The organism is Vibrio algivorus (assembly GCF_030161215.1).
Lineage (GTDB): Bacteria > Pseudomonadota > Gammaproteobacteria > Enterobacterales > Vibrionaceae > Vibrio > Vibrio algivorus.
Window position 1 is genome coordinate 57,672 of sequence record NZ_BSPV01000009.1, and the last position, 230,686, is coordinate 288,357.

Consider the following 230,686-nt stretch of genomic DNA (forward strand, 5'->3'; position numbering starts at 1 on the left):
GCAAGAGGGCGTTCAACTTTCCGATGTACAAATGATCAATGTTGGTTGGGCGTTATCGTCTTCATTAGCTTCTGGCAAGGTTGATGCTATTTGGGGAGGTCTACGCAATTTTGAAAGCAATCAGTTAGCACTAGAAGGCTATAAAGCCAAATCTTTCTACCCTGAAGAACATGGAGTGCCTGCCTATGATGAGTTAGTGTTTGTTGCCAATGCTAAAAGCTACGATAAAGAGAAGATCCAGGCTTTCAATACTGCGCTACAACAAGCCACCACTTATATCGTTAACCACCCAGAAACCTCGTGGAAAGAGTTTGTCGCCTACGCACCCGATACACTAGATAACGAGCTTAATCATCGAGCTTGGCAGGATACGTTAACCCGTTTTGCACTGCGTCCATCAGCGGTCGATCTCAAACGTTATGATGATTACGCCAAGTTTATGTTCGATAAAAAAATCATCGAGACGCTACCAAAAGCAAAAGATTACGTACCGAATCTTTAGTTAAGAGGCTGAGTTATAAGACTAAGTTAAAAGATTCAGTTAATTCGATATCACCAATTTGAGACAACCATATTATGAAATACCAAGATTTGATCGACGCTTGTCAGCAAGATTGGCAGCAATACACCAAACATGCTTTTGTTGAGCAATTGGCAAAAGGCACTCTGGCTCAACCGTGCTTTTTACACTACTTAAAACAAGATTTTTTATTCTTAAAACAATACGCACGAGCTTATGCGTTGGCCATTTACAAATCACGAACTCTAGATGATATGCGCCGCGCTCTACCTACGGTACAAGGTCTACTTGATTCTGAATTATCGCACCATGTGACGTATTGCGGTCAATGGGGATTAACTGAAAGTGATTTGGAAAATGAGCCAGAAGATTTTGGCACAGTCGCCTATACCCGTTATGTACTTGATGCCGGTATGACGGGAGATCTCGTCGATCTTTATGCCGCTTTAGCGCCTTGTTCGATTGGTTATGCCGTGATTGGTAAAAGATTGATCGAAGATGCCGATACCGTTTTGGAAGGCAATCCTTATGCAAGTTGGATAAATTTATATGGCGGCGAAGAGTTTCAGTCTGGTGTGGCAAGTGGAGCGGAGCACTTTAATCAACTGTTAGCCGAAATTGATATTAATAGTCAGCGTGGCCGAAACTTGATTGAAGTATTTAAAACCGCAACCCGTATGGAGGTGGCTTTTTGGCAGCAAGGATTAAACGTTAAACAGGGCTAGTTGGAGAATTAACATGTTAATCGAACAAATTACTCAAGCATTAACCGCATTACGTGAACAGAAGCCATTGGTGGTGAATATTACCAACTATGTTGTGATGAATAATACCGCCAATGCGCTATTGGCAATCGGTGCATCTCCAATAATGGCACATTCAAAACAAGAAATGGCAGAGATGATGTCATTTGCTGGTGCTCTAGTGGTGAATATTGGCACGCTCGATAGTGCTTGGACAAAGCGAATGATATTTGCAGTTGAGCAAGCCAATCTTCACAATAAAATAGTGGTGCTGGATCCGGTGGGGTGTGGTGCCAGCCAACTACGTACCAACACGTCACGGCAAATAGCTCAGTTAGCTAATCGGTTGATCATCCGTGCTAATGCCTCTGAAGTTATTGCATTAGCGGGTGAGCAAGCTCAAAGCAAAGGCGTCGATGCTTTAGATAGTAGCGATACAGCATTAACGGCAGCCGGTTTCTTGGTTAATGAGTATGGTGCGAGTGTCGTGATCTCCGGTGAAACCGACTACATAGTGAGTAATACACAAACCGTAAAACTCAACAATGGCCACTCAATGATGCCCTGCGTGACAGGGATGGGCTGTACGCTTAGTGCTTTGACAGGTGCGTTTGCCGCTGTAGGGGATGAGTCCGGTTTAGCGGCTGCGGCGGTGCTTGGTGTGGTAGGTGAGATCGCGGCAGAACAAGCACGCGGTCCAGGTAGTCTACAAATGGCATTGTTAGATGAGTTATATCAGTTGGATGAGCAAACGATGAGGCAGCGTCTTAAATTAGAGCCTTTAAACCGAGAGCGTGTCGAATAAGGAAGTGTAATGAGCGACTATCGTTTGTATTTAGTCACCGATGATCAACAAGATTTAGCCACACTGAAACATGTAGTGAGTGAAGCGGTACTTGGTGGGGTTACTATGGTGCAAGTGCGTGAAAAGCATGGTGATGTGCGAGCTTTTATCGAACGGGCGCAAGCGGTCAAAGATATTTTAGCCGGGAGTGGTGTGCCTTTAATTATCAATGATCGAGTGGATGTCGCATTGGCGATTGATGCTGATGGCGTGCACTTAGGTCAGTCGGATATGCCTGCTGAAATCGCTCGGCGGTTAATCGGCCCGAATAAGATCCTTGGTTTGTCGATTGAGAACGAGCAGCAACTTGCCCAAGCAGATAGTTTGCCAATTGACTACATAGGTTTAAGCGCCATTTTTGCTACACCGACTAAAACCAATACTAAAAACCATTGGGGAATTGAGGGATTGAAAAAGGCGCTCAGTACGACTCAATTACCTATTGTGGCTATCGGTGGTATTAATGAAGCTAATATTCCGCAATTAAGTGCGACAGGCGTACATGGTTTGGCGTTGGTTTCCGCCATTAGTCATGCGCAAGATCCTCAAGCGGCGGCCAAATATTTGTTAGGTTTAATGAGTTAATTGTTATTGAATAGACGTGCAGGTAATACTCTGTTACGTCTATTCACTTTGTTATGCCGAGAATCCACTTATCATGATGTGAGTATATATTCTTAAGGGATAACTTCTTGGAACAAACGTCTACCTTTTCGCACTTTCAGCGAGCTTTCAAACGCATCGATCAAAGTAAGAGTTTTCAATGGTTTGTGATTGCTGTGATCATTATTTCAGCTTTAACGGTTGGTGCTCATACCTATTCTTTACCTCCGGCTATGGAGTCGGCACTCAATATCATGGATATCGCGATCACGGTATTCTTTTTAGTGGAATTAGTGATCCGTTATCTCGCCAGTGATGGCATCCGCGCTTTCTTTAAAAAGGGCTGGAATATTTTCGATACCATTATTGTTATCGGTAGCTTATATCCAGCGGCTGGCTCGACCATCCTTATCGCTAGACTACTACGTATCTTCCGTGTATTGCGTTTGGTTTCCATGGTGCCGGAGTTACGGGTACTGGTAAATGCATTGATAAAAGCGATTCCTCAGATGGGGTATATTGGATTATTAATGTTCGTGATCTTCTACATTTACGCCGCAATCGGCAGCATGTTGTTCGCCAACATTAACCCAACTTTGTGGAGTGATGTGTCGATCTCAATGCTAACCCTGTTCCGGGTGGCAACCTTTGAGGATTGGACTGATGTGATGTATGAAACCATGGAAGTCTACTCACTGAGTTGGATCTACTACTTAACCTTTATCTTTCTGACTGCGTTCATTTTCTTAAATATGATGGTCGGTACTATTTTGGAAGTGATGTCAGAAGAACATAAGCAACTACGTGAAGAGCAAAACCCCGATGCAGATACCATGGCGACTTCGCAAGAAATGCAGGCGTTGCATCAAAAACTCGATCAATTGCAAGCGACACTTGCTGAGATGAATAAGCCGAAATGAATTTAATTTAAATGCTTATCTAGATAATCGAGCAGTAAACGAACCTTAGTTGATAAATGATGGTTGTGAGGGTAGACCGCCCACACACCATCATTTTTTGTTTGTAGGTGAGGCAAGATTGCGACCAATTGACCTGATTCGACATAACTTTCTACGTAGTAATCAGGAAGCTGAACGATACCTATACCTTTGAGTGCCGCATCGAGTAATGCATAACCATTGTTGCACTTTAACGAGCCATTTACGGTTAGCTTCCTATTATGAAAACGCCAATAATCTAGGGTGCCCACTAGGCAATTATGATGCTTGAGATCGTTTAGCGATTCTGGTTGACCATATTGTCGTAAGTATTTGGGCGAGGCGCAGAGATATTGCTGCCTTGGACGTAATTTTTTCGCCATCATACTTGAATCATCTAACGCGCCTAAGCGGATCGCCAGATCGACTTTTTCTTCGGTCAGATCGACTAACTGATTGGTTAACCAAAGCTCGATATTCAAGTCTGGATACAGCAAACAGAAGTCATTAATTAACGGCGCAATATGACTTTCACCGTAGGCGATTGGCACCGAAACTTTAAGCTGACCTTGCAGACTATGATTAAGGTTGGTGACGGACAGTTCGGCTTCTTTCAGTTGCTCTAAAATAGCCTGACATTGTTCAAAGTAATTCTGCCCAATGTCGGTGAGCTTAACTTGACGAGTAGTGCGATAAAACAATTTTACCGATAGGCGTTTTTCTAGCTGATTCACCTGACGGCTAATTTGCGCGGTCGATACCGATAGGTGTTTGGCAGCCAAAGTAAAGCTACCGGTTTCAGCCACTGCTACAAATTCCGATATTCCTTGCCACTGCATATTTATCACCTATATGTATCAATCGACACTATATCCTATCTATTATTACCTATTAGTAAAAGTGTTTTGCAAATAAAATCCTTATCATTTAGGTGAGCTTGACTATACTGAAAGCAATTAAAAAAACATTATTAATATTCTCAATAAGGAATTGAAATGACAGTACAAGTAATTAAGTCACGCGCAGCCGTAGCGTGGAAAGCCGGTGAGCCTTTAAAGATGGAAACCGTTGATGTAATGCCTCCACAAGCAGGTGAAGTACGTGTGAAAATTATTGCCACAGGTGTTTGTCATACCGATGCATTTACCTTATCGGGTGATGATCCAGAAGGCGTATTTCCAGCCATTTTAGGCCATGAAGGTGGCGGTATTGTTGAGTCTGTAGGGGAAGGAGTAACCTCGGTTCAAGTGGGTGATCATGTTATTCCGTTATACACCGCAGAATGTGGCGAATGTAAATTCTGTACTTCAGGCAAAACCAACTTGTGTTCTTCAGTTCGTGAAACGCAAGGTAAAGGGTTAATGCCAGATGGTACAACCCGTTTTTCTATTAATGGCGAGCCGATTTATCATTATATGGGTACCTCGACGTTCTCTGAATATACGGTCCTACCGGAAGTCTCATTAGCCAAAATTAATCCACAAGCAGACTTAAAAGAAGTTTGCTTACTTGGTTGTGGCGTAACTACGGGTATGGGGGCAGTAACCAATACCGCAAAAGTTCAACCGGGGGATACGGTGGCCATTTTTGGTCTTGGCGGCATTGGTTTATCTGCGATCATTGGCTCGACAATGGCAAAAGCAGGCCGAATTATTGCCATTGATATCAATGAATCAAAATTCGATCTTGCTAAAAAACTAGGCGCGACCGACGTGGTGAATCCAAAAGATTTCGATAAGCCAATTCAAGAAGTGATCGTTGAAATGACCGATGGCGGCGTTGACTACTCCTTTGAATGTGTTGGCAATGTACACCTAATGCGTTCAGCGCTTGAGTGTTGCCACAAAGGCTGGGGCGAATCGATCATCATTGGTGTAGCAGGTGCTGGGCAAGAGATCTCAACCCGTCCGTTTCAACTCGTTACTGGGCGGGTATGGAAAGGTTCGGCATTTGGCGGCGTAAAAGGACGTTCACAGCTACCTGATTACGTAGAGCGCTACATGAATGGTGAATTTAAGTTAAATGACTTTATTACGCATACTATGGGATTAGAAGATATCAATGATGCTTTTGATTTGATGCATGAAGGTAAAAGCATCCGTAGTGTTATTCATTATTAATCTTCTTCGTACTTGAACTTACAGCGTTGTTTACTGCGTGCACTCACCCCAATCACATAGGCAAGCTATGCTCATGGGGCGTCGTTTACTTGTTGCCTAGCTGTAAGCTCAATTACTTTGAAGATTGAATCGTGATTAGAAAGCTTGTCATTTGTGTTCCAGTTGTAGAATCTTTATCGAGACACGAGACACGAGACACGAGACACGAGACACGAGACACGAGACACGAGACACGAGACACGAGACACGTAAAAATGACAGATGGATGATTTATGAAACAGTTGAATTCAAATCAGTGTTTTGGCGGACAACAACAGCAATTTGAGCATGATTCACAAGTGCTTAATTGCACTATGCGCTTTTCGATTTTTATGCCGCCGCAAGCCAGCGAGGGAAAAGTGCCGGTGCTGTATTGGCTATCAGGCTTAACATGCACCGATGAAAATTTTGTGCAAAAAGCTGGTGCGCAACGGATGGCAGCAGAGCTAGGGATTGCGATTGTTGCGCCTGATACTAGCCCTCGTGGCGACGAAGTGGCGGATGACGAAGCTTATGACCTAGGTAAAGGGGCGGGGTTTTATCTTAATGCTACTCAAGAGCCTTGGGCTAAACATTATCAAATGTATGACTACATTGCTTATGAGTTACCGACTTTGATTGAAGCGCATTTTCCCGTTACGGATAAGCGTGCTATCTCTGGGCACTCGATGGGCGGTCATGGCGCGTTAACGATTGGTTTGCGTAATGCCCCAAGATTTAAATCGATTTCTGCATTTAGCCCAATTGTTAGCCCACTGCATTGTCCGTGGGGGCATAAAGCACTGACTGCTTATTTAGGCGATGACCAAGCGTTATGGGTCAAATACGATGCAGTAGAATTGATGAAAAAAATCAAAGGCAATGAAGCCTATCTACCGCCGATTAAAGTTGATCAAGGTTTGGCTGATAATTTCTTGCAAGAGCAATTGAAACCGCAACTTTTGGAAAATGCGGCTAACGATGTGAATTACCCATTCGAGATTAACCTTCGTGATGGCTATGATCATAGTTACTTTTTTATCGCTAGCTTTATTGATGAGCATTTAAAGTTTCATGCTCAGTATTTGAAGTGAATTTTGAGTCATAAATTTAGCGCAATAAAAAGGGCAGAATCATCTGCCCTTTCTTATATCTAAGCTATATTAACTTGCTGCTTTTTCTACTTCTGTTGGTGAAGTAGATTCGTTTTGAGCTTCTTGCTCTTGTTTTTCTTTGATTAAATCATTGAAAGCAATTCGAGCCTCTTGCGCTTCTTGCGAGGCGGCAAGTTTCACTTCTTTAGCGGCCATTGCTTCAGTTGTTAGGGTATCTAGCTGCTTCTGTAGTTCAGCCGGAATATCACCAAGCTCAAGACCATTATCACCATAGGTTAATGCTTCTTCACGGATTTGCTTTCTCAGTTTCCAAATCGCTTTCAGTGCTTGACGTTCATCATCGGCAGCTTCAATAGCGGTTGCTTTTAGCTCTTCAAATTTAGCCAGTGCGACACCTTCAGTAGACCAAGGATCGACCTCAGGTAAGTCTTCAATGTTGATCACTGGATCTTCGTAACCTTCTTGGTTTGCTAGGTCGAAGTTGGCAGCTTTAACGGTAGACATCATTAACATTGCAGAAATGGCAATCAGTGGAATACCAGCCACAATTGAAGCGGTTTGTAGTGTCGCTAGGCCGCCCATGAACATCAATACCGATGGCATGAATGATAGGGTAAATGCCCAGAATAAACGGTTCCAACGCATTGGTTCTTCAGTAACATCATTTTGCACAACAGAAGCTAGGATATAAGAAATCGAATCAAAAGTTGTTGCAGTAAAGATGATACATAGCGCAGTAAAGACCACGATAACCAAAGTGCTCATTGGTAGTTGATCTAATATTGCAAAGATAGCCGCAGTTGTACCTTGAGCATTTAAGACACTGATAACATCTAATTGGCCAGATAGCTGAAGTGATAAACCAAAGTTACCTAGAACCATGAAGAATAAGAAGCAACCTAAAGAGCCAAAGAACACTGAGCCAGCAACCATTTGTTTAATCGTACGGCCGCGAGAAATACGTGCAATGAATAAGCCCATGCTTGGTGCAAATACTAGCCACCACGCCCAGTAGAAAATAGTCCAATCTTGTGGGAAGTGGGTATTCTCAAACGAGCCGTAACCACCAAAAGGTTCAGCCCAAGAGGCCATGACAAAAAAGTTTGATAGCATTCTTCCTAAAGAATCCAAACCCGTTTCAAGTAAGAAAGTTGTTGGCCCAACCGCAAAGATGAAAATCAATAATGCTAAAGCTCCCCAGAAGTTTATATTACTGAGTAATTGGATCCCTTTTGACATTCCAGCATAAGCAGAATAAGCAAAAATCATAGTACAAACTAATAAAACCATTAGTTGTATACCAGTTGTTTTCGGTGTACCAAATAAGTGATGTAGACCTTCGGTAATCAATGGTGATGCTAAGCCTAGTGTCGTCGCACCACCGCCTAGTAAACCAAAGATAAACATAACGTCAATGGTTTTGCCTAAACCTCCTTGAGCGCGTTTTTCACCAATGATAGGCATCAGTGCTGCTGAAACCTTTAAAACTGGTTGTTTACGAACATAGAAGAAGTATGCAATTGGAATAGCCGGTACTAGGTAAATAGACCAAGCGATTGGACCCCAGTGAAAAATGCCATAAGTCGCCGCCCAACGGACCGCTTCTTCGCTTCCTGGTGTTAATTGAAATGGTGGGTTTTGATAATAAAATGCCCACTCGATAGTACCCCAATATAAAATACTGGCACCGATACCACCACAAAATAGCATGGCAGCCCAAGATGCAGTTTTGAACTCTGGTTCTTCATCGGGGTCACCAAGTTTGATTTGGCCAATGTCTGAAAAAATGATGTAAATCATAAAGAAGAAAGAGGCAAGGCCAAGAATTAGATAAAGTGCCCCAACCTTATCTGTCATAAATGTTTTGGCCAGTGCAACCCATTTTTCTCCTTCTTCAGGGAAAATAATCAAAGGGATGACGGCACATAAAAGAACGATAATCGCACCGAAGAAGGTGGGTTTATCTATGAGTGAAAAAGAATTTTTTTGCGTGTTCATTAGCTAACTCCTAAGCAAAATACAGCAATCCATTTACATTATAAAACCACATTTTATATATGTGTTTACATGAAGCTAACATTCTTTATATAGAAAACTAAGACCAAAGTCGAATAAATTGAATGTGGTTAACACTTTCAATTTTAAAGTATTTATGTTATTGGTTGATGTGTTTTTGTTATTGATGTGGTGAATGATTTTAAGGTTTTGAGATAGATTTTATTCTTTATAAATACCGATTGTTAATCCTCCCTTATAGTAAACTGCGTCATTGCCCTCTATTTTTTAGTCACCACTTCGAATTGTTTTCTTTATTTTGTTAATCGGAAGTCAGTTTTTATTATTGAATGTTGTCTATAAAATTCATGATATAGACGCTAACATTCGGTAAGTGGTGGTTGTTTTTTCTTTTCTCATTTTTCTTCTCTTGGTTTTTCTGCACATTTTTTATTTGGCTAAAACTTCTATTCCTGAATTTAACCTATCACTTTTGAGAAGTTAGTTTTCATTTTTGAGTAGTGAGTTGTTGTGTTTATGTAAGCATAATGGTCTAAATGTAACTAGATATTTTTAAATGTAATATTTTGATTTTATTTGGTGTGATTTGTTGTTTTTAAATGTGTGCATTTTGTTTCTTTAAGGTGGGGGCAAAATATATACGTGAAACAATAAAATTAAAAAAAAAGCAGTAAATGTTAGCTAAAAAGTCGCTAAATGCGTTAATTGACTAATAAAACTGCGTTGTTTACCACTCGGTTGTTTCCTTTATATCCACAATGTGACAGCAACCCTTAAACATCGAGAATTAGAATGGAAGCCTCAAGATATAGAAGCCTCTTGGTTAGAGGAGGGATGTTTATTGCAGCTCTACTCTTATCAGGGTGCAAATCTGCTTTGCTTGATCCTAAAGGGGTCATAGGTATTCAAGAAAAAGAGCTGATTATTACAGCGTTATTGCTGATGCTGATTGTTGTTATTCCTGTGATCTTAATGACAGTCTTTTTTTCATATAAGTATCGCGCTAGCAATACAGATGAAAAATACGATCCGGAATGGGCACATTCAACCAAGATTGAAATAGTGGTATGGACGGTTCCAATTATTATTATCGCTATTTTAGGCACGATCACTTGGCGTACCACTCACGAATTAGAACAATCTAAACCGTTAGTGAGTGATGTTGACCATATGACCATTGAAGTCGTTTCTTTAGACTGGAAATGGTTATTTATTTATCCCGATCAGCACATTGCAACGGTCAATTACGTGGCTTTTCCTAAAGATATTCCGGTTAAGTTTAAAGTCACTTCAGACAACATTATGAACTCTTTCTTTATTCCTCGCCTTGGCAGTCAGATTTATGCGATGCCAGGGATGATGACCAGTGTTCATTTAATGGCTAACGAAGCGAATGATTACAAGGGTATCTCGGCTAGTTACAGTGGTGCAGGCTTCTCTGGAATGAAATTTACAGCTCATGTTACTGATACACCTGAACAATTTAATGACTGGGTGAAGAGTGTTAAAGCCAATAAGAATGCTTTAGTGATGAATGACTTTGATGGTTATCGTCAGCTTGCAAAACCAAGTGAAAACGTGCCGGTGACTTATTACTCCAGTGTTCCAGAGCATTTGTTTGCCGATGTGGTGAAGCAGTACAAAGGTTCTCTGAACTCATCAGAAAAAGGGATGAGTGAAGGGCATCATATGGACATGGCACAAAATTAAAGGGTAGGAAATACTATGTTTGGAAGTATATTTGGAAGACTTTCCCTCGACAGCGTGCCATACCATGAACCCATTATTGTGGTGACATTGGCCGTTATCGCGTTGGTTGGACTTGCGTTAGTTTCAGCTATTACTTATTACGGGAAATGGCAGTATTTATGGTCGGAATGGTTCACTTCTATCGATCATAAGAAAATTGGTTTTATGTATATTGCAGTGGCATTAATTATGTTGATTCGAGGTTTCTCGGATGCAGTAATGATGCGTAGCCAGCAATTGCTTTCTTCAGCAGGAGATGCAGGCTATTTGCCACCGGAGCACTATGACCAAATCTTTAGTGCTCACGGCGTGATCATGATTTTCTTCGTTGCTATGCCACTTATCATTGGTTTGATGAACATTGTTGTGCCGCTACAAATTGGTGCTCGTGATGTGGCATTCCCATATTTGAACAATTTGAGTTTCTGGTTGTTCGTTGTGGGTGTGATATTAACTAACGTTTCGTTAGGGGTAGGTGAGTTTGCCCGTACTGGTTGGTTAGCGTACCCACCGTTATCTGGCATTCAAGCGAGTCCTGGAACCGGTGTCGATTACTGGATTTGGGCACTACAAATATCCGGTGTGGGTACCACGTTATCTGGGGTAAACTTCTTTACCACTATTATGCGTATGCGTACACCATCTATGCCTATGATGAAGATGCCTGTGTTCACTTGGGCTTCATTGTGCGCCAACATTTTAATTATCATCTCTTTTCCTATTTTGACTGTGACTATTGCGTTATTAACGCTTGATCGCTACATCGGTACCCATTTCTTTACTAATGATATGGGTGGCAACATGATGATGTACGTCAACCTTATTTGGGCATGGGGACATCCAGAAGTTTACATCTTAGTACTACCGATATTCGGTGTGTATTCAGAAGTGGTGGCGACTTTCTCTCGTAAGAAATTGTTTGGTTATACCTCGTTGGTGTGGGCAACGGTCGTGATCACTATTTTGGCCTTTGTAGTTTGGCTGCATCACTTCTTTACTATGGGATCTGGTGCGAATGTAAACGCCTTCTTTGGTATTGCCACCATGATTATCTCAATTCCAACCGGAGTTAAGATCTTCAACTGGTTATTTACTATGTACCGTGGCCGCGTTGAGTTTACCTCTCCAATGCTTTGGACAATTGGCTTTCTTATCACCTTTACCGTTGGTGGTATGACAGGGGTATTGATGGCCGTTCCGGGAGCAGATTTTGTATTGCATAACAGCTTATTCCTGATCGCTCACTTCCATAACGTGATTATTGGCGGTGTGGTATTTGGTTGCTTTGCTGGTGTGACTTACTGGTTCCCGAAAGCGACAGGTTTCACTTTGAATGAAACTTGGGGTAAGCGTGCATTTTGGTGTTGGATTATTGGTTTCTTATTTGCCTTTATTCCACTGTATGCACTTGGCTTTATGGGTATGACTCGTCGTTTGAGCCAGCACATTGACCCTGAATACTTCCCACTACTAGCAACGGCAGCATTTGGTACTTTCATCATTTTCTGTGGTGTTTTGTGTCAAGCCACTCAATTTATTGTCAGTGTACGTGACCGTGAACAAAACCGCGATCTCACTGGTGACCCGTGGGATGCCCGTACTCTTGAGTGGTCGACATCATCTCCTCCGCCATTTTATAACTTTGCCAAAATTCCTAAAGGCGATGAAATTGATGCCTTCTGGTATCAAAAGCAACGTGGTGAAGCAGGCATGGAAGCTACATTGTCAGAGAAGGAAGAATATTCTCCAATTCATATGCCTAAAAATACCGCAACGGGTATGTATATTTCTGGTTTTGCCCTGATCTTTGGTTTTGCCATGATCTGGTATATGTGGTGGTTAGCCGCAGTTGGTTTCGTTGGAATTATCGTGACTTCTATTGTTCATAGCTTCAATGAAGACCGTGATTACTACGTATCAGTTGAAGAAATTAAAGCGATTGAACAAGCTAATAAAGAGCAGCTTCGTAAAGCAAAAGCTCAGCAAACTAATACACCAGCGGATGATGAAGATATGGAGGTTGATTATGCACGCTAATACTGCGGTTGAGCATGGTCATCATGATGATCACGATCATCATGACGCAAATGAAATGAAGCAATATGGCTTCTGGATTTACCTAATGAGTGATTGCATTTTATTTGGCTCGTTATTTGCCACTTATGCGGTACTTGTTAATGCCACGGCTGGTGGTCCAACAGGTAAAGATATTTTTGAATTACCATTTGTGTTTGTTGAAACCATGTTGCTGCTTTTAAGTAGTATCACATTTGGTTTTGGCATTATTGCGATGAAACGTGAAGATGTTGCTGGTTTAAAGCGTTGGTTGTTAATCACCGCTTTACTTGGTCTAGGCTTTATTGCGATGGAAGTATATGAATTCCATCATTTGATTGCAGAAGGGTTTGGACCACAGCGTAGTGCGTTTTTATCGGCATTCTTTACTTTAGTCGGTACACACGGACTACACGTTACTTTTGGTTTAATTTGGTTGTCAGTATGTTACTTCCAATTAAGCACGAAAGGTCTGAATGATTTAATGAAAGGTCGGTTTTATTGCTTAAGCCTATTCTGGCACTTCTTAGATATCGTTTGGATTTGTGTATTCACTATCGTGTACTTATTGGGGGTGATCTAATGTCTCATTCATCTGTATCAAAAGAACATCAAGATTCAGGCGCTAAAGGTTACATTATAGGCTTTATTGCTTCATTGGTGTTGACCATCATTCCATTTTATTTTGCGTATACTGGGGTGCTGTCTCGTGAGACGACCATTGAAATTTTGATCATTACCGCAGTGCTGCAATTGCTGGTTCATCTGGTGTATTTCTTACATATGGATAGCTCTGAGAAAGGTCGATTTAACGCGCTTTCTTTTGCGTTTACTGCCGTGATTGTCTTCATTGTCATCGCAGGCTCGATCTGGATCATGTGGAACTTGAACCACAATATGATGATGTAGGTCTACTGATGTTAAAAGAATACCTATCGATAACCAAACCCGGCATTATTGTTGGCAACTTAATCTCTGTTTTAGCTGGCTATTTTTTAGCGGCTAAATCAGAGCCTGTCACATTGAGTTTGTTGTTATTCACTATGTTAGGTGTGGCGTTAGTCATTGCATCTGGCTGTGTAATTAATAACATTTTTGATCGCGATATCGATTTTAAAATGTCACGTACTCAAAATCGCACCATGGTGCAAGGTGGAATCAAGGTCGATCACGCCTTTCTTTACGCCTTAGTAATGTTACTGGCAGGTACGGGGTTACTTTATAAAATGGCTAACCCATTGTCAGCAGTGATGGTGTTACTAGGTTATGTGTTTTACGTGTTCTTTTACACCATGTGGTACAAGCGCACCTCGGTATATGGCACTTTAGTAGGCAGTGTATCGGGGGCGATTCCACCTCTGGTCGGCTATCTAGCCGTGACTAATTACATCAGCTTTGAAGCAGTATTGTTGTTTAGCTTGTTTTGTTTATGGCAAATGCCCCATTCGTATGCAATTGCTATGTTCAGAATGCAAGACTACGAAGAAGCTGGCATTCCAGTACTACCTGTGGTGAAAGGGATTCAGCGTGCTCGTCAACATATGATGGCATACGTGGTTGCGTTCTCTCTAGTTGCTTTTGGCTTATATACTTTCGGACATACCGGTTATGAATATTTAGCGGTGGCGGCATTATCTTGTTTTGCATGGTCAAAGGTAACCTTTAGAAGTATGGATGAATCAAATTACATTCAATGGTCTAAATCTGTATTTAAAACTTCGTTACTTGTAGTGATGGCGTTTAGTTCAGTATTAGGTCTAGAGTTAATACCACTCTCAGTTTTGTAGTTTGTTTTTCTAAAAATGCCAATTTTGAAAGTGATGTTTCCAGTAAATTTATATTTCAAAAATGGTAGTTTTATTTTTCATTAATGTGTCCATAATGTAACAAAAGATGTTGTGTTGTAGATGTTTTGTTTCTTTGCTGCCTTGCATCTACTTTACGATAAATGTTTGCACTAAATGCAACGTCGCTGGAATGAACTGAGGCATTAAGCTTTAGAATGTTTCAATTGGAATAGCGATGTATCTACAGTGTAAACCTAGTTAAACTCCAAGTTAGCTAGTAAAAATGAAAAACACCAAGCCTCCCCAGCTTGGTGTTTTTTTATGTTTGTTTTTTGAGAGATTTACAATTAGCCCGAGTTTAAACTCATTATTTCGATATAACCGATGCTTGGTATTGGCTGCTATTCACTGGCACAATAGCTTGGCCTTTCATCAACCAATAGTAACAGCCAGCCGCAGTCAAACCGCCAATAAATAACGAGAAGTTAGCTAAGTCGGTGAATACAAACGAGCAAGCTAAAGCAAGCATAGTTGAGGGAATCAATGCTTTTACTGCTTTAGGGTTTATTCCGTTAAAGTACCAATATGAACCTCGACGATCTTCGGTGTAGAGCGACTCAACATCAATTTCTTGCTTGCGAACTTTGAAGAAATCAATCAATACAATGCCATAGATAGGACCTATCATCGCAGCAAGGATGTCAACGGTATAGTGAATCACTTCAGGGTTGCTGAATAAATTCCAAGGGGTGAGTAACACGCTGCCAATTGCCGCAATGAACCCGCCAGCTTTAAAACTGATGCGTTGTGGTGAGACATTGGAAAAATCAAATGCAGGAGCAACAAAATTGGCAACAATATTTATCCCAACAGTAGCAAGGATAAAGGTGAATGAACCTAAAATAATTACAGTGCCGTTGTCGAGAAGCTTCACGGTTTCAATTGGGTCGGTGATCATTTGACCAAAAACAGGGATGGTAGCCGCTACAATCACCACACTAATAATTGAAAAGATGATGAAGTTAATAGGAAGGCCAAGTAGGTTGCCTAGTTTTAATGATTTATAGGACGGGGAATAACGTGAAAAATCAGAAAAGTTAAGTGTTGGGCCGGCAAAGTAACCTACGATGATGGCGGTGGCCATGGCCATTTGGATCAACACATCCGAGCCTGCTAGCTTCTTATCACTTAAATTGAAATTAATGTTTTCCCATCCCGCTTTATAAACCATCCAGACGGTAAGCAAAATCATCGCTAAATAAATAGCAGGACCAGACCAATCGACTAATTTTTTAATTGCTGCCATGCCAAACATAAATACCGCCGCTTGAATCAACCACATAGCGATAAAGGCAAACCAACCTAGGTAAGATAGCCCCAAGAAAGATACGGTAGTGTAGTGTTCATATTGAGGTGCGAAATACAGGATCATTACAATCAGACAGCTTGAGGCGAGATAGGTTTGAATGCCATACCAAACTACAGCAATAAGGCCACGTATTACCGCAGGAATATTCGCGCCACTGACGCCAAATGCCATTCGGCAAACAACAGGAAAGGGAATCCCGGCTTTTTGTCCCGGTTTGCCCATTAAATTCGCGAACAATAAAACAATTAAAATTCCGACAGTTAAACAAATTAATACCTGCCATGCCGTTAACCCTAGCGCAAATAGTGAAGCTGCTACCACGTAGCCACCGACAGAGTGAATATCTGACATCCAAAAAGCGAAGATACTATACCAACCCCAGCTTTTATCTTTGGTTGGGATAAGATCTTCATTTGCTAATTTATTGCTGATAGCAAACTTTTGTTCATTCATAGTGAGTCCTTTAATTTTATCGTCCAGAATTTGTATTTCTATATCTCTATTTTTGAATACAATTTGTATGCCAATTTGATTTTTTAGACGTAAAGAAAAGAAAAGTCTTATTAAGACCGTGGTTTTGTTAGGGAAAAAAAAGTGATTGGTTGTACGAAAAGGGCGCTAGATCTGGGCTGTTTTGTGATGTTTATGAGGTCGTGCTATTTGGTGGTGCGTATTCTGGTTTATTCTTGTGCAACCAATGTTGTATACAATTAATGGTTTCTTTTGTTTTGGGCGTTTATGTTTTGGCGTGACATTTGCATTGAATGTTTTCTTATTTAGGAGAGATTAGTATGAAAATAAATGTCATTAACCCAAATACATGCCTTGCGATGACTGATAAAATTGCCACCAGTGCTTTATCGGTTGCTAACCCAGGAACGGAGATCATGGCTTGTTCACCTTTACATGGCCCTGAAAGCATTGAATGCATGAGAGATGAAGTATTGGCATCTGCTGCGTTGTTGGATGTCATCGCAGAAGGGGAAGCGCGTCAAGTTGATGGTCATATTATTGCGTGTTTTGGCGATCCTGGGTGCGATGCTGCAAAAGAAATCGCCTTAGCCCCGGTTATTGGTATTGCCCAAGCAGCGTTTCATTTTGCCAGTTTAGTCAGCCATCGTTTTTCAATTGTGACGACATTATCAAGAACTATTCCAATGGCAGAGCACTTATTAGCAAAATATGGCTTTGCACACCAATGCGTTTCGATCCGTGCTGCTGAGGTCGAGGTACTCAGTCTGGAAACGATTTCAGATTCTTTATTTATTGATTTAAAACAAGAGTGTCTCAAAGCAATAGAAGAAGATCACTGCGAAGCCATCGTGCTTGGTTGTGCCGGTATGTCTGATATTGCAGAGCGATTGCAATTGGAGCTTTCTATCCCTGTCATTGATGGTGTGGTGGCAGCAGTTAAGCTTTTGGAATCGCTGTATTGCTTAAATTTAAAAACCTCGAAATCGTTTATTTATAGTGAGCCGCCACAAAAACATTTCAGTGGACGATATGCTCATTGGTCGAAGTTAAGAGAATGAGACAAAAATAACTCGCTTCAACAGAAAACACACACTACAATCCGCCGTCCTGACCTCTTTAGTTTTTTCTATATTCCCCTTAGAAAAGAGAGGCAGCGTATATTTTTTTAGGATAAAAATGAACGTTGTTTTGACTGAAGATGTGATTCATTTACCTCAAGTTGATGAATCACTATTTGATGCGATTGCCGAAAATATTGCTCACCAAGGTTACAGTATTCACCCAAATGCACTTCCTACTGATCTATTAAATCAATTGCATCAACATGTACACAGTATGTCTGATGGCAATTTTAAGCGGGCCGGTATTGGGCGTGAAGATAATCTGATGCTCAACCAGTTTGTACGTAAAGATGAAGTATGTTGGATTAATGGCGAAAGCTTGGCAGGAAAAGCATGGCTTGCTTGGGCCGATGAATTACAACACTATTTAAATCGACACCTATTTTTAGGTTTATTTTCCTTTGAAAGTCACTTTGCGCATTATTCGCCGGGTGATTTTTATAAAACTCACAAAGATGCCTTTAAAGGTGAATCTAACCGTATCCTCAGCCTTGTAGTGTATTTGAATCCGGATTGGACGAAAGAAGATCAAGGCGAGTTGGTTATCTATCAAGATGATACGCGAGATGAATTAGTTCGAGTGACGCCAAGCTTTGGTACGATTGTACTATTTCTAAGTGAAGATTTCCCCCATGAAGTCTTACCGGCTACCCGTGACCGCTATTCAATAGCTGGCTGGTTTCGAGTAAATGGTTCAGGCATTAATAGAGTCGACCCGCCTCGTTGATTCAAGCTTTTCGGCTTTGTTTTAATGTTAAGTGATTTATTTTTATAAAGAAATATTTCCATGATACCGTTATTTTCTAATATGATTATATCCAAGTGACTTCAAGGTGCAGAATTCAGAGCTATCATCTAAGTCTTTAAACAAGAAAGATCCTATAGGAATGTAATCACCTTCAAACTAATCTGACGCAGTGTAAAGGCTTGGATGAAGCTTGTTTTAATTTTGCTGAAACTAGCATCTTGAAGTTACTTGGGTGTATAAGATAAACGATTAGAAAGTGAATTATAGAAGGGGAGCTAGAATTGAAAGTTGCATGGATTGAAGAGTGGCTTCCCGGCTTATCTCAATTTAAAAGCTATGACAAAGCTTGGCTTGGTGATGATCTTCGAGCCTCGCTTTCTGTAGTAGCGGTTGCCTTACCTGTTGCTATTGCTTATGCCGAATTAACTGGAGTAAGTGCGATAGTTGGTTTGTATTCTTGCGTATTACCTATGTTGGTCTATGCCTTCATGGGAACTTCTCGTCAACTTATTGTCGGCCCTGATACGGCAACTTGCGCTGTGATTGCAGCTGTTGTCACGCCACTTGCTGCTGGTGATGCGGTAAAGCATTGGCAACTCGTTATTACAATGACAGCTATGACAGGCGTATGGTGTTTAATTGCCAGTAAGTTTAAGTTGGGTGTCTTTGCTGATTTTCTCTCGGGTCCAATCTTATTAGGCTTATTAAATGGCGTCTCGATTACCATTATAGTTGGTCAGTTTTTTAAAGTTTTTGGTATTACCTATAACCAACCATACCTCATTGAGCAGATATGGGAGGCCCCTGCACAGTTAGTGAATATTCATTGGCAAACACTGTTGGTTAGTGCGCTGACTATTGGGATCTATCTCTCTTGTAAAAAATTACGTCCAACTTGGCCCGCAGCAATGCTTGCCATTATTATTGCGAGTCTTTTTGTTTGGCTCGGTGATTTTCAATCGATTGGGGTTGGTGTTGTGGGTATGGTTGATGGCGGTTTGCCTGTTTTTCAAGCCCCTGAGTTTGATATTGGTTTAAGTCGTGAACTTGTGATGCCAGCGCTAAACTTAGCCATGGTGAGCTTTGTGAGTATGATGCTCACTGCGCGTAGTTTTGCTGCCAAGAATGGTTATGATATTGATGCCGACAAAGAGTTTCGTGCGCTTGGTATGATTAACATTGCCTCGGCATTCTCTCAAGGTTTTGTGGTCAGCGGTACCAGTTCTCGAACTGCGGTGAATGATGCTAATGGTGGTAAGACTCAGCTCGTTTCGATTATTTCTGCTGTTATTATTGCTATTGTAGCGGTGGTTGCTTATCAACCTTTGCAATTTATTCCAGTGGCAGCATTAGGTGTCGTCTTAATTGTGGCTTCTATTTCTTTAATTGATTTGAAAGGGATTTGGGGACTGCGTAAGCGTGATAAAGATGCTTTTTATTTATCTAGTATTACTTTTATTGCCGTATTGGTGATTGGTGTTATTCCAGGGATCACCTTGGCGGTATTGCTTGGTTTATTCCAGTTCTTGCGAATTGTAATGCGTCCAACTGATCAAGTGTTGGGTATAGATACCAAAGGTACAGTGAGAAGTTTAGGTAAATCAGGTAAGGCAAAATCAATTCCTGGTTTAGTGATTTATCGTTTTAACTCTCCACTGACTTATTTCAATGCCGCACATTTTAAACGTCGTTTATTGCACAAAGTAGCCGAGGCGGGATCGAATGATGTTAAGTATGTGATTATTGATGCGGTGGCTAGTTTTACCCATTTGGATCTCACTGTAATGGCGATGATTAACGACATTCAAGCGATCTTAAAAAAACGCGGTATTCGTCTAGTTTTGGCTGGCCATAAACGACGCTTAAAGCAATGGTGCGATTTAGGTGGCGTAAAAGTAGGGGAAGATGGTATTCGGATCCGTGCTGATATGTACTTAGCGATAAAAATGAGTGGTTGTTATCAAGAGGCGGTGAATGAAGGATATATTCCAGAAGTGAAGAAAGATAAGCTCTCTGAAGAACGGGAAAATGTTCAAGCGGAAGTGTAGAGTTAGTTATGCTTATACCAACTCCAATAAGCAAATGAGAAATTACTTGTTGGAATTAGTATTAAGTTATTTGGATATATTCAATAAAAAACTAGCTCATGATGAGCTAGTTTTTTGTATGAAATGATAATTACTTAATATTAACCATCTTGGCGAATAAGATAATCAAAGGCACTTAAGCTTGCTTTGGCACCATCACCCATTGCAATGATGATTTGCTTGTAAGGGACAGTAGTTGCATCCCCAGCAGCAAACACACCTGGCATGCTGGTTTCACCACGATCATTGACAATGATTTCGCCACGCTCTGAAAGTTTCACGTCACTATCTTTTAGCCATTCAGTATTTGGTACTAAACCAATTTGTACGAAGATACCGGCCAGTTCAATGTCTTTGATTTCATCAGTGTTACGGTCTTTGTATTTTAAGCTAGTTACACGTTTGCCATCACCGATCACTTCTGTGGTTTGTGCCATGGTAATAATATCGATGTTAGGCAGTGAGTTCGCTTTGTTAATAAGAACTTGGTCTGCGCGTAGCACATCAGCAAATTCCAATACCGTTACATGCTCAACAATACCTGCTAGATCAATCGCCGCTTCAATCCCTGAGTTACCACCACCGATAACTGCAGTTCTCTTACCTTTAAACAATGGACCATCACAGTGTGGGCAGTAAGCGACACCTTTGTTACGGTATTCTTGTTCACCTGGAACATTCATTTCACGCCAGCGAGCACCTGGGCTCAAGATGATACTTTTACTTTTTAGTGTCGCACCACTTTCAAGGTTGACATGAATTAAGCCATCGTCAGTATGAGCGTTACCCATGATTTTATCGGCTTGTTGTTCAGTGACCACATCAACATCGTATTCTTTTAGGTGTTCTGCTAAGTCAGAAGCTAAGCGTGGGCCTTCAGTACGTTTCACTGAAATAAAGTTTTCAATTGCCATGGTATCCATGACCTGACCACCAAAGCGTTTAGCTACCACACCAGTACGAATGCCTTTACGAGCGGCGTAAAGTGCGGCTGCACTACCACCAGGCCCTCCACCAACTACTAATACGTCGTACGGATCTTTTTCATTTAAACTTGCAGCAGCTTTTTCTGCGGCGCCGTCATCTACTTTGGCTAAAATTTCATTTAGAGTCATACGGCCTTGACCAAAGAGTTCGCCGTTCACAAATACGCTAGGCACAGCCATGATATCGCGATTTTTTACTTCATCTTGGAAAAGCGCACCATCGATCATAGTTGTGCGGATATTAGGATTAATAGCCGACATCATATTAAATGCTTGAACTACATCTGGACAATTTTGGCATGACAAAGAAATGAAAATTTCCACATCAAGATTTTTATCCAGGTGACTAATTTGCTCAATAGTTTCGTTTTCTAACTTGATTGGGTGGCCACCAGAGTGCAGTAATGCAAGAACCAAAGAAGTAAATTCATGCCCCATTGGTAGGCCAGCAAAACGTAACTGTGTGCCTTTTTCTGGATTAACCACAGACATTACAGGTTTACGATCGCTAGCTGCATCATCGCGTACTACGGTAATAAATGAGCTTAGCTCTGCAATTTCATTAGCAAGAGAAAGAATATCCTGCGCAGCTTTGCTTTCATCTAGGCTAACCACTAATTGGATATCATGTTTAACATTGGCTAAATACTGTTCTAATTGTTTTTTGATCGCTTGTTCAAGCATGCTATGACACCTTACTTCTTAAAATTAGAGTTCTTTTAAAATGAGAGTGGTTACTCTGGATAAAACTAAATGAGTTAGGGAGAGAGCCAGTCAGCAACATAGGTCGTCAGAAGTAATATTGCCGACCAGCTCTCTAATTACCAGTCAGTAGCGGGGAACTACCGACTGTTTATTGCTACCTATTAATAGGACTAATTAAATTTTGCCTACTAGGTCTAAAGAAGGTGCTAGTGTTTCTTCGCCTTCTTTCCATTTTGCTGGGCATACTTCACCTGGGTGAGCTGCAACGTACTGAGCGGCTTTTACCTTACGAAGTAGGTCCTCTGCATCACGGCCGATACCTTCTGCGGTAATTTCCATCGCTTGGATTGTACCTTCAGGATCGATTAGGAAAGTTGCACGGTCTGCAAGGCCTTGACCTTCACGCATTACACCGAAGTTATTCGTGATGTTACCTGTTTGGTCACCTAGCATGTAGTAGTTAATCTTACCGATAGTGTCAGAGCTATCGTGCCATGCTTTGTGAGTGAAGTGTGTATCAGTTGATACTGAGTAAACTTCTACACCACGTTTTTGTAGTTCTTCGTAGTGATCAGCAAGGTCGCCTAATTCTGTTGGACATACAAACGTAAAGTCTGCTGGGTAGAAGAAAAATACTGCCCACTTACCTAGTACGTCTTTTTCTGAAACCTCAACAAACTCGCCGTTTTTGAATGCTGTTGCGTTGAATGGTTTGATTTGAGTGTTAATCATAATATTGTCTTTCCCTTTTATTGAAAATTTTAAAATCTTGCTGAAATCTAAATGGGCAATACTTTATTGCGCCTCGTTTCTTGCTTACGGGAAGTATATTCACATTGTTTGAGTGTTTTGAAAAATAGATTGTTCTTATTGTATTGATAGGTGAATTCTATTAACGAGTGAGAGTGATAGAAGATCGCTTAATGACAGCAATAATATCTAATTAACCATAAATGAGATAAGCTAACCACATACCTTCTTTTTCTATAAGTAGTCCCCCCTCAGTAATGAAAATACCTAAACAAATGCAATCTTTGGTTGAAGATGGCGTCATTGATGACGTAGTTAGCCAACTTATGAGTGGTAAAGAAGCGTCAGTCTATATTGTGCGTTGTGGTGATGAAATTCGTTGTGCCAAAGTCTATAAAGAAGTTAATCAACGTAGCTTTAAGCAAGCAGTGCAATATAGAGAAGGGCGCAAAGTTAAAAATAGTCGCCGTGCTCGAGCCATGGAGAAAGGCTCGAAGTTTGGTCGTGGTGAACAAGAGGCTGTTTGGCATAGTGCTGAAGTTGACGCACTATATGCCTTGAAAGCTGCCGGAGTAAGAGTGCCAGAACCTTACGGGGTAGTGGATGGCGTGTTACTTATGGAACTCATTACCGACGAAGAAGGCTTTGTCGCACCGCGTTTAAATGATGTTTCTATGTCTTCTGAACAAGCGTCAGAAGATCATGATGAAATGATCGAGTATATCAAGCGTATGTTATGTGTAGGGATCATTCACGGAGATTTATCTGAATTTAATGTGCTGGTGGATGAATATGGTCCTGTGATCATTGATTTACCCCAAGCAGTCAATGCCTCAGCTAACAATAACGCGGAGTGGATGTTTGCCCGTGATGTCAATAACATGCGTAGTTACTATAGCCAATATGTACCAGAACTAGAGCAGACGGAATACGCCAAAGAAATGTGGCAGTTGTATCAAGCAGGTGAATTATTTCCCGAGACTAAATTGACAGGATTGTTTGTCGAGTCAGATGAATTAGCCGATGTAGAATCCATTCTAGATGAAATTGATGCCGCAAGGTTGGAAGCAGAAACTCGTGAATTGAGAACGAACGAATCGGAACAAGACTAATATCAATCGCAAGAATGATCAGCTAATTAATGTGATTGCTATAAAAGAAAGGTAGACGCGGGTTCAAATCCCGCCAGCGAATTTGATTCTACTTTTTAAATTACAAAAATCAAAAAGGCCGCTAAGCTTTAAAACTTAGCGGCCTTTCCAATCGATTGGTGGAGCTGGCGGGACTCTTTTGAAAGTCAAGCTAGCATCCAGTAAGTTACTGTTTTTAAATGGAGTTGTTGTTTGTGTTTTCTGTGATGTTACCTTTTTGTGTATCCCATATCAATAGTTTGGATTAATTGATATAACAAATGGTTTGTGCAGGTTTTGAAAGATACTTAAAAAATTTAACCATATTTTCAAGTGGTTATGATTGTGATAGCTTCATTCTCTGAATGCTTAGGGGAGCTGAATAATGATTACTGATTTTGATGAACTGTATATTAAGCACAGAGATATTGTATCTGACACTTTAGATGAAGAACTCAAAGTTATGCTAGAGGAATTCGTGTGTGATACGGGTTTTTCTTTGAATAATGATTTGAAGACCATTACCAATAAAGTTCAGCAAATCGCCCTGAGTAAATACGCTATTAAGGATAAATTAGAGCAGCATTATTCCATTTGTCCTTTGTGTGGTGCTAACTCTAAAACATATTTTATCCCACGAGGTTTCAAGTTAGGAACAGGAGGAACTAGGGGGAATGGTCTTCAGATGCACCTAGAAGGAAGAACAAACGGAGAGCAATGCACTGTGATGTTTTCTGTTTATAAGATTAGTGAGTTTTACGACAAACTCATGAACCGCAGAACTTTTTACTGAAAAAAATCTGAGACCTTATTTATATATATTATTTCAGCTCATTTCCCCATAGCCATCTGCTAGTCAGATTTAAATCATTTTTCCTACCAGTGTATTTTGATGCACTATCAGATAGATTAATTGGTTAGGATGGCAGCAGGTAGAGAGATGTGTGGAATATTTACGTTTCCCTGCCATTCAATTTTAGGGCTACTGCCTCCTAATGTTTCAATTATTTGTGGCTACTTAAATTACAAGGTCTAGTTCCAAATTTTCTTGTTTAGGGGGTTCTTTAGTTAAGCAACTTGACTCGATGCTATCAAGAACTACCCGTGCGACTATCTCAGCTAGTTTACATGGTACGGCGTTACCAATTTGGCTAAATACTTTTGATTGTGGGCCTAAGAATTCGTAAGTTTCTGGAAATGTTTGCAAAATTGCAGCTTCGTCGACGGTCAGTCGCCTAAGACGAGATGGAGCTTGTTCATACTTAGGTGTGAAATTGCCTTCCATTAGGTTGCGATGGTGCTCTTCAACCCAAGGTTCTTTATTATCGTACAGATGGTCTTCATCAATAATAGGTGTACGATTACCCCCCATGCTTGCAGGTAATGTACTGGACCAAGCATCTGGGTTTAAAGGTCTACCTTGACCGTTGAATAACATTCCAGCGTATGGAGATTTTCTAAGTATAGGCTTCGCTGCTAGTGTTATCTTTGCATTTGTAACATTAGGATTCTTTTCTGAACCCGCTCGACCTAAAGGCCCTATGGCTTCCCTTAGTGAAATCGCTTCAGCTTTATATTTATCAAACGCTGATTTTTCTATTGTAGGTAGACCTACTTTAGTACCTATGAAAAATACTCGCTCGCGAGATTGAGGTACTCCAAATTCCTTTGCATTCAGAATGTTCATTGTAACGTTATAGCCAGCTTTGTTCATTCGTTTGAATATTTCTTTACGAACATCTTCAAATTTAGCTAGTGAGCCTAATGCTTTTACATTCTCCATAATAAAAGCTTTAGGATTAACTCTTTCAACAACTGAGCAGTATGAAAAGACAAGTTTTGAACGAGGGTCATCTTTATCCATCTTACCAGCGACAGAAAAACCTTGGCATGGAGGCCCACCTACAACAAGATCGATATTCTCGTGAGATACCATTTGCTCAAAGTTAATCTCCTCATCAATATCACCCTCAATTAGAATTGTGTCAGGATGATTATGACGATATGTATTTGATGCATGTGGGTCTAGTTCAGACGCTGTGATAACAGTAAATCCAGCGTTGACCACACCAACATCCATTCCACCAGCACCTGCAAATAATGAGATAGCAGTTGGCATGATGCCTCCAAAATATTTGATTTTCGAATATTATGTAAATGGTAGCATAATCGAAAAGTTATGAGTAGAACTAAGACCATTTACAATCAAGATTACTGTTTATTTATACAGTGCTTATGTGAGGAACGCAAGCGGCTGGGATTATCGCAGCTTGAAGTTGCACAAAAGCTTGGGATGACTCAGTCTGAAATTTCAAAGATTGAGATGTCAGAAAGACGTGTTGATATTTTTGAGTTAAAGCAGCTCTTAAGAGTCTATCGAGTTCAGCATAACGAAAAGTTGAGACATTTCGTGGTCGATTTTTTTGGATTGGAGCTACATGAGCACAACGGAAAGGAATGAACGAGCAAAGAATTACATAACATCTAAATTAGACAATGCTCAAAGACATAATGAGCAAATGTTTGTTGGGATTAGTGATTATGTAACGCTCTCATCTACACTAAACGATCTAATCAATGTGAAGGCCATGGGTTTTCGAGGTGTAGTTGCAACAGCATTAACTGGGATGCACTTAAATCCAACTTCTTATAATCCACTAGAGAAATTTTATGATTGTAACCCTCGTTCTATATTTGAGCAGGGCATCTTTTATGCGTTTGAAGGACGAGTACCATGCGGTAAGTCTGACCCATTGAATGTAGCAAAGAATCAGTATTCACTAGATAAAGCATGGGCTACGGGGAAAAGACCTCAAAAGGCAGCAATGGCTGCTGTAGCATTTTTGGAAAGAGTAGTAGGTGAAAAAGACCCTGCTATTAAAGATTTATTGATTGAGTTCTTTTTCTACCGCCTTTACCAATATGCAGATAATGTACGTTCTATTGTCATTGCAGCTCCCGAGAATGAAAAAATTGCTCACCAAGAATTTTCACATAAACTATCTGAGTTCACTTATAGCTACCCTGAGAGTGGTACTATTCCCCAACTGGTGATCTCCTTGTTGTTGGAAGAATGTTTCAGCACTAGTCAAGTTTCAGTTGTTGGTGGTAGTGACAGTGTATTTGGAACGAACACAACGTCGAAAAAACCTGCAGATATTTGGCTGGAGTTAGACAATAATTCATACAATTTATATGAAGTGACGGTTAAAAAAGTTGACCATAAGCGTTTAGATGATAGTTTGCAGGCGCTCTCTGCTATGAATATGTCGGGTAAAAGTGTTCACTTTATTTGTAGGCTGCCAGAAGATGTAGCTACATTAAATGGTTATCACGATGGTGTATGCTCTTACAAAGGTAAAACATTTAATTTTGTTGATTTAAAGCAATTCATTCTTACCATTGTTTCATTATTAGATAATGATGCAATTGAGCGAGTCACATCCAAGTTAGTCCAATTTATAACTCATATAGATCGCCCTATTTCCACAAAAGAAGGCTGGAATTTAATATTTAAGTAATTGAGTGCCGCCTAACATAGTGATTGCGATAGCATGAGGTCCATTAACATGTGTAGAGAGCGTTTGAGTTTTTAGCTGTGTATTTCACCAAAATTTATAAATAAAGAGTTAAATAAGATAAACTAAAATTAAAACCTCAAAGTAAAACTGAAAAAAATTTGAAACCCTATTTATATATATTTATTTCAGCCAATTCCCCCATAGCCACCAGCTCTAGGTTGCTCAGAAAGAATCAAAAGTCTTCCTTAAGATTTTTTTGTCTATACGGTATCTGCTAGGCGTAACGTTCTGTCTGTCATTGAGCTGGCTGTAAGTTGACTGCATGTGCCTAGGTCAGCCCCAACTTGGGGTCGACTATCAGCCAACCATTCCTAAGGTGGCGTTTTGCACCCTTAGGATTCCATCTATCAAACTATCAGACAACTCTATCATAAGATTATGGTTCAATGATCAAATGATAATTACCTATCAAATAGCCTTGACGCAACTTAAAAGATAGATTTATCATAAGACCACTTAAACGATAGAGGTTAACTTAATGTCTACTCGATTCATCTATGCTCGTACTTCCACTACAGACCAGAATGTAAAGCAACAAGCAGACTATTTGCTGTCTAAATATTCAGACGCAGAGGTCTACACAGAACAGCTATCAGGTAAATCTACAGACCGCCCTGTGCTTAATGAAGTTTTAGCTGAGGTTAAGCAAGGCGATACCATTATCGTGTTGTCTATCAGCCGTCTTGGGCGCACTACTTCAGGTGTCATTGGCTTGGTTGAAGATATGAAGAACAAAGGCGTTCACATTGTCGTAGATGATTTAGGTGGAATTGATGTAACAAGTTCAATGGGCAAGCTAGTAATGACAACTCTTGCAGCGGTCGCAGAAATGCAGCGAGACGAAATGCTAGACAAGCAGCGTATTGGCATTGAGCGAGCTAAAGCTGAGGGCAAGTATAAAGGCAAGCAGCAATCCCCTGAGACAATCAAGAAGTGCAAAGAAGCCTTGAGATATATTGAAGACAACAAAATGAGTAAAGAGAAAGCAGCAAAAGCAGCAGGTGTTGGCATAGCGACACTCTACAGATACATCAAGGAAAACAATCGAGATTAGACTAATAATGTCAATTGGCGTTATGTAACTTACTGTATTAATTGATGTTTCTGTTAAATAATTAGAATAAGTACACCTATTTGAACAACTAATATCATTCATTTTATTTTCAGCATTTTTTCTACCGAGTAATCACAAAGTCATTAGTGGTTATTGTGTCTGAATTAACGCTCTCATAACTATCATGCAGTAAAACCACAGCCTCGATAATTCGGGGCTTTTCTATATCTGGAGGGAAGCAAATGAAAACTTGAAGAATGACACAGTAACAGGCACACAATAAAACCAATTTTTTACTACTGACAATCTCGAAACTAACACAAGGAAATCAACGATAAGAAAAGAAACACAAACACGTTTAAAATTTACCACTCCTATTGGCATTGCACGCCACCCATACTTGAACAAGCCTGACACGAAGTACATGAAAGATGGCGAGTACAAGACCGACATAATCCTAGATTCACATTCCCCAAATACACAGGCGCTTATTGCCAAACTTCAAGACTACCTAGAAAGCTACGCTGAATCTCAAGGCAAAGCTGGAGAGATTCTGCCTGTCTACACTGAAGGCGAAAAAGGAGAGGTGGTTATCCGCTTTAAGCAAAAAGCATTCGCATTGAATAACGAAATAGTTCTACCCAGACCGATTCTGTTTGATGCAAAAGGAAATCACTTGGGCTGCAATATTCCGTCTATCCAGTGTGGCTCACAAATCGCTGTGAGCTTTGAGGCGTGGGCTTATACCTTACATGAATCTATACGGGAAAAAGGAAAACGCATGAATATCATCACTTACGGTCTAGCTTTGAAACCTAAAGCTATTCAACTAGTACAGCTAGCAGCAAATGATGATGACATTACCGCTGATAGCTTTGGCTTTAGTCCTGTAGGTAGTTGTGAATCTCGGGAATTACCGCTTATTAAACAGCAAGCATGAACTTAAACAAATATTTTAACCAATTAAAGAATATGACAATGAATACAAAATCAAACAACACTCTCGCTCAATCTGAAATCGCTAATACTACACCGCTCTCACGTTCTATTTACTGTGACGGGTCTGCACCAAACAACCAAGGCTCTTGCACAAAAGGTGGCTATGGAGTGGTAATTTATGACCACCAGCAAAATGTACTAGAAGAATATGGCAAGACTGTCAGTGATAAAAAGGTAACAAATGTAAAGATGGAAATGATGGCATTTGCCCTTGGCTTACATTTATCAAAGGCTGGAGACACTATTTTCAGTGATAGCAAAATGGTTGTTGATTCGTATAACAAGTGGTTAGACGGGTGGAAAAAACAAGGTTGGAAAAAGTCTGATAAAAAGACACCTGAAAATCTAGATTTGTGGTTGGTAATAGATGAACTGAAACCTCAACGCAAAGGCGTCACTGTGAAACACGTTAAATCGCATTGTGGCATTGTTGGTAATGAGCATGCAGACCGCTTAGCAACGAATGCAGCTAAGGGATTAGAGGTTGAATCGCCTTTGTTAGAGGAAGAACTATGAAGCAATTTGATTTAATTGACGTTGATGTCTTCGAGTTAGATTTAAACGACCTATACACAACTCGTAGTGCTGAAGCTGTAAGCCGACCACATGATCTCTGCGCCCGTAACCTTGAACGTAAAGGCATGAAGGATAGGCTGACAGATGCCTTAAAGTTAGGCAAGAAATTCGAACAGCCGATCATTACAGCGATTGTAGAGGGGAAACGAGTTGTGCTTGATGGGCATTTACGAGTCACAACAGCCTTGAAGTTCAACTCAAAGAAACATAAGACCAGCTATCTTATTCAAGCTAAGTGTTTTGGCGAAATAACGCAACGTGAAGCATTCTTCTTTGCACAAAACATGAATGTTGAACATGGGCTACCTGTTCTACCTGAAGCATTGAGGCACATTCAGTTAAGACAGCACATCTTGGAGAATAAGCCTATTGGTTCAGTTCGTGAGTTAGCAAGGGAATTTAACTTATCTTCTCCCACCAGCGGGTCTTCAATTCAAAAGTGTCTTGAATGGTGTCTGCCGTTTCAGAATGTTATTCAGCAATTTATGGATGACGGAAAGGTTGAGGAAGCAATCAGTTTTCTTAGTGAGACAATTAAGAGCGAGTTATTAATGAGTGGAACGTCTTGTAAAACGCTAGGCATTCCTAGTGCTGGTCAATGGGCTAGGGCTATTAATTTATTTAATGAAGATATTCAAATGAATGAAGATGATATGGATGAAAAGCGCATTAGGCAAAATGCTTTGGTATCTTTTCAGTCATGGCTAGGGAAGCATGATATTGAACTGCTTAGGTATGTGCTGACTAAGACACCAAAATTAAAATCAGCAGCAGGTATCAGTGTTGCTCGTGAGTATGACAAAAAGAAAGCTCAGGAGGTTGAAATGTTCTGTATGGGAGAAGAATTCTAAGTAGATGAATTGCTCCAGCTAGTGACTTAATGTTACTAGCTGGGGACAGCTCTCCTGTTTTTATTTATTGAGAAGTGGTGCTTGGCTCAAGGCATTCAGTCTTTATGCTTGCAGTTAGTTGCTCAATATAGGCTGGTGGATTGGCAATATTTCTCAGGGTGTACACGGGTGGACAGTGAGATAGCTAACTGTACACCTCTCAGGAAAGAACCTTTGCTACATAAGGGCTGAGAGGCGTTAAAAGCAGGTGTTGTTAATTATTGAAAAGCAGGTTTTGCTTGGTGTATCACTCCATCGTGTCAGCCAAATTTTTCCAAGTAGTAACCTTAATATCAAACTCAAGGTGCTCAATTACAGGCTGTAGAACATCCATTACATAGGCTTTACCGTAGCGACCGAATGTTTCACTGGTTTCACCATGACCTAAAATAGCAGCAACGGGCGATTTTTTCAGACCACATTGCTTTAAGTGGTTGGCTACCGTGTGCCTGAATGAGTGGAATGTTTTACTCTCAGCCTTGGCTTGAGGTAATATTTTGTCTCGATAACGGGCAAACCACTTAGATGCAGCTTGTTGATAACCATCACGCTGGTTTTTAAGTTCAGGGAATAGGCGCTCATGATTAAGTTCAGACACGTAGTCAATAAAGCCAAGTTTGATTAGCTGACTGTGAACTGGAATTGTTCGCCTTGAGCTGACATTTTTTAATTTTTGGTCTTCTCTTTGATCGGTAATGGTTATTGTCCAAATACCGCTCTCACTGTCTTTCTTGATGTCATCGATATAAAGTTGGCATAGCTCATTCATGCGAGCGCCAGTGTACAATCCTAGTAGCGGTAGCCAGTAATAGTGTGCATGTTTAGGTTTTACCGCTTGATAAATATCCTGAGAGAACAATGCTTGTAAGTCGGCAGTTTCAAAGATTGACCGACTTTCAGAGTCTTTTTTCTTCACTCTAACCTTAAGGTCTTTGAATGAATTTTTTGCAGCATATTCATTGACAACACACCATTCGAAAAAGCTATGAATATCAGTCAAGGTGTCATTGGCAGTTGTCTTAGACATTGGTTCGGGCTGTAAAGCAATGACATCTTGAATCGACAAGCCTTTGAATTCTTTTTTCTTGTTGATATTTGCAGGCATAGCCAGAAGCGTAGATTTAAACGTTAAGGCATCTTGACGATTTAGAGTGTCAATAGGGCGATCACCAATCACTTCAAGCAGTAATTTCATGCGTGATTCATAGCGTTTGAATGTTTTCTCATTGATGTCATCTAATTGACGAGCTTCGAGATACTTATCAATACAATGAGACAAAGTGTTCTTAGACGCGTATTGAGCTTTTTGTGTTGATTGCTCTGGTAATCCAGCAGTTGACTCCCAGTCAAGTTCAGGCAAATCAATGCAGTCTAATGGGTTGGAAATTGATTTATTAACTTCTGGTTGGTAATTGCGTAGCCCTTTCACAAACTCAAGATACAAACGGCTTTGATCTTCAGGCGAATAGGTCTTGAATTGTTCAAATTGACTGTTCGACATATTTGCTTCGAACGCTTTCCATTGACGCTTTTGAGCCAGCTGATAGGCAGATAGACCACCATTGATAATTTGTTCAGCTAATTCGATATGGCTGTCAATGTTTGCGTTAAATGCGTCATGTTGCATCCTTTTCAGAGCTTCATCACCAAAAGGAGATAAGTGCTGCTTCTGAAAGGCAATAGCATTCTCTGCGGCTTGTAAACCGATAGCTTCAATTTGCTTCTGACGAGCTTGGGCTTCGTAGTAGTCAAACTCTGTGCTGGTGGACGGTGATTTTTTAAAGCTGTCTTCAAGGGCTAGAGTTTTGTGTCGGCTAAACTCAATGTCTAACTCAGCAGAAAGCTGGCGAGCTAAAAGTTTGGCTTGCGACTTCTCTTTTGTTTTCAATGAGCGTTTGAAGAATTTCTTCCCGTCATAAAAAGGCTGAGAAACAGTTGGAATGCGTCTTTGGAAATACCACGTTCCAGTTTCTCTTTGAGTGATGTGCAAGGGCTTATCTCCGTCCATTGTAGAACAGTTTTGTACCCCATTGTGATTTTTCTGTTTCACATAAAAGAAAAACCGCTGTAAAAACAGCGGCTTACATAGAATTGGTGGAGCTGGCGGGATTTGAACCCGCGTCCGAAAATCATCCATCATTGGTACTACATGCTTAGTCGATCTTTAATTTCACCACCGACCTGCGAACCGACACGCTAGTTGATGGCTATCCTGAATTATTTTTAATGCTTTGTCTCTCAGGCGGGAGACGCCACACGAGTTTGTTTGGTTTTGACTCTCTGTTATTCCCCGTCTTACAAACGGAAGCTAGGGCAGAAAGGCTCTCAGCAGGTTATTAAGCTGCTAGTGCGTAGTTTTCGTCGTTTGCGACTATTTTTTTGCGGCTTTTAACGTGGCCAACCGCCCCACGACATGCACCTCAGACTTACAAATTCCCGTCGAATCCTGAATCAGCCCCAAGGTTGTTTGATTTTGAACTACTCATCAAAATGTCAAACTAGCGCTTTCACGCTTTGTATCTTTATCAAGTTTAGTGATAATGGATACTTCAAACGCATAGTAACATAAAACTTTTAAGAGTCTAGCGACTTGCGTTTAAGTGGTTAACATTAACTCACTTAATATTTGTTAATTAAAAACGGAATGTTAGCGTAAGCTGCTCTTCATAATTCGAGCTTTATCGCGCTGCCAATCTTGGTTCTTTTTATCATCACGTTTATCGTGAAGTTTCTTACCTTTAGCAACTCCGATTTTCATTTTCACCCAAGATTTTGACCAATAAAGAGAGAGGGCTATCAATGTCATGCCTTCTCGGTTTACACGGCCAAATAGGTTATCTAATTCACGGCGGTTAAGTAATAATTTACGAACACGAGTTGGATTAGCAACTATGTGAGTTGAAGCTTGTTGAAGTGGTATGATTGATGCACCACTTAGAAATGCCTCACCGTCGCGAAGAAAGACGTAACTTTCTGCGATATTGGCTTTACCTTGACGTAAAGATTTAACTTCCCAACCTTGCAGCTCAAGACCAACTTCTATTTCATCATCGACGAAATATTCGTGTCGAGCTTGCTTGTTAAGAGCGATAGTATTACTACCGGCTTTTGATTTTGATTTTTTCTTTGCCATAATGGCCTCATTATACGGATTGCTTTTATTTTGGCGAATCCTTTTGTTCTAATTCTTGGTAATATTTTGTTTATTTTCGAGAATTTGCTTCATGGCTCAAATTAGGAAGAAGTATGCCTCAGGTTAATCGTTCAGCATTAGTCTCGTTTAGTGCTCAACAAATGTATGATTTGGTCAATGATATTGAAAAGTATCCTGAATTTTTACCAGGATGTTCGGGGTCCAAACTGATTGAGTCAACTGATGGTGCTTTGGTTGCCTCGGTTGATGTTTCAAAAGCTGGAATTAAAAAAACTTTTATCACCTCCAACACAATGGAACCTGGCCGTAGGATTGATTTGGAGTTGGTGGATGGCCCTTTCAAGTCCTTGACTGGATTTTGGAGGTTTACTCCATTAGATGACTTTGCTTGTAAAATTGAGTTTAGCTTGTCGTTTGAGTTTACTAACAAGTTGATTGAAATGGCGTTTGGTAAAGTTTTCAATGAACTCACTAATAATATGGTGAACTCTTTTACACAACGTGCAAAGCAGAAATACAACAATTGATTGGTAAATTTTCATACAGGTAACAAACAATGACAGAGCAAACAAGTGCTAATTCACTGATCCATGTTGAAGTGGTATATGCGCTGCCGAATGAGCAAAAAGTGTTTGAACTTGCGGTATCAGAAGACTTAACTGTTCAGGAGATTATTGAACAGTCTGGCGTTTTGGCTAATTATCCAGAGATAGATTTAGCAAAGAATAAAGTTGGTGTATTTAGTCGAAATGTAAAATTAGATTCGACAGTGCGCGATAAAGATCGCATCGAAATTTACCGACCTTTATTGGCTGATCCAAAAGAGATTCGCCGTAAGAGAGCTGAGCAAGCAAAAGCAGAACTAGCCAAGAAGAAAGCTTAAATTATTGAATTTAAGCGAAGTCTATTCGATTTTTTACAGCAATAAATGGTATATAGCCAAGTAACGTCAAGATGCGAGTTTCAGCAAGAATAAAACAAGCTTTATGCCGCGTTAAATTGAATAGAGATAGAATCACTATGATCATATTCCATTTGTCTTGCCTAAAGGTTTGGGGGATAGCTCTGAATTCTGCATCTTGAAATCACTTGGGTATACTTAGTGAATGAGCAGAATTCAGTTGATAGGCCATTTCGGATATATGGGCAATTCGTTATTAGTTTAACGGAGTGTTGAAATCTGGGCTTAACTCAAAATCACCTGAAGCTTCAGTTAATGCTTGAGTTTGAGGGCTAAATTTCACAATAAAGTTTTTCTGAACAGAATCGTCATGCCCGTGAGTAAAGTGGTAAATGTAGTACCAAGTATCAGGGTAACCATTTTCAACTAACATTGGAGAGCCTAGAACAAATTGAACTTGTTCTTTAGTCATGCCAATACGAAGTTTATCGACATCTGGTTGCTCTATATAGTTACCTTGAGCAATATCGATGCGATAAACTAAGCGTTCAAGTACGCTACAGCCGGATAATATCGTTAAAGCGAAAGGGATAATGAGTATCCACTTTTTAAAATGCATAGTGGTTTCTTTGAGTTAAAGGCGAAAATCTTGCCCGATGATAAACAAGCTAAGCGAAGAAGTAAAAGCCCGTAGTGTTAAACATGCAAATTAAGACAGAAAAGTTAGAGTTTAGTTGCAAAGTTTATATAAATAGACGTTATTCTTCCGAGACCCGAGACCCGAGACCCGAGACCCGAGACCCGAGACCCGAGACCCGAGACCCGAGACCCGAGACCCGAGACCCGAGACCCGAGACCCGAGACCCGAGACCCGAGACCCGAGACTTAAGCTGCAATTAACAATTCTTTGGCATTCGCTTTAGTTGAATCTGTAATCGTGCTACCGCCAAGTAAACGGGCCAGTTCATCAATGCGTTGATTTTCATCTAATTGATGAATACGAGTTTCTGTTTTACCTGCTTTTGCTTGCTTCGCGACAAATAATTGCTGGTGACCACTACCTGCTACTTGTGGTAAGTGGGTCACACATAGCACCTGAGTTGACTCACCTAATTTACGTAGCATTCTTCCTACGACACTTGCCGTTGGGCCACTGATGCCGACATCTACTTCATCGAATATTAAGCTTGGTGTTTGAACCTTTTGTGCAGTAATAACCTGAATTGCTAATGAAATTCGTGACAGCTCACCACCTGAAGCGACTTTGGCTAACGCTTGTAATGGCTGACCAGGGTTAGTTGAAACTAAGAAATTGATTTGGTCGATGCCTAGTGGTGCAGCATGTTTTTCATCTTTTATTACATCAATACAGAACTGTGCTTTTTCCATGCTTAGCTCATGCATACTTTGAGAAATAAGTTTATTCAGCTCTTTTGCATAGCGGCTACGGCTTTTACTCAGTTTTTCTGCTGCAGTTAAAAAGGTTTGATATTTATCATCTACATCTTTCTCTAATTGCTCAAACTTTTCATCAGAGCAATCGAGAGCTTCAATTTGCGCTTTTACTTCTTGATGATATTGATATAGCTCTTCCGGGCGAACGTGATGTTTGCGCGCGGTGCTCATCACTTTGCTGAAACGCTCTTCAACCTCGGCTATTCGTGCTGGATCAACATCGATATTGTCAGAATAGCGCCTTAATTCTGAATTGGTTTCTTCTAGTTGGATCATGGCTTCTGATAATAGATTAGGTAGGTGAGCCAATGATGGATCTAATTCTGCAAGTTCACCGAGTGAATTACTGACAGAATTAAGAAGACCAAGTGCATTCACTTCTTCGCCTTCATACAGTTCATTGATGGCTTGTTGACAAATAACCGCAATTTGGCCACTGCTTGAAAGGACTTTATGTTCTTGCTCGAGCTCTTCAAATTCGTTTTCAGATAATGCTAATTCGTCCAGCTCTTTCACTTGATATTCAAGTAATTGCTTTTGAGCAAGGTTTTCTTGGCTATTGGCTCGTAAGTTCTTTAGTTGGTTTCGTAGTTGGCGCCAATCGGAATAATATTTTTTACTCGTTTGGATCAGTTGTTGGTGGCCTGCGTATTGGTCTAGCAATGTCAATTGGTGTTCAGGCTTCATCAATAAGTGATGAGCGTGCTGCCCATGAATGTTGACTAAATTTTGGCCTAAGGATTTTAATTGTGAGAGCGGTACAGGGTTACCATTGATAAAGGCTCGCGAACGTCCTTCATTAGTGATGATGCGACGAATAATGCATTCTTCGCCATCCAGTAATTCATTGTCTTCTAACCATCGAGTGGCATTAATGTTGTTGTCTAAAATAAAGGAGGCGGTGATATCGGTTTTTTCCTCACCAGGACGTACCATATTGCTATCAGCCCGGCCGCCTAAACACAGGCTTAACGCATCAATCGCAATAGATTTACCAGCACCAGTTTCACCGGTAATAGTTGTCATTCCTTTGAAAAGCTCTAGCTGTAAAGACTTAACAATTGCAAAATTATTAATACTTAAATGGGAGAGCATAAATCCACCTCGAAAAAAGAGAAAATAAATCACTGTATGTAAAAACAGTATATACTGGCTTTTTATACAGTAAAGTTTTTTGTGTGAATTTTTCTCTACGCAATTAAAAATGCCTTGCCGATCATAAAATCAACAAGGCATGCTTTGTTTCGAGTTTCGAGTTTCGAGTTTCGAGTTTCGAGTTTCGAGTTTTGATAAGCAGGAAACGTACTCCAACATCTAGATTAAAATAACTTACTCGACCAGCCTAGCTTATGACGCAATACATGGTAGTAGCTATAATCTTCAGGGTGAATAAGCTTTAAAATGCTTGGGCTTTGGAAGATTTGAATTTCATCTCCAGGGGACACAGGCAGTGATATTTGACCGTCACAACTGACTTCTTGAGTGCCTCGATTATCGGGAGAGACCACAAGTTTTATTTTACGCTTTCCATCAACGACAAGAGGGCGGCTAGATAAAGTGTGTGGGAACATTGGAACCAATGAAATGGCATTTAAGCTAGGTGATAAAATTGGGCCACCGCCAGAAAGTGAATAGGCAGTTGAACCGGTTGGTGTTGAAACGATTAAGCCATCGGAGCGTTGTGAGAAAGCAAATCGGTCATCAATGTAGACTTCAAACTCAATCATATGGGCGATTTTACCAGGGTGTAAAACGACTTCATTTAATGCTGAATTATGACTTTTTATATGCCCACTACGATGTACTTCCGCTTCTAATAAAAAGCGTTCTTCAACTAAATATTCGCCTTGAAGTACTTTGAGAAGTGCATCGTGAAAATCTTCAGGATTGAGATCGGTTAAAAAACCTAGACTACCTCGGTTAACCCCAATAACGGAAATATCGAAGCGAGATAATATACGAGCAGCACCTAGCATGTTGCCATCACCACCAACGACAATCGCTAAATCCGCTTGTTCACCGATCTTCAGTAAGCTTGAAAACACATCTTTTGGGATGTCATCTAAAATATCGATCAATCGATTATCAATTAAAACTGTGTAATCTTGCTCTGTCAGCCAATGAAAAAGCTCTTTATGCGTTTGCACAGCTTTATGGTCGCGAGGCTTACCAATGATGGCAATAACGTTAAAAGGCTTCTGCATAGGTATCAACTCTATTGTGAAAAGGGGCGATAAGGTATTTTATCAGGCGTATTTATTAAGATAAACGCACTCTACGCTTGAATCATAAATCTTCATCCCCATAATAAAGGCAAGCAGAGTAACTATGCGAGTATTTTGTGCCTATTCCGTTAGGGCAAGCGTATGGTGTTGAATATATTCTTGGAGATATCATGACTACAGAACATAACAAACCGCAAGATGAAGAGCTAAAATCGGAAGATATGCAAGTTGAGCAAGAACTTGTTGAAGATGATGTGAATACAGATGATGCTCAAACCATTGGTGGTGAAGGCGATATTGATTGGAATGAAGAAATTGAACAAGTGGAGCAAGAAGCTTCTCGTGTTATAGAATTAGAAGCTGCTTTAAATGCCGCGGAAGCTCAAATTAAAGATCAACAAGATTCTGTATTACGTGCAAAAGCGGAAGTGGAGAATATGCGTCGTCGTAGCGAGCAAGAAATTGATAAAGCTCGTAAATACGCATTAAACAAATTTGCTGAAGAGTTACTGCCTGTCATTGATAACTTAGAGCGTGCACTTCAATCTGCCAACCCTGAAGATGAAGCGGTAAAAGCGATTCTTGAAGGTGTTGATATGACGCATAAATCTTTTGTTGATACGGTGGCTAAGTTTGGCTTAGTAGCAATTAATCCAGAAGGTGAAGTATTTAATCCTGAGCTGCACCAAGCGATTGGCATGCAAGAAAGCCCAGATCATGAATCGAATACCGTGATGATCGTTATGCAGAAAGGCTATCAATTAAATGGACGAGTGATCCGTCCTGCAATGGTGATGGTTGCTAAGTAACCGTACATAAGCAATATAATTAAAACTAAGCAGTGCCGAGTGTAAAAAACTCGGCATTTTTTTATTTTTTCCCTTGAAAAGCATTTTGTCGCCCTTATCTATTGAGCATACAGAAAAACGTAATGCGAAATGCAAAACAAATTAGCTTACAGGGTTGAATCCCAATTCTGAGCCCCCATCTATTTGTTATCAAAAGCTGGGTATAGCAAAAACTGAATAACTGAAATTCTTTGGAGAATGTCAAATGGGTAAAATCATTGGTATTGATTTAGGTACAACTAACTCATGTGTTGCGGTATTAGACGGCGACAAACCACGCGTAATTGAAAATGCTGAAGGCGAACGCACAACGGCATCAGTAGTAGCTTACACCGATGGCGAAACATTAGTAGGTCAACCTGCAAAACGCCAAGCAGTAACTAACCCTGAAAATACATTGTTCGCAATCAAACGTTTGATCGGTCGTCGTTTTGAAGACGAAGAAGTTCAGCGCGATATCGAAATCATGCCTTATAAAATTGTTAAGGCTGACAACGGTGATGCTTGGGTTGAAGCGAAAGGCCAAAAAATGGCAGCTCCTCAGGTATCAGCTGAAATCTTGAAGAAAATGAAAAAAACCGCTGAAGATTACTTAGGTGAAGCGGTAACTGGCGCGGTTATTACCGTTCCTGCTTACTTCAACGATGCACAACGTCAAGCAACAAAAGATGCGGGTCGTATCGCAGGCCTTGAAGTTAAGCGTATTATCAACGAACCAACAGCAGCTGCACTTGCTTACGGTCTTGATAAGAAAGGCGGCGATCGCACTATCGCAGTTTATGACCTTGGTGGTGGTACATTCGATATCTCTATTATCGAAATTGATGATCACGAAGGTGAGCAAACTTTCGAAGTACTAGCAACTAATGGTGACACACACCTAGGTGGTGAGGACTTTGATACTCGTTTAATCAACTACTTGGTATCTGAGTTCAAAAATGAGCAAGGCATCGATCTTAAAAATGATCCACTTGCGATGCAACGTGTGAAAGAAGCGGCTGAAAAAGCGAAGATTGAACTATCTTCTGCACAACAAACAGACGTGAACCTTCCATACGTGACAGCGGATGCGACTGGTCCTAAGCACATGAACGTAAAAGTAACTCGCTCGAAACTAGAATCTCTAGTTGAAGACCTAGTTCAACGTTCACTTGAGCCGCTAAAAGTTGCTCTAGCAGATGCAGACCTATCAGTAAGCGAAATTACTGACGTTATTTTAGTCGGTGGTCAAACACGTATGCCAATGGTTCAGAAGAAAGTCGCTGAATTCTTTGGTAAAGAAGCACGTAAAGATGTGAACCCTGATGAAGCAGTAGCAATTGGTGCTGCGGTTCAAGGTGGTGTTCTTGCGGGTGACGTAAAAGACGTTCTTCTACTAGATGTGACTCCTCTATCTTTCGGTATCGAAACGATGGGTGGCGTGATGACTAAGCTAATTGAGAAAAACACAACGATTCCAACAAAAGCGAATCAAGTATTCTCAACGGCAGAAGACAACCAAAGCGCAGTAACGATTCACGTACTACAAGGTGAACGTAAGCAAGCGACTTACAACAAGTCTCTAGGTCAATTTAACCTAGAAGGCATTAACCCTGCGCCACGTGGCATGCCACAAATCGAAGTAACGTTTGACCTAGATGCGGATGGTATCTTGAACGTTTCTGCGAAAGATAAAGCGACAGGTAAAGAGCAAAAAATCACGATCCAAGCATCTGGTGGTTTATCAGATGAAGAAATCGAGAAAATGGTACAAGAAGCTGAAGCTAACAAAGAAGCGGACAAAAAGTTCGAAGAGTTAGTGACGACTCGTAACCAAGCTGACCAAATGATTCACGGTACTCGTAAGCAAATCGAAGAAGCAGGTGATGCACTTCCAGCTGATGAGAAAGAGAAAATTGAAGCAGCAATTACAGCACTTGAATCAGTGAAGTCTGGCGATGATAAAGAAGCCATCGATACTAAAGTTCAAGAGTTAGCAACAGCAGCTCAAAAACTGATGGAAATTGCTCAGCAGAAAGCTCAAGCACAGCAAGCTGAAGGTGGCGAACAAGCTAAACCTGAAGATGACGTTGTTGACGCTGAGTTCGAAGAAGTTAAAGACGAAGACAAGAAATAATCGAGATTGATTATTGTTAAGTCTGTCGCCCTTAATTAACTGAGGGCGAATGATACGAAACTGCGGGCGTTTAGAGTTTGTCTCTCACGCCCGCAATTTTCGATCTGATACTGGTTAATTTATTTGGGCATTGTCCCGCTAGATAATCACTTCTACTTAAGCTGTCATTGATAGAGATTTTAGGTATATCGGATTATCTAGCTAGATATAGTTTCTCATAGTTTAAAACACACACTGATGAGCAATGCTTATTGGTAATAAGAAAATTGGTGAACCGAGCATGTCAAAACGTGATCTTTATGAAGTATTAGGTGTCAGCCGTGATGCATCAGAGCGCGATATTAAAAAGGCGTACAAACGTCTTGCGATGAAATATCACCCAGACCGCAACCAAGAAGCGGATGCATCTGACAAATTTAAAGAAGTTAAAGAAGCGTATGAAGTTTTAACCGATCCTCAGAAAAAGCAAGCTTACGATCAATATGGTCATGCCGCCTTTGAACAAGGTGGGATGGGCGGTGGAGGCGGCTTCGGTGGAGGCGGCGGCTTTGAAGATATGTTTGGCGATGTCTTCGGCGATATCTTTGGTGGTGGACGTCGTGGCGGTCCACAGCGTGCCCAACGTGGTGCAGACTTACGCTACAACATGGAACTGTCTCTTGAGGAGGCGGTTCGTGGTTGTGAAAAAGAAATCAATATTTCGACTCTAACAGAGTGTGAAGTATGTGACGGTAGTGGTGCTAAAGCGGGTTCAAGCTCGCAAACTTGTGGCACTTGTCATGGACATGGTCAGGTACAAATGCGTCAAGGTTTCTTTGCCGTACAGCAAACGTGTCCAACTTGTAATGGCCGTGGTCAAATCATTAAAGACCCATGTGGTGCTTGTCATGGTGAAGGCCGTAAGAACAAGAGTAAGGTATTAAACGTTAAGATCCCTGCTGGTGTTGATACTGGCGATCGCATTCGTCTAAACGGTGAAGGTGAAGCGGGCGAACGTGGCGCTCCTGCCGGTGACTTATATGTACAAGTACATTTAAAAGACCACCATATCTTTGAACGTGATGGCAATAACTTACATTGTGAAGTACCAGTAAGTTTTACTTTAGCGGCGTTAGGCGGTGAAGTAGAAGTCCCAACTTTAGATGGTCGCTTTAAGCTTAAAGTACCTGCTGAGATGCAAACTGGTCGTATGTTCCGTATGCGTGGTAAAGGTGTGAAATCAGTACGTGGTGGCGCAACGGGGGATTTAATTTGTAAGTTGGTGGTTGAAACACCAGTGAAATTAAGCTCTCGTCAAAAAGAACTATTACGCGAACTTGAAGAGTCTTTTGGTGGCGAAGAAGCAAGCCAAAAGCATAAGCCGAAATCTGACGGCTTCTTCAATGGCGTGAAAAAATTCTTTGATGATTTGACTAGCTAATAGTCGATTTTGATATGAATAACAAAGCCTCTGCTAGTGATAGTCGAGGCTTTGTTGGTTTATGAGTCTTGGTTTTCGGGCGTTTCACTGCTCGTTGCTCGGTAAAGAGCGATTTTTAGTAACGTGAAGATACTAAGACCAACTATTTACAAAAATATTTCTCAGGAATTGCTTTTATTCTTTTTCGAAAAACGAGCAGCGCAGCGTCCGAGACTCGAATTACGTAAATCAATTCCAACATCCATCTACATTAACGCCACCTTTCTTGGCGCTTCCTACAGAGCCTGCATTCATCTCTAGCGTCCCGCATTTGTCTTTATCTTGCCCCAAAGCTGATTGTGGAGCGGCTTTAATCACATAGAGATCAATGCCACTTGCACCTGAAATAATAGAGAATTTATAGCGGCCAGTGTCGGTTTGGCAGCCTAGAGTAGAGTCGCATGTGCCAGCAGTATTATCGATCACCGTATAATCATAGCTACCAGTTTGAGTGCGATGCTGCTCAATTTCTAATTGTATTTTCATCATATCGGACATGGCAGAAGCTCGGTGGCTTTTTAATACATGCTCTTGATAACTAGGGTAGGCGATAGCGGTCAAAACACCAATGATCGCCACAACGATCAATAATTCGATCAATGTCATTCCTTTTTGTTTGTTTTTGCTTTTCTTGCATCGATTTATTCGAATCATTTCTATTACTTCCTGTTAGAGACTTATGCCATTTTTGATAAGTGCTAGCATCACTGCAAGTTGAAATATCAAGATGTAACTAGTTGCAGAGGATTTTGGGGAATGGCTCGAGGGTTTACGCTAATAGAAATGCTGATTTCATTAGTCGTGCTAGCGGTTTTGTTGGCTGCGGCCGTGCCATCGTTTAGTGGGATGAGTGAAAGATCGAAAATGCAAAGGTTAGCAGAGGAACTGCAAGGGTTTTGGGGACAAACTAAATCAGAGGCCGTATTGAGAAATCAGGAGCTTTATTTGCACTTTGTACAAGATGGGGCAGCCTATGCAGGGGAGTGGGCATTAGTGACAAATACTTCTCCAACCGCACCTGCAGATCGTCATGCAGCGAAAGTCAATGCGTTAACGTATTTGGATGGTGCGCCTTTTAAAAATATTACTATCAATTTTTCCGCCTCATCTACGACGACGATCTTTGATCGGGTAAATGGCCGTCCAACACAAAATGGCAATATCCAATTCTCGGTAGATTCAACCAAGCCTTTAATGTTGAAGTTTCATAATCGTAGCAGTACTCGAATTTGCGGCGTGACAGGGGATGTATATGGCTATCTGGAGTGTTAAGGCCTTAAGGAAACATCAAAAAGGTGTTTCGCTTGTCGAGTTGATGATTGCATCTGCTATGGGAATCATTGCTTTAATCGCCGTTGGTGGTGTTTTTCTTTCGAGCCAGAAAATTGCAGCTGAAAGATCTCAACGTCTGTTTGTCTTGCAGAGTATGAATGAAGCGTTACGTTACATTAAAGAAGATACCCAAAGAGCAGGCTTTAATGGCAATAACGGGCAAAGTTTTATTTTGTCAGGAGCAAATTCGATTATCGAAACAACCTCAAGCAGCTTAGCTTATGGATACCAAGCTCAAATGAGTGGAGGAAGTAGCTTATACACACAGGTGGCATTTATTTATAAAGATGAAGCATTAAGAGTGTGCGAGAAATCAGTATCCACGACACAAACTTTCATACCGTGTGGTATATCGGCGAATCCATCATTTTCACTTCTTGATACCAATCGAATCAAAGTAAATAATTTTGAAGTTGTTAGTCAGGCTTTAGGGTCAACGGTTAGTTCAGCACTTTATACCATTACTTTAACCGCTTCTTTATCTGATGGTTCACACCAACAAACTATGTCGACTCAAATTAAACAAAGGAATTGGAAGTAATGTTGAATCATTCTAGTTTGGCCTTATTACTTTCAAAACAAAGAGGAGCTGCAACATTATTAGTGGCAGTGCTGTTACTTGCCAGTGTGTTGGTTCTTTCTCTGGCGAGTTATAAAGGTGTTTTCTTTCAGGCTAAGCGTGCGCAAAATGAAATTGAGGCGCGCATAGCTCATTGGATTGGCGAGGGAGGGCTTGAGTGTGCATATACAAAAATGTATCAAGATAGAGACCAATCTGTTTTAGTGTCTGGAACAATTTATTTCGATTCTGATTGCGTAGTACCAATGAATCTAAGCTCAATGAATATAGACTCTTTAGGAGGGCAAAAATATCGAATAGAGCCTGAATTTGAGCAATCAGGAATACTTATTTCACCGGTTTCTAAAGTAGTCGATTTTTCTCGAAATAGAAGTACGGGAGCGATAAAAGCAACAGCCGATTTATATATCAGAGGAACAGGAACTTTTAATCCACCAGATCCTGGTAATGAGTTAGCAAGTGGTTGGGAGTGTGTTGGATTACGGTATAAAAATAATTTTGAGATGATAGGAGCCATTGATAATAAACAGTTTTATGCGGCAACAAATTATCCTTCAGCTAGCTTTAATCCAAATGGTAAGCAGTGCTTGTCCTCGCATGTTACGACTAGCTCGGCTAACTTAAAACGTGATTTTCAATATGATGATAAGCTCGATCCATTTCAAGAAGCATTTGATCTTAGTTCTAGCTTATGGACAGAAGTTAGAGATAACCCCATATATGATTTTGATATTATTCAGACTAGTAGTTTAATTGTAGGTAATGCTAGTGTAAATCCCGCTAGTAAATGCGGAGAAGCGGTTAAAAATAAAATTGAATCAGGTTCTACTAGAATTTGGGTTGAGGGATCGTGTGAGCTTTATAATGATCCGGTTGTAACTCAACCGCAATGGCTTAGTGAAATAGCAGCCGCAACACAAGATACGGACGGTGTGTTATTACTTGTTCATAATGGTATTTTTTCAATTCACGGTTCAGGTGAATTTAAAGGTTCTTTATTTCATATTAATAATAGCTTCAGCCCTACAGCTAGTGATTGGAATGGGTTGTATGGTGAATCTGTCAAAAATCAATTGAGTAGTTATTTTCCATCTGTTCCTACTAGTGCAGATGTTGCTTATGTTCAAAATGGTTCGTTCGTTTTTACTGGTGGACAGAGCTTGGATTTGGATGGTCAGATAGCTTATTTTAACAATGGATTAGATTTTAAATATAACAGCGATGTTCTTGACTCAATTTTTGGAGTCCTTCCTCCACGTTGGCTAAAAGGATCATGGAATGATTTCTAAACAACAAGGCTTTAGTTTAATCGAAGTGCTGATTACTTTTGTGATTTTAATCGTTGGCATTATAGGGCTAGTAAAATTACAAACTTACATGGAAAGGCAAGCCGACTATGCTGAAAACAGTATCAAAGCGTTGCATTTAGCGGAGGCTCAGTTAGAGCTATTTCGGACTCGATCGGTTAGCGGTGCGAATAGTTCATTAAGTGGAGTGAGTGGCACAGAGACTTGTGATGACGTTGGCTTTATGACTTTTGATTGCATTAACGATGGTAGTAGTACTTCAGGGGCTTTTACAACAATTTGGACAGTTTCTGGCTCATTCCCTATTTCTGGGGGAGTGGCTTTAAAAACCATCGAGATTGAAACAGGTTGGAATAATCGTTGGAATGAGCGTCAGTCAGTTGCTTTGAAAACTATGATCTCTAAATATAATGAATTTGATAACTGACTCGAATTTATGGTTGTAACAATCAACAACTTTCTCAAATATATTTAAATAACTAATTTATCAATTAAAATTTCTTTGTCTTAAAAATAATAATGCAAAGGAATTGCAATGATGAGATATCAAAAGGGGGCTGCAAGCCTCCTTTTTGCTAGTTTAGTTTTAATTGCTGCTCTGACACTATCGCTTGCTGCTTATAAATCGACCTATTTTCAATCCAAACGAGTTCAAAATGAAATTGCGGCTAGGCAGTCCTTGTGGGCTGGGGAGGGGGCGATCGAGTGTGCTTTTGCGAAAGCGCAACAAGATCGCAATCGAGCTGAGTTAATTGGTGCAGACTACCTAAAAACAGACTGTCAACAGGCTTTATCTTTAGTTGAAATACAGGTGGTATCGTTAGGCAGTCAAAAGTATTCCCTTCAACCATTAGATGAAAGAAATCAACCAATAGTCCAGAAAGTCATGGATTTTAGTAATGGACGTTTAGCTGGGGCGATCCAATCGACAGGGGATTTATTTATGCAAGCGGCGACTCTTGTTAGCCCTCCTGATCCTGGTACGGAAACGGATGAAGGCTGGGAGTGTGTCGCAATTCGTTATAAAAGCGATATAGAGTTGGGTGGTTCGCTTGTTAATCATGGGCTACAGACAACAACCAAGCCTTATGACGGTTTTGATAGTAATGGTAAAGATTGCATTGATAGTAAAGGTGGCGGTAATAAAAAGAAAGATGGCTTAAAGCAAGATACCGAGTTAAAGCCTTTTGAAGCGATGTTTGAAACCACCAAAGGGAATTGGCAGCAAGTTAGAGATAATCCTAAATATGAATTTGCTGTTTTGACTGGAGATAAAGCGGTTACAGGCAGTGAATCTCCGAGAGTGAGCGATTGTGGACAAAAGGTAAAAGAGCTTATTGAATTGGGTAACTCACGTATTTGGATTGATGGATCTTGTGAAATAACAGGGGCTAGTTTATCGAGTATGTCTCAAGAAAGTCAATTAACGGATGGTGTATTACTACTTGTTCATAACGGTGTTTTTTCACTACATGGTTCGGGCAGTTTTAAAGGTGTCTTATTTCAACTTAATGATGGATTTCAACCCACAAGTTCTGATTGGAACGGATTGGAAGGAGATTCATACTTAAGTAACCCAGGGTTTAATAATCAAGTGAAAAAGGCATTTGGGAATGATTATCCTGATGCTAATACTGCTGCCTACTTTCAACGAGGATCGTTTAATTTTACCGGTGGGCAGTTTTTGGATGTCGATGGTCAATTAGTTATGTTCCATGACTCTTTAAAATTCAGTTATAACGAAGATGTTATTGACTCAATTTTTGGCCTAACACCACCTAAGTGGGTAAAAGGATCTTGGCAGGATTTTTAATCTCTTTTTCTTCAAACTCTCTATCTTAAATGTGATCAGGTATAATCGGGCTATATTATGTAACCTGTGAGTTAACTGACATGTGTTCAGATAGTGAGGGGAAGCCTCAAGTTGCTTTTAGTGAGCAAGATAAAGCGTTTATGCAGCGTGCCATGCAACTTGCCAATATTGCAGAAGAGCATGGTGAAGTGCCTGTGGGAGCTGTACTAGTCAAAGGCAGTAAAATCATTGCCGAAGGTTGGAATGCTTCGATTAGTGAGCATGATGCCACTGCGCATGCAGAAATTGTCACACTGCGCCAAGCAGGACAAAGATTACAAAACTATCGCCTGTTAGACACCACTCTTTATGTCACTCTTGAACCTTGCCCTATGTGTGCAGGCGCATTATTACACAGCCGAGTAGGTCGTATTGTGTTTGGTGCTTATGATTTAAAAGCAGGGGCGGCTGGAACGGTATTGAATCTGTTTGAAAGCCAAGCTTCTTATCATTACGCTCAAGTCGAAGGTGGTTTACTAGAAGAAGAGTGCCGCCATCAACTACAAGCTTTTTTTAAGCGTCGCCGAAAAGAGATTAAACAGGCTAGAAAAGGCAATGCAGGTGAGTGATATTTATCGACAAACAAAAAACAAATAGGCTGTTTGTCGATATAGGGTGTAGCGAGTTTTAGATTGTTTGTATAACTAAACCACTTCAGACCAGAAAACGTAAGAGCGATGACGCCATAGTACCTGTTTCTTATTGTTGGCTAGCATACGTTTTCTACGAGTGGTGTTAGCTTTATTACGAACAAGACGATTCATTGTTTTCTTCTTAGAGAACATGGTTATGCCTCCTTAATATTTATCTATATTTTTCGCACTTGAAGCAGTAGCTTTGCTGACGACATTCATTTGTCTCACTGCAACTCCAATTACTTTTTATTGAACTCATTTATATCGTTTTTTTATGACGTAACAATGACAGTTGTAGCACAGTTTATTTTTTCCAGCTAATCATTTTTAACAACCTAATTTGTCCTTTTCAATTATTAATTAGCTTGGTTACCTACCAATCATAAAAAGCCCCAATAATTAGCATTAACTAAGTATTGAGGCTATTTTTCATATGTTTGAGCTGTATTACTTAATTGGTGGTGATTCTGCTATTTCGCTGGTATTTGATTCAGCTTCACTGACCGTCGGTGGAATGACCTGAAAATCATCTTCTTTATCATCAGAATTTACCGGTTGATTTTCTGTTTCGTAACCAATGATCGTTTGGTAATAGCGACGAATGTTTTCTACGTAATTCTTTGCTTCATCACCTCGAGCAAATCCGTAACGCGTATATTTGTAATAACCCGGAATTCGCAATTTAGGTAGTCTTTCTTTTACATCTGTCCAAGAATCAGGGTTACCTTTTTCATGCTGAGTAATACGTCTGGCATCCATTACATGGCCATAACCTACGTTATAAGAAGCAAGGGCAAACCAAATTTTTTCATGTTCAGGAATGGAATCTGGGATGCGTTTAATGACACGTCGTAAATATTCAACACCACCACGAATAGATTGAGATGGATCAAGGCGATCTTCAACATCAACCATTTTGGCGGTTGATTGCGTTAGCATCATCATTCCTCGCACACCGGTCGGTGACTTAGCGTAAGGATTCCAATGTGATTCTTGATAAGACAAGGCGGCAATTAAACGCCAATCAAATTCTTTAGAATAAGTTTGGAATAACTTTTTATATTTTGGCAGTTTACTATCTAATGAGCGAATAAAAGCACGCGTATCGACATAGTCAAAACTTTGAATATGACCAAAATATTTTTCTTCTAAGCTAGCCAATTGCCCTGATTGGTTGAATTGACCAAAGAACTCTAAGATTAATGCATATAAAGAGTCATCATTGCTTTTTCGCATAAACCATGAAATAGGTTGATCATCTGTTAATTCAAATGCTAAAGCTAAGTTAGGGTGAAGCCTTTGAGTGATCGAAAGTGATACTGAATCTACCACCGTAAAATCAATTTTGCCTTCTGAAACATCCTTTAATAAGTCTGTGTTATCTTCGGTATTGGTGCTCGTCCATTTTAAGTCTGGATGAATCTTACTAAGTTGCTGCAAGGTGTATTCATATTGAGAGCCTTTAACTACGTGAAGTTCGGCTTTTTTATCGATCAATTGTTGTAAATTTCTTGGTCGCCAAGTGCCTTTTTTATAAATCACTTGCTGACTAACGTAGTAGTACGCTGGGCCAGCATTGAATTTTTTTAAGCGGTCGGGGGTGTGGCTTAGCCCCGCGGCAACAATATCAACCTCGTGGTTTTCTAAAGCAGGTAGTAGTCCGGTGAGATGGTAAGCGGGTTTGATTTCTAGTTTTACACCAAGCTGATCGGCAAATTTTTTCGCCAACTCGTATTCCAAACCGGTTTGACCATCAGGACCAATAAAATAAGAAAGTTGATTATTTAAGGTGCCAACTCGCAAAACCCCGCGTTCTTGGATCTTTTCTAAGTCAGTCATTGATCTGCTATTTGGTTTACATGCGGTTATTCCTATAAGAATAAATAGCATGAAAACCAAACGCTTAAAGTTGGAATGAGAACAAAGTTTTATCAAAAGGAAATCTCACAAAGCCATTAGTAGCTACTTTATACCAAATGGTGACCATATCAGCAAAAATTGAAAGGGATTATATATTCTTAGTACTTGAAACTGCAGCTTTGTTGATGATGCTCATTTCCCTCTCTTTTATAGATAAGACATAGGCTAATTATTCTCAAGGGGGGGTCATTCACTTGTCGCCTCACTGTAACTTTAATTGCTTTGGATGTAGTGCAAATGACTTTTATTGAAAAAAATACGCAAACGGTTGCTTTTGGTGTTACGTCGACTTGGAAATTACTCTATAATACGCCGCAAAAGGCTAGGTGAAATTGAAATCCGCTTTATATATTCAGTTATGGACGATGTACTCTGAACGGATTTCAATATCACTTTTCTTTTTTAACAACTGCTAAAGAGACCTAAGCACATGAGAATTTTGCGTGGTTCCCCCGCTTTATCCGAATTTCGTGTCAACAAGCTTTTAGAGCTGTGCCGTGAATTGAACTTACCTGTGTCTGGCATCTATGCGGAATTTGCGCATTTTGCAGACCTCACTTCTGAACTGAACCCTCAAGAGCTTTCTAAGCTTGAAAAGTTACTGACTTATGGTCCAACCATTGAAGATCATGAGCCGCAAGGTCTACTTCTGCTTACCACACCTCGTCCGGGTACTATTTCGCCTTGGTCATCTAAAGCGACTGATATCGCTCATAATTGTGGCTTAAACCAAATTAAACGTCTTGAGCGTGGCACTGCCTATTATGTTGAATCTTCGGTTGAGCTATCTGAATTACAACTTCTTGAGTTAAAAGCTTTATTACATGATCGCATGATGGAAGTAGTATTTAGCGACTTTGAACAAGCATCATCCTTATTCCAAGTGGCAGAGCCAGCACCATTAACCGAAGTCGATTTACTTTCTGGTGGCCGAGTTGCGCTTGAAGAAGCCAATGTTTCACTTGGGCTTGCGTTAGCTGAAGAAGAAATTGAGTACCTGGTTGAAAGCTTTACGCAAAAGTTAAAGCGTAACCCGACTGATATTGAATTGATGATGTTTGCTCAAGCGAACTCTGAACACTGCCGTCACAAAATCTTTAATGCTGATTGGACGATTGATGGTGTGGATCAAGAAAAATCACTGTTCAAAATGATTAAAAACACCTTTGAAGTGACGCCAGATCACGTGTTGTCTGCTTATAAAGATAACGCAGCGGTCATGACGGGCTCTACCGTTGGCCGTTTCTTCCCTGATCCCAAAACACGCCAATACGGTTACCATCAAGAACAAGCTCATATCTTGATGAAAGTAGAGACCCATAACCACCCAACCGCCATTTCTCCTTGGCCAGGTGCTTCTACTGGTTCTGGTGGTGAAATTCGTGATGAAGGCGCAACCGGTATTGGTGGTAAGCCAAAAGCGGGTTTAGTCGGCTTCTCGGTATCTAACCTTAAGATTCCAAACTTCGTACAACCTTGGGAAACTGATTTTGGTAAACCAAGCCGTATCGTCACTGCGTTAGATATCATGCTAGAAGGCCCATTAGGTGGCGCGGCATTTAACAACGAATTCGGTCGTCCTAACTTATTGGGTTACTTCCGTACTTATGAAGAGAAAGTCAATTCTCATAACGGTGAAGAAATTCGTGGTTACCATAAGCCAATCATGCTGGCTGGTGGTATGGGGAATATCCGCGATGAGCACGTTCAGAAGAAAGAAATTCCTGTTGGCGCAAGCTTAATTGTATTAGGTGGCCCAGCAATGAACATCGGTCTTGGTGGTGGTGCGGCGTCTTCTATGGCGTCAGGTCAATCTGCGGAAGATCTCGATTTTGCTTCCGTTCAGCGCGAAAACCCAGAAATGGAACGTCGTTGCCAAGAAGTGATCGACCGTTGTTGGCAGTTAGGGGATGAAAACCCAATTGCCTTTATCCATGATGTGGGTGCGGGCGGTATTTCTAACGCATTACCTGAATTGGTGGATGATGGCGAACGTGGCGGCATTTTCCAATTGCGTGACGTGCCAAATGATGAGCCAGGCATGAGTCCATTAGAAATTTGGTGTAACGAATCTCAAGAACGCTATGTAATGGCAGTAGCGCCAGAAAATATGGACGTATTTGATGCGATTTGTAAGCGCGAACGTGCTCCTTATGCTGTGGTTGGTGTGGCAACTGAAGAGCGTGAACTGAAACTGGAAGATTCTCATTTTGACAATACACCAATCGATATGCCTATGGATGTTCTTTTAGGTAAAACGCCTAAAATGCACCGTGATGCCAAAACGTTAAAAGCCAATAATCCAGCCATTGATCGCAGTGGTATTGAGCTTAATGAAGCAGTAGACCGCGTACTACGTCTTCCAACTGTGGCAGAGAAAACTTTCCTTATCACTATTGGTGACCGTACGGTGACGGGGCTTGTGGCTCGTGATCAAATGGTCGGTCCTTGGCAGGTACCAGTTGCCAACTGTGCAGTAACCGCTGCAAGTTATGATTCTTACCACGGTGAAGCGATGTCACTTGGTGAGCGTACACCAGTAGCATTACTTGATTTTGGCGCATCAGCACGTTTAGCGGTGGGGGAATCCATCACTAACATTGCAGCCACCGACATTGGTGATATTAAACACATTAAATTGTCGGCTAACTGGATGTCTCCAGCCGGTCACCCGGGTGAAGATGCCGGTTTATACGAAGCGGTAAAAGCGGTCGGTGAAGAGCTTTGTCCTGCATTAGGTTTAACCATTCCTGTTGGTAAAGACTCAATGTCGATGAAGACTAAATGGCAGCAAGATGGTGAGCAGCGTGAAGTGACATCGCCGTTGTCATTGGTGATCACTGCATTTGCTCGTGTTGAAGATGTACGTAAAACAGTGACACCTCAACTTCAAGTGACGAAAGGCGACACTAGCCTGATCTTGGTTGATTTAGGTAATGGCAAAAATCGTATGGGCGCGACGGCGCTGGCGCAAGTTTACAAGCAACTGGGTGATAAACCTGCCGATGTAGATAACGCTGAGCAGTTAAAAGGCTTCTATACTGGCATGCAGTCTTTGGTTCGTGACAATAAGCTTTTGGCTTACCACGATAAAGGCGATGGTGGTTTATTTGTTACTCTTGCTGAAATGGCGTTTGCCGGTCACTGTGGTGTGAAGGCAAATATTGATGCTTTAGGTGAAGATACTTTAGCTGCATTGTTCAATGAAGAATTAGGTGCGGTAATTCAGGTTCGCAATGACGATCTTGAAGTTGTTCAAGCTGTGTTAGCTGAAAATGGCTTAGCATCTTGCTCACACGTGATTGGTTCAGTTGATGCATCGGATACGGTTTGCATTGCTTCTGGAAATACTGTGGTACTTGAGCGTAACCGTACGGAGCTTCGCACCATTTGGGCAGAAACTACCCATAAGATGCAAGCGATGCGTGATAACCCCGCTTGTGCCGATCAAGAGCATGCCGCGAAAGCAGACAACAGCGATCCGGGCTTAAACGTTAAACTGAGCTTTGATATTAATGAAGATATTGCTGCTCCTTATATATCGACTGGCGCTAAACCCAAAATGGCGATTTTGCGTGAGCAAGGTATTAACTCTCACGTTGAAATGGCGGCAGCGTTTGACCGTGCAGGCTTTGACGCGACAGACATTCACATGAGTGACATCTTAACCGGCCAAGCGGCATTAGAAGAGTACCAAGGCTTAGTCGCTTGTGGTGGTTTCTCCTACGGTGACGTACTTGGTGCCGGTGAAGGTTGGGCGAAGTCGATTTTGTTCAACGACAATGCTCGTGAGCAATTTGCTGCTTTCTTTGAGCGCCAAGATACGATCTCTTTAGGTGTGTGTAATGGTTGTCAGATGTTATCAAACCTACGCGAACTGATTCCGGGCGCAGATTTATGGCCACGTTTTGTGCGCAATGAATCCGAGCGTTTTGAAGCTCGCTTTAGCTTAGTGGAAGTACAAAAGTCGCAATCTGCCTTCTTTGACGGTATGGCGGGCTCACGTATGCCTATCGCAGTTTCACATGGTGAAGGTCGTGTTGAAGTGCGTGATAACCAGCATCTACAAGCGATTGAAGATTCTGGTACGGTGACACTACGTTACGTGGATAATATGGGTAATCCAACTCAACAATATCCGAATAACCCGAATGGTTCACCTAATGCGATTACAGGCTTAACAACGACTGATGGTCGTGTGAGTATTATGATGCCTCACCCAGAGCGTGTGTTCCGCAGTGTAGCGAACTCATGGCATCCAGAGGACTGGAATGAAGATAGCCCATGGATGCGTATGTTCCGTAATGCACGTAAGCATATTGGTTAATCGATTTTCGTAGCTTGAGCGCTTCGCTTCTCGTTACTTGAAAAAGCTAAGCAAGCATAAGACGGTCACTTCGGTGGCCGTTTATGCTATCTATTTCACAAAAAATAATATACGTCTAATCAAATACTGATGAGTTAAGTATATTTGTATGATGAATGCTTTTTTAGGGCTGCGGCGTATATGAATATAATCCTTATTGTTATTTTCTCATTTTTAATTACTTCTTGTGCGACGTCAAAACAAATACATACATCCTCAGGAAAAATTGGCCATAGTATTGATTGCTCAGGTGGAGCCCTTAATTGGGGGATGTGTTATGAGAAGGCTGGGAATTTGTGTGGTAAAAATGGGTATAATATTATAAATCAAGAAGGTGAAACCGGGGCCGTAATTACAGGTAGTCAATATGGTATTTATGGTGGTTCTGTAACTTATCGGACCTTAGTTATAGAGTGTAAAGGTGAAGTTAGATATATAAATACTTCAAAAGAACCTGAAAAATCATCACACAATGATGACTATTTTTTTGAGTAAGTATTTTTTGTATTTATACGCTATTGTTATTTTCTATATAACTATTTAATTAACTGCAATTTTCTGCTTTCTTTGAGCGCCAAGATACGATCTCTCTAGGTGTGTGTAATGGTTGTCAAATGCTATCGAATCTACGCGATTTAATTCCTGGGGCTGATTTATGGCCACGTTTTGTGCGCAATGAATCCGAGCGTTTTGAAGCTCGCTTTAGCTTAGTGGAAGTACAAAAGTCGCAATCTGCCTTCTTTGACGGTATGGCGGGCTCACGTATGCCTATCGCAGTTTCACATGGTGAAGGTCGTGTTGAAGTGCGTGATAACCAGCATCTACAAGCGATTGAAGATTCTGGTACGATGACACTACGTTACGTGGATAATATGGGTAATCCAACTCAACAATATCCGAATAACCCGAATGGTTCACCTAATGCGATTACAGGCTTAACAACGACTGATGGTCGTGTGAGTATTATGATGCCTCACCCAGAGCGTGTGTTCCGCAGTGTAGCGAACTCATGGCATCCAGAGGACTGGAATGAAGACAGCCCATGGATGCGTATGTTCCGTAACGCACGTAAGCATATTGGTTAATCGATTTTCGTAGCTTGAGCGCTTCGCTTCTCGTTACTTGAAAAAGCTAAGCAAGCATAAGACGGTCACTTCGGTGGCCGTTTTTTATATTGTCATAAAATTAATGATGTTCTGACATTGTTAACACTTAATCTTTACAAAAAAAACATACACTATCAGAGGAACTAAGCTAATAGATATGATGTTGTATTGAACGATAGGGAAGATAGTATGAAAATGTCAGTGAGTCAGTTTCTCTCAAAAACCAAAATATTCTCCAAAGTTGCAGGGATTGTTTTCGGTTTTGCTTTTTCTCAGCAAGCCTTAGCATCGTGGCATTTAGATCCGTTACATTCGGAATTGCATTTTGTTACCGTCAAAAATTCGGCTGTGACTGAAGTTCATAGCTTTCGTACCATAGATGGAATGATTAATAATCAAGGTATGGTAGTCGTGGATATTGATTTAGCCAGTGTGAATACACATATTGAAATTCGCGACGAACGTATCAAAGATATGTTGTTTAATGTGGTGAATTATCCAGAAGCAAGTTTAAGTGCTCAAGTTGATTTAAAGGTTCTCAATGGTATGAAAGTGGGCGAAATTAAAACCGTGCCACTGACCGTTGATCTTTCTTTGCATGATCACCAACAGAAAATCGATACTAAGGTCTCAGTTACCGCTTTAAATGATGGGGCGTTTCAAGTGAACACCCTTAAACCTATCGTCATAGATACGGCATTATTTGAGCTTTCTGACGGGGTTAAAGCATTACAAGATGTAGCCAAGCTAGACTCAATCGCAACGAGTATTCCCGTTACGGCACAATTTGTTTTTCAGCCGGAGTGATCTGCACAGTAAGAGTATTAATATTTGCATCTTTTTAAATGGATTTATGCTCTAATGCGCACCTAATTTAATCCTATGTCAGAGCGAATGTTTCCTTGTTTGAGGTAGGATAGGTCAAAAGAGTGTTATGAGTAAAAAATACAGTTTTCAATTAATCGAGAAGCGTAATGGTTGGGCAGCAGAAATCATTCGTCACATTACTTCTCGCAGAACGATTGTATCTAAGCGTCAACTGGGTTTTGCCACTGAATCAGAAGCAACTGAGTGGGCAGAGAAAGAGTTGGTGGAATTTCAAAAGATTCAAGCGGAACGTAATAAACGTCGTTCAGCAAGTAAGCGTAAAGACCAAGAATAATATTTTGGTTATCCAAATCTGAGGCTAGCTAGCTGAAGAAATAAAACGGTCACTTTGCGGTGGCCGTTTTTGTTTTTAATAATCTAATTTAAATGCAGCTTTCTACCCACTGTCTGACTTGTGCAAATGGGTACTGTTCTAGCTTTCCATAACCATCCATTTTGCTTGCTTTCAGTTGAGTACTTAATGGCGTGGTTATTCCACAAAGAAAGCGAGTTTGAGCTTCTAGGCTTAAAGTCCATTGTTGAGATTTTTCGTGCTTACTAAATGCTTGCCGGTAAGGTTTTAACCAGTGATTAATTTTCTCGATCTCTACGTCATCTAGATATGGAGAAGGTAGGGTTGCCACCTTTCCTCGACAAACACTACAATGACCACAAGCATTTGGAACATCATGATCTAAAAAGTAGCTAGCTAGCTTGGAGCTTAGGCATGACGGGCTTTCAAATAAATTAATCAGAGTTTGAATTCGGTTTAGATCACCATGTTCTTTTTGCTTAAAGAGCTGAGATAACTCTTGTGCAATCACTTGGTGATCATGCGTTATTTCTGGAGAATTTAGAACTTGATAGACATCGGTGATTTGCTTGCTTTCTAACTCAATCAGCCCTTGTTCATGGAAATAGTCTAAGGCTGATACCACACGAGAACGTTCGGCTTGATAACCCATCCACAACGCGTCAAAGTCGACACTACGCCATGTCTTAGCAATTTTAGAACAGTTAAAAATAGCTTGTATAAACTGGCGCCTTTCTGCATGTTTTCCTTGCTCTGGGAAGCGCAACAAAATATCACTTTCACTGGCAATATGCTTGAAACGATAATCTGCAAAGTAGCTATATTTGGCTTGAATGACTTGCTGTAATTCGAGGTAAACCAGCAGAGTCTTTAGTGGTAGTTGGCGGATGTTGGAATCACGAGATAAGCGAGTTAGCATTACTTCCCATAGCCCAGAGGCACTTTGCTCATCAAATATCGACTCCAGTAACCACTGAATTGATTGAGGATCTGGGGTATCACCATAGACAAAGTTCTCAAGCACATTAATGCCTGATTTATTGGCCAGCACTGTACAATAAGAGGGGTGCCCATCTCGCCCTGCTCGGCCAATTTCTTGTGAATAATTTTCTATCGATTTGGGCAGGTCGTAGTGTACGACTCGGCGAATGTCTGATTTATCGATTCCCATACCAAATGCAATGGTTGCCACAATACAAGGCACATCGCCATTCATGAATTGTTGTTGAATATTTTGCCTAATGTCAGAGTCTAAACCTGCGTGATAAGCCAGAGCATTAAGGCCGTGATGTTGTAAATGCTTGGCGACTTGTTCTGCAGTGTTTTGCAAGGTGACATAAACAATAGTTGGTAAGTTCGCTTCGTTACAAAGCAGATCAACCAATGCTTGAGGTTTTTCATCTTCTTCACAAGGTAATACGCTGAGATCAAGATTAGAACGATAGAAACCCGTTACCGTGATGTGCTTTTTATCAATATTAAATTTACGGCTCATATCTTCAATAACACTAGGTGTTGCGGTTGCAGTAAGCAGTAAAACTTGTGGGATGTTTAAACTTTGGCAATAAAAAGGCAGCTTGAGATAGTCAGGGCGGAAGTTATGCCCCCACTCAGAAATGCAGTGTGCTTCATCGACGACTAACATTGAAATAGGGACTTGTGAGATAAATTGACGGAAACGCTCATTTTTCAGGCGTTCAACCGATATCATCAAAACTTTTAGTTCACCATTGCGAACTTGCTGCATAATGCGGTTGGTGGTTTCTCTATCTTGGCTTGAGTCCACGGATGCTGCAGCAATACCTTTACTATGCAAGAACTCTAATTGATCTTTCATTAATGCGAGTAGAGGGGAGATCACTAATGTCAGATGTGGTAATAAAACGGCAGGTAACTGGTAACATAGTGACTTGCCTGATCCGGTAGGGAAAATCGCAGCGGCAGAGTGGCCTGATAAAATAGTGTCGATGACTTGTTGTTGACCACCACGAAGGTGTTCAAAACCAAAGTGCTCTTTTAACGCTTGTTGAATCGGGCTCATAAAAATCCATCTACTCTTGAGAAATAATGCGATATTGATTAGTGGAGAAACTATCAATGAAGATGCATCTTAGCTTATTTAAAATGATTAATGAAAAAGGTTATCGAGCTTTTCTATGAATAAAGAAAATTTACATCAAGCGATCATTAAAGCTCTGATAGATATCCATGATGTCGCACATCAAGCAACGCAAACGGCGATCAGTACCGCTACCGATAAGCAAAATATACCGGAGCATAAATACGATACCTTGAGCTTGGAAGCGGCGTATTTAGCCCATGGTCAAGCACAAAGAGTTCATCAATGCTTGCAAGATATTCAAGCATTTAAGGCCTTGCCCATTAAAAGTTTATCTCACCAGGATCCTATATATTTAGGAGCATTAGTTGAGCTTTATGAAGAGCAAACTGACATTAATAAATGGTTCTTTGTTAGTCCTGTTGCTGGTGGATTGATGCTTGACTTTGAAGGTCAAACTATTCGGATGATCACCCTAGATTCACCGTTAGGAAAAGTCTTGAAAAATAAGCGGCTAGGAGATGAGTTTGAATTAAATATCGCAGGTAAAGAAAGAGGTTATGAAGTGGTGGCATTATTCTAATTGACCCCACAAATATTTCACTTATTGCTGACGTTAAGCACAATAATCTTGCTATTGTTTCTGTATATATCCAAGTCATGCTAAGGTTCGAGTTTTAATTTGCCCTTTAGGGGGCTTCATCTTGAGGTTACTTGGATGGAATAAAACCCTATAACAGTTGTATTTACTCATCTCTAATGAGGCTATTTAAATGAAAAAAACATTTTTGGCGACACTACTGACACTGTCTTCGTTTTCTACTTTGGCCCAAGTGCCACGTTGTGATATCAACATTAATAATGAATTACACCTTAAAGATAATGTGGTTTCGGTTTACCAGCAAGGTGAGCCTAAAGTGGTGATTGACCAAAATAATCAGCTGTTTATTAATGGTGAAAAAGTCGATTTGAATCAGATGCAACAACAAGCGGTCAAGTCATATCGTGAAAAGGTCAGCCTATATGTACCGAAAGCTAAAGATATTGCCGACCAAGGTGTAGAGCTTGCCAATGAAGTCATTGACGATGTAAGTGAGTCTTTTAAAGATCCGGATGCATTCGATAATTTAAAAAAAGCCATGGATGATTTTTATTCTGACGTCGAGTCTCGCTACTACAATGATGGTGAGTGGGTACTGAAAAAAGATGCCATAAGTGAAGCTATTGCTAATTGGAAAGCCGATTCTGCTGCAGCGATGCAACGTTTCAATGGTGAGTTTTTCTCAAGTGCGTTTGCTGTGCTATCTGAAAAAATGAAAGCGGATGGTAGTGTGAATTTAAGCGAGCTACAAAACCAATTGATTGATTTAAAAAACAAAGTAGAAACTAAATTACAATCACAATCTGTAGAGCTACAAAAAGAAGCAACGGATTACTGTGTAGACTTACAAGGTATTGCGAAAGATGAAGAAGCACTTCATCAGCAAATTCCTGAATTAAAAAATTATGAAGTGTTTGTAATTTAAAAAATATTAATATACCAAATTACTACGAGGTGTGAGTTTTAACTTGCCCTTCGGGAGCTTCATCCAAATCTCTTCTTTTTTATAAGAGATAGGCTGCGTCAGATTGGTTTGAAAGGTGTCTACATTCCTTCGCCAATCTTCCTTGCCTAAAGGTTTGGATGATAGCTCTGAATTCTGCATCTTGAAGTCACTTGGGTATATACACACTTATAAAATGCCAACAAGCCTAGTCATTTAATGACATATTGCTTAGTTGGCATTTTTTATGAGAGATGAAAGAAGCTATTTAACTTCAGGTGTTGAGTGGCTCTAGTTATCCTAATCTGAGGTTATTTAGTATTCTGTTTGTAGTTTTAAAAGAACTCAGTTATAACTTTTATACAGTTAATGGATTTGCCTGATTTTAAAGAATATTATCTAAGGAATGGATATGAAAATTCAGCACGCTCTTTGTGTCATATTATTACTTTCTTCATCGACAACCTATAGCGATGAAATGTCAGGCAAATGGAAGGAAGGTTTCTCCGGTAATGCAATGTTATTATTCGGTGTTACGCAATCGGACTCTTTAGCTGACTCTGGCAATAAAAAGCTGAACTCACTTGATGATAAAGGTGAAGCCAAAACAGAGGGCTTTATCTATCCTATAGCCGCGAGTAACGTTAATTACACTTTTAGTGGCGGAAATCATCAACTCTTTCTAGGTACCAGTAATGCTGATATTGCATTAGGTCGTCCGCACTTTGAGTTAGGTTATGGTCAATATATTAATAAAATAGGCATCTTTAAGGTATCTTATGTCCCTGGTTTATTGAAAAGTACTACTTGGGAAGACCCATTTTTAGTTGGGAGTAATCGTGAAGAAACCGATCAACGCATTCAAGGAATAAGGCTTCAATATCAAGAAATCTTTGATACAGGACTAGGGTTTGAACTTGCTGCGGGACAGAGAAAAATTGACGATGAATTGAGTGCAAGCCAATTTAGCCCAACCATCCAATCTGAACTTAATAGAGAAAGTGATATTTATTATTCAGAACTGTCTTATTTAACTCCATTATCCCCAAAATTATTTTTACGTAGCTCTCTTGCTTATTTAAGACAAAATGCCAAAGGCAATGCGATGTCATCTGATACTTATACAGGTCAGTTAGCTGTCGTACAAAAGTTTGATCGTTCAGCTTTGACCATAAGCTTTAAGTATCAATATGCTAATTTTGATGACACTCACCCCATTTTTTTAGAAAAACAAGAAAATGATATTGTCGGAATAGTGAGCACTTACACTTATGATGATATTTTTGGTTGGCCAGGTGTCGGTGTTGCGGTAATGGGGGGCTTTACTGAAAAAGTATCAAATTTAGATTTTTATGAAGGAAGTAGTTGGATTTTAGCTAGCGGAGTTCGATATGTGTTTTAAGCGAGCAATATCATTATTTGATAATAAAAGCGATTAAATAGGTGGGAAGTGGGATGAAATGGATTTTACCTACTACAGTTTTATTTTCATCATTAGGATTTATACCTGCGAGTATCGCTGATAGTTTAAGAGATAGTGGTAAACAATACTACGAAGAGCTTCTTGCCTCTTCGGTCATTTTATCTGATAGCGATCTTATATCATTAGGGATTAAAAGTTTTGACCCTAATGAAGTCTTTAAAAGTGAAGACGATAATTTAGGTGGAAAGGGAGCTTTAGATGAGCGTAAAAAAATCTCAATCTATAACTTGCCATTGCACTTTGAGATCGCTGGAGCCCACCCTGATTTTCAGCATGAAATTACTTTGAAATTTAGTTATTTTTCATTTAATGAAGATGTAGCGCTCGTTGATAATGTCCAACCTGACCGATTAAAGCAAGATGTCTATTCTGCTTATTTATCTTATACCTTAGCGTATTCCCTGACTGATAGGTGGAAAATTGCCTATGGAGTAGGTTCTTACTTAATGTATGCCGATAATGATTACCACTTTAAAAGTGCAGACTCTCAACAATTTCAACCTTTTCTAGACCAATCATTCAGTAATATGTCTGTCTGGTCGACGTTTATTGAACCTTATATTGAATTTAAATATCAAGTGGATAGCAGTTGGGGACGCTGGGGAGTAATGAGCCAGTGGCATTATTTTGCTGGTGTTAACTGGGATAAAATAAATGAAGGTTCTTATGGCACTCCTGAAGGTTGGCGAGTCAGTAATGGTATTCAAATTGAGTACGATCTTGCTAATTTTGAGCAATTTAAACCTGCGTTGTATTCCAGTTTAAAACGTATTGATATTGGCCACGATGCTACCAGTATTTTGCAAACTAATTCCTATTATGAAGCTGGTATTGGTGTGATCTGGGCAAATGTTTTTGATTGGGACTTTATTGATACTATTGGTATAGGGGTGAATTTTAACTATGGTAGTTCATTAAGAGGTGGGGGGATACTGCTCTATATTAACCCTTTTAATGGATGATAGTTATTAAACCAATGAATCTATATCGATTAAAGAATAAATGGTTTATTAAGCTCTGTTTACTCAATTGTTTAGTTATTTTTTCTATGCCAGCCGTCAATGCTCACAGCGGCGTGAATGGAGTATGGGAAACACTTTGTACTTTTAATGGATTGAAATTAGTACAAGTTGAAGGCGAACCAGAACACCTGCAACCCTCTTCTTCTGGCCATTGTGTTTTTACTTGTGCGTTAGATATTGATGTTAGTGATGTTCAACTTTACAGCCAATATCGGATCATAGTAATCCTGGTTTTTAAGCCATCGTCACCACCAAATGAAAGTGATTTTTATCCATTTGGTAGCCCACCTAGAGCCCCGCCTTTGAATGCGTAATCAACTTTACTCTATTTAATATATTTTGTCTGACATTGAAATATCCGATCGACTAACTTTTATTGTCAATATTATTGGCTACAGTCGAATTTGGTCAGATTAAATTAGTCATTGTTTAATTATGATTTAAGGAAATATCATGCATTCTGCTACTCGCAGTGTTCAGAAAGGCGTGGCTAACGCTGCGCAAGAAAAAAGAAACTTCTATTTTATAGCTTGGCGTTGGCATTTTTACGCTGGATTATTTGTGGTGCCGTTTATGTGCATGCTCGCGATCACCGGGCTTATTATGTTGTATGGCCCGCAAATAGAGTCGGCTCAATATGGTGATAAGATTCATGTTGATCCGTTATCTTCTCAAGTTGAGGCGAGTGATCAACTAGCAGCGGTTCAGTTAGCCTACCCTGATAGTACAGTGAAAGAGTTTATTCCAGCTCATGCTACCAATGAAGCAAACCGCTTTGCCATCATAAAACCAGATGGAACGGGTTGGTTTGTGCTCGTTAACCAATATACAGGACAACTAGTAGGTGAGATTGATCGTGATAATTTATATGCTTTAGCCAATGAGATTCATGGCACATTATTAATTGGCGATTTAGGGGATAGATTAATTGAAATCGCAGCCAGTTTGGCGATTGTATTACTTATCACCGGTTTGTATATGTGGTGGCCAAGAGACAATGCTAGCAAAGCAGGATTTTTCAAAATAAGACTGCAAAGCGGTAAACGTATTTTCTGGCGCGATCTTCACGCCAATATAGGGGGGATAACCAGTCTTTTTTTACTATTCTTTTTGATCACTGGATTATCTTGGGCTGGAGTATGGGGCGGTCAGTTAGTTCAAGGCTGGTCTACTTTTCCCGCTGAAAAATATTATGGTATTCCTGTATCAGATAAAACGCATGCCAGTATGAATCATGGCAATGAAAAAGAAGTTCCTTGGAATCTTGAGCAAGCTCCAATGCCGATTTCAGATAAGAAATTAAATAGTGATCCAGAGGAAGCAGATTTACATGCAGTGCATAATATGACTATGCCTAAAGCGCATTACAATGTCGAAGCACAAGATCTCGACACTGTGATAAATACCGGGCAACGATTAGGCTTTCGTTACTTCCGAGTGATGTTACCAACGGATGATACTGGAGTCTATACTTTGTCTGCTGATACGATTAGCGGTGACATTCAAGATCCAACCCAAGATCGTACGGTTCATATTGACCAATATTCCAAGCAAACCATTATTGATTTTAACTGGGGTGATTATGCTTTGATGGCTAAATTTATGGCAGCGGGTGTAGGCTTGCATGAAGGCGAACTAGGCTGGTGGAATAAAGCATTAAATACAGCGCTTTGCCTAATGTTTATGTTTATCTCGGTGAGTGGTGTAGTGATGTGGTGGCTACGCAAACCTTCTGGTGCAGGAAGGTTAGTGCCTCCGCCTATGCCAAAAGATACTCGATTATGGAAAATAGGAGCGCTTGTGATGATTATTACTTCTGTCGCTTTCCCTATGGCAGGATTGGCGATTATCAGTATGCTATTACTCGATTTTATTGTGTTATCGCGAATTCCCGCGGTTGCTCGACTGGTTAAATAGCGTTAAGACTTCTTAGACTCTAAAAAAGCCGCAGCACTAATTTTCGCAGTGCTAATTTGAAAGTGACTACGGCTTTATTTTTGTTCGAGTTAAGCGAAAGATAGGAGTTATGGTTCGTGATTATCTAAATTGTTTAACTTCAGGTAGGTAATCAAAACCCGCACTGGCAAGCTTGTTGATTAGTGCTTGCTTATCAATATCAAAGGCTTTGATTAGGTTATCTAAATCCCCATATTCGTCACGCAGTTTCATATTGACGATACTCATCAGCATTACCGGATCCATGCTTTCAAAATTGTCTAAATTCATGGTAATTCTCCTTAAGATTAACAAATATCAATTGCACTAATTATCGAAAACTTATGCCTTGCACTTATACCTTTCCCTTTGGGACTTCTGAACAACGCATTAATTTGATTGATATGAAACTAGTCTTCAAAATCTGAAATTAACAAATTAGCCGCAGCAAAAGCGGCGCGCTCACGAGTTTGTTTCGGCAAGTTTTCATCAGCGGCGATATCGTTGAAGGTTTTTACTGCACATGTGATGGCCTGAGGAATATAGCCTTGATCACCACTACCAATTTGAGCATAGAGTTCGCGCACTAAATCGCAGCAGTCATAAATTTTCATAACATCCATTCTCTTTATTATTGAGGTTACTTGGGTATAAAATTTAAGCGTTAAAAAGGCGAACCTAAGCTCGCCTTTTCATTCATTATTTGATTTGAGCTTTTAGGTGCTCAACAATGTTATCCATCGCAATTGCTACTTTGTCACCATTTTTGCGATCTTTATATTCAAAGTTACCTTCATCCATACTACGATCACCGATCACAACGGTATGAGGAATACCGATTAACTCGATGTCTTTGAACATTACGCCAGGGCGCTCTTTACGATCATCAAATAGTACTTCAATGCCAATTGAGGTTAGCTCTGAATACAGTTTTTCTGCTGCTTCTTTTACGCGATCTGATTTGTGCATGTTCATTGGAACGATAGCTACTTGGAATGGTGCAATCGCATCCGGCCAAATAATGCCTGAATCATCGTGGTTTTGTTCAATCGCAGCGGCTACAACGCGCGTTACACCAATGCCGTAGCAACCCATTTCTAGAATGACATTTTTGCCATTCGAATCTAACACGCCACAGTTCATTTTTTCAGAATAGTTAGTGCCTAATTGGAAAATGTGACCAACTTCGATACCGCGCTTAAGCTGTAGTGTACCTTTACCACATGGGCTAGGGTCGCCTTCAACGACGTTACGTAAGTCTTCAACTTGACCAAGTTCAACATCACGTCCCCAGTTGATACCGAAGTAGTGTTTGTCATCAATATTAGCGCCAGCTCCGAAATCACTCATTACTGCTACTGAACGATCAACGATAAATGGTAGTTCAAGACCAACAGGGCCAAGTGAACCAGGACCGGCACCGATTAACTGACGAATTTCTTCTTCGCCTGCCATTTCTAGAGGCGCAGCAACTTGTGGTAAGTTCTCAGCTTTGATTTCGTTTAGTTCGTGATCGCCGCGAATGATGAGGGCAATGATCGATGCATCGACTTCATCAGAGGCTTTAACGAATAATGTTTTAACGGTTTTTTCAATCGCAAGACCATGTTGTTCGACAAGCTCAGCGATCGTTTTCGCATTTGGCGTATCCACTAAAGTCATTTCTTGGCTTGGCGCAGCACGTTCTGTCGTTGGTGCTAATGCTTCTGCTTTTTCGATGTTAGCCGCGTAGTCTGATTCGGTTGAGAATACGATCAAATCTTCGCCACTTTCTGCTAATACATGGAATTCTTGAGAACCGTTACCACCGATCGCGCCGCTGTCTGCTAATACTGGACGGTAGTCTAAGCCCATGCGGTCGAATGCCTTACAGTAAGCATCGTGCATTGCATCGTAAGATTGTTGTAAGCCGTCTTTGTCGATATCAAAGCTGTAGGCATCCATCATCGAGAATTCACGAGAACGCATTACACCAAAACGTGGACGACGCTCATCACGGAATTTAGTTTGGATTTGATAAAGGTTCAATGGAAGTTGTTTGTACGAGCTTACTTCATTACGAACCAAACTTGTGATCACTTCTTCAGCTGTTGGGCTAAGTACGAATGGACGAGAGTGACGATCGGTAAATCGAAGTAGTTCAGGCCCCATTTTTTCAGAGCGGCCTGTTTCTTCCCATAGTTCGAAAGGTTGAACTACCGGCATTAAAGTTTCAATTGCACCTGCATTGTTAATTTCTTCACGAATGATGGTTTCAACTTTGCGCAGTACGCGTAGACCGGTTGGTAGCCAAGTATAAAGACCTGAAGCCAGTTTACGGATCATACCGGCACGTAGCATCAGCTGATGGCTGATTACTTCTGCGTCGTTTGGCGTTTCTTTTAGTGTAGAAACAAGGTATTTGCTGGTGCGCATTTTTGTACCCGCTTATTTATAGAGTGTGAATAATTGAATGCCAAAATCAAAGAGGCAATTTAGCCCGTAATAATAGCAGCACTGAGGTTTTCTCAAAAGTGTTCGATGGAGGTTACATGAATGAAATTGCGATTTATTTCCAGATTATGGCCGCTGTCTTTGCTTTCTACTTTGAATTTAACGTTAAGATCGAATAAATGAGTAGCGTATTCTTTGTTATCCGTTTTGTTTTTCTTGTAAGCTGGGCGAGGATCTTGTGCTAAAACTTGTTCTATCACCGTCTGTATATGTTGACCATTTGGGTGTGCTTTTAAGTTTAATTGCGCTGAAGTTGAAAATACTACTGGCAATACATCGGGCTCACTCTCTGCAAATCCTCCACTGGCCTCGATAATAGAATCAGAGTAGGGGATATAAGGTTTGATATCTATAATTGGTGTGCCATCCACTAAATCAACACTACCTAGTTCAATCCAAGTCTGATTGCCTTGCTGCGTAATGCCTTTTACTTCTACCGCCGACATGCCTATGCCATTGGGGCGAAATGTTGATCGTGAAGCAAACACGCCAATTCTTTCATTGCCACCGAGTCTTGGAGGACGAACCGTCGGCTTCCAACCCGCTTCGAGGTTTTGATCAAATAAGAATAATAGCCACACATGGCTAAATTGCTCTAAACCACGTACCGCTTCAGGTGAGTTGGCTTCACCGAGTAATTCAACTCGTGCGTTGGCGGCAGGCGCTAGTCTAGGCTGCCTAGGCACTGAAAATTTTTCTTTATAAGGAGAATGTATTCTCCCTATGGGATCAATGGAATAAGTCATGGCTTTAGTTTGGTAAATATAGGTAGGTTAATCATAACGATAAATAAACGGCGATGGAAAACAATCTACCACTAATCAAGGTCACACTTTGATAAAGTTATTTCATAGCTAGATTTTATTCAATTAGGGTGATTTTTGACCTATATAGTTCTGCTATTTCATTGAAAATACAATTTTTATAGTTTGCCTTTTGCTTTGAATGTGATTTTATATTTCAATATCGTTACACTTATTAACATTTTATGCTTTTCTGTATTTTATCGAGTCACGTACCCTGTGCCGAACTTTTGTTAACTCAGTGTCAAAAACACTGGTGTCATTGACTAGGAGGTCCAGATGACTACTCAAAGTTCGAGTAAGCCGTATAGCTCGAAGAAAACAATGTTTACCCGATTTTTAGACTCGGTTGAATACTTAGGAAACCTATTACCTCATCCCATCACTTTATTTGCTATTTTTTGTGTCGCTATTCTGATTTCATCTGGGATCGCCGGCTATTTTGGGGTATCGGTTGTTGATCCTCGTCCTGAAGGGGCAAGTGGCCGTTCAGCCGATGGTATTATCCATGTTGTGAGCTTACTTAATGCAGAAGGCTTACAGCTTATTGTGACTAACTTGGTGAAAAATTTCACCGGTTTTGCTCCATTAGGAACAGTACTGGTTGCTATGCTAGGTGTAGCCATTGCTGAACACTCTGGCCTTTTATCTGCTGCGATGCGTGGTATGGTGATGGGTGCATCAAAGCGTATGGTGACATTCACGGTTATCTTCGCTGGTATTATTTCTAATACGGCTTCTGAACTTGGTTATGTGGTACTTATTCCACTAGCAGCGATGTTGTTCCATTCACTGGGCCGTCATCCACTGGCCGGTCTTGCGGCTGCGTTTGCGGGTGTGTCAGGTGGTTATTCTGCCAACTTGTTGATTGGTACCGTTGATCCACTGCTTTCTGGTATTACAGAATCGGCTGCGCAAATGATTGACCCAACTTACACGGTTGGCCCTGAAGTGAACTGGTACTTTATGTTCATTTCGACCTTCTTTATTGCGATAGTAGGTGCTTTCGTTACTGAAAAAATTGTTGAGCCTAAGCTAGGTGAATACAAAATTGAGGAAGCGTCTGAAGATTTATCTCAAGATAAAATGGGGGCATTAACTGCGGCAGAGAAAAAAGGTCTTAAACTTGCCGGTATTGCGGTTTTAGTTGTTAGTGCTCTGCTTGCTTGGACGATTGTTCCTGAAAATGGCGTGTTGCGTAATCCTGTAACAGGGGAAGTAGCTGGCTCTCCATTCTTGAAGAGTATTGTTGCTTTCATCTTTGTCTTCTTTGCTATTCCTGGCTTTGTTTACGGTAAAGTGACGGGTAGCATGAAGAATGATCGCGATGTGATCAATGCGATGTCAAAGTCGATGTCTTCAATGGGTATGTACATTGTGTTGGTGTTCTTTGCTGCGCAATTTGTTGCATTCTTTAAGTGGACGAATTTTGGTCAAGTATTTGCGGTTGGTGGCGCTGATTTTCTACAAACTATCGGCTTAACTGGCCCTGCATTGTTCTTTGCTTTCATCATTATGTGTGGCTTTATTAACTTAATGATTGGCTCTGCATCAGCTCAGTGGGCGGTGACAGCTCCTATCTTTATCCCAATGTTGATGTTAGTCGGTTATGCACCAGAAACCATTCAAGCGGCTTACCGTATTGGTGACTCGGTAACGAACTTAATTACACCTATGATGAGTTACTTTGGCTTGATTTTGGCAGTAGCATCGCGTTATGTGAAGAATCTAGGTATTGGTACGCTAATCGCAACCATGCTTCCATATACGTTATGTTTCTTAGTGGGTTGGAGCATCTTGTTCTACATCTGGGTATTCGTATTTGGTCTACCTGTAGGCCCAGGGGCGGCGACATACTATACGCCTTAAAGTACATATATAAGGTAATTTAAAGCGTTAACAAAAATCCCCAAACGATGTTGAATCGTTTGGGGATTTTTTATGCTTGGGCTCTTGGTGATTGGTGTTAATTGGAAAGCTTATGCGTATTGCTTCATTAACATCAGCCACTGTAATTGCTGGTGTTTAAAGTGTTGTTTCATTTGTTGATAGCGCAGCTTTAAAACGGCATGTTCATATTGCTCCATCATTTTTTGTTTCTTGCTATGCATCAATTGTTTCTTCAAATCATAATACTCAGTCATTTGAGTGATCAGAGCGTCGTATTCTTTATGCATTTTCTCGATAACATCATGTTGGTTCGGCAAATGGCGAATCTTTTGCTTGGTGTCATTGAGTAATTGTAATGCTTTGGCTTTTTCAATTTTATCGGCTGGTGTAATTCGCAACTTTTCGGTTAATTTTAACCATGAGCAGGTTTTTATTAGCCACTTTGTTGGATCGTATTGCCACCAATGAATGCCATTTCGATAGTCATTTTCAAAGATATGATGGAAGTTGTGGTAGCCTTCACCAAAGGTTAATACCGCTAATATACTGTTATCACGAGCGGTATTTTTATTGGTATAAGGCTGGCTTCCCCAGATATGCGCAAGGGAATTAATAAAGAAAGTCGTGTGGTGATTCAGCACTAAACGTACGGCACCAACCATTAAAAGCATACCAATAATATCTTGATAAATGATACCTAATAAAAGCGGGATACCTAGGTTCATTAACAAGGCAAGTGGAACATAGTATTTATGTTGCCACATGACTATTTTTTCTTTTTGTAGATCTCGACAATTAGAGTAATCAGAATATATCTCAGCACTTTGATAGTGGCGCAGCATCCAACCAATATGAGAAAACCAAAAGCCACGTTTAGCGGAGTAGGGATCTTTGTCGTTATTATCAACATGGCGGTGATGAACACGATGATCAGATGACCAATGAAGTGCACTATTTTGCAGAGCAAATGCCCCACCTAACGCGAAGATAAATCGCAAAGACCAGTGAGCCTGGTAGGTTCGATGTGACCACAAACGATGGTAACCTGCTGTGATGCATAGATTACAAAAACTAAATGTGACTAATAGCCACAGACAATGCGCAGCAGTAATACCATTGGCAATAAAGTAAATAGGTGCAACAACTACCGCAAGTAACATACTACTCGCGAAGATGAAGACATTTAACCAAATGAAAGGAGGATTTTGTATTTTCATAGATGACCAAGTTTCAGGCTACAAGTGTACGCTAGAGTATCTAGCTTACACGTGTAAGTCTAGTGGCGTATGTGAGCAATTCTATCTCGATCTCATGAATAATTTGTTTCAATCCATTTCTTTTTCTGAAACTACTACCTTGAAGTTATTTGGGTATAAAAAAGGGCAGCCGAAGCTACCCTTTGTAATTGATAAGTTTTTAACTTAAGTAAGTTTAATGCAGGATTACCAACCCTTAACAACACTGCCGTTAAACAGTTTCATTGCTTCTTGGTAAACTTCGTCTGTTTGGTATGCTTTCACAAAGTTCTTCACGTTTTCGCTGTCTGCATTGTCTTCACGAGCAACGATCAGGTTTACATATGGAGATTCTTTATCTTCCACAAATACACCATGTTCTTCAGCCGTTAAACCGTTTTGTGCCGCAAACGTGTTGTTAATGATCGCAATTGCAACGTCTTGTAATGAGTTAGGTAACTGAGGAGCTTCTAGCTCAACAAAATCCAATTTCTTTGGGTTCTCTACAATATCAAGAGGCGTAGCTTCAAGGCCTGCATCAGCAGTGAGTTTAATTAAGCCTTTCTCTTGTAGAAGTAATAATGCACGACCTTCGTTAGTTGGATCATTTGGAATTGCAATGCTATCGCCTTTTTTCAGCTCATCAAGTGATTTGATTTTTTTCGAGTAACCTGCAATTGGGTAAACGAAAGTATTTCCAACAGGTTTAATTTTGTAGCCACGATCTTTGATTTGCTTGTCAAGGTATGGCAAGTGTTGGAATGCGTTTAGATCAATTGAACCATCATCTAAAGCGGCATTAGGAATGATGTAATCAGAGAAGATTGTGAGCTTCACATCTAGGTTGTATTTTTCTTTGGCAACTTTTGCTGCTACTTCTGCAACTTGTGCTTCAGGGCCAGCAATAACACCTACGTTGATAGTATTATCGGCTGCATTTGCTGCGCCAGTTAAAAGTAGTGAAGTTGCAACTGCAGCTGCGCTAAATAGGCTTTTCAATTTCATATACTAATCTCCATGTATAAAAATGCATTCTTTATGACTATATCCTTCGTACTTGAAGCTACAGCTTTGTTGACGGTGTTCATTCGGCCCAATCAAATAGGTAAACTATGCTTATGGGGTCTCATTCACTTGTCGCCTCACTGCAGCTCCAATTATTTTGGATATGATGAGTTGGGTCTATTTCTTATAATTAACGATGATCCACTCGGTTGGCGATTCGGTCACCGACCATTTGAATAATTTGTACCACGACAACTAATAACACTACAGTGATGAACATGATGTCAGGCTGATAGCGTTGATAACCATAACGCATTGCCACATCACCTAGGCCACCACCGCCAACGGTTCCTGCCATTGCAGAATAGCTTACTAAGGTCACTAAGGTGATAGTAACGGTGTTAACAATTGAAGGTAAAGCTTCTGGTAACAATACTTTGCGGATAATCTGCATTGGGCTTGCACCCATAGATTGAGCCGCTTCAATTAGGCCGCTTGGCACTTCAACCAATGCACTTTCCACTAAACGTGCAATAAAAGGAATTGCGCCAACAGTGAGTGGGACAATGGCGGCGGTTGTGCCAATAAACTTACCAATTAAAAAGGTAGTAAATGGAATAATGGCAACCATTAATACTAAGAAGGGGACAGAGCGACCAATATTGACGATGGCACCAAGTATCATGTTCACAGTGCGGTTTTCAATTAATCCGCCTTTTTTAGTGATATGTAGAATTACGCCCATTGGAATACCAATGATAAAGCCGATTAACCCGGCAACGCCTACCATGTACAGAGTTTCCCAAGTTGCGCCCCAAATTAGACGAAAAGTACGATGATCGTAGTACCAATCCATGATCTGATCATAAAACATAGCCAAGCACCTCGACTTTAATATTGTGTTCCTTTAAGAAGGTAAGTGATTGCTCTACTTGAGTTTTATCGCCAAAGAACTCTGCAACCATTAATCCAAAGCGTACGCCTCCAGCGTAATCAATATCGGAGTTTAAAATGCTGACATCGACATTAAACTTACGGGATAGTTGACTGATCACTGGTGCATCAATCGTTGAGCCAGTAAATTCAAGGCGTACTAGAGGAATTGAGCCTTCCACTTGAGTCGTTTGTAAGCGAGCTTTGTAATCTTCAGGAATGGATAAGTCTAAGGTAGAGCGAATAAACTCTTGTGCCAGTTCTGTTTTAGGGTGAGCAAAAATATCACTTACTAGACCTTGCTCAACTAAGCGGCCACCACCGATGATGGCGACTTTGTCACAAATATTCTTCACTACATCCATTTCATGAGTAATGATTAGAATCGTTAGGTTAAGTTGCTGATTGATGGTTTTGAGCAACTCTAAAATAGACTTAGTAGTTGCTGGATCTAGCGCACTAGTCGCTTCATCACACAGTAGAACCTTAGGTTTTGAGGCTAATGCACGGGCAATTGCAACACGTTGTTTCTGACCACCACTTAAATTAGCTGGGTAGGTATCACGTTTATCGGCAAGACCGACTAAATCCAATAGTTCGGTGACACGTTGCTCTATTTCGCTTGCTGGGGTTTTAGCCAGCTCTAAAGGTAGCGCAATATTATCGAAAACAGTGCGAGAAGACAGTAGATTAAAATGTTGGAAAATCATGCCGATATTACGGCGAGCTTGGCCTAATTCTTTAGAAGAAAGTTTAGTGAGGTCTAAGCCATCAACTAAAACTGAGCCAGACGTTGGGGCTTCTAACATATTAACACAGCGAATAAGGGTACTCTTACCGGCACCAGATGAGCCGATGACACCAAAGACTTCCCCTTGAGGGATATGAAGATTAATGTCTACCAGTGCAGGAATTTCCTTGCTGCCTTGATAGAACACTTTGTTGACTTGATTAATTTCAATCATTTAACAACCTGACTTGGTAATATATTCTACTTTCAATAAATCCAAATTTTAGTGAAAGCGCGCATTGTGACTGCGATTTAGTAGACGATGCTATGGTTTTCGCCATCTCAAGTCAATAGATATTTTTACGTCTAGACGTCCAAAAGGGTAATTCAGACTATTCTTATTAATCTAATGAAGAACTAAGCAAAGCATGCAATAATTATTAATTCATATTTTACTGAATACTTTTGTTTTCTATCTGCAAAATCAGCCTTAAAAAGAGAGAGTGTTATTTTGTCTAAACCTGCCGTTTTTATTGATCGTGATGGTGTCATTAATGTCGACCATGGTTATGTAAGTAAAGTGGATGATTTTGAGTACATTGACGGTGTGTTTGAGGCGACCAAAGCACTGAAAGATTTAGGCTACCATCTGGTTCTTGTGACCAATCAATCGGGCATTGCTCGTGGTTATTATTCTGAGAAAGAATTTTTAACGCTAACTGAATGGATGGATTGGAATTTCGTTGATCAAGGTGTTGAGTTTGATGGCTTGTACTATTGCCCGCATCATCCTGAAGGCTCAGTAGAAAAATATGCGCAAGTTTGTGATTGCCGTAAGCCTGCACCTGGTATGTTTATTTCTGCACAAGAAGAGTTAGATATTGATATGTCACGCTCAGTAATGATTGGTGATAAATCTGATGATATGAAAGCCGCTATTGCCGCAGGGGTAACCACTAAAATTTTAGTGCGTAGCGGTAAAGAAGTGACCGATGAAGCGCAATCTTTAGCGAGTGTTGTGCTCGATAGCATTAAAGATGTGCCTAAGTATTTAGCTGAAAATATATCTAAGTGATGAATTGATGACAGGCTGGATAGGATGCTAGCGTATATTTTTAGAAGACTCTTATTGGTCATTCCTACCTTTATTGGTATTACCTTACTGATTTTTACGTTAACTCGTTTTGTTCCCGGTGGGCCGGTAGAGCGTATGCTGCTTAGCTTACAGATGCAGCAAGGAGAAGTCGCGACATCTAGTAGTGTGACTCATGGCGGTAATAATGCGTTATCTGATGATCAAATTGCTGAACTTAATGAATTTTATGGTTTAGATAAGCCGATTCCAGAAGCCTATTGGTTATGGTTGAAAAAATTGGTTCAATTTGATTTAGGTGAATCTACACGCTATTACGAACCTGTCACCGATATGATTGCCGAACGTCTACCTGTGTCATTATTTTATGGTGGGATGACGTTTTTAATTAGTTACCTTATTTCCATTCCTCTTGGTTACATGAAAGCACTGCGCCATGGCAGTGTGATAGATGCCTCTAGTTCTATCTTTATTTTTGTCGGTTTTGCGCTGCCCGGTTATGTGATCGGGGTACTATTGCTGAGCTTATTTAGCTTTCATTTAGAATGGTTTCCGATGGGCGGTTTTGTCAGTGATGACTTTGAATATTTTACTCTGCCGGAGCAAATCAAAGATGTGCTTTGGCATGCAGTGTTGCCGCTATTTTGTTATTTGATTGGTGATTTTGCCCTGTTGACCATGACCATGAAAAATAACTTAATGGAAAATTTAGCAGCTGATTATGTTCGAACGGCTATTGCGAAAGGGTTGCCATTTAAACTGGCGGTAAGACGCCATGCTCTACGTAATAGCTTAATTCCGGTCGCCAGTTCATTTGGTAATTCTCTGATGTTCTTTATGACTGGATCGTTTTTGATTGAAGTGATTTTCAATATTAATGGCATAGGTTTATTAGGCTATGAATCAATTATGGAGCGAGACTATCCTGTGGTGATGGGACTATTTGCCATTAATGCGCTGATGTTGCTGATTGGAAATATTTTGTCGGATATTTGCGTGGCCCTAGTTGATCCTCGTATTAAGTTTGGAGCCTAATATGAGATTAGCTTTTATTTCTAACCCGTTAACTCAAAAGAAAATAAAACGCTTTAAAGCGATCAAGCGTGGTTATTGGTCACTGATGATCTTAACGTTTTTATTTGTGATCGCGTTATTGGCAGAGTTACTAGTTAATAGCCGGGCCATTGTGGTGAAGTATCAAGAGCAATGGTATTTCCCAACTTACGCGGATGTAATTTCCGGTAGTACCTTTGATCTTGGTTATCAGGCTGAAACTAATTATCGCCAACTGCAAAAAGTGATAACCGACAAAGATCCGCAAGGCTTGGTGATTATGCCGCTGGTGCCTTGGAATCCTTATGAACAAGATTTTGATAGCAACTTTCCTCCCGCAGGGCCAAGCATGGCAAGCAAACACTATTTAGGAACCGATACTATAGGACGAGATATTCTCGCTCGTCTGCTATATGGTTTTAGAATTGCCATGGGCTTTGCGCTGCTAACCATGGCGATTTCGTATGCGATTGGCGTAACCGTTGGTTGTGTGATGGGCTTTTGGGGTGGAAAGTTTGACCTTTTCTTTCAACGGTTTATCGAGATTTGGTCAATGGTACCGTTTTTGTATGTGATTATGATCTTAGTCTCCATTATGCAACCCAGCTTTATGCTATTTACCTTTATCAATGTATTGTTTGGTTGGATGGGCATGACTTGGTACATGCGGACCATGACGTATAAAGAAAAAGCGCGTGAATATACGTTGGCAGCAAAAGCATTAGGTGCGTCAAATTGGAGAATTTTATTTCATCATATTTTGCCTAATACTATGGTGATGATAGTTACCTTGGCACCTTTTACCATTGTCGCCAATATTACCGCATTAACCGCACTAGATTATCTAGGGTTAGGCTTGATGCCGCCGACCCCGAGTTGGGGGGAATTACTACAGCAAGGTAAGTCCAATCTCGATGCACCATGGATTGCTATTTCTGTGGTGACGGCAATTGTATCTGTGTTAATTATGGTGACATTTATTGGTGAAGCGATTCGTGAAGCCTTTGATCCCAAACGCTTTACCAAATATGTTTAACTATACCCAAGTTACTTGGGTATATACTCAAGTTACTTGGGTATTAAATAAATGTTTAAGGAAAGACAATGATAAAACCGACTAAATTACGCTCATTATGGTTGTGTGGAATATCATTAAGTGTGGCGTTTTCCAGTGGTTTCTCTCATGCTGCTCAATTGCCAGATAACTTAGATTGGCAGACTAATAATAACGATCCTATTTTTGCCTCACCAGAAGCTAAGTTCGGTGGTATTTATCACACCTACATGGCGAGCTTTCCTCAAACCTTCCGTACCGTCGGCCCAGATGCTAATGGTACCTTTGCCGCTTGGACTCGATCCACGATGGCATTGCTGGATAGGCACCCTAATACAGATAATTGGCTCCCATCGATTGCCACTTCTTGGGCATTTTCCGATGATCATAAAACGGTGTATTTTAAGCTAGATCCAAAAGCGAAATGGAACGATGGCAAACCAGTTACCGCAAAAGATTTCACCTTTATACTCAAAATGATGCGCTCTAAAGATATCGTTGCGCCTTGGTATAATGACTTTTACACCAAAGAAGTTAGTGATGTGATTGCCTATGATGATCACACCATTGCGGTAGTTTCAGGTAAACCAAGAAATCCCGATGAGTTGATGGATTATGTTAATTTGTCACCAATTCCAGCTCATTTTTATGCTAATCCTCGTAAAGATGATAATGGCGATGGTATTGATGATGATTTTGTTCGTCGGTATAACTTTAAGCCGGAGCCAACCGTAGGTCCGTATTACATCAGTGATATTGATAAAGGCAAAGCGGTTAGTTTTAAGCATGTGAAAGACTGGTGGGGCTATAGTAATAAGTACTATCAACATCGTTTTAATGTTGAAAAAATCAGTATTAAAGTGATTCGAGATCCAGATATTGCGTTTAAATATTTTGAAAAAGGTCAGTTAGACTCATTTGCTTTAGTTCGCCCTACGCTTTGGCATGATAAAGCGGTAGGGGAAAACTACGACAAAGGTTATATCCATAAAGCGTGGGCGTTTAACCAAGCGCCAGTAGGGGCTGGAGGTATTTGGTTGAATACCGCGATGCCAATGTTAGATGATATTAATGTACGCCAAGGGTTAATGCATGCAATGGATTATGACGGCATGCTAGATAAAATTCTGCGTAATGATTATGTTCGTAAAAATAACCCAATGGGTAGTGGACATGGCGAGTATGATCAGCCAGGTATTACTGCGCCAAAATTTGATCCTAAACTAGCGGCTTCTTTCTTTGAAAAAGCAGGCTTTGCCCAAATTGGCCCAGATGGCATCCGCCAAAATGATAAGGGTCAGAGACTTAGTTTTGCTGTAACTTATGCGACGCCGGCGCATACTCCGCGCATTGCATATTTACGTGAGCAGGCCAAATTGGCCGGTTTGGACTTAACGCTTAATCTGATCGATGGTTCTAGCATGTTTAAGTATGTGCTTGAGAAAAAACATCAACTGTCATTTCATGACATGTCAGCTTCACGTATTCCGGTGTACTGGCAGTATTTCTCTTCTGAATTTGCTAATAAACCGCAAAATAATAACTTCACCAACTACAGCTCACCTGAGTTAGATAAGTTAATTGAGTCCTATCGTAATGAATTTGATTTGTCTGAAAAACATCAGTTATCTCGTCAAATTCAACAGAAAATTGATGACGCTAAGGTGGTGATCCCAGGTTACAGCGTTCCTTATGCACGTGAGGGGTATTGGCGTTGGATGAAGTTACCAAAAGAACTGGCGACCAAACAAACCGAGGCGCTATTCTACCCTTCAGGTTTTATCGGTAGTTTAGGTACTTTCTGGATCGATCAAGAGGCGAAAAAAGAAACCAAAGACGCGATGGGTTCAGGTAAAGCGTTTGAGCCAGTAACGATTGTTGATGAGAAATATAGGTAGATAAGAGGTGCAGGGATTCTAGTTGTATACCCTAGAGAACCGAAGGTGGTTTCGTAACTAGAATCTCGGGCGTTTCACTTCTCGTTTATCGATAAGTTGCTTGGATATTATCTTTTTCTAGTAACGATTAGCGAAGCGGCCGAGCGACGAGAATCGAACAGAGTTTAACAAGTGGAATTATAATGCCCCAAACTTCAGTTTTAACCATTACCGATTTATGCACTGAATTTGAAACTGATAATGGTCAAGTTCGTGTGCTTGATGGTGTGACCTTCCATGTACCGAAAGGAAAAACCATTGGCCTAGTCGGAGAATCTGGCTGTGGTAAAAGCGTCACGGCAATGTCGATTATGGGGCTGTTGCCAAAACCTTTTGGTCAGGTGGTGTCGGGAAGCATTGAATACACTCATCAAGACAAGGTTGATGACTTAGCTACACTTCCTGCTGAAAAAATGTATCAAATGCGTGGTAATGCCATTTCGATGATATTTCAAGATCCTATGACAGCGCTTAATCCTGTGCATACGATTGGTAAGCAATTAATGGAAGTGTATCAATTGCATCAATCAAAGTTTAGCAAAAAACAGCGCTATCAATTGTCACTCGAAATGCTAGAAAAAGTCGGTATTCCTTCACCAAAACAACGTATGTTGGAGTTTCCCCATCAATTATCTGGAGGTATGCGCCAGCGTGTAATGATTGCGATTGCATTAGCGTGTAAACCAGATGTGCTGATTTGTGATGAACCGACTACAGCGCTCGATGTGACAGTACAGGCGCAAATTTTAGACCTAATGAAATCACTGCAACAAGAGACTGGCATGTCGATTATCTTCATTACCCACGACTTGGGAGTGGTTGCTGAAATTTGTGATCAAGTGGTGGTAATGTATGCTGGAAAGGTTGTCGAGCAAGCCGATGTATTTGAGCTGTTCGACTACCCTAGTCATCCATATACTCAAGGATTATTAGCTTCTATGCCTAATAGTCAATCAATCCCCAAAGCTATGTTGCCGACGATTGAAGGCTCGGTGCCTAATCTCAACGATATGCCCGTGGGATGTCGGTTTTCTTCACGTTGCCCTTATCAACAAGAGAAATGCTTACAACGAACTCCTGTTCTAGAAATGAAAAATGCTGAGCACCAAATTAGTTGTCACTTCTGGCCAGATTTACCTATCAAAGGCAGCCGTCAGGAGTCAGTATTATGAGTGAGCTAATTAGGATTAAAAACCTTAAACAGTACTTTCATTCAGGAAAAGGCTTGTTAAAAAAAGGCTATACTGTTCATGCAGTCGATGATGTTTCTCTAGTCGTAAATAAAGGTGAAACTTTAGGAATCGTTGGGGAATCAGGTTGTGGTAAAAGTACCTTAGGCCGAAGTTTGTTGCGGTTATATGAACCGACTAGCGGGCAAATCTTATTTAAAGGGCAGGATATTTGTCAGCTTGATAACAAGGCTATGCGCTCGTTGCGACAAGAAATGCAGATGGTATTTCAAGATCCTACGGAATCATTAAACCCTCGTCATACTGTAGGGATGATTTTGCAAGAACCATTTGTTATCCATAAATTGGGTAGCGAAGCAGAAAGAAAACAATGGGTATCAGAGTTACTCGTAAAAGTAGGTTTAACGCCGGATGCCGCTGAACGCTACCCTCATGAATTTTCTGGTGGGCAGAAGCAGCGGATTGGCATTGCGCGGGCTATTGCATTAAAGCCGAAGCTAATAGTATGTGATGAGTCAGTATCTGCGCTAGATGTTTCGGTTCAAGCGCAAATACTAAATTTGCTACTTGAATTACAAAAAGAAATGGATCTGACGTTAATTTTTATTGCCCATGATTTATCGGTCATTCGTCATATCTCCGATAAAATTGCTGTTATGTACCTTGGTCAAATTGTCGAATATGGCGAGGCACAGCAGGTTTATCAGCACCCGAAACATCCGTATACCCAATCTTTATTATCGGCGATTCCGATTACTCACCCTAAATACAGAAATGCCAAACTTCGATGGGAAGAACAAGGAATTGGTGAACGCATTTTATTAAAAGGGGATATTCCATCGCCGATTGATAGACCTAAAGGTTGTCGCTTTGCTTCACGTTGTCCTCAAGTCATGTCAAAATGTCAGCAACAACCTGTTTTGATGGAAGATGAAAATTCACATCATTCTGTATCGTGTTTTTTATATAATTAATTGGATGGTGATTTATGACATGTAGTCAGTCGTTTTTATTTACAATGCTTTCTCTCGCATTACTGTCAGGCTGTACCACAGTTGAAGAACAACCAAGTTCCGATAATATTGCGACCACTACTTCAGTGGATGGCGTTAAGGTGGTGGGCGTTGCTTATAAATGTCGAATTGATCAGTCTGAAAGTGAATCACAAGGTAAGTTTGAAAAGCCTTTCTTAATTGAGTATTCCGGTCAGGAACAAGCAATGCTCGTTGAGCGTTCAGGCTCTTATCCACTTATTCGCGTAGAATCGGCATCAGGTAGTAAATATGCATCGGTAGATGGTATGCAAACATTTTGGGGAAAAGGAGATAAAGCTATTATCACTTTAAACCACGAAACCTTTCACGACTGCTTCCAAGTGAAAGAGTAAAGTTTTATAAAAAAGGGCCTTTGAGCCCTTTTTTTAGAACTGTAGTTTTAGAGTATTTATTGTTGGTATCTAACAGCATAGCGATTTGGCTTATGATTCATAGCTAATGTGATGTTTAATATAATCGCGCCGAGTACCGAAAGGGCGATAGTCCAGCTTGATACAAAAAATAGCGATGCGATAACAATACTACAATCGAGCAGCATTTGAGTTTTACCAACAGAGACTCCTGTCTTATCTTGGATTAATAAGCACATCACATTAAAACCGCCTAAGCTTGAGCGGTGGCGAAATAAAATCAACATACCAATACCAATTAATAACCCACCGGCTATTGCGCTAAAAATTTCATTGATCCGACTCAGCACGATAACGTTGTACAATTGGTCGGCAAAAATAGCGACTAACGCACCACAAAGGAGGCTATTAATCGCAAAGGCTTTCCCAAAGCGTAGCCAAGCTAAAGCATAAAATGGTAGATTAATAAAAAAATATAAGGTACCGAAGGATAAAGAAGAAAGTTGGCTCAGTAATAGTGCCAACCCCGCTGTGCCACCAGTAATGAGTTGCGCAGACGAGAGAAAAAACACGCCTAATGCGACTAAAAAACTTCCAACTAGTAGTGCAATTCCATCTTCTCGTTTTGTGTGTTTTTCCATCACTGAAATAATATTCTTGTCCATAATTAACGAAATTCTAATCAATGAAGTGTGATTATGGTACTTTTGTTAGAAAATCATGGTTAACGAGTTGTATTCGAATGTTTACGCAAATGTAAACTTATTATATGGTTTGTACACCATAAACAAAGAATGGTGGAAATCTGTTCACTATTACTTTTCTTCAACCTAATTGTTAAGTTTTTGCATGCAGAAAGTTGAGATTGCTACTTTCTGATATGGATCAAATTAGGTAGAATAACGCCTATCAAAAACAGTGACGAAAACGTTTGCTTTGCGTCGTTGGCTGTATTTTTACGAAACTTACCGTTTTTATGGACCTTTCGGGTTTTTAGGACTTTTCAGATAATCTGAACCAGGAGATACAAATGCTTAAGCGTGATATGAACATTGCGGATTACGATGCGGATCTTTTTACCGCAATTCAGGAAGAAACTCTTCGTCAAGAAGAGCACATTGAGCTTATTGCTTCGGAAAACTACACCAGTCCACGTGTGATGGAAGCCCAAGGTTCTCAGCTAACCAATAAGTACGCAGAAGGTTATCCTGGCAAGCGTTACTACGGTGGTTGTGAGTACGTTGATAAAGTAGAAACTTTAGCGATTGAACGTGCATGTGAGTTATTTGGCGCTGAATATGCAAACGTACAACCTCACTCTGGTTCTCAGGCGAATAATGCAGTTTACATGGCGCTGTTAAATGCAGGTGATACCGTATTAGGTATGAGCCTAGCGCACGGCGGTCACTTAACTCACGGTTCACCAGTAAACTTCTCTGGTAAGCTTTACAACATCATTCCTTACGGCATTGACGAGAAAGGTCAAATTAACTACGAAGAAATGGAAGCGCTAGCGGTAGAACACAAACCAAAAATGATCATTGGTGGTTTCTCTGCTTACTCTCAAGTTTGTGATTGGGCGCGTATGCGTGAAATCGCAGATAAAGTAGGTGCTTACTTCTTCGTAGATATGGCTCACGTTGCTGGTCTTATCGCGGCTGGTGTTTACCCGAACCCAGTGCCTCATGCGCACGTAGTTACGACAACAACGCATAAAACGCTTGCTGGCCCACGCGGTGGTTTGATTCTTTCGAATGAAGGTGAAGACCTTTATAAAAAATTAAACTCAGCGGTTTTCCCTGGTGGTCAAGGTGGTCCTCTAATGCACGTTATCGCGGCAAAAGCGGTAGCTTTCAAGGAAGCACTAGAGCCAGAATTCAAAGAATACCAAGCTCGCGTTGTTGCCAATGCAAAAGCGATGGTCGCAGAATTTATTGCTCGCGGTTACAACATTGTTTCTGGTTCAACTGAAAACCATTTATTCCTTGTTGATCTAATCGACAAAGATATTACTGGTAAAGAAGCCGATGCTGCTTTAGGTTCAGCTAATATCACAGTAAATAAAAACTCAGTACCAAACGATCCACGTAGCCCATTTGTAACTTCTGGTATTCGTGTTGGTTCACCATCAATCACTCGTCGTGGCTTCACTGAAGAAGATGCGAAAAACCTTGCTGGCTGGATGTGTGACATTCTAGACAACATGGGTGATGAGTCTGTGATTGAAGCAACTAAAGCAAAAGTATTAGAGATTTGTAAGCGCAAACCAGTTTACGCATAATATTTCTGGATAAAAAGGAGCGATTTCTGCGGCAGAGGTACTCATTTACTAGCGTAAAATCCGTGCCTCTTTCTTGAACTCGCTCTTTTTATTTTGAAATTAAACTCGTTGTAAAACAGTTTATAGCAGCGTCAGATAAGAGACGAATTTCGTAACTCGAATCTAGAGCGCTTCGCTTCTCGAAAGAGATAAAACCCAGCCAGAAATGGCTGGGTTTTGTTTTGGGATAATACCAATCGTACTAAATTATCTAATCATCCTTGCTTGTTAAAAGGCTCGATAACTGCGTTATAAATTTTGATTGTAGAATACTACTTATCGAAAATTTTCGCCTTGTTCTCAAACCTTTTTCCTACGCAATTTCTGACTATTTAATTAGTGTGATTGGTATAAATAATAAAAAAGCCTCAGTTTGCACATTCAAACTGAGGCTTTAAGATTTTCTCGAAACTCGAAACTCGAAACTCGAAACTCGAAACTCGAAACTCGAAACTCGAAACTTAGTCGTCTTTGTTGATGCTAATCATTGAGCCAGACTTACATTTGAACATGTAGTAACGAGAGCTTTCGTTAAATTGACCTAGACCTTCACCAGAACAATAAGAAGCATTTAGGTCACGCATTGTGTCTAAAGTTTTCGCGTTGTCCATTGCGAACTTCGAGCCGTCAGCACAAACGATACGAACTTTACCGTCATCACTGGTAGAGAATACTTTTACTTCAGTGTTGCATAGTTCGAACGACGCATCTAAGTAATTATCTTCTTGAGTGGTGCTTGAACAGCCTGATAAGGCTAATACTAGCAATCCTGCTAATCCTACATATTTCATATTTATTACTTCCTATATCTATCCGTAGAGATACCCGGACCAAAATGTGAGTGATGGTGAGCACTAAGCGATCACTGAAATTACAGTAAGTGTAACCTTATCGCTAACTTTGCTCAACTTAGAGATAAAATTTATTCGATAATGACGATGAAGCTTAGGTGTGCAGTCGCTAAGCCTAGTTATTTCGGATAAACTAGATCAATAATAAAGAATATAAAACGACTCTGATTCGAGGGAGAGAGGATGCACTGCCCATTTTGTTCTGAAAATGACACTAAAGTCATTGATTCGCGATTAGTTGCCGATGGTCATCAAGTACGCCGTCGTCGCCAATGCCTTGCTTGTAGTGAACGTTTTACTACCTTTGAAAGCGCAGAATTAGTGATGCCTAAAGTGATAAAAACCAATGGTAATCGAGAGCCTTTTGATGAAGATAAAATGATTGGTGGTATTCAACGCTCGCTGGAAAAACGCCCTGTCAGTGCCGATGCGGTTGAACTGTCGATCAGCACTATTAAATCGAAATTGCGCGCCACCGGTGAACGTGAAGTGCCAAGTGAAATGATTGGCAACTTAGTGATGGAACAACTCAAAACTCTCGACAAAGTTGCCTATATTCGTTTTGCTTCGGTTTACCGTAGCTTTGAAGATATCCGTGAATTTGGTGAAGAAATTGCACGTTTAGAAGATTAATTATTTATCTCTAAGATCTACAATTTTAGCTATTGGAATAAAGTCATGACTCAAGTTGTGTTTTCTGCTTTTGATTATCAAATGATGACTCAAGCGATCGCTTTGGCAAAACAAGGTATTTATACCACTGCGCCAAACCCTAACGTTGGTTGTGTGATCACCAAAGATCAGGCTGTGATTGGACAGGGAGCACATCTTAAAGCTGGACAACCACATGCGGAAGTTTATGCCCTGCGTCAAGCCGCTGAACAAGCCACAGGCGCAACCGCTTATGTAACGTTAGAGCCTTGTTCTCATTATGGTCGTACGCCACCTTGCGCGGAAGCATTAATTAAAGCGCAAGTTGCTCGGGTAGTGTGTGCGATGCAAGATCCCAACCCTCAAGTGGCAGGCCGAGGCATTCAAATGTTGCGTGAGGCTGGCATTCAAGTAGATGTCGGTTTGCTTGAGCAAGATGCCATTAATCTCAATCCTGGTTTTATTAAACGAATGAAAACAGGGATGCCATTTGTTCAGCTTAAATTAGCCGCTAGCCTTGATGGTAAAACCGCACTCGCGAATGGTGATAGTCAATGGATTACAGGCCCGAAAGCACGTCAAGATGTACAAGCATACCGAGCCAAAGCGGGCGCGATTCTATCTACCGCTAAAACGGTGATCGATGATAACGCATCACTCAATGTTCGCTGGCAAGATCTCCCTGAGTCAATTCAAGCGGTTTACCAACAAGATTCACTACGACAGCCTGTACGAGTTGTGCTTGATCGACAAGCTAAGTTGCAAAACCCTGAATATACCGATTTAAAATTATGGCAACAGCAAGGCGAGATCCTTACCTTGCATGATTTGGCGATTGAAGTACCAGATCCCTTTAAGTCTAGCCATCAATCACGAGCAGCCAAGGTCGTTGAGCAACAGTTTGATCTGCCAAGTGTATTAAAGCAACTTGCTGATGAGCATAATATTAATCATATATGGGTTGAAGCTGGCGCTCAGTTAGCCGCAAGTTTCATTGAGCAAAATTGTGTTGATGAACTGATTATTTATCTTGCACCAAGGTTGATGGGCACAGATGGTCGTGGTTTAACTCAACTGTGTGGCCTAAGCTCAATGAATGATTTGATTGAACTAGATATTCAAGATGTGCGCATGGTAGATAGTGATATTCGCTTAACCGCAACCATCAAGAAAAAATAGAATTTTAATGAGAAAGAGACGTTATGTTTACAGGAATTGTTGAAGCGGTCGGTACTATCTTGGCGATTACCCCTAAAGGTGAAGATGTCACCATTAAGGTTGATGCCGGTAAGCTAGATATGTCGGATGTACACTTAGGTGATAGTATCGCAACCAATGGTGTTTGTCTGACAGTGGTGGCATTTGATCAACGTAGTTATCGCGCTGACTTATCACTAGAAACCTTAAAGCGCACTGGTTTTTCACAATATCAAGTGGGAGAATCAGTTAACTTAGAAAAAGCCATGCTTCCTTCGACTCGCTTTGGTGGACATATTGTTTCTGGGCATATAGATGATGTTGGTGTAATTATCGATCGTCAACCAGTTGGTCGTGCGATGGAGTATTGGATTGAAGTCCCAAGTCATCTCGCTCGTTACATTGCCGAAAAAGGTTCTGTTACCATTGATGGTATTAGTTTAACGGTTAATGATGTTCGTAAAAATGCTTTTAAAATCACAATTGTTCCGCACACTTCACAAGAAACAACCGTCAATAGCTTTGTCGTTGGACGAAAAGTTAATTTGGAAGTGGATGTGATTGCCCGTTATTTAGAACGATTAATTACAGGTAAGGCGGAAGAAGAAGCGACACCGGTTTCTCGCGTTACTATGGACCTATTGCAAAAAAATGGCTTTGCTTAACTTTATTTAATTTAACTCTATTTTCGAGTTATTTGCAGCCAAGTCAGCCTCAGCAGAATAAGAATAGTTAGGAATTCAATATGCCAATTAGCAGTTCAAAAGAAATTATTGATGATATTCGTCTAGGTAAAATGGTTATCTTAATGGACGATGAAGATCGTGAAAATGAAGGTGACCTTATTATGGCCGCTGAACATATCACGCCTGAAGCGATTAATTTTATGGCTACTCACGGTCGTGGTTTGATTTGTCTCACATTGACTAAAGAGCGTTGTCATAACTTAGGCTTGCCGCCAATGGTGCAAGACAATAATGCTCAATACACGACTAACTTTACTGTTTCAATTGAAGCAGCCGAAGGAGTAACAACTGGCATTTCAGCTGCGGATCGCGCGGTAACCGTTCAAGCGGCTGTTGCTAAAAATGCTAAAGCTGCAGATCTAGTACAGCCTGGTCACATTTTCCCCCTAGCTGCGCAAGATGGTGGCGTATTAACTCGTGCAGGCCATACCGAAGCTGGCTGCGATTTGGCGCGTCTTGCTGGTCTAGAGCCCGCTTCTGTTATTGTGGAAATTTTAAATGAAGACGGCACCATGGCGCGTCGTCCTGATTTAGAAGTATTTGCTGAAAAGCATGGAATTAAATTGGGTACGATTGCCGATTTAATTGAATACCGTAACAACACTGAAACCACTATTGAACGTGTGTCTGAGTGTAAATTGCCAACCGAATTTGGTGAATTTGATCTCGTGACTTACCGCGATACGATTGATAACCAGATTCATTATGCACTACGTAAAGGTAATGTGACTGATAATGCCTGTTTGGTTCGAGTTCACTTGCAAGATACTTTCACTGATCTATTGCATTCGAATCGTTCAAGTGATCGTAGTTGGTCTCTGGATGCGGCAATGCAGCGGATTAACCAAGAAGGCGGCGTGCTAGTTATTCTAGGCAAAGAAGAAACCGTAGAATCAATCATTCATAAGGTAAAAGTATTCGAGCAACAAGATAATGCCACTGCACCTGTAATGGCCAAAAAGCAGGGTACTTCACGCCGAGTGGGTGTGGGTTCTCAGATCCTTGCGGATTTAGGCGTAAAAGATATGCGCTTATTATCGTCGTCAGATAAGCGTTACCATGCATTGTCAGGTTTCGGCTTGAATGTCGTAGATTATGTAACGGAATAGAAAAAGGTTCCTAGGTGCTAGTTTCTAGAAGAGAGCTGTCAAAAAGTCTTATTTTAATTAGATTTGTTGGCGGCTTTTCTTTTCCTAGAAGCGAAGCGTAACTATAGACTAGGAACCAGGGACAATTATCAATAGATATCGCTCACAAATTTGTGGTAGAATCCGCCGATTCTCACTCTCTAGAAAACAGTTAAAGGATAACTTATGAAAGTAATCGAAGGTGCTTTTGCCGCTCCGAATGCAAAAATTGCTATCGTTATTTCTCGTTTTAACAGCTTTATTAACGAAAGTTTACTTTCAGGTGCAATTGACACATTGAAGCGTCACGGCCAAGTAAGCGATGACAACATCACGGTTGTTCGTTGCCCTGGTGCGGTTGAATTACCACTTGTTGCACAACGTGTGGCAAAGACTGGTAAGTTCGATGCGATTGTTTCACTTGGTACGGTTATCCGTGGTGGTACACCGCACTTTGATTATGTATGTAGTGAGTGTAATAAAGGTCTGGCTCAAGTGTCTTTGGAATATAGTCTTCCAGTAGCATTTGGCGTATTGACTGTTGATACAATCGATCAAGCGATTGAACGCGCGGGCACCAAGGCTGGTAACAAAGGGCAAGAAGCTGCTCTTAGCGCACTTGAGATGATCAACGTTTTAAATGAAATTAACTAATTTTTTGCAATCTAATTCCTAATGGGGGCTCGCGTGAAACCAGCCGCACGTCGTAATGCACGTCAATTCGCACTACAAGCGATTTATTCTTGGCAAGTCACTAAAGAAAATGTGGCAACTATTGAACATCAGTTTCTAACCGGTGAAAAGTATGATGAAGAAGAACATCATGCTGGTGAACCTAGCTTAAAAGCACCAGAAACGGATGTTGCTTATTTTCAAGACTTACTGTCAGGTGTCGTGAACACAAACATGGAATTAGACAGCAAGTTACGCCCATACCTTTCTCGTCCAATGCAAGATTTGGATATGATGGAATTAGCGTTACTTCGCCTTGCGATGTATGAAATGACTAAGCGTGATGATGTACCATACAAAGTGGTTATCAACGAAGCAATTGAGCTTGCTAAAGTCTTTGCCGCAGAAGATAGTCATAAGTTCATCAATGGTGTGCTTGATAAAGCGGCACCGCACGTACGTAAAAAGTAATTTCAAAGCATTGTGATTCAGGTCTCTGAAACACAAGTTGATGAAACAAATCGTCGATGAAATAAATAGTCGAAAAGGTCAGCCAAGCGCTGGCCTTTTTTGTATACTTTGACCTTTCAATTAGCGAGTGTGTTCATGTCTGGTGAGTTTAACTTAATCGAAAAATATTTTGCCCATAAACAAGTCAATCGAGCGGATGTTGATATTGCATTAGGCGATGATTGCGCGTTGATTTCACCACCACCTGGTTATCAAATTGCCATCAGCACCGACACGGTAGTACTGGGTACTCACTTTCTTATTGAAGCGGATCCTGCTGCGGTGGCTCATAAAGCTTTGATGTCTAATATTAGCGATCTGGCTGCGATGGGCGCAACGCCGGCGTGGTTTTCTATGGCTCTGACGCTACCCGAGATTGATGACGCGTGGCTCACTCCATTTTGTAATGCCATGTTTAAGTTGGCGGATGAACACGGTTTGCAACTGATTGGCGGAGATACCACCAAAGGCCCTTTGAGTATTTCATTTACTATTCAAGGATTAGTGCCAACTGGGCAAGCGCTAACTCGTGGTGGTGCTAAAGTCGGCGATTCGGTTTATGTCACCGGTCAATTAGGCGATAGTCATGCGGGGTTAAGCGTGATTTTGCAATCGGAGCTTCATAGTAAGCGCTACGCAAAAGAGTTGGTTGAGCGTCATTTTTACCCGCAATCTCGCATTGGTGTGGCGGAAAGGCTACGCGGTATTGCCACAAGCTGCATTGATATTTCCGATGGGCTGGTGGCCGATCTTGGGCATATCTTAAAACGCTCGAATGTCGCGGCTGAAATTGATGTCGCGTTATTGCCTTTATCGGCAGAAGTGATTGAATTTTGTGGAGAACACAATCTCGCTCAACAAGTGGCTCTGCAAAGCGGTGAAGAGTACGAATTGTGTTTTACTGTAGCTGATGAGAAGAAGTCGAAACTTGCTAAGGTTGAGCAGCAAACCGGTTGTCAGCTCACTTATATCGGGCAAATTGTGTCACCGCAATCATCACAAAACGTATCTCAGCTTACTTTGTTACGTGAAGGGCAACCGCTGTTATCGGATGATCCTATCTTGCAAGCGCAAGGTTTTGATCATTTCTATTAATATATTTATAAAAACATAGGCACAACATGTCACAACAAAAACCATCCATCAATCCATTGTCTCGCATTAAGTTGTCGAATCCTTGGCACTTATTGGCAGTGGGTTTTGGTAGCGGTTTATCTAAAATCGTTCCCGGTACCATGGGGACGCTTGCCTCGATCCCGTTTTATTTATTATTGGTGCAATTACCTACGCTGGCGTATGGCGTTGTAGTGATCGTGGCCGCCTTATTAGGTATCGTCATCTGTCAGAAAACCTCAGATGATATGCAAGTGCATGATCATGGTGCGATTGTGTGGGATGAGTTCGTCGGATTTTGGATCACCATGAGTGTGGTGCCTTTTATGGGGTTACCACATTATGATTGGCAAACTTTATTGATTGGCTTTGTTTTATTTCGAATTTTTGACATGGTAAAGCCGTGGCCGATTAGCTTGCTCGATCGTCATGTTCATGGTGGCTTTGGCATTATGATTGATGATGTGTTGGCTGGTGTGTTTGCTGCGATCAGTTTATGGCTGGTGGTTTTGTATTTATAACGATTGAAGGAAAATAAGATGTCTAAGAAAGTATATTGTGTGGCGCAGTTTCAACCGAAAGAAGGCAAGCTAGATGAGTTGTTTTCGGTACTTCAAGCACTAGAGCCAAATACTCTACGTGAAGATGGCTGCCTGCAATATGTAGTGACCCGTCACCGCACAAGTCCATTTGCTGGTGGTGAAAGCTACCCTATTGCTTTTCATGAAATCTGGGCAAGTAACGAAGCGTTTGAAGCGCACTGCCAGCGTCAAGAAATTGCTGACTTCTTTCAACAGCAGTGTGTGGCTGAAACCGGACTAGTCGAAAAGTCGAATGTTGCGGTTTATACCGACGAGCCGACTAATTTCGACTTGATATAGTAATATTAGGTCTCCAGTGAGGCCTAATATTAATACTGTTCGGGCTGATGAGGTAATGAATCAATCAATCCCGACTCTCGATAAAGATAGTAAATCTCAAATTCATACAGTACATCGTAGGTTTTGTGTTTACATTTTTCTAATGCTATAGCCGTACTCTCTTCTAGATCAAACTCATCGTTTTGGATTGTATCAACAGTGACACTAGTAATCCGCATATCGCCTAAATAAGAGACAGCCGTTATTGTAGTGGTGCCTTCTATATGCATAGTTTTATAGATGATTTTTTGAATAAAATCCTCTAGGTTCTTTTCAATTTTTGTTCTATCTAATTTCATTTTATTGCTTCTATGGTTATTGAATATACATTGATATTTTTTGTTCGATACCTATAGCATTTAAGTGCAATTCATCATATAGCTCATCTTGTGTGCCTTGATGAACAAATTCATCCGGTAAGCCTAGTTGCAGTACAGGTTTAATTTGCTTGCGTTGCATTAGAAGCTCAATCACACCTGAGCCAGCACCGCCGGCGATTACATTTTCTTCTAGTGTAACCAGCACGTCGTGTTCACTTGCGAGTTTAAGTATGAGTTCTTCATCAAGTGGTTTGACAAAGCGCATGTCTGCAACGGTAGCATCAAGTTGTTCAGCCGCTTTTAATGCTTCAGGTAGGAAAGTACCGAAAGATAAAATCGCAATTTTAGTCGTCGAATTATTTGCAAGGTTAGTTTCTCGTACGATACGACCTTTACCAATTTCAAGTTCAGTCATGTCGGTTTGAACTTCAGCACCACAGCCAGATCCGCGAGGGTAGCGCACTGCACTAGGGCCTTGGTGTTTATGGCCAGTGTAGAGCATTTGGCGGCATTCATTTTCATCACTTGGTGCCATGATCACCATGTTAGGAATGCAGCGCATAAAGCTGAGATCGAAGGCACCTTGGTGTGTCTGACCATCTGCACCAACTAAGCCGGCACGGTCAATAGCAAACATTACAGGTAAATCCATAATCGCTACATCGTGAATCAATTGATCGTATCCACGTTGTAGGAAGGTCGAGTAGATCGCGACAATCGGGTTTTGACCAGCAATTGCCATACCTGAAGCAAGTGTGACCGCATGTTGTTCAGCTATCGCTACATCAAAATATTGCTGTGGGAACTCTTTAGAAAAACGCACCATGCCAGACCCTTCACGCATTGCAGGTGTAATCGCCATTAACTTAGGATCCTGCGCGGCCATATCACATAGGAAATCACCGAAAATTTTAGAGAAGGTAGGTTTACCACCACTGCTTTTCGGTAATGAGCTTTCTTCAGGGTTAAATTTAGGAACGCCGTGGTAACCAATCGGATCTTTTTCCGCAGGCTCGTAGCCTTTGCCTTTTTTAGTCATCACATGTAAAAACTGAGGACCTTTTAATCCGCGCATGTTTTTTAATGTTTTGACCAGCTCCTTAACATCGTGGCCATCAATCGGGCCAATGTAGTTAAAACCAAGCTCTTCAAACATGGTACCAGGAACGACCATGCCTTTGAGGTGCTCTTCTGTTCTGCGTACGAGTTCTTTGATTGGTGGCACATTAGAGAGTACTTTCTTACCACCTTCACGGATGGAAGTGTAGAAGTTGCCAGTAAGTAGTTGAGCTAAATGATTGTTGAGTGCACCGACGTTTTCAGAAATCGACATTTCGTTATCGTTTAAGATCACTAGCATATCGGCATGCACATCACCGGCATGGTTCATGGCTTCAAAGGCCATACCAGCGGTAATCGCACCATCACCGATTACACTCACTACTTTACGATCTTTACCTTCTTTTTGTGCGCTGATTGCCATGCCTAATGCAGCACTGATTGAGGTAGACGAGTGACCAACGGACAGTGTGTCATATTCACTTTCACCACGCCATGGGAAAGGATGCAAACCATCTTTTTGACGGATAGTTGGCATGTGCTCGCGGCGACCCGTTAAAATTTTATGCGGGTAGGCTTGGTGACCAACATCCCAGACGAGTTGATCAAATGGCGTGTTATAAACATAGTGAAGCGCAACTGTGAGTTCAACTGTGCCAAGGCCAGATGCGAGATGGCCACTTGATTGGCTTACTGAATTGAGTAAATAAGTACGCAGCTCGTCACATAGCGGTGATAAGCTTTCTTTTGGTAAAGTGCGCAACTCGTCAGGTGTATTGGCAAGTGCGAGTGTTGGATACTTTGATATATCAAGAGTCATAAAATTTTAGCGCTTAATTAGAGTATTTTAATGGCTGCGTTCGACGGCGTATCGAGCGAACTCTTCGAGTGACTGAGTATTGTAAGGTACAGCCTGTAGTGCTTGAAGCGCTTCTTGTAACAAGTCTTGCGCTTTTTGCGTGGCTCCCTCTAATCCTAGCAGAGCAGGATAGGTACTCTTGTTTAAATTTTGATCGGAACCTTGGGGCTTTCCTAAGGTTTCGGTGTCGCTAATAATATCTAGGATGTCATCTTGAACTTGGAAAGCAAGCCCGACCGCTTCTGCATAGCGGTCTAGGTGCGGCATGACTTCAATGCCTTTTTCTCCTGCACAAAATGCACCCATACGGATTGCACATTTAATCAGAGCACCGGTTTTGTTTCTGTGGATTTCTTCTAATTCTTCAATAGAGACTAGACGATTTTCTGCTTCAAGGTCGAGAGATTGGCCCATGCACATACCTAATGAACCAGAAGCATTGGCGAGCTCTTTAATTAATTGAATACGTTGAGGTTCACTTACCGTAGCTAAAGAACCTTCGGCTAGGATAGTAAATGCGAGAGTTTGTAATGCATCACCCGTTAAGATCGCTGTTGCTTCATCAAACTCTATATGGCAAGTAGGTTGTCCACGACGCAGTTCATCATCATCCATTGCTGGTAAATCATCATGGATCAGTGAATAAGCGTGAATACATTCAATTGCGGATGCTGGTGTATCTAGCTGCTCTAGAGTTAAACCAAACATTTGTCCTGTTATATAAACTAAATACGGACGAGCACGTTTACCACCAAGCAATAAACCATAACGCATGGCTTTGGTCAGCGTTTGATTTTGATGCGGAATGCTATCTAACCACAAGTTCAATTGTCGGTTATTTCTTGTTTGGTAGTCAGCCAGTGAAATACTCATATTAAATGTCACTTTCAGGGTCAAAAGGGATCAATTCTGACTCATCGTCATCTTTTAGCAAAATCTCAACGCGCTGCTCAGCTTCGGTCAATTTGGTTTGACTTGAACGAGCAAGGGCAATTCCACGCTCAAATTTCTTTAACGCGTCTTCCAAATCTAAATCGCCATTTTCAAGTTGATTAACCAATGCATCTAGCTCGGTTAGTGACTCTTCAAAGCTCATGTTTTCAGGTTTTTTATTCGCCATGTTGATTCTGCTTATATAGATGCTCTGGAAAGGGCTAATTGTATTTGACCTAGCAGCGGTGAAACAAGGGTTAATCTGCTTTTTATCCTAAAATTGGCAGGAAATTGTGGTTTATATACCCAAGTGACTTCAAGATGCGAGTTTCAGCAAGAATAAAACAAGCTTTAGGCAAGGAAAATTGAATATGATCATAGTATCCTATCTCTATTTAATTTAACGCCGCATAAAGCTTGTTTTAACTTGCCCTTCGGGAGCTTCATCCAAACCTTTATGCCGCGTCAGATTGGTTTGAAAGGTGCTTACATTCCTTCACCAATTTTTCTTGCCTAAAGGTTTGGATGATAGCTCTGAATTCTGCATCTTGAAGTCACTTGGGTATAGGGGTAGAGAGGTAGAGAGGAAATACATTCCGCCTAGATGAATTGTCGTGTATAATTTTGCGCCTCAGTTTTGGCGTTATCTGAATTGAATTTAGCCATAATGTCGAATAATCCGATAAAAAGTGAATCATGATATGAAGTTTATTGTAAAACCCCATCCAGAAATTTTTGTTAAAAGTGACTCGGTTCGTAAACGTTTCACTCGTACACTGGAGCGTAATCTTCGCAATATTATCCAGCGTGAAACAGAATCTGTTGCGGTATTAAACCGTCGTGATCACATCGAAATTGCTGCAAATAGCGATGAATATTACGATAAAGTGCTTGAGATCATTACTCACACACCAGGCATCCACCACTCTCTTGAAGTGTTGCAGTCTGAGTTTACCGACTTGCACAACATTTATGAGCAAGCACTAAAGCAAAGCCGTGATCTTATCGAAGGGAAAACCTTTGTAGTGCGCGTTAAACGCCGCGGTCAGCATGATTTTACTTCGATTGAAGTTGAACGTTACGTTGGTGGAGGCTTAAACCAAGCAGTTGAATCTGCTCGTGTAAAATTAACTAAGCCAGAAGTGACCGTCAATTTAGAAATCGCCAATGATAAGTTAAACCAAGTGATCGCCCGCCATAAAGGTTTAGGCGGTTTCCCTCTTGGTACTCAAGAAGATGTATTGAGTTTAATTTCTGGTGGTTTTGATTCAGGTGTTTCTAGTTACCTACATATCAAACGTGGTTCAAAAACTCATTATTGTTTCTTTAACTTAGGTGGCCCAGCACACGAAATCGGCGTGAAGCAAGTGGCACATTTCTTATGGAAGAAATACGGGTCTTCAGCGAAAGTTAAGTTTATCGCGGTAGATTTTGAGCCTGTTGTGGCTGAAATTCTAGAAAATGTTGATGATGGCCAAATGGGCGTAGTGCTTAAGCGTATGTTTATGCGAGCAGGCGGTATGGTTGCTGAAAAATTCGGTATTGAAGCGTTAGTGACTGGTGAGGCACTAGGTCAAGTATCCAGCCAAACGCTGACGAACCTACGTTTGATTGATAATGTTACCGATACATTGATTCTACGTCCTCTGATTAACTGGGATAAAGAAGATATCATTAATGTGGCGCGTGATATCGGCACAGAAGATTTTGCTAAAGTGATGCCGGAATACTGTGGCGTGATTTCTAAAAAGCCAACGGTGAAAGCGGTTAAAGCGAAACTTGAAAAAGAAGAATTGAATTTCAATTTCGATATTCTTGAACAAGTGGTGGCTAATGCTCGTGTGATGGATATCCGTGATATTGAAACTGAAAGCCAAGAGCAAGCGCCGGAAGTAGAGTTGGTTGCTGAGATTGCTCAACAAGCGGTTGTTCTTGATATTCGTAGTCCCGATGAAGAGGATATGAATCCATTAGAAATTGATGGTGTTGAGATTAAACATCTACCTTTCTACAAGTTGGCAACTCAGTTTGGCGATCTTGATCAGAGCAAACAGTATTTATTGTATTGTGATCGTGGTGTGATGAGCCGTTTGCAAGCTTTGTATCTCAAAGATTTAGGCTATAACAATGTCAAAGTATATCGCCCTTAATGGTAGATATACCCGTTGTGCTTGAAGCTGCAGTTTTGTTTCCAGTGTTCTTCACCTTTCTTTTTATAAAGGAAGGATAGACAGGCGATGTTTATAAGGCTTCATTCACTTGTCGCCTCACTGCAACTCCAATTGCTTTGGGTATAGAATAAAGTAAAACGTCGGCTTTTTAGTCGGCGTTTTTTATCTCTGCAAACAACCGATCACATTTATTTGATGGATTTCAGGCATAAAAAAAGCACAGTTAGAATAAATCTAACTGTGCGTAAATTTGATAGTGAATCAAATAATCAGGACTCAATGGTAATGAGGGAGTATTACCATAGGTCATAAAACTCAAAAAGAGTTAATGCAAACACAACATTAGCATTAGTCAATCACAGATTTACAGGTTTGGAATAAATGCTGTAACTCATTAATGTGCTATGAAATATAGAGTTTTCATGGCACTTCAGCAATGGACAATTTATAATGCTTCGCATAAGAAAAAATAATGCGTAATAATATTGTTAAAACAATGCTGTCTTTGACTACTAAATAAAGGTTTGATTTATGGCTAGACGTTTACCTCCTTTGAATTCATTACGTGTGTTTGAAGCAGCTGCTCGCTATTTGAGTTTTACTCGTGCGGCAGAAGAACTTTTTGTTACACAAGCAGCGGTTAGTCACCAAGTAAAAGCATTAGAAGAATTTTTAGGCATCAAGCTGTTCCGACGTCGTAATCGATCTTTATTGCTGACAGAGGAAGGGCAAAGCTACTTTCTGGATATCAAAGATATTTTCACGTCAATTTCTGATGCCACTGATAAGGTGTTAGAGCGTAGTGAAAAAGGGGCATTAACTATTAGTTTAACGCCAAGTTTTGCTATTCAATGGCTAGTTCCACGTTTAGCCGACTTTAATGCTCAAGAACCCGATATTGATGTACGCATTAAAGCAGTCGATATGGATGAAGGTCTACTTTCTGACGATGTTGATGTGGCGATCTATTATGGTCGTGGCAATTGGCCGGGTGTTCGTGCTGATAAACTGTATTTAGAGTGTTTAATCCCTGTGTGTTCACCACAGTTACTACTCGGTAGTAAGCCATTAAATTGTTTAGCCGACATAAAAAACCATACGTTACTGCATGATAGCTCTCGTAAGTACTGGAAGCAGTTTACTAAAGAACATGATGTTGAAGATGTTAATGTTAATCATGGTCCAATATTTAGCCACTCAACGATGGTGATCCAAGCGGCAATGCATGGTCAAGGAATCGCGCTGGTGAATAATGTTCTTGCCCAACCAGATTTAGATTCCGGACGTTTAGTGCAACCATTTGATGAAGTTCTGATCAGTAAAAATGCTTTCTATGTTGTGTGTGATACTAAGCAAGCCGAAGTTGGTCGTGTGGCAACTTTTCGAGATTGGATGCTCAGTAAAGCAGCCAGTGAGCAGGACCAATTGCTAGATGAAATCGGTGAAGAAATTGGCAGTGTCAGTGATACTGAGGAGAAAGCATGAGTCTAGAGTCACAACAACATAAAATCATAATTGATGGTGATGACAAAGCGGTGGTGACAGTATTACTTGCGCATGGTGCTGGTGCCGGAATGGACCATGAATTTATGACTGACATGGCTGAAAAGCTAGCGGCTCACGGAGTACGTGTGGTGCGATTTAATTTCCCTTATATGGTGACTCGCGCGCAAGATGGTAAAAAAAGACCACCTGATCGTGCGCCGAAACTATTGGCGGATTTTGAAGAAAAAATTATTACTTTTCATCGTGAAGGGCAGCATTTATTTCTTGCTGGTAAATCAATGGGCGGACGAATGGCCAGTCATTTATCGGAACATCCATTAGTAAGTGGAGTGATGTGTTTAGGCTTTCCTTTTCATCCACCGGGTAAACCAGAAAACTCTAACCCCAAAAGCTACAAAGGCGAGCATTTAGTTAATATCACTAAACCGATGTTAATTTTACAAGGCGAGCGTGATACTTTTGGTACCAAAAAGGAATGTCAGACATTTGCATTTTCTGATGCGATTAGTGTTGATTTTATTCCCGATGGTGATCATAGCTTAAAGCCGAGAGTCAGGTCTGGCTTTACCGAACAAGGTAATCGAATATTGGCGGTAAGCAAAATGATGGCCTTTATTGAACAACATATTCAAAATTAGATAAGAGAGAAGTTATGTCTATTTCAAAATGTAGAGGACAGAAAATTCTCGCTTTTGCCGGATTTTCTGGAGTCATTACCGTAGCACTCGGTGCATTTGCAGCTCATGGTTTATCAAACCACTTACCAGAGTATTTAATTGGTGTCTTTAAAACAGGAGTACAATATCAAGCGTGGCATACTTTTGCCTTACTAGCTTGTGGGGTGATTTTGATGATCACTGCGCCGAGTTCCTCTTCTCCGTCAGCCGAATACTCAGAGAAAGGGCGTAAAGGTGTGGCATATGCTGGTATTTGCTTTATCATCGGCATCCTTTGTTTTAGTGGTAGCTTATATGCGCTGGCTTTAACAGGAATAAAGTGGTTTGGACCAATAACCCCGTTAGGCGGTGTGTTTTTTATGTTGGGTTGGATCATATTTGCTCTATCCGTTTTACGATTAAATAAGGTGACACAGTGAAACACGTTTTACTTTACTGCCGTTCTGGTTTTGAAAAAGAATGCGCAGGAGAAATCCAAGATAAAGCCAATAATTTAGAAATTTTTGGTTTTCCCCGTGTGAAAAAACAATCGGGTTACGTGCTTTTTGAGTGTTACCAAGAAGGTGATGCGGATAAGCTTATCAAACTTATTGACTTTAAAGCGTTGATCTTTGCCCGTCAAATGATTGCGGTTGCTGATGCATTAACTGATTTACCGACAGAAGATCGTATTTCGCCAATTTTAGCGGCGATTGAAGCGCAGGATAAATTTCCAACTTGCGGTGATATTCGTGTTGAAACACCTGATACTAACGAAGCAAAAGAATTACTGAAATTCTGCCGTAAATTTACCGTTCCAATGCGTAGTGCGATGCGTGGTAAAGGTTTCTTATTTGCCAAAGATAATGCCAAAAAGCCGGTATTGCATGTATGTTTTGTGGCGCCAGGTCATTGCTATGTTGGTTATTCATTATCGCAGAATAATTCGCAGTTTTTTATGGGGATTCCACGTTTAAAATTCCCATCCGATGCACCGAGCCGCTCTACTTTGAAGCTAGAGGAAGCGTTTCATGTTTTCATTCCTAAAGAAGATTGGGATACTCGCTTAGCTCCTGGTATGTGGGCGGTCGACCTAGGCGCTTGTCCGGGCGGTTGGACCTATCAATTAGTTAAGCGTTCTATGTTTGTCCACGCGGTTGATAATGGCGCGATGGCACAAAGTTTAATGGATACCGGTCAGGTTAAATATCATGCAGCAGATGGCTTTAAATTTGAGCCAGCTAAGAAAAATGTCACTTGGTTGGTGTGCGATATGATCGAAAAGCCATCTCGAGTAGCCCAATTAATGGGTGAGTGGTTGATTCGCGGCTTAGCCAAAGAAGCGATTTTTAACTTAAAACTGCCGATGAAAGGCCGTTACGATGAAGTGTTGGAAGACATTGAAAACTTGAAGATATTCTTTAAAGAAAACGATGTGCCTTTCAAGCTGCAAGCTAAGCATTTGTACCATGACCGTGAAGAAATTACCGTGCATGTGCAGATCTTGAAGAATATTTCGCCGTACTAAAAGTGGGACGCTCCGCTCCGAGTTGCGGGTGACGAGTTCGCTTTGCTACGAGAAAAGCAAAAGCTGAGAAAAGACTATATTCTCTCAGCTTTTTTATCGTCAAAATTTTCTCGAAACTCGAAACTCGAAACTCGAAACTCGAAACTCGAAACTCGAAACTCGAAACTAGGAACCTAGATATCTCACATCCTGCAAATTAAACCCCAATTTCATATCCGTTTGTAGTGCTGCAATTCGTTTACAGGTGCGTGCTAATTCAATATGCTCATCAAACTTTTTACGGTATTTAGGTACTAAATCTTCAGCGGCATAAGCGGTTTCTATATCACCATATTGCTGCAATATTTCTTTAGCTGCTTTCGGTCCAATGCCGGGAATCCCGGGAACCTTGCTGGAACTAATGCCGACTAATCCCCAGTAATCGGCAAGTTGCTCGGGTTTGACACCAAATTCTTGTTCGATAAATGGGGCATCTAGCCAGCGGTGTTGGAAATAATCGCGAATTTGAACGTTGGGTGATAGTAGTTGGCAATAGCCTTTATCGGTTGAGATTATGGTGGCTTTTTCTCCTGCTGACGCGACTTTGTATGCAAGGGTTGCCACTAAGTCATCGGCTTCATCGCCATCAGAAAGTAAAGAGTCTATCCCTAGTTCCCACCAAGCTGATTGGATCTTTTCTAAGCCCGCGAGTAGGGGGGCTGGCATAGGTTTACGATCTTCTTTATAGCTAGGTAGAACTTGCGCTCGCCAGCCTCGGTCTTGTAGATGATGATCAAATACCGCAATGATATGGGTTGGCTGTGATTCAACCAGAATCTTATTGATGGTTCGGCTTGTAGTCGTGATAGTACGGTCAATATCATTGGCATCAGGTTGTGCGGAGTGCACTCGACGGATCAAGTTGAGGGCATCGATGATCACCAAGTGAATTGACATAACTTCTCCTAATACAATATGAAAATGGCTTTGATCTATAAAAATCAAAGCCATTGTAGCAAATTCAGCGAGTTGTAGAGTTGAATTTTATTGCTTAACGAGCAACACGATAACAAGGAATGTATTCAGAGCCTGGTAATTTCATCCGTTGCTGCTCAACAAAGTCATTCAATAAGGTATCCATTTTTTCCATCAAGTTACGATCACCATCTATGATGAATGGGCCGTGTTTCTTGATTTCGCGAATGCCTTCTGATTTTACGTTACCCGCAACAATACCAGAGAAGGCTTTTCGTAGGTTGGCAGCTAGCTTCTCTGGTGGTTGTTCTAGGTGTAGATCAAGCGCGGCCATTGATTCATGAGTTGGTTCAAAGGGGGCTTGGAAATCTGGTGCGATGTGTAGTGACCAGTTGAAGCTATAGGCGTCTTCATGAGACTTGCGGTGCTCCTTCACTTTCGGCATCGCCTCTTTCATGATTCGCGCGGCTTTAGCTGGATCACCAATCACAATTTGATAGTGTTTTTGTGCTTCAGGGCCGAGCGTATCGTGGATGAATTGATCGATAGAACGGAAGTAAGCCTCACTTTCTTTTGGCCCCGTAAGAACCAATGGCAGTGGTTGATCAGCATTATCTGGGTGCATCAATATACCGAGAATATACAGTAACTCTTCGGCAGTTCCTGGACCTCCAGGGAAGATGATAATCCCGTGGCCTAAGCGTACAAAGCCTTCTAAACGCTTTTCAATATCCGGCATGATGATCAATTCATTGACGATTGGGTTAGGTGGCTCTGCCGCAATAATTGATGGTTCAGTTAAGCCGATATAACGTTGATTTGAGTAGCGTTGCTTAGCATGCCCTACTGCTGCGCCTTTCATCGGCCCTTCCATTGCACCAGGACCACAACCTGTACAAATATTCATTTCACGTAAGCCGAGTTCATTTCCTACTTCACGAGTGTATTGATATTCAATAGGATTGATCGAGTGGCCACCCCAACAAACGACAAGATTAGGTTCGGTGCCTGTTTGGAGTGCTTTAGCATTGCGTAAAATACCAAATACTTGGTTAGTAATTTGCGTTGAATCCGTTAGATGTAGACGCTGGCTATCTGCTAAGTGTACGTGTAAAAAGACGATGTCTCGTAATACAGAGAATAGGTGGGCTTGAATCCCTTTAATGATCGTTCCGTCAACGAAAGCATGTTCAGGTGGATCGGTCAGTTCTAGTTTAATACCACGTTCGCGACGCAGTACTTCAATTTCAAAGGATTCGTTTAATTTTAGTAATTGTTCAGAATCATCCGTATGGCTGCCTGAATTCAATACCGCTAGAGAACAGCTGCGATAAAGCTGATAGAGATCGCTTGAAGCCGCTTTTTTTAACTTGCTGACTTCTAATTGAGATAATAAATCTAAACTACCCATAGGGCTAATTTGCGTAATCATAGAAAGCTCCTTCTCACCGATTATGAATTATGATTGTTTCGGTAGGTCCTTTCACCTTACACAGATTCGTATTATTTCGCTATATTCAGTGAATAATATTTATTGATAAGTGAGTGATCTCAATGACATTCTTTAGGGCCTGTTGAGCTTTCGTGGTTAAATTTTATTCGAGATAAAAGCGTTTTAGGCAAGGCAAGTCGATTGTAGCCTAGTTATTCTAAGTAAATGAGACTTAACGAAGCATAGAACGCTTTTAGCCGAACCCTTTGGGCAGCGTTTGTTGGTCATTTGCACTGCGTTATCGGCTCCTCGTGTAGGCTAGCTACACTACGGAACCTCTGCCTTGTTCAAATACCCAACAACTTGCTGCAAAAATCATCACGAAAGATCAACAGACCCTAGGGGCTGTTGATTAACTAGCGCTTTTGGTTGCTTTCATCGTTACGTAAAATGGCTTTGGCTATTTCATCATGTCCACTTGAGGTGTGAATTTTGATGAGTCCTTGCTCCACCGCTTGCTCGCAAGCGTGACGAATATCTTTACCGGCAAAACTAGCGGCTGGTGCATTTTCGATAGCGGTTAAGTGTACCCAGTTAGAGGGTTCTTGTGTGGAGTAACATTTTTTGATTTTTCGAGCTAAATAAATCGCCATAAACAGGATATCAACCAATTCCTTATCGTTAATAGCGGTATAGGCACGCGGTAAAAATGGGTATTCAGCCATCCCCATTCTAAAGTGGCGGTCTATATTTTGATTTGGTTCAAATTGATTTATCCAGTTCTGAATTTTTTCACAGAAATAATCTGGTGTATTTTGCGCTTCACCTTTAGGTTCTATGTATAAAAATAACCCATCAGAAAAATGGTATAAGCGAGCTGGCTTGATAATCAACTTTTTCATGTAGTCACCAAACTGTTTTTCAACATTGAGACCTACTTGATAGCCTTGCTTTAAATATACATTACGTAAAAATGGGAAATCGAACATCACAAAGTTTAAGCGGTCACTTAATGGCTCATTGATCAACTCACCAAGTCGCCATTGTTCAAATACGGCATTACTACGTTCTAATGATTTTGGTAGTTTAGCATTTAATAACTTGAGGTTTTGCAGCCCAGATCTAGGATGGGTGTATAAATCAATCGTTTGAGTTTCAACTTCATCACGTATTTTTTGATTTAAATAACCACGGCGAATCACTAAACATAGAAGCATAAAAGCAACGATCCCTAGGATAATCGTGGCACGTTGGTATTTAACATACTGTGTATCGAGATAAATTAAATCGTCTTCAAGACCTGCATAATGCAATGTTTTTTCAATGATGTCTTTTTGTTGACGAAATACATCTTCATTAATGGCGTTAAATTGATCTTGTTGGTTTTGCCATAGTCGTTGATATTGTTGTTGCATGATTAATGCTTGCTGGTAATTTTTATCTTGTTGATAAGCTTCAGACAGCACTTGATAAGCAAACATTTGTAAGTGTTTATCTTGCGTTTTTTCAGCAATATCTAAAGCATTTTCACTACTTGAAATAGCGACTTTTATCTCTTTTTTAGATAGAGATAGTGCACCTCTAAGTAGTAATGTTTTTGTTTTTAATTCTGAATTACTACTTTGTTCAACTAGCGTTTCTGCTTCTATTAAATAGTTTTCAGAATGGGTGAGATCAAATAGCTTTAAATAGGTATTTGATATATCAATTCGTAGCTGGATGACTTGCTTTATGTCTCTTTGATTAGTTTCGTTATCAAGTAGGTTTAAATAGTTCACTAACGCTAAATTATATTTTCCTTGTTTAAAGAAAATATCCGCCATTAATTTTACTGTATTTGAGAGCGGTACGGAGTGCGGGTAAGCATCATAAAAGTCTGCCGCTTCAATGGCATGTTCAAGCGCTTTATCAAATACTTGGCGAGTATAAAACAACTGTGCAAGTAATAAGTTAGTACGGGCTAATTCACCACTATCACTTTCTTCTATCGCTGACCAATAGGCGGTGAGAAGTTCGGTTAAAGACTGATCGTATTGGTTTTTTGATAAATAATGCTGTCCTAAACGTAAATGGTAATCGATAGTCAAAGGGACCGATCTAGCACTCGTTAAATAATTACGTGCTTGCTGAAAGGCAGCTTCTGCTTTGACATCATGATCCAAGTCGCTGTTCATTTCAGCTTCTAACATATTCAGTTGGTACAAGGTTTCTTGTTGCCAATGTTTATTCGTGTTTTCTTTCTTAACCTGTGCTTTTAGCTGATCTACATTTTGTTGAACACGTTCAAGGTCTTTGGTCCATTGCCAAAGTAATTTTGCATATTCCAGCTTAGTCGTTAGTAGTGGTTGGGTAACTTGATATTTGATGGCTATGGCTTCGGCTTCTTTTAAGGTAATAAATGCAAGGTTTTCTGAGCCTAATGCGTAGTAAGCACTAGCCATAATCTGTAGTGCTTCAATAGTTGTTGAAGGCGTTCTAATGGTTTTTTCACTACCTTCTCGCGACAGCGTGTAGTCTTGGTTTTTGGTAGAGACTAATTTACGTGTAGAAATATAGCGCTTAGTAATATCTAAGGATTGCTCAGGAGTGACGCTAAGAAACTTATGTGCTTCATTGAGGATAGGTGAGAGGTAGACTTTGGCCTGAAGCGCAGAGCTGAATGTCAGCATAAAAGCGAAACATATCCAAAGGATCTTTTTCATAGTTACATTATCTCTAAGAAGCGGTACGGATGATGATACCCAAGCTATCTAAAGTACTCTCAATTGAATATTTTTAGGTTGCTTGGGTTTGAATAGCTTAGCATTATTGCGACAGCTTGTTGAGTCGCAAGTGAGAATAAGCTTACATTTATGGGATGGTTAGTTTTCTTAGATCATAGTTTGGCAGAGTAGCTAGTAGCTACTGACGAGCCATCCGAGTCATTTGGCTTGGCTTAGATAGATGAGTTGAACGAAATGGATTGATATCCAAGCCACCACGGCGGGTATAGCGCGCATAAACACTCAATTTTTCAGGCTGGCAGTATTTCATTATGTCACAAAAAATACGCTCAACGCATTGTTCATGGAATTCGTTATGCTCACGGAATGACACTAAGTAGCGTAGTAGCGCTTCTTGATTGATTTTATTTCCAGTGTATTCGATTTCAACACTGCCCCAATCAGGTTGATTGGTGATTAAGCAATTTGATTTCAATAAATGGCTATGTAAGCACTCACTGACCTTTTTGGGGAAGGTAGAACCTTTAAGGTAGCTTTCATCGAATTGGTAATCACTGATCTCAATATCTTGGTCATCAATACACTGACCTTGCATTGTAGTAATAGGTTGCTGAGTATAATGGCTTAGAGAGTGTAGTGTAACTTCTACCGCTTCTCCTGCGCAATGAGATAAGTCTTGCGCGATAATTTGTTTAACTTGCTGCCAAGATTCAAAGCGAGTTTGGTTAAAACTATTGAGGTAGAGTTTGAAGGATTTGGATTCAATCAAGTTAGGACTAGTCGGTGGGAGAATGACATCACCAATTGCGACTTGAGGTAATCCTTTTATATTGAGCCATGATAATTCATAGAGTGTCCAAATGTCGCTACCAACAAAAGGTAGTTCGGCAGAGTCCTTTAATCCCAAATCATCACGGTTTAAGCTACGCGGAACTGGCTGTAAAAGGCTCGCATCGTAGTCATGGCTATATTGTGTCGCTTGACCTAATGTTAATCCTTGCAATTCTTTGGCATTAGCATATTTTGTCTGCTTTGATGAGTGGGTCATGATACTTCTCTTATCCGAAATTTGTTTGAATATTACTGAATTAAAAGTTAACTGTCACTAGGGGCAGCATACCCTAAGGAGTCCTAAATGAATCACAATATTGCCCAGGCATTAGCGGTTTTAACCACAGAATTTGTGGATAAATGGCAGGAGGCTTATAAAAGCTTTCCTATCGCTAATGAGATGGAAGGCATTCCTTCACCTTGCGTGCAACGTACTGATGGCCAAAATATTGAATGGTTACCTCAAGAACGTGATGAATTAGCAGATTTCAGTGATTTAGAGCGCGGTATTGAGTTAATTATTCACCCTGACGTAAAGGCTTTCTATGGATCGCAGTATAGCGCAGATCTTACTTTGTCCTGGAAAGGTAAGCCATTTACTTTGTTGCAAGTGTGGAGTGATGAGGACTTTATTCGTCTGCAAGAAAATATTTTAGGTCACTTAGTGACGCAGCGCCGCTTAAAATTAAAACCCACCATTTTTATTGGTACAACGGATGCCGAGTTGGATGTGATTTCAATCTGCAATATTTCTGGTGAAGTGATTTTAGAGCGATTAGGAACCGATAAGCGTGATGTGCTCTCGCCCAATGTCGAACAGTTTTTATTACAATGCCAAGCAGAAGTGTAGTTGGGGTCTTAAGTGTACGTAGTTGAATTACGATTTGAATGTTTTGATAACACCACTATCGATGCGGTAGAAAAAGCAATTAATGGTTTATTTGATGCTTTGCGTTATAACGGTCAAATTCTCGGTCGTGAGTTTCCGATTATTATTGGTGATGGCGAATTTCGAGCTCGCTTGATTTGTCCTGAAGCCAATAGCTTACATGCTGATTACCATTCTGATTATGTCAAAGTATGCTTGCAACGATTAACTGAGGCAAAGGTATTGGCACCAAAAGTGAAAGTGCTTGGCCAAGATCTTAACTCTGAGCAAACGGTGTCATTTGATGAGCAGAACATACCAAGTTGGCAGGTTTTATATACCACTTTTGTTCACTCATGCTCCCCATTACGTTGCGGTGATACGTTTAGGCCTATCCCTTTGTATCACAATCCACCTACATTAAATGGCGATCATAAGTCGTTAGTAAAATGGCAGACAGAATGGCAGGCATGTGATGAATTGCAAATGGCAGGTGCTTGTGAGGCGGAACATGCAGGTTTGAAAGAAATTGCTCAAGTAGACAGTGATTTATTCCGCCGAGGGTGGGATTTACGTGGTCGATTAGAGTACATCACCAAGATCCCGACCTATTACTATTTATATCGAGTAGGTGGTGAAAGTTTGCAAGCCGAACAGGATCGACCTTGTCCTCGTTGTGGTGGTGATTGGAAACTTGAACAACCTTTACATGATATTTTCTATTTCAAATGCGACGATTGCCGCATTGTGTCGAATTTGTCTTGGGATCATTTGAAGTAATTCTTAGAAGGCGCTTAGACATGAGGGCCGATGGAGTCGTTGCTCGTGACTAGGGCGCTTTGCTACTCGTAACTCGGGGAAGGTGCTATAAATTTAGTGTAATAAATAGAAATTTACTCGATTTATACTTTTCAAAGAACTGAAATCTTTCAACGAGCAACGAGCAACGAGCAACGAGCAACGAGCAACGAGCAACGAGCAACGAGCAACGAGCAACGAGAAGCGCAGCGGCCGAGCTACGAGTTCCCGCCTTTCGCCAATATTCTATCCAAGTGATTGGCAAATTCACGTTTATCGGTTTGGGATAAAGGTGGAGGCCCTCCGCTTTGAACACCGCTTGAACGCATGGTATCCATAAAATCACGAATATTCAGACGAGCTTTGATGGTGTCTTTGGTATAAAGCTCACCGCGCGAGCTTAATGCTTGGCCGCCTTTGGTGATCACTTCATCAGCGAGAGGGATATCGGAGGTAATGACGAGATCGCCGGCTTCCACGCGGCGTACGATTTCATTGTCCGCAATATCAAAGCCACTTTCGACTTGCACGCTATGAATATTATTACGCTTAGGAACTGGCACTAAGTGGTTGGCAATAAATGTGGTGGTAATGCCGGTGCGTTCGGCGGCGCGACAAATAGTTTCTCGGATGGTTTTTGGACACGCGTCAGCATCAACCCAAATTTTCATGTTATTTCCCTTCTAGCGCGATTAAGCGTTGAGTCAATTCTTGAACTTGCTTTTCTAATTGTGAAATACGTTCTTCTGCTGAGAGGGTGTTTTTGTCATTGGCAATTTCCACTTTTGGCACCTTGTTGGATGACTTCCAAGATTTTAAAGTGGCAATAATTGCCGGCATGGGTACTGGCATAGAAAGTCTGGATTTAACCAATGCCACGCTTGGCTCTTTTCCTTCCTCGGTAATGGCAGACAGTACTCTGTGCAGTTCTTCGGTAATGTTGTGTGTTTGCATATGTAGACTCTCTTATTCAAACCTGAGGTTAATCATTTTCGACTATACGATAGGGGGGAAGCATAAATTTTGCGACTTTAAAGCCAATCATTATCGCTCGGCCTTGGTAATAGTCGTCACCACGGGCAGAAAATTCAAACTGATATAAAGAATGAAATTGAAAACGCCCATCAGGTAAGCGTAATTGATAACGTAATAGCGACACTGACAGTAGTTGTAAATCGAGCTGTTCGCAATGACGAGCAATCGCCTTGTGTGCTAATTCTGATTGCCTACGCTGCTGCCAGAAGAGGAAAGCGATGAACACAACTAAAAGGATCATCAGTAAGTCGGTTATCATTGGTTACCTTTATCCATATTGTTATCTCGTGAAATTATTGTGCTGATTTAGTTTGTTGTTGTAGCGTGTAAAGCGCATTCGCTAGTTCAGGGCTTGGGGTATGGCTTAATAGTGGTAAGAAGGTAAAGCGCAAGTCTGGGATCATGACTAAATCGGCAAATAATTGATTAAACAAATCTTGGTTTTTGGTCTGAGCTAGGCGTAGTAAGAATTTTACTGCGCGTGCTTCGGTATTCAATTGTGCCCAACAACGGCCGGCAATCGCAATTAACACTTCTGCGTGACAAAGCCTTTCATCGGCGAGCACTTTTTCTAGGATAGCAATAAGTTGATCAGAATTCGCTCCAGATAAGGCGCGAACATACGCGGACAATAAGAATAAATCTGGTTGAGCTTTTCCACATTCTTGTTCAGCAAGTTCTAATAAGCGTTGGGCTAATTTGTCGGTGATCTCAACATGCTCTAAAGCGCCAAGTAAAGCGTATAACGCTGGGTGATTAGCTTTATCGTCAGCAAGTTTGCTTAGCGCCTTACGAATCGCCACACCGTTTTGCTGGTCTGACAATCGACTACACATGTCAGTAATACCTTGCAAGCCAACAGTTTGCCAATTATTCCACCCTAAATCACCAGTAAAGTAATGCTGAGCATGTTCATAATATTGGCTGGTGGGTAAGCATAAATCTGCTCGAATGACACTATGAAAAACCGCCATTTTGTCGTCATTCGGTTTGAAGGTGTATGGATTATTGGCTAAATGCTGTTGCTGTTCTTCGGTGAGGTCTTGAGTTAACAGTGCGCCACTTGCTTTTACCGAGAAAGCCTCTGTCACGTACTTTAAAAAATTACCAATATCTGTTTGATTGAGTAGGCCGCGCTCATCGAGGGGGAATTTTAAGAACCAAATCCAAGGTTGCTGGCTGTCATTCCAATAGGCAATGGCTAGGTTGGCATGACGCTGCAATGGGTAAGGGTAAGGTTTTTGCCCCATTTCAACTTGCTGGAAATCTTTGGTTTCAATCGCTTGAATGCGTCGCCCTAAATCAAAAATTTTAAACTGGCACTGACTTTGTTCTAATAGTTGGCTTAGGTTGTGTATTGCATTCATATAAGCTTCCAGTTTAATTCGAGTATATAATTCGTTATGAAATGGTATCTTATACCCAAGTCACTTCAAGATGCGAGTTTCAGCAAGAATAAAACAAGCTTTAGACAAGGAAAATTGAATATGATCATGGTTATTCCATCTCTATTCAATTTAACGCCGTATAAAGCTTGTTTTAACTTGCCCTTCGGGAGCTTCATTCAAACCTTTATGCCGTGTCAGATTGGTTTGAAAGGTGCTTACATTCCTTCGCCATTCTTCCTTGCCTAAAGGTTTGGATGATAGCTCTGAATTCTGTATCTTGAAGTCACTTGGGTATATACCCAGAATATCAAGGGGTGGGAACAAAATGAACGAATATATTGAATTAACCGATGTACTTGAGCAGCTTGAAGATCAACTGATTCAATTGTCGTTATGGGAAGAGGAACCGCCGACTCAGAAAGCGTTAAGTAGCGACCAACCATTTGCATTAGATACACTTCAACCAACCCAATGGTTGCAATGGATTTTTCTACCTAAAATGCACGAGCTTATTGAATCACAATCAGAAGTGCCGATTGGCTTTGAAGTCAGCCCTTATTTTGAGCAAGCCATGACAGATAAAGATCATCGTGATGCCTTGTTACCTATCCTAAATCAATTAGATGAAACCGTGAGATGAATGTAGAAAATAACCCTGAGTTGATGAGGGACTCACAAGAGGCCGTTGTTGAAACGATAGAGCTAGAAGTGGTTTATCGTGACGAGTATTTTATCGCGGTCAATAAGCCAGCTGGAATGTTAGTACATCGTTCGTGGCTTGACCGTCATGAGACGCAATTTGTGATGCAGACCTTGCGAGATCAAATTGGCCAGCATGTGTTCCCTTTGCATCGACTTGATCGTCCAACGTCTGGTGTTTTGTTGTTCGCATTATCGAGTGAATTTGCCTCAAAAGCAGCACCAATGTTTGCTGAACATCAATTCACCAAAACTTATCATGCAATTGTACGTGGTTGGATTGAGGAGGGAGATCGCCTTGATTACCCGCTGAAAAAAGAGCAGGACAAAATCGCTGATAAATTTGCATCAAAAGAGGTTGAAGCTCAGTCCGCTATTACTGACTACCAACCATTGTCTAAAGTTGAAGTTCCCCACTCAACGGGCCGCTTTCCAACTAGTCGTTTTTGTTTGGTAGAAATGACACCACTAACCGGTCGTAAACATCAATTACGTCGTCACATGGCGCACTTACGTCATCCAATATTAGGGGATACTTCTCATGGTGATGGTAAACAAAACCGTCTATTTAGAGAGGTTTATAACGCAAATCGCCTAATGTTACATGCCAGTAAGTTAGAGTTTGTCCACCCTTACACGGATGAGAATATCGCCATTGAAGCGAAGTTTGATGAGGTGTGGTTAACGCTCGTTGAAGAGTTTGATTGGAAGATCTGTTTCGAGTAGTGTGTTTCGTGTTACGAGTACAAAATGTATCGGTGCTCGAATCTCGGGAGTTTTACTTCTCGTAACTCGGAAAAGCGAGCTCCTCAATACATGAAATAGAGCGTCATCCTGAAAAGCGACGTAGGAGCGCAGTTCAGGATCTCCAACAGCGATGGGAAACTTAATGTGTAGTAGGAGATTCCGTATCTTCTTCGCTTAGACTCATGTACGGAATGACGTTATTTGAGTTACAGAGATGTGGCTATCTATTCCCTTATTTCAGCTTCTCTAAATCTGCTTCTATCTCTGCAATTTTCCCAGCCACTACTTTTTCTAGGTGACGTAAGTCGGTCAAGATTTTGTGCTTGATATCAGTACTGTCTAATTCTTTGGGTTTAGTTATCTGGTTAAGCTCAGTCATCACTTGGGTGAGGTTTGGGCTCACTTCTGTGGTTTCTTTATATTGGCCTGATTGGTTATTTACCCGAATATTTTTGCGCTGACGTGGGTATTTGAATTTTAAGCTTTTGGCAAATAGTTCACCTTTTTGTTTATGAAAGTAAACTTTTAATACATCGACTTGAGCTTCTTGGCGCAAGCTGTAACGCGCAATGAGAGATGTGTCTGGAATACCAAGTTTCTTTAAGTTTGGATACATAAATCATTTACCTCTGGTTAAAACAAAAGGGTTAGAACAAAAGACGAATGTTGCTGTTTACTTTCAGTATAGTGATAAGCAATAACTATTCATGTGGTGATAAAGTTTTAATTGCCTCAACCAATTCAATTTTTAGTGCCTCTTCTACCTCCGACTCTAATCGACCTCCGCTAGGTGAGGTGAGGATAAATAAATCTTCTGCTCGCTCTCCTATAGTGGTGATTTTTGCGCCATGTAAGTTTACACCTAGTTTGGCAAAGACTTGGCCAATTGTTGCTAAAAGCCCTGGGGTATCAAGAGCAACAAGTTCCATTAAACTGCGTTTTCCTGTACGTGTTGGGATGAAATCGACACGAGTTTTAACATGGAAGTGTTTGAGTTTGTTAGGGACTCTGCGTGAACGAGTATTGGCGCTGATTTTTCCATTTAGTACATCAGTGAGATATTGTTTGATTTGCTCGTGGCGGACATCTTCAACGGGGTCTCCATTTTGGTCGAGAACCATAAAGGTGTCTAGAGCATAACCATCTTTGCTGGTCATAACTTGAGCATCATGAATACTTAAATTTCGACGATCTAGTTCGGCGGCCATCATACCAAATAAGCTCGCTTTATCTTTTGCGTAAATGAAAACTTCTGTACCACCGCGTGTGGCATTTTTACTGATTAAGACAAGTGGTTTATCTGCTGGGTGCGTAAGTAGGTGCTCACTATGCCATGCGATTTGTTTCGCAGTATGTCGTAAAAAGTAGTCAGCTTTAAATCGTTGCCATAGCACTTCAATTTCTCTTGGGCTGAAGTTTTCTTTACGTAGCATTGCAGCCGCCATGTGTTGGTTATGGCGAATACGGTCACGCAGATCAACCGGGTTTTCTAACCCCCGACGTAAGGCGCGTTGGGTTGAGTAAAATAGCTCAGCAAGTAGTGTCCGTTTCCAACTATTCCATAGCTCTGGATTGGTCGCACAGATATCGGCAACGGTTAAGCACACCAGATTTTCTAGGTATTCTTCATCGCGTACTTTTTTGGCAAACTCGGTGATGACATCAGGGTCGTAAATATCACGTCTTTGCGCGGTGACAGACATTAATAAATGGTTTTGAACTAACCAAGAAACTAACTTAGCTTCAGGTTTTGAAAGGTCGTGTTCAATGCAAAAATCGTAGGCTTCTACAGCACCAATTTCAGAGTGATCACCACCGCGGCCTTTACCAATATCATGGAATATCGCAGCAATAATCAGTAAGTTTTTCTTCTGCATTCTAGGATAAACATCGCAACATATTGGATGTTTATCATGGTTGTCGATATTACTAAACGAGTGGATATGCTTGAGTACCCGCATGCTGTGTTCATCGACGGTATAGACGTGAAATAGGTCAAACTGCATTTGGCCAACGATTTGGCTCCATTGGGGTAAATATGCCGCTAATACTCCCAAGCGATGCATTAAACTGAAAGCTTTATGTAACGAATTGGGGTGATTAATGAGCGCCATGAATTTTTCACGGGCAGCAGGAATAGTGTGTAAGAATCGGTTGAGCCTACGTCTTGCAGTACGTAGCTGGCGCAAGGTTGGTGGGCTAACACCTTCAATGGTTGAATCATTGGCAATATGTAAAAACATGTCCAAAATGGTTTCAGGCCTTGCTTGGAATAGAGCTGGTTTTCTCGCTTCAATTAATGATCCGCGGCGCTGAAAGTCATCCGAAATGATGACCGCATCTGGCAGCTTGCCTTTACTCATAATGGCTTGATCAAAGAGCTTGAGCAGCATTTTATTGAGTTCGGCAACCCGACGTAATGTCCGGTAAAACTCTTTCATCATCATTTCGATGGCACGGTTACCTTCACCGGTAAAACCTAAATTTTCTGCCACGTTAGCTTGATGGCCAAAGGTTAAGCGGTTGTCATAACGTTTTAATTCAATATGTAGTGCAAAGCGAACACGCCATAAGAAGTTTTGACACTCCAATAATTCGCGATATTCAGCGTCAGTTAAAAAACCAGCGTAACTCATTTCACGTAGTGAGGTCGCGCCGAAATGACGACGGGCAACCCAACTTAAAGTGTGAATGTCTCGCAGGCCACCGGGACTAGATTTAATATCTGGCTCTAAATTATATGTTGTGTCGTGATAGCGAGCGTGTCGTTCACGTTGTTCTTCAAGCTTGGCTTCATAGAAAACATCACTAGGCCAAAAGCTAGCCGATGAAATCTGTTCAATGAGTTGATTGTAGGTATCTTCACATCCACATAAAAAACGCGCTTCTTGTAAATTAGTTGCAACGGTTAAATCATCTTTACCGACGTGGATACATTCCTTTAAGGTTCGGACACTATGGCCAACTTCTAAGTGCAGATCCCATAGTAGAGTGATGAATTCACTGATTTTTTTGTTTACTTCATCAGAGATTTTCTTTTCTGATAATACCAGGATATCAATATCAGACAGAGGATGAAGTTCCGAACGACCATAGCCTCCCACCGCAATTAAGCTAAGTGAATTTACTTGTGCAAAGCCAAAAAAGTCCCATAAGCGCTGAAGTATGGAGTCCATATAAGCAGAACGTTCATATACCAAATCTTGGACAGGCTGTCGCTGTTCTAAAAAGGCTTGTTTTTGGTGCTGAGAAAACTGTTCCAATTGCTGTTTAAGAGCCATGGATGACAGTTGTTGATCATCGAGAGAGACTGGAGACTGATAAGTCATGAATGCATTCCTTGCAACAAGTAAATCTAATTCGATAGTACCTGTATTGCAGATAATAAAAAAGCCTTTATCAGAATAGAGATAAAGGCTTCATTTTTCGAGTTCGAGTTCGAGTTCGAGTTCGAGTTCGAGTTTAGATATTGTTCATTAAACGAGGAATAGATTCTTCCGAGCGTAATGTCATTACTTCACAACCCGATTTAGTGACAAGAATAGTATGCTCATATTGTGCTGAGTTTTTGCCATCGCCTGTATAAACCGTCCAATCGTCTTCAGCATCAACGGTTACGCCAAATTTACCTGCGTTGATCATAGGTTCAATGGTGAAGATCATACCTTCTTTCATGACACGACGGTCTGAGTTTCGGTAATGCACAACTTGAGGTTCTGAATGAAACTCATCACTGATTCCATGACCACAAAAATCTTTCACAATCGAAAATTTATTGCGAGGGTTCTTTTTGTTGTTGTCTTTGATGTATTTTTCAATGGCAGTACCAATATCGCCAATGGTTGCACCAGGTTTTACTTTACGCATGCCAACATAAAGTGCTTCTTGAGTCACCATACATAAGCGTTTATCGGCAGGAGAAACATCACCTACTAGGAACATCTTAGAAGTATCACCATAGTAACCTTCAGGGCGAACGCTAAGATCGGCATTTGGATCGTTCGGAATGATCACTGTGATGTCTAGGTTGACAATATCACCATTTTTTAAAACTGCAGGCTTAACTTGGCCATTGCTGCCTATTTCATCTTGGCTTGCTGGAATACCGTGACAAACAATATGATTGATCGAAGTACAAATTGATTTTGGATAGCCATGGTAGTCAAGAGGTGCTGAGTAAGCGCCTTTTTCTAGGGCATAGTTATGGCAGATTTTATCAAGTTCTTCGGTGGTAACCCCTTCTTTGATGTGGGGTTCAATCATTTCTAAAACTTCGGCTGCGAGCTTACAAGCAACGCGCATTTTTTCAATTTCTTCAGCGGTGTTAATTTTGATCGACATAATTAGTATCCGTTATCTCTTTGTGTCTAGTGTATTAACAGTGGGCTCTAATCGCAATTGAAATCCGTTAGCATCTAGGATAAATCTCTTTATTTGGCAGAATAAATGATAAATCAACAAAAAATCTCACCTCGAAAAGGTCAGTTTTTCTGGTGTTCTAACTGGCTTTTATGATATAAAGCGCACCGAAATCTGTAACTACTTTCTCCTTTTTAAGGCGAAGTAGTGTGGGTTTCATATACTTATTTCTTAAATCACACACATTCCGACACGTGATCCGGGGTGCTCTTTTAAGCTTATTTATAGCGAAAGGGTCGGTATCATGGGGGATGTGGAGGCCTAACCCCATATAGAGGATTATATAATGGCAACTGTATCAATGCGCGATATGCTTAAAGCTGGTGTTCACTTTGGTCACCAAACTCGTTACTGGAACCCAAAAATGAAGCCATTCATCTTTGGCGCTCGTAACAAAGTTCATATCATCAACCTAGAACAAACAGTTCCAATGTTCAACGATGCACTAGCTGAGCTAGGCAAAATCGGTGAGCGTAAAGGTAAAGTTCTTTTCGTTGGTACTAAGCGCGCAGCTTCTGAAGCAGTAAAAGAAGCAGCTATCAACAGCAACCAGTACTACGTAAACAACCGCTGGTTAGGCGGCATGTTGACTAACTACAAAACTGTTCGTCAATCAATCAAGCGTCTGAAAGATTTCGAAGCTCAAGCTCAAGACGGCACTTTTGAAAAACTAACTAAGAAAGAAGCTCTAATGCGTACCCGTGAAATGGATAAGCTAGAGAAATCTCTTGGTGGTATCAAAAACATGGGTGGCCTACCTGACGCACTATTCGTAATCGATGCTGATCACGAGCACATTGCTATTAAAGAAGCAAACAACCTAGGTATCCCAGTATTTGCTGTTGTAGATACAAACTCTGACCCAGATGGCGTAGATTTCGTTATCCCTGGTAACGACGATGCAATCCGTGCGGTACAACTATACCTAAACGCTGCTGGTCAAGCGGTAACTGAAGGTCGTAACAAAGACGTAGCTGCAGTTGCTGATAAAGACGGTTTCGTAGAAGAAGCTTAATATCGTAACTCCTAGGTTCAACAGACCCTAGCCACTTAATCTTGCTGTCATAAATGAATAGCTGAGATTGAGTTATAGTTACAAATAGGGGACATGCTTTTAATAAAATATTAGCCTGGCCCCTGTTTTTTACCATTTTTGGAATCAACCGAGGATTAAACCATGGCAACAGTAACTGCTGCTCTAGTTAAAGAATTGCGTGAGCGTACTGGCGCAGGCATGATGGATTGTAAAAAAGCGCTTGTTGAAGCGAATGCTGATATTGAATTAGCAATCGAAAACATGCGTAAAAGCGGTGCGGCTAAAGCTGCTAAAAAAGCGGGTAACGTTGCTGCTGAAGGTACTATTTTAGTAAAAGAAGCGGACGGTTTTGCCGCGCTTCTTGAAGTAAACTGCCAAACTGACTTCGTAGCTAAAGATGCGAATTTCCTAGCATTTGCTAACGAAGTTCTTGATGCTGCAGTTGCAGAGCGTTTAGATGTAGAAGCACTTCAAGCTAAATTTGAAGACACTCGTATCGCTCTAGTTGCAAAAATTGGCGAGAACATCAGCATCCGCCGTGTTCAATACATTGAAGGTGCTAAAGTCGGTTCTTACCGTCACGGTGAGCGTATCGGTGTAGTTGTTGCTGGTGATGCTAGCGATGAAGTAATCAAGCAAGTTGCTATGCACGTAGCAGCATCTAAGCCTGAATACGTAAACCCTGAAGATGTTCCTGCTGATGTTGTTGCTAAAGAGAAAGCGGTTCAAGTTGAAATCGCAATGAACGAAGGCAAACCACAAGAAATCGCAGAGAAAATGGTTATTGGTCGTATGAAGAAGTTCACTGGTGAGGTTTCTCTTACTGGTCAAGCTTTCATCATGGAACCTAAGAAAACTGTTGGTGAATTCTTGAAAGAGCAAGGCGCTTCAGTAACTAACTTCGTTCGTCTAGAAGTTGGTGAAGGTATCGAAAAAGCGGCTGAAATGAGCTTCGCTGAAGAAGTTGCAGCGGTACAAAAAGGTTAATTCCTGATTTGTATAGCTAACCTAAAGGACCGTGGCACTGCTGCGGTCTTTTTGTGAGGAAAAGGCCCTAGGCATCTAGTTCCTAGTCCCTAGGAAAGCACTTCACAGCTAGTGCAATGCTTTAAGTTATTAGATGGAATAGACTAAATTATTAATTGTTATGAATGTGCAGTATATCTAGCATCACCAGGAACCAGGAACCAGGAACCAGGAACCAGGAACCAGGAACCATAATCTGTCTATTCATAACCGTTAATCAACCATACTTTGAAAGGTAAACTCCATGACAACGAATCCTAAGCCTGCATATCAGCGTATTTTGTTAAAACTTAGTGGCGAAGCTCTACAGGGTGAAGAAGGTTTTGGTATCGATCCGGCTATTTTGGATCGCATGGCTCAAGAAATTAAAGAACTCGTTGAACTTGGCGTACAAGTTGGCGTTGTTATTGGTGGTGGTAACCTATTCCGTGGTGCTGGTCTAGCGGAAGCTGGCATGAATCGTGTAGTTGGTGATCACATGGGGATGCTAGCGACTGTGATGAATGGCCTAGCAATGCGTGATGCGCTTCATCGTGCTTATGTGAATGCGCGAGTAATGTCTGCGATTCAATTAAAAGGTGTATGTGATGATTACAACTGGGCGGATGCGATCAGTCAACTTCGTCAAGGCCGTGTAGTGATCTTTTCTGCTGGTACGGGTAACCCATTCTTTACAACTGATTCAGCAGCATGTCTACGCGGGATCGAAATTGAAGCAGATATTGTACTAAAAGCAACCAAAGTGGATGGCGTTTATACTGCTGACCCAGTTGCTAACCCAGACGCTGTTTTGTGTGATAAACTGAGTTACAACAGCGTGCTGGAAAAAGAATTAAAAGTGATGGACTTAGCTGCCTTCACTTTAGCTCGTGATCATAAAATGCCAATTCGCGTATTCAACATGAACAAGCCAGGTGCTTTGCGTCGTGTCGTAATGGGTGAGCAAGAAGGCACACTAATCGGCGAGCTGCCAGAATAAGAACGTGATAAAGCAATTAACATCGCGAGAGTGAAGGTGTTCGCTCTGTAGAAAATACAAATAACAAGGTGATATCGTGATTAACGAAATTAAACAAGACGCTCAAGAGCGCATGGCAAAAAGTGTTGAAGCACTAAAAAATAACCTTTCAAAAATCCGTACAGGCCGTGCTCACCCAAGTATTCTGCAAAATATTTCTGTTGAATATTACGGTGCACCAACGCCTTTAAACCAAGTTGCTAACATCATTGCTGAAGATGCGCGTACATTGGCAATTACTGTTTTTGATAAAGAGCTGACGCCAATGGTAGAAAAAGCCATCATGAAATCAGATCTAGGTCTTAACCCAATGTCTGCTGGTACGGTAATTCGTGTACCACTTCCACCATTAACAGAAGAGCGTCGTAAAGACCTTGTAAAGATTGTTCGTGGCGAAGCTGAAGGTGGTCGTGTCGCTGTACGTAATATTCGTCGTGATGCAAATGCTGATTTTAAAGCGCTTTTAAAAGATAAAGAAATCTCTGAAGATGAAGATCGTAAAGCGCAAGACGAGATTCAAAAAATCACTGATGCAGCTGTTAAAAACATTGATGAGTTGCTTGCAGTGAAAGAAAAAGAGTTGATGGAAGTTTAATCTTCTTTTTCTATCTGCTTGAGGGCGCTGTGCGGTACAGCACAGCGCCTTTTTTATGCAAAACCTGCCTACAAGTATGAATAAAATAATGTCTGATATTCAATTCTCATCTGATCTACTACCACAACATATTGCCGTTATTATGGATGGCAATGGTCGTTGGGCTAAGCAACGTGGTAAACCTCGTATCTATGGTCATAGAATGGCAGTTAAATCAGTGCGAGAAACTATCTCAACCGCAAGTCGATTGGGAATAAAAGCCATTACTTTATTCGCATTTAGCAGTGAAAATTGGAAGCGCCCGGAAGAAGAAGTGAATGTACTCATGGACCTCTTCATGACGGTGTTAACCAGAGAAGTCAAAAAACTGCATAAGAATAATCTACGCCTACAGATTATTGGTGATAAAACCCGTTTTAGTCCAGCATTACAGAAAAAAATTGCAGCAGCAGAAGCACTAACTGAAGCGAATACTGGCACTGTGATTAATGTCGCCGCTAATTATGGCGGTAAATGGGATATTACTGAAGCGGTTAAGCAAGTGGCCCAACAGGTATCGGAGGGACAACTTCAGCCACAAGACATTACCGAAGCAACGATATCCCAGCACTTATCTATGGCTGATTTACCGGATGTCGATCTAATGATTCGCACTAGCGGTGAGTGCCGAATTAGCAATTTTATGCTTTGGCAAATGGCGTATGCAGAATTGTATTTTACTGATTTATTTTGGCCAGAATTCGATGAGCAAGCAATGTTGGACGCCATTGCTTGGTTCATCAATCGTGAAAGACGCTTTGGTTGCACGAGTGAGCAACTACAATCGTTGATGATTCAATAATAAAGGACGAAAGTTTGAAACAAAGAATAATAACAGCATTGATTTTAGCGCCTTTGGTTTTATGGGGGGTGTTTGAACTTTCAATTCCTTTTTTCATTGTTGCGTTAACAGCGATATCTATTATTGGTTTTTGGGAGTGGACTCAATTTGTTTTACCTAAATCACGTGCACTTAGTCTTATTCCGTCTTTAGTGGTTTTGGCTAGCAGTTTTGCTGTTTTTCCATTTGATACCCTAAGCTTATCAATAGTCTCTGAGACGCACCTATGGATATTATCGGCAGGGGCGATCTGGTGGATTGTAGCGAGTGGTTTAGCGCTAACCTACCCAAAAAGTATGAATTTGTGGGAGAAGAGCGTTGCTTTGCGTCATCTATTTGGCATGTTATCTCTTATTCCTTTTTTATGGGCGGTCTTTCTACTTAGAGCCCAAGATTATGCTTTGAACCCTTATCACGGTGCTAAATTAGTTATGTTTGTTTGCTTGTTAGTATGGGCTGCTGATACTGGAGCATACTTTTCAGGAAAAACATTTGGTAAACATAAAATGGCACCGAATGTTAGCCCTAACAAAACACTGGAAGGGTTATTTGGTGGCATTATCTTAGCCATGATCGTTGGTTGGTTTGCTTCTTCTTTACTGGATATTCACTTTGCTAGCTTGACAGTGATGCTATTTATTACTTTCGTTACAGTGGTTATTTCTGTTTTAGGTGATTTAGTCGAAAGCATGTTTAAGCGCGTTTCTAATATTAAAGACAGCAGTAATATTATCCCAGGGCATGGTGGCATTCTTGATCGCATCGATAGTCTTGTCGCGGCATTTCCAGTTTTTGCTTTGTTGTACTTTATTTGCCAATAATCTACCTCACGAAATATAGGAAGAATATTGATGTATTTATTCTTAATGGTTGATTGATCATGCAAAAGATAACAATTTTAGGTGCAACGGGTTCAATTGGAGCAAGTACTTTATCGGTAGTTGAGCATAACCCTGAACAATTTGAAGTGTATGCTTTATCCGCTGATTCTAATGTTGAAAGCATGCAAGCTTTATGTGAAAAATGGCAGCCTAAAATGGCGGCAATGGCTGATGAAGCGGCTGCATTGGCGTTAGAAAAACGTCTTAAAAACGTGAACTGTAAAACTCAAGTTGTTGCTGGAGTTGATGGCTTATGCGCTATTTCTTCTGCTGATGGCGTGGATATGGTGATGGCGGCAATCGTAGGCTCTCCTGGTTTATTACCGACGATGGCGGCGGTTAAAGCCGGTAAGCGCATATTACTTGCTAATAAAGAGTCTTTGGTAATGTCAGGCCAATTTTTTATCGATGCGGCTAAGCAATACGGTGCACAAGTTCTTCCTGTCGATAGTGAGCATAATGCTATTTTCCAATGTTTATCTCAGAGCGTACAGAATCAACTTGGTTACTGTGATTTAGATGAAGGTGGTATTCACTCCATCTTATTAACCGGATCGGGCGGTCCATTTCGTTATAGTGATATTGCAAGTCTTGATTCAGTGACGCCTGAAATGGCAATTGCTCATCCTAATTGGTCGATGGGGCCAAAGATCTCAGTTGATTCTGCAACTATGATGAACAAAGGCTTAGAATTTATTGAAGCAAAATGGCTATTTAATGCTAAGCAAGAACAGCTAAAAGTTTTGATTCATCCGCAATCGGTGATCCATTCGATGGTGCAATACAATGATGGTTCGGTATTGGCGCAAATGGGAGAACCAGATATGCGCACTCCTATCGCGCTTTCAATGTCTCATCCAAATCGTATCCCTTCAGGTGTTAAACCTCTTGATTTTACAGCATTAACTGAACTGACCTTTTTAGCGCCTGATATGTCAAGATACCCATGTTTGCAGTTAGCGATTGATGCTTGCTACACCGGGCAACATGCCACTACTGCAATTAATGCAGCCAATGAAATATCAGTCGCGGCGTTTTTGGATCGTCAATTAAAATTTACAGATATTGCACGAGTTAACGAAATAGTAATGAATAAAGTGTGTGGCTTATCGACTCTTGGAACGGAGAGTTTGGAAAGCTTACTTGAGCTAGATAGAATAGCTCGAATTTATGCAACAGAAACTTTAGCAGAGCGTAATTAATGACTGGCATATTATGGAATTTAGCTTCATTTATCGTAGCCCTTGGCATACTCGTTGCTGTACATGAGTTTGGTCATTTTTGGGTAGCGAGACGTTGTGGCGTTAAAGTCGAAAAGTTTTCAATAGGCTTTGGTAAATCATTATGGAGTCGTAAGGGTAAGGATGGCGTTGAATACTCCATCTCAATGATTCCACTCGGCGGCTTCGTTAAAATGTTGGACTCTCGCGTTGATGAAGTGGCAGAGCAAGATAAACATTTAGCTTTTGATCATAAAAGTTTATGGCGCCGTAGTGCGATAGTCGCTGCTGGTCCTGCCTTTAACTTCTTCTTCGCTATTTTTGCTTACTGGCTAGTCTTTATGATCGGTGTACCCGCAGTGAAACCGGTTATTGGTGAAGTCACGCCCAATTCTATTATTTCTCAAGCAGGAATTGAATCGGGGATGGAACTTAAAGAAATTTCTGGTATCCAAACCTCTGATTGGGATTCGGTGAATATGGCTCTGATCTCTCATATTGGGGATGATCAGATAGTTATGAAGCTTGCTTCAGCGGGTGAGTTAGGGGTTGAACGTACTGTTACCTTAAACACCCAAGATTGGAAGTTTGACCCAGAAGTTGACTCAGCAATGGGCACATTAGGTTTTCAACCATATCGACCTGAAATTATTTCTACTATTTCGAATATTACGGAAGGTAGTGCTGCTGAAAAATCCGGCTTACAAGTCGGTGATAAGTTAATTGCTGTTAATGGTGAGGCAGTGACAGCATGGCAGCAATTTGTTGATACCGTTGTTGCAAATCCAGAGCAAGAAGTGAGTTTAAAAGTTAATCGAGATGGCCAAGAACTGACCTTGAGCTTATTTCCAGCGAGCAAAACTTTAAAAAATGGTGACACAATAGGGTTTGCAGGTGTTGCACCATCAGTGGGAGAATGGCCTGAATCTTACCGCTTTGAGCAAAAGTTTGGTGTGTTAGCCTCTATACCTAAAGCGGTGGAAAAAACGGGACAAATTATTGACTTAACACTCACTATGTTGAAAAAACTCATCACAGGTGATGTCGGTATTAAAAATTTGAGCGGCCCTATTTCGATAGCTAAAGGTGCGGGTGCAACGGCTGATTATGGATTAGTTTACTTTTTAGGTTTCTTAGCATTAATTAGTGTGAATTTAGGGATTATCAACTTAGTGCCTTTACCTGTACTTGATGGTGGTCATTTGTTATTTTTTGCTATCGAAGCTGTGATTCGCCGCCCAGTCCCAGAAAAAGTACAAGAAGTGGGATATCGCATCGGTAGTGCGGCGATTTTCTCTCTGATGTTAATTGCAATTTTCAATGATTTTGCTCGCCTGTAGTGCCAGTAGTGGTTTAATAAGGCCAAGTAGTATAAAGGATTAATAATAAAGTTTATGGCGATCAAACGTTTATGGATTTCAACTTTGCTGATGCTCAGCACGGTTGCACACGCTGACTCTTTCGAAGTATCAGATATCAAGATCGAAGGTTTACAGCGAGTTGCGCTCGGTGCGGTATTGCTCAAAATGCCAGTACGTGTCGGTGATACGGTTGATGAGCAGGATGCCTCCGCTATTATTCAAGCTCTGTATTCTTCAGGTAACTTTGAAGATGTGAAAGTCTTTCGAGATGGTGACGTTTTACTCGTACAAGTTAAAGAGCGTCCAACCATTGCTGAGATCTCATTCTCCGGTAACAAGGCGATTAAAGATGAGCAGTTACAACAAAACTTGGATGCTTCTGGTATTCGGGTGGGGGAAGCTCTAGACCGCACTAAACTGAGTACGATTGAAAAGGGACTAGAAGATTTCTACTACAGCGTGGGTAAATACAACGCAACGGTAAAAGCGGTGGTAACACCACTACCTCGGAACCGTTCGGATTTGAAGTTTGTATTTACTGAAGGTGTATCAGCTAAAATTCAACAAATTAACTTTATTGGTAACGAAGTATTTACCGATGGTGAACTCCTTTCTCGTTTTGATTTGAATGCTGATGTGCCGTGGTGGAATTTCATGGCCGATGAAAAGTATCAAAAGCAAGTTCTTGCTGGTGATATCGAAAAACTACGGACTTATTACTTTGATCGTGGGTACCTGAAGTTTAAAGTGCTATCGACTAATGTCTCAATTTCACCGGATAAAAAAGGTGTATATATCACGCTTAATTTAAACGAAGGTGAACCTTACACGGTTAAAGAAATTAAATTCCGTGGTGACCTAATCGGTAAACAAGATGACTTCACCGAGATGGTGCCGTTTGAAACTGGTGATACTTATAATGGTTCGCTAGTGACGGGTCTTGAAGAGAATATCAAGAAAACGCTTGGGGAATCAGGGTACGCTTATCCTAAAGTACAAACCATTCCTGAGTTTGATGACAATAAAAAAGAAGTGACACTGACAGTTCAAGTCGATCCGGGTAACCGTATGTATGTACGTGATATTCGTTTTACTGGTAATAACATCACCAAAGATGAAGTATTGCGTCGCGAAATGCGCCAAATGGAGAGTGGTTGGTTAAACTCAAAATCCATTGAAACCGGTAAAGCACGTTTGAATCGTCTTGGTTTCTTTGAAACGGTTGATGTGCAAACCCAGCGAGTACCAGGCACTGAAGATCAAGTTGATATCGTTTATAACGTGAAGGAAGCGAACTCGGGTAGTGTGAACTTTGGTGTTGGTTATGGTACAGAGTCCGGTGTAAGTTTTCAGGTTGGTCTGCAGCAAGATAACTTCTTAGGAACCGGTAATCGTATTGGTATTAACGCCATGACCAATGATTACCAAAAAAATGTCAGTTTAGAATATCGTGACCCATATTGGACACTAGACGGTGTTAGTTTGGGCGGTAAGATTTTCTACAACGAGTTTGAAGCATCAGAAGCGGGTATTGTTGACTATACCAACCAAAGCTACGGTACAGATTTAACCTGGGGTTTTCCTATTAATGAATTAAACTTCATCGAATTAGGGATAGGTTATACCCACAATAAAATTTCCAATATTGACCCGTATGTACAAAATGAAGGTTTCTTAGCTTCGCAGCAGTCAGCTGGGAACTATGATACTGAATCTGGTGAATTGGATGTTGATGATTTTGATATTAATATTTCGTGGACTCGAAATAATTTAAACCGTGGTTATTTCCCAACCGCTGGTAACCACCAACGTGCAACTTTTAAAATAACCGTACCTGGCTCTGACGTTCCATATTATAAGATGCAATATGATGCTAAGCAGTATATACCATTAACTCAAAAACAAGATTTCACATTATTACTTCGTGGTCGTTTGGGATATGGTAATGGCTACGGTTCAACCGATGGGAATGATAACTTATTCCCATTTTATGAAAACTACTACGCGGGTGGTTTCTCATCATTACGTGGCTTTGGTTCTAACTCAGTAGGGCCTAAAGCTGTGTATAATGAAGGTGGGAGTAATGGCGGTAATAACCCTAACTACGTGGCAACTGATGAATCGGTTGGTGGTAATGCTACAGCACTGGCAAGTGTTGAGTTAATTGTTCCAACTCCATTTGCTTCTGAAGAAATTCAGCAATCAGTGCGTACAAGTGTGTTTGTTGATGTAGCCAGTGTATGGGATACCGAATTTAAGTATCGTGATGCTGATGCTAATATGGCCGGTAAAGATTATTACTATGATTATTCAGACCCATTTGCGTTCCGTGCTTCGTATGGTATGGCGTTGCAATGGATGTCACCTATGGGGCCTTTAGTGTTCTCGGTGGCGAAGCCAATTGAAATTTATGAAGGTGATGATGAAGAATTCTTTACCTTTACGATTGGTCAAACCTTCTAACTTTTTAGCCCTTTGTAAGGAAATGATTGTGAAAAAATTTATTAAAGTCGCAGGTCTTAGCCTAGCTGTACTGACAACATCTTTAGTGGCAAATGCTGCTCAAGCTGCAGAAAAAATTGGTTATGTGAATACCGCTAAAGTTTTCCAAACGTTGCCTCAACGTGAGGCTATTGCGAAAAAACTTCAATCTGAATTTAAAGACCAAAAAGCTCAGTTAGATTCTCTGCAGAAGAAAATTCAGACTAAAATGGATAAAGTGCGCCGTGATGGTCAACTTCTAAGTGAAGATGATATGCGTAAGCTGCAAATTGAAATTGGTTCACTACAAGCAGAATATAAAGTACAAGGTCAGTCACTAGAGCGTGACGCACAGCAACGTGAAGCGGCTGAAAAACAAAAGCTATTCGTTACGATTCAAGATGCAATCAAAGAAGTGTCTGAAAAACAAGGTTATGACATGATTATTGATGCGCAAGCACTTCAATATGCAAAACCAGATTCAGATATCACAGACGCTGTAATTAAAGAACTTAAATAATAGAAGTTAAAGATGCCAAAACTTACTCTTGCTGAATTAGCAACGATTACAGGTGGTGAGTTACATGGAAACGGTGAATTAACCGTTTCTTCCATTGCTGCCATGGATAAAGCGGGCGAAGGTCAAATTACTTTTTTGACTAACGCAAAATACCGTAAGCACCTTGCAGAGTGCCAAGCCACAGCGATTTTGATTAAATCGAGTGAATTAGAATTTTGTCAAACCAACGCGATTGTTGTTGCAGACCCTTATTTAGCTTTTGCCTTAGTTGCACAAGCTTTAGATACTACACCACAACCGGCAGAACGAATTGAAGCAAGTGCCGTGATTGCACCTGATGCTGTCATCGGTGAAGGTGTTTGTATTGGTCACAATGCAGTCATTGAATCAGGTGTGGTGCTAGGCGATAACGTTGTGATCGGAGCGGGTTGCTTTATCGGTAAAAATGCCAAAATTGGTGACAACTCAAAAATGTGGGCGAATGTGAGCATTTACCACAATGTTGAAATTGGTACGGCTTGCTTAATTCAATCTAATACTGTGATTGGATCTGATGGTTTTGGTTATGCGAACAACCGTGGTGAGTGGGTGAAAATACCTCAACTTGGTTCGGTCATTATAGGTAACCGCGTTGAAATCGGTTCTTGTACTACGATTGATCGTGGTGCGATTGATGACACTATTATTGAAGATAATGTGATCATCGATAATCATATTCAAATTGCCCATAACGTTCACGTTGGTTATGGTACTGCTATGGCTGGTTGTACCACCGTAGCGGGTAGTGTCAAAATCGGTAAGTACTGTATTATAGGCGGCGCATCGGTATTGAATGGTCACATTGAAATAACCGATGGCGTAACCATTACCGGAATGGGTATGGTAATGCGCAGTATTACAGAGAAAGGCGTATACTCATCAGGTATACCCTTACAGAGTAATAAAGAGTGGCGTAAAACTGCGGCACGTACTCTTAAGATCGACGAAATGCATAAACGTCTAAAAACGCTTGAAAAGAAGTTTGAAGATTAATCAAATCGGTCTAACTTGTAACATCTAGGTGATTTCAATTGGTTTCTTTTCTGTGAGAAATCCCTGATTTTGCATATTGATGTTACTTGAACGCTAAAGACCTGTCTGTTACAGGTCTTTTTCATTTATAGCGCAATAACTTCAGTATATAATTAGTTACTTGAGTATATAGACCGACTTTGACGATTATTAATAGGATAATAATTTTGACTACAGAAAAGAAAACACTAGATATTACGGAAATTCGCGAACTTCTTCCTCATCGCTACCCTTTCCTATTAATTGATCGTGTTACCGATTATCAAGAAGAAAAGTATCTAGTTGCTTTGAAAAATGTATCGGTTAACGAGCCTCAATTTACAGGTCATTTTCCACAATTACCTATTTTCCCTGGTGTTCTTATTCTTGAAGCGATGGCTCAAGCAACCGGATTATTAGCATTTAAATCATTTGGCGCGCCAGCTGAAAATGAATTGTATTACTTTGCGAGTATTGATAATGCAAAATTCCGTAAACCAGTGGTACCGGGTGATCAATTAATTATTGAAGTTGAATTTATTAAAGATCGTCGTGGAATTGCACTGTTTAATGGTGTAGCTAAAGTGGATGGCGCAGTTGTGTGCTCTGCTGAACTTAAATGTGCTCGTCGCGAATTTTAAAGGTAGCCTTATGATCCATGAAACTGCTCAGATTCACCCATCAGCTGTTATTGAAGAGGGTGTGAAGATTGCTGCCAATGTAAAAATTGGTCCTTTTACCTATATTGGTGCGGATGTTGAAATCGGCGAAGGTACAGAAATTTATTCTCATGTTGTGGTGAAAGGCCCAACGGTAATTGGTAAAGATAATAAAATTTTCCAATTTGCGTCTATTGGTGAAGCTTGCCAAGATTTGAAATACAAAGGTGAGCCAACCAAGTTAATCATTGGCGATCGTAATATTATTCGTGAAAGCGTTAGTATGCACCGTGGTACAACGCAAGATGAAGGTATTACACGAGTTGGCAGTGATAACCTATTTATGATCAATGTTCACGTTGCGCATGATTGTGTTGTTGGCAACCGTTGTATCCTTGCAAATAATGCGACACTAGCTGGACACGTAACGGTTCGTGACTTTGCTATTATCGGTGGTATGTCTGCTGTGCACCAGTTTTGTCAAATTGGTCAGCATAGTATGGTAGGTGGTGCTTCTGGTGTTGCCCAAGATGTTCCCCCATTTGTTATTGCTCAAGGTAACCATGCCAAACCTTATGGTGTAAACTTTGAAGGTTTGAAACGTCGTGGTTTCGAGAAAAAAGAAATACATGCAATTCGTCGTGCTTATAAATCACTTTATCGTAATAAGAATACGGTAGAGGAAGCTAAGCTAGAAATGGCAGAAGATGCAGCGCAGTTTGAATCTGTACAAGCTATGATTGAATTTATTGACTCTTCTAAGCGCGGCATTGTTCGTTAATAGTCGTACTTAGTGAAGCGATCAATGATTGATTAAAGAGGCCTAGTTAACTTAGGCCTTTTTTTATTAGGAAAATAGATATGAAGCGTCGATTGAGAATTGGTGTAGTGGCGGGAGAATTATCAGGCGATACTTTAGGCGCAGGTTTAATTCGTGCAATTAAAGTCCGTTACCCTGATGCGGAGTTTGTTGGTATAGGCGGGCCGCAAATGATCGAGGAAGGTTGCCAGTCATTGTTTGATATGGAAGAACTTTCCGTGATGGGTTTAGTGGAGGTACTAGGTCGCTTATTCCGTATCCTGAAAATCAAAAAATCGATTGTGGATTATTTTAAGCAAAACCCACCGGATGTGTTTATCGGTATTGATGCTCCAGATTTCAATTTACGTGTCGAACTGGCATTAAAACAAGCGGGTATTAAAACCGTTCACTATGTTAGTCCGTCTGTTTGGGCTTGGCGTCAAAACCGTATTCATGGTATCGCTAAAGCAACGAATTTAGTGCTAGCATTCTTACCGTTTGAAAAAGCGTTTTATGACAAGTTTAATGTCCCTTGTGAGTTTGTTGGTCATACTTTAGCCGATGCAATCCCTTTGCAAACGGATAAAGTTGCTGCAAGAGATACATTGGCTTTAACACAAAATAAAACTTGGTTAGCAGTGTTGCCGGGAAGCCGTAATGCTGAGCTGAAAATGTTGTGTGAACCATTCTTAAAAGCTTGCCAACAACTTGCAAAGCAAAATCCAAACTTAGGTTTTGTCGTCGCACTGGTTAATCAAAAACGACGTGAGCAGTTTGAAGCTGCATGGAAAGAATTTGCCCCTGAATTGCATTTTGAACTGCGAGACGGTACCGCTCGTACTGTGATGGAGGCTTCCGATGTCGTTATGTTAGCATCTGGTACGGTGGCTTTAGAATGCATGCTGGTCAATCGTCCCATGGTCGTTGGTTATCGAGTTAATGCTGTCAGTGCTTTTATTGCTCGTCGCATGCTAAAAACCGCTTACGTATCACTGCCTAATATTTTGGCAGATAAAGAGTTGGTGAAAGAATTTTTACAAGAAGACTGCACACCTGAAAATTTAGCTTCAGAAGTGGCTCGTTTAATGAGTGATAAAGGCCAACAGATGCAACAGGATTTTCATGAAATGCATCAGTGGATCCGTAAAGATGCCGATACTCAAGCAGCCAAAGCGGTATTAAACCTTATCGACGCAGAAAAGTTGCTGTTAGAGCAAGAGAAAAATCATGAGTGTTGAATTACCTGAGTTTGAATATCCCACAGGCTTTTGTTTATTTGCCGGTGTCGATGAAGTCGGTCGCGGCCCTTTAGTGGGAGCTGTGGTGACCGCTGCGGTTATTCTCGACCCGAATAATCCAATTGAAGGGTTAAATGACTCAAAGAAGCTCACCGAAAAGAAACGTTTAGCCTTGTTGTCTGAAATTCAAGAGAAAGCATTGGCTTGGTCATTGGGGCGTTGCGAAGCGTGGGAGATTGATGAACTCAATATTCTGCAAGCAACCATGGTCGCAATGCAAAGAGCGGTGGCAGGGTTAAAAGTGAAACCTGAATTTGTATTGATTGATGGTAATAGAACTCCTGAATTGCCAATGCCAAGTGCTGCGGTAGTGAAAGGGGATTTACGTGTCGCCGAAATCAGTGCAGCTTCGATTATCGCGAAAGTAGCTCGCGATGAAGAAATGAAACAGCTTGATGCTAAGTACCCAATGTTTGGTTTCGCTAAGCACAATGGCTACCCAACTAAGGTACACATGCAAGCGATTGTCGATAATGATATCGCGCAAATGCCAGAGCTTTTGGCTCAATATCGCAAAAGTTATAAGCCAGTTAAGAAAGTATTAGGAATCTAACCTTTCGTACTTGGAGTTGCTGTGTTGTTGACGGCGTTCATTCGCCCCAATCGAATATACAAGCTATGCTCATGGGGTCTCATTCACTTGTCGCCTCACTGCAACTTCAATGACTTGGGGTTAGACAACCAATAAAACCATTGTTGCGTTTACCATAAACCCTTACACTTTCCACATTCATTAGCACTTTCATTATTAAAAGCTAAGTACAATAATTTATGTCTGATCCTAAGTTCGTACATCTTCGTGTTCACAGTGACTATTCGATGGTTGATGGCCTATCGAAAGTGCCACCATTGGTTAAAAAAGTTGCTGAGCTTAATATGCCAGCCATGGCGTTAACGGACTTTACCAACCTGTGTGGTTTGGTTAAATTTTACAGTACGGCTCATGGTTGCGGCATTAAGCCAATTATTGGTGCTGACTTTACAGTGCAATCACCAGACTTTGCTGATGAACTGACTAAAATCACGGTTCTTGCTAAAAATAACGTGGGTTACAACAACCTGACTCTGCTTATTTCAGAAGCATACCAGCGTGGTCATGTTCAACATCAACCTGTCATCGATAAAGAGTGGTTAGTGAATCACAAAGAAGGATTAATCATCCTATCGGGTGGGCGTGTCGGTGAAGTGGGGCGTGCGTTACTTAAAGGTAATCAGCCATTGGTTGAGCGTTGTATCGATTTCTATCAAGAACATTTTCCTAATCATTTCTATCTTGAGTTAACTCGAACAGGCCGTGCCGATGAAGAAAGTTACTTACATTTTGCACTTGATATTGCAGAACAGTATGACTTGCCAGTTGTTGCTACCAATGAAGTAGTATTTTTAACGTCTGATGAATTTGATGCCCATGAAATTCGTGTGGCAATTCATGATGGTTATACGCTAGAAGATCCACGTCGTCCTAAAAATTACAGTCCTCAACAATATCTTCGTACTGAAGAAGAAATGTGTGAGCTGTTTAAAGATATACCAGAAGCGCTACAAAATAGTGTCGAAATAGCTAAGCGTTGTAATGTCACGGTTCGCTTAGGTGAGTATTTCTTACCGAATTTCCCGACCGGTGATTTAACGATTGAAGACTTCTTGGTCAAAAAATCTCAAGAAGGCTTAGAAGAACGTTTAGAGTTTTTATTTCCTGATGAAAAAGTTCGCTTGGAAAAACGTCCTGACTATGATGAGCGCTTGCAAATCGAGCTGGATGTAATTAACCAAATGGGATTTCCCGGTTATTTCTTGATCGTAATGGAGTTCATCCAATGGTCAAAAGATAACGATATTCCAGTCGGCCCAGGCCGTGGCTCGGGTGCTGGTTCATTGGTGGCTTATGCGCTTAAAATTACCGATCTTGATCCACTTGAATATGACTTACTATTTGAACGATTCTTGAACCCAGAACGTGTATCCATGCCCGATTTCGATATCGATTTCTGTATGGATAAGCGTGATCGAGTGATTGATCACGTAGCTGAAATGTATGGCCGTGATGCAGTATCTCAGATCATTACTTTTGGTACTATGGCGGCTAAAGCGGTTATTCGTGATGTAGGTAGGGTGCTAGGCCATCCTTATGGTTTCGTTGATCGCATTTCAAAGTTAGTGCCACCCGATCCGGGGATGACGCTTGCTAAAGCCTTTGATGCAGAGCCACAGCTACCCGAGTTGTATGCTGCCGATGAAGACGTCAAAGAATTAATCGACATGTGTCGAATTCTTGAGGGTTGCACTCGAAATGCCGGTAAGCACGCAGGTGGAGTGGTTATTTCGCCTACTACGATTACTGACTTTGCACCTATTTATTGTGATTCGGAAGGTAACTTCCCCGTAACGCAATTTGATAAAAATGATGTGGAAACGGCCGGTTTAGTTAAGTTTGACTTCTTAGGTCTGCGAACCTTAACTATCATAGATTGGGCGTTAGGTTTAATTAACCCTAGATTGAAAAAAGAAGGCAAAGACTCGGTTCGTATCGAAGCCATTCCTTTAGATGATCCATCGTCATTCCGCTTACTGCAAAACTCAGAAACGACTGCGGTATTCCAGTTGGAATCTCGTGGTATGAAAGATTTGATTAAGCGTCTACAACCAGACTGTTTTGAAGATATTATCGCTTTAGTGGCCTTGTTCCGTCCAGGTCCATTACAATCGGGCATGGTAGATAACTTTATCGACCGTAAGCATGGCCGTGAAGAAGTCTCATATCCTGATTCAACATGGCAACATGAGTCACTAAAAGAAACCCTAGAGCCAACTTATGGCATTATCTTGTATCAAGAACAGGTAATGCAAATTGCACAGATCTTAGCTGGTTATACCCTAGGTGGCGCGGATATGCTGCGTCGTGCTATGGGTAAGAAAAAACCTGAAGAAATGGCGAAACAACGTTCGATCTTTAAGTCGGGTGCTGAAAGCATTGGGGTTGATGGCGAATTGGCCATGAAGATCTTTGACTTGGTAGAAAAGTTTGCCGGTTATGGTTTTAATAAATCTCACTCCGCCGCGTATGCGCTAGTTTCTTATCAAACATTGTGGTTAAAAACACATTATCCTGCTGAATTTATGGCGGCGGTAATGACGGCTGATATGGACAACACCGAAAAAGTGGTAGGTCTGGTCGATGAATGTATTCGTATGAATCTTAAAGTGCTGCCGCCAGATGTGAATTCAGGTTTATATCGCTTTAATGTGAATGAAGACGGTGCGATTGTTTACGGCATCGGCGCAATAAAAGGGGTCGGTGAAGGGCCAATCGAAAATATTATCGCTTGTCGTGAACAAAGTGGTTACTTTAAAGACCTATTTGATTTCTGTGCTCGTGTTGATTTGAAAAAATGCAATAAGCGGGTGATTGAGAAACTGATTCAAGCCGGAGCTCTTGATCGCTTAGGGCCTCACCGTGCAGCAATGATGGCCTCACTTGATGAAGCCGTTAAAGCCGCAGGACAGTTCCACCAAGCTGAAGCATTTGGTCAATCGGATATGTTTGGCGTATTGACAGAAGCGCCAGAAGAAGTTGAGCAAGCGTACGCACAAGTTCCAAAATGGCCTGAAAAAGTTTGGTTAGAAGGTGAACGTGCCACTTTAGGTCTATATTTGACTGGTCACCCAGTTAATGCCTACCTCAAAGAGTTAGCTAAATATACTCAGTGTCGTTTAAAGGACTTACAACCAACCCGCCGTGATCAGTCTCTGACGGTCGCTGGTTTAGTGATAGCTTCACGTGTAATGACTACTAAACGTGGTACACGAATTGGTCTAATGACTCTCGATGACCGTTCAGGTCGAGTAGAAGTGATGTTGTTCTCTGATGCGTTAGAACGATATGCGGAATTGTTAGAACAAGATAAAATAGTAGTGGTTTCTGGACAGGTCAGCTTTGATGACTTCAATGGTGGGCTTAAGATGTCGGCCCGAGAAGTGATGAGTCTCGCTGATGCACGTGAAAAATATGCCAAAGGATTATCTATTTCTATAGAGCAATCTCAGATAGATGGTCAATTCTTTGAGCAATTTAATCGAATTTTAGAGCCGTATCGAGCGGGTACGGTGCCAGTAAATATTTATTATCAACGCCAAGATGCCAGAGCAAAACTGTCACTTGGAGTCGAGTGGCGAGTAACACCGGACGATAATTTACTGGATGATTTAAAACTTCTGGTCGGTTCTAAGCAAGTAGAACTCGAATTTAACTAAAGAACAGGGCATTATTAGTACATTATTATTCAAATTATGAATTGGTTGCTTCGGTTTACAATTTAGTTTTGAATATTTTCAGTGATGCTCTGTATACTTTTTATCGCCGTTGACGGTTCAATGCCTTAAAGTGATAAAAGAATTAAAATGAAATAAAGGATCCATTGATGAGCCTAGATTCTCTTGAATTTGAAAAACCTATTGTTGAACTTGAAGCTAAAATTGAAGCTTTACGTGAGGTTTCTCGCCACGGTGGCGATGCGTCGGTTGATTTAGAAAAAGAAATTAACCAATTAGAAAAAAAGAGCTTAGAGTTAAAGAAAAAAATCTTTAATGACCTAGGTGCATGGCAAGTTGCTCAATTAGCTCGCCATCCAAAGCGTCCATATACGCTTGACTATATTGAACATGTTTTTACTGAGTTTGATGAGCTTGCTGGTGATCGTGCTTATGCTGATGATAAAGCGATCGTTGGTGGTTTAGCGCGTATCGAAGGTCGTCCAGTCATGGTGATTGGCCACCAAAAAGGTCGTGAAACCAAAGAAAAAGTACGTCGTAACTTTGGTATGCCTCGTCCAGAAGGTTATCGTAAAGCTTTACGTTTAATGGAAATGGCAGAACGTTTTAATGTTCCTGTGATTACTTTCATTGATACTGCGGGTGCATACCCTGGTGTTGGTGCCGAAGAACGTGGCCAATCTGAAGCGATTGCTCGCAACTTAAAAGTTATGTCAGGCTTGAAAGTACCGGTTATTTGTAACGTAGTGGGTGAAGGTGGTTCTGGTGGTGCACTAGCAATTGGTGTTGGTGACTACGTTAACATGCTGCAATACTCAACGTATGCTGTAATTTCACCAGAAGGCTGTGCTTCTATTTTATGGCGTGATTCAGATAAAGCCCCACAAGCGGCTGAAGCGATGGGTCTGGTGGCTCCTCGTCTGAAAGAGCTTGGCCTAATTGATACGGTAATCAGTGAACCACTAGGGGGCGCTCACCGTGACTATGTTGCAACTGCTGAAAATATGAAAGCGACATTACTGGCACAATTAGATGAGCTTGAAGCGTTAGATAATGAAAACCGTTTAGAGCGTCGTTATCAACGCCTAATGAGCTACGGTTATTGCTAAGCTCGTTTGACTGTTAAGGTTAATCAATGGTAAAGCGGGCTTAGGCTCGCTTTTTGTTTTCTTCTTAATGGAATTAACATGTTGTATCAAGGTTTTGTTCAGCGTTTATTAAGCCATACCAAAGACTCAACTCGTTTGGTATTGGCGTTAAGCGGGGGGCTAGATTCACGAGTACTGTTGCATTTACTTGCTCGATTTAAGAGTGAGTATCCGCAATATGATTATTTATCTGTGCATGTTCATCATGGATTAAGTGATAACGCTGACCAGTGGTTACAGCAATGCCAATATTGGTCACAGCAAGCTGATATTCCATTTGTAGCAGAAAAAGTACAGATAGAATTAGGAAGTGGTATTAGCCTAGAGCAAGCAGCAAGAACGGCTCGTTATCAAGCTCTATCTCAACATCTCAATCCCTCTAGTCTGCTGCTGACCGCACATCATCAAAGCGATCAACTGGAAACGTTTTTACTGGCATTAAAACGTGGCAGTGGTCCGAAAGGTTTGTCTGCAATGGCAATGGATGGCAAGTTTGAATTTGCTCGGTTATTACGTCCTGTGCTTGATGTTTCTCGTGCTGATATGCTTGCTTATGCCAATCATCATCAGTTGGATTGGATTGAAGACGAAAGTAACCGTGATACGCGTTTTGACCGAAATTTTATCCGTCATCAGGTTACGCCAATTTTAAGACAGCGCTGGCCAAATATTGAAAAAACCGTCGCGCGTAGTGCAGCTTTGTGTGCTCAGCAAGAATCATTGCTTAATGAGCTCCTCTATGAGCGTTATAAGCAAATGTGCAGTGAAGATGGGGCATTGTCGGTCTCTTTATTACAAGAACAGTCAGAGGCAGCGAGAGGCGCAATTTTAAGGCTTTGGCTACAAGAGCAAGGTTTCCTAATGCCAAGTGCAAAGCAATTACTACAAATCTGGCAAGATGTGGCGTTAGCTCAAGCCGATGCCGCACCAGTATTTCGGTATGGAAATACCCATATTGGTCGCCATCAACAACAGCTTTGGGTGTTTAATTCCATGCAAGATATCAGTGCAAATGTTCTGGATTGGGATATCAAACAACCTCTTACTTTGCCCGATGGTCTTGGTTGTTTGGAACTCAAGGCAAGAAATGAGCTTGAATTTTTTGATACCACAAGCCTTGCTGCGAGCAGTATTCAAACCCTATCTTTGCCTGTTGGCTATAATCAGATTAAGGTCAAATTCAGCGCGACCGGTATTCATGCTCATCCACAAGATCGACAACACGGACGTAGCTTAAAAAAGTTGTTGCAAGAATACCAAATACCCACTTGGCAGCGGCAACGTATTCCTTTTTTGGTTGATGGTAGTGAATTGATTGTTGCAGCCGGATTGTTTGTCGGTAAGCCCTATAGTGGTGCTGATTATCAATTGATTTGGCATAAAAAATAGCGAATTAGGGACATATAGAGGCGGTATCTTTTCATAGTCTTAGATGAGGGGTATACTCAAAACAATTTCAGAGTTTTAGGGATAAGAACCAATGAAAAAAATTGAAGCAATCATTAAGCCATTTAAACTGGATGATGTACGTGAGGCGCTAGCGGATGTTGGCATCACCGGCATGACGGTGTCGGAAGTTAAAGGTTTTGGTCGTCAGAAAGGTCATACAGAACTGTATCGTGGCGCAGAGTACATGGTCGACTTTTTACCTAAAGTGAAGTTAGAGATTGTGGTTTCTGATGATGTCGTTGATGAGTGTATTGATTGCATCATGCAAACCGCGCAAACCGGTAAAATCGGTGACGGAAAAATCTTTGTCACGGAAGTTGAGCGTGTGATTCGTATCCGTACCGGTGAAGAAGATGACGAAGCGGTATAATACCAACCGAATACATTACAATACCCAGTCACTTGGGTATAATTAAAGGAGGCTTTGGCTTCCTTTTTTATCATTTATGGCGGGTATAGCGGGTTGGGAAATCGATGAAAATAAAGTATTGGACGTTAGGCGCTGTTACTTTTTTAATTATTGCGATTGTCGGTTTTTATTCTATTTTTACTATCCCCAAGCAGCCTCAGCTTATTTCTATTGCTCACCATTCTTCGCAATCTGACTGGTATTGTCATCAATCTGAACAACCCACGCCGCCTATTGATGTGAATGGCAAACTGAACGTTTTAGTTTGGAATATTCATAAACAAAGCGATGAAAATTGGCAGGCTGCACTTGAATCTTTTAGTCATGATAAGCAGCTGATCCTTTTGCAAGAAGCTAGTTTAACGGAAGAGTTTTCATTATGGGTTAATCAGCAATCGTGGGGGGCAAGTTATGTCAACGCGTTTCAAGCCTTTGGCGTTAGCTCTGGTGTAGTGAATCTAGCCTATCAATTACCTAATCGAGCATGTGCTTATACGACTGTTGAGCCTTGGATTCAGTTGCCTAAGTCGGCATTATATGCACGATATTCACTATCTAGTGGACAAGATCTTGTGGTGGTTAATATCCATGCCATCAACTTTACTGTTGGAACCGATGAATTTGAGCAGCAAATTGAGCAATTGCAAAAAGCGGTACAAAAGCATCAGGGCCCATTAATTATTGCTGGCGATTTTAATACTTGGAGTGAATCTCGCTATGAGCAACTACTTAAAGTTGCTAATAGACTAGATCTGCAAGAGGCCATATTCAGTCCAGATAACCGTCGTTTATTTGTTAACGACTTAGCGTTTGATCACGTATTTTATCGAGGGTTAAATTTTAAGTCTGCAAGCTCGCCAATCACTACCGCTTCCGATCATAACCCGATGCTAGTCAGTTTTGATTTGCTTGAAAACTAGAGATATACCCAAATAACTATCCTTTGCAGTTACTTGGGTATATAACATTTACCGATCTGAAAAAGCCTCGAGTTCACGAGGCTTTTGGCTATGTAGTGTATAAAAGGGAAAAAGTAGTTAGCTTACTTTAGTAACATCGACATAAAGTTTCAGCTTCTGGCCTGGCTTTAAATAGTCTTTTTCACTTAATCCATTCCAAACAAGTACTTGAGCAGTATTTACCTTAAATCGTTGTGCAATACTGCCTACTGTGTCACCAGAACGAACGTTATAATACACAGTACGGATAATGGCACCGGTTTTGTTTTCTTTCCAGATAACTAGTTTTTGACCTACACGTAATGGATCTTTGGGAGCCATGCCGTTCCATTTAGCGAGAGATTGCACTGAAACGTTATTCTGCTTAGCAATGGTCCAGAAACTATCACCACTTTTTACTGCATATTCAGATTTCAACTGCCCACGAGAAGTCGATTGGATTTTTGCTAAACGGTTCGTTGCACTTAACGAGTATTGTTTATTATTTTGTGTTGAATGCGGCACCATCAAATATTGCCCGACACGAATATTCGCATCATTCATATTATTTGCCGTTTGAATGGCTTTGGTCGTTGTTTGATTGTTTTTAGCAATCACACTCAAGCTATCACCTGATTTAACTTTGTAGCGAGTGAATTTGATGCCTTTACCGCGATTTTTTTCTGCTTGTTCATTAAAGCGAGCCGCTTTTTCTAGCGGAATTAAGAAAGTGTATGGTCCAGTTGGTGAAGTTGCCCACTGGTTATATCCTGGGTTATAGCTTTGTAATTCTTTGACTGACATACCTGCGTATTGAGCGGCAATAGCAAGGTCTAGTTGTTCCTTTGGATCGACTTGTGCCAATACCGGTTTATTGGCAATAACCGGAAGATCGACACCATACTCTTTCTGATTGGAGAGGATATCTGCTAGTGCAAGTAGTTTAGGTACGTAACCACGTGTTTCTTTTGGTAGATTTAATGAGAAAAAGTCGGTTGGCTTACCCAGTTTTTTGTTTTTACGAATCGCGCTAGATACGCGACCACCGCCACTATTATATGCAGCGATGGCGTGTTCCCAGTCACCGTCGAAACGATTCCCTAAATAAGTCATGTATTCTAAAGCCGCATCGGTCGCAGCGTTAACATCACGGCGCCCGTCATACCAATAGTTACGCTCTAAGCCGAATCGATCGGCAGTAACCGGCACAAACTGCCATAAGCCGGCTGCACTACCATAGGAATATGCGAAAGGATCAAAGGCGCTTTCTACTACTGGTAGTAATGCTAATTCCAGTGGTAGGCCACGATCTTCAATTTTGGTTGTGATGAGATATAAAAAAGGTTCAGCACGTTTTGAAACTGTTTTTAGGTGTTCGGGGTGGTCTAGATACCATTTACGGTAGTATTCAATACTTGGATCATCAGTAATCGGCAGCTTGAACTGCATCGAAATGCGCTTCCACAAGTTTTGTTGCTCTTGTGGGGTTAATTGTTTGGGTGGCTGTTTTTTTTCTGAGGTAGAGGGTTCAACCATTACAGTTTGGCTAGCTTTTTCCGGCTCATCGGTCTGCTGATCGGTGGATGTCGGCACGCTTTGACAGCCTACAAGTAGTAGTGCCGTAGCCCAAATGTATTTTGAATTCATTAAAACAACCTCTAAAAAACGGCTGCAAATGATACTTGTGTTTATCAAGGAGTGGCAAGTGAGAATTATCCTAAAACCCAATAAAACCTTACAAAAGGTGTAAGTTTCTATAAGGTTTTAGATAAATTTATGAGCAATTTGATTGATTTAGCAACGCCTTTAAGCTGATTAAAAAAAGTAACAAAATTTAACCAATAAACGTCAATAATCCTTAGAATTCATTTTTCCATTCACGTAAGGCTGAAAATACAGAGAGCTCCGTGAGTTCGTTGGTTCGTGCTGATACGGCTTTCATTACACTTGGTTCATGGCAGCGTAAAAACGGATTGATCCATTTTTCTTGGCGAATGGTGGTTGGAATCGTTGGTTTTTCTTGTGCTCTTAATCGATTCACTTCATCACGATAATTATGTAGTAGTTCATTATCCGGCTCTACCGCTAGAGCAAACGACAAATTTGATGAGGTGTATTCATGAGCGCAATAGACTTCAGTTTCTTGAGGAAGTGTTGCCAACTTTTGTAGTGAATCAAACATTTGTTCATAGGTGCCTTCAAATACTCGGCCACAGCCAGCAGAAAACAGTACGTCACCACAAAATAGTTTGCCGTCACCGACATAAGCAATATGCCCGTTAGTGTGTCCGGGAACGTCCATCACAAGAAAGGTTTCACCAAAGATTTCAATACGGTCACCGCCTTGTACTGAATGAGTGAGCATTAAAACAGGGTCATTACTTGGACCGATAACTTGAGCTTTAGGGTAGTGGCGTAATAATTCTGCCACACCACCGACATGATCGGCATGGTGATGAGTAATGATGATAAGTTCTAATTCTAAATTGTCTTGCTGTAAGCGAAGTAAAGCAGGGGCAGCTTCACCGGGATCGACTAAAGCGCAGGACTGACTATTATTTTGAATCAGCCAGATGTAATTATCGTTAAATGCAGGTATGCTTTCGACCGTTAAACTTGAATTTTTTTTATCAGTTAACATTGTGGATCTCCAATCCGGACTGCGAAGAGATATCTAATCTATGAAGCCAGCACGCATTCAAAAATCTTTTGTCCAACCCCATTCTTGGCAGCAGCTAAAAAATGGTGAGTGGGTGGTTGAATCGATCCAAACCCGTCTTGATGAGTGGTGCCCTAAGTTATTCGGTTATCACATGCTAAAACTGGGTGGTTTAAGTTGTGAATTAACCACGCATAATTGCAATATTAAACATCAAGTGAACGTCGATATTACAAATCCGCTTCATTCCGTTATTGCTGATGCTTATGATTTACCATTCGTTGAAAAAAGCATCGATGCTGCTTTGGTCTGTCATCAGTTAGACTATTGTAGCGATCCTCATCGCTTGTTGCGAGAGATTGATAGAATAATTATCGATGATGGGCATATTATTCTGACTGGCTTTAACCCGATAAGCTTAACGGGGGCAGCGAGTTTATTGCCTTGGCGTAAAAATAATTTACCTTGGAGTGGCCGAATGTTTACGCCATATCGAATTAAAGATTGGCTCGGCTTACTTAATTATGAAGTGGTTCACTGTGATACCTATGCTCTTTTTCCTGTCCGTAGAGGGAAAGCCCTGACTACTTGGCTTGAGCATGGTATGGGGGCTTGCGCCTCAACATTTGGTAGTGTGTATTTTATTGTTGCTAAAAAGCGTATGTATCCATTAAAACCGATTAAGCCTCACTGGAAGGTGAAAAAACGCCGGGGTTTATCACCAGCCAGTGTCGGCTTCAATAAAAGCTTGAGCGGTACTGAAAACAAAGGTTAATTAACCTTCAAACCCTTTATCTTCTTGTGTTGGTGATTCAGCCGCAGTACGAGCCAGTTCATCACAAATTTCATTTTCTCGATGCCCAGCATGACCTTTTACCCATTTCCATTCCACTTGATGACGAGCGGTTTCTTGATCGAGCGCCTTCCATAGATCGACATTCTTGACAGGCTTTTTTGCAGACGTTTGCCAATTTTTCTTTTTCCATCCATGTATCCATTGGGTGATACCCTGGCGTACATATTGGCTATCAGTGGTTAAAGTTACTTGGCAAGGTTCAGTTAGGGCTTTAAGGGCAATGACGGCTGCCATCATTTCCATGCGGTTATTGGTGGTAAGGGTATAACCTTCAGATAGGTATTTTTCCTTACCTTTATAGCGCAATACAATGCCATAACCACCAGGGCCGGGATTACCTAAACAAGAACCATCTGTGAAAATTTCTACGTGTTTCGTCATGATTTGATACTATGAGTCCATATTGGAATAACCAGTCATTAATACAGCTAGTCTGACAAGAGTTTATTATGAATACCAGCACTAATGTTTCTTATGATCGCATCATTGTTCTTGATACCGAAACCACGGGTATGAACCGAGAAGGTGGCCCTGTGTATATGGGACATCGAATCATTGAAATAGGTGCGGTTGAAATTGTTAATCGAAAACTGACCGGTAAACATTTTCATGTCTATATTAAGCCGGATCGTGAAATCGATCCTGAAGCGATTGCAGTTCATGGTATTACCGATGAGTTTTTGGTCGATAAGCCGGAATATAAACAAGTTCATCAAGAGTTTTTAGAGTTTATCAAAGGTGCTGAGCTGGTGGCTCACAATGCGCCCTTTGATGTTAGCTTTATGGATTATGAGTTTGAGCTGGCTAACCAAGACGTAAAAACATCACAGGTTTGTAAAATTACCGATACCTTGGCGATGGCCAAAAAGATTTTCCCCGGCAAGCGAAATAACCTCGATATTTTATGTGACCGTTACGGTATAGATAACTCTCACCGTACTTTGCACGGTGCTTTGCTCGATGCTGAGATCTTGGCGGATGTCTACTTGTTAATGACAGGTGGCCAAACCGCGATGCAGTTTAATGCGGGTCAGTCTAAAGATGGTGACGTTGGTGAAACCATTAAGCGAGTGACAGGACGTAAAGCGTTGAAAGTCTTAAAAGCAACTGATGAAGAGTTACAGCAACATGAAGAGCGTTTAGATTTATTTGCCCAAAAAGGCACTTGTTTATGGCGTTGTGAGCCGGAAGGATAATTCTCAACCCTCTACGTATTTTAAGTTGAAACTCTAATTGCTTTGAGCATAGATTGCATAAAAAACACCTCAATGGTTAATTTGAATTGACCATTGAGGTGTTTTATTATCATTTCGAGTTTCGAATTAAGCCACTTCACTCATTTTTTGTTGAGGCTTTTTTATAATTAGTTCACTTGGATCAAAGTCATCAACGTTGATGGTTTCTAAACGATAGAATTCTGCATCACGTAAAACCTTCGCTTGCTCTTCATTAATCCAACCATTTTCTAATCCAATGTCAGCGACCTTATCTAGTTGGACAAAAGCTCGGCGTTTGCCTGATTGTTTGACAATGTCATCAAAGATAGGCTCGGCACGTAGAATCGTTTGTAGAGCCAGTTCAATTTTACCTGCTGGGTTGAACTCACTCGCTTCTAAATACTGATTACGACCAATACGTGAACGAGTTTCTGATGGCGTTTGCAGAATTTGAGCTACTTGGTTATCGAGAGTATCACTTGGCGCTTTACGTACCTTACCTAGTGGTAAAATTAGTACACGCATTAAACCAGCCGCTCCTCGTGATGGGAAGTTACGTAAGAAGTCATCAATCGCGTCTTCTGCTTGTCGCAAGCTATCTTGAACCCCCCAATGGACTAGCGGTAGATCTGCTTCTTGATAGCCCTCCATCTCAAAGCGCTTTAATGTTGCAGAGCTTAAATAAAGTTGGCTTAAAACATCACCTAAGCGAGCCGATAAACGTTCTTTACGTTTTAATGAGCCGCCTAGTACCGCCATTGAAATATCTGACATTAAAGCAATATTGGCACTGTAGCGGTTAAGTTTTTGGTAATAACCTTTGATTTGATCGTGAATGATACCATTAAAATTAGCATCATTTGGCACCGCATAATCCGACCCTCGACCATCCGTCAGCCCTAACCAGAAACTACGCACCGCATTACTCATACTAAAGCCGATATGTCCAAATACCGCGCTATCAAAGCGTGATAGGGCATTTTTTTCTCTTGAATGTGCCGCTTCCATTTCTTCTAGTACATAAGGGTGGCAACGAATTGCACCTTGGCCGTAAATAATCATAGAACGAGTTAGGATATTGGCACCTTCTACGGTAATAGCAATGGGTGCACCTTGGTAACCACGGGCTAAAAAGTTAGCTGGCCCCATACATACACCTTTACCACCAGCAATGTCCATTGCATCAATTAAGGCTCGTTGTCCACGATGAGTACAGTGATATTTTACAATTGCTGAAATAACCGATGGTTTTTCACCTAGATCAATACCTGCAACGGTTAATTGACTTGCAGCATCCATGACATAAGCATTACCAGCAAGACGCGCTAATGGTTCTTCAATACCTTCCATGTGACCGATTGGTTGTTTAAATTGGCGGCGAATACGCGCATAAGCACCGGTTGCCAATGCTGCTGTTTTAGTGCCACCGGTAGAGTTAGAAGGTAGAGTAATACCACGGCCAACAGATAAACATTCTACTAGCATACGCCAGCCTTGACCTGCCATTTCTGGACCACCGATGATGTAGTCTAGCGGTACAAAAATATCTTTACCTTGAGTAGGACCATTTTGGAATGGCACATTTAGAGGGAAGTGACGACGACCAATTTTGACGCCTTGAGTATCGGTTGGAATTAAAGCACAAGTAATACCGATATCTTCTTGATCACCGAGTAACCCATCAGGATCGCGGAGTTTAAAGGCTAAGCCAAGCACGGTTGCGATAGGTGCCAGCGTGATATAGCGTTTATTCCATGTTAGACGCATCCCAAGAACTTCTTTGCCTTGCCATTCGCCTTTGCACACAATGCCAAAATCAGGGATTGCACCGGCATCAGAACCCGCTTCTGGGCTAGTTAAAGCAAAACATGGGATTTCTTTACCTTCAGCTAGGCGAGGTAAGTAATGATCTTGCTGCTCTTTAGTGCCGTAGTGTTGCAATAATTCACCTGGGCCTAATGAATTCGGTACGCCAACCGTTGAAGATAGTACGCCGGATACGCCAGTCAGTTTTTGTAGTACAACAGATTGTGCGTAGGCAGAAAACTCTAAGCCGCCATATTTTTTCTTGATGATCATGGCGAAGAATTTATGGTCTTTCAGGTATTGCCAAATTTCTGGCGGTAAATCGGCTAATTCATGAGTGATTTCAAAGTCATTAGCCATACGACAAACTTCATTTACAGGTCCATCAATAAAGGCTTGCTCTTCATCACTTAATTTTGGCGCTTGAATATCGGATAATTTCTTCCAATCTGGTTTTCCTTTAAATAGTTCCGCTTCCCACCATACTGTACCCGCATCGATTGCTTCTTTTTCCGTTTGCGACATCGCCGGTAAAATTTGGCGGAATACTTTGAGTGCAGGCTTACTGAATAGTGAGCGGCGGATTTGTGGAATCGCAACTAACCCCGAAAGGATAACAAATACGCCAAATAAAATTGGTGATAGTCCACCAAGTAAGGTCGAAATCAATAACACTACCGCCATAGTCCCAATGGTTATCGACAGAGAGCGGCGGTGGTATAAACAAAAACCGAATACGACAAGCGTAACGATGAGGGTAAGTAGGGTGATCATCTTTGTCTTCCTTATTATTATGAATGATAAAGCCACGCTTTTTTATAACGAAAATAAAGGTGGTCGTACCAGATGAATTCATTGTAGCCATCTTGTTGAGGAAATGTAAAAGGCCAATGTGGTTGAAAAGTGATCTCAAGCATAAAATGAGTGTTTTAAATGACCGTTTATATCTGGGTTTAAATCGAACGCTTAATCGTTACATTTTAAGAGTAGTATTGATGAGTTATTTTTTCTGACATAAATCATGGTATCTTCTTGCGAAAATTTTTCATCCAATGGGTGACAGGTCTCGTTCTTTATAGGTAAACTCAAGACTGATAACTATTCAAAATAAGGGAATGTCCCATGTACCAAGATTTGATTCGAAGTGAACTTACAGAAGCTGCTCAAGTACTTAATACCTTTCTTAGTGATGATCAAAACCTTCAAGATATTGAAGCAGCGGCGAAGCTGATAGCAGATTCATTTAAGCAAGGTGGTAAAGTGCTATCTTGTGGTAACGGTGGTTCGCATTGTGATGCGATGCACTTTGCTGAAGAATTAACGGGACGTTACCGTGAAAATCGCCCGGGCTACCCTGGGATTGCCATTTCAGATCCAAGCCACCTTTCTTGTGTTAGTAACGATTTTGGCTATGAATTTGTTTTCTCGCGTTATCTTGAAGCGGTAGGGCAAAAAGGCGATGTGCTATTTGGTCTCTCTACCTCGGGTAACTCCGGCAATATCTTAAAAGCAATGGAAACTGCCAAGCAAAAAGGTATGAAGACGATCGCTTTAACGGGTAAAGATGGCGGTAAAATGGCGGGTATTGCCGATGTGGAAATTCGTGTTCCTCATTTTGGTTACGCTGATCGCATTCAAGAAGTACACATTAAAATTATCCATATCGTGATTCAATTGATTGAAAAAGAGATGGAAAAGTAACTTTATTATTTTGACGTTTTAAAGGGACTATTTTAAAAAGCGATAGGTTAAAAGGAACGATGAATGTGTGAATTGCTCGGTATGAGTGCCAATGTCCCAACAGACATTTGCTTCAGTTTTACCGGATTAATCCAACGTGGTGGAAAAACAGGTCCTCATCGTGACGGTTGGGGGATCACCTTTTATGAAGGTAAAGGGTGCCGTAATTTTAAAGATCCAAAACCGAGCTGCCATTCTAAAATTGCTGAGTTAGTACAAAGCTACCCAATAAAAAGTTGTGCGGTGATTAGTCATATTCGTCAGGCCAATCGAGGGGAAGTGAATTTAGAAAATACTCACCCATTTACTCGTGAGCTTTGGGGGAAGAATTGGACCTTTGCCCATAATGGTCAATTAAGTGGTTACCAAGATTTAACTACAGGTCGCCATCGCCCTATTGGAGAAACTGATAGCGAGCTGTCGTTTTGTTGGATCTTAAAGCAGCTTGAAGACCGTTATCCAGAACCTCCGCATTCTCGTCAAATGCCGGAAATCTTTGAATTTATTGCTCAATGCTGTGATGAGTTGAAAAAGTTAGGTGTGTTTAACATGCTATTGAGCGATGGTGAGTATGTAATGATGTACTGTACTAACAACCTTCACTGGATAACAAGACGAGCCCCTTTTGGTAAAGCGACATTGATCGATGAAGAAGTTAGTATTGATTTTCAAGAAGAAACAACACCTAATGATGTGGTTTCAGTGATTGCTACTCAACCGTTAACCGATAATGAGCGCTGGCATAAAATGAAGCCAAGTGAATATGGTGTGTTTCATTTTGGTGAGCTGATTTTAGATAATAGCTTAGATCTGATTGATGAGCCGTTTGCGTAAGAGGATATTTGGTTCCTAGTTCCTAGGTTAAGGTTTCTCGGGGTTCGGGCGCGTTGCTGCTAGTCGCTCGGCTTTGGCGTGGTAGGTGCAGTAATAAAATTGGAGATTGTGCTTGATATTATTTAATCGCTAAGCACAATCTTTCTCGCAACTCGCAACTCGCAACTCGCAACTCGCAACTCGCAACTCGCAACTCGCAACTCGCAACTCGCAACACTAGTCTTCCGCGTATCCATGTTCCCCTAAGGGCTGATCATCCAAATAAGCCTGTTGCTGTTTCATCTTTAAGCGGCCTTCAATAAACCATTTGCTCACTAGAGGGTAAATATTATGTTCCTGAATGAGTACTCGCTTGGCTAAATCATCAGCACTGTCATCTTCAAAAACGGGTACCTTAGCTTGTAAAATAACAGGGCCGCCGTCCAGTTCCTCGGTAACAAAGTGGACACTGGTTCCATGTTCACAATCACCTGCATCAATTGCACGCTGATGAGTGTTAAGGCCTGAATATTTAGGAAGTAGAGAAGGGTGAATATTTAGCATTTTGCCTAAGTAATGTTCTACAAAGTTACCGCTGAGAATTCTCATATAACCGGCAAGAATAATTAAATCAGGTTGATAGGCATCGATTTGCGTCATTAGTTTGGTATCAAAAGCCAAACGATCGGGCTTGCCATCTGAATGTAGAAAGTCTTGTGCAGAAAGGGAATGCGCTGGAATAGCATGATTTCTTGCACGTTCTAAACCATAAGCATCGTGTTTATTAGAAAACACCGCGGTGACGTTAGCTTGAATTTGTCCTGATTCACAAGCATCAATGATAGCTTGTAGATTACTTCCATTACCTGAAACGAGTACAACGATATTTTTCATGTGGTTCCTGATGTTAAAAGCCCTTGATAACAACAAGAGCCTCAAGCCAAAATATTCTCGGCTCTCGGCTCTCGGCTCTCGGCTCTCGGCTCTCGGCTCTCGGCTCTCGGCTCTCGGCTCTCGGCTTAGTTAATTTCTACTTGCTCTTCACCAGCTTCTGCTGTCGCGACTTGACCGATAATCCAAGCATTTTCACCTTCAGCATTAAGTAGTTCTACCGCGGCTTGAGCTTGTTCTTGTGGAAGCGCCACAATTAGACCTACACCACAGTTGAAAGTACGGTACATCTCGTAGGTTTCAACATTTCCTTTTTGTTGTAACCAAGAGAAAATCGCTGGCCATTCCCAGCTGTTACCATTGATCACTGCTTTCGTATTTTCAGGTAATACACGTGGAATATTTTCCCAGAAACCGCCGCCAGTAATATGAGAAATTGCATGGATATCATGCTTTTCAATCATTTTAAGTGCTGACTTGATGTAGATCTTAGTTGGCTCAATAAGGTGCTCACCAATCGTGCGACCGTTTAAGTCTTCATTTAAATCAGCTTGAGAAACTTCAAGAATCTTACGGATTAATGAATAACCATTTGAGTGAGGGCCACTTGAACCGACGGCGATTAAAGCGTCACCAGCGGCTACTTTGGTGCCATCGATAACATCCGCTTTTTCTACTACGCCAACACAGAAGCCAGCGACATCGTAGTCTTCACCTTCGTACATACCTGGCATTTCAGCGGTTTCACCACCGATTAAAGAACAGCCAGCTTGGATACAACCTTCACCGATGCCAGTTACCACTTCTGCTGCGGTATCAACATCAAGTTTGCCAGTTGCGTAGTAGTCTAGGAAGAAAAGGGGTTCTGCACCTTGAACGATTAAATCATTCACACACATGGCGACCAGATCGATTCCAATGGTGTCGTGTTTTTTCATATCCAACGCCAGACGCAATTTTGTTCCAACACCATCAGTGCCTGAAACTAAAAGCGGCTGCTTGTATTTGGTTGGTAGCTCACATAATGCACCAAAGCCACCGATGCCGCCCATAACTTCCGAGCGACGAGTGCGTTTTACCACACCTTTAATTTTATCGACTAATGCATTACCTGCATCAATATCAACACCAGCGTCTTTATAGCTTAGAGAAGAATTGTTACCACTCACGGGGATATCCTCGCCTTTGATTTGATTGGATGTGAAAAACGGGGCTATTCTAACAGGGGATGAAGTGAAAAGGAAAACGTTTGCGTCAGTTTTTTTACTTCAATGATTAGCCAAAAAATTTAATGAGTTCTATCAATAAATTTTGGTCAGTTTGAGGTATAATTCTCTTGTTTGTCAAAATTAAGCACGGAGTTGGACATGAAAGTCGTAGAAGTTAAACACCCACTGGTTAAGCATAAGCTTGGTCTAATGCGCGAAGGCGATATCAGCACAAAACGTTTTCGTGAGTTAGCAACAGAAGTGGGAAGTTTACTCACTTATGAAGCGACCTCTGATTTTGAAACAGAGAAAGTGACAATTAAAGGCTGGAATGGTCCGGTTGAAATTGACCAAATTAAAGGTAAAAAAGTCACTGTTGTGCCGATCCTTCGTGCTGGTTTAGGAATGATGGATGGCGTACTTGAGCATATGCCAAGTGCTAGAATTTCTGTTGTTGGTGTATACCGTGATGAAGAAACACTAGAGCCAATTCCATACTTTAACAAGTTAACCTCTAGCATTGATGAACGTATTGCTCTGGTCGTTGACCCTATGTTAGCAACAGGCGGTTCTATGATTGCAACGATTGACTTGTTAAAAGAGCAAGGTTGCAACCATATTAAAGTATTAGTGCTAGTTGCCGCTCCAGAAGGCATCGAAGCTTTAGAGAAAGCTCACCCAGATATTGAGCTATATACTGCTGCGATTGACGAAAAACTGGATGATAAAGGCTATATTGTCCCAGGTTTAGGTGATGCTGGTGATAAAATCTTCGGTACTCTATAAGCTTATCCCACTCTAATATTTTAGAGCTAGGGAATTTATTTAGAAAAAGCGACTCTATTAAATGGAGTCGCTTTTTTGTATCGATTAGTACAAAGAAAAATGTACACGTTTCATGTATGATGAGCGGCTTAATATATGCTCATTCAAGTTCGAAGGGTATAAACGTGTGGTACTACTACACAAAATGATTTCTGAATAAAAAACAGGTTTGTTATGCGTTATCTTGTTATTCCCCTTGTTGCTTCGATTCTATTTCCATTAACGACAGTTGCTAAAACCACGGTTGATGTATATCACGCTGAAGTTGTGTTAAGTAATGAAAAAAATGCACGTTCAATCGCATGGGGTGAAGGTCTCGAGCAGGTGTTAGTTAAAGCATCGGGTAATGCCGATATTGCTGACAATGAGGTCGTAAAAAAAGCCATGCGCGATGGTTCTGATTATTTGGCAAAATTCAAATATGGCACACTAAATGGCCAAAAAAGTTTAGATATGCAGTACAGCCCAAAGCAAATTAGAGTGTTGTTATCTCAAGCAAATGCTTCGGTTTGGCCGAAAGAGCGTGAAAATGTTTTAGTTTGGTTGGTGCAAGATGACAATGTTGAGCGCCAAGTGGGTTGGGAGCAATCTGGATTGGATTCAGTAGCAGCCTTACAAACGGCAGCGCAGCAATCAGGGCTTCCAATTACATTACCACTGGGAGATATGGATGATTTAACCAAAATATCTGCGCCAGATTTATGGGGGAACTTCCCTGAGCCATTAGAAGAGGCCAGCGTTCGTTATCCTGCCGATTCGGTACTAGTGTTAAAAGTGGCGGCTAATGGACCATCTTCAGAAGTAAATTGGCAACTATATGATATGGCTCCAGATAGTATTACTTCTTCGCCTCAATCTGCCATCACTGGCGTAGAAACCGGAGAGGTGGCTCAAGCTATTGATAAAGCCATTGCTAAAATCAGTGCCTACTATGCGAAGAAAAATAAACCAAGCAGTAAACAAGTTGCAGATGATGCACTATGGGCTCATTTCTCTGGCATTCAATCGGCTCAATCTTTCTTTAATTTAGAGCGTTCTTTACTTAATTTAGAGAGTGTCGCAACGGTACAAGTGCACTCTATTCAAGGTATGAATGTGACATTTAACATTCAATTATTGAGTAATAAAGCTGATTTTGAAAAACAAGTTACAGGGTTTAAAGGAATAGAGAAAACACAAGCGCCAGTGGACTCTGCAAAAGTCGCAGAGCAAGCTGCTACCGAACAACTAATACAAGCTGATGAGTCTCAAAAAGTCAATCAGACAGCCACGCAAGAAATGAATGAGGTTGATCCTGATATCTCAGAGCCAGAAGAAGAAACGGCTGATGAAGTATTACCAGTAGAGCAACAGTTGTGGTTTAGTTTGTAATCTTCCTTGTCTAAAGACTTGGATGATAGCTCTGAATTCTGCATCTTGAAGTCACTTGGGTATAGTTTCAAGTTTCTTTGGCTGGGATAACATTTGCAGATATAACAAAGGGAACCGAGTTGGTTCCCTTTCTGTTATGTTAATTTAATTAGCTCAACGGCTAGAGTGCGACTTCTAGCACTTTACGTGAACGGGCAATATCAATTGAACCGTGCTCACCTAGTTTTGTCATGCCGTGTGCTTCTAAGCTGGCGATGGCAGTATCCACATCAGTTTGTGTAAGGTCGATTTCACCAAGTGAAACTGGCGTCTTCATTTGGCTAAAGAATTGTTTCGTTTTCTCAATGGCAATATCAATACGCTCATCCTCAGAACCTTCGGTAATATTCCAGATGCGTTCTGCATATTGTAATAATTTTGCTTTTTTCTCTTCACGACAGACATTCATTACCGCAGGAAGTACGATGGTTAAACTACGACCGTGGTCTACACCGAAGTTACCTGTTAGTTCGTGACCAATCATGTGTGTTGCCCAATCTTGAGGAACACCAACACCAATTAAGCCGCTTAGAGCTTGAGTTGCCGCCCACATAACGTTGGTACGAGCTTCGATATCTTGCAGGTTATCGATTAATTTTGGACCTTCTTCAATTAAGGTAAGCAGAATACCTTCAGCGAAACGGTCTTGGATTTTCGCGTTCACTGGGTACGTTAAGTATTGCTCCATAACGTGAACATAAGCATCAACGACACCGTTAGAAGTTTGACGCTCAGATAGGCTTAATGTGGTTTGTGGATCCAATACTGCAAATTGAGGACGCACTAGTGGGTTCATAAATGCTAATTTTTCTTTGCCACGAGTCACTACTGCACCAATATTGGTTTCAGAACCAGTTGCTGGCAGTGTTAAAATGCAACCTAAAGGTAGTGCACTGTTCACATCAGCACCTTTAGCTAAAATATCCCAAGTGTCACCTTCAAAACCAACGGCCGCAGCGATGAACTTAGTTCCATCAACCACTGAGCCACCGCCAACAGCTAGTAGATAGTCAAAGCCTTCAGCGCGGATTTTTTCAACCGCTTTCATTAACGTGTCGAATTGTGGGTTTGGCTCGATACCAGAGAATTCATCCCAAGTATGATCTTTAAGTGCAGCAACTACTTGGTCATACACACCGTTGCTTTTGATTGAACCGCCACCGTATGTCACCAGAATTTTTTTGTCTTTAGGAATGCTATTGGTGATTGCTGAGATTTGACCTTGGCCAAAATGAATTTGAGTCGTATTTTGATAGCTAAAATTGTTCATTTGTTGCTCCAGAGTAAATCGTCGCTTTTGCGTGAAAGAGACGTTATTGAATTTAGATTGTGTTCAGAATGATGATTTCTTATTACAGTTTAATGAGCATCTTACCGATGTTCTCACCTTTAAAGAGTCCAAGGAATGCATCAGGGGTAGCTTCGATACCTTCACGGGTCGTCTCTTTCCAGCTAATTTTTCCTTGCTCAACCCATTGAGTTAATTGCGCAACATAGCTTGGGTAATGTTCCCAGTGATCAGAGACGATGAAGCCTTGAATACGTAGGCTCTTCTTGACGATGTTAGCTAGGTTATTTGGGCCGGCTTTAGCGTCTTCTAGGTTATATAGATCAATCATGCCGCAGACACTCATGCGTCCATAACGGTTGAGTAAATTTAGTGCGGCTTCTAGGTGATCACCACCAACATTTTCGTAGCACACATCAACGCCTTGTGGGCAATGCTCTGCGAGTGCGGCTTCAAGCTCTGCGGCATTGTTATAATCTTTGTAATTGATGACGCCGTCGACACCAAGTGATTTTAACCATTCCACTTTTTCAGCACTGCCAGCACTACCAATAACGCGGCAGCCTTTCAATTTAGCAAATTGACAGACTAGGCTACCGACCGCACCTGAAGCGGCAGAAACTAATACGGTTTCGCCTTCTTTCAGTTCGCCAATAATATTCAAACCAACCCAAGCGGTTAAGCCAGGCATACCTGCAACACCGAGGAAGCTTTGGTCGGGTAGTGTAGTCTGTGGCAGTTTTTGTACCATTTCACCGGTTGAGACTGCGTATTCGCGCCAACCGAGCATGCTGTTAACTTTATCGCCTACTTGAAAGTCTGGGTGTTTTGACTCAATAACTTCACCAATCGCAGAACCTTGCATTAATTCGCCAAGTTGAAATGGCGGAACATAACTTTCTGCATCGGTCATTCTGCCACGCATATAAGGATCAACGGATAACCAAAGGTTCTTGATGATGAATTGGCCTTCAGTGATATCAGTAATCGTTTCGTTTTGTAACTCAAAACACTCTTGAGTTGGCATGCCAGCTGGACGTTGCTTTAAAGCGTAACCTTTACTTTCAATATGCATTGGAACCTCTATCGTGGAGTAGACTGAAAATTTATACTGTTAGAATAGCGAGAAAGGTAATATATTCCTAATGCATAAAGATAATTACCAAAATGAGCTAAAGTCATATCATGAACAAGCTAAATCAAGTCGACTTAAATTTACTAGTCGCATTACAAGCTTTAATACGCACCAAGAGTGTCACCAAAGCGGCTTTGCAACTTAATATCACGCAATCGGCAATGAGCCGTACTTTGCAGCGTTTACGTCATCAATTTGGTGATCCATTATTTGTACGAACCAAAGGTGGCCTGCTACCTACTGAGCGTACTATTGAAATGTCGACGTCACTGGATTGTTTATTACAGCACGCAGAAACGCTGTTGAATCCCGCGGCTTTTGAACCTAAACAAGCTAATACGCATTTCACGCTGATGATGAGTGATTTTTTCTCACAAGTTTTCATGCCACCCGTTTACAAAACACTATTTGAACAGGCACCTGGAGTTTCATTGACGTGTTTAAATCGCCAGCCAGATATGATGGAAAAGTTATCGCTTGGTGAGGCTGACTTAAGTTTTAGTAGTGATGTACAAAAACCGCAAGCCGATATTTATGCGCAAGCACTTGGTCCCGATCGTTTAGTTACTATGATGAGAAAAAACCATCCATTAGCTAATCAACCTCTAACTTTAGATGCTTATTGTAATAGCGCTCATGCGTTAATTTCGATGGGAGGAGATAGGGCTGGAGCGATTGATTTAGCTTTAGCAAAAATTGGTCGTAAGCGTAACGTGGTGTTGCGAATGCCACATTTTACCGCGGCGCCTTATGCTATTGAACAAAGTGATTTATTGCTAACCTTGCCGGGATGTTTGGCTAGAAAAATGGCGGAACACTTACAGGTGATCGTTATGGATACTCCAATAGAGACTGCCACTTATCAATATCATATGGTTTGGCATGCAAGACAACATAATAACCTTGCACACCGTTGGCTTAGAACTGAAGTTCAGAAAGTCTTATCTCAAGCTTTTTCTGAGTAATTGGATAACTCTGAGTCCTGCACATTGGCGTCATTGGTAATACTACTTGCTTGAGCTTTCAAACTTGGCTTTTTCTTGCTTTTCTACTTCAGAAAGACGTGTCAGTTTTAGGCCAAGCGCTTTACCTTTGTGGCGAGCATAAAGAATATTGGCCACAAAATTAACGCTAGTTAGAAGCAGTTCAATTGCTGCAAGCATTCGCTCACCATTATCGATATATAAAATGGTTAATGAATGCAAAAAGTAGAACATTAAAATGAAGTTCGCCCAAGCATGGGTATAAGGTTTGCCTTTAATGATGCCGATAAAAGGCAGCAATAACGGGATACACCAACCTACGGTGACGGCAGTTGAATTAAGATCGGGATGAGGGGAAATAAAACCATGCCATGCGAGCACCCACAGCAGTAGTGCAAAGTAGCTGAATAAAGCTAAGTAGCGCTCAAAAAGTGGCGATGTCGCCGATGATTGTGTCATAAAATCCGTGTCTTAATTTGATGAAGTGTGGAGTGATGATAAGGCTAAAGCCGTTTTTGCTAAACGCTGGCCTTGTGCAAATGCTAACTCAGTCACTTGTTTATCGAGTCCGCTATGACCTTGTTTCGATATTGAGCTTGCTCCATAGGGTGTTCCGCCTTTAAAGCTAGTGTGGAGGCTCGGTTCTGAATAAGGGATCCCCATCACCATCATTCCATGATGTAATAATGGTAACATCATTGAGTGTTGGGTTGTTTCTTGTCCACCATGAGGGGACGATGATGAGGTAAATACGCAAGCAGGTTTATCAATTAAGTCGCCAGCGATCCACAAAGAAGTGGTTTGGTCCCAAAAGTGTTTCATCGCTGCACTCATATTGCCAAACCAAACTGGGCTACCAATCGCCAGTCCATCGCATTGCTTTAATTCTGGTAATTCGATCACAGGGCTGGTTGTAGAGTAGTCATCATTTGGCACAATATCTGCGACAGTACGTAATGAAGCTTGGCAGCTTTCTACTGACTCCACTCCGCGAGCAATATGGCGAGCTAGCTGTTGTGTTGTACCATGTCGACTATGGTACAACACGATAATATTGATAGAGCGTGTCATAGAATTTCAAGCACTTGCTCTGGTGGACGGCCATGACGAGCTTGGTCATTGGCCACCACGATAGGGCGCTCAATCAATTTTGGATTTTCAACCATAGCATTAAATAGATCATCGTCACTCAGAGTCTCATCGGCTAAGTTTAGTGATTTATAAATATCTTCTTTGGTACGCATCATATCGCGAACCTTGGTTAAACCTAGTTGTTTAAACAGTGTTTTTAGCGTGCCAACATCTGGCGTCTCATCAAGATATTTTACTACTTGTGGTTCAATACCTTGGTTGGTTAATAGTTCTAATGTTTGGCGGCTTTTTGAGCAGCGTGGGTTGTGATAAATAACAACTGACATGACATATCCTTATAAAGTTTTAATTGAATTATTGTAGAGCGGCAAAACGTTGCTGTTCAATACGCAATTGGTCAATTCGTGCATCATATCTTGCTTGTTGTAGACTGCCTAATTCGGCTAATTGACTTGCTCTGGTATAGTTACTGATGGCTTTATTCCAATTAGCCCGTAGTGCAAATATTTCGCCTTCTGCTGCAAGTTGTTCCGGTTCATTGGCGGCTTTACGATTAGCATTAGCTAACAGAGACCACCCTACCGTTTCATCTGGATGGGAATGGGTATACCTTTGTAAAATGTTTATCGCTTCTTTATTGCGGTTTGCCTCAATAAGAACATTGGCGTAGTTAATGGTTAACACTTGATTGCCAGGTTTTCTTTCAAGGCCTTTTTTAAGTAAATTTATCGCGCTGTCATACTGTTTTTTATGTATGTATAAGTCAGACACAGCATCTAAATAAAAGTTATTGTAAGGATCGCTGGCTAATAGTCGGGTTAAGATGCTTTCCGCTTGAGATATTTTACCACTATCCATGTAAACCAAGGCTTGGCCGTATTCTAAAGTTGGTTTTATCATTGGACTAGCTTTTTGCAGTCTACGCTCAAACCAATCCAATGATTGAGCTGAATCGATACTAGCATAGCGGGCGATTACTCGCGCCTTAGCAAGATGAAAACTAACAGAAATAGGGGGATTGACTCTAGGGTAACGACCTGCTCTATCTCTTGCTTCGGATAGGCGCGCCTTGGGTAAGGGGTGACTTAGCAACATGGGTGGTGGAGTGCTTGCATAGCGATATTGATCGGCTAACTGGCCAAAGAAATCAGGCATACCTTCAGGATCAAATCCTGCTCTTGCTAGGGTTGCAATACCAAATCGGTCTGCTTCTTGCTCATTGGATCGTGTGTAGTTAATGCTTGCTTGCATTGAGCCGGCGGTAGTGGCGTTAACCGCAGCTATCCCGGCTTCTGGAGAGGCAATGGCAAGTAATAAGGAGCCAACTAAAGCGGCAATGGTTAATGGCGTACGACGTGCTTGATCTTCCATATGTCTAGCAAGATGTCGCTGGGTAATATGGGATATTTCGTGAGCAAAAACTGAAGCAAGTTGGCTTTCATTATTGGCGTGGAGAAATAAACCAGTATTGGCCACCACGTACCCACCAAAAAAGGCAAAGGCATTCACACTACGATCACGGATCAAATGGAAGTGAAAAGGGGTTTTGACATCATTAGCACTTGCAACCAGCTGGTGGCCTAACGAGGTGATGTACTCATCCATAACAGGGTCACTGATAATTGGACTAGTGCTGCGCAAAATTCGCATGTAAGCATCGCCATATTCTAATTCTTGAGCAATGGTCAATGTGCCTGCTGCAGCGGTACCTATATCCGGTAAGTCTTGCTGTGCATAGGCAATAGGTTGTACGCATAATAAAGCCGAAAGACATAAGCATGCGGTAGTGCGAAAAAATTGGCGCATATCGTTAAGCAACATCCATTATTATTTACAGCTAAGGGTATTATTTGTTTGTGATATAAGACCCTAAACGATTAGCTTGGTTTCTTTTTTATGTAAAGTATCTATACCTAAATGACGTCAAGATACAGAATTTAGAGTTATCATCCAAGCTTTTAGGCTAGGAAGGTTTGTGAGTTAATGTAAACACCTTTTGAGTCAATCTGCCACGGTATAACGGTTTGGATGAAGCTTCCGAAGGGCAAGTTAAAACCTGCTTTATACTGCGTTAAATTGGACAGAGATAGAATCGCTATAGTCATATTCTATTTGCCTTGTTTTATTCTTGCTGAAACTCGCATCTTGAAGTCACTTGGGTATATACTCGCTGAAAATTAGTAACTCTATCATAAAGGTTGTCTGGCAGAATGAAAGTAGAGTGTCTTGATTTACGATCTCAGCGCTGCCCAATGGCACTATTGTTAGCCAAACGGAAAAGTGCTGAACTGTTGAACCAGCAATCACTAACCATAATATCGAATGACACTGCATCGATTAACGATATGATTCGATATTTTAAGCAAACCTCGTATTCAGTAAAAGTACAACAGCATAATGATGAATGTACTTTGTTAGTAACAAAAAAGGAATCAAATTGAATGTTTGAAATGATAGTTCGTTGGTATAAAAAACGATTTTCTGATCCACATGCCGTGAGCTTAGTGGCGATTTTATTATTCGGTTTTATTACTATTTATTTTTTTGGACATTTAATTGCGCCGTTATTGGTCGCTATTGTATTAGCGTACTTGTTGGAGTGGCCTGTTAACCGTTTATTTAAACTAGGACTGCCTCGACTTGCGAGTGTCTTGGTGGTTGTGAGTGCTTTCATTGGGTTGATGCTGTTAGCTTTCTTTGGCCTAGTGCCGACTATTTGGCGACAAATTGCGAGTTTACTGAATGACATGCCGAGTATGTATACCACTTTCCAAAGTTATATTGCGAGCTTACCACAGCGTTATCCAGATATAGCGGATGTTCAAGTGATCGAAGTGATTATGCATAACGCTCAAAATAAAATAATAGGTATGGGTGACACCATTTTGCGTGGCTCAATGGCTTCATTATTGAGCTTGGCGACACTAGGGGTTTACCTAGTACTTGTACCGTTATTGATTTTCTTTTTACTGAAAGACAAATCAGAGCTCATGGCAACGTTAAGTGGGGTATTACCACAAAATCGTCGTTTAGCCACCAAAGTGTGGGATGAAATGCACAATCAAATCTCTAATTATATCCGTGGTAAAGTCGTGGAGATTGTGATCGTTGGCGTGGCAACTTACATCGTGTTCTTGATGTTTGGGTTGCGTTATCCTGTATTACTCGCCGTTGCAGTCGGTTTCTCTGTACTTATTCCTTATATAGGAGCGGTAGCGGTTACCGTTCCAGTAGTATTGGTCGCACTATTCCAGTGGGGATTAGTTCCTCAATTTTATTGGTTAGTGATCGCTTATGGCATAGTACAAATGCTCGATGGTAATGTGCTGGTACCCGTATTGTTTTCGGAAGCGGTTAATTTACATCCAGTTGCAATCATAGTAGCTGTGTTGGTATTTGGTGGTTTATGGGGGTTTTGGGGCGTGTTCTTTGCGATTCCATTGGCTACCTTAGTTAAGGCCGTTTGGAATGCTTTACCAAGTAATGAAGTAAATAATGAACCGCCAACAGAGTCGGTATAGTGAATTAACTTCAGTTACAAAGCCTTAATTTATTTAAAAACGCCCCGATATTTGATGATATCGGGGCGTTTTAGTTTGATCATTATTTATCTTTAGGTTAATAGACCACAATAATATCAGGGTTAATAACTAAGCATTATCATTTAGGTAGTTAAGTACGACTTCGTGATGATCTTTAGTTTTAAATTTATTGAAGACATGCTCAATCATGCCGTTTTCATCAATTAAGAAGCTGATACGGTGCAAGCCATCATAGATCTTACCCATAAATTTCTTCTCGCCCCACACGCCAAACTGTTCAGCTACAGCATGATCTTCATCAGACAATAGAGTGAAGTTTAAGTTATCTCGCTCGATAAACTTACCCAGACGTTTTACTGGATCAATACTGACGCCGAGTACGACTACATTTTTATCTGCTAGTTCTTGTTGAATATCGCGAAGGCCTTGAGCTTGAACCGTACAGCCAGGCGTCATTGCTTTTGGGTAAAAGTAAAATAAAACTTTCTTACCTTTAAAGTCACCTAAAGAAATGGTTTTGCCGTCTTGGTTAAGTAAAGCGAAATTAGGTGCGGGAGTGCCTGCGGTTAATGTTTGCATGATTCTTCCTTTTATTTGCGGTGTTTCTTATCCGAAGTTACTTAGCTATCAGGTGAAATTATTAATCTATTTTTGCTTGTATTTGTAGATCACCATTGACTGAAAGCGTCTGACATAATCGTTTAAATGCTTGTTCCAGTTGATTAGCATCCATATCAAGCTCGGTTAAGCCTGAAATAAAAATATGAAACTGGTCAGTCTGTTCTGTTTGTTGAGATGTGGCGGCTTTTTGAGTTTGAGCGCTTAACTCAGAGATATTGATCTGATGGTTGGAAAAAAATTGAGTAAATGCTTCAGTTAAGCCTACTCGGTCTTCCGATTCAATGGTGCATTCAACTTTGTAAGTATATTGAGGAGGCTGGTGAGGAGCCGTACGTTTCATTACTACCATTAGGTCGTGTTCTGCACTCATTGATGGCAATAAGGTTTCGATGCGAGTAATGGCATTGGTTTCACCTGAGATCAGCATTATTAAAGTGAACTCTGTACCGAATAAAGCAATGCGACTGTCGACAATGTTTCCGCCAGAATGCGTTACAACCTGGGTTAAGCGATTGCAGATTCCCGGTCTATCTGAACCGACTGCGGTAATAACTAGATGATGAACCATGATCTCAACGTCCAAATTGAAATAATAATGACATCTTATCATAAATAAAATTGACCGCTGTAAGTGAAAGCAAGATCTTTCTAGAGAGCTTTTATATTGAGAAAGTAAACCAATGTCATTATTTCGTTGTAAATTACCAGAAAGAAGAGTTGATCCCTTGTCTTTATTGGGCTTGTTAAAGTAACATGCTATACCCAAGTGACTTCAAGATACGAGTTTCAGTAAGAATCAAACCAGCTTTAGACAAGGCAAATTGAACATGATCAGATTCTATCTCTGTTCAATATAACACCGCATAAAGCTGGTTTTAACTTGCCCTTCGGGAGCTTAATCCAAACCTCTTCTTTTTATATAGAGATAGGCAGTGTCAGATTGGTTGGAAAAGGAACTAATATTCCTTCGTCAATCTTCTTTGCCTAAAGATTTGGATGATAGCTCTGAATTTTGCATCTTGAAGTTATTTGGGTATATCGAATTTCATAAGGAGAGAAACATGTTCTCAGGAAGTATAGTTGCACTAGTTACGCCTTTTAATCATCTCGATGAAGTCGATTATGATAGCCTTAAAAATCTAGTGGAATACCATATTAAATCAGGTTCAAGCGGTATTGTTGCGGTTGGTACGACAGGTGAGTCTGCCACTTTAACCGTTGAAGAACATGTCAAAGTTGTGAATAAAACAGTGGAATTTGCGGCTGGACGTATCCCTATTATTGCAGGTACTGGTGCTAATGCTACTCATGAAGCGGTGACGTTTAGTCGTTTGCTTAATGATTCAGGTGTTGCAGGCTGTTTGAGTGTGACGCCGTACTACAATAAGCCAACTCAAGAAGGTTTATACCAACACTATAAAGCGATTGCGGAAGTCAGTGAAGTGCCAGTGATTCTTTATAATGTGCCGGGCCGTACAGCAGTAGATTTATTACCTGAAACCGTGGGGCGCTTATCTCAACTTGATAATATTGTGGGAATTAAAGATGCTACGGGTGATTTGTCTCGAGTGGATAAATTCCGTGAACTTTGTGGTGATGAATTCGTCTTACTTAGTGGTGATGATGCGACTGGCTTAGATTTTGTTAAGCGCGGTGGTAATGGTGTAATTTCTGTAACCAATAATATCGCCGCTGCAGAAATGGCACAAATGTTTAAGTTGGCTGCAGAAGGAAAACTTGATGCGGCTGATGAAATTAATCAAAAGCTAATGCCACTACATAAAGATTTATTTATTGAATCTAGCCCTATTCCAGTGAAATGGGCCGCTCATAAACTTGGTTTGATCTCTGAAGGGTACTTGCGTTTACCATTAACCGAGCTAACGGAATCTGGTCAAACGATTGTGGCTCAAGCACTCAAAGACGCTGGTATTCAATAAAAATGGGTATATGATCGCTTAAGCCTATTTTCAGGAGTTGTATAGAAATGAAATTCTCTCACCAGTTAGTGATTAGTTCACTAGCGGTATTGGTATTGTCAGCGTGTGCTGGGGATCCGGAAAAACGTCGACAAGCGAAAGATGATTTTGAGTATTTAGAAACTTCTTTGGATCAAGAGTGGGTAACCCTGCCTGATGCTCAGCCTCAGTTTTATCCTCAATACAATATCCCTCAAGGTGAGTACAGAGGAAAACTTGGTCCTGACGTTGATATTCGTGCGCCGCAACAGGTTTTAGAGTTAATCCCTGGTGCTCGTGTTGAAAAGCAAGACAGTGAAGTAACAGTTTGGCTAATTAGCCAAGAAGAACTTAATAAAGTTTGGGATATGCTTCACCGTATGGTGGATGAGAAAGGTATTGAGCTTCGTACTGATACTCCAACATCATTAGAAACGGATTGGGTCAACTTAAGTGCGGAAGATGAATCGTATCCAATTGCTGGCCGCTATAAAGTGGATCGTTTAGAAACTCCGGGGCGTTATGGTTTCCATGTGGCCCTAGTTGAGTGGAAAGAAGATAATGGTACTATTGAGTTAACGCCTGAAATTGAAGATCGTTATTCGAGTGTAATGGTGAACTACATTACTACTCAATATGATAAACAAGTGACGGAAGAGGCGAGAATTCGAGCACTAGAGCTGATTAATAAAGTACCAGTGACGATGGGTAAAGATAGAAGTGGTTTACCGGTAATTATTGCTCGCGCACCTTATGATTTAGTTTGGAGCAAGCTTGAAACTGTTCTGCCACAAATCGGCTTTAATATTACTGATAAAAACCGTTCTCAAGGGACGATTGATACGGATTATAAAGATCCAGATGAAGAAGTATGGCAAAGCCTAGGTGTTAAGCCGTTGACATTAAGTAATAAGAAATATGGCTTATTAGTAGGTGATTTAGACAACCGTACTTCTATCAACGTAACTGATGCTGATGGTAAACCTATCCCACAAGAAGATTTACAAACTTTGATTCCGGTACTTCAAGCGATGTTTGATACCAGCGATAAATCTTAGTCTTTGAACTGTGTGATTCTAAAGCAATAAAAAACACCGCCAAAATTGGTGGTGTTTTTTTATATTTATACCCAGTAACTTGCAGCTTGAAGTTACGTGAGCATATAACGTTAAATTATGGGTTGGTATTATCCTGATCGGTCTTCTTTTTCTGAGTATTTTTGTCTTGTGCTTCTTGCTGATCTTTTTCTTTATAGATCTCGATCAGTTTATCTAGGTCTGATTTTGCTTTTGGGTTTTTGCGCACTAAATGTGATTGCCCCAAATATTTCATTGATGCTAAATTACCGATTATAAATACAATGATGATAATACTAATCACCCAAGGGTTGAGTAGTAAGTCTAAATCCATACGCCCTACTTAGTTGCGGTTATTTACGCGACAGTAATATTGCTGATGTAACGATTATATAAGCTTTCAGCATGCTGAGATATTGATTCAACCCCCAAAAAGGGATAGTTGTGCCAAGTTTGTTGTAGCTTATCTATAGATAGTTGCTCTAGCATATCTCGTCCAGTATCAATATGGCTAATATGCCAAGGTTCTATTGCAACACCGCCAAGGTCATGTTGGTAGGGGCGATAGAAGCCAAATTTAGGCATAGCTTCGGTTAGCCAAAGATTAAACTCTGCTTGATGACCAGTATGGTATTCCCAAGGCTCTAATTGTAGTTGAGTGTCTTGAGGCAAGAGATTACGTGCATAAACATCTAGCTCGCAACCCCAATGATGGCGGCTCGCACCTGGTAATGCAGACCAGCGCATGATCGCGTGAATTTTTTCTAAATCGTTTAATTTTGCACTGTCGAGAGGCTGGCTGTGACTATCTAATATTGGTCTTTCACCACGGAATTTTGCATTCCAGATCATGGCTTGTCGATGGTAATCACGGAAGCTGCTGGCGATAGAAAAATCAAACCCATTCACTTGAGCGTCACGAATTAATTCGTTCAATGGAGCTTTAACATCTTGATGAATCGAAAACTCTTTTTTTCCTACAAGCATTGTTGTGAGATGAGTTTGAGATAATCCGGTCAATTGCTCAAGTGAATATTGGGTCATGTGCTGCTCTTCTTAATTAGAAAGTGTCCTATAAGACTTATTTGCCTGTTAGACAGTTTTCTAATGTCTTTTGATACATATCGGTAAGCTTCTCTAGATCAGAAATCTTCACACATTCGTTTACTTTATGAATTGTGGCATTAACCGGTCCAAGCTCGACTACTTGACTACCCATTTGTGCAATAAATCGTCCATCGGAAGTACCACCCGTCGTAAGTAACTGTGCAGGTTGATGATTGACGGCTTTTACAGCTTCGACTACCGCATCAATTAATGGGCCTTGATCGGTTAAAAATGGATGACCATTGAGTGTCCATTTTAGATCATAGTTTAAGCCATGAGCATCCAAGATTGAATGGACACGACGTTTTATCTCAACATCGGTGAGCTCAGTGCTAAAGCGGAAGTTGAACTGGACATGAAATTCACCTGGGATAACATTTGATGCGCCAGTACCTGATGATAAATTTGGTATTTGAAAGCTAGTTGGCGGAAAATACTCGTTGCCATTGTCCCAAGTCGTTGTTGCTAACTCAGCCAAGGCTGGTAATGCTTGATGAACTGGGTTATTCGCAAGGTGAGGATAGGCAACATGCCCTTGAGTCCCTTTGACCGTTAAGTCACCCGTAATCGAACCACGGCGACCATTTTTGATTACATCGCCTACTTGAGTTGTGCTTGATGGCTCACCTACAATACACATGTCAATAATTTCATTACGTGCCATCAATGTATCCACCACACGGGTAGTACCGTTAATGAACGGACCTTCTTCATCGGAAGTGATCAGAAAAGCAATTGAGCCATGGTGGTCAGGGTGCTCGGCAATAAAACGTTCTACAGCTACTACCATACAGGCAAGTGAGCCTTTCATATCTGCTGCGCCGCGAGCATGTAAATAGCCGTCAATTATCGTTGGTTCAAATGGTGGGGTATGCCATTGGTCTAATGGGCCCGAAGGAACCACATCGGTATGGCCAGCAAAAGCAAATAGTGGTGCGCTAGAGCCGCGGCGAGCCCAAAAGTTGGTGGTATCTTCAAATACCATAACTTCAATTTCAAATCCAAGCGCTTTTAAGCGGTTAATCATTAAATCTTGGCAACCGGCATCTTCAGGGGTGACTGATTGACGTTCTAATAAATCTTGCGCAAGAGCAAGTACGGGACTGTCTAACATCCTTGTGGTTTCCTTACTTTAATTGAGCTTCATAATCAGCAGCTTTAAATCCAATAATGGCTGTTGATTCAGTTATTAAGATAGGGCGCTTAATCATCGCTGGGTTTTCGGTTAATAACGAGATTGCACTATTTTGATTTAAGGTGTTTTTTTGTTCATCGGATAATTGGCGGTAGGTGGTGCCTCGTTTATTGACCACGGCCTCCCAGCCAAATTTTTGGAAAAATGAGGTAATTAATTCAGCATCAATTCCTGATTTACGATAGTCATGGAAATGATAGTCGATGCCTTCGGCTTCCAACCACTTTTTGGCCTTTTTAATCGTGTCACAATTTGGGATGCCATACATGGTAATCATTTTTTATTATCCTTTTTTGCTTAATCTTTATTTAACGAATCGTACACAATTCAGCGTGTTAATGCACTTGTTTCCATCGGTGTCAGGGGGAGAGGGTTATTTGTATAGCGTCTGATTGATCCTACGCAAAATCGCTTTACGTATTTACGGTGATAATAGAGTCAATTGTTTTGATCTAATCGATCACTGTTTGAGGATATCAATGTGGAGCTTAGCCCGGTATTTGCAAGACGCCTTTATATTGCCTTGCTGATTAAAGATTTAGAACGTCCAAATGTACCTAAATTAATGGAGTTAACAGGTTGGCCAAGAAGAACTATTCAAGATGTCCTGAAAGCCTTACCTGCAATTGGTATTCATTTATCCTTTGTACAAGATGGTCGACGCCATAATGATGGATATTATACGGTCAACAATTGGGGGCCTTTTGATGTGCGCGTTCTAAAGCATTGGCAAGCTGATATTGCCCAATGTCTTGGACTAGTGAAATAATATTACCGTTATTGTTGTAGCAACAAATAAATGGCAAACCCAACCCAACTGAGAATCACTAATGCCCATGGCAATACGGATGGCTTAGACGGTTTATGGTCGCTCGTAGATAGCTGTATACTTGATGGTGTTTGCTCTTGATGGATATTTTTCGACTGCTTTTTACGTAACTTGTCCGCTTCCCTTAGTTTTTCTTTGTGTTGTTTTTTATATAATGCAATGCCTTTTTCTATGCCTTGAGCAATGAGTTTTGTTTGTTCTTTGGTTTGTCCCGGCTTTTGAGTCGATTTTGCTACCGCTAATGCTTCTTGTTGAGTTTCTGGTGAAATGTTTTTTTTGCTTGGCTTCATTTTATTTATTCATTATTTGTTAAAGTAGCAGAAGTTAAATGTAGCTACGGATTATGTTGGATATAAGGTTAGCAGTCCTGAGTATAAATCAACAGCCTTTAAAGATGAAAACGACAAGGAAGAAAATATCAGTGCAATATGCGATCACTTACAGTGTCGATGAATATGATAGCAATGGTTTTTTAAAGCCCAGTCTATGGCTATGGCTAAGTTGGCTATTTTTGGCTAAAGCTTGGATAGTCTTTATCGTGGCCAGCGCTAGCCGAACAATGAGTACTAAGTTGTTATCACTCATTTACCCAGTCCCCGATAGTTTATACTTGGGATTATTGGTGGGATTACCTGTTGTGATTTTGGCATGGGCGATATCATTGCGTACACCTGAACGGGTTTGGCTTAATAAGATATTGAGTTTTGGTCGCAGTTACACCATTGCTGTCGTTTCAGTACAGTTCGTGATTACGCTTTATCATTTATCCCTTACTCTGTGGCAGTTTAATTGGAGTGATGCATTAACTTTATTGGGCTTGGTATGGTTATTGATTTATTTGTCTCATTCTCAGAGAGTGAAGGATACATTCACAACTCCAAACTTAGTGTAATAGCGATTTTATACCTGTCGTACTTGAAGCTGCAGCTTTGTCCGGCGTTCATTCGCCCCTTATCTCTTTATTAAAGAAAGTCATAGGCGAGCTATGCTCATGGGGCCTCATTTACTTGTCGCCTCACTGCAACTTCAATTACTTTGGGTATATTGTACTAATTAGAAGTGATGATTTTATTTTATTATTGCTGAAGCTCGCACCTTGAGGTTACTTGAGTATAATAACCACAATAAACATAGAATAAGGAAGTATTCATGTCGCTACCACAATCGGCAATTATCCCAGAAGCGAATCCATTTTCTTTACAGTGCATGCTTAAGATCAATCGCAACCACTCTCATGTTCTTGAGCAACTGAAAGCCTTACCTGATTTAGTGTCGTCGCTCAATGATCAGCAACCGGATTCTAATCTTTATATTACACTGGCTTTTACCCACTCTTTTTGGCAAAAAACGAACCAGAGTATGCCTCAAGAGTTAGAGCCGTTTGTTGAACTAGGAACGGGTGAAACGGTTGCTCCTGCAACTGAATCGGATGTTCTTTTGCATTGCCACTCTAATCGACACGATTTGCATTTCTATATATTGCGCAAATTGATGTCAGAGATCAGTGATGATATTGACGTTGTTGATGAAACTTATGGTTATCGCTTCTTAGATAGCCGTGATATGACAGATTTCATTGATGGTACGGAAAACCCAGAAGGGGATGAGCGTCGTCAAGTTGCAGTGATCCCCGAAGGTGAGTTTGCAGGTGGTAGCTATGTAATGCTGCAACGTTATATTCATAACATACCTGCTTGGAATCGTTTAAATGTGTCAGCTCAAGAAAAAGTGATTGGTCGAACTAAACCTGATTCGGTTGAATTAGATGATGTACCAGCGCAATCTCACGTGGGGCGTGTCGATATAAAAGAAGAAGGTAAGGGCTTGAAAATGGTTCGCCATAGTTTGCCTTATGGCTCAGTATCAGGAGAGCATGGCTTACTATTTATCGCTTACTGTAATCGTCTACATAATTTCAAAGTATTACTGAATAGTATGTTTGGTGAGACAGATGGTAAAACCGATCATTTATTGCGTTTTACTCAAGCTGTGACAGGAGCTTACTTCTTTGCACCGTCAAAAGAAATGTTGGCGGAATTGGCTTTAGCTTAATATAAATGATTCTTAGCGATTGGAGAGATTTCAGTCGCTGGTTTAGTTTAGATATAAAAAAACGCTGCCCTTGAGCAGCGTTTTTTATATCATTAAGAAAATTACTTAGTGATACGGATAACTGGTGTTTCACCAACAACAACGTTACCAGAAAGTTTGTTCAACTCTTTGATTTCGTCCATGTTAGAGATAACAACAGGAGTCAACGTAGATTTTGCATTCTCTTGTAGGTACGCAAGATCAAATTCGATGATAGTGTCGCCTGCTTTCACAGTTTGACCTTCTTCAGCGATACGTGTGAAACCTTCACCTTTTAGTTCAACAGTGTCGATACCAAAGTGAACAAATAATTCGATACCATCGTCAGACTCGATAGAGAAAGCGTGGTTAGTTTCGAAGATTTTACCAATTGTACCGTTTACTGGTGCAACCATTTTGTCGCCATTTGGTTTGATAGCAACACCATCACCAACGATTTTCTCAGCGAAAACCACATCAGGCACATCTTCGATATTTACGATTTCACCAGAAAGAGGTGCGATAATTTCAATCGCGCCCGCATCAGCTGTGTCGTCAGATACTAGCTTCTTAAGTTTGTCAAACAGACCCATGTCGTGCTCCTAAGCAGTTAACTTTTTAATCTTTAATTAAAAGATTATATTCTTAATTCGATTTTTCTGCGATAAATTTATCAACGCAAGCTTCGATTTCTGCCGCAGTAGGTAGAGCAAGTGCTTCTTCAGCCATTGCTTTTACTTCTGCGAAGTTTGAGTTACGGATGATTTTCTTAACGCGAGGGATAGAAATACCACTCATGCTGAATTCGTCTAAGCCCATACCTAATAGAAGTAGGGTAGCGCGCTCATCACCAGCTAACTCACCACACATACCTGTCCATTTGCCTTCTTTGTGTGATGCATCAATTACTTGCTTGATCACAGTTAGTACAGCAGGAGATAGCGGGTTGTATAAGTGAGAAATTAACTCATTACCACGGTCAACTGCAAGAGTATATTGAGTTAAGTCGTTTGTGCCAATACTAAAGAATGAAACTTCTTTTGCAAGGTGGTGAGCAATTGCAGCAGCAGCCGGTGTTTCAACCATTACACCAATTTCGATGTTCTCGTCAAATGCTAGGCCTTCGTTGCGAAGCTCTGCTTTATATTCTTCAAGCGCCGCTTTAAGTTCACGAATCTCTTCAACAGAGATAATCATTGGGAACATGATGCGAAGCTTGCCGTGTGCTGATGCACGTAAGATACCACGTAATTGATCTTTTAAGATGTCACGACGGTCTAAGCTGATACGTACTGCACGCCAGCCTAAGAACGGGTTCATTTCTTCCGGTAGATCCATGTATGGAAGATCTTTATCACCACCAATATCCATAGTACGGATAATAACGGCTTGATCACCCATTGCTTCAGCGACTTCTTTGTATGCTTTGTATTGCTCTTCTTCAGTTGGAAGGGCATCACGGTCCATAAATAGGAATTCAGTACGGTATAGACCTACACCTTCACCACCGTTACGGATGATACCGTCACAGTCTTTCACTGTACCGATGTTACCGCAAACTTCTACATGGTGGTCATCTAGAGTGACAGCCGGTAGATCTTTTAATTTCGCCAACTCTTCTTTTTCAGCTAAGAAATTATCACGAATTGATTTCGCTTCTTCTAGTTCTGCATCAGAAGGGTTAACGATGATTTTGTTGTTAATCGCATCCAAAACTAAAATATCGCCGTTCGATACTTGTTTTGTAATGTCGTTTGTACCCACAATCGCAGGAAGTTCAAGTGAACGAGCCATGATTGAGGTGTGAGATGTACGGCCACCGATATCACAAGCAAAGCCTAAAACGAATTCTAGGTTGATCTGTGCTGTTTCAGATGGTGTTAAGTCGTTAGCAACAAGAATAACTTCTTCGTTGATAGAGCTTAAAGATACGATGTTAATGCCTAATGCATTTTTAACAAAACGTGTACCGATATCACGAATATCGGTAGCACGTTCTTTAAGGTAGTCATCATCAAGAGACTCAAGTGCTGTTGCTTGTTCTTCAATCACAGTATGGATTGCAAGGTCAGCAGACATTTTGTCTGATTTGATGAGGGCTAAAATTTCTTCTTCTAGCTCTTCATCTTCAAGCAACATGATGTGGCCTTCGAAGATAGCTTCTTTTTCTTCACCGAAGGTTTCAAGTGCTTTTTGTTTAATGCCTTCTAATTGCTCAGAAGATTTATTACGAGCATCAAAGAAGCGTTTTACTTCTGCTTCAACTTGATCGTCCGAAATAGGTGTTTTATTTAGGACAATTTCATCTTCTTGAAGAAGTAGTGCTTTACCGAAAGCAATACCAGGAGATGCTAGAATTCCAGAAATCATAGCCTTACCTTAATTTGTTCAAATATAAAAAGTAAAAATACCGTGAATCACAGATGTGATTAGTGTAGTTGGTCCATAAGAGCAACTAGGTGATCAACAGCCGCTTCAGCTTGAGGGCCTTCTGCAGAGATAGTTACTACAGTACCTTTTACTAGACCAAGAGTTTGTAGTTTGAAAAGGCTCTTAGCACTTGCGCTTTTGCCATTAGAAGTCACTGTAATATCAGCATCGAATGCTTTAGCTTCTTTAACGAATTGAGCCGCAGGACGAGTGTGAAGGCCGTTTTCTGCAGTGATTTCTACTTGCTTCTGATACATGTGTGTTACCCCGATTAATTTGCTTTTTGTTGGAAACTGAAAAGTAGTTTAGCTTACCTTCTTATTTAGTGCTTCGCTAGCGAAGAAAAATAAGTAGTCCTAATCGATTGCTTTCAGTCATCACTTATCATTTATTTATTTTCTATTAACTAATCTTAGTTGGTTAATTAACAGGCTTCTTTATTTTGAAGCTAAAAATAAAACATCCCGATTATCACTAAAGGAGTGGTAGGGATCAACAAAAAAGCCCCATAAAGGAGCTTTTTTCATAGAAAAATTGATTTGAACCAGTTTTATTGCTCGTTCTCTTTATCGGTAAAGATACCTGAAAATAGAGCGGTACTTAGGTAGCGCTCACCTGAGCTTGGTAGTACGGTCACAATTGTTTTTCCTTCAAATTCAGGCAGTTCGGCAACTTTATTTGCTGCGACAACGGCTGCACCAGAAGAGATTCCAGCAAGAATTCCTTCCTCTTCCATTAGGCGACGAGCCATAGTAATAGCCTCATCGGATGTTACCGAAATAACTTTATCAATAAGTTCTAAATCTAGGTTGCCAGGAATAAATCCTGCACCAATACCTTGAATTTTATGCGGAGCAGGTTGAATTTCGTCTCCTGCAAGGGCTTGAGCAATCACTGGTGATTCAGCCGGCTCTACTGCAACTGTTGTGACCGCTTTACCTTTAGTCTTTTTAAAGTAGCGGCTAGTACCTGTTAAAGTACCGCCGGTACCAACACCAGATACAAACACGTCAACGTTTCCATCAGTTGCGTCCCAAATTTCTGGGCCAGTTGTTTGCTCATGAATCGCTGGGTTTGCTGGGTTGTTAAATTGTTGCAGTAAGAGATACTTGCTTGGATCGCTTGCTACAATTTCTTCTGCCTTAGCAATCGCACCTTTCATGCCTTTAGCCGCTTCTGTTAGCTCAAGGTTTGCACCTAGTGCTTTAAGTAGTTTACGGCGTTCTAGGCTCATTGATTCAGGCATTGTTAGTGTCAATTTGTAACCACGAGCTGCTGCAACGTATGCAAGTGCGATACCGGTGTTACCACTAGTTGGTTCTACTAGTTCTACACCTGGCTTCAATAAGCCTGCTTTTTCTGCTTCCCACACCATGTTGGCACCAATACGGCATTTTACGCTGAAACTTGGGTTACGGGCTTCAATCTTAGCTAGAACGTTACCTTTGCTTACGCGATTTAAGCGTACAAGAGGAGTGTTACCAATAGTTTGAGAGTTATCTTCGTAAATTTTTGTCATGTTGATGTTCCTTCATTACACGGTAGGGTGTGAATTAATAAGTACTTATATACCCAAGTTACTTGGGTATATATACATGATTGAAAGCATAAATCTACAGCAAATAAGGTGAAAGGAATAATTGGTTATATGATATGGGTAAATGTCTGTGCAAAATATGGGGTGCACCATAAAGCACCCCTCGTGTTATCTATTAAGTGACTTGTATCTATCTACCCACATTGCTGTTGCGCCACAAACCGCAATAGGCATAACGAATAGGTTTACAATCGGCACCATGGTGCATAAAGCGACCAATCCACCAAAGCTATAAGCAGTCCATTTGTCACCCTTTAAATCATCTTTCATTTTAGGAAAGCTAACTTTATGGTTATCAAAGGGATAGTCACAATACTGTATTGCCATCATCCAAGCAGAAAAAGCGAACCATAGAATTGGACCTAGTGTTTGCCCTAGTGCAGGGATGAGCAATAAAATAAAGAGACCAAGTGCTTTAGGCAGATAGTATTTAAGTTTTACCCACTCTCGATACAAGATCCTTGGGGTGTCTTTAATTAATGAGAACAGGTTTTGATCTGCTGGGCCTTGACCCGTTAATTTTATTTCTAACTTTTCAGCCAACAGGCCATTAAATGGTGCTGCAATCCAATTAGCAACGGTACTAAAAAAGTAACTGAATGTTGCAATGATGGTAATACCTAATAATGGTAGTAATAAATAAGATAACCAAGACAACATGTCCGGTAATGTACCTAACCAATTATCTAACCATTCACTTAAGTTACTATATAGATAGAATAAAGAACCACCGAACAAAATGATGTTGGTCAGTAACGGTAAAATGACAAAACGTCGAATGCCCGGCTTGAAACATAATTGAGCACCATAGATAAAATAACCCAATCCGGTTTTCGGTGGCTGATCTGCTCTCAAGTTAGGGGAAGTTGACATGAACACTCCATAAATAAGGTACAAGCGTAGTGCTTATTCTACTGTTATAGATAAATAAGAAAAGCATGATGATATAAAGTGGCTTGAAATTGCACTAAATGCTTATTTTTATGATTAAAATATTGATTGAAATAGAAAGGTGCCGGAATGCTGACTTTAGTTGGTTCAAAGAAATGTATCCCCAAGTCACCTTAATATGCTGAATCTCACATCTTAAGGTGACTTGGGGATAATTTTTTTGGTAAAGTAATTTATTGTTATATACAAACCACTCATTTAGCCATTTCTATGGCATGATAAGACACAATTAAGCATCCAAGGTGACTTTTTGTAATTCAACAAGTTGAGTGATGGTTTTGGTAATTACATTAATAGTTGAGAGTGATAAATGCAGGAATTGCGACTAGTACTCATTATTGTCGGTGGGCTGGCGATTGCAGGTTTGCTGGTACATGGTATATGGACGAGTAAGAAAGAAGGTAAAGCAAAATTTGCTGATAAGCCTTTGAATAAAATGGAGCCAAAGGTCAATACTCCGCTTGCTGATGATGAACAAGAAGGCATCGTTTCTCACGCTACCCCAGTTAAAGAGCGTAAAGAGCCAGCTTTTCATATTGATGAGTCAGAAGAAGACATAGACCCTTTATTTGGTGAGTCGGATATTTCTTTTGCCGCAACGGATGATGTAGTCAGTGATGAACCAGTCAAAATGGAAGTTCAACATCAAACGGCTAAAACACAAGTCTCATTTTCTGAATCGGAAAAAGTTGCCACTAATCAAAACATGACTGCTTCTGAAGTAAAGCAGGAAAAAACCGAATCAACTCCAACATCAGCTGTTTCTCAGCCCAAAGAACCACAAGAGAATAAACAAACTGATAAAAATAACATGGAAGTGATTGTTTTTCATGTTCATGCTGCTGGCACTTCAGAGTTTGTTGGTACTCAACTATTTAACAGTATGCAACAACATGGTTTGCATTATGGCGCAATGGATATTTTCCACTGCCACACTGACACATCAGGAACAGGAAAAGTTTTATTTAGTGTTGCTAACATGATGAATCCAGGCACATTAGCACACGGTGATCCAGCAACCTTTACGACTAAAGGTATTTCGTTTTTTATGACTTTGCCTTGTTTTGGCGATGCGGATCAAAACTTTAAATTGATGCTAAGAACAGCTCAGCAAATTGCTGATGATTTAGGTGCTAATGTTTTGGATGATAAGCGGAATTTAATGACACCAGATAGGCTTTCTGCTTATCGTCAGCAAATTCGTGATTATGTTGCTCGCAACTCCGAAGCTGAATAAAACACTGGCAATGCATAATACTAGAAACGAAGATTCAGGCTCCTTCATAGGGGCCTTTTTTATAAATAACGACTAAGCACGATCAGGTAAAGACCATGAGTAGCGAAATTGAGCGCAGAATAGAGCAATTAAGAGAGACACTTCATCACCATGGTGTCCGTTATTATGTCGAAGATAATCCTGAAATTACCGATGCAGAATATGACCGCCTAATGCGAGAGTTAATTGCATTAGAACAAGATAACCCGGAATTTACTTCTGACTCGTCGCCATCGATGCGAGTAGGTGGGAAACCTCTTGATGGATTCACACAAGTAAAGCATGAAATACCTATGCTTTCATTAGATAACGCATTTGAAGAGTCTGAGTTAGATAATTTCCATAAAAAGATCGCAGCTCGTTTAAAAACCAAGCAATGTGAGACTTATTGCTGTGAGCCTAAATTGGATGGATTGGCGGTTAGCTTACTTTATGAAAATGGTATTTTAGTTCAAGCGGCCACTCGTGGTGATGGCGCTACTGGTGAAAACATTACCGCTAATGTAAAAACCATCAAATCAATTCCACTCAAACTACAAGGTGATAATTGGCCACAACGTATTGAGGTGCGCGGAGAAGTTTTTATGCTCCTGGATGGTTTTAATCTTTTTAATGAAAAAGCGTTAAAAAGTGGTACTAAGCCGTTTGCCAATCCACGTAATTCAGCTGCTGGTAGTTTACGCCAACTCGACTCTAAAGTGACGGCTACCCGACCATTAAGCTTTTATGCCTATAGTGTTGGCGTTGTTGAAGGTGGAACATTACCGCAAAGCCATTATCAACGTTTTTTAACCCTTAAATCTTGGGGGTTACCTATGTGCCCTGAAACCAAAGTGGTTGAAGGACTGGAAAATGTGAAAGCTTATTATCAAGATATTTTGCAGCGCCGTAGTGAGCTTGCTTATGAAATTGATGGTGTAGTAATCAAGGTTGATGATATTGCTTTACAAGAAGAACTAGGTTTTGTTGCACGTGCTCCCCGTTGGGCAATAGCTTATAAGTTTCCAGCCCAAGAAGAAATGACACGTTTAAATGATGTGGAGTTCCAAGTAGGTCGTACTGGGGCAATAACTCCTGTGGCGAAACTAGAGCCTGTTTATGTCGGTGGTGTGACGGTTAGTAATGCAACATTACACAATGCTGATGAAATTGAGCGTTTGGATGTACACATTGGAGACACTGTAATTGTTCGTAGAGCTGGCGATGTGATCCCTAAAATTGTTGGTGTAGTGCCAGACAGGCGTTCCGAAGATGCTGTTCGTGTTATTTATCCGACTCAATGTCCGGTTTGCCATTCAGATGTCGAGCGGATTGAAGGTGAAGCGGTCACTCGTTGTACTGGCGGTTTGATTTGCCAAGCTCAACGAATAGAAGCATTGAAGCATTTTGTGTCACGCAAAGCGATGGATGTGGACGGACTTGGAGTGAAGGTGATTGAACAACTAGTTGAAAAAGAGATGGTTCAAACACCAGCGGACTTATTTACGTTATCTGCGGGTGTACTCACGGTGTTAGATCGACTTGGACCTAAGTCGGCGCAGAATATCGTTAACGCTTTAGATTCGGCAAAAGAAACGACACTACCACGTTTTCTCTATTCGCTGGGGATCCGCGAAGTCGGTGAAGCGACAGCGCAAAATCTTTCACTACATTTCCACACTTTAGAGAAAGTCAGAGTTGCCACCAAAGATGATTTGGTTCAAGTGCCTGATGTTGGTCAGGTTGTGGCAGAGCATATTGTGCACTTCTTTTCAGAAGAAAATAATCAAAAAGTCATTGATGAACTTATAAGTCAAGGAATTCACTGGCCTGAAGTCAAAGTTAATGCTGAACCTAATTCTCTACCATTAAAAGATAAAACCGTGGTTATTACTGGATCTTTTAGTCAATTAAATCGTAATGATGCTAAAGCAGCACTGCAGGCATTAGGGGCGAAAGTGGCGGGAAGTGTATCGAAAAAAACCGATATTTTATTTGCAGGGGAGGCAGCTGGTTCTAAACTAACCAAGGCTCAGGAGTTAGGTGTTGAGATCCAAACGGAAGAACAATTATTAACAATATTAAATGGTTAACCTTTATTTAAATCGTTAATTAAGTTGTTGTTTTATGAAAAGGCTCCTAGCAAGGAGCCTTTTTTATATTTACTGGTTAATAAATGTTTCTTTATATTTGATTTGCTTATTTGTGCTTTGGGGACAGCAAGGGTTGTGAATGATTCATAGGGTGGCGAAATTACTATTTCTTTTTAATTTTGTGTAAGTTGTTGATTTTAAATGGTTTATTTTTTGTTGTCACTTTGTGATATTGATCACCAATGTTAGGGAACTTTGCACTCGCTCATGTTTTTCTGTTAAAAAATTAACTTATTGTTGATGTTTTGCGCAGCGAAGTTAGTCTTAATCACGTGGGTACACATTGTGTGCGAACATTAAAAACATAAAATTTTTGTTTAGTTAGTTTACTAAGCAAATTAATAGGAAGAATGCCTTGTTGCTTTCGGCGGCCACTTAAAGTTTCAAGGTGAAATAAAACAGCTATGTCCATTTTTAGGAGCTTTTCCATGGAAAAAATTTTTAAACGTACGCTACTTGGCGCTGTAGTTTCAGCAGCAGCATTTACTGGTACAGCTAACGCTGCAATCCCTCTTGCAGGTGATGCGGTTCAATTTTACGGCCAAGCGGCTGGCTTTATGATCTATGGTGATGACCAAGATGACAGCAATTTTGGTACTGTTATTGAGTCTCGCGTAGGTTTCCGCGGCACGGTTGAATTTGAAGACTTTGCGCCGAACTTTATTTGGCAAATTGAAGGCGGTAACGCAGACAATGGTTCTAAATCAGGCCAACTCGGTGCTCGTGACACGTATCTGGGTCTAGACTTTGATGGTTTTGGTTCAGTCAAATTTGGTCGTCAATTAGTTGCTACATACAACTATGTTGATTGGCCACACTCAAACCCAGGTCTAGGTAACGTATTTGATTGGAACAATGATATCGGTGCTGGTTTCCAAGATCGTGCTGATAACGTAGTTCGTTATGATTCAGCAAACTGGGGCGGCTTCTCTGTTCAAGCAACAGTAAGCGGCATGGAAAATACAGTCGATGGTCTAGTATCGAGTATTGCTGCTTCTTATTCTGCTGATATGTTTAACTTACATGCTGGTTATTATAACCGTGGTGATTATGATGACTCTGTAGGTGATAACCCACAATACATCATCGACCAAAATACTGGCCAATTGATCGCTAACCCTGATTACATCCCTAGCGGCAAAGTTAAAATGTACGGTAATAACTATGCAATCGCTGGTGGTAGCTTATTCTTAGGTGACTTCACATTCACAGCTGCTTACAAATATATGGAGCAAGATTCTGCACAAGGTACCAACAGCCAAAATGCTTGGTCAACAACCGCTCAGTATATTCTAAATCAAAAGTGGGTATTTAAAGTAGGTTATGCAGGTACTGATGATGCTGATATGGCTGATGGTACTGGTGATGACACTTCAGATACAGCTGTTACTGCTCGTTTAGGTTACTTACTACCAAGTACTTACCTATACATTGATTCACGTAACTATGAAATGAACAACTCTGGCGATTGGAATAATTTCGTTCTAGTTGGTGCTGAATACTATTTCTAACTCACATTGTTAGCACACTAGTTTTGTTATAGTAATCGGGCACCACTGAAGGTGCCCGTTTTTATTTAAGATTAAGGATGAAGTATGAAATCATTTAAAATTTTGTTGTTAGTTGGTTTGGTAGGAACTTCTTTCCAATCTGCTGCAGATGTCAAGATAGGCCTTAATCAGGATGTACAGCCTGTTGTAATTAATGGTGATGAACTTGGTTTCAGCTTAACTTCAAAAAAAGAATTCAATTTAGAAAATGGTCAAAACCAAATTGTTGTACAAATTGAGAAGTTAGTACAAAACCGTGGTGAGTATGAAAAATATAACTCTGTACCAGTAGTGATCACTTTAGAGCAAGCTGACACAAGTTTAACTATCTCCCCAAGTTCTAAAATAGCGACGACAGAAGACGCTAAACAATTTGATAAACAACCTAAATTTACCGTTAAAAATGCAAATAATGATGTGGTGAATGTTCAACAAGATCGTTTAGAAGCGCTTGGTGGCTTTACCCGTGATTATGAAAAAGAATTAGCAGCCTATAATGAAGCCAATAATATTGTCTTAGCTGGAGCGACGAGTGTTTCTACTACTGTTGCTGCAAAAGCAGATGTTAAAATCAGCAAACCACAAGAAATGGTTGAATACTGGTATCAAGAAGCTGAACAATCAGAGAAAGAAGCCTTCTCATCTTGGGCTTTCCAAAATCGCAAACAAGTTTCTGAAGATCTAAAAACAACGGGCAAACCAAGTGAAATGCTAGGCTATTGGTATAAAAAGGCATCTGAAGAGCAAAGAAGCCAAATCCTCACTTGGTTACTGAAAGTCGAGTAATTTTCTCATGCTAATTTGTTAGTTCTACATGGTATACTTTGAATCGATCATGAACTTTTTTATGATCGATTTTATTTTGGAGGGCAATCATGAACATTAGCCAAGTCGCAAAATTAACGGGGTTGTCGGCAAAGTCTATTCGTTTTTATGAATCGAAAGGAGTGATTAACCTACCATTACGTGGTGAAAATGGTTATCGATATTATACAGAGGAAATTGTTGAGCAACTTAAATTAGTGGCGCGATCACGAATGGTTGGTTTTAGCTTGGATGAGTGTAAAAGCTTAGTTGAATTGGCTAATGATCCTACTCGTCATAGTTGTGATGTGAAAGCAACGGCTAATCAGAAATTGGTTGAAGTAAGAGAAAAATTATCGCAACTGCAACAAATCGAGAAACAACTTACTCAATGGATAAATGATTGTCCTGGGGATAATAATCCCGATTGCCCTATAATTGATAACTTAAAGGGCAATCAGAAGTAGGCTTGTATACTCTGAAGTAGAGTGTTTTTAATATACGCTACACGCCCACCTAGTAAAGTAGTGAATAAAGTTGTCTGCGATATTTAGAGGCGAGTACGTTTCCTTGCCCTAGTGCAGATAAAATATCCATACATACTTTTTTGACTTCCCCATCATGAGCATGGAGATCTTTCTTTAAAACTCCTATCAATAATTGCAGAGCTTCTTCATCTCGTGCAACTTGGTGATATTGCAGTGCTAAATCACAAAGGCAAGATAGGTTAGTTGGGTCTTCTGAAAATTGCGACTCTAATGCTTGAATTTCTGGGCTATCTGCTGCTTGCTCGTGCAATTCTAATTTTGCTACCAACCCTTTGTAATAATTATCTTGGTATTCAAGAGGAATATTGGCTAATTGTGCTTTAGCAAGATCAAACTGTTGTGTTTCTAATAAACAATCGGCAATGGCGAGTTTGATATCTCCACGTGATGTGTAGTGTTCCGGTAGTGCCTGTAGTGAGGTTAAAGCTTCTTGATGTTGGTTGTTTTCCATTGCTTCAATGGCTGCTTTTAGAGCTAAATCTTCTGGGCTTGGAAGGTGTTTCACCAACATATTTGTGATGATTTCAATACTTTGAGGGCCAGCCATGCCATCGACTGCTTGGCCATTAGAAAACAAAGCAATCGTTGGGAGCGATTGGACACCAAATTGAGAGGCTAAAGCTGGCTCTGCTTCACAGTTAAGAAAGGCGAGAGTGAATGCACCTTGATATTGATTAGCCAGTGCTTGTAATTCATTTATAACAGGAGTGCTTTCAGCCACAGATGGTGCCCAAAAGTGGATAAGAACGGGCTGTTGCTGAGAAAGTTCTATCGTTGGGCGGAAATTTTGTTCATTAATTTCAATGATGAATTCTGGCTGCATTTCAATATCCTTGAAGTCACTTAGGTGTTGTAGGCTTAGGAGGCCTAAATCATTTATATAACAATGAGGTCACCACTATGATAATTCAAGGTAATAAGATAAAAGAGAAAGTGATTCGTTTGATTTGTTAATGGGCACTCAGCAGGTTTTTCTGTCACTAGAACATCAAAAAAATGGTACATACGATGGCTATACACAGCCAGTTAAGTTGGTTGAGGGTCATCATACAACTCCATTAATACGCCTCTTGATAATGGGATAATGACACACGATTATTAAGGTTTAATGACATGTAATTATTGGGGAGTAAAATTGTTAAATTAATTCTCTCTAGCATGAAGAATTTGTTTTAGTGCGGGTTCTAAGTGAGAAAAGGTGAATATAAAGCCAAGTTCAGTTAGGTGTTTGGGTTTGGCTCTGACACTATCAAAGAGTAATTGTGATGATTCGCCCATGATGAATTTCATCAACCATTTAGGTGTTGTTATCATAGCCGGGCGTTTTAATGTTTTTGCTAAGCCATCACTAAACGCGAGATTGGTGACAGGGTGAGGTGCACTTAGGTTGAAAATTCCATTGGCTTTATGGTGATTCACTAAGTATGCAATTGCTCTTGCTGCGTCTTGCAAGTGTATCCATGGCATATATTGTTCACCCGTTCCCATTTTACCGCCAACACCAAACTTGAATGGTGGTAGCATGGCAGCCAAAGCTCCCCCTTCAGTACCTAATACTATGCCTGTTCTTAATAGACATACTCGTGTTTTGTCACTTTGTGCCTGTAGTGCAATAGATTCCCATTGTTGGCAAACTTTGAAAGGGAAGCCGCCCTTAGCAAGTGGAGTATTTTCATACACTTGCTGTTTGTCTTTATCACCATAAATTCCGACGGCTGATCCACTAATTAAACATTTGGGTGGTGAGCTGCTTTTTTTAATGAGATCGACAAGTTGCTGTGTTGTATCCCAGCGGCTATGACATATTTTCTGTTTCTGAGTGGATGACCAGCGTTTTGCGGCAATAGGCTCACCAGCAAGATTGATCACAATATCTATATGATTAAGATCAGAGACGTTGGATAATTTGTTGATATAGTCAATGTTTGAAAAGTCAGCATGCCGTAATGCTGATTTGGCTTTTTTCGGTGAACGTGTTAACACAGTAATGTGATGGCCTGTGAGGTGTTTAACTAACTCACAACCGATAAATCCAGTTCCTCCAGTCATTAATATATGCATAACATCTCCTTGTTTGTCACTGTTATTATAGCGTTAGGTGTGACTTCTGCGAGGGCTATTTTAACTTACCTCAACAAAGTGATAATGATATGAAACTCTTTTTTATTTCCGACTTGCATGGCTGTCTTAAGGCGACTAAAACAGCATTGAAGCATTTTGAACGTTCGGAAGCGGAGCATCTTATTTTATTGGGAGATGTGCTGAATCATGGTCCTCGTAACCCTATCCCAGTTAGTTATGATCCGGTTCAGGTCGCTCAATTACTCAATCAATACAAAACTCATATTATTGCTGTTCGCGGTAATTGTGATAGTGAAGTTGACCAAATGCTTTTAGAGTTTCCAATTATGAGTGATTATACGGTTGTCCTGTTAGATTCAGGGAGCAAATTATTTTTAACTCACGGACATATCTATAATCAACAACATCTACCTCTTCTGAATGCTGGGGATGTTTTATGCCACGGGCACAGTCATATACCACAAGCTGCTTGGGTCGGAGAGCATTTTATCTTTAATCCAGGCTCCACGACATTTCCTCGTGGCCAAATTGAGGCGAGTTATGGCCTATATGAAGGTGACGTGTTTAGAGTCTGTAAATTAAATGGTGGTGAAGAGATTTTAAGCGGTCAATATAAATATACCCAAGTGACTTCAAGGTGCAGAATTCAGAGCTATCATCCAAACCTTTAGGCCGCGTTAAATTGAACAGAGATAGAATGACTATTATCATCTTCAATTTGCCTTGCCTAAAGCTTGTTTTATTCTTGCTGAAACTCGCACCTTGAAGTTACTTGGGTATAAACTATTTAATCTGAGCTTATTTATTGTCGGAATGCCCTAGGTTTCTATCTGGAGCGATAATGTCACGAACTCGTTGTTTGAGAATTTTTGCTTCGGGAAATCCATGATCGGTTTTTCTTTCCCAAATAACTTGGCCATTGCAGAAAATTTCAAATCGGCCACCAGTATCTGGGTGTAGAGCGACACTTTCTATTTCTTCGCTAAAAGTATGAAGTAGTTCTTGGCTTAGCCACGAAGCACGAAGCATCCAATTGCATTGACGACAGTAAAAGATTTCAATTTTTGCTTTCATGCGACACTCTTAGGTAAGAAAAAGGGCAAACTGTTGACTTGCCCTTGTGTTATTCAGAGACCATATTATTGAGAGAATAAAATGGTTGAGCCGTGCGCCAAGCTGGTAAGCAATAAAGTGCGATTATTGATCACATCGATTTTTCGGCTTTGTTGAGCGTTAATCTTAAATAGTGTTTTCAGTTTTTCAACTTGTGCTGGTGTTATCTGAGTTATTGGTGTGGTCGAAATATCTTTAAATTCGCTCGCATCAACAATTAAATAATGATCGCTAAGCTCCCAGTTTCCAGATTCTGATATGACAATTTCTACGGGCTTTTCAATATCCTTGCTCGTGAAAATCAGTGTCGAGTTTTTGATATATGTCTGGTTTGGTAAGTACTTCACGGTTGATGAAATACTCGCTTTGTCTAAGTGTTGAATCTTTTGATCCCAGAAGTTCATATAAGCAATTGTCGTGGACTGCCATTCTCTTGATGTCAGTTCTTGTTTTAACTTGATATCACCTTGCCAATAATTCCATGAACCTATTAGAGCTACAGCAAGTGCGATAATTGATATTGTCTTTTTCATGCTAGCCTCTATTGACAAAGGGATTCAAAGTTTGTTTGGTTAACAAACAATACGATGGTTTTATTTTGTTCGGTGTCTTTGAGAGGGTAGATATAATTTAAAGCAATATGCTCACTTTCACCACCGGTTGCGATCACTCGAGAGAGTGTTGTTGGAACATGTTTCTGATAAGCCTTGGTACACCTTTCTATAATTGGCAACCATTGATCTATTTTGGGTTGGTTCGCTGGTACAAAAAGTGGAATGTTGCTTTCCATTTCAATTTTAGTCAGCTCATTGCTCTTCGGCACTTCGCTCATCCATACAAAGAACGGTAATATTACAATCAGTGCCCAGACTAAATAAAGCCAAGTAGGGACCTTACTGTCTACGTTAGTTGATGTTTCTTTCGCGCTTGCAGCTATATTCTGACTTGAGTTAACCGTTTGTTTTGCTTCTTCAACATGATGAGTAGTTGTTGACTGGTCATCTTCAGAATTCAGATCTTGAGCTTTATCTGCCACTTCATGTGATTGGGGGGCAATATCAACTGAAGAGATTAATTGATAGCCTCGTTTTGGTACTGTTTTCACAAATTGAGGAGATTTTGTTGAATCTTGCAGCATTTTTCTAAGTGTAGAAATTGCTTGAGTAAGACTTGAATCGTCGACCTGAAATCCTTGGTCTCGCCATACATACTCGTGTAATTGATCTCGGCTCACCACTTGATTTGAGTTTTCGATCAAGATTAAAAGTATACGGCTCTCATTACTTCCTAAACGTACGATATTATTGTCATCATTCAGATCGCTTAGCGTATTGCTATAAGGATCGAATATGAACTTTTGGGCAAGAATATATTTAGTGCCTATATTGGTCATTTAGGTGTTCTCAGTAGCAAAAATTGGTTGAAATCGACCTTTCGCACAGCTAAAAATTCGCGAAATTTAGATTTTGTGATGTTTTTCATCTTTATGATAATAAAAAATGATAAGAAAAACACGGTTTTGATGATTTTTTACCTTGAATTTATATTCACCTGCCCAAATTTGTAGAGTAGGTTTTTAACAAACAACTTGGCTATACCAGCTGTACAAATAAGAGTGGAGTTCTAATGAGCGATACAATGACAACAAATAAAGAAACACGTGGATTTCAATCAGAAGTAAAACAACTACTGCACTTGATGATTCACTCTCTGTATTCCAATAAAGAAATCTTCTTACGAGAGCTGATCTCCAATGCCTCTGATGCAGCAGATAAGTTACGTTTTCAGGCATTATCGAATTCAGATTTGTACCAAGGCGATGCCGATCTAGGTGTTAAGCTCTCTTTTAACAGTGAAACCAATACACTGACCATTTCTGATAATGGCATTGGTATGTCACGTGAAGATGTGATTGAGCACCTAGGAACCATTGCTAAATCGGGTACTGCAGATTTCTTTTCTAAATTGTCCGAAGATCAAAGCAAAGACTCTCAATTAATTGGTCAATTTGGCGTTGGCTTTTATTCGGCTTTCATTGTGGCAGATGCGGTAACAGTTCGCACTCGCGCGGCAAGTCTACCTGCAGATAAAGCTGTCCAATGGCACTCTGCGGGTGAAGGCGATTACACTATTGAAGACATTATCAAAGAAACACGTGGTACCGACATTATTTTACACATGCGTGAAGAAGGTAAAGAATTCTTAAATGAATATCGTCTGCGTGATGTAATTGGCAAGTACTCTGATCATATTGGCATTCCAGTATCCATTTGGACAGAAAAAGACGTTGAAACTGGCGAAGAAAACGAAGACGGCACTAAAGTCACTAAAAAAGAAGCGTCTTGGGAGCAGATTAACAAAGCTCAAGCATTATGGACGCGCGCGAAAAGCGAGATCAATGATGAAGAGTACATTGAGTTCTATAAGCATGTTTCGCATGACTTTGCTGATCCGCTAACCTGGAGCCATAACAAGGTTGAAGGTAAAAATGATTACACTAGCTTGTTATACATTCCTTCGAAAGCCCCTTGGGATATGATGAACCGTGATCATCAAGCAGGTTTGAAGTTATATGTGCAACGCGTCTTTATTATGGACGATGCTGAGCAGTTTATGCCTTCTTACTTACGTTTTGTAAAAGGCTTAATTGATTCTAACGATCTGCCATTAAACGTGTCTCGTGAAATTTTACAAGATAACAAGATCACTCAATCGCTACGAAGCGCGTGTACTAAACGTGTGCTTGGTATGTTGGAAAAAATGGCCAACCGTGATGAAGAAAAATACCAAAGCTTCTGGAAAGAGTTTGGTCTTGTTCTAAAAGAAGGCCCGGCAGAAGACTTTTCAAATAAAGAGAAAATTGCTGGTTTAATGCGCTTTGCTTCGACTCATGTTGATAATTCAGAGCAAACCGTATCTTTAGCTTCTTATGTTGAGCGTATGAAAGAAGGTCAGGATAAAATTTATTATCTAACGGCTGATAGCTACGCTGCGGCAAAAAACAGCCCACACCTAGAGCAATTTAAAGCGAAAGGTCTGGAAGTGATTCTGATGTTTGATCGCATTGATGAGTGGTTAATGAACTACTTAACCGAGTTCGATGGCAAGCAATTCCAAGCAATCACTAAAGCGGGTCTTGATCTGTCTAAATTTGAAGATGAAGCGGAGAAAGAACAACAGAAAGAAACAGAAGAAGAGTTTAAGTCTGTTGTTGAGCGTACTCAAAATTACTTGGGCGACCGAGTAAAAGAAGTTCGCACTACCTTCAAGCTTGCAAGTACGCCAGCGGTTGTTGTGACTGATGATTATGAAATGGGTACACAGATGGCGAAATTGTTAGCGGCGGCTGGACAAGAAGTTCCTGAAGTGAAGTACATCTTCGAACTAAATCCTAATCATGCGTTAGTGAAGCGCATGGCAGATGAGGCAGATGAAGAAGCATTTGGTCGTTGGGTTGAAGTGTTACTTGGCCAAGCTATGCTCGCAGAACGTGGTGCAATGGAAGATCCAAGTCACTTTGTGGGTGCAATCAACGCACTTCTTACTAAGTAAAAATGAAATAGGGCTGGAAGTTGTGGTAAAATTCTGGCCCTAGTTTTGTAATAAGTCAGTATTTTTTGATACAACAGGGATATGCTGACTTCATCCTTATACCGAAACTTACCGTAGTGTCTTCATTGTTTTGTATACATTACAGTGAGCTTCGGTATAAAAAATTTTAAATAAGAGGAATATACATGCGCATCATTCTTTTAGGTGCTCCGGGGGCAGGTAAAGGCACTCAAGCTCAATTCATCATGGACAAGTTTGGTATTCCACAAATTTCAACCGGTGACATGTTACGTGCTGCAATTAAAGCTGGCACTGAAATGGGCAAGCAAGCGAAAGCGGTTATTGATGCGGGTCAACTCGTTTCTGATGATATTATTCTTGGTCTTATCAAAGAGCGCATTGCACAAGCTGATTGTGAAAAAGGTTTCTTACTAGACGGTTTTCCTCGCACTATCCCTCAGGCTGATGGCTTGAAAGAGCTAGGTGTTGAAGTGGACTACGTGATCGAATTCGACGTTGCTGACAGCGTGATTGTTGAGCGTATGGCTGGTCGTCGTGCTCACCTAGCATCTGGTCGTACTTACCACGTTACTTACAACCCACCTAAAGTGGAAGGTAAAGATGACGTAACGGGTGAAGACCTAGTGGTTCGTGATGATGATAAAGAAGAGACAGTACGTGCTCGTTTGGGTGTTTACCATGAGCAAACAGCTCCTCTTATTGCTTATTACAATAAAGAAGCTGAAGCGGGCAATACTCAATACTTGAAATTTGATGGTACTAAGCAAGTTTCAGAAGTGAGTGCTGATATCGAAAAAGCATTATCTTAATTTTCAGGCTTATTTTGGCGTCTATTTAACGATTGATTTGATAGGCAAAATAGATAAGTGACTGAGTAAGATTTTTGTTATATTGAGCGACATTATTCGTAATGTCGCTTTTTTATATCTTTTGTAGAGGTCGAGGATGGGCAAGTTAATCGTAAGTAAAACAGGCATTTTATTAGTCAACCTTGGAACGCCAGAATCTCCATCAGCTCAAGGGGTAAAAGACTTTTTAAAACCTTTTTTGAGTGATAAACGTGTTGTTAGTATCCCACGATTATTTTGGTGGCCTCTACTGAATGGTGTAATTTTACCGTTGCGTTCACCTAAAGTGGCCAAAGTCTATCAACAAGTCTGGATGGATGAAGGGTCACCTTTAATGGTGTATTCAAAGCGCCAAGCCGAAAAACTTGCCAAGGCGCTGCAAATCCCGGTAGAACTAGGAATGACTTACGGTAATCCGAGTATTGAAAGCGGCCTTAATAAGTTGATTGAGCAGGGCTGCGATACGATTACGATATTGCCTTTATATCCACAATATTCGAGTACTACAACAGCGGCGGTATCTGATGCATTATCACGTAGTCTGAGCAAAATGATTGCCTTACCAGGGTACCACTTAATCCGTGATTACCATCAACACCCTCTATATATAAAAGCTCTAGCAAGTAAGGTTCGAGATTATTGGCAACAGCATGGACAAGGTGACTACTTGTTGTGTTCATATCATGGAATTCCACAGCGTCTTGCTAATCAAGGTGATATGTATCCTAAACATTGTGAAAGAACCACAGAGTTGTTGCGCCTTGAACTTGGTTTATCGGTAGAGCAAATAGGTATGAGCTATCAATCTCGCTTTGGTAAAGAAGAGTGGTTGCAACCTTATACCGATAAAACACTCGAAAACTTAGCTGACAAGAGATTTGAAAAGTTAGATGTTATTTCCCCCGCTTTTGCTTGTGATTGCATTGAAACCTTAGAAGAAATTGCCATTGAATGTAAAGATATCTATCAGACTGCAGGTGGACAAGGTTATCGATATATTGAATGTTTAAATGACTCGGATGAGCATATTGAAATGATGGCTGACTTGATTCGTTCTACGCAATAATGTATTGAATTTACCTGGTTATCTAACATAAAAATACCGCACAGTTCAGTTCAAGTTGAATTGTGCGGTATTTTTTACACGTTGAGGATTCAGTTATTAACTATAGTCGGTAGTTAATTACTGAATACCTTGGTGTTGTTTATCTAGTCGACGCATTAGAGGTAAAACGGCTAATGCGATAAAGGTACAAACTACGGCAGCTATACCGAGTTTATTGAATAAGCTCGTATATACCGTTAAGGTTTCTAGCGGGTTTGTCATGCCTTTTGGAATACTGGCAAAGTTTGCTACTACACCACCTAGATATTGTGAAATACCAGAAGCCACGAAGTAAGCGCCCATCATAAATCCACCCATGCGCTCTGGTGCATAACGGGCAATCATCGCTAAACCTAATCCACTGACGAGTAGCTCACCTAAAGAGTAGGCTCCGTAACCGATAATCATGATCCAGGCAGAGGTTTTACCGTTGATAGCAAAGTTACCTGCAAACCCATACACAAAGAAGCCGATTGCAACAACAGCAAACCCTAGTGCGAATTTTGCCGCAATCGATAAATCTTTATTTTTAGCACCTGCTTTTGAGTAAAGGAATGCAAGTACTGGGCTTAGCAACATGATCCAAATTGGATTTAATGCTTGGAACTGTGCTGGTGACCAGGTAAGAAGGTGAGAGCCAAATACCGTAAAGTTCAGATCAACATTTCGTAATGCAAACAAGGCAAGTGATGTCGACATTTGTTGGTAGAAAATAAAGAAGAATACGGTTTGAATAATTAAGACTAAAGCGGCAATTAATCCAGCACGTTCATGTTGCTCACTGCTGCGAATTAAGTGAGTGAAAATTGCAAGTACTACAATACCAGCAACATACACAAAAATACGCGCCAGTTCTTGATATTGAAGAATTAAGGCTGATATACCAACTGCGATGACTGAACCAATTAGTACCAAAGTAAGTTTACGACCATCAACCGGTTTTTTGTCGGGTTCTGAACCATATTTTTCTAGTGCGTGACGCATCACAAAGAAGTTTGCTAACCCAACTAGTAGGCCTACGCAGCAAACCGCAAATGCTGCGTGCCAACCAAACTCATTTTGATACTGCTCATTAACGTAATCTTTTACCCAAGGAGTCAATAGCATTGAAATGGTTGAGCCTACATTTACTGCCATATAATAAATCGTGAAGGCACTATCGATTTTAGAATCATCTCCTTCATAAATTTTACGGACGAGGTTACCGGCATTAGGTTTAAACATACCGTTACCAACAACTACCACGCCTAGAGCGAAAAAGAGAACCCAAGTATTTTCAGATGGCAACGTCATTAGAGCGTAGCCCAAAGATAAAATAAACGTACCGATGATCATGGTACGTTTGGTGCCGAGAACTTTATCTCCAATCCAACCACCGATAGCTGGCGAGACATAAATTAATGCGGCACAAGCACCCCATACTAAGTTTGCGCGTGAATCTTCAAATCCTAGGCGTTGAATCATGAAGTAGACGATCAGTGCTTGCATACCGTAGTAGCCAAATCGTTCCCATAACTCAATCATGGACACAGTCATAAATGACTTAGTCTTTGAAACAGTGACTTGTTGTGTTGTCATGTGAATTTCCATTTGTGTAGTGGCAGTTATAACGAAGGTTATATTTGCCATATAATGTTGCGTTAGTGATCGATAAATAAGATTTTTTAGTTGTCATATCGATTTACATTTAGCATTAGTTTTATTTATGCTTTAGATCACAGAATCTAATATTACATTATATATACAGTTCAAATTTCAAAATCACAATGCCAATTTGTCATCAAATTAGGATTTTTTATCATTTGCCTACAAAATAACCTCTCAAGTTACAAGGGTGACTGAAATGTAAAGTGTAAGTTAATGTTGCGATGGGGTTTCATCATTTTTACTAATAGCGATAAATGTTAGAATAGGTGAAATTTTCTAGGGTATGAATAGTATGAAGTCTTGGTATTTATTGTATTGCAAGCGCGGAGAACAGAAAAGGGCCAAAATGCATTTGGAAAACCAAGGTGTTGAGTGCTATTACCCTGAAATAGAAATAGAAAAAATCCTAAGAGGAAAAAGGCAACAGGTTATGGAGCCATTGTTTCCTTCTTATATATTTATCGCATTGGAAGATGAAGAACACCTTAGCTTTACGACTATTCGTTCAACCAGAGGTGTAATGGATTTTGTTCGCTTTGGTGGTAAGCCACATAAAGTATCGAGATCTTTAATTCAGCACCTACAACGTCGAATTTATCAAGAAGAATTATTAGAAGAACAAGCACCTAAAAAAGGTGAAACTATTCAAATAAAATCGGGTCAATTTTCTGGGTTGAAAGCTATTTATCAAGAGCCAGATGGTGAAAAACGTTCTATTTTACTCATCACACTGATTAATCAGGAAGTTGAAGTTAGGGTCGAAAATAGTGATGTTGAATGGCGTAATTAATATATACCCAAATGACTTCAAGATGCAGAATTCAGAGCTATCATCCAAACCTTTAGGCAAGAAAGATTGGCGAAGGAATGTAAGCACCTTTCAAACCAATCTGACGCGGTATAAAGGTTTGGATGAAGCTCCCGAAGGGCAAGTTAAAACAAGCTTTATGCCGCGTTAAATTGAGTAGAGATAGAATAACTATGATCATATTCAATTTGCCTTGCCTAAAGCTTGTTTTATTCTTGCTGAAACTCGCATCTTGAAGTCATTTGGGTATATGAATTATTTCAATGGGTAGTTTGAGGTTTGCTACTCTTTCATCATTAATTCTGTAATGTAAAAAGCCTACCAACACTCATGTGCGGTAGGCTTTTATTATGCTTATAAATAAAAAAGGTTGGGATTAATAAGCGTCGTTATGGACGGCTTTCACGGCACGACCAGATGGATCGGCATTGTTTTTAAATGACTCATCCCATTCAATCGCAGTGGCTGATGAGCATGCTACTGATGGTCCGCCAGGTACACATTCAGCCGCTGACTCTAGAGGGAACAACTCAGCAAAAATCTCACGGTATACATAGCCTTCTTTAGTTGTTGGCGTGTTGTATGGGAATTTAAATGCTGCGGTCTCTAGTTGTTGGTCGGTTACTTTTTCTTCCGCTTGTGCTTTTAAAGAATCAATCCAGTTATAGCCCACGCCATCTGAGAACTGTTCTTTTTGACGCCATGCGATCGACTCTGGCAAGTAATGTTCAAAACATTCACGTAAAACGTGTTTTTCCATTTTGCCGTTGCCACACATTTTATCTTCAGGGTTTAGACGCATTGCAACGTCAATAAACTCTTTGTCTAAAAATGGGACACGGCCTTCAACACCCCAAGCAGCCAATGATTTGTTAGCACGGGCACAATCAAACATGTTTAGCGCAAGTAGTTTACGTACTGTTTCTTCATGGAACTCTTTGGCATTTGGTGCTTTATGGAAATACAAGTAGCCACCAAAGATTTCATCTGCCCCTTCACCGGAAAGTACCATTTTAATACCCATCGCTTTAATTTTACGCGCGAGTAGGAACATTGGGGTAGAAGCGCGAATCGTAGTCACATCATATGTTTCAATGTGATAAATCACGTCACGAATGGCATCGATACCTTCTTGAACGGTGTAGGTCATTTCATGGTGAACAGTACCCAGTTTATCGGCAACCTCACGAGCTGCTTTTAAATCAGGTGCGCCTTCTAGACCAATGGCAAAAGAGTGCAGTTGTGGCCACCAAGCTTGAGATTGGCTGTCATCTTCGATACGCATGGCGGCAAAACGTTTAGCAACCGCAGAAGTAATAGAAGAGTCGAGACCTCCAGAAAGTAATACGCCGTATGGTACATCAGTCATTAGCTGACGCTTCACCGCATCTTCTAGTGCTTGAGTTAAATCTTCTTTACTTGTTAGGTTACCTTGTACTGCTGCATATTCCATCCAATCACGCTGGTAGTAGCGAACAGGCTTAGCATCATCAGAGCCGTAGTAGCTGCCTGGAGGGAATTCACTGATGGTTTTACATACCGGTACCAGCGCTTTCATTTCAGATGCTACGTAATAGTTACCGTGTTCATCATAACCTTGATAAAGAGGGATAATACCGATGTGGTCACGGCCAACCAAGTATTTATCTTTTTCTTCATCGTATAAAACGAAAGCAAAAATACCATTTAATTCTTCTAATAAATCTTCACCAAGTTCTTGATACAGCGCTAGGATAACTTCACAATCAGAATCGGTTTGAAAGTTGAACTTGTCAGCATAACGAGCACGGATTTCTTTGTGGTTATAAATCTCGCCATTCACTGCCAATATGTGTTTTTTATCTTCGCTATAAAGAGGTTGTGCGCCACTGTTTAAGCCTACAATAGATAAACGTTCATGAGCTAGAATTGCTTTATCTGAAGCGTAGATACCTGACCAATCTGGGCCACGGTGGCGAAGTTTTTTAGACATTTCCAGTGCTAATGGGCGTAATGGGGTTGGATCCGATTTAATATCTAAAATGCCAAATATTGAACACATATTCTCTTCCTTAAAATCCGTTTTAAACTTTTAGTTTGTTAGAGCTAATTAGTTTGTTAGAGCTAATTTAATCTGTTAAAGCCAATTTGCCACGATCAATAAAAAAAGCAACCAATCATTATTAAATTAATCACATAAAAGCAAGTTATGTGAATTTTATTCACCAAATTTAATTTATTGATGAATAAAATCCATTCTCGGTCGATTTTTATCCGAATAGATGGAGACTAGGTTAAATTATTACTTGTATCCCAATCGCCCGGTTGCATTGTTTTAAATTGCGGGTTTAATTTATCGCATACATGACGAGCAAAACCTGCACCGGCTTCGTTATAGATATTAAATGCAGCATCCACGCCACTTTGTGTCATTTCAGCTACTTGATCTGGATACTCGGCAATTGCTGCTATTTGTCCTTGGTAGTTGCGAGCTTTTAACTGCTCGAGTGCTGATTGATTTCCTTTGTGATGGGGCATAGCAAGCAGCACCAGTTTTACATTGGCTATATCAAGAATGCGCTCCCAGAAATCTGAATCCGTTGCATCGCCTTGGATGACATTTCTACCACTGGTTCTATGTGTTTGCACCACATCAGATCGAGTTTCTACCCCCAAGCTGATTTTGCCATAACGGGTACGAATTTCATCGTAAGCACCAGTACCAATACGGCCCATTCCTAAGATCAGCACCTGTGCATGACCCGGGTTAATACGCTTATCTTTTAAGTGTAGCTTTTCATCCGCTTGCTCTCTTAACCAATGTGACGTATAGCGGTAAATTTTATGGCTTATATTATTGATTGGGGCAGCGATAATGAAAGATAAAGAAACGGCCATAGCAATCGCGATCATCATTTCACCCGGTAACCAACCGAGTTTATAAGCAATGCCAGAGACAATCAGTCCAAACTCGCTATAGTTCAATAAGGTCAGCGAGGCAAGTAGAGAAGTGCGTACTCGGAACTTAAACAAGTTTATGACCACGTAGTACAGTGCGCCCTTAATTGGCAATAGGCAAAGCAATAGTAGAGCAAGAATAAAGCCATCTAGAGTAGGAGCATCAGATAAACCTATATTTAAGAAAAAGCAGACTAAAAATAACTCTTTAATGTTAAAGAGAGATTTAGATAGTTCAGATGCTTTGTAGTGACCAGCCAGTAACATGCCTAAAATTAATGCACCTAAATCTGCCTTCATTCCAACGAGTTTAAAAAGACCAGCTCCCATTACGAGTGCCATAAAAAATCCGTATAAGACTAGCATCTCGCCATGGCCACACTTGTCTAGAATTTTGTAAAAAAGAGGGCGAAGAAAAGGAAGAACAAAAAGCGCTAGCGCATACCATTCAGGTAGTTTACCTGTCGAGATAGTGAGGAAAAGAACAGCAAAAATATCCTGCATAACCAAAATACCAATTGATATGGTGGCAAAGGTTGAGTTCATGCTGCCTTTTTCTTCTAAACTTTTAATCGCAAATACGGTACTGGAAAAAGATAGTACAAAGCCAAGTAACAATATTTGAGTGGTGTCAATATCGCTAAACAGGCTAATCCCGATAGTTTTTAGACCGAGCAGGGCTAAAGTAAAGAAAGCAGTTGATAGTACATTATGCAAAGTAGCACTAGCCCAAATTTCTTTAGCAAGTAAGGTTTTGACATCTAGCTTTAGCCCGATGGTAAAGAGTAGAAGAGTGACGCCTAAATCGGACAATGTAGTAATGGTTTCATTGCTAACAAAGCCTGCATATTGCAAGGAAAATCCTGCAATTAAAAAACCGACTAATGGTGGAAGGTTGCATTTGAGCGCGATGAAGCCGGAAACAAAAGCGGCGATAATAAGCAAAATATCCATGTATTCCTTTCTCTAAAATAAAAAACGGGTATACCAATAGGTATACCCGTAGGAATTATATACATAACTGTTAAAAAATATTGCTATTTATCTTACTCACCCAGTAATTTTTGCAGTAGCACACCATTAAGCATTGCGCGTTTGATCATGGCGAATGCCCCGATGGTAGGTTGTTCATATAGTTTAGATTCTACTATCGGCAGGTTTTTGTGAAACGTAGCGAGTGAGTGGCTTTCAATATTTCGTTGAATGGCATGAAAGATAATATCTTTCGATTTAACCAGTTCACCTGCGATGATGATTTTTTGTGGATTAAATAAGTTAACTGTCATGGCGATGGCTTTACCTAGGTAGTGTCCAACACGGATAAGTGCTTGGCTAGCTAAGTCATCTCCTTGATTTGCATGTTCACAAATCACACTCATAGTGAGTTTATCTACATGGGATAAGCTTGATGGAAAACCTTGATCAAGGCGTGATTGTACATGAGCAATAATAGCAGGGTTGGCGGCAATGGTTTCTAAGCAACCAAAATTACCACATTGACAGCGATCGCCTAGTGGTTCAATTTGTACGTGGCCGATTTCCCCTACGTTGCGGTTAGACCCTAAGAATACTTGGCCGTTAACTATGATACCTGCACCAGTACCGCGGTAAACACTCACTAAGATTGAATCTTGGCAGTCACGACTTGCTCCAAAATAATGTTCAGCCAGAGCTAATCCTCGAATATCGTTACCGACAAAGGTTTCAACTTCAAATGTATCGCTTAATAATTTACCCAAAGAAAGATTATCGATTTCGGTATTCGGCATGTATTCAACTACCCCAGTTTCAGGGTTTACTAAGCCAGGAAGAGTGACACCGATAGCAATTAATTGCTCGATAATATCTTTGTTCTGATTGAGGAATGCTTTGGTATGTAGAACTAAACCATCAAGTAGATCTTGTTGTTTATCGTACTTAAAAGAGGCGTGATGATTAGCAAGTTCATGACCACTTAAGTCATAGATACTTAACTGGATATAATCTCGTCCTAAACGAATAGCAATCGAATGGAAAGGCGTGGTTTCTGTGGTTAAAGAAATAGCGCGTCTCCCCCCAGTAGAGGCTTGTTGCGCTACTTCTTTAATTAATCCTCGTTCAAGTAGTTGGCGAGTGATCTTAGTGACACTGGCGGGGGCTAATTGGCTAACATCGGCAACTTGTATTCTCGAAATTGGACCTTGTTGGTCAATTAGGCGATATACTGCCGCGCTATTAAGTTGTTTAACTAAATCTACATTACCAATTTGTCCGCCATTCATTCTATGTCTGCTCGTATTGTCCGTTAACAATCGTCGCTTTTACCTTGAAGTCACGATCAAACACAGTTAGGTTTGCGACCATTCCCGGTTTGATTTCACCAAGCTGTCTCTCTACACCGATTGCTCGGGCAGGATAAAGCGTGGCCATTCTCAGTGCTTCGTCTAAAGCGATACCTACATGTTCAACCGTATTTTGTACGGCTTCAATCATGGTTAAAGCTGAACCACCAAGTGTGCCATTTTCATCAACACACTTACCATCTCGGTAATATACTTTCTTACCAACAAAAATAAAGTGATCCATGTCAGCTCCTGCTGGAGCTGTGGCATCCGTCACTAATACTAGCTTATCACCTTTGATTTTATGGGCAATTCGGATGTTGGCATAGTCTACATGGAAGCCGTCAGCAATAATACCAGCATAAACTTCAGAAGTGTCGTAGATTGCACCAACAACACCTGGTTCACGTCCAACCATTGGAGTCATCGCATTGAAAAGGTGAGTTGCAAATGTAATACCATTAGCAAAACCTTGACGAGCCTCTTGGTAAGTTGCGTTAGTGTGACCGATAGAGACAACGATACCAGCATCTCTTAAGCGTTGGATATGCTCAGGTTCATTTTGCTCAGGCGCTAAGGTTACCTTGGCAATGACATCGTGGTTATCACAGATTGTTTGAATCATTTCATCATCTGATTTGCGAATAAAGTCAGGTCGATGGATGCCTTTTTTCAGAACATTAAGGTAAGGACCTTCTAAGTGTAGCCCCAAAGATTGGTTCTGGTAGCGTTGCTGATATTCACGAGCTGCCGATATTGCTTGCTGCATATCTTCGTCAGATGACGTAATTAATGTTGGCAAAAAGCTAGTACAGCCAGATTTTAAATTCGCTTTATGCATGATGTGCATAGTATCGGCGGTGACTTCGTCATTTAACATTACGCCGCCGCAGCCATTTAGCTGTAGATCGATAAAACCTGGACTAAGATTTGTGCCCTGTAGATCGTAAGTCTCTATCTCTTTTGGTAGTTCATCTATTTTAACAATAGATTGAATTTTACCTGCATCCACTAACACAGCGTGATCTATAAGTACGTCATGGCCTGTGTAGATTTTTGCATTTATCAGAGCATACATAGTAGGCATCCTCTTATTTCAAATTCTTAATATTTTCTGCTTCAAGCTCTTTAAAGTATTTCACTGTTTTTACTTTAAGTTCTTGAGTTGAAGGGTCATCACATACAATGACTGATTTTGCATGCAGTTGTAAGGCAGACACTGTCCAAAGATGATTGACTGATCCTTCTACTGCCGCTTGTAAAGCAAGAGCTTTATTGTGGCCTGTGATCAAAATCATAACTTCTTCAGAATCTAATAGAGTACCAACTCCGATAGTTAGCGAATACTTTGGTACTTGACTAATATCACCATTGAAGAAGCGTGAATTAGCGATACGTGTATCTTCGGTCAGTGTTTTGATTCGAGTACGTGAAGATAGGGAAGATGCAGGTTCATTGAATGCAATGTGGCCATCGTTACCTACACCACCCATGAATAAGTTGATACGTCCGTAGGACTTGATTTTATCCTCGTAACGTTTGCACTCAGCCTCATGGTCATCAGTATTACCATTTAACAAGTTGATGTTTTTTTCTTGAATATCAATATGGTTGAAAAAGTTTTCATACATAAATGAACGGTAAGATTCAGGGTGATCAGTTGCTAATCCAACATATTCATCCATGTTAAATGTCACAACGTGCTTAAAACTTACCTCACCAGCTTTATGCAGTTTAATTAATTGCTTATAGGTATTTAGAGGTGTGCCACCAGTCGGTAAACCTAGAACAAAAGGTCGGTCTTCAGTTGGGTTGAACTTATTGATTTTATTTACAATATGGCGAGCTGACCATAGGCCAACTTCATTTGCATTATCGAGTGGAATTAGTCTCACAGTACACCTCTAATAGAACAAAAACTAAAGTTGAGAATAGGATATTCATTTCATTATTTTGCATGATAAAATAAGTTTTGGAAACTATCTAGTATAAATAAGATAAATCCTTCACAAGAATTACGCAAACTAGCAAATAACTCTTGATAAAGATCACAAATAACAGGGTTTTAATTTGCGGACTAAAATTAATTGAATAGACTGTCGATGTACTAAATTCTTTAAGAAAAATAAGTAATACGAATTTTACCAATCCTATAGGGGGGAATTACGGTGAATATACTTGGATATGCACAAAGACTAGGTAAAGCGTTGATGCTACCTATTGCAACATTACCTGTTGCAGCGCTTTTACTTCGTCTAGGTCAACCTGACCTGTTAGACATCGCATTTATGGCATCAGCCGGTAATGCTATTTTCAGCCAATTACCTTTACTATTTGGTTTAGGTATTGCAATTGGCTTATCTAAAGATGGTGCGGGCGCGGCTGGTTTAGCTGGTGCCGTTGCTTACTTTGTATTAACCGCGACAGCGCAACAAATTAATGCTGAAGTTAATATGTCATTCTTCGGTGGTATCTTCGCAGGTATCATTGCAGGGCACTGTTATAACGCATTCCATGCTACACGCTTACCTGAATGGTTGGCTTTCTTCTCTGGTCGTCGTTTAGTTCCAATTATGGCGGGCTTAGTTGCTTTAGTAGCTGGTGCTGTTTTCGGTGTGGTTTGGCCGATGGTTCAACACGGACTTGATGTTTTAGCTCATGGTATTTCAACGTCTGGCGCAATTGGTCAGTTTATTTACGGTACATTGAACCGTGCGTTAATTCCTGTTGGTCTTCATCATGTACTTAACTCTTACTTTTGGTTTGGTATGGGCTCATGTCAAGAAATCATGGTAACGGCTTCTGGTGCGTTCTCTAATATTCACCAATTATGTGTTGATCCTGCGGTTGCTAAAACATTAGTGGTAGGTCAAGAGCACACATTCACATTTAAAAATGCAGTAACTCCAGAAATCACAGCTGTTGTTGATAGCGTGAAAGATGTTGTTAAAACGGGCGACTTGAACCGTTACTTCGGTGGTGACAAATCTGCTGGTGTATTCATGAATGGCTTCTTCCCAATCATGATGTTCGGTCTTCCTGGTGGTGCTTTAGCTATGTACCTAGCAGCTCCGTCTGAGCGCCGTGGTCAAGTTGCTGGTGCATTGTTCTCAGTTGCTTTCTGTTCATTCCTAACGGGTATTACAGAGCCTCTAGAGTTCATGTTTATGTTCCTAGCTCCTGGTTTGTATGCGGTACACGCAGTATTAACTGGTTTATCTCTAGTGGTTGCTAACATGTTTGGTACGCTACATGGCTTTGGTTTCTCTGCAGGTCTAATTGACTTTGTATTGAACTGGGGTCTAGCAACTAAACCAGTAACATTACTACTAATCGGTTTAGCATTCGGTGCTGCTTACTTCTTTATCTTCAGTTTCCTAATCCGTGCGTTCAACATGAAAACGCCTGGTCGTGAAGACGAAGAAGTGTCTGCTCCTGCTGATAAGTCAGAGAAACCTTCTGGTGCAGTTGCACGTCAATACCTAAAAGCTCTAGGTGGCCACGATAACGTGACTACGATTGATGCCTGTATCACTCGCTTACGCCTAACATTGAAAGATCGCTCTATCGTAGATGAAGCGGTATTGAAAAAGCTTGGCGCAAAAGGTGTTGTTAAGTTAGGTGAAAATAACCTACAAGTTATTCTTGGCCCACTGGCTGAAATCGTTGCAGGTGAGATGAAAGACATCCCAGCTTCTGATGATTTATCGGATGTTGTTCTACCGTAATCGGTAATCAACATATCTAATAAAAGGCTCCCGTTGTGGAGTCTTTTTTTATCTTGTAGCAAAAGTAAAAGCGTGAATTTTGGGTGCTTGGAAGACTTTTGGTCTTTTTGAGAAAGAAAATATCACTTCTAGTTGTGTAAAGGGCTAGAATTGTGGATCATTAGCCCTAATTATAAAAAGACTCTTATATTTATTGAGGTACTATCGATGAGTGAAGCTGAGGCTCGACCATCTAACTTTATCCGTCAAATTATTGATAAGGATTTAGCGGACGGCAAACACACTGGGATCCATACCCGTTTCCCACCAGAACCTAATGGCTATCTGCATATTGGTCATGCTAAGTCTATTTGCTTAAACTTTGGCCTGGCGCAAGATTACCAAGGGAAGTGTAACCTTCGCTTTGATGATACTAACCCAGCGAAAGAAGACATTGAATACGTTGAATCAATCAAACAAGACGTGAACTGGTTAGGTTTTAATTGGGATGGCGAGATTTGCTACTCATCTAACTATTTTGATGCGTTATATGGTTACGCTGTTGAATTGATTGAAAAAGGTTTAGCTTATGTCGATGAGCTGACTCCTGATGAAATTCGTGAATATCGTGGCACTTTAAAAGAGCCTGGGAAAAATAGCCCATATCGCGACCGTAGTGTTGAAGAAAACTTATCCTTATTTGAAAAAATGCGTAAGGGTGAATTCGAAGAAGGTAAGGCTTGCTTACGTGCTAAGATCGATATGGCATCTTCGTTTATCGTAATGCGTGATCCTGTGCTTTATCGTGTGCGTTTTATCAATCACCATCAAACAGGGGATAAGTGGTGCATTTATCCAATGTATGACTTTACTCATTGTATTTCCGATGCGTTAGAAGGTATTACGCACTCACTATGTACGTTGGAATTTCAAGATAACCGTCGTTTATATGACTGGGTTTTAGAAAATATCACGATTGAAACTCAGCCTCATCAGTACGAATTTAGCCGTTTAAATTTAGAATACACAGTAATGTCTAAGCGTAAGCTAAATCAATTAGTTACTGAGAAATTAGTGAACGGTTGGGATGACCCTCGTATGCCAACGATTTCTGGTTTACGTCGTCGTGGCTTTACTCCGGGGTCTATTCGCGAGTTTTGTTCACGTATTGGTGTCACAAAGCAAGATAATATGATTGAGTTTAGTTCACTTGAAGCATGTATTCGTGAAGACCTAAATGAAAATGCACCGCGTGCGATGGCGGTACTCGATCCTGTCAAAGTCGTGATTGAAAACTTTGAAGGTGAAGAAGTATTGACGATCGCTAATCACCCAAATAAACCTGAAATGGGCAGTCGCGAGGTTCCCTTTACACGTGAAGTGTGGATTGAAGCGGATGATTTTCGTGAAGAAGCAAACAAGAAATACAAACGTTTAGTTCTTGGTAAAGAAGTTCGTCTACGTGGTGCTTACGTGATTCAAGCTAACCGTATTGAAAAAGATGATCAGGGCAACGTGAAGACGATTTACTGTACTTACGATCCAGAAACCTTGGGTAAAAATCCAAGTGATGGCCGTAAAGTAAAAGGTGTTATCCACTGGGTTTCTGCTGATAAAGGTTTAGAGGCTGACGTTCGTTTATATGACCGTCTTTTTACTGTGCCAAACCCTGCAGCGGCGGATGATTTTGCGGCGACTATTAACCCTGAGTCTTTGGTTGTCAAGAAAGCCTATGTTGAACCAAGCTTAGCCGATGCTGAAGCAGGTGTCGGTTTTCAGTTTGAGCGTACTGGCTACTTCTGTGTTGATGCAAAAGATTCTTCTCCAGAAGCTTTAGTATTCAACCGCACTGTTGGCTTGCGTGATACTTGGGCTAAGATCGACGCACAATAATCGATATATCTATGTAGGGTGGGTATTTCTCGCCTTACTAGTTTTGATTCCATAGATAAAAAGCACCTCATATCAGATGAGGTGCTTTTTTATTTGTGCCAAACTAAATAAGTAGAAAGTTAATCAGAAAAATTACTTAGTTTTGTGTGCATTAGTATCCGTTTTACAATTACCGTCAGCGCAACGACCGTAAAGATATAAACTGTGGTTCGTTAGCACTACGTTATATTTAGCAGCAATTTCTTTTTGTCGTTCTTCAATAAGATCATCTGTAAATTCAATAACTTCACCGCAATCGAGACAAACAAGGTGATCATGGTGATGCTGAGTTGATAATTCAAATACAGATTTACCACCTTCAAAATGGTGACGGGTTACGATACCTGCGTCATCAAATTGGTTTAAAACACGGTAAACGGTTGCAAGGCCAATTTCTTCACCAAGATCGATCAGTTTCTTATATAAATCCTCGGCACTGATATGTTGGCAGTCTGGTTGTTGCAGTACCTCTAGAATTTTTAATCGAGGTAAGGTGACTTTAAGACCTGCTTCCTTTAGAGCTTGGTTGTTATCTGGCATTGTACTTTCCTGTGAGATTCTGCATTAAAACAGAAGGCATGAATGACATCAGTAAATATGACTCGAACTAACCGACCAAGTTCACTGCGTTTCATTATATGTTGTAAAAATGTATCTAAAATGACTATAGCATTAGAGTGAGGATAACAAAATACCTCACAGAGGAGGTATCTTGGTATGTCACAAAATTTTGATTAATCAGCTAATTCTGCTAGACACATTTCATCATAAATCTGCTTTGACCAAGTTTTAACGCGTTCATCTGTTAATTCTGGTTGACGGTCTTCATCAATACATAAGCCGATAAAGTTGTCATCGTCGACTAATGCTTTTGAGGCTTCAAACTCATAACCTTCAGTTGGCCAATAACCAATGATAGTGCCACCTTTCGCTTCAACGATATCGCGAATCGTTCCCATCGCATCACAGAAATACTCAGCATAATCTTCTTGGTCACCACAGCCAAAAATAGCAACGAGCTTAGTTGAGAAATCTATTGCTTCAAGTTCAGGGAAAAAGTCATCCCAGTCGCATTGAGATTCACCGTAGTACCAAGTTGGAATGCCAAGCAGTAATAGATCAAAATTATCAATATCTTCTTTGCTGCTCTTTGCAATATCTTGTACGTGAACAAGTTGTTTTCCAAGTTCTTTTTGTATCATTTTAGCAACCGCTTCAGTATTACCTGTGTCGCTACCAAAGAAGAGTCCTACACTTGCCATAGAAATATTACCTACTTATCTATTACCGGAAACGCCGGTATCTATCTAATTAAAAAGAATACGTTACGGTTGTACGGTGGTTAGCCTAAGCCAGTGCCTTCCCAGCTCATTTGGATTAACCCTTTGGCGATAAAGCCCGCACAACCTAAAAATAGAACAAGCCATACTATACGACGGCCAAACACCGGGACATTACCTTGTTTTAAAACATCTTTGATGGCTAAACCAATCAATAAAAATAACGATGCAAAAAACAGATCTAAGCCTAGAGATTCTATGGTATTGATATGTTCATAAAGCATGCGTTTGATCACCGTTGTTTTTTATCCCCGAACTATAGCATTAATACAATTGAAAGTTAATGCGAAGTCGTTCGCTGAATAAGTGAAATGCGAATTATTTATTAATAAATCGACGGATAGAACGAACGACCTCTAGTGGTTTTTCTGCATGCAGCCAGTGACCGGTATTAGCAATAATATGGGCTTTACTATTTGGGAACTGTTTTTGAATAGCCGCCTGGTGTTCCGGCATTAAGTAGTCAGAATCAGCGCCTTTTAAAAATAAAGTTCCGCCCTGGAAAGGGGAGATTTCAGCCCAGTCTTGAATGTGTTGATAGCTATTAATGATCCCCTCAACATTAAACAACCACTGTAAGTATCCATCCTTAGAATATAGCGATTTAGCGAGAAATTGGCGAACGCCATCTATTTCAATATGTTGTGCTAAACAGTCTAGGGCTTGTTTTCGGCTTTGAGGCTTTTCATCGATAACCGCTTTTAAACCAGCAAACACATTATCATGACGCCTTTCTTGATAGGCTACAGGTGCCATATCTAATACGATGAGTTTACTAACTTTGTCAGCTGCAATATCGCAAAGTGCCATGGCTGCTTTCCCACCCATAGAGTGGCCAATAACCATGGCGGATGAAATATTTAAATCAACCAACAACTGATTGAGATCATCCGCCATGACAGAGTAGTTCATGGAGTTACTGTGAAAAGAATGCCCATGATTGCGTAAATCAACGCTAATCACAGTATGGTCTTGAACCAAATCTCTCGCTAATAAACCTAAATTGCTTAAGCTACCAAAAAGGCCATGAATAAGAAGGATTGCTGGGCCTTGGCCTTGAATTGTATGGTTAAGTTGTGGGGAATGCATAATAATCCTGTAGCAGAAAGTACGAATTGGCATCATAATACAGTCATAATGCGAAAGTAATCACTTAACCTGGCAAAATGTCACTTCGATGTAGCAATAAAAGTGTATCTTTTTATTTAACTTATTTGTTCCTATGTACGCTGAAATGCAGCACTAAGTAAAATAGCTATACTAGGTAATAGGTTAGAAAATCATAATAATAGGAAGCAATATGCAAAAACGACTAATAATGGGCGCTTTAATGTTATGCCCCATCATTGGTGTAGCAGACACATTACCTCAACATAAAGAAGGGGTTGTTGAGTTTTGCTCTACATGTCATGGGGTTAATGGTGTCTCTACTCTTGATCATATCCCTAATTTATGGGGGCAGTCTGACCAATATCTCCGTGAACAAGTTGAGAATTTTCGTAGTAAAAAGCGTCACACTACTTTCATGGATGCATTTATTTATCAAATTACTGATGAACAAATGGATACTATTGTAAAACATTATTCTAGTGTGCCTGATGCGATGACATTTAAGCTGCAATGGCGTGGTGATAAGTGGCCTGGGGATATGCAATTAGGCGAAAAAATTGCATATAGCGGAAAACTGGAAGCCAATGTGCCGTCTTGTGTCGCTTGTCATGGCCCGAGTGGCGTGGGTGTTAAACCAGGTATACCTCGTTTGGCTGGACAAAATTCTGCCTATTTAGTTAACCAAATGAAATCGTGGAAAGAGGGTACAAGACCTGCGGGTGCAATGGCGATCATGGGACCAATTGCTAAATCTCTAAGTGATGAAGAAATCAAAGCGGTTTCGGACTATTTTGCTTCATTAGGGGCACCGGTTGCGCAGAAAACTGCGGAGGTGAAAAAATGAAATACTTACTATTAAGCCTATCGCTATTAAGTGGAATAGTTTTTGCCAATGACGGACATAAAGATTTAGGTAGTGTTGAGCCGGGTAAGCCGCTTGCACAAGGTGAGTCTTATCACCAAGTACCAGATTGGGGAAATGTGCCAGAAGAGCATTTTGCTGAAGCAGTGAAACGTGGTTATTCAATCTTTATGAATAGTCAGCAACTGAAACAATCTGGTGAAGTTGGTAATGGTTTAAATTGTACCAACTGCCATTTATCTGGTGGACGTTTAGCCAATGCAGCTCCAATGTGGGGCGCTTATGTTTCTTATCCTGCTTATCGTGGTAAGAATAAGAAAGTGAATACCTACGAAGATCGATTGCAAGGGTGTTTCGCTTACTCAATGAATGGTCAACCACCAGAAGCGGTCAGTCAAACTATTTTAGATCTCACGGCTTATTCTTATTGGCTGGCAACGGATGCTAAGGTGAATGCAAGCATTCCTGGCCGTGGGTTCCCTAAATTAGAACAGCCAGAGCTCACTCCTGATTTCACTCGTGGGCAAGAGGTCTATACGACACAATGTGCACTTTGTCATGGTGATAATGGTGAAGGACGTAAAGTGGATAACCGTTACGTATTCCCACCGCTATGGGGTAAAGATAGCTATAACTGGGGGGCGGGTATGCATCAAATCAGTTCTGCGGCTAACTTTATTAAAGCTAATATGCCATTAAGTAAGAGCAACAGCTTAACGGATCAACAAGCGTGGGATGTGTCTGTTTTCATCAATAGCCATGAGCGTCCACAAGATCCTCGCTTTAGTAAGTCGGTGGCTGAAACGGCCAAAGAGTTTCATGCCAAAGATTCACTTTACGGCACCCCATCAACGCTCGATAAACATATACTCGGAAGCAAAGCTTATTAGTTTTCTTTGCAGAGATGACGTGCTTGATATTTAGTGGACGTACTATAAAAAACACCCCTTATTTATAAGGGGTGTTTTTCAATACTCGTACTGTATGAGTAAACTTATTACTCATTCATTCTAGGTTGAATTAGGTTAAATGCATTAGGGATTTTATCGTCCATCATTGCAAGGAATTGGCTGAACACTTCACCTTTGCCTGAAATTTTTAGTTTTCCAGATTTCTCGGCATCCTTTAATGAGGTTTGGTTACCCATAATGGAGAATAAGGTTAAGTTATCGGTTTTAATCGTCGCCATTGAATCTTTTGGTTGGTAGTTTTTAGCTGCATTTAGAACACCTTGTTCTACTTCTACACCAAAACTTTCACCGTTCAATTCAAATACAAAAGCAAGACGACCGATTTCTACGGATTTTTCTGGCATTAATCGCGTAGCAAAAACATCCATCATTAAATCGGAAGGTATCGCTTTAAGTACATCAGGGCCAGCACTATTCACACCTTGGGCTAATATCTCATCAGAACGTAGCTCTTGTGCTGCAGTCAAATACCAGTTACGAATTAATGAGGTTTCTTCTTGATAGCCTAACTGTTCAAAAGCATCTGCCATAAGGTAATTCGCTTTTTTATTATCTTTATTATAGGCTTGGATATTGTTTAATAGCTGAACAGTAAATGAGTAGTCGCCTTTTTTATAGTATTCAAGAGCTTTTTGTACAACGACACCTTCACCACCGAAAGACTCAACATAGCGTTTGCCTGTTTCTGAACTAGTGTGTTTGGCAATATTCACTGGGTTAGCATCAAACCAGCCTAAATTGTGAATATAAGTCGCGATGACATTGTTTTCGAAATTGCCATAGTAATCGCGGTTATCCCAATTTTTCATAATTGAATCAGGTAATTTGATTTTCTTTGCAATGTCATCAGGACGGTAACCATAGTTAGCTAGGCGAGCAGTTTGGTCATTAATACCTTTATATAAATCGCGCTGTGATTTTAGGTAATTAACTACATTATCTTGTCCCCACGTTGGCCAAGTATGTGGTCCAAATAAAACTTTTGCATCACCTTGCCAGCGAACAATAGCTTCGTTGATGTATTTGCCCCACAAACCAGCATCTCGCGTTTTTGCTCCACGCATAGAGTACACGTTATGTTGTAAGTGATTTATATCTTCAGCCATGGAAATCGCACCCCATTCTGGGATCATAAAGACCATTTCAGATGGTGCTTCGCTACCAGGGACTAGATAGAATTCAAAATTGACGCCATCGATATTGATGGTTTCTCCATCTTTAGTGACTTCTTTAACCGTTGTTGGGAGCCCGTTAGCTCCATTTGCGACTAGAGGTCCAAGTGCCGCTGTGACAAAGCCTTTTTCATTTTTTGGAAGAGCATATCCATATTGATAAATTGCTCGACGGCTCATGATGTTGCCGTAAAGTACCATTTCACTAACGGAGTGCTCGACAAAACCTTCTGGAACGTAGACAGGAATCTCACCTGAGTTTAATTCTTCTTCAGTTGCAATACCTGCACTGACCAATCCTTGTATCCCACCATAGTGATCGGTATGTGAGTGAGAAATAATCACTGCTTTAAGTGGGCGCTTCCCTCTATGTTCTTCATATAATTTATAAGCAGCTTTTAGTGTTTCAGGAGAATACTCAAGATCATACAGAATGATCCCATTATTGGTTTCTATAATGGTTAAACTCGCAATGTCATTCCCTCTAACCTGATAAATTTTGTTTGGTAACACTTCATATAAGCCACCTCTATTCACTAACTGAGCATGGCGCCATAAACTTGGATTGACAGTGTCTGGAGCTTTTTTACCTTGCATAAATTGCATAGCTGGGACATCAGCAAAGCCGTCAATAAAACCACCATCAGTTAATGGTGCGATAAAACCATGGTTGGCATTCTTAAAGGCTGTTTTATCCTTAAAGTTAAGCTCTTTGTAAACGTGTTCATTTGATTTTTTTGTGTATGAGGTGGCAGCTTTAGCTTCAGAAGAAAACTGATAATCTAATTGGTTTGCCCAAATGTTAGGAGCAAGAAAAATGGTTAACGATGATAAACAAGCCACTTTTTTTAAAGGGAAGTTCATAGGGTAATTCCTTATTCGATAAGATGTTTAGTTATTCTTATGCTTGATTGAAATTTGAACAAGGTATAACCATTTTCCATTTATCGAATAATGCTATAAGGTGTAACTGTATAGTGTGATTTTTAAGGAGATAAGGTGGATTACTCGTATCAATTATTACCGACTCTAGTTGCAATAATAGAAGAAAAGCATATGGGAAAAGCGGCTCATCGGTTAGGTATTTCCCAGCCAGCAATTAGTCGGGCCTTGAGTAAATTACGAGAACAATACCAAGACCCTCTTGTGACCAGAACTGCAACAGGTGTAGAGCCTACACCATTCGCACAACGCATTTACCCTATTATCTTGAAAAGTTTAAGTGAGTTAGATGCGACTTTTTCATCTAATGTAGCGTTTAATCCACATGCTAGACCTTATCGATTTTCTATCGCATGCACTTCACTTGTTAATTATTCTTTCATTCCTAAGGTCGTTGAATCCTTTGCAAATTTATACCCATTAATTAGTATCAATATTCATTTATTAGGTGTGGGAGATATACTTTCCCAATTGAGGGCAAAAGAATGTGATTTTGTGATTGATATGGATATAGGCAATATCCAGAACTTGAATAAGAAGACCATTTTCGAAGATCAACTAGTCTTATGTTGCCGAAAAGATCATCCGCGAATAAAAACGGGTAGGGTTACTATGCAAGAGTACTTAAAAGAACAACATGTTACGGTGAATGATTGGAAATCCCAAGGTTATGTATTGACGAATGAACATGTCCAAGGAATAGACGCTAGGAAAGTGTCTGCAACAACGGTTGGTACAATTGAGTCTTTATGTTTGGTAGGAAGAACTGATTTTGTATGCCTCTCTGATGCTACCAATGTTGATATTTTTAGTGATACGTTTTCGATTAAGTCGGTTCAACTTCCATTTGAAAACACGGAATACGGTGTTTGCCTTTATTGGCATCCATCGAGAAGTAACGATCAATCGAATCATTGGTTTCGATATGAGATAGAAAGGCTATTTATGAGAGAGAGAGTTAACACTCTTAATAATAAAAGAGATTTTTCTGACTAACACTCGTTAATTAGCATAGAGTATCCGGTCAGTTATAGGTATAATCATTTTAGAGTTTAAACAGATTGAGATTGTGAAAAGCCAATGAAAACCATTGAAGTAGATGAAGAACTTTATCGTTATATTGCGAGTCAAACCCAACATATTGGTGAGAGTGCCTCGGATATTTTACGTCGACTTTTAATCGGTGAGCAGCAAGGATCACAAGCAAATGCAACAGTGACTAAGCCTGTTGCCGTTGATACAGTTGAATCAACTAAGCCCGCTAAACAAGAAAAGCCAGATGGCGTTAAAGTGATGCGATCTTTGCTCATTTCTGATGAATTTGCAGAGAAAGATAAAGCGATTGACCGCTTTATGATGATTTTATCTTCTCTTTATCACATTGAAGCATCTAGTTTTGCAGAAGCAGCAAAAGTGAAAGGTCGCACACGTGTTTACTTTGCTGATAATGAAGACACCTTATTAGCTAGCGGTAAAACAACCAAACCACGCTCGATTCCAAATACGCCATTTTGGGTAATTACCAATAATAATACCAACCGCAAGCGCCAAATGGTTCAGCAGCTAATGACGCAAATGGGTTTTCAAGCAGACTTGATTGATAAAGTATGTAACGCCATCTAACGTTAATTAGAACTATTTTACCCAAGTGACTTCAAGATGCAGAATTCAGAGCTATCATCCAAACCTTTAGGCAAGGAAGATTGGCGAAGGAATGTAGGCACCTTTCAAACCAATCTGACGCGGCTTAAAGGTTTGAATGAAGCTCCCGAAGGGCAAGTTAAAATAAGCTTTAGGCGGCGTTAAATTGAACAGAGATAGAATGACTATTATCATCTTCAATTTGCCTTGCCTAAAGCTTGTTTTATTCTTGCTGAAACTCGCATCTTGAAGTCACTTGGGTATATATAAGAGCCTCATAATATTTGAATCATCACGTATTATGAGGCTTTTTCGATTTTATAATTATTTTTCAATTTAATAGCACTAAAAAGGATTATTGAATGTCTCTTCACTCTAGAGCTGGTACTAAAACCTTACCTGAAGACTTAATTAATATTCCCGCTCTAGTGAGCGATTACTTCTTTATTGAACCTGATGTGACCAATACAAGCCATAAAGTATTATTTGGAACTTCGGGTCACCGTGGTTGTTCAAGTAAAGCTACGTTTAACCAAACGCATATCTTAGCTATTGCTCAAGCGGTAGCGGATGAACGTGTGGCTGCTGGATTAACTGGACCTATGTTTGTCGGGAAAGATACCCATGCGCTCTCTGAGCCTGCTTGTCGTTCGGTAGTCGAAGTTTTGGTTGCTAATGGTATTGAAGTGATTGTTCAGCAAGATAACGGCTTTACTCCTACGCCAAGCATTTCTCATGCAATTTTGAATTACAATCTTGCCCATCAGGATAAATCGGATGGCATCGTGATCACGCCATCACATAACCCACCGCAAGATGGTGGTATTAAATATAACCCAAGCCACGGTGGCCCAGCTGAAGCAGAAATCACCCAACGCATTGAAGATAAAGCAAATCAATATATTGCAGCAAGGTTGCAAGGCGTTAAACGTTGTACCAATTCTTTAGATAAAGTGAAAGCACTTGATTTAGTACAACCTTATGTAGATGACTTAGTTAACGTGATTGATATTGAGGCGATTCAAAAAGCGAATATTAAGATTGGTATTGATCCATTAGGTGGTGCAGGGATCGAGTACTGGCGACGTATAGCGAAAACTTATCAGCTTGATATGACGTTAGTGAATGAAATCGTTGATCCATCTTTTCAGTTTATGACACTCGATAAAGATGGTGCGATTCGTATGGATTGCTCATCACCTTATGCGATGGCGAGCTTGCTATCGTTAAAAGATGATTATGATTTAGCTTTTGGTAATGATCCAGACTATGACCGCCATGGGATTGTTACCCCACAAGGCTTAATGGATCCGAATCATTATTTAGCGGTTTGTATTGATTACTTATTCCGCCACCGTAGTGAGTGGGGAAGTGATGTTCAAGTGGGAAAAACACTGGTATCAAGTGCGATAATTGATCGTGTGGTGGCCGATTTAGGTCGTGAACTATGTGAAGTGCCTGTTGGCTTTAAGTGGTTTGTTGATGGCTTATACGAAGGTCACTTTGGTTTTGGTGGTGAAGAAAGTGCCGGAGCTTCATTCTTACGTAAAGATGGAACGCCTTGGTCGACTGATAAAGATGGCATTATTTTGTGTTTGCTTGCGGCCGAAATTACCGCAGTAACAGGTATGAATCCACAGCAATATTACGACAAATTAGCCGCAAAACATGGCGCATCAGAATACAATCGTATTCAGGCTGTGGCTAATACAGAACAAAAAAATGTTCTTAAAAGTATGTCTGCTGAAATGGTGAGTGCTGATGAGTTAGCCGGCGAGAAGATCACGGCACGATTAACCCACGCTCAAGGTAATGGTGCAGCAATTGGTGGCCTTAAAGTGACGACTGAAAATGGCTGGTTTGCGGCTCGTCCATCAGGTACTGAAGATATCTATAAAATCTATTGCGAAAGCTTTAAAGGTAAAGATCATTTAAAGCTTATCGAACAAGAAGCCCAAGAAATTGTGAATCAAGTATTTGCTAACGCAGGTTTATAGTAGCAATCGCACCTAGCTGTGTGATGAGTATAGCCTTCGTATTTGAAGCTGCAATTTTGTTGACAGCGTTTCTTTGCCTGATTGAAACTTCAATTACCTTAGGCATATAAACAAAGCAAGTAACGAAGAAATAGCGAGATTCTAATGGTCTCGCTTTTTTATGTCTTTCAATTAAGCATGCGGCCACTCGTTAGGTAGGACAAACCAAAAATCACCTGATTGACTTTGGCAATGTACAAACTCTTTTCCAACTTCTTTTAATATTGGCGAATTCGCTTCTTTTCCTGTTAACCACTGGCCTTTTTTCAGTATATACAATGGTTCGTTGATGTTATTGAAGTCATCAGCGTAGCACCAATAACCGTAGCTTTGAGATTGGTCAATTGTATAGCCTAGGCAACTTGTTGGTATCGCTTCACCACGAAAAGGATTAATGTATAACCGGCCTTGCATCAGTAACTTAGGTTTAATCTCACCTAGGTTCGGGTATTGTTTTTTAAAGCATGAATGTTGAGACATAGCAAGCTGGTGGTTGAGCATATGTGAGAGTTTTAAATCCAATCGATCGCGACTATTCGGGCCATACCATAAGCCATCAAACAAAAGATAAAACTTAATCGCCACTTCCCAGTGTTCTGTTGTATTGGTTACGGTATTTTTGAGAACAAAATCTAAAGCGCCGATGGTTTTTCCTTGATGGTTGAGCTGAATTTCTTCGGCCACAATTTGATAGTTAGGATGAGAAGCAAAATATTGGTGGCACAAGTGTTGATACCAAAAACCAAGGCGAGAATTGCCTGAGTAGGGAAGTGACTGAAGCGATAAATTTTTACTGAATGGATTCTCTGCTAACTCTGCTTGATTAGCTTGCAATAACGGTGAGTGATGAGACATCCAATCACTGATTTTTATAAATAGATTCTGTTGCTCCTGCGGGGAAATGGCATATTTCATCGACACTTAAAATCTGTCCTTATGCTTTATTACGACTTTTTGTGTTGGGCTTGAAGTCACTGGCAATTGACTGTTATAACATAATACAAACGCTGGCATTCGAATATGAACATCATCAAAAGGTTTCGACTATGAATAACCTACAATTAGAGACATTGCTCAATCAAACTTTATCACCTCATTTAGTAAAAGACTATTGTCCTAATGGCCTACAGGTTGAAGGAAAAACAATAGTTAAAAAAATTGTGACTGGAGTGACCGCGTCGCAAGCTTTAATTGAGGCGGCAGTTGAAGCTAAAGCTGATGCGATTTTAGTCCATCACGGTTATTTTTGGAAAGGTGAATCTCAATCGATTACTGGAATGAAAGGTAAGCGTATTCGCTCATTGATTCAAAATGATATTAATTTATATGCTTATCATTTACCGCTCGATATTCACCCTCAATTAGGTAATAACGCGCAACTGGCTCAGCTGTTGGATATTGAAACTCAGGGGGGCCTTGAAGGGCACCCACAATCTGTTGCTATGTACGGTACGTTTAAAACACCTATGTCAGGACAAGAGTTAAGTCAAAAAATTGAGACAGTACTGAACCGTAAACCATTACATATTGCCCCATATGAACAAGATAAAGAAATTAAAACCATCGGTTGGTGTACAGGGGGTGGGCAAGACTATTTAGAATTAGCGGCACAATCAGGTCTTGATGCGTTTATTTCAGGTGAAATTTCTGAGCGTACTACCTATATTGCACGTGAATTAGGTATACATTATTTTGCGGCAGGTCACCATGCGACTGAGAGATATGGTGTAAAAGCACTAGGTGAATGGTTAGCAAAGCAGCACGGATTTGATGTCACGTTTATTGATATTGATAATCCGGTATAAGTATTTGCTAATAAAAGAGAAAGCGAGCCTTGAAAGCTCGCTTTTTTATTACGCTTGTTGTTTCAAATTATGCTATTCACGATCTTGTAGAGGTTTGAAATCTCGGCTTAATTTACCTGTGTAAAGTTGGCGAGGACGACCGATACGATTGTGTGGGTCATCATGCATTTCATTCCAATGGGCAATCCAACCTATGGTACGAGAAAGTGCAAAAATTACCGTAAACATAGATACAGGGATACCAATCGCTTTTAGGATAATACCTGAATAGAAATCAACGTTAGGGTACAGTTTCTTCTCAACAAAGTATGGGTCAGAAAGTGCGATACGCTCTAGCTCCATCGCTACATCAAGCAGCGGATCTTCAATGTTAAGCTCCGATAGTACTTCATGGCATGAATCACGCATTACTTTGGCACGTGGGTCGTGGTTTTTGTAGACTCGGTGACCAAAGCCCATTAGGCGGAATGGATCATCTTTATCTTTAGCGCGTTCAATATATTCAGGGATATTTTCAACACTGCCAATCTCTTCTAACATTTTTAAACATGCTTCGTTAGCACCACCGTGAGCCGGGCCCCACAGTGAAGCGATACCCGCTGCAATACAAGCAAATGGGTTAGCGCCAGAAGAACCCGCAAGGCGAACTGTTGACGTTGAAGCATTTTGTTCGTGATCTGCGTGAAGGGTGAAAATTTTATCCATTGCACGCGCAACCACTGGGTTGACGTTGTATTCTTCGCAAGGGTTAGCAAACATCATATGCAAGAAGTTGCTTGCATAATCTAAGTCATTACGAGGATAGATGAATGGTTGCCCGATTGAGTACTTATAACACATTGCCGCTAATGTTGGCATTTTAGACAGTAAGCGGAATGCGGTAATTTCACGGTGCGTTGAATTATTAATATCTAACGAGTCATGATAAAACGCGGCTAATGCACCAACAACGCCACACATTACAGCCATTGGGTGAGCATCACGGCGGAAACCGTGGAAGAAGCTTGCGATTTGCTCATGAACCATAGTGTGATTAGACACGATCTTTTTGAATTTCTCATACTCAGTGCGTGTTGGCGCTTCGCCATAAAGCAAGATATAGCACACTTCTAAATAGTCAGCATTGTTGGCAAGTTGGTCGATTGGGAAACCACGGTGAAGTAAAATACCTTTACCACCATCAATGTAAGTGATTTGGGATTCGCAAGATGCAGTAGCAAGAAAACCTGGGTCAAAAGTAAAATAACCGCTTGCACCTAATTTGCGGACATCCACTACATCTGGGCCATCTGTGCCGCTTAAAATAGGGAGCTCAATAGGTGCTTGACCTTCAATATGAAGGGTCGCTTTCTTATCCGCCATGACATTCTCCTTTGTAAATTATTTATCCATCCAGGATATTTTGTGTGTGCTTTTTGTACTTAGATTCCTACTTAAAGTCAATTATTCTACTTCGAACTGTGTGCTGCTTATTATTTTTTAGTTGGAAAAAGTTAAAAATATGTTCTATGTAGCATATTTTGTTACATGAATTGAATTTGTTTGTTTGCAGTCGTATAGTGCTAATGAAAATTTTGGTTAACGCCTTATTTTATCAGGGGTTTCGGAAGCTTCTCTCGATGAGGTAGATGTTTAATTAACAAAAAATCCATAGATTGACTGGGTGTTTTGGAATGGAAATGTTAATTAAATAGTTACAGGGTGTTTAATCAATTTATGTCAATAACTATAAATGCTCTAGATGGAGCTGAGTGAGCACACCCGTGAATAAAAGAAAGTCCAGACCAGTAAACTTAGATTTACAAACAATACACTTCCCAATTTCTGCCATTGCATCCATTGTGCACCGTGTTTCTGGTGTCATTATGTTTGTTTCTGTTGGTATCTTACTATGGCTACTTGCCACCTCTTTATCATCTCCAGTAGGTTTTTCTCAGGCATCGAGCATTATTGATAGCTTTGCTGTGAAATTCATTTTGTGGGGTATTTTGACTGCACTTGCTTACCACATCTGTGGTGGGGTACGTCATTTACTGATGGATATGAAATATTTTGAAGAGAAAGAAAGCGGTGCGTTAAGCGCTAAAGCTGTTTTCGTGGTCACCGCTGTATTATCGGTATTAGCAGGAGTTCTTGTATGGTAAAGCACATTTCTTCATTCGGACGCAATGGAGTTCATGATTACCTCCTGATCCGTGCAACAGGCATCATCATGACACTTTATACCGTGTACATGGTGGGATTTTTAGCCTGTGGCCCTGATATTAATTACCTGTCATGGCAATCCTTTTTTAGTGGAACGTTCACTAAAGTGTTCACTATGGTGGCGCTTCTATGTGTATTAATTCATGCCTGGATTGGTATGTGGCAGGTATTGACTGATTATATTAAACCAACCGGAGTACGCGTAGCATTACAATTGCTGATCATAGTGACATTAATTGCGTACTTCTTCTCTGGTCTATTTATTTTGTGGGGTGTGTAAGTGAGTATTCCCGTTCGTGAATTTGACGCCGTTGTGATCGGCGCTGGTGGCGCAGGTATGCGCGCTGCATTACAAATTTCAGAGCAAGGCCTATCTTGTGCGTTGCTTTCAAAAGTATTTCCAACTCGTTCTCATACTGTTTCTGCTCAAGGTGGGATTACAGTAGCATTAGGGAATTCACATAAAGATGACTGGCAGTGGCACATGTACGATACCGTAAAAGGTTCAGATTACATTGGTGACCAAAACGCTATCGAATATATGTGTAAAAATGGCCCAGAATCTGTCATTGAATTAGAAAAAATGGGTTTGCCGTTTTCTCGTTTTGAAGATGGTTCTATTTATCAGCGTCCATTTGGTGGTCAATCAAAAGATTTTGGTGGTGAGCAAGCGGCTCGAACGGCTGCCGCGGCTGACCGTACTGGACATGCATTGCTTCATACGCTTTATCAGCAAAACATCAAACATAAAACCACCATTTTCTCTGAGTGGTACGCGCTTGATTTAGTGAAAAATGAAGAAGGTGCGGTATTAGGTACCACGGCTCTTTGCATGGAAACGGGTGAGATTTGCTACTTCAAAGCCAAAGCAACGGTATTGGCAACCGGTGGTGCAGGTCGTATTTATCAATCGACTACTAATGCGCATATTAATACTGGTGATGGTGTTGGTATGGCTCTGCGTGCTGGCGTTCCAATGCAAGATATTGAAATGTGGCAGTTCCACCCAACGGGTATTGCTGGCGCTGGTGTACTGGTTACTGAAGGTTGCCGTGGTGAAGGTGGTTATCTTCTTAATAAAGATGGCGAACGTTTCATGGAACGTTATGCACCGAATGCGAAAGATTTAGCCGGTCGTGACGTAGTCGCACGTTCAATGATGATTGAAATTCGTGAAGGTCGTGGCTGTGACGGTCCTTGGGGGCCACATATTAAATTGAAACTGGATCACTTAGGTAAAGAAGTTTTAGATGCTCGCTTGCCGGGTATTCTTGAATTATCTCGTACCTTTGCTCACGTTGATCCCGTTAAAGAACCGATTCCAGTTATTCCAACTTGTCACTATATGATGGGTGGGGTGCCAACTCAGGTTTCAGGTCAAGCGATTAAACAAGATGCGAATGGTCAAGACCAAGAGGTTCAAGGTCTATTTGCCTGTGGTGAAATTGCTTCTGTATCGGTACATGGTGCAAACCGTCTAGGCGGTAACTCACTACTTGATTTAGTGGTATTTGGCCGTGCAACGGGTCTGCATTTGGGTGAAACGTTGGCACTTCAAGCTGAAACACCTGAAGCAACTGAAGCCGATATTGAAGCATCATTGGCTCGTTATAATCGTTGGGAAAACAGTACTGGCGGTGAAGATCCGGTACAAATTCGTAAAGACTTACAAAGCTGCATGCAAAATAACTTCTCGGTATTCCGTGAAGGTGATGCGATGGCAAAAGGTTTAGAAGAGCTAAAAGCGATTCGTGAGCGTTTGAAAAATGCTTATTTATCGGATAAGTCTACTGAGTTTAATACTCAACGTATCGAATGTTTAGAATTAGACAACTTAATGGAAACGGCTTTTGCAACTGCGGTTGCAGCGAATTATCGTACTGAAAGCCGTGGTGCACATGCCCGCTTTGACTACCCGGATCGTGATGATGCGAATTGGTTATGTCACTCGATTTATAATCCTGAAACGGAAGATATGTCTAAACGTGATGTGAATATGCAGCCTGTACTGCGTGAAGCCTTTCCACCTAAAGCTCGTGTCTACTAAGGGAGATTAAGCAAATGAAAGTCAATTTCTCTTTGTATCGTTATAATCCGGATGCTGACAAAAAGCCTTACATGAAGGATTACGAGTTAGAAGTGGAAGAAGGTTCCGATATGATGGTGCTTGATGCGCTTATCCTATTGAAAGAACAAGATCCGACCATTTCTTTCCGTCGCTCATGTCGTGAAGGTGTATGTGGTTCAGATGGTTTAAACATGAATGGCAAAAATGGCCTTGCGTGTATTACGCCTTTGTCGGCATTATTAGGTAAAAGCAAGGTGGTCATTCGTCCACTGCCAGGTTTACCTGTAGTGCGTGACCTTATTGTTGATATGGCTCAGTTTTATGATAATTATGCCAAAGTTAAACCTTATTTGATCAATGATAGTGAATTACCACCATCGCGTGAAAACTTACAATCACCAGAAGACCGTGCTCACCTAGATGGTTTGTATGATTGCATTATGTGTGCATGTTGTACGACATCTTGCCCGTCATTCTGGTGGAACCCGGATAAATTTATTGGCCCAGCAGGTTTATTAGCCGCCTATCGTTGGTTAATTGATAGCCGAGATACCGCGACAGATGAACGTTTGTCAAATCTTGACGATGCATTTAGCGTTTTTCGTTGTCATGAGATAATGAACTGTGTCAGTGTTTGTCCTAAGGGATTAAACCCAACCAAAGCGATTGGTCATATTAAGACAATGCTTATCAATCGTTCAGTATAAAAATTGCTCTAAGGGCAAGGAAGGTCGGCCTAGCCTTACACTAGGCCGACTTACAATTAGGCATTTACTTACCGTAACCATTTATAGCTGAGTAAGTGTCGAAGCATAATTTGAAACCAAAAAAGGTTAAGGGAAAATATGCACAACGGCGTGATGAAGGCATGGCTCGAGTCTTCACACTTGGCTGGCGCCAATGCAACTTACGTAGAAGATCTCTACGAACTGTATCTTAGTGACCCCGATTTAGTCGGTGACGAATGGAAAGAGGTGTTTGATAGCCTACCAGCAGAAGCTTCTGTCGCAGGTGAACAACCACACTCCCGTGTTCGTGACTACTTCAGACGATTAGCGAAAGAGACAAAGCATTACAATGTCCAAGTTAGTGATCCTGATGTCGATGCTAAACAAGTAAAAGTCTTGCAGTTAATCAATGCTTACCGCTTCCGTGGGCATCAAGCTGCGAATCTAGACCCCCTCAACATTTGGAAACGTGAATCAGTTGCTGAACTTGATCCTGCGTTTCATAATCTCTCTCCTGAAGACTTCCAAGAGTCATTTAACGTCGGTTCTTTTGCGGTAGGCAAAGATACTATGCCGTTGAAAGATATCTATGAAGCCTTAAATAAAATCTACTGTGGTTCAATTGGTGCAGAATATATGCACATCACTAACACTGAAGAAAAGCGTTGGATCCAAGACCGCTTAGAATCAGTGGTAGGTGAAGGTACTTTTACCGCAGAAGAAAAATCCACTTTTCTACATGAACTGACGGCAGCGGAAGGCCTTGAGCGTTATTTAGGCGCAAAATTCCCTGGTGCTAAACGCTTTTCATTAGAAGGTGGTGATGCATTAATACCAATGACAAAAGAATTAATTCGTCATGCTGGCTCAAATGGCATGCGCGAAGTGGTTATTGGTATGGCGCACCGTGGTCGCTTAAATATGTTAGTCAACGTATTGGGTAAAAAACCACAAGATTTATTTGATGAGTTTGCCGGTAAACATGATGAAACATGGGGTACTGGGGATGTAAAATATCACCAAGGTTTCTCTGCTGATTTCTCTACGCCAGGTGGAGATGTACATTTAGCCTTAGCATTTAACCCATCTCACTTAGAGATTGTAAACCCAGTGGTTATTGGTTCGGTACGTGCTCGTCAAGATCGCTTAAATGACAAAGATGGTAGCAAAGTATTACCGATCACCATTCATGGTGACTCTGCGATAGCGGGGCAAGGTGTAGTTGCTGAAACCTTTAACATGTCTCAAGCTCGCGGTTATCAAGTTGGTGGTACGGTTCGTATCGTGGTGAATAACCAAATCGGTTTTACCACATCAAACCCACGCGATATGCGATCAACCATGTACTGTACTGATATCGCTAAGATGGTACAGGCACCGATTTTCCATGTGAATGCCGATGATCCAGAAGCGGTAGCCTTTATTACTCGCATTGCTTTAGATTACCGTAATACTTTTAAACGTGATGTTGTCATTGATTTGGTATGTTATCGCCGCCACGGTCATAACGAAGCCGATGAGCCAAATGCAACTCAGCCTTTGATGTATCAAAAGATCAAAAAGCACCCGACACCACGTAAATTGTACGCTGATGTACTCGTTGACCGTAAAGATATTGAGTTAGAAGATGCAACTCAAATGGTTAACGAATACCGTGATGCACTTGATCGTGGTGAGGTAGTGGTTAAAGAGTGGCGCCCAATGGCACTACACTCTGTTGACTGGACTCCTTACCTAGGTCATGAATGGAATGAAGATTGGGATAACCAAGTTGATTTCACTCGTTTGTCAGAGCTAGGTAGTAAGACTTGTCAGTTCCCTGAAAGTCATAAGTTACAAAGCCGAGTTGCGAAATTGTATAACGATCGTCGCTCTATGGTGAATGGAGAGAAGATGATTGACTGGGGGATGGCTGAAACCTTAGCTTATGCCACTCTTGTCGATGATGGAAAGCGTATTCGTATTACTGGGCAAGATTCCGGTCGTGGTACTTTCTTCCACCGCCATGCAGTATTGCATGATCAAGAAACCGCTAGTACTTATATGCCACTGGCACATATTCACGATAGCCAAGGTCCATTCCAAGTGTTTGACTCTGTATTGTCTGAAGAAGCAGTATTAGCGTTTGAATACGGTTATGCAACGGCTGAACCTAGTGGTTTAACGATTTGGGAAGCTCAATTTGGTGACTTTGCCAATGGTGCTCAAGTTGTGATTGACCAATTTATTTCATCAGGTGAGCAAAAGTGGGGCCGTTTATGTGGTCTAACTATGTTGCTGCCTCATGGTTATGAAGGGCAAGGTCCAGAACACTCATCTGCTCGCTTAGAGCGCTACCTCCAATTGTGTGCTGAGCAAAATATGCAGGTTGTTGTTCCTTCAACGCCAGCTCAGGTTTATCACATGATTCGCCGCCAGGTTGTGCGCCCGATGCGTCGCCCATTGATTGTGATGTCGCCAAAATCTTTATTACGTCATCCTTTGTGTACTTCAACACTAGAAGAGTTAGCACAAGGCACGTTCCAAGCTGCAATTCCAGAAACGGATGAGCTAGAAGCAAGTAAAGTGAAACGTGTTGTGATGTGTTCAGGTAAAGTTTATTACGACTTACTTGAGCAGCGTCGTAAAAATGAACAAGACGATGTCGCAATTATTCGTGTGGAGCAGCTTTATCCATTCCCATACGATGATGTGAGCAAAGCGATTGAGCAATATACCAATGTTGAAGATTTTGTATGGTGTCAAGAAGAGCCGCAGAACCAAGGCGCATGGTATAGCAGTCAACACAATATGCGTTTCGCATTGCCAAATGGTGCAACATTAAAATATGCAGGTCGACCAGCTTCTGCTTCTCCAGCGGTTGGTTATATGTCGGTACACTTGAAGCAACAGAAAGCATTAGTGGATGATGCTTTGAATTTAGACTTTTAGTGCAGTGGATTATTACTCCTAGTTGAATGAACTAGAGATAAGGACTTTACAGATATGACAATTGAAATTCTGGTTCCAGATTTACCTGAATCCGTAGCAGATGCCACTATTGCTACATGGCACAAACAACCGGGTGATTCGGTACAACGTGATGAAGTGTTGGTTGAAATTGAAACTGACAAAGTAGTGTTAGAAGTACCAGCCCCTGATGATGGTGTGTTAGAAGCCATTGTGGAAGAAGAAGGTGCAACGGTTCTTTCAAAGCAACTGATCGCTAAATTAAAAGCTGGTGCAGTCGCTGGAGAGCCAACAAAAGATAAAGCAGAATCAAGTGAAGCATCGCCGGATAAACGCCATAAAGCCGCTTTAAATGAAGAATCTAATGACGCGCTAAGTCCAGCCGTTCGTCGTTTATTAGCGGAACACAGCCTTGAAGCATCAGATGTGAAAGGTACAGGTGTTGGTGGTCGTATTACTCGTGAAGATGTTGACGCGCACCTTGCTAATAAATCAGCAACGCCAGCGAAAGAAGAGAAAGAAACTCAAGTTGAAGCTCCTACCGCTGCTCGTACTGAAAAGCGCGTACCAATGACTCGCTTACGTAAAACGGTAGCAAATCGTCTGCTTGAAGCGAAAAATTCAACAGCAATGCTGACAACCTTTAACGAAGTGAACATGAAGCCAATTATGGATCTTCGTGCTCAATATAAAGAGCAGTTTGAGAAGCGTCATGATACACGCTTAGGCTTTATGTCTTTCTATGTTAAAGCGGTAACAGAAGCGTTGAAGCGTTACCCTGAAGTGAATGCTTCAATTGATGGTGATGATATCGTTTATCATAATTATTTTGATATCAGCATGGCGGTTTCTACACCACGTGGCCTTGTTACTCCGGTATTGAAAGACTGCGACACGCTAGGCTTTGCTGATATTGAGAAAGGCATTAAAGATCTCGCGATCAAAGGACGTGATGGTAAATTGCAAGTTGAAGATTTAATGGGCGGTAACTTCACTATCACAAATGGTGGTGTATTTGGCTCATTAATGTCGACACCAATCATTAACCCACCACAAGCGGCAATTTTGGGTATGCATAAAATCCAAGATCGTCCAATGGCGGTAAACGGTAAAGTGGAAATTTTACCAATGATGTACCTCGCTCTGTCTTACGATCACCGCTTGATTGATGGTCGTGAATCAGTTGGATTCCTAGTAACCATTAAAGAGTTACTGGAAGATCCTGCTCGTTTACTGTTGGACGTCTAAATTAAGCAATTGATGGGGTAGAAGTGAACTATCTACCCCTTTTTATATCAGTACACCTACACAAATAATGGCATTCCCTTACTTAAATTAAATGCCAATGGAAATAATAAATCCTCACGGATAACGAAATGGAAATAGCACAATGAATTTGCATGAATATCAAGCTAAACAGCTGTTCGCTGAATTCGGATTGCCAGTACCGGAAGGTTACGCTTGCAATACTCCTCTTGAAGCTTATGAAGCAGCAGGTCGCATTAATACCGCTAAAAAAGTGGTTAAATGTCAGGTACATGCTGGTGGACGAGGTAAAGCTGGCGGTGTAGAACTGCACGACACCAAAGATGGTGTAAAAGAATTTGCGCAAAAGTGGCTAGGTAAAAACTTAGTAACTTATCAAACAGATGCTAACGGCCAACCAGTAACAAAAATTTTGGTGGAAGAAGCATCAGACATCGCGAATGAATTGTACCTAGGTGCAGTCGTTGACCGTGGTACACGTCGTATCGTGTTCATGGCATCAACGGAAGGTGGTGTTGAAATTGAAAAAGTGGCAGAAGAAACGCCAGAACTTATTCATAAAGCCGCGATTGATCCATTGGTTGGCCCTCAGGCATACCAAGGACGTGAACTTGCATTCAAACTTGGCCTTAAAGGCAACCAAATCAAACAATTTACTCAGATCTTCATGGGTCTAGGTACGATGTTTGCACAGTACGATTTAGCGCTACTTGAAATTAACCCATTGGTTATTACCGGTTCAGGCGATCTATTGTGTCTAGACGGTAAAATTAACATTGATTCAAATGCAATGTACCGTCAACCAAAATTGCGTGAAATGCACGATCCATCTCAAGAAGATGAACGTGAAGCACATGCGGCACAATACGAACTGAACTATGTTGCTTTAGATGGCAATGTAGGTTGTATGGTTAACGGTGCTGGTCTTGCAATGGGTACGATGGATATCGTAAACCTACACGGTGGTAAGCCAGCAAACTTCCTTGATGTAGGCGGCGGCGCAACCAAAGAACGTGTTGCTGAAGCATTCAAGATCATCTTATCTGATACTAATGTTAAAGCGGTTCTAGTAAATATCTTTGGTGGTATCGTTCGTTGTGACATGATTGCAGAAGGTATTATCGGTGCTGTGAAAGAAGTCGGTGTTGAAGTGCCAGTAGTGGTTCGTCTTGAAGGGACTAACGCAGAACTTGGTCGTGAAGTATTGGCTAAATCTGGTTTAGATATCATTGCAGCAACATCTCTTAAAGATGCAGCAGTTCAAGTAGTTAAAGCGGCGGAGGGCAAATAATGTCAGTACTAATTAATAAAGATACCAAAGTTATTTGCCAAGGTTTTACTGGCGGTCAAGGTACGTTTCACTCAGAACAAGCTATTGCTTATGGAACACAAATGGTAGGTGGTGTATCTCCAGGTAAAGGCGGTACTGAACATCTAGGTCTTCCAGTATTCAATACGGTTCGTGAAGCGGTAGAAGCGACCGGCGCAACGGCAACGGTTATCTATGTACCAGCTGCTTTTTGTAAAGACGCTATTTTAGAAGCGATTGATGCGGGTATTGAACTGATTGTAACGATCACCGAAGGCATCCCAACGCTTGATATGCTTGATGTAAAAGTGAAGCTAGAAGAAACCGGCGTTCGTATGATTGGTCCTAACTGCCCAGGTGTGATTACTCCGGGTGAATGTAAGATTGGTATCATGCCTGGTCATATTCATAAGCCAGGTCGCGTAGGTATTGTTTCACGTTCCGGTACTCTAACTTACGAAGCAGTAAAACAAACAACCGATGCAGGTTTTGGTCAATCGACTTGTGTTGGTATTGGTGGTGATCCAATTCCAGGCACTAACTTCATCGATGTATTGGAAATGTTCCAAAACGATCCCGCGACTGAAGCAATCGTAATGATTGGTGAAATTGGTGGTACTGCAGAAGAAGAAGCGGCTGCTTATATTAAAGCGAATGTTACTAAGCCTGTAGTCTCTTACATTGCGGGTGTAACTGCTCCTCCAGGCAAACGTATGGGCCATGCTGGTGCGATTATCTCTGGTGGTAAAGGTACTGCTGAAGATAAGTTTGCAGCACTTGAAGCCGCCGGTGTAAAAACAACTAAGTCATTAGCAGAAATTGGTGATGCACTAAAAGAAGTGACTGGCTGGTAATTTTAATGCCGTATATTTTTTAGTATGAAAGGTCATCTTCGGATGGCCTTTTTTATTGGTTTTTTTATATATAAATAGATACAGTGGAGTAGATATACCCAAGTAACTTCAAGATGATAGCTCTTAATTCTGCACCTTGAAGTCACTTGGATATACAATACATATTCACTTATTGAAAGGAATAACTATGTTTAGTCATATCATGCTTGGTGCTACTGATCTTGAAGCTTCTAAAAAATTCTACGATGCAATTTTAGGTACACTGGGATACGAGCCAGGTATTATTAAAGGCGATAGTTGTGTTTATGCTACACCAACTGGAATCTTTATTATTAAGAAACCATTGAATGGTGAGGCTGCTAGCCATGGTAATGGTTCGACTTTCGGATTTGCTATTGCAACGCCTGAACTTGTACATACATGGCATGATGCTGGTGTAGCAAATGGTGGAATTACCTGTGAAGAGCCTCCGGGTGAGCGAAATGGAGTAGCCGGTCGTTTGTATCTGGCTTACTTACGGGATCCGGCGGGGAATAAACTTTGTGGAACACACCGCTTAGCTTAATAGAAATACATTGAAGCCGGAGTTAGGTAACATCCGGCTTGATTCAGTGTTTTAAGCTGTGTTAAGTCACTTAACCTTAAGCGACCTAGTTATTATGAGGTTTTAACTGGCTCAGCATAAACATCGCGGTTGCCGAAATAACCACAGAAGGGCCCGCAGGTGTATCATAGAACCAAGAAAGTGATAGCCCACATAGAACCGCTATCATCCCAATACAAGAAGCACCAATTGCCATTTGCTCCGGTGTATGTGCAAAGCGTCTTGCTGTAGCTGCAGGAATAATTAATAACGAAGTAATAATTAATGCACCAACAAACTTCATTCCTACGGCAATCACAAGCCCGACGAGTAACATTAAGACTACTCGCATAAACGGAACATTAATGCCTTCTACACTTGCGAGCTCTTCACTTATCGAAGTGGATAGTAACGCGCGCCAAAAGATGACGAGCAAAGCCATGATGACTGCACCACCAAGGTAGACAAAGGTGAGATCAGATGGGCTTATGGCTAATAAATCACCAAATAAATAACTCATTAAATCGACACGCACATTATCTAAGAAGCTCACAGCTACTAACCCGAGAGACAGAGCACTATGAGCTAAAATCCCGAGTAAAGTATCTGTGGCGATCACTTTTTGTTCTTGTAATGCGGCAAGTAAAACTGCTAGCCCAAGGCAACATACCACTAAAGCTAAATATAAATTGATATCTAATAAAAAGCCGAGCGCTAAGCCTAGCAGTGAAGCGTGAGCTAAAGTGTCACCAAAGTAAGCCATTTTTCGCCATACCACTAGCGAGCCAAGTGGCCCGGAAATAATTGCGATACCTAGTCCGGCTAAAATAGAAGGTAATAAAATATCAAGCATGGGTTAGTGTCCACGTTTTTGCTGGTGAGTTGAAGTATGAGCACAGTGAGTATGTGAGCAAGCTTCTGGTTCACCTTCGATAGCGTCACCAGATAGATCGTGATGATGTCGATGATTATGATGATAAAACGCTAATGTATCTTTGGCGGTTTGACCAAACATAGCGATATAAGAAGGGTGCTTGGTAATTGCTTCTGGCGCACCAGAGCAGCAAATATGGTGGTGTAAACAAATAACTTCGTCGGTTTGAGCCATAACGAGATGTAGGTCATGGGATACCATCAGAACGGCACAACGAAAGCGTTGTCTTAATGAGTTAATTAAAGTGTATAAATCAATTTGTCCTTGCACATCCACACCTTGAGCAGGCTCATCAAGAACCAATAAATCTGGACGCTGGAGTAATGCGCGAGCAAGTAGTACGCGTTGGTTTTCCCCACCAGATAGCTTATGCATATCATTTTTATATAAACTTTCAGCACCGACTAAACGTAAAGCTTCCATACGTTCATTCACACTATAGCGTCCTGCAAGCTTTAGAAAGCGGTCGACGGTCAAAGGGAGGCTGTCATTTAAGCGCAACTTTTGTGGTACATAGCCAATACGTAATTTATTTTTTCTAGTAATAGTACCGGAAGTCGATTTAATTAAGCCGAGCATAATTTTAACGAGTGTAGACTTTCCTGCACCATTAGGACCAATAATTGTGGTGATCTCACCTTTATTTATGGCCAGGCTAATATTATCGAGCACCGACTTATCGTTGAACTTAACAGTGATGTTGTCGAGACGAATTAATTCAGACATTGTTAACCAGCTTGATGATGTGTAATGTTATATAGTAACATTATGTAAAATGATTACCATAACTATCAATTGTTCTCGTTATGAATCGTCATAACTATAGCAATTGATGAAAACATTCTATTTGGAGAAACGAATGCAACGCATTTTATCACAAGCATGGATCGCGGTTGTAATGATATTTGGTTTTGTCTCACATGCTGCTTGGTCAAAAAGTGAAGAACAGCCAATATCAGTACTGACATCCATTAAGCCATTGCAATTGATCACTCAAGAGTTAACGAAAGGTGTCGCAGATACCCAGGTATTACTTGCTAATAATACCTCTCCTCACGACTATGCATTAAAACCTTCTGATGTGCGTAAATTGAAATCTGTCGATTTATTTATTTGGGTTGGTCCTGGGCTAGAATCATTTTTGGAAGGCGTGCTAGAGGGGAATAATAATACTCTGCAATTGGATCTGTCTGAGAAAATAGATAAAATCGTTTATGATCAGCATGATGAACACGGTCATGAAGATCACGACCATGAGCACGAAGCACATGATGATGGACACCACCATCATGGTAACTATAACCCGCATTTGTGGTTAGGCCCAGTTCAAGCTCAGCAAATGGCTAAAGTGATTTCGGATAAACTGAGTGTAATTGATCCTGAGCATAGTGAACAGTATGCTCAAAATTACGCGGAGTTCATTCAACATTTGAATACGACCATCGCACAAGTGAAGCAAGAAATCGCACCAGTAAAAAACAATGGTTATTATGTTTTTCATGATGCTTACAGTTACTATGAAGATTACTTTGGCCTCAATCATTTGGGCGCATTTACGGTTTCTCCTGATCGCCGACCTGGAGCAAAAAGCTTAATTGCTATTAGAAACGCACTTCAGACAAATCAAGTGTATTGTGTTTTTGCTGAACCGCAATTTACGCCTGCCGTGATTGATTCTGTAACCCGTGGCACTAGTGTAAATCATGGTATATTAGATCCACTCGCGACTGATTATGAAGTAAAGCCTGGCGCTTATTTCCAATACTTACAAGATCTCGGAACCAGTTTTAGTCAGTGCCTTACTCGTTAAGGAATATTTTTGCACAAGAAGTACCAAAAGGTAGGTTATAAAAAGCAGCTTCGTCTATGGATGTGGCT

The 230,686-nt window shown here is 40.8% G+C and carries 219 protein-coding genes, 1 other RNA gene and 1 pseudogene (2 of these 221 only partly in view); 136 read left to right on the plus strand and 85 right to left on the minus strand.

The window, feature by feature from the left end; all coding sequences use genetic code 11:
• From QQJ93_RS12630 to QQJ93_RS12650, 5 genes are all read left to right on the plus strand, one after another.
• Nucleotides 1–502, plus strand: the 3' portion of a protein-coding gene (locus QQJ93_RS12630; protein ID WP_089123474.1) for an ABC transporter substrate-binding protein. Its footprint begins 446 nt before the window's first position; the window shows 502 of its 948 coding nt (coding positions 447–948); its start codon lies beyond the left edge, outside the window; the stop codon is at nt 500–502.
• 74 nt (nt 503–576) lie between these two features.
• A complete protein-coding gene (tenA, locus tag QQJ93_RS12635; protein ID WP_089123473.1) occupies nt 577–1,245 on the plus strand; it encodes a thiaminase II in 669 nt (222 codons plus the stop codon).
• A gap of 13 nt (nt 1,246–1,258) precedes the next feature.
• Nucleotides 1,259–2,068, plus strand: a complete 810-nt coding sequence (gene thiM / locus QQJ93_RS12640; RefSeq protein WP_089123472.1) for a hydroxyethylthiazole kinase — start codon at nt 1,259–1,261, stop codon at nt 2,066–2,068.
• Nucleotides 2,069–2,077: 9 nt separating this feature from the next.
• Complete coding sequence (gene thiE / locus QQJ93_RS12645; protein ID WP_089123471.1) at nt 2,078–2,692, plus strand: thiamine phosphate synthase; 615 nt, start codon at nt 2,078–2,080, stop codon at nt 2,690–2,692.
• Nucleotides 2,693–2,799: 107 nt separating this feature from the next.
• Nucleotides 2,800–3,630: an ion transporter gene (locus tag QQJ93_RS12650; RefSeq protein WP_089123470.1), complete on the plus strand. Its 831-nt coding sequence runs from the start codon at nt 2,800–2,802 to the stop codon at nt 3,628–3,630.
• 2 nt (nt 3,631–3,632) lie between these two features.
• On the opposite strand, the gene QQJ93_RS12655 is transcribed toward QQJ93_RS12650, so the two are convergent.
• Nucleotides 3,633–4,487 carry a LysR substrate-binding domain-containing protein gene (locus QQJ93_RS12655; protein ID WP_089123469.1) on the minus strand — a complete coding sequence of 285 codons (855 nt, stop codon included), beginning with the start codon at nt 4,485–4,487 and terminating at the stop codon, nt 3,633–3,635.
• A 156-nt stretch (nt 4,488–4,643) separates the two neighbouring features.
• Between QQJ93_RS12655 and QQJ93_RS12660 the strand changes: the two genes are divergently transcribed.
• Both QQJ93_RS12660 and fghA read left to right on the plus strand, forming a co-directional pair.
• Nucleotides 4,644–5,768 carry an S-(hydroxymethyl)glutathione dehydrogenase/class III alcohol dehydrogenase gene (locus tag QQJ93_RS12660; protein WP_089123468.1) on the plus strand — a complete coding sequence of 375 codons (1,125 nt, stop codon included), beginning with the start codon at nt 4,644–4,646 and terminating at the stop codon, nt 5,766–5,768.
• A gap of 272 nt (nt 5,769–6,040) precedes the next feature.
• Nucleotides 6,041–6,880, plus strand: coding sequence for an S-formylglutathione hydrolase (fghA, locus tag QQJ93_RS12665; protein ID WP_089123467.1), 840 nt, complete (start codon nt 6,041–6,043; stop codon nt 6,878–6,880).
• A 69-nt stretch (nt 6,881–6,949) separates the two neighbouring features.
• On the opposite strand, the gene QQJ93_RS12670 is transcribed toward fghA, so the two are convergent.
• On the minus strand, nt 6,950–8,899 hold the full coding sequence (locus tag QQJ93_RS12670; RefSeq protein WP_089123466.1) for a BCCT family transporter: 1,950 nt from the start codon (nt 8,897–8,899) through the stop codon (nt 6,950–6,952).
• Between the two features lie 810 nt (nt 8,900–9,709).
• On the opposite strand from QQJ93_RS12670, the gene cyoA reads away from it, so the two are divergent.
• From cyoA to cyoE, 5 genes are read left to right on the plus strand one after another with little or no spacing between them, the layout of a single operon-like run.
• Nucleotides 9,710–10,627: a ubiquinol oxidase subunit II gene (gene cyoA / locus QQJ93_RS12675; RefSeq protein WP_089123465.1), complete on the plus strand. Its 918-nt coding sequence runs from the start codon at nt 9,710–9,712 to the stop codon at nt 10,625–10,627.
• 27 nt (nt 10,628–10,654) lie between these two features.
• Complete coding sequence (cyoB, locus tag QQJ93_RS12680; protein WP_089123617.1) at nt 10,655–12,703, plus strand: cytochrome o ubiquinol oxidase subunit I; 2,049 nt, start codon at nt 10,655–10,657, stop codon at nt 12,701–12,703.
• The gene (gene cyoC, locus QQJ93_RS12685) at nt 12,693–13,304 is read left to right on the plus strand and encodes a cytochrome o ubiquinol oxidase subunit III (protein WP_244943723.1); all 612 of its coding nucleotides are present in this window, start codon (nt 12,693–12,695) and stop codon (nt 13,302–13,304) included. The genes cyoB and cyoC overlap by 11 nt, the downstream gene beginning before the upstream one ends.
• On the plus strand, nt 13,304–13,630 hold the full coding sequence (gene cyoD / locus QQJ93_RS12690) for a cytochrome o ubiquinol oxidase subunit IV (protein ID WP_089123464.1): 327 nt from the start codon (nt 13,304–13,306) through the stop codon (nt 13,628–13,630). Before cyoC ends, cyoD begins: the two co-directional genes overlap by 1 nt.
• Nucleotides 13,631–13,638: 8 nt before the next feature.
• Nucleotides 13,639–14,508 (plus strand): heme o synthase, encoded by an 870-nt coding sequence (gene cyoE, locus QQJ93_RS12695; protein ID WP_431313598.1) that lies wholly within the window; start codon nt 13,639–13,641, stop codon nt 14,506–14,508.
• A gap of 367 nt (nt 14,509–14,875) precedes the next feature.
• Here the strand turns inward: cyoE and QQJ93_RS12700 are convergent, their stop codons facing one another.
• Nucleotides 14,876–16,330, minus strand: coding sequence for an NCS1 family nucleobase:cation symporter-1 (locus QQJ93_RS12700; protein WP_089123462.1), 1,455 nt, complete (start codon nt 16,328–16,330; stop codon nt 14,876–14,878).
• A gap of 338 nt (nt 16,331–16,668) precedes the next feature.
• Between QQJ93_RS12700 and QQJ93_RS12705 the strand changes: the two genes are divergently transcribed.
• The 3 genes from QQJ93_RS12705 (at nt 16,669) to QQJ93_RS12715 (ending at nt 20,268) form a co-directional block, all read left to right on the plus strand.
• Nucleotides 16,669–17,409, plus strand: a complete 741-nt coding sequence (locus tag QQJ93_RS12705; protein WP_089123461.1) for an aspartate/glutamate racemase family protein — start codon at nt 16,669–16,671, stop codon at nt 17,407–17,409.
• Between the two features lie 118 nt (nt 17,410–17,527).
• Entirely contained in the window at nt 17,528–18,199 is a 672-nt protein-coding gene (locus QQJ93_RS12710) for a 2OG-Fe(II) oxygenase (RefSeq protein ID WP_089123460.1), read from the plus strand.
• Nucleotides 18,200–18,501: 302 nt separating this feature from the next.
• Nucleotides 18,502–20,268, plus strand: a complete 1,767-nt coding sequence (locus QQJ93_RS12715) for a SulP family inorganic anion transporter (protein ID WP_089123459.1) — start codon at nt 18,502–18,504, stop codon at nt 20,266–20,268.
• A 140-nt stretch (nt 20,269–20,408) separates the two neighbouring features.
• Here the strand turns inward: QQJ93_RS12715 and ahpF are convergent, their stop codons facing one another.
• Nucleotides 20,409–21,977, minus strand: a complete 1,569-nt coding sequence (gene ahpF, locus QQJ93_RS12720) for an alkyl hydroperoxide reductase subunit F (RefSeq protein WP_089123458.1) — start codon at nt 21,975–21,977, stop codon at nt 20,409–20,411.
• A 195-nt stretch (nt 21,978–22,172) separates the two neighbouring features.
• Nucleotides 22,173–22,730: an alkyl hydroperoxide reductase subunit C gene (gene ahpC, locus QQJ93_RS12725; RefSeq protein ID WP_089123457.1), complete on the minus strand. Its 558-nt coding sequence runs from the start codon at nt 22,728–22,730 to the stop codon at nt 22,173–22,175.
• A 275-nt stretch (nt 22,731–23,005) separates the two neighbouring features.
• Here ahpC and QQJ93_RS12730 point away from each other — a divergent pair, with 275 nt between their 5' ends.
• Both QQJ93_RS12730 and QQJ93_RS12735 read left to right on the plus strand, forming a co-directional pair.
• On the plus strand, nt 23,006–23,860 hold the full coding sequence (locus QQJ93_RS12730; protein ID WP_089123456.1) for a PA4780 family RIO1-like protein kinase: 855 nt from the start codon (nt 23,006–23,008) through the stop codon (nt 23,858–23,860).
• Between the two features lie 403 nt (nt 23,861–24,263).
• A complete protein-coding gene (locus QQJ93_RS12735) occupies nt 24,264–24,671 on the plus strand; it encodes a hypothetical protein (protein ID WP_089123455.1) in 408 nt (135 codons plus the stop codon).
• A gap of 225 nt (nt 24,672–24,896) precedes the next feature.
• On the opposite strand, the gene QQJ93_RS12740 is transcribed toward QQJ93_RS12735, so the two are convergent.
• Nucleotides 24,897–25,997 carry a DNA cytosine methyltransferase gene (locus QQJ93_RS12740; protein WP_089123454.1) on the minus strand — a complete coding sequence of 367 codons (1,101 nt, stop codon included), beginning with the start codon at nt 25,995–25,997 and terminating at the stop codon, nt 24,897–24,899.
• 60 nt (nt 25,998–26,057) lie between these two features.
• On the opposite strand from QQJ93_RS12740, the gene QQJ93_RS16460 reads away from it, so the two are divergent.
• The 6 genes from QQJ93_RS16460 to QQJ93_RS12765 all read left to right on the plus strand — a co-directional run bounded on the left by QQJ93_RS16460 (nt 26,058) and on the right by QQJ93_RS12765 (nt 30,939).
• Nucleotides 26,058–26,339: a helix-turn-helix domain-containing protein gene (locus QQJ93_RS16460; RefSeq protein ID WP_089123453.1), complete on the plus strand. Its 282-nt coding sequence runs from the start codon at nt 26,058–26,060 to the stop codon at nt 26,337–26,339.
• Nucleotides 26,317–27,399: a hypothetical protein gene (locus QQJ93_RS12745; protein ID WP_145981756.1), complete on the plus strand. Its 1,083-nt coding sequence runs from the start codon at nt 26,317–26,319 to the stop codon at nt 27,397–27,399. Before QQJ93_RS16460 ends, QQJ93_RS12745 begins: the two co-directional genes overlap by 23 nt.
• Before the next feature lie 538 nt (nt 27,400–27,937).
• Nucleotides 27,938–28,513 carry a recombinase family protein gene (locus QQJ93_RS12750; protein WP_089123451.1) on the plus strand — a complete coding sequence of 192 codons (576 nt, stop codon included), beginning with the start codon at nt 27,938–27,940 and terminating at the stop codon, nt 28,511–28,513.
• A 424-nt stretch (nt 28,514–28,937) separates the two neighbouring features.
• On the plus strand, nt 28,938–29,453 hold the full coding sequence (locus QQJ93_RS12755) for a hypothetical protein (RefSeq protein ID WP_089123450.1): 516 nt from the start codon (nt 28,938–28,940) through the stop codon (nt 29,451–29,453).
• A gap of 38 nt (nt 29,454–29,491) precedes the next feature.
• Nucleotides 29,492–30,028, plus strand: coding sequence for an RNase H family protein (locus QQJ93_RS12760; RefSeq protein WP_160117487.1), 537 nt, complete (start codon nt 29,492–29,494; stop codon nt 30,026–30,028).
• Entirely contained in the window at nt 30,025–30,939 is a 915-nt protein-coding gene (locus tag QQJ93_RS12765; RefSeq protein WP_089123448.1) for a hypothetical protein, read from the plus strand. The genes QQJ93_RS12760 and QQJ93_RS12765 overlap by 4 nt, the downstream gene beginning before the upstream one ends.
• A gap of 286 nt (nt 30,940–31,225) precedes the next feature.
• Here the strand turns inward: QQJ93_RS12765 and QQJ93_RS12770 are convergent, their stop codons facing one another.
• The 3 genes from QQJ93_RS12770 to smpB form a co-directional block, all read right to left on the minus strand.
• The gene (locus tag QQJ93_RS12770; protein WP_284186101.1) at nt 31,226–32,968 is read right to left on the minus strand and encodes a site-specific integrase; all 1,743 of its coding nucleotides are present in this window, start codon (nt 32,966–32,968) and stop codon (nt 31,226–31,228) included.
• 102 nt (nt 32,969–33,070) lie between these two features.
• Nucleotides 33,071–33,437: a transfer-messenger RNA gene (ssrA, locus tag QQJ93_RS12775) on the minus strand.
• Between the two features lie 188 nt (nt 33,438–33,625).
• The gene (smpB, locus tag QQJ93_RS12780) at nt 33,626–34,111 is read right to left on the minus strand and encodes an SsrA-binding protein SmpB (RefSeq protein ID WP_027696831.1); all 486 of its coding nucleotides are present in this window, start codon (nt 34,109–34,111) and stop codon (nt 33,626–33,628) included.
• 113 nt (nt 34,112–34,224) lie between these two features.
• Between smpB and QQJ93_RS12785 the strand changes: the two genes are divergently transcribed.
• Nucleotides 34,225–34,659, plus strand: coding sequence for an SRPBCC family protein (locus tag QQJ93_RS12785; RefSeq protein WP_089123446.1), 435 nt, complete (start codon nt 34,225–34,227; stop codon nt 34,657–34,659).
• A gap of 29 nt (nt 34,660–34,688) precedes the next feature.
• The gene (locus QQJ93_RS12790; RefSeq protein WP_089123445.1) at nt 34,689–35,015 is read left to right on the plus strand and encodes an RnfH family protein; all 327 of its coding nucleotides are present in this window, start codon (nt 34,689–34,691) and stop codon (nt 35,013–35,015) included.
• Between the two features lie 274 nt (nt 35,016–35,289).
• Here QQJ93_RS12790 and bamE read toward each other — a convergent pair whose 3' ends face one another.
• From bamE to nadK, 3 genes are all read right to left on the minus strand, one after another.
• Entirely contained in the window at nt 35,290–35,652 is a 363-nt protein-coding gene (gene bamE / locus QQJ93_RS12795) for an outer membrane protein assembly factor BamE (protein ID WP_089123444.1), read from the minus strand.
• Nucleotides 35,653–35,918: 266 nt separating this feature from the next.
• Nucleotides 35,919–37,583 (minus strand): DNA repair protein RecN, encoded by a 1,665-nt coding sequence (gene recN, locus QQJ93_RS12800; protein WP_089123443.1) that lies wholly within the window; start codon nt 37,581–37,583, stop codon nt 35,919–35,921.
• Nucleotides 37,584–37,807: 224 nt separating this feature from the next.
• On the minus strand, nt 37,808–38,692 hold the full coding sequence (gene nadK / locus QQJ93_RS12805; RefSeq protein WP_089123442.1) for an NAD(+) kinase: 885 nt from the start codon (nt 38,690–38,692) through the stop codon (nt 37,808–37,810).
• Between the two features lie 191 nt (nt 38,693–38,883).
• Here nadK and grpE point away from each other — a divergent pair, with 191 nt between their 5' ends.
• The 3 genes from grpE (at nt 38,884) to dnaJ (ending at nt 43,097) form a co-directional block, all read left to right on the plus strand.
• Nucleotides 38,884–39,522 carry a nucleotide exchange factor GrpE gene (grpE, locus tag QQJ93_RS12810; protein ID WP_089123441.1) on the plus strand — a complete coding sequence of 213 codons (639 nt, stop codon included), beginning with the start codon at nt 38,884–38,886 and terminating at the stop codon, nt 39,520–39,522.
• A 244-nt stretch (nt 39,523–39,766) separates the two neighbouring features.
• A complete protein-coding gene (dnaK, locus tag QQJ93_RS12815; protein ID WP_089123440.1) occupies nt 39,767–41,677 on the plus strand; it encodes a molecular chaperone DnaK in 1,911 nt (636 codons plus the stop codon).
• A 280-nt stretch (nt 41,678–41,957) separates the two neighbouring features.
• Nucleotides 41,958–43,097: a molecular chaperone DnaJ gene (gene dnaJ, locus QQJ93_RS12820; RefSeq protein ID WP_089123616.1), complete on the plus strand. Its 1,140-nt coding sequence runs from the start codon at nt 41,958–41,960 to the stop codon at nt 43,095–43,097.
• A gap of 228 nt (nt 43,098–43,325) precedes the next feature.
• Here dnaJ and QQJ93_RS12825 read toward each other — a convergent pair whose 3' ends face one another.
• A complete protein-coding gene (locus QQJ93_RS12825; RefSeq protein ID WP_089123439.1) occupies nt 43,326–43,790 on the minus strand; it encodes a type IV pilin protein in 465 nt (154 codons plus the stop codon).
• A gap of 102 nt (nt 43,791–43,892) precedes the next feature.
• Here QQJ93_RS12825 and QQJ93_RS12830 point away from each other — a divergent pair, with 102 nt between their 5' ends.
• The 6 genes from QQJ93_RS12830 to tadA all read left to right on the plus strand — a co-directional run bounded on the left by QQJ93_RS12830 (nt 43,893) and on the right by tadA (nt 48,776).
• Entirely contained in the window at nt 43,893–44,408 is a 516-nt protein-coding gene (locus QQJ93_RS12830; RefSeq protein WP_089123438.1) for a GspH/FimT family pseudopilin, read from the plus strand.
• On the plus strand, nt 44,383–45,009 hold the full coding sequence (locus QQJ93_RS12835) for a PilW family protein (protein ID WP_145981754.1): 627 nt from the start codon (nt 44,383–44,385) through the stop codon (nt 45,007–45,009). The genes QQJ93_RS12830 and QQJ93_RS12835 overlap by 26 nt, the downstream gene beginning before the upstream one ends.
• Nucleotides 45,009–46,337, plus strand: coding sequence for a hypothetical protein (locus QQJ93_RS12840; RefSeq protein ID WP_089123436.1), 1,329 nt, complete (start codon nt 45,009–45,011; stop codon nt 46,335–46,337). Before QQJ93_RS12835 ends, QQJ93_RS12840 begins: the two co-directional genes overlap by 1 nt.
• On the plus strand, nt 46,327–46,782 hold the full coding sequence (locus QQJ93_RS12845) for a type IV pilus modification PilV family protein (RefSeq protein WP_089123435.1): 456 nt from the start codon (nt 46,327–46,329) through the stop codon (nt 46,780–46,782). The genes QQJ93_RS12840 and QQJ93_RS12845 overlap by 11 nt, the downstream gene beginning before the upstream one ends.
• Before the next feature lie 108 nt (nt 46,783–46,890).
• Nucleotides 46,891–48,168 (plus strand): hypothetical protein, encoded by a 1,278-nt coding sequence (locus QQJ93_RS12850; protein ID WP_089123434.1) that lies wholly within the window; start codon nt 46,891–46,893, stop codon nt 48,166–48,168.
• Between the two features lie 80 nt (nt 48,169–48,248).
• Entirely contained in the window at nt 48,249–48,776 is a 528-nt protein-coding gene (tadA, locus tag QQJ93_RS12855; RefSeq protein WP_089123433.1) for a tRNA adenosine(34) deaminase TadA, read from the plus strand.
• Between the two features lie 75 nt (nt 48,777–48,851).
• On the opposite strand, the gene QQJ93_RS12860 is transcribed toward tadA, so the two are convergent.
• Nucleotides 48,852–48,992, minus strand: coding sequence for a hypothetical protein (locus QQJ93_RS12860; RefSeq protein ID WP_160117486.1), 141 nt, complete (start codon nt 48,990–48,992; stop codon nt 48,852–48,854).
• A gap of 297 nt (nt 48,993–49,289) precedes the next feature.
• Entirely contained in the window at nt 49,290–50,732 is a 1,443-nt protein-coding gene (gene mltF / locus QQJ93_RS12865; RefSeq protein WP_244943722.1) for a membrane-bound lytic murein transglycosylase MltF, read from the minus strand.
• A gap of 460 nt (nt 50,733–51,192) precedes the next feature.
• Here mltF and purL point away from each other — a divergent pair, with 460 nt between their 5' ends.
• From purL to QQJ93_RS12890, 5 genes and pseudogenes are all read left to right on the plus strand, one after another.
• On the plus strand, nt 51,193–55,089 hold the full coding sequence (gene purL, locus QQJ93_RS12870; protein ID WP_089123431.1) for a phosphoribosylformylglycinamidine synthase: 3,897 nt from the start codon (nt 51,193–51,195) through the stop codon (nt 55,087–55,089).
• 180 nt (nt 55,090–55,269) lie between these two features.
• Nucleotides 55,270–55,623 (plus strand): hypothetical protein, encoded by a 354-nt coding sequence (locus QQJ93_RS12875; protein WP_089123430.1) that lies wholly within the window; start codon nt 55,270–55,272, stop codon nt 55,621–55,623.
• A 56-nt stretch (nt 55,624–55,679) separates the two neighbouring features.
• Nucleotides 55,680–56,213: pseudogene (locus tag QQJ93_RS12880) on the plus strand (phosphoribosylformylglycinamidine synthase subunit PurQ); the annotation flags it as partial.
• A 210-nt stretch (nt 56,214–56,423) separates the two neighbouring features.
• A complete protein-coding gene (locus QQJ93_RS12885; protein WP_089123428.1) occupies nt 56,424–57,041 on the plus strand; it encodes a YceI family protein in 618 nt (205 codons plus the stop codon).
• 127 nt (nt 57,042–57,168) lie between these two features.
• Nucleotides 57,169–57,396 carry a DUF3622 domain-containing protein gene (locus QQJ93_RS12890; protein WP_089123427.1) on the plus strand — a complete coding sequence of 76 codons (228 nt, stop codon included), beginning with the start codon at nt 57,169–57,171 and terminating at the stop codon, nt 57,394–57,396.
• A gap of 88 nt (nt 57,397–57,484) precedes the next feature.
• Here QQJ93_RS12890 and QQJ93_RS12895 read toward each other — a convergent pair whose 3' ends face one another.
• Nucleotides 57,485–59,455, minus strand: coding sequence for a RecQ family ATP-dependent DNA helicase (locus QQJ93_RS12895; protein WP_089123426.1), 1,971 nt, complete (start codon nt 59,453–59,455; stop codon nt 57,485–57,487).
• A gap of 115 nt (nt 59,456–59,570) precedes the next feature.
• On the opposite strand from QQJ93_RS12895, the gene QQJ93_RS12900 reads away from it, so the two are divergent.
• The 6 genes from QQJ93_RS12900 to QQJ93_RS12925 all read left to right on the plus strand — a co-directional run bounded on the left by QQJ93_RS12900 (nt 59,571) and on the right by QQJ93_RS12925 (nt 65,439).
• Nucleotides 59,571–60,056: a GreA/GreB family elongation factor gene (locus QQJ93_RS12900; RefSeq protein ID WP_089123425.1), complete on the plus strand. Its 486-nt coding sequence runs from the start codon at nt 59,571–59,573 to the stop codon at nt 60,054–60,056.
• Nucleotides 60,057–60,246: 190 nt separating this feature from the next.
• Complete coding sequence (locus QQJ93_RS12905; RefSeq protein ID WP_089123424.1) at nt 60,247–60,999, plus strand: YggN family protein; 753 nt, start codon at nt 60,247–60,249, stop codon at nt 60,997–60,999.
• Between the two features lie 430 nt (nt 61,000–61,429).
• A complete protein-coding gene (locus QQJ93_RS12910; RefSeq protein ID WP_160117485.1) occupies nt 61,430–62,419 on the plus strand; it encodes a DUF2860 family protein in 990 nt (329 codons plus the stop codon).
• A 53-nt stretch (nt 62,420–62,472) separates the two neighbouring features.
• The gene (locus QQJ93_RS12915) at nt 62,473–63,462 is read left to right on the plus strand and encodes a Solitary outer membrane autotransporter beta-barrel domain (RefSeq protein ID WP_089123422.1); all 990 of its coding nucleotides are present in this window, start codon (nt 62,473–62,475) and stop codon (nt 63,460–63,462) included.
• An 86-nt stretch (nt 63,463–63,548) separates the two neighbouring features.
• The gene (locus QQJ93_RS12920; protein WP_144388646.1) at nt 63,549–63,836 is read left to right on the plus strand and encodes a hypothetical protein; all 288 of its coding nucleotides are present in this window, start codon (nt 63,549–63,551) and stop codon (nt 63,834–63,836) included.
• A 139-nt stretch (nt 63,837–63,975) separates the two neighbouring features.
• Nucleotides 63,976–65,439 carry a PepSY-associated TM helix domain-containing protein gene (locus tag QQJ93_RS12925; RefSeq protein WP_089123420.1) on the plus strand — a complete coding sequence of 488 codons (1,464 nt, stop codon included), beginning with the start codon at nt 63,976–63,978 and terminating at the stop codon, nt 65,437–65,439.
• A 120-nt stretch (nt 65,440–65,559) separates the two neighbouring features.
• Here QQJ93_RS12925 and QQJ93_RS12930 read toward each other — a convergent pair whose 3' ends face one another.
• From QQJ93_RS12930 to tsaA, 4 genes are all read right to left on the minus strand, one after another.
• The gene (locus QQJ93_RS12930) at nt 65,560–65,748 is read right to left on the minus strand and encodes a DUF4250 domain-containing protein (protein ID WP_089123419.1); all 189 of its coding nucleotides are present in this window, start codon (nt 65,746–65,748) and stop codon (nt 65,560–65,562) included.
• 119 nt (nt 65,749–65,867) lie between these two features.
• Nucleotides 65,868–66,071, minus strand: coding sequence for a YaeP family protein (locus tag QQJ93_RS12935; protein ID WP_089123615.1), 204 nt, complete (start codon nt 66,069–66,071; stop codon nt 65,868–65,870).
• An 85-nt stretch (nt 66,072–66,156) separates the two neighbouring features.
• A complete protein-coding gene (locus QQJ93_RS12940; protein ID WP_089123418.1) occupies nt 66,157–67,872 on the minus strand; it encodes a proline--tRNA ligase in 1,716 nt (571 codons plus the stop codon).
• Between the two features lie 92 nt (nt 67,873–67,964).
• Nucleotides 67,965–68,696 (minus strand): tRNA (N6-threonylcarbamoyladenosine(37)-N6)-methyltransferase TrmO, encoded by a 732-nt coding sequence (gene tsaA, locus QQJ93_RS12945; protein WP_089123417.1) that lies wholly within the window; start codon nt 68,694–68,696, stop codon nt 67,965–67,967.
• A gap of 336 nt (nt 68,697–69,032) precedes the next feature.
• On the opposite strand from tsaA, the gene QQJ93_RS12950 reads away from it, so the two are divergent.
• Nucleotides 69,033–70,622 (plus strand): AbgT family transporter, encoded by a 1,590-nt coding sequence (locus QQJ93_RS12950; RefSeq protein WP_089123416.1) that lies wholly within the window; start codon nt 69,033–69,035, stop codon nt 70,620–70,622.
• Nucleotides 70,623–70,732: 110 nt separating this feature from the next.
• Here the strand turns inward: QQJ93_RS12950 and QQJ93_RS12955 are convergent, their stop codons facing one another.
• The 4 genes from QQJ93_RS12955 to metN form a co-directional block, all read right to left on the minus strand.
• A complete protein-coding gene (locus tag QQJ93_RS12955; protein ID WP_089123415.1) occupies nt 70,733–71,860 on the minus strand; it encodes an acyl-CoA desaturase in 1,128 nt (375 codons plus the stop codon).
• Nucleotides 71,861–72,085: 225 nt separating this feature from the next.
• A complete protein-coding gene (metQ, locus tag QQJ93_RS12960) occupies nt 72,086–72,883 on the minus strand; it encodes a methionine ABC transporter substrate-binding lipoprotein MetQ (RefSeq protein ID WP_089123414.1) in 798 nt (265 codons plus the stop codon).
• A 190-nt stretch (nt 72,884–73,073) separates the two neighbouring features.
• Complete coding sequence (locus QQJ93_RS12965) at nt 73,074–73,757, minus strand: methionine ABC transporter permease (RefSeq protein WP_162497275.1); 684 nt, start codon at nt 73,755–73,757, stop codon at nt 73,074–73,076.
• Nucleotides 73,747–74,781, minus strand: coding sequence for a methionine ABC transporter ATP-binding protein MetN (gene metN / locus QQJ93_RS12970; RefSeq protein WP_089123412.1), 1,035 nt, complete (start codon nt 74,779–74,781; stop codon nt 73,747–73,749). Before metN ends, QQJ93_RS12965 begins: the two co-directional genes overlap by 11 nt.
• A gap of 276 nt (nt 74,782–75,057) precedes the next feature.
• Between metN and gmhB the strand changes: the two genes are divergently transcribed.
• The 7 genes from gmhB (at nt 75,058) to QQJ93_RS13005 (ending at nt 82,260) form a co-directional block, all read left to right on the plus strand.
• Nucleotides 75,058–75,621 carry a D-glycero-beta-D-manno-heptose 1,7-bisphosphate 7-phosphatase gene (gene gmhB / locus QQJ93_RS12975; RefSeq protein WP_089123411.1) on the plus strand — a complete coding sequence of 188 codons (564 nt, stop codon included), beginning with the start codon at nt 75,058–75,060 and terminating at the stop codon, nt 75,619–75,621.
• Between the two features lie 24 nt (nt 75,622–75,645).
• Nucleotides 75,646–76,674, plus strand: coding sequence for an ABC transporter permease subunit (locus QQJ93_RS12980; RefSeq protein ID WP_089123410.1), 1,029 nt, complete (start codon nt 75,646–75,648; stop codon nt 76,672–76,674).
• 1 nt (nt 76,675) lies between these two features.
• Nucleotides 76,676–77,728, plus strand: coding sequence for an ABC transporter permease (locus tag QQJ93_RS12985; protein WP_089123409.1), 1,053 nt, complete (start codon nt 76,676–76,678; stop codon nt 77,726–77,728).
• A gap of 68 nt (nt 77,729–77,796) precedes the next feature.
• Nucleotides 77,797–79,644: an extracellular solute-binding protein gene (locus tag QQJ93_RS12990; RefSeq protein ID WP_089123408.1), complete on the plus strand. Its 1,848-nt coding sequence runs from the start codon at nt 77,797–77,799 to the stop codon at nt 79,642–79,644.
• Between the two features lie 182 nt (nt 79,645–79,826).
• A complete protein-coding gene (locus QQJ93_RS12995; protein ID WP_089123407.1) occupies nt 79,827–80,855 on the plus strand; it encodes an ABC transporter ATP-binding protein in 1,029 nt (342 codons plus the stop codon).
• The gene (locus QQJ93_RS13000; RefSeq protein ID WP_089123406.1) at nt 80,852–81,847 is read left to right on the plus strand and encodes an ABC transporter ATP-binding protein; all 996 of its coding nucleotides are present in this window, start codon (nt 80,852–80,854) and stop codon (nt 81,845–81,847) included. Before QQJ93_RS12995 ends, QQJ93_RS13000 begins: the two co-directional genes overlap by 4 nt.
• Nucleotides 81,848–81,861: 14 nt before the next feature.
• Nucleotides 81,862–82,260: an MliC family protein gene (locus QQJ93_RS13005; RefSeq protein WP_089123405.1), complete on the plus strand. Its 399-nt coding sequence runs from the start codon at nt 81,862–81,864 to the stop codon at nt 82,258–82,260.
• A 56-nt stretch (nt 82,261–82,316) separates the two neighbouring features.
• Here QQJ93_RS13005 and QQJ93_RS13010 read toward each other — a convergent pair whose 3' ends face one another.
• Nucleotides 82,317–82,919, minus strand: a complete 603-nt coding sequence (locus tag QQJ93_RS13010) for a YitT family protein (RefSeq protein ID WP_089123613.1) — start codon at nt 82,917–82,919, stop codon at nt 82,317–82,319.
• A 389-nt stretch (nt 82,920–83,308) separates the two neighbouring features.
• Here QQJ93_RS13010 and glyA point away from each other — a divergent pair, with 389 nt between their 5' ends.
• Complete coding sequence (glyA, locus tag QQJ93_RS13015) at nt 83,309–84,559, plus strand: serine hydroxymethyltransferase (RefSeq protein WP_089123404.1); 1,251 nt, start codon at nt 83,309–83,311, stop codon at nt 84,557–84,559.
• Between the two features lie 500 nt (nt 84,560–85,059).
• Here glyA and QQJ93_RS13020 read toward each other — a convergent pair whose 3' ends face one another.
• A complete protein-coding gene (locus QQJ93_RS13020; RefSeq protein ID WP_089123403.1) occupies nt 85,060–85,389 on the minus strand; it encodes a hypothetical protein in 330 nt (109 codons plus the stop codon).
• Between the two features lie 243 nt (nt 85,390–85,632).
• Between QQJ93_RS13020 and nrdR the strand changes: the two genes are divergently transcribed.
• The 9 genes from nrdR (at nt 85,633) to QQJ93_RS13065 (ending at nt 92,346) form a co-directional block, all read left to right on the plus strand.
• Nucleotides 85,633–86,082, plus strand: a complete 450-nt coding sequence (gene nrdR, locus QQJ93_RS13025; protein ID WP_089123402.1) for a transcriptional regulator NrdR — start codon at nt 85,633–85,635, stop codon at nt 86,080–86,082.
• A 45-nt stretch (nt 86,083–86,127) separates the two neighbouring features.
• Nucleotides 86,128–87,279 (plus strand): bifunctional diaminohydroxyphosphoribosylaminopyrimidine deaminase/5-amino-6-(5-phosphoribosylamino)uracil reductase RibD, encoded by a 1,152-nt coding sequence (gene ribD / locus QQJ93_RS13030; protein ID WP_089123401.1) that lies wholly within the window; start codon nt 86,128–86,130, stop codon nt 87,277–87,279.
• Between the two features lie 23 nt (nt 87,280–87,302).
• On the plus strand, nt 87,303–87,962 hold the full coding sequence (locus tag QQJ93_RS13035; RefSeq protein WP_089123400.1) for a riboflavin synthase: 660 nt from the start codon (nt 87,303–87,305) through the stop codon (nt 87,960–87,962).
• 80 nt (nt 87,963–88,042) lie between these two features.
• Complete coding sequence (gene ribBA / locus QQJ93_RS13040; RefSeq protein WP_089123399.1) at nt 88,043–89,152, plus strand: bifunctional 3,4-dihydroxy-2-butanone-4-phosphate synthase/GTP cyclohydrolase II; 1,110 nt, start codon at nt 88,043–88,045, stop codon at nt 89,150–89,152.
• A gap of 204 nt (nt 89,153–89,356) precedes the next feature.
• Entirely contained in the window at nt 89,357–89,824 is a 468-nt protein-coding gene (gene ribH / locus QQJ93_RS13045) for a 6,7-dimethyl-8-ribityllumazine synthase (protein ID WP_027696879.1), read from the plus strand.
• Between the two features lie 21 nt (nt 89,825–89,845).
• Entirely contained in the window at nt 89,846–90,313 is a 468-nt protein-coding gene (gene nusB, locus QQJ93_RS13050) for a transcription antitermination factor NusB (protein ID WP_027696880.1), read from the plus strand.
• A gap of 135 nt (nt 90,314–90,448) precedes the next feature.
• On the plus strand, nt 90,449–91,447 hold the full coding sequence (thiL, locus tag QQJ93_RS13055; protein ID WP_089123398.1) for a thiamine-phosphate kinase: 999 nt from the start codon (nt 90,449–90,451) through the stop codon (nt 91,445–91,447).
• A 26-nt stretch (nt 91,448–91,473) separates the two neighbouring features.
• Complete coding sequence (pgpA, locus tag QQJ93_RS13060; protein ID WP_089123397.1) at nt 91,474–91,986, plus strand: phosphatidylglycerophosphatase A; 513 nt, start codon at nt 91,474–91,476, stop codon at nt 91,984–91,986.
• A gap of 18 nt (nt 91,987–92,004) precedes the next feature.
• The gene (locus QQJ93_RS13065) at nt 92,005–92,346 is read left to right on the plus strand and encodes a putative quinol monooxygenase (RefSeq protein WP_089123396.1); all 342 of its coding nucleotides are present in this window, start codon (nt 92,005–92,007) and stop codon (nt 92,344–92,346) included.
• 29 nt (nt 92,347–92,375) lie between these two features.
• Here the strand turns inward: QQJ93_RS13065 and QQJ93_RS13070 are convergent, their stop codons facing one another.
• Genes QQJ93_RS13070 through xseB form a run of 4 tightly spaced genes read right to left on the minus strand, consistent with a single transcriptional unit; the run spans nt 92,376 to nt 95,743 of the window.
• Entirely contained in the window at nt 92,376–92,684 is a 309-nt protein-coding gene (locus QQJ93_RS13070) for a hypothetical protein (protein WP_089123395.1), read from the minus strand.
• 16 nt (nt 92,685–92,700) lie between these two features.
• Nucleotides 92,701–94,584, minus strand: a complete 1,884-nt coding sequence (gene dxs / locus QQJ93_RS13075) for a 1-deoxy-D-xylulose-5-phosphate synthase (protein ID WP_089123394.1) — start codon at nt 94,582–94,584, stop codon at nt 92,701–92,703.
• 27 nt (nt 94,585–94,611) lie between these two features.
• Nucleotides 94,612–95,496 (minus strand): (2E,6E)-farnesyl diphosphate synthase, encoded by an 885-nt coding sequence (ispA, locus tag QQJ93_RS13080; protein ID WP_089123393.1) that lies wholly within the window; start codon nt 95,494–95,496, stop codon nt 94,612–94,614.
• Between the two features lies 1 nt (nt 95,497).
• Nucleotides 95,498–95,743: an exodeoxyribonuclease VII small subunit gene (xseB, locus tag QQJ93_RS13085; RefSeq protein ID WP_089123392.1), complete on the minus strand. Its 246-nt coding sequence runs from the start codon at nt 95,741–95,743 to the stop codon at nt 95,498–95,500.
• Nucleotides 95,744–96,257: 514 nt separating this feature from the next.
• Between xseB and thiI the strand changes: the two genes are divergently transcribed.
• The 5 genes from thiI to rlmM all read left to right on the plus strand — a co-directional run bounded on the left by thiI (nt 96,258) and on the right by rlmM (nt 101,417).
• Nucleotides 96,258–97,706 (plus strand): tRNA uracil 4-sulfurtransferase ThiI, encoded by a 1,449-nt coding sequence (gene thiI / locus QQJ93_RS13090; protein WP_089123391.1) that lies wholly within the window; start codon nt 96,258–96,260, stop codon nt 97,704–97,706.
• A 552-nt stretch (nt 97,707–98,258) separates the two neighbouring features.
• Nucleotides 98,259–99,212, plus strand: coding sequence for a transcriptional regulator GcvA (locus tag QQJ93_RS13095; RefSeq protein WP_089123390.1), 954 nt, complete (start codon nt 98,259–98,261; stop codon nt 99,210–99,212).
• The gene (locus QQJ93_RS13100) at nt 99,209–99,871 is read left to right on the plus strand and encodes an alpha/beta fold hydrolase (RefSeq protein ID WP_089123389.1); all 663 of its coding nucleotides are present in this window, start codon (nt 99,209–99,211) and stop codon (nt 99,869–99,871) included. Before QQJ93_RS13095 ends, QQJ93_RS13100 begins: the two co-directional genes overlap by 4 nt.
• Nucleotides 99,872–99,885: 14 nt before the next feature.
• Nucleotides 99,886–100,329, plus strand: a complete 444-nt coding sequence (locus QQJ93_RS13105) for a DUF423 domain-containing protein (protein WP_089123388.1) — start codon at nt 99,886–99,888, stop codon at nt 100,327–100,329.
• Entirely contained in the window at nt 100,326–101,417 is a 1,092-nt protein-coding gene (rlmM, locus tag QQJ93_RS13110) for a 23S rRNA (cytidine(2498)-2'-O)-methyltransferase RlmM (protein ID WP_089123387.1), read from the plus strand. Before QQJ93_RS13105 ends, rlmM begins: the two co-directional genes overlap by 4 nt.
• Before the next feature lie 165 nt (nt 101,418–101,582).
• On the opposite strand, the gene xni is transcribed toward rlmM, so the two are convergent.
• From xni to queF, 4 genes are all read right to left on the minus strand, one after another.
• A complete protein-coding gene (gene xni, locus QQJ93_RS13115; RefSeq protein ID WP_089123386.1) occupies nt 101,583–102,353 on the minus strand; it encodes a flap endonuclease Xni in 771 nt (256 codons plus the stop codon).
• Between the two features lie 94 nt (nt 102,354–102,447).
• Nucleotides 102,448–103,803: a nucleotide 5'-monophosphate nucleosidase PpnN gene (gene ppnN, locus QQJ93_RS13120; protein WP_089123385.1), complete on the minus strand. Its 1,356-nt coding sequence runs from the start codon at nt 103,801–103,803 to the stop codon at nt 102,448–102,450.
• A 416-nt stretch (nt 103,804–104,219) separates the two neighbouring features.
• Nucleotides 104,220–106,505: a tetratricopeptide repeat protein gene (locus QQJ93_RS13125; protein ID WP_145981753.1), complete on the minus strand. Its 2,286-nt coding sequence runs from the start codon at nt 106,503–106,505 to the stop codon at nt 104,220–104,222.
• Nucleotides 106,506–106,704: 199 nt separating this feature from the next.
• Nucleotides 106,705–107,574: an NADPH-dependent 7-cyano-7-deazaguanine reductase QueF gene (gene queF, locus QQJ93_RS13130; protein WP_089123383.1), complete on the minus strand. Its 870-nt coding sequence runs from the start codon at nt 107,572–107,574 to the stop codon at nt 106,705–106,707.
• An 87-nt stretch (nt 107,575–107,661) separates the two neighbouring features.
• Between queF and syd the strand changes: the two genes are divergently transcribed.
• Both syd and QQJ93_RS13140 read left to right on the plus strand, forming a co-directional pair.
• Nucleotides 107,662–108,207, plus strand: a complete 546-nt coding sequence (gene syd, locus QQJ93_RS13135) for a SecY-interacting protein (RefSeq protein WP_089123382.1) — start codon at nt 107,662–107,664, stop codon at nt 108,205–108,207.
• A 12-nt stretch (nt 108,208–108,219) separates the two neighbouring features.
• Nucleotides 108,220–109,005: a Zn-ribbon-containing protein gene (locus QQJ93_RS13140; protein ID WP_089123381.1), complete on the plus strand. Its 786-nt coding sequence runs from the start codon at nt 108,220–108,222 to the stop codon at nt 109,003–109,005.
• Nucleotides 109,006–109,241: 236 nt separating this feature from the next.
• Here the strand turns inward: QQJ93_RS13140 and QQJ93_RS13145 are convergent, their stop codons facing one another.
• Genes QQJ93_RS13145 through QQJ93_RS13160 form a run of 4 tightly spaced genes read right to left on the minus strand, consistent with a single transcriptional unit; the run spans nt 109,242 to nt 111,425 of the window.
• A complete protein-coding gene (locus tag QQJ93_RS13145; protein ID WP_089123380.1) occupies nt 109,242–109,694 on the minus strand; it encodes a YaiI/YqxD family protein in 453 nt (150 codons plus the stop codon).
• A 1-nt stretch (nt 109,695) separates the two neighbouring features.
• Entirely contained in the window at nt 109,696–109,977 is a 282-nt protein-coding gene (locus QQJ93_RS13150) for a hypothetical protein (protein ID WP_089123379.1), read from the minus strand.
• 28 nt (nt 109,978–110,005) lie between these two features.
• Nucleotides 110,006–110,317 (minus strand): DUF3301 domain-containing protein, encoded by a 312-nt coding sequence (locus QQJ93_RS13155; protein WP_089123378.1) that lies wholly within the window; start codon nt 110,315–110,317, stop codon nt 110,006–110,008.
• A gap of 34 nt (nt 110,318–110,351) precedes the next feature.
• Nucleotides 110,352–111,425, minus strand: coding sequence for a DUF3549 family protein (locus QQJ93_RS13160; protein WP_089123377.1), 1,074 nt, complete (start codon nt 111,423–111,425; stop codon nt 110,352–110,354).
• Between the two features lie 120 nt (nt 111,426–111,545).
• Here QQJ93_RS13160 and QQJ93_RS13165 point away from each other — a divergent pair, with 120 nt between their 5' ends.
• The 3 genes from QQJ93_RS13165 (at nt 111,546) to truC (ending at nt 112,871) form a co-directional block, all read left to right on the plus strand.
• Nucleotides 111,546–111,692: a hypothetical protein gene (locus tag QQJ93_RS13165; RefSeq protein ID WP_186294767.1), complete on the plus strand. Its 147-nt coding sequence runs from the start codon at nt 111,546–111,548 to the stop codon at nt 111,690–111,692.
• 79 nt (nt 111,693–111,771) lie between these two features.
• Nucleotides 111,772–112,086, plus strand: coding sequence for a YqcC family protein (locus tag QQJ93_RS13170; protein ID WP_089123376.1), 315 nt, complete (start codon nt 111,772–111,774; stop codon nt 112,084–112,086).
• Nucleotides 112,087–112,109: 23 nt separating this feature from the next.
• Nucleotides 112,110–112,871 (plus strand): tRNA pseudouridine(65) synthase TruC, encoded by a 762-nt coding sequence (truC, locus tag QQJ93_RS13175; RefSeq protein ID WP_089123612.1) that lies wholly within the window; start codon nt 112,110–112,112, stop codon nt 112,869–112,871.
• Between the two features lie 253 nt (nt 112,872–113,124).
• Here truC and QQJ93_RS13180 read toward each other — a convergent pair whose 3' ends face one another.
• From QQJ93_RS13180 to map, 3 genes are all read right to left on the minus strand, one after another.
• A complete protein-coding gene (locus QQJ93_RS13180; protein ID WP_089123375.1) occupies nt 113,125–113,508 on the minus strand; it encodes a DUF3461 family protein in 384 nt (127 codons plus the stop codon).
• 85 nt (nt 113,509–113,593) lie between these two features.
• Nucleotides 113,594–116,221: a bifunctional uridylyltransferase/uridylyl-removing protein GlnD gene (glnD, locus tag QQJ93_RS13185; protein ID WP_089123374.1), complete on the minus strand. Its 2,628-nt coding sequence runs from the start codon at nt 116,219–116,221 to the stop codon at nt 113,594–113,596.
• A gap of 133 nt (nt 116,222–116,354) precedes the next feature.
• A complete protein-coding gene (gene map, locus QQJ93_RS13190) occupies nt 116,355–117,233 on the minus strand; it encodes a type I methionyl aminopeptidase (protein WP_089123373.1) in 879 nt (292 codons plus the stop codon).
• 364 nt (nt 117,234–117,597) lie between these two features.
• Here map and rpsB point away from each other — a divergent pair, with 364 nt between their 5' ends.
• From rpsB to QQJ93_RS13290, 20 genes are all read left to right on the plus strand, one after another.
• The gene (gene rpsB / locus QQJ93_RS13195) at nt 117,598–118,326 is read left to right on the plus strand and encodes a 30S ribosomal protein S2 (RefSeq protein WP_089123372.1); all 729 of its coding nucleotides are present in this window, start codon (nt 117,598–117,600) and stop codon (nt 118,324–118,326) included.
• 162 nt (nt 118,327–118,488) lie between these two features.
• Complete coding sequence (gene tsf, locus QQJ93_RS13200) at nt 118,489–119,334, plus strand: translation elongation factor Ts (RefSeq protein WP_089123371.1); 846 nt, start codon at nt 118,489–118,491, stop codon at nt 119,332–119,334.
• 283 nt (nt 119,335–119,617) lie between these two features.
• Nucleotides 119,618–120,352 (plus strand): UMP kinase, encoded by a 735-nt coding sequence (gene pyrH, locus QQJ93_RS13205; RefSeq protein WP_089123370.1) that lies wholly within the window; start codon nt 119,618–119,620, stop codon nt 120,350–120,352.
• 76 nt (nt 120,353–120,428) lie between these two features.
• Complete coding sequence (gene frr / locus QQJ93_RS13210; RefSeq protein ID WP_089123369.1) at nt 120,429–120,986, plus strand: ribosome recycling factor; 558 nt, start codon at nt 120,429–120,431, stop codon at nt 120,984–120,986.
• Nucleotides 120,987–121,074: 88 nt separating this feature from the next.
• The gene (gene uppS, locus QQJ93_RS13215; protein ID WP_089123368.1) at nt 121,075–121,827 is read left to right on the plus strand and encodes an undecaprenyl pyrophosphate synthase; all 753 of its coding nucleotides are present in this window, start codon (nt 121,075–121,077) and stop codon (nt 121,825–121,827) included.
• A gap of 14 nt (nt 121,828–121,841) precedes the next feature.
• The gene (locus tag QQJ93_RS13220; protein ID WP_089123367.1) at nt 121,842–122,687 is read left to right on the plus strand and encodes a phosphatidate cytidylyltransferase; all 846 of its coding nucleotides are present in this window, start codon (nt 121,842–121,844) and stop codon (nt 122,685–122,687) included.
• 59 nt (nt 122,688–122,746) lie between these two features.
• Nucleotides 122,747–123,949, plus strand: a complete 1,203-nt coding sequence (gene ispC, locus QQJ93_RS13225) for a 1-deoxy-D-xylulose-5-phosphate reductoisomerase (RefSeq protein WP_089123366.1) — start codon at nt 122,747–122,749, stop codon at nt 123,947–123,949.
• On the plus strand, nt 123,949–125,307 hold the full coding sequence (gene rseP / locus QQJ93_RS13230; RefSeq protein ID WP_089123365.1) for a sigma E protease regulator RseP: 1,359 nt from the start codon (nt 123,949–123,951) through the stop codon (nt 125,305–125,307). Before ispC ends, rseP begins: the two co-directional genes overlap by 1 nt.
• 54 nt (nt 125,308–125,361) lie before the next feature.
• Nucleotides 125,362–127,791, plus strand: a complete 2,430-nt coding sequence (bamA, locus tag QQJ93_RS13235) for an outer membrane protein assembly factor BamA (protein WP_089123364.1) — start codon at nt 125,362–125,364, stop codon at nt 127,789–127,791.
• A 28-nt stretch (nt 127,792–127,819) separates the two neighbouring features.
• A complete protein-coding gene (locus QQJ93_RS13240; protein WP_089123611.1) occupies nt 127,820–128,329 on the plus strand; it encodes an OmpH/Skp family outer membrane protein in 510 nt (169 codons plus the stop codon).
• A 12-nt stretch (nt 128,330–128,341) separates the two neighbouring features.
• A complete protein-coding gene (lpxD, locus tag QQJ93_RS13245; RefSeq protein WP_089123363.1) occupies nt 128,342–129,361 on the plus strand; it encodes a UDP-3-O-(3-hydroxymyristoyl)glucosamine N-acyltransferase in 1,020 nt (339 codons plus the stop codon).
• Between the two features lie 206 nt (nt 129,362–129,567).
• Nucleotides 129,568–130,020, plus strand: a complete 453-nt coding sequence (gene fabZ / locus QQJ93_RS13250) for a 3-hydroxyacyl-ACP dehydratase FabZ (RefSeq protein ID WP_089123362.1) — start codon at nt 129,568–129,570, stop codon at nt 130,018–130,020.
• A 10-nt stretch (nt 130,021–130,030) separates the two neighbouring features.
• A complete protein-coding gene (gene lpxA, locus QQJ93_RS13255) occupies nt 130,031–130,819 on the plus strand; it encodes an acyl-ACP--UDP-N-acetylglucosamine O-acyltransferase (protein ID WP_089123361.1) in 789 nt (262 codons plus the stop codon).
• An 80-nt stretch (nt 130,820–130,899) separates the two neighbouring features.
• On the plus strand, nt 130,900–132,078 hold the full coding sequence (gene lpxB / locus QQJ93_RS13260) for a lipid-A-disaccharide synthase (protein WP_089123360.1): 1,179 nt from the start codon (nt 130,900–130,902) through the stop codon (nt 132,076–132,078).
• Complete coding sequence (gene rnhB, locus QQJ93_RS13265) at nt 132,068–132,691, plus strand: ribonuclease HII (protein ID WP_089123359.1); 624 nt, start codon at nt 132,068–132,070, stop codon at nt 132,689–132,691. Before lpxB ends, rnhB begins: the two co-directional genes overlap by 11 nt.
• Nucleotides 132,692–132,909: 218 nt before the next feature.
• Nucleotides 132,910–136,389, plus strand: a complete 3,480-nt coding sequence (dnaE, locus tag QQJ93_RS13270) for a DNA polymerase III subunit alpha (RefSeq protein ID WP_089123358.1) — start codon at nt 132,910–132,912, stop codon at nt 136,387–136,389.
• Between the two features lie 167 nt (nt 136,390–136,556).
• Complete coding sequence (accA, locus tag QQJ93_RS13275) at nt 136,557–137,516, plus strand: acetyl-CoA carboxylase carboxyl transferase subunit alpha (protein WP_089123357.1); 960 nt, start codon at nt 136,557–136,559, stop codon at nt 137,514–137,516.
• Between the two features lie 78 nt (nt 137,517–137,594).
• Nucleotides 137,595–138,944 carry a tRNA lysidine(34) synthetase TilS gene (gene tilS, locus QQJ93_RS13280; protein WP_089123356.1) on the plus strand — a complete coding sequence of 450 codons (1,350 nt, stop codon included), beginning with the start codon at nt 137,595–137,597 and terminating at the stop codon, nt 138,942–138,944.
• A 91-nt stretch (nt 138,945–139,035) separates the two neighbouring features.
• Complete coding sequence (gene glnB / locus QQJ93_RS13285) at nt 139,036–139,374, plus strand: nitrogen regulatory protein P-II (protein WP_027696925.1); 339 nt, start codon at nt 139,036–139,038, stop codon at nt 139,372–139,374.
• Nucleotides 139,375–139,478: 104 nt separating this feature from the next.
• Nucleotides 139,479–140,333, plus strand: coding sequence for an endonuclease/exonuclease/phosphatase family protein (locus QQJ93_RS13290; protein WP_089123355.1), 855 nt, complete (start codon nt 139,479–139,481; stop codon nt 140,331–140,333).
• A gap of 117 nt (nt 140,334–140,450) precedes the next feature.
• Here QQJ93_RS13290 and QQJ93_RS13295 read toward each other — a convergent pair whose 3' ends face one another.
• Both QQJ93_RS13295 and gloB read right to left on the minus strand, forming a co-directional pair.
• Entirely contained in the window at nt 140,451–141,998 is a 1,548-nt protein-coding gene (locus QQJ93_RS13295; protein ID WP_089123354.1) for a lytic transglycosylase, read from the minus strand.
• A gap of 211 nt (nt 141,999–142,209) precedes the next feature.
• Complete coding sequence (gene gloB / locus QQJ93_RS13300; protein ID WP_089123353.1) at nt 142,210–142,992, minus strand: hydroxyacylglutathione hydrolase; 783 nt, start codon at nt 142,990–142,992, stop codon at nt 142,210–142,212.
• Nucleotides 142,993–143,032: 40 nt separating this feature from the next.
• Between gloB and QQJ93_RS13305 the strand changes: the two genes are divergently transcribed.
• Nucleotides 143,033–143,785, plus strand: a complete 753-nt coding sequence (locus QQJ93_RS13305) for a methyltransferase domain-containing protein (RefSeq protein WP_089123352.1) — start codon at nt 143,033–143,035, stop codon at nt 143,783–143,785.
• Here QQJ93_RS13305 and rnhA read toward each other — a convergent pair whose 3' ends face one another.
• Nucleotides 143,786–144,247, minus strand: a complete 462-nt coding sequence (rnhA, locus tag QQJ93_RS13310; RefSeq protein WP_089123351.1) for a ribonuclease HI — start codon at nt 144,245–144,247, stop codon at nt 143,786–143,788.
• 68 nt (nt 144,248–144,315) lie between these two features.
• On the opposite strand from rnhA, the gene dnaQ reads away from it, so the two are divergent.
• Nucleotides 144,316–145,062, plus strand: a complete 747-nt coding sequence (gene dnaQ / locus QQJ93_RS13315) for a DNA polymerase III subunit epsilon (RefSeq protein ID WP_089123350.1) — start codon at nt 144,316–144,318, stop codon at nt 145,060–145,062.
• A 126-nt stretch (nt 145,063–145,188) separates the two neighbouring features.
• Here the strand turns inward: dnaQ and fadE are convergent, their stop codons facing one another.
• Complete coding sequence (fadE, locus tag QQJ93_RS13320) at nt 145,189–147,663, minus strand: acyl-CoA dehydrogenase FadE (RefSeq protein WP_089123349.1); 2,475 nt, start codon at nt 147,661–147,663, stop codon at nt 145,189–145,191.
• A gap of 348 nt (nt 147,664–148,011) precedes the next feature.
• On the opposite strand from fadE, the gene lpcA reads away from it, so the two are divergent.
• Both lpcA and QQJ93_RS13330 read left to right on the plus strand, forming a co-directional pair.
• Entirely contained in the window at nt 148,012–148,590 is a 579-nt protein-coding gene (gene lpcA / locus QQJ93_RS13325) for a D-sedoheptulose 7-phosphate isomerase (protein WP_089123348.1), read from the plus strand.
• A 63-nt stretch (nt 148,591–148,653) separates the two neighbouring features.
• The gene (locus QQJ93_RS13330; protein ID WP_089123347.1) at nt 148,654–149,463 is read left to right on the plus strand and encodes a class II glutamine amidotransferase; all 810 of its coding nucleotides are present in this window, start codon (nt 148,654–148,656) and stop codon (nt 149,461–149,463) included.
• Between the two features lie 216 nt (nt 149,464–149,679).
• Here QQJ93_RS13330 and purN read toward each other — a convergent pair whose 3' ends face one another.
• Nucleotides 149,680–150,336 carry a phosphoribosylglycinamide formyltransferase gene (purN, locus tag QQJ93_RS13335; protein ID WP_089123346.1) on the minus strand — a complete coding sequence of 219 codons (657 nt, stop codon included), beginning with the start codon at nt 150,334–150,336 and terminating at the stop codon, nt 149,680–149,682.
• Nucleotides 150,337–150,461: 125 nt separating this feature from the next.
• Complete coding sequence (gene purM, locus QQJ93_RS13340; RefSeq protein ID WP_089123345.1) at nt 150,462–151,502, minus strand: phosphoribosylformylglycinamidine cyclo-ligase; 1,041 nt, start codon at nt 151,500–151,502, stop codon at nt 150,462–150,464.
• 198 nt (nt 151,503–151,700) lie between these two features.
• Here purM and upp point away from each other — a divergent pair, with 198 nt between their 5' ends.
• Nucleotides 151,701–152,327, plus strand: a complete 627-nt coding sequence (gene upp, locus QQJ93_RS13345) for a uracil phosphoribosyltransferase (protein ID WP_089123344.1) — start codon at nt 151,701–151,703, stop codon at nt 152,325–152,327.
• Nucleotides 152,328–152,540: 213 nt separating this feature from the next.
• The gene (locus tag QQJ93_RS13350) at nt 152,541–153,737 is read left to right on the plus strand and encodes a DUF2066 domain-containing protein (protein WP_089123343.1); all 1,197 of its coding nucleotides are present in this window, start codon (nt 152,541–152,543) and stop codon (nt 153,735–153,737) included.
• A 160-nt stretch (nt 153,738–153,897) separates the two neighbouring features.
• Here QQJ93_RS13350 and QQJ93_RS13355 read toward each other — a convergent pair whose 3' ends face one another.
• Complete coding sequence (locus QQJ93_RS13355; RefSeq protein WP_089123342.1) at nt 153,898–155,046, minus strand: iron-containing alcohol dehydrogenase; 1,149 nt, start codon at nt 155,044–155,046, stop codon at nt 153,898–153,900.
• 82 nt (nt 155,047–155,128) lie between these two features.
• Nucleotides 155,129–156,139 carry an NADP-dependent oxidoreductase gene (locus tag QQJ93_RS13360; RefSeq protein ID WP_089123341.1) on the minus strand — a complete coding sequence of 337 codons (1,011 nt, stop codon included), beginning with the start codon at nt 156,137–156,139 and terminating at the stop codon, nt 155,129–155,131.
• A gap of 110 nt (nt 156,140–156,249) precedes the next feature.
• On the opposite strand from QQJ93_RS13360, the gene QQJ93_RS13365 reads away from it, so the two are divergent.
• On the plus strand, nt 156,250–157,164 hold the full coding sequence (locus QQJ93_RS13365; protein WP_089123340.1) for a LysR family transcriptional regulator: 915 nt from the start codon (nt 156,250–156,252) through the stop codon (nt 157,162–157,164).
• A gap of 42 nt (nt 157,165–157,206) precedes the next feature.
• Here the strand turns inward: QQJ93_RS13365 and QQJ93_RS13370 are convergent, their stop codons facing one another.
• From QQJ93_RS13370 to bepA, 4 genes are read right to left on the minus strand one after another with little or no spacing between them, the layout of a single operon-like run.
• Nucleotides 157,207–157,641 carry a DUF2069 domain-containing protein gene (locus QQJ93_RS13370; RefSeq protein ID WP_089123339.1) on the minus strand — a complete coding sequence of 145 codons (435 nt, stop codon included), beginning with the start codon at nt 157,639–157,641 and terminating at the stop codon, nt 157,207–157,209.
• A 12-nt stretch (nt 157,642–157,653) separates the two neighbouring features.
• Nucleotides 157,654–158,253 carry an NAD(P)H:quinone oxidoreductase gene (gene wrbA, locus QQJ93_RS13375; protein WP_089123338.1) on the minus strand — a complete coding sequence of 200 codons (600 nt, stop codon included), beginning with the start codon at nt 158,251–158,253 and terminating at the stop codon, nt 157,654–157,656.
• The gene (gene arsC, locus QQJ93_RS13380) at nt 158,250–158,600 is read right to left on the minus strand and encodes an arsenate reductase (glutaredoxin) (protein ID WP_089123337.1); all 351 of its coding nucleotides are present in this window, start codon (nt 158,598–158,600) and stop codon (nt 158,250–158,252) included. Before arsC ends, wrbA begins: the two co-directional genes overlap by 4 nt.
• Before the next feature lie 28 nt (nt 158,601–158,628).
• Entirely contained in the window at nt 158,629–160,080 is a 1,452-nt protein-coding gene (gene bepA / locus QQJ93_RS13385; protein ID WP_089123336.1) for a beta-barrel assembly-enhancing protease, read from the minus strand.
• A gap of 404 nt (nt 160,081–160,484) precedes the next feature.
• Here bepA and QQJ93_RS16465 point away from each other — a divergent pair, with 404 nt between their 5' ends.
• Together QQJ93_RS16465 and QQJ93_RS13390 are read left to right on the plus strand one after the other, a co-directional pair.
• Complete coding sequence (locus QQJ93_RS16465) at nt 160,485–160,715, plus strand: sulfurtransferase TusA family protein (RefSeq protein WP_089123335.1); 231 nt, start codon at nt 160,485–160,487, stop codon at nt 160,713–160,715.
• Nucleotides 160,716–161,795 carry an AI-2E family transporter gene (locus QQJ93_RS13390; protein ID WP_089123334.1) on the plus strand — a complete coding sequence of 360 codons (1,080 nt, stop codon included), beginning with the start codon at nt 160,716–160,718 and terminating at the stop codon, nt 161,793–161,795.
• Nucleotides 161,796–161,924: 129 nt separating this feature from the next.
• Here the strand turns inward: QQJ93_RS13390 and bcp are convergent, their stop codons facing one another.
• Both bcp and QQJ93_RS13400 read right to left on the minus strand, forming a co-directional pair.
• Complete coding sequence (bcp, locus tag QQJ93_RS13395; RefSeq protein ID WP_089123333.1) at nt 161,925–162,395, minus strand: thioredoxin-dependent thiol peroxidase; 471 nt, start codon at nt 162,393–162,395, stop codon at nt 161,925–161,927.
• Between the two features lie 61 nt (nt 162,396–162,456).
• The gene (locus tag QQJ93_RS13400) at nt 162,457–163,005 is read right to left on the minus strand and encodes a glycine cleavage system transcriptional repressor (RefSeq protein WP_089123332.1); all 549 of its coding nucleotides are present in this window, start codon (nt 163,003–163,005) and stop codon (nt 162,457–162,459) included.
• A gap of 493 nt (nt 163,006–163,498) precedes the next feature.
• Between QQJ93_RS13400 and dapA the strand changes: the two genes are divergently transcribed.
• Together dapA and bamC are read left to right on the plus strand one after the other, a co-directional pair.
• Nucleotides 163,499–164,377, plus strand: a complete 879-nt coding sequence (gene dapA / locus QQJ93_RS13405; protein ID WP_089123331.1) for a 4-hydroxy-tetrahydrodipicolinate synthase — start codon at nt 163,499–163,501, stop codon at nt 164,375–164,377.
• 47 nt (nt 164,378–164,424) lie between these two features.
• Entirely contained in the window at nt 164,425–165,453 is a 1,029-nt protein-coding gene (bamC, locus tag QQJ93_RS13410) for an outer membrane protein assembly factor BamC (RefSeq protein ID WP_089123330.1), read from the plus strand.
• Between the two features lie 115 nt (nt 165,454–165,568).
• Here the strand turns inward: bamC and QQJ93_RS13415 are convergent, their stop codons facing one another.
• Genes QQJ93_RS13415 through QQJ93_RS13430 form a run of 4 tightly spaced genes read right to left on the minus strand, consistent with a single transcriptional unit; the run spans nt 165,569 to nt 168,050 of the window.
• A complete protein-coding gene (locus QQJ93_RS13415) occupies nt 165,569–165,805 on the minus strand; it encodes a hypothetical protein (protein WP_089123329.1) in 237 nt (78 codons plus the stop codon).
• 23 nt (nt 165,806–165,828) lie between these two features.
• Nucleotides 165,829–166,515 carry a M15 family metallopeptidase gene (locus QQJ93_RS13420; protein WP_089123328.1) on the minus strand — a complete coding sequence of 229 codons (687 nt, stop codon included), beginning with the start codon at nt 166,513–166,515 and terminating at the stop codon, nt 165,829–165,831.
• Nucleotides 166,516–166,552: 37 nt separating this feature from the next.
• Nucleotides 166,553–167,692 (minus strand): succinyl-diaminopimelate desuccinylase, encoded by a 1,140-nt coding sequence (dapE, locus tag QQJ93_RS13425; protein ID WP_089123327.1) that lies wholly within the window; start codon nt 167,690–167,692, stop codon nt 166,553–166,555.
• Nucleotides 167,693–167,705: 13 nt separating this feature from the next.
• Complete coding sequence (locus tag QQJ93_RS13430) at nt 167,706–168,050, minus strand: ArsC family reductase (RefSeq protein WP_089123326.1); 345 nt, start codon at nt 168,048–168,050, stop codon at nt 167,706–167,708.
• 204 nt (nt 168,051–168,254) lie between these two features.
• Between QQJ93_RS13430 and QQJ93_RS13435 the strand changes: the two genes are divergently transcribed.
• Nucleotides 168,255–168,542, plus strand: a complete 288-nt coding sequence (locus QQJ93_RS13435; protein ID WP_089123325.1) for a helix-turn-helix domain-containing protein — start codon at nt 168,255–168,257, stop codon at nt 168,540–168,542.
• An 8-nt stretch (nt 168,543–168,550) separates the two neighbouring features.
• Here the strand turns inward: QQJ93_RS13435 and QQJ93_RS13440 are convergent, their stop codons facing one another.
• Nucleotides 168,551–168,892, minus strand: coding sequence for a DUF2956 domain-containing protein (locus QQJ93_RS13440; RefSeq protein ID WP_089123324.1), 342 nt, complete (start codon nt 168,890–168,892; stop codon nt 168,551–168,553).
• A gap of 131 nt (nt 168,893–169,023) precedes the next feature.
• Between QQJ93_RS13440 and QQJ93_RS13445 the strand changes: the two genes are divergently transcribed.
• Together QQJ93_RS13445 and QQJ93_RS13450 are read left to right on the plus strand one after the other, a co-directional pair.
• Nucleotides 169,024–169,494: a DUF2919 domain-containing protein gene (locus tag QQJ93_RS13445; RefSeq protein ID WP_284186102.1), complete on the plus strand. Its 471-nt coding sequence runs from the start codon at nt 169,024–169,026 to the stop codon at nt 169,492–169,494.
• Between the two features lie 257 nt (nt 169,495–169,751).
• Nucleotides 169,752–170,654 (plus strand): Dyp-type peroxidase, encoded by a 903-nt coding sequence (locus tag QQJ93_RS13450; RefSeq protein WP_089123323.1) that lies wholly within the window; start codon nt 169,752–169,754, stop codon nt 170,652–170,654.
• Nucleotides 170,655–170,755: 101 nt separating this feature from the next.
• Here the strand turns inward: QQJ93_RS13450 and crr are convergent, their stop codons facing one another.
• From crr to cysZ, 5 genes are all read right to left on the minus strand, one after another.
• A complete protein-coding gene (crr, locus tag QQJ93_RS13455; protein WP_089123322.1) occupies nt 170,756–171,265 on the minus strand; it encodes a PTS glucose transporter subunit IIA in 510 nt (169 codons plus the stop codon).
• Nucleotides 171,266–171,317: 52 nt separating this feature from the next.
• A complete protein-coding gene (ptsI, locus tag QQJ93_RS13460) occupies nt 171,318–173,042 on the minus strand; it encodes a phosphoenolpyruvate-protein phosphotransferase PtsI (protein WP_089123321.1) in 1,725 nt (574 codons plus the stop codon).
• A 59-nt stretch (nt 173,043–173,101) separates the two neighbouring features.
• Nucleotides 173,102–173,359, minus strand: coding sequence for an HPr family phosphocarrier protein (locus QQJ93_RS13465; RefSeq protein ID WP_027696971.1), 258 nt, complete (start codon nt 173,357–173,359; stop codon nt 173,102–173,104).
• 293 nt (nt 173,360–173,652) lie between these two features.
• The gene (gene cysK / locus QQJ93_RS13470) at nt 173,653–174,621 is read right to left on the minus strand and encodes a cysteine synthase A (RefSeq protein ID WP_089123320.1); all 969 of its coding nucleotides are present in this window, start codon (nt 174,619–174,621) and stop codon (nt 173,653–173,655) included.
• Nucleotides 174,622–174,807: 186 nt separating this feature from the next.
• Nucleotides 174,808–175,554, minus strand: coding sequence for a sulfate transporter CysZ (gene cysZ, locus QQJ93_RS13475; protein ID WP_416376211.1), 747 nt, complete (start codon nt 175,552–175,554; stop codon nt 174,808–174,810).
• Nucleotides 175,555–175,960: 406 nt separating this feature from the next.
• Between cysZ and zipA the strand changes: the two genes are divergently transcribed.
• The 5 genes from zipA (at nt 175,961) to cueR (ending at nt 181,879) form a co-directional block, all read left to right on the plus strand.
• Entirely contained in the window at nt 175,961–176,887 is a 927-nt protein-coding gene (gene zipA, locus QQJ93_RS13480) for a cell division protein ZipA (protein WP_089123318.1), read from the plus strand.
• A 95-nt stretch (nt 176,888–176,982) separates the two neighbouring features.
• Nucleotides 176,983–178,998 (plus strand): NAD-dependent DNA ligase LigA, encoded by a 2,016-nt coding sequence (gene ligA / locus QQJ93_RS13485; RefSeq protein WP_089123317.1) that lies wholly within the window; start codon nt 176,983–176,985, stop codon nt 178,996–178,998.
• 488 nt (nt 178,999–179,486) lie between these two features.
• Nucleotides 179,487–180,569: a porin gene (locus QQJ93_RS13490; RefSeq protein ID WP_089123316.1), complete on the plus strand. Its 1,083-nt coding sequence runs from the start codon at nt 179,487–179,489 to the stop codon at nt 180,567–180,569.
• A gap of 84 nt (nt 180,570–180,653) precedes the next feature.
• Nucleotides 180,654–181,394: a YccT family protein gene (locus QQJ93_RS13495; RefSeq protein ID WP_089123315.1), complete on the plus strand. Its 741-nt coding sequence runs from the start codon at nt 180,654–180,656 to the stop codon at nt 181,392–181,394.
• An 89-nt stretch (nt 181,395–181,483) separates the two neighbouring features.
• The gene (gene cueR / locus QQJ93_RS13500; protein ID WP_089123314.1) at nt 181,484–181,879 is read left to right on the plus strand and encodes a Cu(I)-responsive transcriptional regulator; all 396 of its coding nucleotides are present in this window, start codon (nt 181,484–181,486) and stop codon (nt 181,877–181,879) included.
• A gap of 49 nt (nt 181,880–181,928) precedes the next feature.
• Here the strand turns inward: cueR and QQJ93_RS13505 are convergent, their stop codons facing one another.
• Together QQJ93_RS13505 and QQJ93_RS13510 are read right to left on the minus strand one after the other, a co-directional pair.
• Nucleotides 181,929–182,783, minus strand: coding sequence for a co-chaperone YbbN (locus QQJ93_RS13505; protein ID WP_089123313.1), 855 nt, complete (start codon nt 182,781–182,783; stop codon nt 181,929–181,931).
• Nucleotides 182,784–183,103: 320 nt separating this feature from the next.
• Nucleotides 183,104–184,021: a TIGR01777 family oxidoreductase gene (locus QQJ93_RS13510; RefSeq protein ID WP_089123312.1), complete on the minus strand. Its 918-nt coding sequence runs from the start codon at nt 184,019–184,021 to the stop codon at nt 183,104–183,106.
• Nucleotides 184,022–184,110: 89 nt separating this feature from the next.
• Between QQJ93_RS13510 and yfcE the strand changes: the two genes are divergently transcribed.
• Nucleotides 184,111–184,713 (plus strand): phosphodiesterase, encoded by a 603-nt coding sequence (yfcE, locus tag QQJ93_RS13515; protein WP_089123311.1) that lies wholly within the window; start codon nt 184,111–184,113, stop codon nt 184,711–184,713.
• A 127-nt stretch (nt 184,714–184,840) separates the two neighbouring features.
• Here yfcE and QQJ93_RS13520 read toward each other — a convergent pair whose 3' ends face one another.
• From QQJ93_RS13520 to QQJ93_RS13530, 3 genes are all read right to left on the minus strand, one after another.
• The gene (locus QQJ93_RS13520; RefSeq protein ID WP_089123310.1) at nt 184,841–185,116 is read right to left on the minus strand and encodes an Rdx family protein; all 276 of its coding nucleotides are present in this window, start codon (nt 185,114–185,116) and stop codon (nt 184,841–184,843) included.
• 65 nt (nt 185,117–185,181) lie between these two features.
• Nucleotides 185,182–185,688 carry a regulatory protein ToxS gene (locus tag QQJ93_RS13525; protein ID WP_089123309.1) on the minus strand — a complete coding sequence of 169 codons (507 nt, stop codon included), beginning with the start codon at nt 185,686–185,688 and terminating at the stop codon, nt 185,182–185,184.
• A gap of 8 nt (nt 185,689–185,696) precedes the next feature.
• On the minus strand, nt 185,697–186,548 hold the full coding sequence (locus QQJ93_RS13530) for a winged helix-turn-helix domain-containing protein (RefSeq protein ID WP_089123308.1): 852 nt from the start codon (nt 186,546–186,548) through the stop codon (nt 185,697–185,699).
• Between the two features lie 233 nt (nt 186,549–186,781).
• Between QQJ93_RS13530 and htpG the strand changes: the two genes are divergently transcribed.
• From htpG to hemH, 3 genes are all read left to right on the plus strand, one after another.
• Nucleotides 186,782–188,707, plus strand: a complete 1,926-nt coding sequence (htpG, locus tag QQJ93_RS13535; RefSeq protein ID WP_089123307.1) for a molecular chaperone HtpG — start codon at nt 186,782–186,784, stop codon at nt 188,705–188,707.
• A 185-nt stretch (nt 188,708–188,892) separates the two neighbouring features.
• Nucleotides 188,893–189,537, plus strand: a complete 645-nt coding sequence (gene adk / locus QQJ93_RS13540; protein ID WP_089123306.1) for an adenylate kinase — start codon at nt 188,893–188,895, stop codon at nt 189,535–189,537.
• Between the two features lie 136 nt (nt 189,538–189,673).
• Entirely contained in the window at nt 189,674–190,642 is a 969-nt protein-coding gene (gene hemH, locus QQJ93_RS13545; protein ID WP_089123305.1) for a ferrochelatase, read from the plus strand.
• A 117-nt stretch (nt 190,643–190,759) separates the two neighbouring features.
• On the opposite strand, the gene QQJ93_RS13550 is transcribed toward hemH, so the two are convergent.
• Nucleotides 190,760–192,259 (minus strand): peptide MFS transporter, encoded by a 1,500-nt coding sequence (locus QQJ93_RS13550; protein WP_089123304.1) that lies wholly within the window; start codon nt 192,257–192,259, stop codon nt 190,760–190,762.
• A gap of 361 nt (nt 192,260–192,620) precedes the next feature.
• Between QQJ93_RS13550 and rfaH the strand changes: the two genes are divergently transcribed.
• Nucleotides 192,621–193,118 carry a transcription/translation regulatory transformer protein RfaH gene (rfaH, locus tag QQJ93_RS13555; RefSeq protein WP_089123303.1) on the plus strand — a complete coding sequence of 166 codons (498 nt, stop codon included), beginning with the start codon at nt 192,621–192,623 and terminating at the stop codon, nt 193,116–193,118.
• A 394-nt stretch (nt 193,119–193,512) separates the two neighbouring features.
• Here rfaH and asnB read toward each other — a convergent pair whose 3' ends face one another.
• From asnB to nagB, 5 genes are all read right to left on the minus strand, one after another.
• Complete coding sequence (asnB, locus tag QQJ93_RS13560; RefSeq protein ID WP_089123301.1) at nt 193,513–195,177, minus strand: asparagine synthase B; 1,665 nt, start codon at nt 195,175–195,177, stop codon at nt 193,513–193,515.
• A 227-nt stretch (nt 195,178–195,404) separates the two neighbouring features.
• Entirely contained in the window at nt 195,405–197,027 is a 1,623-nt protein-coding gene (locus QQJ93_RS13565) for a cation:proton antiporter family protein (RefSeq protein WP_089123300.1), read from the minus strand.
• 92 nt (nt 197,028–197,119) lie between these two features.
• A complete protein-coding gene (gene nagC / locus QQJ93_RS13570) occupies nt 197,120–198,334 on the minus strand; it encodes a DNA-binding transcriptional regulator NagC (protein WP_089123299.1) in 1,215 nt (404 codons plus the stop codon).
• 1 nt (nt 198,335) lies between these two features.
• A complete protein-coding gene (gene nagA, locus QQJ93_RS13575; protein ID WP_089123298.1) occupies nt 198,336–199,472 on the minus strand; it encodes an N-acetylglucosamine-6-phosphate deacetylase in 1,137 nt (378 codons plus the stop codon).
• A gap of 13 nt (nt 199,473–199,485) precedes the next feature.
• On the minus strand, nt 199,486–200,289 hold the full coding sequence (nagB, locus tag QQJ93_RS13580; protein WP_089123297.1) for a glucosamine-6-phosphate deaminase: 804 nt from the start codon (nt 200,287–200,289) through the stop codon (nt 199,486–199,488).
• Nucleotides 200,290–200,562: 273 nt separating this feature from the next.
• Here nagB and nagE point away from each other — a divergent pair, with 273 nt between their 5' ends.
• Entirely contained in the window at nt 200,563–202,122 is a 1,560-nt protein-coding gene (gene nagE, locus QQJ93_RS13585; RefSeq protein WP_089123296.1) for an N-acetylglucosamine-specific PTS transporter subunit IIBC, read from the plus strand.
• A 207-nt stretch (nt 202,123–202,329) separates the two neighbouring features.
• Entirely contained in the window at nt 202,330–203,994 is a 1,665-nt protein-coding gene (glnS, locus tag QQJ93_RS13590; RefSeq protein WP_089123295.1) for a glutamine--tRNA ligase, read from the plus strand.
• A gap of 132 nt (nt 203,995–204,126) precedes the next feature.
• Here the strand turns inward: glnS and fcrX are convergent, their stop codons facing one another.
• The 4 genes from fcrX to QQJ93_RS13610 form a co-directional block, all read right to left on the minus strand.
• Nucleotides 204,127–204,573: a ferric iron uptake transcriptional regulator FcrX gene (gene fcrX, locus QQJ93_RS13595; RefSeq protein WP_089123294.1), complete on the minus strand. Its 447-nt coding sequence runs from the start codon at nt 204,571–204,573 to the stop codon at nt 204,127–204,129.
• Between the two features lie 194 nt (nt 204,574–204,767).
• Nucleotides 204,768–205,295, minus strand: a complete 528-nt coding sequence (fldA, locus tag QQJ93_RS13600; RefSeq protein WP_089123293.1) for a flavodoxin FldA — start codon at nt 205,293–205,295, stop codon at nt 204,768–204,770.
• An 80-nt stretch (nt 205,296–205,375) separates the two neighbouring features.
• Nucleotides 205,376–205,597, minus strand: a complete 222-nt coding sequence (locus QQJ93_RS13605) for a DUF2788 domain-containing protein (protein WP_027696997.1) — start codon at nt 205,595–205,597, stop codon at nt 205,376–205,378.
• A gap of 94 nt (nt 205,598–205,691) precedes the next feature.
• A complete protein-coding gene (locus QQJ93_RS13610; protein WP_089123292.1) occupies nt 205,692–206,462 on the minus strand; it encodes an alpha/beta fold hydrolase in 771 nt (256 codons plus the stop codon).
• Nucleotides 206,463–206,673: 211 nt separating this feature from the next.
• Here QQJ93_RS13610 and QQJ93_RS13615 point away from each other — a divergent pair, with 211 nt between their 5' ends.
• Both QQJ93_RS13615 and QQJ93_RS13620 read left to right on the plus strand, forming a co-directional pair.
• Nucleotides 206,674–207,327 carry a c-type cytochrome gene (locus QQJ93_RS13615; RefSeq protein WP_089123291.1) on the plus strand — a complete coding sequence of 218 codons (654 nt, stop codon included), beginning with the start codon at nt 206,674–206,676 and terminating at the stop codon, nt 207,325–207,327.
• On the plus strand, nt 207,324–208,235 hold the full coding sequence (locus tag QQJ93_RS13620) for a c-type cytochrome (RefSeq protein WP_089123290.1): 912 nt from the start codon (nt 207,324–207,326) through the stop codon (nt 208,233–208,235). Before QQJ93_RS13615 ends, QQJ93_RS13620 begins: the two co-directional genes overlap by 4 nt.
• Nucleotides 208,236–208,342: 107 nt before the next feature.
• On the opposite strand, the gene QQJ93_RS13625 is transcribed toward QQJ93_RS13620, so the two are convergent.
• The gene (locus QQJ93_RS13625) at nt 208,343–210,352 is read right to left on the minus strand and encodes an alkyl/aryl-sulfatase (protein ID WP_089123289.1); all 2,010 of its coding nucleotides are present in this window, start codon (nt 210,350–210,352) and stop codon (nt 208,343–208,345) included.
• Nucleotides 210,353–210,487: 135 nt separating this feature from the next.
• Between QQJ93_RS13625 and QQJ93_RS13630 the strand changes: the two genes are divergently transcribed.
• From QQJ93_RS13630 to pgm, 3 genes are all read left to right on the plus strand, one after another.
• Nucleotides 210,488–211,426: a LysR family transcriptional regulator gene (locus tag QQJ93_RS13630; RefSeq protein ID WP_089123288.1), complete on the plus strand. Its 939-nt coding sequence runs from the start codon at nt 210,488–210,490 to the stop codon at nt 211,424–211,426.
• Between the two features lie 84 nt (nt 211,427–211,510).
• Nucleotides 211,511–212,053 carry a replication initiation negative regulator SeqA gene (seqA, locus tag QQJ93_RS13635; protein WP_089123287.1) on the plus strand — a complete coding sequence of 181 codons (543 nt, stop codon included), beginning with the start codon at nt 211,511–211,513 and terminating at the stop codon, nt 212,051–212,053.
• Between the two features lie 380 nt (nt 212,054–212,433).
• The gene (pgm, locus tag QQJ93_RS13640; RefSeq protein ID WP_089123286.1) at nt 212,434–214,068 is read left to right on the plus strand and encodes a phosphoglucomutase (alpha-D-glucose-1,6-bisphosphate-dependent); all 1,635 of its coding nucleotides are present in this window, start codon (nt 212,434–212,436) and stop codon (nt 214,066–214,068) included.
• 171 nt (nt 214,069–214,239) lie between these two features.
• Here the strand turns inward: pgm and QQJ93_RS13645 are convergent, their stop codons facing one another.
• Nucleotides 214,240–215,022 carry a DUF1853 family protein gene (locus QQJ93_RS13645; protein WP_284186108.1) on the minus strand — a complete coding sequence of 261 codons (783 nt, stop codon included), beginning with the start codon at nt 215,020–215,022 and terminating at the stop codon, nt 214,240–214,242.
• A 131-nt stretch (nt 215,023–215,153) separates the two neighbouring features.
• Between QQJ93_RS13645 and QQJ93_RS13650 the strand changes: the two genes are divergently transcribed.
• A complete protein-coding gene (locus QQJ93_RS13650) occupies nt 215,154–215,912 on the plus strand; it encodes a Nif3-like dinuclear metal center hexameric protein (protein ID WP_089123284.1) in 759 nt (252 codons plus the stop codon).
• A 72-nt stretch (nt 215,913–215,984) separates the two neighbouring features.
• Here QQJ93_RS13650 and QQJ93_RS13655 read toward each other — a convergent pair whose 3' ends face one another.
• On the minus strand, nt 215,985–217,274 hold the full coding sequence (locus tag QQJ93_RS13655) for a citrate synthase (protein ID WP_089123283.1): 1,290 nt from the start codon (nt 217,272–217,274) through the stop codon (nt 215,985–215,987).
• 389 nt (nt 217,275–217,663) lie between these two features.
• On the opposite strand from QQJ93_RS13655, the gene sdhC reads away from it, so the two are divergent.
• The 9 genes from sdhC (at nt 217,664) to QQJ93_RS13700 (ending at nt 227,856) form a co-directional block, all read left to right on the plus strand.
• Nucleotides 217,664–218,056, plus strand: coding sequence for a succinate dehydrogenase cytochrome b556 subunit (sdhC, locus tag QQJ93_RS13660; RefSeq protein WP_089123282.1), 393 nt, complete (start codon nt 217,664–217,666; stop codon nt 218,054–218,056).
• Complete coding sequence (gene sdhD / locus QQJ93_RS13665) at nt 218,050–218,397, plus strand: succinate dehydrogenase, hydrophobic membrane anchor protein (RefSeq protein WP_089123281.1); 348 nt, start codon at nt 218,050–218,052, stop codon at nt 218,395–218,397. Before sdhC ends, sdhD begins: the two co-directional genes overlap by 7 nt.
• Nucleotides 218,398–220,164, plus strand: a complete 1,767-nt coding sequence (gene sdhA / locus QQJ93_RS13670) for a succinate dehydrogenase flavoprotein subunit (RefSeq protein WP_089123280.1) — start codon at nt 218,398–218,400, stop codon at nt 220,162–220,164.
• 14 nt (nt 220,165–220,178) lie between these two features.
• Entirely contained in the window at nt 220,179–220,892 is a 714-nt protein-coding gene (locus QQJ93_RS13675; protein ID WP_089123279.1) for a succinate dehydrogenase iron-sulfur subunit, read from the plus strand.
• A gap of 138 nt (nt 220,893–221,030) precedes the next feature.
• On the plus strand, nt 221,031–223,844 hold the full coding sequence (gene sucA, locus QQJ93_RS13680; protein ID WP_089123278.1) for a 2-oxoglutarate dehydrogenase E1 component: 2,814 nt from the start codon (nt 221,031–221,033) through the stop codon (nt 223,842–223,844).
• A 54-nt stretch (nt 223,845–223,898) separates the two neighbouring features.
• Nucleotides 223,899–225,110, plus strand: coding sequence for a 2-oxoglutarate dehydrogenase complex dihydrolipoyllysine-residue succinyltransferase (gene odhB, locus QQJ93_RS13685; RefSeq protein ID WP_089123277.1), 1,212 nt, complete (start codon nt 223,899–223,901; stop codon nt 225,108–225,110).
• A 142-nt stretch (nt 225,111–225,252) separates the two neighbouring features.
• Nucleotides 225,253–226,419, plus strand: coding sequence for an ADP-forming succinate--CoA ligase subunit beta (gene sucC, locus QQJ93_RS13690; protein ID WP_027697011.1), 1,167 nt, complete (start codon nt 225,253–225,255; stop codon nt 226,417–226,419).
• Nucleotides 226,419–227,291: a succinate--CoA ligase subunit alpha gene (gene sucD, locus QQJ93_RS13695; protein ID WP_027697012.1), complete on the plus strand. Its 873-nt coding sequence runs from the start codon at nt 226,419–226,421 to the stop codon at nt 227,289–227,291. The genes sucC and sucD overlap by 1 nt, the downstream gene beginning before the upstream one ends.
• Before the next feature lie 187 nt (nt 227,292–227,478).
• Nucleotides 227,479–227,856 (plus strand): VOC family protein, encoded by a 378-nt coding sequence (locus QQJ93_RS13700; RefSeq protein WP_089123276.1) that lies wholly within the window; start codon nt 227,479–227,481, stop codon nt 227,854–227,856.
• A gap of 85 nt (nt 227,857–227,941) precedes the next feature.
• Here the strand turns inward: QQJ93_RS13700 and znuB are convergent, their stop codons facing one another.
• Nucleotides 227,942–228,727: a zinc ABC transporter permease subunit ZnuB gene (gene znuB, locus QQJ93_RS13705; protein ID WP_089123275.1), complete on the minus strand. Its 786-nt coding sequence runs from the start codon at nt 228,725–228,727 to the stop codon at nt 227,942–227,944.
• 3 nt (nt 228,728–228,730) lie between these two features.
• On the minus strand, nt 228,731–229,534 hold the full coding sequence (gene znuC / locus QQJ93_RS13710) for a zinc ABC transporter ATP-binding protein ZnuC (RefSeq protein ID WP_089123274.1): 804 nt from the start codon (nt 229,532–229,534) through the stop codon (nt 228,731–228,733).
• 172 nt (nt 229,535–229,706) lie between these two features.
• Here znuC and znuA point away from each other — a divergent pair, with 172 nt between their 5' ends.
• Together znuA and QQJ93_RS13720 are read left to right on the plus strand one after the other, a co-directional pair.
• Complete coding sequence (gene znuA, locus QQJ93_RS13715; RefSeq protein WP_244943701.1) at nt 229,707–230,618, plus strand: zinc ABC transporter substrate-binding protein ZnuA; 912 nt, start codon at nt 229,707–229,709, stop codon at nt 230,616–230,618.
• A 9-nt stretch (nt 230,619–230,627) separates the two neighbouring features.
• Nucleotides 230,628–230,686, plus strand: the start of a protein-coding gene (locus tag QQJ93_RS13720; protein WP_089123272.1) for a peptidoglycan DD-metalloendopeptidase family protein. Its footprint extends 1,234 nt past the window's final position; 59 of the gene's 1,293 nt are visible here — the first part of the coding sequence; it begins with the start codon at nt 230,628–230,630; the stop codon falls past the right edge of the window.

Excerpts from the sequence above, each read along its gene's own strand:
- tenA (WP_089123473.1), top strand. The coding sequence starts at position 577 with ATGAAATACCAAGATTTGATCGACGCTTGTCAGCAAGATTGGCAGCAA.
- thiM (WP_089123472.1), top strand. The coding sequence starts at position 1,259 with ATGTTAATCGAACAAATTACTCAAGCATTAACCGCATTACGTGAACAG.
- thiE (WP_089123471.1), top strand. The coding sequence starts at position 2,078 with ATGAGCGACTATCGTTTGTATTTAGTCACCGATGATCAACAAGATTTA.
- QQJ93_RS12655 (WP_089123469.1), bottom strand. The coding sequence starts at position 4,487 with ATGCAGTGGCAAGGAATATCGGAATTTGTAGCAGTGGCTGAAACCGGT.
- QQJ93_RS12660 (WP_089123468.1), top strand. The coding sequence starts at position 4,644 with ATGACAGTACAAGTAATTAAGTCACGCGCAGCCGTAGCGTGGAAAGCC.
- fghA (WP_089123467.1), top strand. The coding sequence starts at position 6,041 with ATGAAACAGTTGAATTCAAATCAGTGTTTTGGCGGACAACAACAGCAA.
- QQJ93_RS12670 (WP_089123466.1), bottom strand. The coding sequence starts at position 8,899 with ATGAACACGCAAAAAAATTCTTTTTCACTCATAGATAAACCCACCTTC.
- cyoA (WP_089123465.1), top strand. The coding sequence starts at position 9,710 with ATGGAAGCCTCAAGATATAGAAGCCTCTTGGTTAGAGGAGGGATGTTT.
- cyoC (WP_244943723.1), top strand. The coding sequence starts at position 12,693 with ATGCACGCTAATACTGCGGTTGAGCATGGTCATCATGATGATCACGAT.
- cyoD (WP_089123464.1), top strand. The coding sequence starts at position 13,304 with ATGTCTCATTCATCTGTATCAAAAGAACATCAAGATTCAGGCGCTAAA.
- cyoE (WP_431313598.1), top strand. The coding sequence starts at position 13,639 with ATGTTAAAAGAATACCTATCGATAACCAAACCCGGCATTATTGTTGGC.
- QQJ93_RS12700 (WP_089123462.1), bottom strand. The coding sequence starts at position 16,330 with ATGAATGAACAAAAGTTTGCTATCAGCAATAAATTAGCAAATGAAGAT.
- QQJ93_RS12705 (WP_089123461.1), top strand. The coding sequence starts at position 16,669 with ATGAAAATAAATGTCATTAACCCAAATACATGCCTTGCGATGACTGAT.
- QQJ93_RS12710 (WP_089123460.1), top strand. The coding sequence starts at position 17,528 with ATGAACGTTGTTTTGACTGAAGATGTGATTCATTTACCTCAAGTTGAT.
- ahpF (WP_089123458.1), bottom strand. The coding sequence starts at position 21,977 with ATGCTTGAACAAGCGATCAAAAAACAATTAGAACAGTATTTAGCCAAT.
- ahpC (WP_089123457.1), bottom strand. The coding sequence starts at position 22,730 with ATGATTAACACTCAAATCAAACCATTCAACGCAACAGCATTCAAAAAC.
- QQJ93_RS12730 (WP_089123456.1), top strand. The coding sequence starts at position 23,006 with ATGAAAATACCTAAACAAATGCAATCTTTGGTTGAAGATGGCGTCATT.
- QQJ93_RS12735 (WP_089123455.1), top strand. The coding sequence starts at position 24,264 with ATGATTACTGATTTTGATGAACTGTATATTAAGCACAGAGATATTGTA.
- QQJ93_RS12740 (WP_089123454.1), bottom strand. The coding sequence starts at position 25,997 with ATGCCAACTGCTATCTCATTATTTGCAGGTGCTGGTGGAATGGATGTT.
- QQJ93_RS16460 (WP_089123453.1), top strand. The coding sequence starts at position 26,058 with ATGAGTAGAACTAAGACCATTTACAATCAAGATTACTGTTTATTTATA.
- QQJ93_RS12745 (WP_145981756.1), top strand. The coding sequence starts at position 26,317 with ATGAGCACAACGGAAAGGAATGAACGAGCAAAGAATTACATAACATCT.
- QQJ93_RS12750 (WP_089123451.1), top strand. The coding sequence starts at position 27,938 with ATGTCTACTCGATTCATCTATGCTCGTACTTCCACTACAGACCAGAAT.
- QQJ93_RS12755 (WP_089123450.1), top strand. The coding sequence starts at position 28,938 with ATGAAAGATGGCGAGTACAAGACCGACATAATCCTAGATTCACATTCC.
- QQJ93_RS12760 (WP_160117487.1), top strand. The coding sequence starts at position 29,492 with ATGAATACAAAATCAAACAACACTCTCGCTCAATCTGAAATCGCTAAT.
- QQJ93_RS12765 (WP_089123448.1), top strand. The coding sequence starts at position 30,025 with ATGAAGCAATTTGATTTAATTGACGTTGATGTCTTCGAGTTAGATTTA.
- smpB (WP_027696831.1), bottom strand. The coding sequence starts at position 34,111 with ATGGCAAAGAAAAAATCAAAATCAAAAGCCGGTAGTAATACTATCGCT.
- QQJ93_RS12785 (WP_089123446.1), top strand. The coding sequence starts at position 34,225 with ATGCCTCAGGTTAATCGTTCAGCATTAGTCTCGTTTAGTGCTCAACAA.
- QQJ93_RS12790 (WP_089123445.1), top strand. The coding sequence starts at position 34,689 with ATGACAGAGCAAACAAGTGCTAATTCACTGATCCATGTTGAAGTGGTA.
- bamE (WP_089123444.1), bottom strand. The coding sequence starts at position 35,652 with ATGCATTTTAAAAAGTGGATACTCATTATCCCTTTCGCTTTAACGATA.
- recN (WP_089123443.1), bottom strand. The coding sequence starts at position 37,583 with ATGCTCTCCCATTTAAGTATTAATAATTTTGCAATTGTTAAGTCTTTA.
- nadK (WP_089123442.1), bottom strand. The coding sequence starts at position 38,692 with ATGCAGAAGCCTTTTAACGTTATTGCCATCATTGGTAAGCCTCGCGAC.
- grpE (WP_089123441.1), top strand. The coding sequence starts at position 38,884 with ATGACTACAGAACATAACAAACCGCAAGATGAAGAGCTAAAATCGGAA.
- dnaK (WP_089123440.1), top strand. The coding sequence starts at position 39,767 with ATGGGTAAAATCATTGGTATTGATTTAGGTACAACTAACTCATGTGTT.
- dnaJ (WP_089123616.1), top strand. The coding sequence starts at position 41,958 with ATGTCAAAACGTGATCTTTATGAAGTATTAGGTGTCAGCCGTGATGCA.
- QQJ93_RS12825 (WP_089123439.1), bottom strand. The coding sequence starts at position 43,790 with ATGATTCGAATAAATCGATGCAAGAAAAGCAAAAACAAACAAAAAGGA.
- QQJ93_RS12830 (WP_089123438.1), top strand. The coding sequence starts at position 43,893 with ATGGCTCGAGGGTTTACGCTAATAGAAATGCTGATTTCATTAGTCGTG.
- QQJ93_RS12835 (WP_145981754.1), top strand. The coding sequence starts at position 44,383 with ATGTATATGGCTATCTGGAGTGTTAAGGCCTTAAGGAAACATCAAAAA.
- QQJ93_RS12840 (WP_089123436.1), top strand. The coding sequence starts at position 45,009 with ATGTTGAATCATTCTAGTTTGGCCTTATTACTTTCAAAACAAAGAGGA.
- QQJ93_RS12845 (WP_089123435.1), top strand. The coding sequence starts at position 46,327 with ATGATTTCTAAACAACAAGGCTTTAGTTTAATCGAAGTGCTGATTACT.
- QQJ93_RS12850 (WP_089123434.1), top strand. The coding sequence starts at position 46,891 with ATGATGAGATATCAAAAGGGGGCTGCAAGCCTCCTTTTTGCTAGTTTA.
- tadA (WP_089123433.1), top strand. The coding sequence starts at position 48,249 with ATGTGTTCAGATAGTGAGGGGAAGCCTCAAGTTGCTTTTAGTGAGCAA.
- QQJ93_RS12860 (WP_160117486.1), bottom strand. The coding sequence starts at position 48,992 with ATGTTCTCTAAGAAGAAAACAATGAATCGTCTTGTTCGTAATAAAGCT.
- mltF (WP_244943722.1), bottom strand. The coding sequence starts at position 50,732 with ATGCTATTTATTCTTATAGGAATAACCGCATGTAAACCAAATAGCAGA.
- purL (WP_089123431.1), top strand. The coding sequence starts at position 51,193 with ATGAGAATTTTGCGTGGTTCCCCCGCTTTATCCGAATTTCGTGTCAAC.
- QQJ93_RS12875 (WP_089123430.1), top strand. The coding sequence starts at position 55,270 with ATGAATATAATCCTTATTGTTATTTTCTCATTTTTAATTACTTCTTGT.
- QQJ93_RS12885 (WP_089123428.1), top strand. The coding sequence starts at position 56,424 with ATGAAAATGTCAGTGAGTCAGTTTCTCTCAAAAACCAAAATATTCTCC.
- QQJ93_RS12890 (WP_089123427.1), top strand. The coding sequence starts at position 57,169 with ATGAGTAAAAAATACAGTTTTCAATTAATCGAGAAGCGTAATGGTTGG.
- QQJ93_RS12895 (WP_089123426.1), bottom strand. The coding sequence starts at position 59,455 with ATGAGCCCGATTCAACAAGCGTTAAAAGAGCACTTTGGTTTTGAACAC.
- QQJ93_RS12900 (WP_089123425.1), top strand. The coding sequence starts at position 59,571 with ATGAATAAAGAAAATTTACATCAAGCGATCATTAAAGCTCTGATAGAT.
- QQJ93_RS12905 (WP_089123424.1), top strand. The coding sequence starts at position 60,247 with ATGAAAAAAACATTTTTGGCGACACTACTGACACTGTCTTCGTTTTCT.
- QQJ93_RS12910 (WP_160117485.1), top strand. The coding sequence starts at position 61,430 with ATGAAAATTCAGCACGCTCTTTGTGTCATATTATTACTTTCTTCATCG.
- QQJ93_RS12915 (WP_089123422.1), top strand. The coding sequence starts at position 62,473 with ATGAAATGGATTTTACCTACTACAGTTTTATTTTCATCATTAGGATTT.
- QQJ93_RS12920 (WP_144388646.1), top strand. The coding sequence starts at position 63,549 with ATGCCAGCCGTCAATGCTCACAGCGGCGTGAATGGAGTATGGGAAACA.
- QQJ93_RS12925 (WP_089123420.1), top strand. The coding sequence starts at position 63,976 with ATGCATTCTGCTACTCGCAGTGTTCAGAAAGGCGTGGCTAACGCTGCG.
- QQJ93_RS12930 (WP_089123419.1), bottom strand. The coding sequence starts at position 65,748 with ATGAATTTAGACAATTTTGAAAGCATGGATCCGGTAATGCTGATGAGT.
- QQJ93_RS12935 (WP_089123615.1), bottom strand. The coding sequence starts at position 66,071 with ATGAAAATTTATGACTGCTGCGATTTAGTGCGCGAACTCTATGCTCAA.
- QQJ93_RS12940 (WP_089123418.1), bottom strand. The coding sequence starts at position 67,872 with ATGCGCACCAGCAAATACCTTGTTTCTACACTAAAAGAAACGCCAAAC.
- tsaA (WP_089123417.1), bottom strand. The coding sequence starts at position 68,696 with ATGACTTATTCCATTGATCCCATAGGGAGAATACATTCTCCTTATAAA.
- QQJ93_RS12950 (WP_089123416.1), top strand. The coding sequence starts at position 69,033 with ATGACTACTCAAAGTTCGAGTAAGCCGTATAGCTCGAAGAAAACAATG.
- QQJ93_RS12955 (WP_089123415.1), bottom strand. The coding sequence starts at position 71,860 with ATGAAAATACAAAATCCTCCTTTCATTTGGTTAAATGTCTTCATCTTC.
- metQ (WP_089123414.1), bottom strand. The coding sequence starts at position 72,883 with ATGAAATTGAAAAGCCTATTTAGCGCAGCTGCAGTTGCAACTTCACTA.
- QQJ93_RS12965 (WP_162497275.1), bottom strand. The coding sequence starts at position 73,757 with ATGTTTTATGATCAGATCATGGATTGGTACTACGATCATCGTACTTTT.
- metN (WP_089123412.1), bottom strand. The coding sequence starts at position 74,781 with ATGATTGAAATTAATCAAGTCAACAAAGTGTTCTATCAAGGCAGCAAG.
- QQJ93_RS12980 (WP_089123410.1), top strand. The coding sequence starts at position 75,646 with ATGCTAGCGTATATTTTTAGAAGACTCTTATTGGTCATTCCTACCTTT.
- QQJ93_RS12985 (WP_089123409.1), top strand. The coding sequence starts at position 76,676 with ATGAGATTAGCTTTTATTTCTAACCCGTTAACTCAAAAGAAAATAAAA.
- QQJ93_RS12990 (WP_089123408.1), top strand. The coding sequence starts at position 77,797 with ATGATAAAACCGACTAAATTACGCTCATTATGGTTGTGTGGAATATCA.
- QQJ93_RS12995 (WP_089123407.1), top strand. The coding sequence starts at position 79,827 with ATGCCCCAAACTTCAGTTTTAACCATTACCGATTTATGCACTGAATTT.
- QQJ93_RS13000 (WP_089123406.1), top strand. The coding sequence starts at position 80,852 with ATGAGTGAGCTAATTAGGATTAAAAACCTTAAACAGTACTTTCATTCA.
- QQJ93_RS13005 (WP_089123405.1), top strand. The coding sequence starts at position 81,862 with ATGACATGTAGTCAGTCGTTTTTATTTACAATGCTTTCTCTCGCATTA.
- QQJ93_RS13010 (WP_089123613.1), bottom strand. The coding sequence starts at position 82,919 with ATGGAAAAACACACAAAACGAGAAGATGGAATTGCACTACTAGTTGGA.
- glyA (WP_089123404.1), top strand. The coding sequence starts at position 83,309 with ATGCTTAAGCGTGATATGAACATTGCGGATTACGATGCGGATCTTTTT.
- QQJ93_RS13020 (WP_089123403.1), bottom strand. The coding sequence starts at position 85,389 with ATGAAATATGTAGGATTAGCAGGATTGCTAGTATTAGCCTTATCAGGC.
- nrdR (WP_089123402.1), top strand. The coding sequence starts at position 85,633 with ATGCACTGCCCATTTTGTTCTGAAAATGACACTAAAGTCATTGATTCG.
- ribD (WP_089123401.1), top strand. The coding sequence starts at position 86,128 with ATGACTCAAGTTGTGTTTTCTGCTTTTGATTATCAAATGATGACTCAA.
- QQJ93_RS13035 (WP_089123400.1), top strand. The coding sequence starts at position 87,303 with ATGTTTACAGGAATTGTTGAAGCGGTCGGTACTATCTTGGCGATTACC.
- ribBA (WP_089123399.1), top strand. The coding sequence starts at position 88,043 with ATGCCAATTAGCAGTTCAAAAGAAATTATTGATGATATTCGTCTAGGT.
- ribH (WP_027696879.1), top strand. The coding sequence starts at position 89,357 with ATGAAAGTAATCGAAGGTGCTTTTGCCGCTCCGAATGCAAAAATTGCT.
- nusB (WP_027696880.1), top strand. The coding sequence starts at position 89,846 with ATGGGGGCTCGCGTGAAACCAGCCGCACGTCGTAATGCACGTCAATTC.
- thiL (WP_089123398.1), top strand. The coding sequence starts at position 90,449 with ATGTCTGGTGAGTTTAACTTAATCGAAAAATATTTTGCCCATAAACAA.
- pgpA (WP_089123397.1), top strand. The coding sequence starts at position 91,474 with ATGTCACAACAAAAACCATCCATCAATCCATTGTCTCGCATTAAGTTG.
- QQJ93_RS13065 (WP_089123396.1), top strand. The coding sequence starts at position 92,005 with ATGTCTAAGAAAGTATATTGTGTGGCGCAGTTTCAACCGAAAGAAGGC.
- QQJ93_RS13070 (WP_089123395.1), bottom strand. The coding sequence starts at position 92,684 with ATGAAATTAGATAGAACAAAAATTGAAAAGAACCTAGAGGATTTTATT.
- dxs (WP_089123394.1), bottom strand. The coding sequence starts at position 94,584 with ATGACTCTTGATATATCAAAGTATCCAACACTCGCACTTGCCAATACA.
- ispA (WP_089123393.1), bottom strand. The coding sequence starts at position 95,496 with ATGAGTATTTCACTGGCTGACTACCAAACAAGAAATAACCGACAATTG.
- xseB (WP_089123392.1), bottom strand. The coding sequence starts at position 95,743 with ATGGCGAATAAAAAACCTGAAAACATGAGCTTTGAAGAGTCACTAACC.
- thiI (WP_089123391.1), top strand. The coding sequence starts at position 96,258 with ATGAAGTTTATTGTAAAACCCCATCCAGAAATTTTTGTTAAAAGTGAC.
- QQJ93_RS13095 (WP_089123390.1), top strand. The coding sequence starts at position 98,259 with ATGGCTAGACGTTTACCTCCTTTGAATTCATTACGTGTGTTTGAAGCA.
- QQJ93_RS13100 (WP_089123389.1), top strand. The coding sequence starts at position 99,209 with ATGAGTCTAGAGTCACAACAACATAAAATCATAATTGATGGTGATGAC.
- QQJ93_RS13105 (WP_089123388.1), top strand. The coding sequence starts at position 99,886 with ATGTCTATTTCAAAATGTAGAGGACAGAAAATTCTCGCTTTTGCCGGA.
- xni (WP_089123386.1), bottom strand. The coding sequence starts at position 102,353 with ATGTCAATTCACTTGGTGATCATCGATGCCCTCAACTTGATCCGTCGA.
- ppnN (WP_089123385.1), bottom strand. The coding sequence starts at position 103,803 with ATGATTACGCAAATTAGCCCTATGGGTAGTTTAGATTTATTATCTCAA.
- QQJ93_RS13125 (WP_145981753.1), bottom strand. The coding sequence starts at position 106,505 with ATGAAAAAGATCCTTTGGATATGTTTCGCTTTTATGCTGACATTCAGC.
- queF (WP_089123383.1), bottom strand. The coding sequence starts at position 107,574 with ATGACCCACTCATCAAAGCAGACAAAATATGCTAATGCCAAAGAATTG.
- syd (WP_089123382.1), top strand. The coding sequence starts at position 107,662 with ATGAATCACAATATTGCCCAGGCATTAGCGGTTTTAACCACAGAATTT.
- QQJ93_RS13145 (WP_089123380.1), bottom strand. The coding sequence starts at position 109,694 with ATGAAAATTTGGGTTGATGCTGACGCGTGTCCAAAAACCATCCGAGAA.
- QQJ93_RS13150 (WP_089123379.1), bottom strand. The coding sequence starts at position 109,977 with ATGCAAACACACAACATTACCGAAGAACTGCACAGAGTACTGTCTGCC.
- QQJ93_RS13155 (WP_089123378.1), bottom strand. The coding sequence starts at position 110,317 with ATGATAACCGACTTACTGATGATCCTTTTAGTTGTGTTCATCGCTTTC.
- QQJ93_RS13160 (WP_089123377.1), bottom strand. The coding sequence starts at position 111,425 with ATGAATGCAATACACAACCTAAGCCAACTATTAGAACAAAGTCAGTGC.
- QQJ93_RS13165 (WP_186294767.1), top strand. The coding sequence starts at position 111,546 with ATGATCATGGTTATTCCATCTCTATTCAATTTAACGCCGTATAAAGCT.
- QQJ93_RS13170 (WP_089123376.1), top strand. The coding sequence starts at position 111,772 with ATGAACGAATATATTGAATTAACCGATGTACTTGAGCAGCTTGAAGAT.
- truC (WP_089123612.1), top strand. The coding sequence starts at position 112,110 with ATGAGGGACTCACAAGAGGCCGTTGTTGAAACGATAGAGCTAGAAGTG.
- QQJ93_RS13180 (WP_089123375.1), bottom strand. The coding sequence starts at position 113,508 with ATGTATCCAAACTTAAAGAAACTTGGTATTCCAGACACATCTCTCATT.
- glnD (WP_089123374.1), bottom strand. The coding sequence starts at position 116,221 with ATGACTTATCAGTCTCCAGTCTCTCTCGATGATCAACAACTGTCATCC.
- map (WP_089123373.1), bottom strand. The coding sequence starts at position 117,233 with ATGTCGATCAAAATTAACACCGCTGAAGAAATTGAAAAAATGCGCGTT.
- rpsB (WP_089123372.1), top strand. The coding sequence starts at position 117,598 with ATGGCAACTGTATCAATGCGCGATATGCTTAAAGCTGGTGTTCACTTT.
- tsf (WP_089123371.1), top strand. The coding sequence starts at position 118,489 with ATGGCAACAGTAACTGCTGCTCTAGTTAAAGAATTGCGTGAGCGTACT.
- pyrH (WP_089123370.1), top strand. The coding sequence starts at position 119,618 with ATGACAACGAATCCTAAGCCTGCATATCAGCGTATTTTGTTAAAACTT.
- uppS (WP_089123368.1), top strand. The coding sequence starts at position 121,075 with ATGTCTGATATTCAATTCTCATCTGATCTACTACCACAACATATTGCC.
- ispC (WP_089123366.1), top strand. The coding sequence starts at position 122,747 with ATGCAAAAGATAACAATTTTAGGTGCAACGGGTTCAATTGGAGCAAGT.
- rseP (WP_089123365.1), top strand. The coding sequence starts at position 123,949 with ATGACTGGCATATTATGGAATTTAGCTTCATTTATCGTAGCCCTTGGC.
- bamA (WP_089123364.1), top strand. The coding sequence starts at position 125,362 with ATGGCGATCAAACGTTTATGGATTTCAACTTTGCTGATGCTCAGCACG.
- lpxD (WP_089123363.1), top strand. The coding sequence starts at position 128,342 with ATGCCAAAACTTACTCTTGCTGAATTAGCAACGATTACAGGTGGTGAG.
- lpxA (WP_089123361.1), top strand. The coding sequence starts at position 130,031 with ATGATCCATGAAACTGCTCAGATTCACCCATCAGCTGTTATTGAAGAG.
- lpxB (WP_089123360.1), top strand. The coding sequence starts at position 130,900 with ATGAAGCGTCGATTGAGAATTGGTGTAGTGGCGGGAGAATTATCAGGC.
- rnhB (WP_089123359.1), top strand. The coding sequence starts at position 132,068 with ATGAGTGTTGAATTACCTGAGTTTGAATATCCCACAGGCTTTTGTTTA.
- dnaE (WP_089123358.1), top strand. The coding sequence starts at position 132,910 with ATGTCTGATCCTAAGTTCGTACATCTTCGTGTTCACAGTGACTATTCG.
- accA (WP_089123357.1), top strand. The coding sequence starts at position 136,557 with ATGAGCCTAGATTCTCTTGAATTTGAAAAACCTATTGTTGAACTTGAA.
- tilS (WP_089123356.1), top strand. The coding sequence starts at position 137,595 with ATGTTGTATCAAGGTTTTGTTCAGCGTTTATTAAGCCATACCAAAGAC.
- glnB (WP_027696925.1), top strand. The coding sequence starts at position 139,036 with ATGAAAAAAATTGAAGCAATCATTAAGCCATTTAAACTGGATGATGTA.
- QQJ93_RS13290 (WP_089123355.1), top strand. The coding sequence starts at position 139,479 with ATGAAAATAAAGTATTGGACGTTAGGCGCTGTTACTTTTTTAATTATT.
- QQJ93_RS13295 (WP_089123354.1), bottom strand. The coding sequence starts at position 141,998 with ATGAATTCAAAATACATTTGGGCTACGGCACTACTACTTGTAGGCTGT.
- gloB (WP_089123353.1), bottom strand. The coding sequence starts at position 142,992 with ATGTTAACTGATAAAAAAAATTCAAGTTTAACGGTCGAAAGCATACCT.
- QQJ93_RS13305 (WP_089123352.1), top strand. The coding sequence starts at position 143,033 with ATGAAGCCAGCACGCATTCAAAAATCTTTTGTCCAACCCCATTCTTGG.
- rnhA (WP_089123351.1), bottom strand. The coding sequence starts at position 144,247 with ATGACGAAACACGTAGAAATTTTCACAGATGGTTCTTGTTTAGGTAAT.
- dnaQ (WP_089123350.1), top strand. The coding sequence starts at position 144,316 with ATGAATACCAGCACTAATGTTTCTTATGATCGCATCATTGTTCTTGAT.
- fadE (WP_089123349.1), bottom strand. The coding sequence starts at position 147,663 with ATGATCACCCTACTTACCCTCATCGTTACGCTTGTCGTATTCGGTTTT.
- lpcA (WP_089123348.1), top strand. The coding sequence starts at position 148,012 with ATGTACCAAGATTTGATTCGAAGTGAACTTACAGAAGCTGCTCAAGTA.
- QQJ93_RS13330 (WP_089123347.1), top strand. The coding sequence starts at position 148,654 with ATGTGTGAATTGCTCGGTATGAGTGCCAATGTCCCAACAGACATTTGC.
- purN (WP_089123346.1), bottom strand. The coding sequence starts at position 150,336 with ATGAAAAATATCGTTGTACTCGTTTCAGGTAATGGAAGTAATCTACAA.
- upp (WP_089123344.1), top strand. The coding sequence starts at position 151,701 with ATGAAAGTCGTAGAAGTTAAACACCCACTGGTTAAGCATAAGCTTGGT.
- QQJ93_RS13350 (WP_089123343.1), top strand. The coding sequence starts at position 152,541 with ATGCGTTATCTTGTTATTCCCCTTGTTGCTTCGATTCTATTTCCATTA.
- QQJ93_RS13355 (WP_089123342.1), bottom strand. The coding sequence starts at position 155,046 with ATGAACAATTTTAGCTATCAAAATACGACTCAAATTCATTTTGGCCAA.
- QQJ93_RS13360 (WP_089123341.1), bottom strand. The coding sequence starts at position 156,139 with ATGCATATTGAAAGTAAAGGTTACGCTTTAAAGCAACGTCCAGCTGGC.
- QQJ93_RS13365 (WP_089123340.1), top strand. The coding sequence starts at position 156,250 with ATGAACAAGCTAAATCAAGTCGACTTAAATTTACTAGTCGCATTACAA.
- QQJ93_RS13370 (WP_089123339.1), bottom strand. The coding sequence starts at position 157,641 with ATGACACAATCATCGGCGACATCGCCACTTTTTGAGCGCTACTTAGCT.
- wrbA (WP_089123338.1), bottom strand. The coding sequence starts at position 158,253 with ATGACACGCTCTATCAATATTATCGTGTTGTACCATAGTCGACATGGT.
- arsC (WP_089123337.1), bottom strand. The coding sequence starts at position 158,600 with ATGTCAGTTGTTATTTATCACAACCCACGCTGCTCAAAAAGCCGCCAA.
- bepA (WP_089123336.1), bottom strand. The coding sequence starts at position 160,080 with ATGCGCCAATTTTTTCGCACTACCGCATGCTTATGTCTTTCGGCTTTA.
- QQJ93_RS16465 (WP_089123335.1), top strand. The coding sequence starts at position 160,485 with ATGAAAGTAGAGTGTCTTGATTTACGATCTCAGCGCTGCCCAATGGCA.
- QQJ93_RS13390 (WP_089123334.1), top strand. The coding sequence starts at position 160,716 with ATGTTTGAAATGATAGTTCGTTGGTATAAAAAACGATTTTCTGATCCA.
- bcp (WP_089123333.1), bottom strand. The coding sequence starts at position 162,395 with ATGCAAACATTAACCGCAGGCACTCCCGCACCTAATTTCGCTTTACTT.
- QQJ93_RS13400 (WP_089123332.1), bottom strand. The coding sequence starts at position 163,005 with ATGGTTCATCATCTAGTTATTACCGCAGTCGGTTCAGATAGACCGGGA.
- dapA (WP_089123331.1), top strand. The coding sequence starts at position 163,499 with ATGTTCTCAGGAAGTATAGTTGCACTAGTTACGCCTTTTAATCATCTC.
- bamC (WP_089123330.1), top strand. The coding sequence starts at position 164,425 with ATGAAATTCTCTCACCAGTTAGTGATTAGTTCACTAGCGGTATTGGTA.
- QQJ93_RS13415 (WP_089123329.1), bottom strand. The coding sequence starts at position 165,805 with ATGGATTTAGACTTACTACTCAACCCTTGGGTGATTAGTATTATCATC.
- QQJ93_RS13420 (WP_089123328.1), bottom strand. The coding sequence starts at position 166,515 with ATGACCCAATATTCACTTGAGCAATTGACCGGATTATCTCAAACTCAT.
- dapE (WP_089123327.1), bottom strand. The coding sequence starts at position 167,692 with ATGTTAGACAGTCCCGTACTTGCTCTTGCGCAAGATTTATTAGAACGT.
- QQJ93_RS13430 (WP_089123326.1), bottom strand. The coding sequence starts at position 168,050 with ATGATTACCATGTATGGCATCCCAAATTGTGACACGATTAAAAAGGCC.
- QQJ93_RS13440 (WP_089123324.1), bottom strand. The coding sequence starts at position 168,892 with ATGAAGCCAAGCAAAAAAAACATTTCACCAGAAACTCAACAAGAAGCA.
- QQJ93_RS13450 (WP_089123323.1), top strand. The coding sequence starts at position 169,752 with ATGTCGCTACCACAATCGGCAATTATCCCAGAAGCGAATCCATTTTCT.
- crr (WP_089123322.1), bottom strand. The coding sequence starts at position 171,265 with ATGGGTCTGTTTGACAAACTTAAGAAGCTAGTATCTGACGACACAGCT.
- ptsI (WP_089123321.1), bottom strand. The coding sequence starts at position 173,042 with ATGATTTCTGGAATTCTAGCATCTCCTGGTATTGCTTTCGGTAAAGCA.
- QQJ93_RS13465 (WP_027696971.1), bottom strand. The coding sequence starts at position 173,359 with ATGTATCAGAAGCAAGTAGAAATCACTGCAGAAAACGGCCTTCACACT.
- cysK (WP_089123320.1), bottom strand. The coding sequence starts at position 174,621 with ATGACAAAAATTTACGAAGATAACTCTCAAACTATTGGTAACACTCCT.
- zipA (WP_089123318.1), top strand. The coding sequence starts at position 175,961 with ATGCAGGAATTGCGACTAGTACTCATTATTGTCGGTGGGCTGGCGATT.
- ligA (WP_089123317.1), top strand. The coding sequence starts at position 176,983 with ATGAGTAGCGAAATTGAGCGCAGAATAGAGCAATTAAGAGAGACACTT.
- QQJ93_RS13490 (WP_089123316.1), top strand. The coding sequence starts at position 179,487 with ATGGAAAAAATTTTTAAACGTACGCTACTTGGCGCTGTAGTTTCAGCA.
- QQJ93_RS13495 (WP_089123315.1), top strand. The coding sequence starts at position 180,654 with ATGAAATCATTTAAAATTTTGTTGTTAGTTGGTTTGGTAGGAACTTCT.
- cueR (WP_089123314.1), top strand. The coding sequence starts at position 181,484 with ATGAACATTAGCCAAGTCGCAAAATTAACGGGGTTGTCGGCAAAGTCT.
- QQJ93_RS13505 (WP_089123313.1), bottom strand. The coding sequence starts at position 182,783 with ATGCAGCCAGAATTCATCATTGAAATTAATGAACAAAATTTCCGCCCA.
- QQJ93_RS13510 (WP_089123312.1), bottom strand. The coding sequence starts at position 184,021 with ATGCATATATTAATGACTGGAGGAACTGGATTTATCGGTTGTGAGTTA.
- yfcE (WP_089123311.1), top strand. The coding sequence starts at position 184,111 with ATGAAACTCTTTTTTATTTCCGACTTGCATGGCTGTCTTAAGGCGACT.
- QQJ93_RS13520 (WP_089123310.1), bottom strand. The coding sequence starts at position 185,116 with ATGAAAGCAAAAATTGAAATCTTTTACTGTCGTCAATGCAATTGGATG.
- QQJ93_RS13525 (WP_089123309.1), bottom strand. The coding sequence starts at position 185,688 with ATGAAAAAGACAATATCAATTATCGCACTTGCTGTAGCTCTAATAGGT.
- QQJ93_RS13530 (WP_089123308.1), bottom strand. The coding sequence starts at position 186,548 with ATGACCAATATAGGCACTAAATATATTCTTGCCCAAAAGTTCATATTC.
- htpG (WP_089123307.1), top strand. The coding sequence starts at position 186,782 with ATGAGCGATACAATGACAACAAATAAAGAAACACGTGGATTTCAATCA.
- adk (WP_089123306.1), top strand. The coding sequence starts at position 188,893 with ATGCGCATCATTCTTTTAGGTGCTCCGGGGGCAGGTAAAGGCACTCAA.
- hemH (WP_089123305.1), top strand. The coding sequence starts at position 189,674 with ATGGGCAAGTTAATCGTAAGTAAAACAGGCATTTTATTAGTCAACCTT.
- QQJ93_RS13550 (WP_089123304.1), bottom strand. The coding sequence starts at position 192,259 with ATGACAACACAACAAGTCACTGTTTCAAAGACTAAGTCATTTATGACT.
- rfaH (WP_089123303.1), top strand. The coding sequence starts at position 192,621 with ATGAAGTCTTGGTATTTATTGTATTGCAAGCGCGGAGAACAGAAAAGG.
- asnB (WP_089123301.1), bottom strand. The coding sequence starts at position 195,177 with ATGTGTTCAATATTTGGCATTTTAGATATTAAATCGGATCCAACCCCA.
- QQJ93_RS13565 (WP_089123300.1), bottom strand. The coding sequence starts at position 197,027 with ATGGATATTTTGCTTATTATCGCCGCTTTTGTTTCCGGCTTCATCGCG.
- nagC (WP_089123299.1), bottom strand. The coding sequence starts at position 198,334 with ATGAATGGCGGACAAATTGGTAATGTAGATTTAGTTAAACAACTTAAT.
- nagA (WP_089123298.1), bottom strand. The coding sequence starts at position 199,472 with ATGTATGCTCTGATAAATGCAAAAATCTACACAGGCCATGACGTACTT.
- glnS (WP_089123295.1), top strand. The coding sequence starts at position 202,330 with ATGAGTGAAGCTGAGGCTCGACCATCTAACTTTATCCGTCAAATTATT.
- fcrX (WP_089123294.1), bottom strand. The coding sequence starts at position 204,573 with ATGCCAGATAACAACCAAGCTCTAAAGGAAGCAGGTCTTAAAGTCACC.
- fldA (WP_089123293.1), bottom strand. The coding sequence starts at position 205,295 with ATGGCAAGTGTAGGACTCTTCTTTGGTAGCGACACAGGTAATACTGAA.
- QQJ93_RS13605 (WP_027696997.1), bottom strand. The coding sequence starts at position 205,597 with ATGCTTTATGAACATATCAATACCATAGAATCTCTAGGCTTAGATCTG.
- QQJ93_RS13610 (WP_089123292.1), bottom strand. The coding sequence starts at position 206,462 with ATGCATTCCCCACAACTTAACCATACAATTCAAGGCCAAGGCCCAGCA.
- QQJ93_RS13615 (WP_089123291.1), top strand. The coding sequence starts at position 206,674 with ATGCAAAAACGACTAATAATGGGCGCTTTAATGTTATGCCCCATCATT.
- QQJ93_RS13620 (WP_089123290.1), top strand. The coding sequence starts at position 207,324 with ATGAAATACTTACTATTAAGCCTATCGCTATTAAGTGGAATAGTTTTT.
- QQJ93_RS13625 (WP_089123289.1), bottom strand. The coding sequence starts at position 210,352 with ATGAACTTCCCTTTAAAAAAAGTGGCTTGTTTATCATCGTTAACCATT.
- seqA (WP_089123287.1), top strand. The coding sequence starts at position 211,511 with ATGAAAACCATTGAAGTAGATGAAGAACTTTATCGTTATATTGCGAGT.
- pgm (WP_089123286.1), top strand. The coding sequence starts at position 212,434 with ATGTCTCTTCACTCTAGAGCTGGTACTAAAACCTTACCTGAAGACTTA.
- QQJ93_RS13645 (WP_284186108.1), bottom strand. The coding sequence starts at position 215,022 with ATGAAATATGCCATTTCCCCGCAGGAGCAACAGAATCTATTTATAAAA.
- QQJ93_RS13650 (WP_089123284.1), top strand. The coding sequence starts at position 215,154 with ATGAATAACCTACAATTAGAGACATTGCTCAATCAAACTTTATCACCT.
- QQJ93_RS13655 (WP_089123283.1), bottom strand. The coding sequence starts at position 217,274 with ATGGCGGATAAGAAAGCGACCCTTCATATTGAAGGTCAAGCACCTATT.
- sdhD (WP_089123281.1), top strand. The coding sequence starts at position 218,050 with ATGGTAAAGCACATTTCTTCATTCGGACGCAATGGAGTTCATGATTAC.
- QQJ93_RS13675 (WP_089123279.1), top strand. The coding sequence starts at position 220,179 with ATGAAAGTCAATTTCTCTTTGTATCGTTATAATCCGGATGCTGACAAA.
- sucA (WP_089123278.1), top strand. The coding sequence starts at position 221,031 with ATGCACAACGGCGTGATGAAGGCATGGCTCGAGTCTTCACACTTGGCT.
- odhB (WP_089123277.1), top strand. The coding sequence starts at position 223,899 with ATGACAATTGAAATTCTGGTTCCAGATTTACCTGAATCCGTAGCAGAT.
- sucC (WP_027697011.1), top strand. The coding sequence starts at position 225,253 with ATGAATTTGCATGAATATCAAGCTAAACAGCTGTTCGCTGAATTCGGA.
- sucD (WP_027697012.1), top strand. The coding sequence starts at position 226,419 with ATGTCAGTACTAATTAATAAAGATACCAAAGTTATTTGCCAAGGTTTT.
- QQJ93_RS13700 (WP_089123276.1), top strand. The coding sequence starts at position 227,479 with ATGTTTAGTCATATCATGCTTGGTGCTACTGATCTTGAAGCTTCTAAA.
- znuB (WP_089123275.1), bottom strand. The coding sequence starts at position 228,727 with ATGCTTGATATTTTATTACCTTCTATTTTAGCCGGACTAGGTATCGCA.
- znuC (WP_089123274.1), bottom strand. The coding sequence starts at position 229,534 with ATGTCTGAATTAATTCGTCTCGACAACATCACTGTTAAGTTCAACGAT.
- znuA (WP_244943701.1), top strand. The coding sequence starts at position 229,707 with ATGATATTTGGTTTTGTCTCACATGCTGCTTGGTCAAAAAGTGAAGAA.